Genomic DNA, 189759 nt, shown 5'->3' with positions numbered 1-189759 from the left:
TACGCATGGATAAGGCTGCGCCGGGGTGCGCCGCGCGGAAAGCGGCTTTACCGTGACGATCCCGATCCTGGGATCGCTAGCGGGACGGCGGATCATAACCTAAACCACGCCAGAGATCTCCCCTTTCCACACAGTTTTGATCCTTTTTATCCACAGGCTCTTCTTATAGTATGCGCCAACTCCGGCTTTCCATACGGGCCGTCCGTGCGGTTACCCACAACCCGCCTGTAGATCCCAAAAAGGTCTTAAGCATAAACGTAATCGGGACGATCAGCGGTGATGCGGATCATGATCCCGCCGACAGGATCGCAGGCGGATCCTTGCGCTTTGTCGCAGAGTCCGTATAATTCCCGGCCTGCGCGTAGCGCCTGTTTTCTGTGCTGAGCGGACAGTTTTTGTGCTTAGCAGACGAAAAGTCCGGGACAACCGGAAAGTTTCAGGCGGGTAAAACGCGGATGTTAATTGACTCGGGACTGTACAATTATTACAATCCCGCCTCTTTATTATGCGATAGAGGCGTCGGTCACTTTTCACGCCGAGTAGCCAAACGCGTTTACTGTGAAGTCTTAAATCAAGTTTAGGTAGAAATCGCCATGAAACGCACTTTCCAACCGTCCGTATTGAAGCGTAACCGTAGCCACGGTTTCCGTGCTCGTATGGCCACTAAAAATGGTCGTCAGGTTCTGGCCCGCCGTCGTGCGAAAGGCCGTACTCGTCTGACTGTTTCCAAGTAATAAAAGCTAACCCTTCGAGTGGTTACGCTCGCTTTTCCCAGGGAGTTACGTCTGTTAACTCCCAGCCATTTCTCTTTCGTCTTCCAGCAGCCACAACGGGCCGGTACGCCGCAGATCACTATCCTCGGTCGCCCAAATACGCTGGGACACCCTCGTATTGGTCTTACCGTCGCAAAAAAGCACGTCAGACGGGCTCATGAACGCAACCGCATCAAGCGCCTGACGCGTGAAAGCTTTCGTTTGCACCAGCACGAACTGCCCGCGATGGACTTTGTCGTCATCGCCAAAAAAGGGGTGTCTGAACTGGATAACCGTACGCTAACGGAAGCGTTGGAAAAATTATGGCGCCGTCACTGTCGTTTGGCTCACGCCTGCTGATTGGCCTGATACGCGGGTATCAACGCTTTATCAGTCCGCTACTTGGACCGCACTGCCGCTTTCAGCCGTCGTGCTCCCAATATGGCATTGAAGCAATACGCCGGTTCGGCATGATAAAAGGCAGTTGGTTGACGCTTAAACGCGTATTAAAATGCCACCCTTTGAACCCTGGTGGTGATGATCCCGTACCGCCAAAACCCGACAATAACAGAGAACACTAACGATGGATTCGCAACGCAATCTTCTTCTCATCGCTCTGCTATTCGTAACGTTCATGATCTGGCAGCAGTGGGAAACGGACAAAAATCCACCCGCGGCGACCCAGACCACGCAACAGGCGAATGGCGCTGTAAGCGATGCAGCCAACCAGGGCGTACCTGCCAGCGGTACGGGTAAACTGATCACCGTTAAAACCGACGTGTTGTCGCTGAACATCAACACTCGCGGCGGCGACATTGAAGAAGCCGACCTGCTGGCCTACCCGGCAGAACTGGGCTCCGGCCAGCCGTTCAAACTGCTGGAAACCACCCCGGCCTTTACTTATCAGGCGCAGAGCGGCCTGACCGGCAAAAACGGCCCGGACAACCCGGCCAACGGTTCACGCCCGCTGTACACCGCGCCGGCGGATCGCTTTGAACTGGCCGACGGCCAGAATGAACTGCGGATTCCGTTGACCTACACCGACGCCAACGGCGTTAGCTTCACCAAAACTTTCGTGCTGAAACGCGGCGAATACGCGCTGAACGTGGAATACGGCGTCAATAACGCCAGCGCCCAGCCGCTGGAACTGACCCTGTTCGGCCAGTTGAAACAGTCCATTGATTTGCCGTCGCACCGCGACACCGGCAGCAATAACTTCGCCCTTCACACCTACCGCGGCGCGGCGTTCTCTTCCAGCGACGACAAATATCGCAAATACAGTTTCAGCGATATGAAAGAGAACCTGAACATCAACACGCAGGGCGGCTGGGTCGCCATGCTGCAGCAGTACTTCGCCACCGCCTGGGTACCGGCGGCCGCGGGTAATAACACGTTCTACAGTGCCAATCTGGGCAATGGCTTAGCCGCCATCGGCTTTAAGGCCACGCCGGTTATCGTACAGCCGGGCAGCCAGCAGAGCCTGAACGCCACCCTGTGGGTCGGCCCGGAAATTCAGGATAAGATGGCGACGGTCGCGCCGCATCTGGACCTGACCGTGGATTACGGCTGGCTGTGGTTCATCTCCCAGCCGCTGTTCAAACTGCTGAAGTTCCTGCACGGCTTTATCGGCAACTGGGGCTTCTCGATCATCGCCATCACCTTTATCGTGCGCGGCATCATGTACCCGCTGACCAAAGCGCAGTACACCTCGATGGCGAAAATGCGCATGCTGCAGCCGAAACTGCAGGCGATGCGCGAGCGTATCGGCGACGATAAACAGCGCATGAGTCAGGAAATGATGGCGTTGTACAAGGCTGAGAAAGTGAATCCGCTGGGCGGCTGCTTCCCGCTGCTGATCCAGATGCCGATCTTCCTGGCGTTGTACTACATGCTGATGGGCTCGGTGGAGCTGCGTCACGCGCCGTTCGCGCTGTGGATTCATGACCTGTCGGCGCAGGACCCGTACTACGTGCTGCCGATCCTGATGGGTCTGACCATGTTCTTCATTCAGAAGATGTCGCCGACTACCGTTACCGACCCGATGCAACAGAAGATCATGACCTACATGCCGGTGATCTTCACCGTGTTCTTCCTGTGGTTCCCGTCGGGTCTGGTGCTGTACTATATCGTCAGCAACCTGGTGACCATCGCCCAGCAGCAGCTGATTTATCGCGGGCTGGAAAAACGCGGCCTGCATAGCCGCGAGAAGAAATAACCGGTTGATTGCCCAATCAATCTCACTATAAGGCGGTCACTGACCGCCTTATTTTTTATATAAATACGATCCCATAACAGCGCCTGAAAGCAGGCGAGAATGTAGAGAGAACACCATGAGCCATACCGACACCATCGTTGCCCAAGCCACCCCGCCGGGACGCGGCGGCGTAGGTATTCTGCGCATCTCCGGCCGGCAAGCCTCGGCAGTCGCACAGGCGGTGCTGGGCAAGCTGCCCAAACCGCGTTACGCCGATTATCTGCCTTTCCATGACGCCGACGGTAGCGTGCTCGACCAGGGGATTGCCCTGTGGTTTCCCGGTCCGAACTCCTTTACCGGCGAAGACGTGCTGGAGCTGCAGGGGCACGGCGGCCCGGTGATTCTCGATCTGCTGCTCAGACGAGTAGTGGCGCTGCCTGACGTGCGCATCGCCCGTCCCGGCGAGTTCTCCGAACGGGCGTTTCTGAATGACAAACTGGATCTGGCGCAGGCCGAGGCAATTGCCGACCTGATCGACGCCAGCTCCGAGCAGGCGGCCCGTTCCGCCGTCAACTCGCTGCAGGGCGTGTTTTCCACCCGCATCCACCAATTAGTGGAAGCACTTACTCACCTGCGAATCTATGTGGAAGCCGCAATTGATTTTCCCGATGAAGAAATCGACTTCCTCTCCGACGGCAAAATCGAAGCCATGCTCAACGACGTGATCGGCGATCTTGGCGCGGTACGCGCCGAAGCGCGTCAGGGCAGCCTGCTGCGCGAAGGCATGAAAGTGGTGATAGCCGGCCGGCCGAATGCCGGTAAATCCAGCCTGCTGAATGCACTGGCCGGGCGCGACGCCGCCATCGTCACCGATATCGCCGGCACCACCCGCGATGTGCTGCGCGAACATATTCACATCGACGGCATGCCGCTGCATATCATCGACACCGCCGGGCTGCGCGACGCCAGCGATGAGGTGGAACGCATCGGCATCGAGCGCGCCTGGCAGGAAATCGAACAGGCGGACCGGGTGTTGTTCATGGTGGACGGCACCACCACCGACGCGGTGGAACCGGCGGCTATCTGGCCGGAATTTATGGCGAGATTACCGAAAACATTGCCCATTACCGTGGTGCGCAACAAAGCGGATGTCACCGGCGAACCGCTGAGCATTGAAGATGTGAATACTTACTCACTTATCCGCCTCTCCGCCCGCACCGGCAATGGCGTAGACCTGTTGCGCGACCATCTTAAGCAAAGCATGGGTTTTACCAGCAACACCGAAGGGGGCTTTCTGGCCCGCCGCCGCCACTTACAGGCACTGGAGCAAGCGGCGCAGCATCTGCAACAAGGGCATGAACAATTGGTCGGCGCCTACGCCGGCGAACTACTGGCCGAAGAACTGCGGCTGGCCCAGCAGGCGTTGAGCGAAATCACCGGCGAATTCACCTCCGATGACCTGCTGGGACGGATTTTTTCCAGTTTTTGTATTGGGAAATAGCAGCCCCACACGTAGAGAGAAACCCACCGGGTGCCTATTCCCACCCGGTCATTAATCGCCTTGCCCTGGCCTGCATACCTTCGAGAATCGCATCACGAATAGGTGCAGGAAAATCCGCAGGCAGCTGATTTCTGACGTTCACCACAACAGCATCCATCGATTGCGCAAACTCCGTCAGAATACTCTCCATCGATTCTCTGGCAAATCCAACTGCCTGCGCCGTTTGGAAAAAGTGGCGTGGGAAGATCTGCTCAATCGCATATTTCTTGCCTCTTGAGCCAGTCAATCCCATCGCCAGTTTGGCCTCTCTACGGTCAATTCCCCGCCCGCCCATCGCCGGGTACATCGAGAGAATGTCATAGAAAGGCGTGAGACGATATCGTCCCTCAGATTCAATAAACAGGGAAAAATTTTTCGCATGCCCATCTGTTGCGGCTAATAGCCAAAACAGCACCTGAGTCTTCATGAAGCTATAACGATCCTTTTCTGGATCAACCGCACCCAATAGATACGACATAATGGCGGAAATACCCGGCCCACCGTGATTTTCGTATTTCCGTGCGGAAGGAACGTTTAATACCTGGCAAAAATCCTCCTGCGGCAACCGCATAATCCAACGACCATCCGAAGCGTATTTACGATCAAAACGTTCTACCGCCAGCGCTTTTATCTTGCCTGCTGTGATCATAAAACAGTGCGGTACCTGCAGCCCAAACGCCTTGGCCACGAGCATGCACAGATACTCATTCTCAACGCTGTCAGACATATCAATTGAGTAAGAATGACTCTCGATTTTACCAATCGGTAGCTTGATGATGTGGGTAGTTGGTGTGGTATTGAAGGGCAAACACCAGTGATCCCCCAGATAGAGCAGCGCCGTCTTTTCCTGTGCACCAGCAATAGAGATACGAAAATCATCTTCTGCATCAATCATCCCCAGTGGCGCATCGGCCAGGTATCCCGCCAGTATGTTTTCAAGCTGTTGTTCGGATAAAGTTTTGTATTCGATCTGTTTTATATCGCCAACAGGTGTACCCTGCGGCACCAATTGCAACGCCCCGACACTGTCCTGCCCCACTTTAGCCAGCAGGTCAAACGGTTGGGTAGAATCTGCGTTATGTCTGGCGACAATCCGTCTTCTGATATCCGGGTTATCCGGCAATAAATTGTCGAAGAAATTATAAACTTCATTACCTTGATAGGGCTGATGGCGTAGCGGCATCGAGAGCGAGATGGGGCGGCTCCCCGGCAACACAAGCCAGTTCTCATCATAGGAAAAATGATGAGCGCCGCTACCCGTTTTGGTCAACGTCCCCACTCGATAGCCGTTCATGTAAACATCGAGCGCAGCCATTACCATTCTTCCTTCCAGGATGATGTTGCAGCAGAAGCCTCGTTATTGGCGGCATTTGCGTTTCTGGGAGTAATCGTAAGTTCTAAATTCAATGCCGACAGGATTTTAAAGAATGTTTCCAGCTTGGTGGAATCAGGGTGTTGTTCGAAGCTGGATACCGTGTCCTGGCGAATACCCACTTTACTGGCTACTTTTCCTTGTGAAAGCTTCTGCGTGATACGAACATCTTTCAGATAGCTGCTAAGCTGTTTGCTGTTGGTGACCTTCATCATTTTATCCTACCGGCTGTAGGCGGTAGGATAAATATTACACGCTTTAGCAGGTAAAACAATGATTACACGCTATAGGCGTTAATCGTATAATTACCTGCTGTAGCGTGTAATAAGGATATGGGCAATATGAGGTAAACGCCATAATAAATCCTTCCTCTCCCCGCCTCAAAGAACAATAATTTCATTGTTTTATAAAGAAATTTCATTTTCTATATTGGAAAATAACCCCACAACCAATCGAAGGCTACCGAAAACCTGATGCCGTATCATCCCCCCAGAAACGTCCGGCGCCACTCGCCGGGCGTCACGTTGAACTGACGGCGGAAGTGCTGGCGCAAGGATGTGGCGGTACCGAAGCCGACCTGCTCTGCAATGGCGTCGATCGACAGCGTAGTGGACTCCAGCAACGTCTGGCTTTGTTGCAGGCGCTCCGCCATCAGCCACTCGCCGACTGACATGCCGGTGGCCTTGTGAAACTGTCGGGTGAACGTGCGGCGGCTCATTAGCGTCCGACGCGCCAGTTCATCAAGGTGATGGGGCTGGTCGAGGCGGCTTCTCAGGTAGTCCAGCAGCGCGTTGATTCTGGCATCCTGCGTGGATACCGGCACCGGCCGCTCGATGAACTGTGCCTGGCCGCCTTCCCGATGCGGGGGGATCACTATTCTTCTGGCGACTTTGTTGGCGATCGCGCTGCCGTGGTACTTCCTGACTAGATGCAGGCAACAATCCAGCCCGGCTGCCGTGCCCGCCGAGGTAATCAGCCGCTCGTCCTCCACGTACAGCGCGTGAGTATCCAGATGGACATCGGGAAAACGCTGCTGAAAATCCTGCGCGAGTTCCCAGTGCGTCGCCGCCTTGCGCTGCGTGAGCAGCCCGGCCCACGCCAGCACATAGGTGCCCAGGCACAATCCGACCAGCAGGCTGCCGCGCGCATAGGCCGCCGCCAACGCCGCCAGCAGCGCCGGATTCGGCATCTCCTGCGGGTTACGCCAGTAGGGCACCACGACGATATCGGCCTCCGCCAGCGCGTCCAGCCCGAACGGGGTATCAACCTGCAACCCCTGTGCGGAACGCAGCACGCCCTCTTCGCCGGCGCAAATTCGCAGCCTGAACAGCGGCTGCCCCGGCAGCACATCGCCGAAAATCATGCAGGGCACCGATAAATGAAAAGGGCTGAACTGATTGCAGGCCACCACCGCGACCGACGGAATATGCATGCTCACGTCTTGTTCCTCCTGCTTCGTCATCACCCGTTCCAGATACCCGTTACAGCATACAGGACTCGCCATCCGCCGGGATCAACACCTGAGGCGCCACGCCGTTTTGCTGCAGAAATTCACGTAAGGCCGCACGGCTTAGCGCCGAATGATTAACCGCTTCCATGTGGCTGGCGATGAGAGTCGCATTAGGCGCGTGTTGCGCCACAGCCAGCACATCCTGCTGGTTCATGATGATCGACCCCAGCCCGACGATTTGCGCATCGCCGCAATTGAGAACAATGACCTCCGGCGCATAACGACGCAGGTTTTCAGCCACATCTGCATTCCAGACCGTATCGCCTGCCAGATACAGCGTTTTTTCCTGCGGGTGACGGAACACCACGCCGCACACGTCGCCCAGCCTGTCGTGCAACGCGTCCATAATCGCGTCGCTGCCATGCTGACCCGGCGTTTTGATCAGCGTGATATCGCCAAATGCGCTCTGTTCGGTCAACAGGCGAACATCGCCGAACCCGGCGGCCCGGATCATTTCCCGGTCTTGCGCGTGCTGGACAAATATCGGTAATGATTTGGGCAGGTGGATTTTAGCCGCATCATCCCAGTGATCGAGATGGGTGTGGGTGACAATCACCGCATCCACACCGGCAAACAGGTTCTCCAGCGTGACCGGCAGGTCCACCAACGGGTTACGCAAGTGGCTGTTCAGCGTGCCTTCGAAACCGGGATAGGCGCCTTTTTCGGCCAGCATCGGGTCGATGAGAAAAATTTTACCGGCAAAGCTGATTTTCAGCGTGGCGTTTCTGATCTGGGTAATATTCATGATGATGTTCCCTGGTCTTAAGCATATTGCGGATGGCCGTCATTGTGCTCGGAAAACCATACGCCCGGCAGCGGCCCGAAGGTCATTTATCGATACATTCGGGCCAAATTGCGCCTTCAACGAACCGCAGTTCGCCGGCGACCAGCCAATATCGCCATCAATAAATATTAATAAACGGAATTACTTTATATTTATCTATTAAATTTATAATAAGAAAAACTTGTTATCCTAAAATGAACGATCACGCTATATTCATTATTGAAAACCCGCCATCGGTTTATTTTATTCATCTCCTTTAAGGACAAAGGAACTAATATGAATGAGTTATTAACCAACCCGCTAGAATTGAATGGATTCGCTTTTATCGAATTTGTTACCGACGCTCCGGAAACACTCTCGGCGTTATTTATTTCTTTAGGATTTACACGTGTAGCGCACCATCGCCACCGCGATATTTCACTCTTTCGACAGAACGACATCAATTTTCTTCTTAATAATACCGCTACCGGTTTTCCGCAAACTTTTCTGCAGGAACACGGCGCAGGCGCCTGCGGTATCGGGTTTTACGTCAGGGATGCCGCTCAGGCTTATGAGCAGGCAATCCTGTCCGGCGCCAGACCGGCAGACTTGCCCGCCAGTCCGGGGGAAATCATGGTGCCGGCGATCGAAGGTATTGGCGGTTCGAAAATCTACTTCATCGAGAAATATCACACGGACATAGATATTTTCGATATCGATTTTACGTTTATTCACGGCGTGGAAAGAAAGCCGAAAGGATTCGGGCTGCATACCCTTGATCACCTAACCAATAATGTCTATCAGGGCAGAATGAATTACTGGTCTGAATTCTATAGCCGAATATTTAATTTTCAGCAAATTCGTTATTTTGACATTGCCGGCGAATATACCGGATTGCACTCCAAAGCCATGATGGCGCCGGACGGTAAAATCCGTATTCCGCTGAACGAAGAGGCGGAAGGCAGCAACGGACAGATTCAGGAATTCCTGCGCCGCTTTAATGGCGAAGGGATCCAGCATATTGCGATGCAAACCGACGATATTCTGACCACGCTCGATCGGTTGCGTCAGGCGGGTTTACCGCTGATGACCGCACCGTCCGAGACCTACTACCAGATGGTGGAAGAGCGCCTGCCCGGCCACGGCCGTGATATCGCCGCCCTGCAGACGCGCGGCATTCTGATCGACGGCAATACCCGTAACGGGCAGAAAAAACTGCTGCTGCAAATTTTCTCGGAAACCCTGATCGGCCCACTGTTTTTTGAATTTATCGAACGGGATGGCGACGACGGTTTTGGCGAAGGCAACTTCAAGGCGCTGTTTGAATCCATGGAGCGCGATCAGCTGGCGCGCGGGGAAATCAAGGCCACAGGGGCCGCATAGCGCTTATCGGCACGGCCTTGTGTGGACAAGGCCGTTTCACCGATTGAATGCAGACGGCATTACCGAGGCTGACACCTAGTCATGAGTTAACTTCAGGTGATTACCCATTTTTTTGCTCATAGGTTTTGCGCGCCTCGCAAATGGTACGGTGATGCGCATCCGCCCACTGCACCAGCGTCTTCATCGGCTGCAGAAAAGAGCGCCCAAGCTCGGTGAGCTGGTATTCCACCCGCGGCGGCACCTCGGCATAAAGCGTACGCCGGACAAATCCGTCCTTCTCCAGTAATTTCAATGTTTTGGAGAGCATTTGCTTGGAAATATCGCCAATACGACGCATCAGTTCATTAAAACGCAACGTGCCATCACTCAGGGTTTCCAGCACCAACAGGCTCCACTGATCGCCAATGCGATCCAGCACATCGCGTATCGGACAAGCCTGTTCAAAAACAAAAACATCTTTTTCAGCAACGGTTTTCGGCATCGCACACTCCACAATGGTCAGCTTGCAGTGACCAGATAACAAACGGGTGACTTCTTGCGCGGCGATCGGGCTTTGCGCATAATCCTTCCAATGGTCTACATATTAGACCTTTCCCTTAATGAAGACTATAAGGAATGGAACATGGCTCATATTGCACTTATCGGCGCGTCCGGCAACGCGGGTTCACAGATTCTAAAAGAGCTGTCTGAACGCGGTCATCAGATAACCGCGATTGCCCGTCATCCGGAAAAAATCGCCGCGCTGCCCGGCGTCACCGCCAGACAAGGGGATGTGTTTGATGCGGCAGGACTGACGGCGCTGCTGGCAGGCCACGATGCGGTCATCAGCTCCGTTCATTTTACCAGCAGCGATCCGCAGATTCTGATCGACGCCGTGCGCGCCGCGGGTGTGAAACGCTATCTGGTGGTCGGCGGGGCGGGCAGCCTGTTAGTCGCGCCGGGCCAGCGTCTGGTGGATCAGCCGGGCTTCCCGGAGGCTTACAAGGCAGAAGCCACCAAGGGCGCCGATTTTCTCGACCTGCTGAAAACCGTCACCGATCTGGACTGGACCTTCCTGTCGCCGTCCATGATGTTCGTTCCCGGTGAACGTACCGGCACATTCCGCCTCGGCCAAGACGATCTGCTGACCAATGAGCAAGGCAGCAGTATCTCGTTTGCGGATTACGCCATTGCGCTGGTGGATGAAGTAGAAAAACCGCAGCACATTCGCCAGCGTTTCACCGTTGGCTACTGAGTCACACCCGATGTGACGGGGATTGGTTTCCTGTGTCCAGGCTTTATCCCTTTTCCCTCTGCAGGCTGCGGGTTTTCCGCAGCCTGTCTTTTATCGCAACGTGTTCTTTTACCGCCGCCTGTTTTTCTACCGTCACAAATAACCCGGTCTATTCCTGCGCCGCCTGTCGCAGGCTGTCACCTTCCAGTCGGTAACGGATCCACTCGTTTTGCGGCGCGGCGCCCAGGCTGTCGTAGAAATCGATAGCAGGCTGGTTCCAGTCCAGCACGCTCCACTCCAGCCTTCCGCAACCGCGTTCAACCGCCAGACGAGCGATGTATTTCAGCAGCGCCTTACCGGCGCCCTGACCGCGATAATGCGGCGATACGTACAGATCTTCCAGATAAATGCCGTCGCGTCCCAGCCAGGTGGAGTAGCTGGTGAAGAACACCGCAAACCCGATCGGCTCGCCGTTCCATTCGCAAATCAGCGCTTCGGTGGATGCGCCTTCGCCGAACAGCGTTTGCTCGATTTCCTGCTGGTTGGTCTTCACCTCGTGCAACGCTTTCTCGTACTCAGCCAGTTCACGAATGAAATTCAGGATGGTGGCGGAGTCCTGCCGCGTCGCCCAACGGATATGTAAGGTCATAAGAAGATCTCTGTGATTGATTCGTCAGGCTGCCAGCTTAATCGCCAGGTTATAATGCATGAAGTGCAATATTATCAATTCATGGTGAATATTATGCATCCTCAGTTACGGCGCCTCGACCTCAATCTGTTGCTGGTTTTTGACGCCATCTTCCGGCATCAGTCGGTCACCCGCGCCGCCGCTGAGCTCGCCATGAGCAACTCGGCGTTAAGCCATGCACTGAGCCGGCTACGCAAGACGCTGAATGACGAACTGTTTTACCGTTCCGGTCAGGAAATGCGGCCGACGGTCTTCGCGCAAAAGCTGGCCGCCACCATTGGCGACGGGCTGCGTTTGCTGGAACAGGGATTCAGCCTGCGCCCCGGTTTTGACCCTGCCAGCAGCCATGAATCCTTTACGTTTTCGGTCACCGACTATACGGCGTTTTGCGTTTTTCCAGCATTAACCGCCGCGCTCCAGTCGCTGGCGCCCCACCTGCAATTTCAATTGATTCACAGCGATCAGAAAGTCGCCTTTGAGGAACTGCTGGCCGGCCGCGTCGATTTCGCCCTCGGTTTTACCGAATTCGCTGACCACATGCATGAAGACATTCATGACATTGACTGGATGGAGGATGATTACGTGGCGATCACGGCAACCCGGTTTAGAGACAATCTGACGCCGCTATCGCTGGAAGAGTACCTGAACGCCCGTCATCTGGTGATTACGCCCTGGAATGAAATGCGCGGCGCCATCGACTACGAACTGGATAAACTGGGCAAACAGCGCACCATCGCGCTGCGGATGCCGTCGTTGCTGGCAGCGCCTGCTATTATCGGGCAAAGCAACCTGCTGATGACGCTGCCGCGCTTTGCCGCCGGCCACCTTGCCGCGCTCACCGACTGCGCGCTCCATGAACTACCGTTCCCGGTGCCGCCTTACCGCGTCAAAATCTATTACCACCAGCGCCATCAGCGGCGAGCGGCCGATCGCTGGCTGGCGGCGCAGATTAAGCAGCTGGCGCCGCTTTCCCGGCCAGCCGCGTCGGCGTAATTTGCAGGTAACGTGCGCGTCACAAGAAGGGCGACGCGAATATCAGGACTCTTCGTCCAGATGCGAAGCCTGTCGGCTGCACACCAGCCATACGCCGGCAATAATCAGCGCGATCGCCAGCAGTTTGCCGGTGCTGAAGGTATCGGGAAAAATCGGCAGCGCCACCGCCAGCCCCCACACCAGCACGTAACTGAGGCTCAGCAGTGGGTAAGCCCGGCTTAACGGCAAAAAACGCAGGGCGTTAAACCAGCTCAGCATTGAGAAAGCATACGCCGCCAGCCCGACCAGTACCGCGGCGGCGGCGACCGGCAACACCAGCATGGCGAACATAAACGGCAGCGGTTCCGTCAGCGAGGGCAGTTGGGACATCCCCCATTTCATCGACAATTGTGCTGCGCTGACCAGCAACACACTCAGCAGCGCCCATCCATAGCCTTTCACGCGATCCCTCCCATCAAGATTACACCGACAACAATCAGCACAATACCCACCGACTGACGCAGACTAATGGCCTCCCGCCACAGCCAGCGCGCCGCCAACGCCACCAGAATAAAATTCAGGCTCAGCATCGGATACGCCACGCTCACCGCCACCCGCTGCAACACCGCCAGCCATAGCACCATCGCCAGCCCCAGCAACAACAGGCTTATTCCCATCCACAACAGAATATGGGCGCGATGTGAACGGCCGCCGCTCTGCCAGCTGGCGGCCTGTTTCTGACTAAGCTGACCGGCGCAGGTCAACAAACTGACCAGCAGAATCAGCAGATAATTGGTCATTGCTGACGATACCACAATAAGGCGACTCGCCCTCGCCGGTCAGTGTAATCCGCCGGCGGCACGCCGGTGATCGGATCAGTCGCCGAAGAGAATATCAGCACCAGCGAGACATTGCCTTCACGGCGATGCGCCGCCAGCCAGTCGGCAAACTCGCTGGCAGGTACCATGCGACTGGCGCTGTCCGGGTACGACAAGCCGTACTCCAGCTCACCCTGATTATCGTACATCAGAATATCGCCGCGTTTTTGTTCCCAGGCAACCGCAGAGGCTACACCAACGCTGTTCGCCAGAATGTAACGGCTCTGCGACAGGTGGGATTCAACCTCGGTCGTGCGCAGGAACCACTGCGGATGCTTGCTCTCCATCACCCGTTGCGGAATCGCCATGCCAATCAACAGGGCGATGCCCAGCGGACAGACCGCCGCCCAGTGCCAGCGAGCCGCCGAATGACGCAACGTCCACCATCCGACCAGTCCCCAGAACAGGAACGCCACGACGCCCAGCGCCACTTTGACGGTTTCCTGCGGCTGATAGAGTGGGCGATGCGACAGCCCCCACGGCGCCAGCACCAACACCACGATCAGCGCGCACAGCAGGCCAAACGCCAGGTTGATCCAGCCGTTGAGGGTCAGCAAACGCGGGCTCAGCAAGGTAGTGGCGCGTCTGGCCATCAGGATCGCCAACGGCGCGAAACAGGGCAGAATGTAAGTAGGCAACTTGCCTTTGGCGATGCTGAAAAACAGGAACGGCATCACCACCCAGCCCAGCAGGTAGAACGCGCCGTTCTCCTGACGTCGCTCACGCCAGCTCTGTAGCAGTGACGACGGCAGCAACGCCAGCCACGGCAGCACCCCGGCGATCAACACCGGCAGGTAGTACCAGAACGGCGCTTTGTGCTGAGCATTCGCGGAATCGGCGAAGCGTTGAATATGTTCGACCCAGAAGAAATAGTGCCAGAAATCCGGCTCCTGACGCGCCACCGCCAGCGCCCACGGCAACGACACCGCCACCGCGCTGACAATCGCCAGCGGGCCGTACAGCAGCACCTCTTTCCAGCGCCGCTCCAGCGTGACCCACGGCAGCACCGCAATCACCGGCACCGCCAGCGCCAGAAAGCCCTTGGTCATGAAGCCCATGCCGCACACCACGCCCAGCAGCAAATAGCCGCCGATTTTACTGCTGCGGGTGGTGGCCTGCGCCGCTCCCCAGAAGCTGCACATCGCCGCCGCCAGCCACAGGGTGACGATAGGATCGAGCACCGCATAGGTGCCGATACCGTACACCAGCAGGCAACTCAGATAGATGGCCGCCGCCAGCAGCGAAGTACGCCGTTGTTGCCACAACCGCTGCGTCAGCCAGTAAATCAGCGCCGCCGTCAGCAAAATGGAGAACACCGAACCGGCGCGCACGCCGGCGTTGTTGTCGCCCAGCAGCCACTGGCCGATGTTATTCACCCAGTAACCGGCGATCGGCTTTTCAAAATAGCGAATCCCCAGAAAATGCGGGGTAATCCAGTTGCCGCCCGCCAGCATTTCCCGGCTGATTTCCGCGTAGCGGGTTTCGTCCGGTTGCCATAACAGGCGGCCATTGAGAGGAATAAAATAGTAGAGTAGCAACAACACCAGCCACAGCGTTGTCTGACGTGCGTATTTCATCAGGCCGCCTCCACGGTCTGCTGACATCCCAACCAGCCATCGCGTCCGGCGAGGGAACCCCGCACCACGCGCCCGACCGGCAATGTATCCGGATCGTCCGGCAGCAATTCGCTCAGCGGACAAAAGCGAATGCCTTCCTGCTCCGCCAGCGCCAGTAGTTCGCCGAACTGATCGCTCATCACAATGCCTTCCACTTCGGCATGAATGGTATAGACCGGCGTACCCTGATCCTGACGGATTTTATCCAAAATATAGCGATTGAAATCGGCGGCGCTGGTTTCCCGGCCGACGGCTTCATCCCAGGTGGGCAACGTGACCGGGATCTGTACCGTACCGGTGCTGCCGTCGTTGAGCAGCGGGCGGAACGGCGCGGTGCCGCGGCAGTCGCTGTTGTAGCGAAAGCCAAACTGCTGTTTGGCTTCCACCGCGGTTTGATCCGCGCGCCAGCCCGCTACCGCCGAACACGCTACCGGCTCGCCGGTAATCGACTGCAACGCCTCGTAGGCCAGCCGGATCTGTTGTTCCATTTTGGCCTGATCCCACACCCCGGCCCAGGTTTGCCAGGCGAAGTGATCCCAGGCGTGCAGCCCGACTTCGTGCTGCCGGGACGCCGCGCGGATCGGCTCCGGCAAGCCGCGGCCGATCACCCGGCCCGGCCAGGCGGTGCCCGCCAGCAGGATGTCCCAGCCATACAGCGATGCTGCGCGCGAGCGCAGCATCTTCCACAAAAACACCGGTCGAATCAGGCGCCACAAATGGCGCCCCATGTTGTCGGGCCCGACGCTGAAGAAAAAGCTGGCCCGGACGCCATAGACGTCCAGCAACTCCAGCAGGCGGGGCACCCCCACCCGCGTGCCGCGCCAGGTATCAACGTCGATCCGTAACCCTACTTTTCTCATTCGCTGTCCTGACTGAATCGGCCGGTTTCAACGGTCTGGAGGAAGAAGTCCAGCGTTTCCGCCACGGTTTTTTCCATCTCGATGGTCGGCTGCCAGTGCAACAGGCGTTTGGCGTTGCGGATGCTGGGCTTACGGTGCTCCACATCCTGATAGCCTTTGCCGTAGTAGCTGCTGCTTTCCACTTCGCGGAAACCGGCGAACGGCGGGAACTGATTACGCAGCGGATGCTTCTCAAAGCTCTCCAGCAGCTGTTCCGCCAGTTGACGAATGCTGGCTTCGTTGTCCGGGTTGCCGATGTTGATGATCTGGCCGTCGCACACGCCGTCTTTATTCTCGATGATGCGGAACAGCGCTTCGATACCGTCTTTGATGTCGGTAAAGCAACGTTTCTGACGACCGCCGTCAACCAGCTTGATCGGCGAGCCTTCCACCAGGTTCAGAATCAGCTGGGTGATGGCGCGGGAGCTGCCGATACGCGCGGCGTTCAGGTTATCCAGACGCGGCCCCATCCAGTTGAACGGACGGAACAGAGTGAAACGCAGCCCTTCTTTTTCGCCGTAAGCCCAGATCACGCGGTCCAGCAGCTGTTTGGATACCGAGTAAATCCAGCGCTGTTTGTTGATCGGCCCAACGATCAGGTTGGAGTTGTCTTCGTCGAACACCGGGTCGGTACACATGCCGTACACCTCGGAGGTGGACGGGAAAATGATGCGTTTTTTGTACTTCACGCAGTCGCGGATGGTTTTCAGGTTTTCTTCGAAATCCAGCTCGAATACGCGCAGCGGGTTACGGGTGTACTCGATCGGGGTGGCGATCGCCACCAGCGGCAGCACCACGTCGCATTTCTTGATGTGGTACTCGATCCACTCGGAATGAATACTGATGTCCCCTTCCACAAAGTGGAAACGCGGGTTGCCGAGGAAACGTTCGATAGCATCGGAACTGATATCCAGACCGAACACTTCGTAGTTGTCTTCCTGCAGCAGGCGCTCGGTCAGGTGGTTGCCGATAAAACCGTTCACCCCGAGGATCAGCACACGGGTACGACGCTTCACACTCACCACCGGCGAGTTGTTGAGGATAGCGCCGGTCACCAGACCCAGGCTCTGGGCCAGTTGTGCGCCTTGCAGATAAATACCGTTGTCGCCCTGGCCGGTGACGATCTCCAGCGCGTCGCTGCCGCAGGCAACCACCAGCGGCGAGGTGCTCAGCACGGTGCCCGGTCTGGCGGCGGCGAAATCAGTACGCACCTTCGCCTGCCAGATAATGAACTTCGTCGTGCCGACAAAGCTGAACGCGCCCGGCCACGGCTCGGTCACCGCACGCACCAGGTTATACAGGGTACGCGCCGGCTTCTGCCATTCGATACGCCCGTCTTCCGGGGTACGACGACCCACGTAAGTGGCCTGGCTCTCATCCTGCGGAATATCATTCGCTTTACCGGCAGCGATAGCGGGCAGGTTGTCTTTCAGCAACAGCTCGGCGACATCACGCAGCTTGCGGTGCAGGCTCAGCGCGGTATCGCTCTCGTCGATCGCCACACGCTGCTGCGCCACGATGTTGCCGGCATCGGCGCGCGCCACCATGCGGTGCAGGGTCACGCCGGTTTCGGTTTCGCCGTTGACCAGCGCCCAGTTCAGCGGCGCCCGGCCGCGATAGCGCGGCAGCAGCGAACCATGCAGGTTGTAGGCGCCGTGCGCCGCGCTCTGCAGAATGGCGTCGCTCAGCAGGTGACGGTAGTAGAAGGAGAAAATGACGTCCGGCGACATGGCGGCGATGCGTTCCACCCACAGCGGGTGGTTAACGTCTTCCGGCGCGAATACCGGGATGCCCAGCTCCGCCGCGGTGCGGGCTACCGATCCAAAGAACTGATTTTCCGCCGGGTTATCCGCGTGGGTAAACACCGCTTCCACGGTATAGCCTGCTGCCACCAACGCGCGGAGTCCCACGCAACCGAAATCATGATAGGCAAAAACAACAGCTTTCATTCTTCATTGTCCTGTTCAGAAAATCGTGGATCATTGCCAACAATACGTTGAATAAAATAACGGGGACGGGCGCGGACATCGTTGTAGATTCGTCCGATATATTCCCCCAATAGCCCCATACCGACGAACTGGGCGCCGATAAAAGAGAACAACACGGCGAACAGCGTAAACACCCCGTCCGCCGCCCAGGCCGCGCCGAAAAACAGACGCAGCAGGATCAGCAACAGCGCCAGCGTGAAACCGGAGAGCGCAATCACGCTGCCCACCACGCTCAGCAAACGCAGCGGCGTAGTGGTCAGGCAGGTCACCAGGTCGTACATCAGGTTAATAAGCTTCATGAAGCTGTATTTGGAATCGCCAAACTCGCGCTCGGAGTGGCGCACCATAATTTCAGTGGTGCGGCGGGCAAACGTATTGGCGAGGATCGGGATAAAAGTGCTGCGCTCGTGGCAGTGCAGCATGGCGTCGATGATATGGCGGCGATAGGCGCGCAGCATACAGCCGTAATCGTTCATGGCCTTGCCGGTGGTGCGCTGAATCAGGTGGTTGATCATGCGCGAAGCGGTTTTACGAAACACACTGTCCTGACGATTTTCGCGGATGGTGCCCACCACGTCATACCCTTGATCCGCCGTGTCCACCAGCCGGGGAATTTCTTCCGGCGGGTTTTGCAGGTCGGCATCCAGCGTGATGATCAGATCGCCGGACACATGGCTGAACCCGGCCATGATCGCCGAATGCTGCCCGTAATTGCGGTTAAGAATCACCGCTACCACATGGCTGCCCGGCGCCTGCGCCGCCTCGGTCAGCAACGCGGCCGAGTTGTCGCTGCTGCCGTCGTCCACCAGCAGAATTTCATAATCACGGTTCATTTGATCACAGGCGGCGGTGGTACGACGAATCAGCTCCGGCAGGCTCTCCTGCTCGTTGAAAACCGGAATCACCACCGAGACTTTATTGATTGCTTCCATGTCCGACATCAGCGTTTCCCCGCCAGCTCAGTTAACGCATCCACCACTCTGTCCACATCCTCGTCGCGCATATCCGGGAACAACGGTAGAGAGCAGATTCGGGCCGAGTTCCAGTCGGTATTCGGCAGGTGCAGGTTGGTGAAACGTTCACGATAGTATTTCTGGGTATGGGCGGCGCGGAAATGCAGACCGGTGCCGATGTTGCGTTCTTTTAACGCCTGCATCAGACCATCGCGATCGATGCCGCAACGCGCTTCATCCACCCGGATGATAAACAGGTGCCAGGCGTGCTGGTGCGGCCATGACGGCAGCGTCAGCGGCTGGAACGGCAAAGCGGCCAGTTTTTGCAGATAACGCTGCGCCAGCGCTTCGCGGCGCGCATTGTTGGCGGCCAGTTTTTCCAGTTGCACCAGCGCAATGGCGGCGCTAATGTCCGGCAGGTTGTACTTGAAGCCCGGCGAAACCACTTCCGCCTGCGGCGCGCGCCCCTGCACCATGCGGTCGAACGCGTCTACCGCCAGACCGTGGAATTTCAGACTGCGAATGCGGTTGGCCAGCTCGTCGTCGTCCGTCACCACCAGACCGCCTTCAGCGCAGGTCATGTTTTTGATGGCGTGGAAGGAGAAAATCGCCGTGCCCTCGCCGCCGACGTGGCGACCGCGGTAGTAGGTGCCAGCGGCGTGAGCGGCATCCTCAATCACTGGAATGCCGTGACGGCGGCCGATGTCACGAATAGCGTCGATATCTGCCGGCGCGCCGGCGTAGTGAACCGGAATAATGGCTTTGGTGCGGGGAGTAATGGCCGCTTCTATCGCTTCCGGCGTCACCATCAGATTATCGCGGTCCACATCCACCATCACGGGCTCGGCGCCCAGCAGCACAATCATATTCAGGGTGGAAACCCAGGTGAGCGACGGCGTGATCACTTCATCGCCTGCGCCAATTCCCAGCGCCATCAGGGTGACGTGCATACCACCGGTCGCAGAGCTGACCGCAATGGCGTGCTTCGCGCCCGTCAGCACGGCAAACTGTTGCTCCAGTTCATGATTTTTGGGGCCAGTGGTAATCCATCCGGAACGAAGAACCTGCCCGACCGCGGCAAGTTCTTCCTCACCTAACGCGGGGCGTGAGAAAGGTAGAAAATCAGCCATGTAAAAATTCACTCTCAGGTTAAATCGATGATTATTGGTGTGGCGAGATAAATCTTCATACCCGTCATCCTTCAAGTCGCAGATGCGTTGGCTTCATTACGCAGCCCATCATGGGCCTCGCCCAGCGGAGCCGCGGCAAACCGCGCTCAACTCTGCTCCCGGCGGCGTTGCCACTCGCACCAGTCACTTACTCATGTAAGCTCCTGAAGATTCATCCGATTGCCGCCTTGCTGCAACTCGAATTATTTTGGGTATATACACTCTGGTAACATCGCCGTCCCGCCATCGGAATCGGATCTGGGGATAAGTACGTCAGGGAAAACCGCTCCTTAGTCCTTGCGAAGGATAAGTAGAAAAGCAATTAATGACAGTAATATGACCATCAATAATGTTGTTCATCCGACCATTGGCAGACGAGCATAACGAAGATTTCTTAGCTGAATATTAAGACGCTTCTTTTTAGCTGATGTTCAATCCGCGAGAAGAGTAGCAAGCTATGTTTAAACCCATCATCAATAAAATGGTGTTCAACTGCAAACATTCATCCATCCTCAACCGTATATAAACACACGAAAAATAAGATCTTTTTCGTGACGAGAATCACACTGACATCAAAACAACAAAAGAATTACGATTTCTTGCAATATTATTAAAAATTATCAATGCGGAAATAAATCTTATTCATAAAAACTACTTATCTTGCTATGAAATAGTGCGCGGATATAACAGCGCTTTTTCGTCCACCGCTAGCTCGCCGTCCATCCCACTTTTCTCTCATATTCTTTAATTATCATCAACAAAGCATAGTAAGGTTTTCTGATATGGCAACAGGGTTGCTGGTCATTTAGGGGTACAATTAAGAGAGGAAACGTTATGCATAAAAAGTAAAAAAACCGCCCATGCTGCCATGGACGGTTTTCTCAGTTATCAGTTCGGGAAAATAATATAATTACTTAGCTTCTTTCCCGTACATCGGTGAACGCGGGCCATATAGCAGGGAAGAAGGACCACCGGCCGTCAACAGACGTACACTGGTGATACCCGCAATATCATGGCCTTTATCGGTAATGGTATTGGCAATCTGTGCAACGGCAGCCTGAACCAGCAGACCGACAATGCCGTTGTTAGAATTCGACTGCTGTTCACTGGTGGAGGCGGTCGCACTGCCTTTCCATAGCTCCTTACCATTGCGCAAATCCACCAAGCGCGCACTAGCTGTAACACGGGTTTCACTATTTATGACCATGTATTTTGAGCCATAGTCAGTGATATCAAGATACAGAGCCGCATCTGCTCCGAAAATCTGGTGCAGCTTCGCTACGCTAACTGCATGAATATCCTGAGCAGTTGTCAGACCATTCTGTTTAAAGGTTTCGTCAGTCACGGCAACAGGCAACACGTAGTACCCTGATTCTGCTAACGGGTACGTCACCTGGCTAAGAAAGCTGGTCCCAGCTTTCACATCCGGAGAGTGGTTCAGCGGCGGCAATACCAGAATAGTTCTCGGTTTGCTCTGCTTGAAAGCAGTATAATCATAAGGTTGTGGCTTGGCACAGCCAGTAAGAACCAGCACACCCATCAGACTGATTAATGCTAAAAAACGGTTCATTGCTTATTTTCCTTTGTTCTTGCTCAACAGAAAGTCCATGAAAGGGGCGGATTCGGGGAATAATGATTTTTCCGTCTCGAACTGCTGACGAGCATCCACACCGCGGCCTGTTTTGGCATACAGCAGACCTAATTGAGCATGCAATCCTGGGGGCACCGGTTTGTTTTGTGATTTAGCAACTTCTACTGACTTCTGCAAAGAAGCAATCTGCTCTTCAGGGCTGTTTTTATCCTGCTGATAATATTGATAAAGTGTAGTCTGATAATTATCCCAGCTATAGATGGTCTTCGGTGCTGAAGCACACCCTGCCAGTAAAGTTACGGCCAACAACAGCGCTGTCTTTTTATTGAATAACATTATTATTTTCCCATTCCTTTAATTCGATGGACGCCATGCGCCGCTTTCAATGCCTGCAACCAGGTTGTTAACCGCTTCACGAATCGCCAAATCCAGTACTTTGCCATTCAGCGTCGAATCATAACTGGCGGTGCCACCGAACCCGACAATCTCACGATTTGATAGCGCATATTCACCGGCACCCTGAACGGAATACACCACCTCGGATGTCTGAACATTCACGATATTCAGTGTGGTCTTGGCATAGGCGATCTGTGATTTGCCTCTACCCAGAATTCCCCACAGTTGCTGATCGCCGACTTCCTTGCGACCAAACTCAGTTACATCCCCTGTCACAACGTAATTGGCGCCTTTTAATGTCTGCGCCTGGCCTTTAATACCAGCTTCCGTTTTCAGCTCGTCCATGTTGGTGCGATCCAACACATTAAAGCGGCCGGTTTGTTGTAAATGGCTGACAAGAATGGTTTTAGCCTGATTCCCCAGACGGTCTACGCCATCGGAGAAAATGCCGTTCATATAGTTGGAGCGGTTTTCAAATTTCCCAACCGAAATAGGGCTGCGGACGCCTTGATAAGGCGTGCTGTAGGACACAACTTTAGGAGTTTCCACGGTACGTGAAGATTCTGTGGCACATCCGCCCAGCAGGGTGGCGGTAATGACCATAGAACAAAAAACGACCTTTTTATTCATAGACCAATCCCTTATTCAATTTATTGTTATACCGGTCAGCGTTTCCCATGAATGAGGTAGATGCCTGATAACGCCAGCATCCAGCCAACGGCGGGAACCATTATGCTTAACGTTAAGATAAGTAACCACATATTTCACATCCAAAACTAAATTAAATATCCTGAAAAAACATAAAGATTCTCACGATCCTTTTTCGATTAATAAAATTTTCACCATGTATTGCTATATCTGGCTGCATTTTTATCTTTTTTGATAACTGCATGAAAAATTTTGGTTATTTTTACCCCACATTATCTGTTCTATATCAAGATTCATGCCGACCCGAGTCGCTAGGATAAACCCCAATAACTGAGGGGATCGTTATTTTTTCTCCTGACGAGACAGGTACCAGGCCCCTTCCAGAATCACTTTCTAAGTGACCCGCTCAGGCTGGTTTCGTCACCTTTTGCCTGCCCGGCCGGCAGCTCCGGCGTAACGCAGCCTGTAATCGCAACAGACACCCCGCATTGATTAAGTGAGCACACACTTACTTAATTTGATGAAGGCATGCCTGAAAATGACCGGCGGGTCATACGCACACCCATGCTGTACATGTCGGGAGAGGATATGAATCAGTTTGTTATCGCAAATGCGAAGGATTGTATCGGCTGTAATGCCTGCGAGATTGCCTGCGTGATTTCCCATAATCACGGGCGTTATCCGGAAAACAGGGACGATTTTCACCCCCGGATCAGGGTGTTTCATCAGGGAGAACAACATACCGCGGTGACCTGCCGCCATTGTGAAGATTCTCCTTGCGCGAAAGTGTGCCCCACGCAGGCGCTGATCAGAAAGCAGGATGGCATTCAACTGGTTGCCGAAAAGTGCATCGGTTGTAAAACCTGCGTGCTGGCGTGCCCGTTCGGCGCCATTACTGTCGAAAGCCAGCCACAGGGTGCTACCGCCCATAAATGCGACCTCTGCATTGGGCGTCCGCAAGGACAGGCCTGTGTGGAAGCCTGCCCCACTCAGGCGCTTCATCTGGTAAGTGAACGCTCACTAGAAGAACAGCGCCGCACGAAGCAACTGCGGATGGCGCAAACCGCCATTCCCGGCACGCCGCGCGCGGTTCCTACCTTTACCGAGATAGCGCGTAGCCCGCTGGACAAGCGTAAAAACTGGCCGCGCCGGGATGCGGTAAAAAAACCGCTGGAAGAACGGGTAAGCACGTTTAACGAGATTTATCACGGCTTCAACGCCGAACAAACCCTCGATCAGGCCAACCGTTGCCTGCACTGCGGCCAGCACGCCGTCTGCGAATGGACCTGCCCGCTGCACAATAATATCCCCGAGCTGCTGCAACTGGTGCAGAAAGGGCGCATTCTCGACGCCGTCGAACTGTCGCACCGCACCAGCAGCCTACCGGAGATTTGCGGCCGGGTCTGCCCGCAGGATCGGTTATGCGAAGGCGCCTGCACGCTGGGTAGAGGTTACGGCGCCGTGACCGTGGGCAACATTGAGCGCTATATCACCGATACCGCGATGAGCATGGGCTGGCAGCCCGACCTGAGCCGGGTCAAACCCACCGGCAAGCGGGCGGCCATCATCGGCGCCGGGCCGGCCGGGCTGGCCTGCGCCGATGTACTGGCGCGGCACGGCGTACAGGCGGTGGTGTTTGACAGGCATCCTGAAATCGGCGGGCTGCTGACATTCGGCATTCCGGCCTTCAAGCTGGACAAGTCAGTGCTGACCCGGCGTCGGGAAATATTCAGCGCCATGGGGATCGAGTTTCGGCTTAATACCGAAGTGGGAACCGATATCGGCATGACGCAGTTGCTGGCGGAGTTTGACACCGTATTCCTCGGCGTCGGCACCTACCGTTCGATGAAAGCCGGGCTGGAAAATGAAGACGCTCCCGGCGTGTACGACGCGCTGCCGTTCCTGATCGCCAATACCAAGCGGGTAATGGGATTACCTGAACTGCCCGACGAACCTTACGTGTCGATGCAGGGTAAGCGGGTGCTGGTGCTGGGCGGCGGCGATACCGCCATGGACTGCCTGCGCACCTCGATTCGTCAGGGCGCGGCGTCGGTCACCTGCGCCTATCGTCGTGATGAAGCCAACATGCCGGGCTCGCGTAAGGAAGTGAAAAACTCCCGTGAAGAAGGCGTGGAATTTCTGTTCAACGTTCAGCCGCTCAAGATCTGCCTGGATAATGACGGGGAAGTGTGCGGAATCAGCCTGATACGAACCGAAATGGGTGAACCGGACGCCAGCGGACGCCGCCGGCCGAAACCGGTGCCCGGCTCTGAATTCGTTCAGCCGGCGGACGCAGTGATCACCGCGTTCGGTTTCCAGACGCACAGCATGCCGTGGCTGCAGGACGCCCATATCGAGCAGGATCGCTGGGGCCACATTACGACCACGCAATCCGGTAACCGACACCCCTGCCAGACCAACCATCCTCAGGTATTCGCCGGTGGGGATGTGGTGCGCGGCGCCGATCTGGTGGTCACCGCCATCGCCGATGGCCGCAAGGCGGCACAAGGCATGCTGCGGGTGATGGGGCTGGAGAGTCAGGACATGTCGCTACCGGTCGACACGGTGGTTCAGCAGGAGAATCGGCCATGAATCAGTTTGTGATTGCGGACGCCGCCAAATGCATTGGTTGCCGCACCTGTGAAATCGCCTGTGCCGTCGCCCACGCGGGCGGGAACCAACAAAAATTGCATAAATCGCATTTTTTTCCGCGCCTTAAAGTAATTAAAAATGCTAACGTGAGCACGCCCGTGCTGTGCCATCAGTGTGAAAACGCACCGTGCGCCAGCGTCTGCCCGCACGATGCGCTGGTGCAGCATCAAGACAGCATTCAGGTCATCTCGTCGCGGTGTATTGGCTGCAAAAGTTGCGTCATCGCCTGCCCGTTCGGCGCCATCAATGTGGTGTCGCGGTCATCCGATGACGAGACGCCTGCCCCATCGCTATCAGGCAGTGAAGTCCATAAATGCGATCTTTGCATCGGCGTCGCCGACAGCCCGTCCTGTGTGCGCGTGTGCCCAACGTCGGCGCTGACGCTGGTAACGACGCAGGCGCTGGCCGAACGGGTTCTTGAAAAACAGCAACGTTCCGCATGGCATCACGCGGATATCCATTTGCGCTGATGCCTTTTTGCCCGTGATGCCAGGATGCGTTCACGGGCAAGCGGCGCAGGCCGTGTCGCCGCGCCCTATTGACATGATGTGATGTAAGCCCGATTTTGGTTTCAAATAAAATAAAATCAGTTTTAATAAAATGTGCTTTTTGACGTATTCTGCTCGGACATAGATAATTATCGCCGATTTATCCGCCAGTTTCTCTTTGGCACAGATATTTGTCTGACCATTTGCGTCGGAAATGAACTTCACAGAGCAGTCATTCTACTAAAAATTATCAGGTTTTTTTCGTTGGCATCATGGAGTGAATATGACCTGTCATTTCGTCAGGTGGGCAAGCACGGAAGCGTTACCCGATCTGCAGCGGTTATCGGATGACCTGATTTCATCCACGCACAGCTTTTCAGTGAAGCGCCGCGAGCGCTATCTGAAAAGCCGCGCGCTGCTGGCAGAGATGATGTTTTATTTCTTCGGTTATCCGGTTCTTCCGCCACTAATGGTTTCGCCGAATGGCAGACCTTGTTTTGTTGATCCGCATCTGCCTGATTTCAGCCTCGGCTACGCAGGAAACACCATCGCAATCCTGCTCAGCGAGGAAGGGAAAGTGGGCATGGACGTGGAAATTGTCCGCGTCTGGAGTCGTGAAACGCCGTCGCATCTGCAAACGCAGACCCACGCGGAAAAAGCCTGGATCGACGCCCAGCTTGATCCGCTGGAAGCCGCCACCCAGTTATGCACTATTCGTCAGTCGGTACTGAAAATTCCCGGTTTCAATACCGGCGGTCCGGAATCGCTGAAATTGCATCCGGCCTCAGGTCGCCTGCGGTCGCGGCATATTCCGGATGTGGAAGTGATCAGTGATATTGATGACTATCTGGCCTGGGCCTGCGCCCATACGCCTCGCCTCGACCGGCTGGTGATGTGGAACTACACCTCGGCCTACGGCATGCGGAAATCCGGCGAAATCGTCCAGCAGCAGCGTCAGTCGCGGCGCTATATCAAACTGAGCAGCCACGCGACGGAAAACGCCCCGCCGCAGTACGCGATGTAGCCGGCAGGAGAACGGAAAAGGACGCCAACAAGCGAGCCGGGGCAATCCCGGCTCGCCAGTGATTAATGGGCGTCGATAAACACGATTTTCAGCAGGAACAGCACCGCCACGGCGATGACGCACGGGCTGATGTCGCGCCAGCGGCCGGTCGCGGCTTTCATTACCGCATAGGAAATGAAGCCCAACGCGATGCCTTCGGTAATAGAGAAGGTGAACGGCATCATCACGGCGGTCACGAACGCCGGTACGGATTCGGTCAGGTCATCCCAGTTAACGCGCGCCAGGCTGGCGGTCATCAGCACGCCGACATAAATCAGCGCGCCCGCCGCCGCATACGCCGGCACCATGCCCGCCAGCGGAGACAGGAACATCACCAGCAGGAACAGAATCCCCACGACTACCGCCGTCAAACCAGTACGACCGCCGATGGATACGCCGGAAGAGCTTTCGATATAGGCGGTCACGGACGACGTGCCGATGAACGAGCCGGCCACCGAGCTGATGCTGTCCACATACAGCGCCTGCTTCATCTGCGGGAATTTGCCGCGGGCATCCACCAGACCGGCCTTGTCGGTCACGCCAATCAGGGTGCCGGAGGAATCAAACAGGTTCACCAGCATGAAAGAGAAAATCACCCCGGACAGGCCCAGATTCAGCGACCCGGCCAGATCCACCTGACCGACCACATTGCTGACGCTCGGCGGCATGGAGAACACGCCGGAGAATTTCACATCGCCCAGCAGGGCGCCCAGCAGCGTGGTCACCGCGATGGAAATCAGCACCGCCGCATGGATGTTGCGGGACGCCAGCACCACGATAATGAAAAAGCCCAGCGCGCCCAGCAGCACGCTATGCGAGGTCAGCTTGCCGACCGACACCAGCGTTTCCGGATTCGGTACGATAATCCCGGCGTTTTTCAGCCCGATCATGGCAATAAACAAACCGATGCCGCTGGCGATGCCCAGCCGCAAACTGAGCGGAATATTGGCGATCATCCAGTAGCGAACCTGAAATATCGTCAACAGCAGGAAACCCACCGAGCCCCAGAAGATAGCGCCCATCGCGACCTGCCACGGCAGACCCATCGTGCCGACCACGACAAAGGCGAAAAAGGCGTTCAGGCCCATCGCCGGCGCCAGCGCCACCGGCAGGTTAGCCAGCAGGCCCATGAAAATACTACCAAAGGCGGCGATCAGACAGGTGGTGACAAACACCGCTTTGGTGTCCATCCCGGCGGCACCCAGAATCTGCGGGTTGACGAAAACGATATACACCATCGTCAGGAAGGTGGTGAACCCGGCAATGGTCTCGGTACGAGCGGTGGTGCCGTGCTGCTTCAGTTTGAACACGCGATCCAGCAGCCCCTGCTCAGCAGCGGAACCAGACTGAGATTTATCCATGATAAATGACCCAAAGAGAAGAAAGGAAAGATAATCGCCCGGTATCCTATACCAAAATGCGGAGCAGTTAACGCGCCGGCGGGCTTTTTTTTCCCGACGATAACAATTTTCTATATCTCCAGCCTGTTCGCAGCGGTTTCGCCTCACTTCCCGACGGGAAAACGTTTGTCCGCTACAGAGATAAGCGTCAGCAAGTCCCGTATTTCCACAAACATCGCATTATCCTGTCAGTCAGGTAAAGTGGGGATTTTCGTCCTTCAACAAGGAATGCCCATGTCCCGGATTGAATGCGTATTTTTCGACTGCGACGGCACGCTGGTGGACAGCGAAGTCATTTGCTGCCAGGCCTACATCAATATCTTTATTCCTTACGGTGTGCAGTTGCCGCTGGATGAAGTGATCAAAAACTTCAAAGGCATGAAGCTCTACGACATCATCGATCGCATCAGCGAGCGTTTCGGCCTGACGGTTTCAACCGAGCAGATGGAACGCCATTTCCGCCAGGAAGTCGCGCGACTGTTCGATCTCTCGCTGCAGCCGATTTCGGGAGTGCGGGACGTACTGGCGGCGCTGCAAACGCCCACCGCGGTGGTGTCCAACGGCCCGGTCAGCAAAATGCAGCATTCGCTGGGGCTGACCGGCCTGCTGCCGTTCTTTGGCGAGCACCTGTACAGCGGCTACGACATCGGCAAATGGAAACCGGACCCGGCGTTGCTGCATCACGCCGCGCAGCAGATGGGGGTAACGGTGGAAAACTGCATTCTGGTGGAAGATTCGGTCTCCGGCACGCAGGCCGGCATTGCCGCCGGCATACCGGTGTTCTACTACTGCGCCGACGAACATAACGCGCCGATCCATCACCCATTGGTGACGATGTTCCACGACATGGCGCAGTTACCGGCGCTGTGGCAGGCACGCGGCTGGACGCTGACCGCCGCCTGACGGCTCAGGCGGATTCGTGCAACAGCGATTCCGGCGTGCTTGCCGGTTTGCGTCCGCCGAATAGCCGGCGCCGGGCGGGTTTCGGCCCGGCGCGAAAACGCCTGCTGACGCCCTGCGCCAGCAGGTCCAGCAACAGGCAAAAGATAAAATAGACCAACGCGATAAACAGGAACACTTCGGTCGGGTAGACCATACTGCGGTTGTTGACCTGAGTCGCCAGAAAAGTCAGCTCGCCAACGCCGACAATGTAAGCCAGCGAGGTGTCTTTAATCAGGGAGATCCACTGGTTGATGAACGACGGCACCATCATGCGCAGCGCTTGCGGCAACGCGATGTGCCACAGCGTCTGCCAACGCCCCAGCCCCAGCGACATCCCCGCCTGCCACTGGCCGCGCCCTATCGCTACGATGCCGGCTTTCACGCCGTGCGCCAGGTAGGCGGAAGCGATTAACGCCAGCGCACACACCACAGTGGTGATTTCGGGGATATCGACGCCAAACAGGATCGGCAGCAGGAAGTAGGTCCAGAAAATCAGCATGATTACCGGAATCGCGCGGAAAAAGCCCAGTACCATCGCCAGCAGCCCGCCAGCCCAGCCGCGACACATCGCCAGCGCCACCCCCAGCCCTGTGCCCAACACCGCCGATGCGATCCCGGCCATCAAACTGAGCGCCAGCGTCAGCGCCGCGCCGCCCAGCGGACCATCCGGAAAGGTGCCCCACATCAGGTAGCTAAAATTGTCGCGGATGATCGCAAAATCCATCTCAGTGCCCCTTTAGCGGTTGCCGGTGCTGACGCCACTGTCCCCAGCCTTCCAGCAGGGCGATCACCGCGATATAAAATACCGTCGCCACCCCGAACGCCTGAAACGTGCGCAGGGTTTCGGTTTCCACCTGGCGGGAAGCATAAGACAGCTCCGCCACACCGATCGCCATCGTCAGCGATGAGTTTTTAATCACATTCATATACTGGCCGAGCAACGGCGGCAGCGCGATGCGCAGCGCCTGCGGCAATACGACATAGCGCATCGCCTGCCAGCCGGTCAGCCCCAGCGCGCAGGCGGCGTATTTCTGGCCGTGCGCCACGCCGGCGATGCCGGCGCGAATCTCTTCAGCGATAAAGGCGGCGGAATAGAGCGTCAGGCCAAACAACCCGGCCAGAAACTCAAACGACGGCCCGTTTAGCCCGAGTAGCGGAATCACGTGCGGGTTGTTGAGCCACTGCATCAACCCGGCGGGCAACAACTGCGCCGCGCCGAAGTACCAGAAGAACAACTGCACCAGCAGCGGGGTGTTGCGAAACAGGGAGCAATAGGCGATCGCCAGCCAGCGCAGCAGCGGCGTACGGCTATCGCGGCCGGCCGCCAGCACCAGCCCCAGCGCGGTCGCCAACACCACGGTGGCGGCGGCTATACCGAGCGTGACCTGAAAGCCTTGCCACAGCCATTGCAGATACTGCGGCGCCAGCAGCCAGTCGGTCAGCCATTGTCGGGTAGATTCATCAATCATCATAAACAAGAAGGCCCCCGGGATGGGTCCGGGGGCAAATCACAACCATCAAGTAAGAAACTACGGTAACAACTATCGGATGGAGAATGCTATAGCAACGTACTCAAACCTTGGGTTGCTGATCCAGCGGCGCGATTTTGAAATCGCCGCGCGGCTGGGCAGACGGCGTTTCCGGCCCAAACCAGCGGTTATAAATCTTCACCGCCTCACCCTGTTTTTCCAGATTCAGCAGGATGTCATTCACTTTCTGCGTCAGGCGATCTTCACCCTTCGGAATACCGATGCCCTGATACTCTTTGGTGATGCTGAACGGAGAAATTTCAAAGTCGGCTTTCTGCGCCGCCGGCAGGTTGCCCAGCAGCCCGACCAGCTTGGCGTCGTCCTGCGTGATGGCCTGCACGTTGCCGTTACGCAGCGCGGTGAACGCCAGCGGGGTATCGTCGTAGGAAATCACTTTGGCGGTCGGGTAGTGTTCCCGCAGGGTGATTTCCTGCACGGTGCCCTTGTCGGCGCCGATACGCAGATTTTTGATATCGTCCGGCGTTTTCAGCACGCCTTTGCGGGCGATGAACTTCTGGCCGGTGGCGAAATAGGGCACGCTGAAATTGACCTGTTTGGCGCGCTCGTCGGTAATGGTGAAGTTGGCTGAAATCAGATCCACTTTTTTCGAGCTCAGCAGCGGAATGCGGTTGGCCGGGTTGGTGGCGCGCAGTTCTACTTTGACGCCCAGCGCCTTGCCGATGGCTTCAGCTACATCCACATCGTAGCCCACCAACTTTTTGCTTTGCGGATCGACATAACCAAACGGCGGATTGCTGTCGAACACCGCCACTTTCACCACGCCCGCTTTCTGGATGTCATCCAGCTTGTCGGCCTGCGCGTTGCCAGAGAGAGAAACCAGTCCTGCCAGGAGAGAAAATGCCAAAAGAGATTTTTTCATCTTATTATCCGCCTATAAGCCGCTGTTCATAAACGATTGTTAACTCAATGAATGCAGGCTAACAGCGGCTCTGTCGCACCGGAAATAACATAAACTCCCATAATATGAACTTATGTTATATCCGGCTGGTGGCAACCACGGGTGACAGGGCGGCGATACAGAGATACAGATGCGACGTTACCAATGACAACGCCCCGCACAGGCGGGGCGTTGAGAGCATCGTCGGCAGCAGGCCAGACTTATTCCGGTTTTTCGGCGTCTTTCTGCGCCAGCATTTTTTCCAGCGCGTCGCCGCCCAGATGACGGAAGTCCTGGCCTTTGACGAAGTAGAAAATAAACTCGCAGATGTTCTGGCAACGGTCACCGATACGTTCGATGGAACGGGCGCAGAACAGCGCGGTCAGCACGCTGGGAATGGTGCGGGAGTCTTCCATCATGTGGGTCATTAGCTGACGCACAATGCCTTCGTACTCTTTATCCACCTTCTTGTCTTCCATGTAGATGCGCTTGGCTTCATCCAGATCCATACGGGCGAACGCGTCCAGTACATCGTGCAGCATCTGTACGGTGTGGTTGCCCAGCGACTCCAGGCTAACCAGCAACGGCTGATGCTGATGGGAGAATTTCTCCAGCGCGGTGCGGCAGATTTTGTCCGCCACATCGCCGATACGCTCCAGCTCGGAAATGGTCTTGATGATCGCCATCACCAGACGCAGGTCGCTGGCGGTAGGCTGGCGTTTGGCGATGATGCGCACGCACGCCTCGTCAATGCTCACTTCCATCATGTTTACTTTAGCGTCGCCTTCGATCACGCGCTGCGCCAGTTCCGCGTCCTGGTTATGCATGGCGGTGATGGCGTCGGTCAGTTGCTGTTCCACCAGCCCGCCCATGGTCATCACCTGGGTGCGGATGCTTTCCAGCTCGGCATTAAACTGACCGGAAATATGTTTGTTCAGATTGAGATTTTCCATGATACTCCCGTAATCAACCGTAACGACCGGTGATGTAATCTTCGGTCTGTTTCTGCCGTGGCGCGGTAAACAGGGTATCGGTATCGCTGAACTCAATCAGCTCGCCCAGATACATAAACGCCGTATGGTCGGAACAACGCGCCGCCTGTTGCATGTTATGCGTCACGATCACCACGGTATAGTCTTTCTTCAGTTCGGAAATCAGCTCTTCGATACGGCCGGTGGAAATCGGGTCCAGCGCCGAGCAGGGTTCGTCCAGCAGCAGCACGTCCGGACGAATGGCGATACCGCGGGCAATGCACAAACGCTGCTGCTGACCGCCGGACAGGCTGTAACCGCTCTGGTGCAGCTTGTCCTTGGTTTCCTGCCACAGCGCCGCTTTGGTCAGCGCCCACTGTACGCGCTCGTCCATCTCCGCACGCGACAGTTTCTCGAACAGGCGCACGCCGAAAGCGATGTTGTCGTAAATCGACATCGGAAACGGCGTCGGCTTCTGGAACACCATGCCCACTTTGGCGCGCAGCAGCGCGATATCCTGGTTATCGGTCAGGATATTGTTGCCATCCAGCAGGATATCGCCTTCGGCGCGCTGCTCCGGATAGAGCTGATACATTTTATTCAGGGTGCGCAGCAAGGTGGACTTACCGCACCCTGATGGACCGATAAACGCCGTCACCTGGTTTTGGGCAATATCCAGCGTGATGTTTTTCAGCGCATGAAATTTTCCGTAATAGAAGTTCAGGTTGCGCACCTGGATTTTGCTGGCGGATGTCTCTGTGACCATACTCATCAAGACTTCTCTCTTCTGGCGAATCTGGCGAACGCCGCCTGCGCGACGCCCGGATATTCATTAATGTTGCTGGTAATTTTTTTAATGTTGCTGACTAATGCGTCTTCTTGGCAAACAGCACGCGCGCCACAATATTCAGCAGCAGCACGCATAGAGTGATCAGCAGTACCCCTGCCCACGCCAGCCCCTGCCACTCTTTGAACGGACTCATGGCGAACTTGAAGATGGTGACCGGCAGGTTGGCGATCGGATGCATCAGGTCCGTGCTCCAGAACTGGTTCGACAGCGAGGTAAACAGCAGCGGCGCCGTCTCCCCGGCGATACGCGCCACCGCCAGCAACACCCCGGTGATGATGCCGGAAACCGACGCCTTCAGGGTGATGGCCGAAATCATCTTCCATTTCGGCGTCCCCAGCGCGTAGGCCGCTTCACGCAGGCTGTCCGGCACCAGTTTCAGCATGTTCTCGGTGGTGCGAATTACGATCGGCACCTGCAACAGCGCCAGCGCAATCACCCCCGCCCAGCCGGAAAAGTGCTCCATTTTAGCCACCACCAGCGTGTAAACGAACAGCCCCACCACAATCGACGGCGCCGACAGCAGAATGTCGTTAATAAAGCGAATCACTTCGGCGATCAGCGATTTACGGCCGTATTCCGCCAGATAGACGCCGGCCAGGATCCCCAGCGGCGTGCCAAACAGCGTCGCCCACAGGATCAGCAGGCCGCTGCCGACGATCGCGTTAGCCAGACCGCCGCCAGCCGTATTGGGCGGCGGCGTCATTTCGGTAAACAGCGACAGCGACATGCCGTCGATGCCCTTGGTCACGGTGGACATCAGAATCCATACCAGCCAGAACAGACCGAACGCCATCGTCAGCATCGACATACACAGCGCGATGCGGTTTTTCTGACGGCGCCAGGCCTGCATCTTGCGACGGGTTTCCAGCGAGTCAGAACGGTTTTCAATGCCAATGCTCGCCATCAGCGCGCTCCTTCGTTTTTAGCCAGACGCATGATCATCAGCTTCGAACAGGCCAGCACGATAAAGGTAATCACAAACAGGATCAGGCCCAGCTCCATCAGCGCGGCGGTATGCAGCCCGGTGTCGGCTTCGGCAAATTCGTTAGCCAGCGCGGAGGTGATGCTGTTGCCCGGCATATAGAGCGAGACGCTGTCGAGCTGGTAGGTGTTGCCGATGATAAACGTCACCGCCATCGTCTCGCCCAGCGCACGTCCCAGCCCCAGCATGACGCCGCCAATCACCCCATTTTTGGTGAACGGCAGCACGATGTGCCAGATAACTTCCCAGGTGGTGCAGCCGATACCGTAGGCCGATTCTTTCATCATCACCGGCGTCTGTTCGAACACATCGCGCATTACCGCGGCGATGTAGGGGATGATCATGATGGCCAGAATCACGCCGGCCGCCAGAATACCGATGCCGAACGCCGGCCCGGAGAACAGGGTGCCGACCAATGGGATGCTGGAAAGCACGTTGCCTACCGGTTGTTGGAAATACTTGGCGAACAACGGGGCGAACACAAACAGCCCCCACATGCCATAGACGATACTCGGGATCGCGGCCAGCAGCTCAATCGCCACGCCCAGCGGACGTTTCAGCCAGCTCGGCGCCAGTTCCGTCAGGAACAGCGCGATACCGAAACTAATCGGAATGGCGATGATCAGCGCGATCAGCGAGGTCACGATGGTGCCGTAAATCGGTACCAGCGCGCCGAATTGCCCGGCGGGCGCATCCCATTCTTTGGTCCACAGGAAGGAGAAACCAAACGTTTTGATACTCGGCCAGGAGGCGAAAATCAGGGAAACGATAATTCCGCCCAGCAACAGCAACGTCAATAGGGCCGCCAGTCTGACCAGCGCCCCGAAGAGAATGTCGCCCTGTTTTCCCGGAGGTGTAATGGTTGGCTTGTGTTCAGCCATACGTCTCTCTTCTTTCAGATAACTGCGTTTTTCAGATAACTGCGTCTTTAATCAGGTCATTGGAGGAAACCCCAATGAATGTCAGAGGTGGATACCCCGTTTCCGGTTTATCCACCTCTCGGTACTCACACAACCGATCCTGCTAACCGCAATCAATACAGCGCTTTACCGCTGCTGTCTTTGATCTGGGTTTTCCATGCTGCGCGTACCTGAGCAATCACTTCTTTCGGCAGGGTAGAATAATCCAGCGCTTTGGCCTGATCGCCGCCTTTGGTGTAAGCCCAGTCAAAGAACTTCAGCACTTCTTTGCCCTGCTCAGGCTTGCTCTGTTCTTTGTGAATCAGAATGAAAGTGGTAGAGGTGATCGGCCATACATCGGCGCCTTTCTGGTTGGTCAGGTCCTGTGCGAAGGACTTGCTCCAGTCAACGCCTTTGGCGGCATTGCTGAAAGACCCTTCCGTCGGGCTGACTGCTTTGCCGTCGGCAGAAATCAGCTTGGTGTAAACCAGGTTATTCTGCTTGGCGTACGCGTATTCAACGTAACCGATCGACCCCGGCAGACGCTGCACGAACGCCGCGATGCCGTCGTTGCCTTTACCGCCCAGACCGGTCGGCCAGTTTACGGTGTTGCCCGCGCCAATCTTCTCTTTCCACTCGCTGTTCACTTTAGCCAGGTAGCTGGTGAACACGTAGGAGGTGCCGGAACCGTCGGCACGACGCACCACAGCGATGTCCTGATCCGGCAGTTTCACGCCCGGGTTCAGTTTGGCGATGGCTTCGTCGTTCCATTTCTTGATTTTGCCCAGGTAGATGTCACCCAGCGTTTTGCCGTCCAGCGTCAGCTCGCCGGCTTTCACGCCCGGCACGTTGACAGCCAGTACGATACCGCCGATCACGGTCGGGAACTGGAACAGACCGTCCTGAGCCAGTTTGTCATCCGCCAACGGCGCATCAGACGCACCAAAATCCACGGTTTTGGCGGTAATCTGTTTCACGCCGCCCGAAGAACCGATGCCCTGATAGTTAACTTTGTTGCCGGTTTCTTTTTCGTAAGAATCAGCCCACTTTGCATAAACCGGAGCGGGGAACGTCGCACCTGCGCCAGTGAGGTTTGCCGCGGCAAAAGCAGAAACCGCCGTCAGAGAAAAACTTGCAGCAACGATACTGGCAACAGTGGTACGCATGAGTTTCATAATCCCTCCTGTGGGATACTTAGACGTGTAGACCCGGAGCTATTGTTTAATCAGAGTGTAGTTTGCTGGTGGAGAAAATAGGTCAATTCGGTGACAGTAAAATGTACGCAATATGACAGTTGTGTGACAGTCGAGTCAGAACTGGGTATGCCTGCCTGGCAGAGGCAAGCATTTATTTAACAATCTATACAATACTTTCAACGATATACTTCTATGAATCCCCAGTTCCGGTAAAATCGCTTGTCACACATGCTATTTAGACCTTGAATATGTCCGTCTCTGACCAAAGGAGTGAAGCACAGTCATGGCAACCGACTTTGAAGACGCCTGTCATCGCCACTGGAGAGATGCAGAAATCCTGTTTCATCTGGGACGCTGGGCCAATGCCGATCATCTTTATGGCTTCTCGGCAGAGAGCGGGTTAAAAAAGTTGATGCAGGAGTTTGGTATGCCCTTTGACACGAATAGGGACATGCCCAGTGAACGCCACGACCAAAAGCATATTGATGCTATTTGGTCACGTTACGATGCATACCGTAGTGGCCGCTACCCCGGAGCTGAGTATCTTTTATCTTCACTAAATCCTTTCGATAACTGGAAAGCGTCACAACGTTACAGCAACCAACAACAGTTCACACAAATTGAGGCAGAAAAACATCGCAACGGAGCCAAACAAGTCCAAAATATACTTAAACAAGCTAAAACGGACGGCGCGATATGAAAACCTTCGACCAGCTTTTGCCTACTATTGAAGGCATTCTTAAACCTCACACTGATCTTATCAGTCAGATTGAACCCGTGGCAATCAACCGAGATCTGAACGGTAAAGTCAGGTTAATCGCTTCCGAATCGATTCAGAACAATCCCGAACATCAGGCTGCGATTGACACGATTGCCGCACAATTTTCAACTGAACTGTCGCCTCACAGCTTTGCTCCAGATAACACCGTCTTATATGAACCCAATGTCGAATCGGTTTATCAACGCGCAGCCCATTTTGCGCTTGCCGATATTCCCGGCGTCTATGTGGTTGACAGATTAGCGACGGAAAGCCGCTGGGATATGATCACACCAGAGTCTGAAGGCGCCAGTCGCATTGTCTTTTTTTCTATCAAAGGCGGCGTTGGCCGCTCAACCGCGATGGCCGCTTGCGCATGGGCGCTGGCGCAAGCCGGTAAAAAAGTCATGGTTCTTGATTTGGATCTTGAGTCTCCTGGCTTATCTACCGCCTTGCTACCGGAAGACCGTCGCCCAACTTATGGCATCGCCGACTGGCTGGTGGAAGATCTGGTCGATAATGGCAACAGCCTGCTTGATGACATGATCGCCACCAGTACGCTATCCCATGACGGCGACATTTACGTGATACCGGCACATGGCAAAAATCCGGGAGAATATATCGCCAAGCTGGGCAGAGTCTGGATGCCCAAAATAGACAGTAACGGAAACCGGGAAAGCTGGTCTCACCGACTCAATCGCCTGATTGACCAGTTAGAAGAAACGATTAAGCCTGATGTGATTTTGATCGACTCACGCTCTGGAATAGATGAAGTCGCATCCAGTTGCGTTACCGATATCGGCGCCAATACCGTGTTACTGTTTACACTGGATGGCGAGCAAACCTGGTCAGGATATCGGGTGTTATTTGAATACTGGAACCGATCAGGCAAAGCCGCTGATATCCGTGAGCGTTTGCAACTTATCGGTGCCATGATTCCTGATGACGAACGACGCGAGAGCTACTTTTCCGGGTTGTGTGAAAACGCTTACGAACTGTTTTCCTCCACACTTTATGACGAAGTACCACCGGGTGAAACAGTGGAGAATCTGTTCAGCTTCGAGATGAACGACGAAGCAGCACCACACTATCCGTGGGCGATTCGCTGGAACAGAGGATTCTCCGCGCTAACGTCGCTACATTCCCGATTTGCGCAAAACACGATAGACTCCGCCGAAGTTCAGTCAATTTTCGGCACGTTAATTGAGGGTATTCAAGGTTTAACCAATCATCCCGGAGAGCATGATGAGTAGCGCAGAAGATATCCGTCGAGCCATTTATGAAACCTTACCTGCGGATACCTCATACAGCGGGTCTGCGCCGCCATTAAAACACCTCTACATTCCGCCTGCGCATTTAAAAGCACTAAGGCCGGAAAGTTTACTGGTGGTGGGCACACGTGGAGTCGGGAAATCTGTTTGGACGGCAGCGCTTGGCGATCCTGCTTTGCGTAAAGTGCTAGGTTCATCAATTCCACAATTGGATATTACAGACATTCATATCGGATTTTCAGAGCGGCCACAGAATGACGCGTATCCAGACTCAGATACATTTTCTCAATTGGTAGAGAGCTTTGATGCCTATGATATCTGGCGCACGATTGTCATATCAGGCATCGGCAAACTAACCCAGCAGCCACTGTTGGCTCAACAGGCAAAGTGGTCAGAAAAAATATCTTGGGTACAGCAAAATCCGGAAAATATTGCAGCAGCCATGTCTCAGGCCAATCAATCGTTAGAGGGAAATGGTCGCTACGCCCTGATTTTGTTTGACGCGCTCGACAGACTCAGTACTGATTGGTCGGTAATGGATAATATCGTGCGTGGTCTATTACGGGTTGTCTTGTGGCTAAAACCATACAGCCGTCTTACCGCCAAAGTCTTTTTACGCGAAGACCAACTGGAAAGAACTGTTACCGATTTTCCTGATGCCTCCAAGTTGCTTGCCACCAAAGCTGAACTATCCTGGGCAAGGCATGACTTGCATGGCCTGCTATGGCAATACCTGATTAATGGTGAAACATCACATGGTGATGTGCTGCGCGAGTGCTATAACCGAACCTTGAATAAACCACCTGAGCATTCCGATTCCCGTTTTGTGCCGCATGATGATGTAAAGCGTGAAACGCCATCACAAAGAGAATTATTTGAAGCGCTAGCCGGGCCGTGGATGGGCAAGGATCGCCGTCGTGGTGTCCCTTATGTCTGGGCCGTTAGTCATCTGGCAGACGGAAAAGGGCGAACGTCTCCTCGCTCATTTTTAGCTGCTATACGGCAAGCAGCCGAAGACTCAATGGAGCGGTACCCGGACTATACCTACTCGTTGCACTATGAAAGTATTAAACGTGGGGTTCAAAAGGCATCGGAAATCAGGGTCAGCGAACTGACTGAAGACTATCCGTGGGTAAACGAGTTCTTAACTCCCTTGAACGGGCTCAACGTACCCATTGATTTCAGCGTAATACAACAGCGTTGGAATGAGGAGTTTTCTCAAGGACTGCCGGAAAATCCAAACAAGTTACCTCCTCAGCATGCCCAGAAAGGCTGGCCGGGCCTAAAACTGGATTTGTTAAGAATAGGCGTGTTTGAAGAACGTAACAGCGAGCGTATTGATATGCCCGATCTCTATCGTGTTGGCTTTGGGTTAGGCAGAAAAGGTGGGGTAAAACCACAAAAGTCCTGACCTAATAGTATAGCGTTTATAAAAAAACCTCCCCATGCCTTAAGAAGCAGGGAGGTTTTTTTATTTAATTCCTGCAAGAAAACCAATATGAATAACAAAAAGCACTAAAACACTAAATTACTTATATAGCCCAGCGATAAAAAAACCTGTTCTATACTCAGATATGTCGCTGAAAAAACAGCGCTCTCACGTCAGGACCCAACTCCCCTACAGGATGTTTCCACTTTTTATAACCGAGCCTAGCAGACGCATTTTTCTGTTTTGTTACCAGGAGTGCAATACACTGATTTTATTTGTTTTTTAAGGGAAAGATGACAATGAAAAAACATAATACCGATGAGCAGCGCGTCGCAAAAATCAATGAATATCATTTGCTCGACTTACACTTACAGCAATCCTTTCAAAACCAGGTCAGATTATTTGCACGGATACTGAATTTTCCGGCGGCGTTTATCTCGATTATCGATCTGGACAAGCAATGGCTGATTTTCAGCGAAGGTATCGATATTGAATGTACTACCCGGGAACTGGCATTTTGCAATTCGGTGATTGCCACCGAGACGACCTTATCGATTCCCGATACGCTAACAGACAGTCAGTTTTGCGAGCACCCGCTGGTTACCGGCGCTCCGCATATCCGTAGTTACTTTGGCATACCTTTGGTGCTCGACAAGATCGTGGTCGGCACCCTGGCCGCCATCGACTATCAACCGCGGGCACTGGATGACACGACGCGAGAAACCGCCGCCTTCGTCGCCAGCACTACCGAAGCCCTGTTCAAATTGCACAGTGACCAGTTGCATCGGGAACAGGAAATCCGGCTGCTGAATAACTCCTCCGTGGTGCTGATCAACTGGCAGCAAGACAACATGCTGCACATTTCCTACATGTCCCCTAATGCGCATCATGTTCTGGGCATTACCGAAGAAGACATCAGACATAACACTGCGGCGATAGAAAACTATATCCATCCGGACGACTACGAGAACCTGCTGTTTGCACTGGATAACCATAAAAAAGGCGTGGCGAATCTGGAATGCGAATACCGCTTTTTGTCGCCCAGGGGAAAAACGCTGTGGATTCGCCAGCTTTCCATCGCCAATTACCATCACAACGGCAGACTCAGCCACGTGCAGGCGCTGCTGATCGATAACTCCCACCAGAAATACCTGCAAAAACTGCTGGTGGATACCAACAACCAAATGCGGCTGGTACTGGAGTCGTCCAGTCTCGGCACCTGGGACTGGGATCTGGGGCGGCATAACATTCGCGTCAATAAACAGTGGTGCGAAATGATGGGCGTCACGCAGGACCAATTCGACTCCTCAATGGATTACTGGCAACAGCTGATGCACCCGCTGGATCGGGAAAGAATGGTGCAGGCGGCGGAATCCTGCATCACCGGTCAGGCAACCTTGATCAACGAGCAATACCGGATGCGCCACAATAAAGGCCACTGGGTGTGGATTGAAACCTACGGCAAGGTGGTGGAATACAACGAAAAAGGCAAACCCATTCGGGTCGCCGGCACCCATCGGGATATTACCGAGAAGAAAAACAAGGAATTACAGGAAGAAGCGGATAAACGCCTGCTGGAGCTGATTAACCGGGCCCAAAAGATCTTTCTGGAAAAAACCGACATCCAGGAAGCCTGCATGTCCATCTTTGACGACCTGCTTTCCATCTCTGAATCGGAGTTCGGTTTTATCGGCCAGGTCAGAGAACACGATGGGAAGAAAGTGCTGCACATCGTCGCCATTTCCAACGTCAGCTGGAACGGCGACAGCAAGAACTCTTACGATACTTTTCTGCAAAACAAACTGCAGTTCACCAGCCTGGACAACCTGTTCGGGCATGTGGTGATCACCGGCAAACCGGTCATCACCAACTCGCCGCGTTCCCACTCCGCCTCGCGCGGCGTGCCGTCAGGCCACCCAATCCTGCGACAATTCATGGGGTTGCCCATCTATTTCCGTAACGAGGTGGTGGGGATGATCGGACTCGGTAACCGCTTCGACGGCTACAACGAGCGGCAGTTGCGCTTTCTCAACCCGTTCGTCGACACGTTAGGCTCGCTGTTCTACGCGCTGGAAACCCAGCGAGCCCGAGAAGAGCTGGAAGAAAAACTGCTGGAAATGGCCAATACCGACGCCCTGACCGGCATCCATAACCGGCGCGCCTATATTCTGGAAACGGAAAAGTGCTACCGCAACCATGAGAAAAACACCGCACTGGCGATCATCGATATCGACTTCTTCAAAAAGGTCAATGACCAGTACGGCCATCACGTCGGCGACGTGGCGATTTGTCGTCTGGCGGAGATCATTACCGGCAAACTGCGTACCGACGACTTCGTCGCCCGCCTGGGCGGCGAAGAGTTCGGTTTGATCGTCCACAACGCCAATCTCGATAATGTCGATGCCATCATGAACGGGATTCGCACCGAAGTGGAAAACACCCTGTTCACGGTTGACGGCTATTCCTTCCATTTTACCGTCAGCATCGGCGCAACGTTTATCAAACACCGTAATGTTCAGAATCTGAAAGACAGCTTCGAGAGCGATATGAAGCGGGCCGACGACGCGCTGTACGAAGCCAAAAACGCCGGCCGTAATCGGGTGGTATGGAAGTAACAATAGAGACAGATTTCTCTGATTAGCTAAGTGTTAATTACAGGTATAAAGTGAAACAGAGCTAATACCCAAAGGAGTTACATGCATGCAGCAAAAAAATACTCATAGTCGATCTGTTTTTATCCACATCGTTTATGGTCAGTGCTATTGATCTTGAAACTTCAGATAGAGACTATCAATACATAGTGGTGACTGATACGTTCGGTAGGGATATTTATCGCTCAGAAATTCAAATCCGTGATTTCAATGAATTACAGAAAAAAATAGAAAAGCTGGAAGATCAGAATGAGAAATTGACCAGAGAAGTCGAAGATATAAAAAAGAAACTCAATGAACTGTCGAATAAAATAAAATGATATTTATTACCTAATCGTCCTGTCATTCTTAGATAGGGTGACCAAAAAGCCCTGAGATAAACCCCAGGGCTTTTATTACTCGTTTTTCAGGTTGATATTGAAAAATATCGATTTCGTCGTTTAGACGGAAAACCTTCTTACTCCACCGTCACCGATTTCGCCAGGTTACGCGGCTGGTCCACGTCGGTGCCTTTGATCAGCGCCACATGGTAAGACAGCAGTTGCAACGGCACAGTGTAGAAGATTGGCGCAATCACCTCTTCCACGTGCGGCAACTGAATGATCTTCATCATGTCGCTGTCGGAGGTGAAACCGGCCTGTTCGTCGGCAAACACGTAGAGTTCGCCGCCGCGGGCGCGGACTTCTTCGATGTTGGATTTCAGTTTTTCCAGCAGGTCGTTGTTGGGTGCGACCACCACCACCGGCATATCCGCGTCGATCAGCGCCAGCGGGCCGTGCTTCAATTCACCCGCCGCATAGGCTTCCGCATGGATATAGGAGATCTCCTTGAGTTTGAGCGCCCCTTCCATCGCAATCGGGTACTGGTCGCCGCGCCCCAGGAACAAGGCGTGGTGTTTGTCGGAGAAACCTTCCGCCAGCGATTCGATCAGCTTGTCCTGCGACAACATCTGTTCGATACGCGCCGGCAACGCCTGCAGAGCATGCACGATATCGTGTTCGATACGGGCATCCATACCGCGCAGACGACCGATACGCGCCACCAGCATCAGCAACACCGTCAACTGAGTAGTGAACGCCTTGGTGGACGCCACGCCGATTTCAGTGCCGGCACGGGTCATCAACGCCAGATCCGACTCGCGCACCAGCGATGAACCCGCTACGTTGCAAATCGCCAACGAGCCCAGATATCCCAGCTCTTTCGACAAACGTAATGCCGCCAGCGTGTCGGCGGTTTCGCCGGACTGGGACAGGGTAATCATCAGGCTGTTGGCGCGCACCGCCGGTTTGCGGTAACGGAATTCAGACGCGATTTCCACGTCGCACGGAATCCCCGCCAGCGACTCGAACCAGTAGCGCGACACCATGCCGGAGTTGTAAGACGTGCCGCAGGCGATAATCTGGATATGCTGGACTTTTGCCAGCAGCGCATCGGCTTGCGGGCCAAGCTCGGACAGGTTGATTTCGCCGTGGCTAAAACGCCCTTCCAGGGTGTTTTTGATCGCCATCGGCTGTTCGTAGATCTCTTTCTGCATGTAGTGACGGTACGCGCCTTTGTCGCCAGCGTCGTACTGTACTTTTGATTCAATCTCTTCGCGATTAACGTCCTGCCCCTGACGGTTAACGATACGTACCGTACGACGAGTGACTTCAGCGATATCGCCTTCTTCCAGAAAGATGAAACGGCGGGTTACCGGCAGCAGCGCCAGTTGGTCGGAGGCAATGAAGTTTTCGCCCACGCCGCGGCCAATCACCAGCGGGCTACCGGAGCGCGCGGCAACCAGCACGTTGGGGTCGCGGCTATCCAGCAGCACCATGCCGTACGCGCCGCGCAGTTGCGGGATAACGCGCTGCACGATGTCCAGCAGCGAACCGCCGTTCTGCTGCTGTTCCCAGTGCACCAGATGCGCCACCACTTCGGTATCGGTTTCGGAGACAAAACGATAACCACGGGATACCATCAGCTCGCGCAGCGGCTCATGGTTTTCGATAATCCCGTTGTGCACCACGATAATGTGCTCCGACACATGCGGGTGAGCATTTTGTTCGGACGGCTCGCCGTGAGTCGCCCAGCGGGTGTGAGCGATACCGGTTCCGCCGACCAGCGGCTGTTCTTCCGCCGCCTGCGCCAGCACCTGCACCTTGCCCAGACGGCGCAGGCGGGACACCTGTCCTTCGCCATTCACCACCGCCAGACCGGCAGAGTCATAACCACGGTACTCGAGGCGGCGTAGCCCCTCCAGCAGGATCTCAGCAATATCTCGTTGCGCAACAGCGCCTACAATTCCACACATCGGTTGTATTCCTGTAAAAGTGACATATTGTGTCACCACGATGTCTTTAGACCTGATTGTTCCGGTTTATTCCGGGTTCCCCGAGCCTTGTAGAGAATGGGGAATTATTATGTTTTGGCCTGCGCTCGCCAGCGCAACGCAGGCCAAAACCGTCTTATCTCAAGACGCATTCCGCCCTCGGATCCTTTTTCTTCCACGCGTCAGCGAAGATCGCAGCATCCGAGGGGGGTAAGACTATTTTTTCTTCACCGGACGTTTCCAGCCCGTGATATGGGTCTGTTTGACGCGGCTGATGACCAGTTCATTTTCACCCACATTACGGGTTACCGTAGTGCCCGCCGCGATGGTTGCGCCGTTGGCCACCTTGACCGGCGCTATCAACTGGCTATCCGAACCGACGAACACGTCGTCGCCGATAACCGTCTGGTGCTTGTTGGCGCCATCGTAGTTACAGGTAATGACGCCCGCGCCGATGTTCACGCCCGCGCCGATATCAGCGTCGCCGAGGTAGGTCAGATGACCGGCCTTCGACCCTTTGCCGAGACGCGCTTTCTTCAATTCGACAAAGTTGCCTACGTGCGCGTCCTCTTCCAGCACCGCGCCGGGGCGCAGGCGGGCGAACGGGCCGATAGTACAACGCGCTTCCAACACTGCGTTTTCCACCACGGTGTAAGGGCTGAGTTCGCAATCGTCGCCGATCACGCTATTTTTGATCACGCAGCCCGCGCCGATTTTAACCCGATGACCCAGCGTCACCCGGCCTTCCAGAATGACATTGGCATCGATCGTCACATCACGCCCGTGTTCCAGTTCGCCACGCAGATCGAAACGGGCCGGATCTAGCAGCATGACGCCAGCCAGCAACAACTGCTCGGCTTGCTCGCGCTGATAAGTGCGCTCCAGCGTCGCCAGTTGCAGGCGGTTGTTGATGCCTTCCACTTCGCTCAACCGCGATGGCTGCACCGCCACCACGCGCTGGCCTTCCTGCGCCGCCATGGCGATGATATCGGTAAGATAATATTCGCCCTGCACATTGTGATTATTGAGCTGGCTTAACCAACGCTTCAAATCACGGCCGCCCGCCACCAGAATGCCGGTATTGATTTCATTGATCGCACGCTGCTGCTCGGTGGCGTCTTTGTGCTCAACGATCCCCACCACTTCGCCGTTGTCCCGCACAATACGGCCGTAACCGCTGGGGTCGGCCAGATTGACGGTCAGCAGGCCAATCCCGCCTTGCGGCTTGGCCGCCACCAGACGTTGCAGCGTTTCAGGGGAGATAAGCGGCACATCGCCGTACAGAATCAGGATGTCTTCGTTATCGTCAAAACCGTCGGCCGCCTGCTGCACCGCATGACCGGTTCCCAACTGCTCGGCCTGCAATACCCAGTTAAGCGACGTTTCCGTCAGCGTTTCCCGGATCAGATCCGCGCCATGCCCGTAAACCAGGTGAATGCGCCGGGCGCCAACGTCCATCGCGGCATCAATTACATGCTGAACAATGGGTTTACCCGCCAGAGGGTGGAGGACTTTGGGAAGATCGGAATACATGCGGGTTCCCTTGCCGGCGGCGAGGATAACCACACTCATTGCACTGTTTGACATAGGCATCCTGACTAAAAACTGAATGGTGTCCCGCTGAAGGCGGACGAACGAAAGTAAACCCGTTATCGCGCCGGATTACTACATATTTTTCAGCGAAAAATACGTCTCAGAGCCAATCCGGGGCTGAAAAAATACAGTCATCAGAGTTTACCCAACCCGGCAGGATTTGGGTAATGCGAAACGCGCTCGCCGCCGGTTTTCTCCGACCGTGCTCAGACATAAAACACGCGAGGAATACAAACCGCTGTTTCATAAAATCGAGACCGGGATAACAAAATGAAACTAATTGTTTCATCAGGTGAATTCTGCCGTTCAGTTTGTGAAGCAGCCAAAAGAAACAGTGTTTCATTTTTTGACATAATGCGCCGATCAATAACAAATAATGATGGGGAAAACATGAAATACGCTGCTTCGGGGCTTCTCTCTGTCGCCCTAAATTCTTTTTTGCTTCTGGGTTCCAATACCGCCGTTGCCGCCACTCAGGATACCGCGCCAGTCTGGCATAGCATCGCGTTCGGCCAGTCCACGGATGTGAATTTCGCGACCAACGTCCTGCCGGACAAGGTGGGCGTCAACGACGTCACCATCAACGGCAAAAAGCTGACAGTAAATGACAAGGTCGACCTGTCCGCGCCGATCACTATCGAAAGCCGGGGAGGAAAAATCGCCAATACGCATGACGGCTTGACCTTCTTCTACACGCAGTTGCCCGCCAACGTGAATTTCACGCTGCAATCCGATGTGACGGTCGATCAGTTCGGCCCGGAAAGCGACGCCAAACCCAACGCTCAGGAAGGCGCCGGCCTGCTGGTGCGCGATATTCTCGGCGTACCGCGTCAGGAGCCGTTGAAAGAGGGATACGAAGAGTTTCCGGCGGCATCGAACATGGTGATGAACGCCATCATGACGCAGGATAAAAAATCGAAAACCGAAGTGAAGATGCAGCTCATCAGCCGCGATGGCGTTACGCAGCCCTGGGGTAATACCAACGCACAAATCACCCGCGCCAGCTATCAGGAAAAAATCAATCTGGAACAAACGCCAACGTTCCGCCTGAAACTGGAACGCACGGATGACGGCTTCATCACCTCTTATGCGCCCAAGGGCAGCGACCAGTGGGTCAGCAAGACGGTAAAAGGCGCGGATTTAGTCACTCATCAGGACAAGAATCACTACTATGTGGGGTTCTTCGCCTCCCGTAACGCGAAGATCACCATCAGCAATGCCAGTCTGACCACCAGCCCGGCCAACACCAAACCTTCCGCCCCATTCAAAGCAGAAGTCAATGCGCCGTTGTTGCAGGTTGCATCTTCCCCGCTCTCCGCCAGCGAGACCTACCCGGTACAGGCGCGGGTCAATTACAACGGCACTATTGAAGTGTTCCAGAACGGCAAATCGCTCGGCAAACCGCAAAAAATTCGCGCCGGCGATTATTTCTCTCTTACCGCGAAGCTGACGCAGCCTAAATCCGATTTCAAACTGGTTTACCTGCCGGGTGAAGGCGAAGACAAAACGGCGAAAGAAACCTCGTTCAGCGTGGAAAAAATCAAGCTGGCCGATGCCAAAAATCTGTATGTTTCTCCGGAAGGCAAAGCCGACAACAACGGCAGCAAGAACGCGCCGCTGGATATCAAAACGGCCATTAACGCCCTGCAGGCCGGCGGCACGCTGTGGTTGATGGACGGCGATTACAGCGCCACCGTGATTCCGGTCAGCGCCAGCGGCAACGCCAACGGAATTAAAACGTTGATGCCGGCCGGCAAAAAAGCGGTATTCCACGGGCTACAGCTCAACGCCAGCTACTGGAAAGTCAAAGGCGTTGAAATCACGGAAAAAAGCTTCCGTATTGAGGGCAGCTACAACCAGATTGAACGCGTGCTGGCGCACCACTGCGACAACACCGGTATTCAGGTTTCCTCCAGCGACAGCGTGGGTCGTCCGCTGTGGGCCAGCCATAACCTGATTCTGAACTCGGAATCGCACAGCAATCAGGATCCCAGCAAAAAAGATGCGGACGGCTTCGCCGTGAAAATGCGCGTCGGCGAGGGTAACGTGATTCGCGGCGCATTCTCCCATGACAATGTTGATGACGGCTTCGACCTGTTCAACAAAATTGAAGACGGCCCGAACGGGGTTGTGGTGATCGAGAATTCCATTTCGGTCAACAACACCAGCAACGGCTTTAAACTGGGGGGCGAAGGCCAGCCAGTGGCTCATCAGGTGAAAAATAGCATCGCTATCGGCAACCACATGGACGGGTTCAGCGACAACTTCAACCCAGGCGCGCTGCAAGTCACCAACAACATCGCGCTGGATAACGTTCGCTTCAACTTTATCTTCCGCCCAAGCCCTTACTATGGCCCGGAAAAACAAGGGATTTTCAAAAACAACGTTTCGCTGCGTACTCAACCCGGTAAGTATGACGATGCGGTGGTGGGCCGAGTGGATGCCAGCAACTATTTCATCAAGAATAACCGTGCGCTCAACAGTCAGGGCAAGGAGATCACCACGGCGAATTACAAATCCGTCGCGGTGCCGGCGGTCTTCAGTCGCGATGAAAAAGGCAATCTGCAATTGGGTGATTTTCTGAAGAAGAAATAACCGGCATAAATCTGAGGGCGCCAAAAGCGGTGCCCGTCAACACCAGCCCGACGGCGCGTCGGGCATAAAAAAAGCCAGCTGATTCAGCTGGCTTTTTTACATCTGCATGATGGTTACATCTGCATCTGTTACATCGCTTTTTTGGTCAGCTCAATGACGCGCAGCTTGGCAATGGCTTTTGCCAGATCGGCAGAAGCCTGAGCATAATCCACATCACCGTGTGAATTGCGGATATGCTCTTCCGCTCTGCGTTTCGCTTCCAGCGCACGCGCTTCATCAAGATCCTGCCCACGAATGGCGGTATCGGACAGCACGGTCACCATGTTCGGCTGTACCTCAAGGATACCGCCGGACAGGTAGATATACTCTTCTTCGCCGTGCTGTTTAACAATGCGCACCATACCAGGCTTAATGGCCGTGAGCAGGGGGGCGTGGCCAGGATAGATTCCCAGTTCGCCTTCGCTACCGGTCACCTGGATCTTCTGCACCAGACCGGAAAACATTGCCTGTTCCGCACTAACGACATCCAGATGGTAAGTCATAGCAGCCATATCACCCTCCTATCAAGGCGTTACAGTTTCTTGGCTTTTTCCACTACTTCGTCAATGGAACCAACCATGTAGAACGCCTGTTCCGGCAGGTGGTCGTATTCGCCTTCCATAATGCCTTTGAAACCACGGATGGTGTCTTTCAGCGTCACGTATTTACCCGGAGAACCGGTGAAGACTTCAGCTACGAAGAACGGCTGGGACAGGAAGCGCTGGATCTTACGCGCACGGGATACCACCAGCTTGTCTTCTTCAGACAGCTCGTCCATACCCAGAATCGCGATGATGTCCTTCAGTTCCTGGTAACGCTGCAGAATGGACTGCACGCCACGCGCCACATCGTAGTGCTCCTGACCCACAACCAGCGGATCCAACTGACGGCTGGTGGAATCCAGCGGGTCAACGGCCGGGTAGATACCCAGAGATGCGATTTGACGGCTCAGCGTTACAGTTGAGTCCAGATGCGCAAAGGTAGTTGCCGGAGACGGGTCAGTCAGGTCGTCCGCAGGCACGTAAACGGCCTGGATGGAGGTGATTGAACCTGTCTTGGTGGAGGTAATACGCTCCTGCAGCACACCCATCTCTTCCGCCAGCGTCGGCTGATAGCCTACTGCAGACGGCATACGACCCAGCAGCGCGGATACTTCGGTCCCCGCCAGGGTGTAACGGTAGATGTTGTCGACGAACAACAGAACGTCACGGCCTTCGTCACGGAATTTCTCCGCCATAGTCAGACCGGTCAGCGCCACGCGCAGACGGCTTCCAGGCGGCTCGTTCATCTGGCCATACACCAGCGATACTTTGTCGATAACGTTGGAGTCGGTCATTTCGTGGTAGAAGTCGTTACCTTCACGGGTACGCTCGCCCACGCCTGCAAACACGGAGTAACCGGAGTGCTCGATCGCGATGTTACGGATCAGCTCCATCATGTTTACGGTTTTACCTACACCCGCACCACCGAACAGACCGACTTTACCGCCCTTCGCAAACGGACAGATCAGGTCGATAACCTTGATGCCGGTTTCCAGCAGTTCCTGAGAGTTGGACAGTTCTTCATACGTCGGCGCCGCGCGGTGAATCGCCCAGCGCTCTTCTTCACCAATCGGCCCTTTCATGTCGACCGGTTCACCCAGTACGTTCATGATACGACCCAGCGTAGCCTTACCAACCGGTACTTCGATCGGATGCGCCAGGTTGGTGACTTTCAGACCACGACGCAGACCGTCCGAAGAACCCATTGCAATACAACGAACCAGACCGCCGCCCAGCTGCTGCTGCACTTCCAGCACCAGCTTCTCAGCCTCTTTCTCTACCTCAAGGGCGTCGTACACATTCGGTACGGCATCCTGAGGGAACTCGACGTCCACCACGGCGCCGATTACCTGGATAATCTTTCCAGTAGCCATCTTGAATCCTCTACGTAATTCGACAATACGTAATTCGTAAAACCTGATTTAAACCGCGGAGGCTCCCGATACGATTTCGGTGAGTTCCTGAGTGATGCTTGCCTGACGAGCCTTGTTGTAAACCAACTGCAGCTCTTTGATCAGGTTGCCGCCGTTATCCGTTGCGGCCTTCATCGCTACCATTCGCGCGGCCTGTTCACTGGCCAGGTTTTCTACGACGCCCTGATAAACCTGAGACTCCACATAGCGGCGCAACAGGGTATCCAGTAGCGACTTAGGATCGGGTTCATACAGGTAATCCCAGGATTTTTTCGTCAGCTCGCCCTCTTCCGCCGGAGGCAGCGGCAGCAGCTGAACAACTTGTGGAACCTGAGACATGGTATTGATGAACTTGTTGCTCACCACGTACAGTTTGTCCAGACGACCTTCGTCGTAGGCCTGCAGCATGACTTTCACCGGCCCGATCAATTCGGACAGCGAAGGGTTATCCCCCATGCCGGTAACCTGAGCAACAATGTTTGCGCCTACTGAACCGAAGAAAGAGACGCCTTTGGAACCAATCATCGCCAAATCGATCTCGGCGCCTTTTTCATTCCAGGCTTTCATTTCGCCCAGCAGCTTCTTGAACAGGTTGATGTTCAGGCCGCCACACAGGCCACGGTCGGTAGACACCACCAGATACCCGACGCGCTTGACGTCACGCTCTTCCAGGTACGGGTGTTTATATTCCAGATTCCCTAACGCAAGGTGACCAATCACTTTGCGTATGGTTTCCGCATAAGGACGGCTGGCCGCCATACGATCCTGCGATTTACGCATTTTGGAAGCGGCGACCATTTCCATCGCTTTGGTGATCTTCTGCGTGTTCTGGACGCTTCCGATCTTACTACGTATCTCTTTTGCGCCGGCCATCTTAGCTTCTCCTCAATGCCTAGCGGCCTGCCGTTAAGGCAGGCCACGGGGCGTTACCAGGACTGGGTTGCCTTAAAGGTATCGAGGATGCTTTTGAATTTACCCTCGATCTCATCGTTATAAGCGCCAGTCTGGTCGATCTGCTGCAGAAGCTCGCCGTGCTCACGGCTGGCATAGGCCAGCAGCGCGGCTTCGAAACTGCCGACTTTCGCCAGTTCAACGTCTTCCAGATAACCGCGTTCAGCTGCGAACAGCACCAGAGACTGCTGCGCAACGGACATCGGCGCATACTGTTTCTGTTTCAGCAGCTCGGTCACTTTCTGACCGTGGCTCAGCTGTTTACGGGTCGCGTCGTCCAGATCGGAAGCAAACTGGGAGAAAGCCGCCAGTTCGCGGTACTGCGCCAGCGCGGTACGAATACCACCGGACAGTTTCTTCATGATCTTGGTCTGCGCGGCGCCGCCCACACGGGATACGGAGATCCCGGGGTTAACCGCCGGACGGATACCGGAGTTGAACAGGTTGGATTCCAGGAAGATCTGACCGTCGGTAATCGAGATAACGTTGGTCGGAACGAACGCGGAAACGTCGCCAGCCTGCGTTTCGATGATCGGCAGCGCGGTCAGAGAACCGGTTTTCCCTTTCACTTCCCCTTTGGTAAAGGCTTCCACGTACTCGGCGTTAACACGCGCGGCACGCTCCAGCAGACGGGAGTGCAGGTAGAAAACGTCGCCCGGATAAGCTTCACGACCCGGCGGACGACGCAGCAGCAGGGAAATCTGACGATAAGCGACAGCCTGCTTGGACAGATCATCATAAATGATCAGCGCGTCTTCACCGCGATCGCGGAAGTATTCGCCCATAGCGCAACCGGCATACGGCGCCAGGTATTGCAGCGCAGCAGACTCGGAGGCTGTTGCCACCACCACGATGGTGTTGGACAGCGCGCCGTGCTCTTCCAGTTTACGCACCACGTTGGAAATCGTGGAGGCTTTCTGGCCGATAGCGACGTAAATACATTTAATGCCGGAATCGCGCTGGTTGATGATGGCGTCAATCGCCAGTGCGGTTTTACCGGTCTGACGGTCGCCGATGACCAGTTCACGCTGACCACGGCCGATCGGAATCATGGCGTCAACGGACTTGTAACCAGTTTGAACCGGCTGATCAACGGACTGACGGTCGATAACGCCCGGCGCGATGGTTTCTACAGGAGAAAATCCGTCGTGTTCCAGCGGACCTTTACCGTCGATCGGCGCACCCAGCGTGTTCACTACGCGACCCAGCAGGCCACGGCCAACCGGCACTTCCAGAATACGGCCGGTGCATTTTACTTTCATGCCTTCGGCCAGATCCGCGTACGGACCCATAACTACCGCACCGACGGAGTCGCGCTCCAGGTTCAGTGCGATCGCGTAACGGTTGCCCGGCAGGGAAATCATTTCACCCTGCATAACATCGGCCAGGCCGTGTACGCGAATGATCCCGTCACTGACGGAAACAATCGTACCTTCGTTGTGAGCTTCGCTCACGACGTTGAACTGAGCAATCCGCTGCTTGATCAGTTCACTGATTTCGGTGGAATTCAGTTGCATGCTCCAGTCCCCTTAAGACTGCAAGACGTCTGCCAGACGTTCCAGACGACCGCGAATACTGCCGTCTATCACCATATCGCCCGCGCGGATCACCACGCCGGCCATAACAGACTTATCAATTTTGCAATTCAGCTTCACTTTACGTGACAGACGTTGTTCCATCGCAGCGGTTATCCCGGATAACTGCTGCTCGCTCAACGTGGCGGCGGAAATCACCTCGACATCCACGGTCGATTCCAGCTCCGCGCGCAATTGAACAAACTGTTCCAGCACTTCAGGCAGCACCGGCAAACGTCCGTTTTCAGCCATAACCCGGATCAGGTTCTGGCCCGCTTCATCCAGTTGATCACCACACACGGTAATGAACGTTTGCGCCATGGTCTGGGGAGCGATGGCCCCGGCAAGCATCCCGGCAATATGTTCATTACGCGCAACCTCGGCGGCAAATGCCAGCATCTGCTGCCAGCGATCAAGCGCCTGGTTCTCAACGGCAAAGTCAAAAGCTGCTTTGGCGTAGGGGCGAGCTACCGTGACAAATTCAGACATCGGCCCCTCCCTCCTTACAGTTCAGCGACCAGTTTATCAACGATGTCGCTGTTGGCAGCTTCATCCACGGAACGTTCAATAATTTTCTCGGCACCGGCAATCGCCAGAATGGCAACCTGCTTACGCAACTCTTCACGGGCACGTTTGCGTTCGGCTTCGATTTCAGCCTGCGCCTGCGCCACGATTTTGTTGCGTTCCGCTTCCGCTTCCGCTTTGGCTTCGTCCAGAATCTGAGCACGCTGTTTGCTTGCCTGCTCGATGATCACCTGAGCTTCCGCTTTGGCTTTCTTCAGTTGGTCGGTCGCATTGGCCTGCGCTAAGTTCAGATCTTTTTTGGCACGTTCGGCAGAAGCAAGACCGTCAGCAATTTCTTTCTGACGCTTTTCAATGGCAGCCATAATCGGCGGCCATACATACTTCATGCAGAACCAGACAAACAGGACGAACGCAATGGCCTGGCCGAGGATTGTTGCGTTAAGATTCACAGCACAATGCCTCTTTCATGAGTTAAATGAGTCGATGTCTTTTTACCTGGTAAGCTCACGCTTACTTAGGCCACTGCGAACATCACGTACAGACCCAGACCTACCGCGATCATCGGGATAGCATCCACCAGACCCATAACGATAAAGAACTGTGTACGCAGCAGCGGGATCAGGTCAGGCTGGCGGGCAGCACCTTCCAAAAATTTACCACCCAGAATGCCGATACCGATTGCAGCACCGATTGCCGCCAGACCCATCATCACAGCGGCAGCCATGTACAGCAGATCCATACTCAGGTTTTCCATGACAGTCTCCAGTTTGTTTCAGTTAAAACGTTGTAGTGTTGTGAAAAATCAATGCTCTTCAGATGCCATCGAAAGATAAACAACTGTCAGAACCATGAAGATAAAAGCCTGCAGCGTAATAATCAGAATGTGGAAAATGGCCCAAGGCACATTCAGAATCCACTGTGACCACCACGGCAACAGACCGGCAATCAGGATGAAGATCAACTCACCCGCATACATGTTGCCAAACAGTCGCAAGCCGAGAGAAACCGGTTTGGACAGCAGGCTGACCCCTTCAAGAATCAAGTTGATGGGAATAAAAACAGGATGATTGAACGGTTGCATGGTCAGTTCTTTGACGAACCCGCCCACGCCTTTCATTTTGATGCTGTAGAACAGAATCAGGATGAATACGCCCAGCGCCATAGACAGCGTGACGTTCACGTCGGCGGAAGGCACCACACGCAGGTAAGCATGCGCAGGATCATGACCAAGAGCGCTATAGATATGCGCCCAGATTTGCGGCAGCAAGTCGATAGGCAACAGATCCATCAGGTTCATCATGAAAACCCAGACGAAAACGGTCAGCGCCAGCGGTGCGATCAGCTTGCTTTTTCCATGGAACATGTCGCGCACGCTGCCATCGACAAATCCCACCACCAGTTCGACCGCCGTTTGCAGTTTACCCGGAACGCCGCTGGTCGCGGTCTTGGCAACCTTGCGGAAGATCGCCAGAAAGAGTACGCCGAGCACCACGGAGAAAAACATCGAGTCGACGTTAATCGCCCAGAATCCCGTGCCCACCTGCAAATGGGTCAGGTGGTGACCGATATACTCTTGCGGAGTAGATGCAGACATGATGTCTCTTACCCTTTTGTTGTTAACTACGGTAACGGTTAATTACAGCCGGTGCCACGATCTGCGTGATCAGCACCACTAAGTACGTCAGGCCAAGCGGAAAAAATGCCGCATGAAACACACCCAACGCCACCACCAACAGCACGATGGTGAAGAGCATTTTCAGCGCTTCCCCAACGGCAAACGACCAGGCTACCCGACCTTCCGGTGGCTTGTCCGTCTGATGCCGCACGGCAAACAGTATGAACACCATGTTTGGCAGCCAGGCTGCCAACCCCCCAGCCAGTGCGGAAACGCCCGCCTTAACGCCGCCAACGCAAAACACCGCGCTGACAACGAGAATCACCGTTAGCTGCAACAACAGTGACAATCGGGCTATTTTCCCACTGTAAAGGGATACAGACATGACGATTCTCCGTACCTTTTCAGAGGTATGCTGAATGACCGTATAAAACTGCCTTTGCAGTACCGAGTCAAGCAGCGAAAAACGAGCAAATTATACGGGTCATCCATGCGAATTCAATCGATAAGTAGCAAAAAGGTGAACGATTATTTAAATTTATTTCCGAAGCCTTATTTTCACCAACTATCCCCGAAGTCCATTTTGGAGACCCGGCGCATCCGACGCCGACAATATGTGATATTTCTCACATAAAATTGAACTAGTGCTTTTATATCTGAATTGATTTTTTTTTGTCTTTAGCAAAAAAAGCCATTTATCTTTTTTAATTTCAATAATTTAAAAAAGAACATTCACAAAACAGCACGAATACAGCCTCAAAACCATCTATTGACAAGCAGGATATTTTTTTCTCATGTTTTTAACACAGTTTTGCCATCAAATCCCTTTAGAAACATGAAAGCATTCTGCCGCCAGATCGATTTTCTTTCCCCGCGATAGAAGGTTATACAGCAGAGTTGTAAAATTTCAGTGAATGCGGAAGATTACTCAGGTCATTATTTCATTTTTAGCTATCAGCCTGAGAATCTTACAACTATTCATGATTTTTTTGATAAATGACAAAATCAGTTGGGCTTAAGCACCACCAGATGTCGTTCCCCTTCCAGTTCGGGAACCGACAGAGGAAACACGTTCTCGACCGTCACGCCCTGCGGCAGCAATCCCATCTCTTCATGCGGAACAATGCCTTTCAGAGCATAAAAACGCCCCTGCGGACGCGACGGCAAATGATGACACCAATTCACCATATCCTGCAGCGACGCGAAGGCCCGGCTAATAACGCCGTCAAACGGCGGTTCTGCCGGAAAATCCTCCACCCGGCTCTGCACGGGTTCGATATTGCCCAGATTCAGCTCATGCTGAACCTGACGCAGGAAACGAACCCGTTTTCCCAGGCTATCCAGCAGGACAAAATGCGCATCCGGGCGGGCGATAGCCAGCGGCACGCCGGGCAGGCCGGGGCCGGTGCCGACGTCGATGAAACGGTTTCCGACCAGATGCGGCTCAACCACCAGGCTGTCCATGATATGGCGGATCAGCATCTGCTCCGGTTCACGTACCGATGTCAGGTTATAAGCCTTGTTCCATTTGTGGAGTAACGCTACATACTGAAGCAACTGGTCTTTCTGCCGGTCGGTCAGCGCCATTCCGGCGCGCTGCAGCAGGCTGTTGAGTGTATCGAGCACGAATGAATCCTGATTGTCGGTTAATGCAACATGGCCGCGAAAAGCGGCCATGCGTCAACGTAAGCGGTAGCGTTTCTCAGGCGCTGCGGCGCAGCATACCCTGTTTTTTCAGCCAGACCAGCAGAATCGAGATGGCGGCGGGCGTGACGCCGGAAATACGCGATGCCTGACCAATCGATCCCGGTTTGTGATCGTTAAGTTTGGCGATCACCTCGTTTGACAAGCCGGTCACCTGACGATAATCCAGATCTGCCGGCAGCAAGGTGTTTTCGTTGCGCAGCTGCTTTTCGATCTCATCCTGCTGGCGGGCGATATAGCCTTCGTATTTGACCTGAATCTCCACCTGCTCGGCTGCCTCGGCATCACACAACGCCGGCGCGAACATCGGTAACCCGGTCAGTTGCGCGTAATCCATTTCCGGGCGTCTTAACAGCTCTTCGCCATTGGCCTCGCGCGATAACGGCGATTTCAGCAGGCTGTTGATCTGCTCTACGCCTTCAGACTGCGGGTGGACCAGCACATCGCGCAGACGCTGGCGTTCTTTCTCGATATTTTCCAGCTTCTCATTGAAACGCGCCCAGCGTTCGTCATCCACCATGCCCAGCTCGCGACCCATCGCGGTCAGGCGCAGATCGGCATTATCTTCGCGCAGCATCAGGCGGTATTCGGCGCGGGAGGTAAACATGCGATAAGGTTCTTTCGTCCCCAGTGTACAGAGATCATCCACCAGTACACCGATGTAGGCCTGATCGCGGCGCGGCGTCCAGCCTTCCTGATCAAACGCCAGGCGAGCGGCGTTCAACCCCGCCAGCATCCCCTGCGCCGCGGCTTCTTCGTAACCGGTAGTGCCGTTGATCTGCCCGGCGAAAAACAGATTGTGGATAAATTTGCTTTCCAGCGTCGGTTTCAGGTCACGCGGGTCAAAATAATCATACTCAATGGCGTAACCCGGTCGAACGATACGCGCGTTCTCCATGCCGTCCATAGAGCGAACGATTTGCCACTGCACATCGAACGGCAGGCTGGTGGAGATGCCGTTCGGGTAAATTTCGTTACTGGTCAGCCCTTCCGGCTCCAGGAAAATCTGGTGCGCATTACGATCGGCAAACCGCATCACCTTGTCTTCGATCGACGGGCAATAGCGAGGGCCGATCCCTTCGATCACCCCGGCATACATCGGACTGCGATCCAGATTGCTGCGGATCACGTCGTGGGTACGTTCATTGGTGTGGGTGATGTAGCACGGCATCTGCGCCGGATGTTCGCTGGCTTTGCCCAGAAACGAGAAGACCGGCATCGGATCGTCGCCATGCTGCGGCGTCAGAACGCTGAAATCGATGGTACGAGCGTCGATACGCGGCGGCGTACCGGTTTTCAGACGGCCGACGCGTAACGGCAACTCGCGCAGACGGTGCGACAGAGAAATGGAAGGCGGATCGCCGGCGCGCCCGCCGCTGTAGTTGTCCAGGCCAATATGGATCTTGCCGTCCAGGAAGGTGCCAACCGTCAGCACCACGGCTTTGGCGCGGAATTTAAGCCCCATTTGGGTAACCGCGCCGACGACACGATCGTTTTCCACAATCAGATCTTCCACCGCCTGCTGGAAGAGCGTCAAGTTGGGTTGGTTCTCCAGCGCGGTGCGTACCGCCTGACGGTACAATACCCGGTCTGCCTGAGCGCGGGTGGCGCGTACCGCCGGGCCTTTGCTGGAGTTTAGTATCCTAAACTGAATACCGGCGCGATCGATCGCGCGCGCCATCAGGCCGCCCATGGCATCGATCTCTTTTACCAGATGACCTTTCCCGATACCGCCGATCGCCGGGTTGCAGGACATCTGGCCCAGCGTATCTATGTTGTGCGTCAGTAAAAGGGTTTGACGTCCCATTCGGGCTGAGGCCATAGCGGCTTCAGTGCCCGCATGACCGCCACCGATCACGATGACGTCAAAAGGATCCGGATAAAACATGGTGCTACACCTCGCCTGGTTGCGAACGATCGTTACTTGCCCTGGGGTGGGGGATTCTACTTAAGTTTGTGCCGTCGACCAAGTGTGTTGGATCGTCGGGTAGTTAAAGAAAGATCTTTTTTATTTAAAGATCTCTTTATTAGATCTCTTATTAGGATCCCGGTTGGTTGTGGATAAGGCGGGATCCAAAAAGAAGATCAATGGGTTATTGCCGATCACTAGCTGTGAATGATCGGTGATCCCAGTCTGTATTAGCTGGGATCTGAAAGGGTAATTATGCACAGCTCAAAAAAGCATCTGACGTTGTTATCTGGATAACTACGGGTTTTCCCCGGCATTTAAAGTTATTTATCCACAGATGCAGATCTAAAAAATAAGATTATTTGAGTAAATTTACCCATGATCCCAGCCAGGCTTCCGCGGGATCTTCCGGAATGTCGTGTTGGGTAATGTCGATCTTCAGCATTTCGCCGATCCGACGAGCGCCCAGCTCCTGCAGCAATTGATCCACTTTGACGATCGCGCCGCAGAAAGTGTCGTACTCGCTGCTGCCGATCCCGATCGCGCCATAGCGGACCGCGGACAAATCGGGGCGTTTCGTTTGCAGATCGTCATAAAACGGCTGCAGGTTGTCCGGCAGATCGCCTGCGCCGTGGGTGGATGTCACCACCAGCCACAGATTTTCAGGCGTGACCTCATCCAGTTCCGGACCATGCAGCAGCGTGGTTGTGAAATCGTTTTGTTGCAGCAGCGATTCCAGGTGCTCGGAAACGTACTCGGCGCTGCCGAGGGTGCTGCCGCTGATGAGGGTAATGTCTGCCATACGCGATCCCGCCTGATTGAACGACGGCACATTGTACGCTGTGATCTTGGTGGGATCTACCTGTGGATAATAGGGGGATAGTAAAAAAGCCTTAAGGCACGATGGTACGCATGATCGGGTTTTGCAGGGAGATCAGGGTTTCGGTGGACTGAATTTCATCAATTGTCTGAATCTTGTTGATAAGTACATGTTGCAGCGCATCAATGGAACGGCACATCACCTTGATGAAGATGCTGTAATGCCCGGTGGTGTAATACGCCTCCACCACTTCTTCCAGATTACTGAGCTTCTCCACCGCGGACGGATAGTCCTTGGCGCTTTTCAGAATGATGCCGATGAAGCAACAGACGTCATATCCCAGCTGTTTGGGATTCACGTCCAGCCGCGTTCCCACGATGATGCCGGCCTGTTTCATCTTTTCCACCCGGACATGGATGGTGCCTGGGCTGACGGAGAACTGTTTGGCCAGTTCGGCGTAAGGCGTGCGGGCATTCTCCATCAGCGCATTGAGGATGCCGCGATCGAGTTCGTCCATTGTGTAGGTGTCTGCTGCCATGGTGCTGCTCCGTGAAGAACTATCTGAAGCGTTTTACTGATTATTGCCGAATGAATCAACGACCAAACCGGCGGGGTATTCGGGAAAGCTATATATAAAAAGCGCTATATAAGAAGAATAGATGGTTTGAGTTATCAGACTTTTTCGTGCTGAAAGCGACGCAGCAGACGGCTTTTCAGCCCGGTGTCAAAGCGCCAGATATGATCGAAGATGCGCAGAATGCCGGGCTTGCCGTGCGCTGACATGGCGACCGCATGGAAACGGTGTTGCAGCCGATGCTGGCGGCGTTTGACTTCATTGACCAGATCGTCCGGCAGACGCTGGGCGATAAAGTCCGAAATAATCACGGCATCGGCATCCTGCCAGGACTGACTGTCCATTTTTTCCAGCAATGCTGACAGGCAACTGGCCAGGTCAGTGCCGCCCCGAAAGGTCTGACTGAGAAAACGAATCGCTTCCTCCAGCCCGCTTTCCGACGTCAGGTCGTAACTGACGATGCCGGTGGAAAACAGCATGATGTAACAGCGGCGGTTGTCCGCCAGCGCAATTCGCATCAGCGCCAGGCAAAAGGCTTTGGCGCAGCGTTCGTTAAACCCGCCCATCGAGCCGGAGGTATCCACACAAACGATAAACGGCCCGCGCGGCTGCTGCTCGTTATGCTGATGGACGACCGGCCGCTCCAGCGTTTTTTCCCGCCAGTTCTCCCCCTGCAATCGGTAAGTCAGTAACCGATGTTCCGACAGACGACGGTAAAACTCGAACTCCAGCTCACTGATGCCGAGGGTGGAAAGCTCGGTAGGCAGCAGGCGCAGAATATCGTCGCTCTGGTGGATGCCGCTGACCTGCTCCGGCGCAAAAGCCGGTTCACGCACCATGATCTGAAAGGCTTCTTTTGGGGCATCCTGGCTGAGGACCGATTTAGTCTCCCGACTACGGCCGAGACGTTCCGCCAGACGTTGCAGTTCCGGCTGTTGCCGCAGAAAGGCGCCAACTTCCAGCAACGCATTAAATGGCTGCTTCATACGTTTGCTGGCGCTGAGATCCCACAGTCTCCCGGCGGCGGTATCGTTGTCGGCCAGAACAGGCTCAAGCGCGCCGCTGATGGTCAGACGTTTTTGGATCTCGTCCAGCAATTGATCCCGTTCCTGCTCCATGATTTGCTGGTGCAGATTCAGGGTCTGCAGCGTCAGGCTGATGCGCCAGCGCTGCATAAACAGGCTGTGCTGGCTGCTGCTGATACGGAGTTCCGACGCATGCGACGCGGAATTAACCAGCTTTTCTGCCTGACTCAGGAAGGGGGAATCAACATGATGCAAGGTGGACATGATGTCCGGCAGGTTGGACTGAAAGGTGTTATCGCTGACCAGTTGGGTCTGTTGATAGCAGGTGAACTCTTTCTCCAGTTCGGGCGGCGCCTGGGTATTACGCAGCCGTTGCCGGAGATTTTCTTTCCACTCCGGCAAATCACGCATGACGGCGTTTTTCAGACGCGGGTATTTGTCGAAGAACATCACCAGCTGAGGCGTTGCCATCAGGGTGATAATCACGTCATCCAGCAGATCGTTTTCATCGATGGACAACAGCATCTCCAGGGATTCCAGCGTCAGCATGATCGTTACTCCCGTTGTGACTGCTCTATTTGTTCATCGACCTGCTGCAGGCTTTCTTCAATCCTGGCAAGCCATTCTTTAGGCACAAACAGACAAGGCTGATGACGTTCAAACAATCGGCGTTGCTCACGTAACTGAATTTTCAGCGTTTCATATTCCTGAAGCATCTCTTCCGGCAGTTCGCCTTTTATTACGCCCGGCAAAGACAATGCGGCGCTTTGCAAACTGATATCGCGGATGATCAGATGCTGGCGCTCATCCACTTCCATATCCAGACGCTGGCTAAAACCAACGCCGTTGAGCTTGCCGCGTATTTCGCCGCCTTTTTGCAGCCAGCCCGCCAGCGCTTCCCGGTCGATCACCACGTGGGTTACGGTGTAATCGTTGAGCAGCAGCGGTTTTTGCAGCATCAGCGTCAGTTCGGTGGATGTCAGGCTTTCCGGCAGCGTGTGATGCGGTTTGCGGCCGAAAAAGTTGACCTGACGTTCAACCCGGAAGGCTTGCTGCTCACTCTGCTGTTGCTGGTATTGCTGACGTTTCACATTCAGTTGCTGCAACCGGTACAGCAATGTCCGTTGCTGATAGGCCTGCTCGCTCATCAACTGCTGTAATTGCTGCTCCACCAGATCGTGGGTGCCAAGGTCATGCCACAGGCAATCCTTGAGCAGGATCAGGTCAACCGGGGTAATGGTTTCACGCCCGCTGAAGAAAGCGCAGGCCTGCAACAGGCGGATGGCTTTTTTCCAGCGGCGGTCGGAAACGTATGGCGAACCGTCCTGCGAGTCCAGACGCTGGCGCAACTGATAAATCAGTTCGAAGCAATTTTCCGGCAACGGTATATGATCGATATGAGACTGCCACTGTTGGTATTCTTCGTCGCTGACGCTCAACGCCGGGCTGACCAGATTGTCCTGTTCGCCAGGTGAGGCGGTGAGCATAGCGCGAAAATTGTGTTTGTCCTGCACCCGGTCCAGCCAGATGCGGATCAGCATACGGTCGTACAAGGCTTCCAGACTGCTGTCGGCTTCCGGCAGTTCGTTGGACGCAGTGACCAGCAGCCGCATCGGGATCGGTTCTTCACTGTTGCCGTTGCGAAAACGTCGCTCGTTAATGGCGGTCAGCAGGGTGTTGAGGATAGCGGGGCCGGCTTTCCAGATTTCATCCAGAAATACGATTTCTGCTTCCGGCAGGTAGCCGGTCGTCAGGCGTTGATAACGCCCTTCGTCTTTCAGCGCCTGAATGGATAACGGACCGAATACTTCTTCCGGCGTTGAAAAGCGCGTCATCAGGTATTCAAAGGCGCGTGCATGTCGGAAGGCGTATTTCAGGCGACGGGCAATCAGGCTTTTGGCTATCCCCGGCGGACCAAGCAGAAAGACGCTCTCACCGCTAAGCGCCGCCAGCAGGCAGAGTCGGATGGCGTGTTGCCGTTCGTAAAGACCGTGTTCGAGAGCATGGCTCAGACGAGAGATACGGTCGGCCAGCGCTGTGGGTTGTATCATAATAGATCCGTCATTGCTGTGAATCGCCGTCGGGAAGCGTGAAAAAACAGTTATCCAGGAACCTTGGGAAGATTACGTTTTCTTCATTAGCCATACATTAATTATTGTCACCATTACCGGTGTTAATCAACCAAGGCACCTGTCCTGAATCAGAACGAAGGTAATATTAAAAATGGGCTTTTAACGTGATTTGTGCATACTGTGCGTTTTCGGGCTAGTCCAACCAGAATAAGGCCCGATTTGTTAATGAATTGATAACAGAAGACAGGGTTTATGAATTCAGAACATAAACGTTCACTTCCGGCGATCACGCTGGCTGCCATCGGGGTAGTGTATGGCGATATCGGCACCAGCCCGCTTTATACGCTCAGGGAGTGTCTTTCCGGACAGTTTGGTTTTGGGGTTGAGCCCGATTCCGTTTTTGGCTTTCTCTCCCTGATATTCTGGCTGCTGGTGCTGGTGGTATCCCTTAAGTATCTGAGCTACGTTATGCGCGCCGATAACGCCGGCGAAGGCGGCATTCTGACGCTGATGTCGCTGGCCGGGCGCAACACCTCCGATAAGGTGACCGCCATGGTGGTGATCATGGGGCTCATCGGCGGCAGCTTTTTCTATGGCGAGGTGGTGATCACCCCGGCGATCTCGGTGATGTCGGCGATTGAAGGGCTGGATATCGTCGCGCCGTCGCTGGATACCTACATCGTCCCGATTTCGATTGTGGTGCTGACGCTGCTGTTCATGATTCAGAAGCACGGCACCGGCCGGGTGGGCAGCCTGTTTGCACCGATCATGATGCTGTGGTTTCTGTCGCTCGGGGTGCTAGGCGCGCGCAGTATCATCGCCAATCCTGAGGTGCTGCAGGCGCTGAATCCCAAATGGGCCATCAACTTCTTTATTCAGTACAAAGCGGTATCCTTCTTTGCGCTGGGGGCGGTGGTGCTGGCGATCACCGGGGTGGAAGCGCTGTACGCCGACATGGGGCATTTCGGCAAACTGCCTATTCGTATCGCCTGGTTTTCCGCGGTGTTACCGTCGCTGGTGCTCAACTACTTCGGTCAGGGCGCGTTGCTGCTGAAAAATCCGGAGGCGATTAAAAACCCGTTCTTTCTGCTGGCGCCTGACTGGGCGCTGATTCCGCTGCTGGTGCTGGCGACGCTGGCTACCATCATCGCCTCTCAGGCGGTGATTTCCGGCGTGTTTTCACTGACCCGACAGGCGGTGCGTCTGGGGTATCTGCCGCCGATGCGCATCGTGCATACGTCGGATATGGAATCCGGGCAGATTTATATTCCGTTTATCAACTGGCTGCTGTACGTGGCGGTCGTGATCGTTATTGTCAGCTTTGAACACTCCAGCAATCTGGCCGCCGCCTACGGTATTGCGGTGACCGGCACCATGGTGCTGACCAGTATCCTGTCCTGTACGGTGGCGCTGAAAAACTGGCACTGGTATCGCTATCTGGTCTGGTTGCTGCTGGTGGCGCTGCTGGCTATCGACCTGCCGATGTTCCTGGCTAACGTGGTGAAGATTATTTCCGGCGGCTGGTTGCCGCTGGCGCTGGGGATGGTGATGTTTATCATCATGACCACCTGGAAAAGCGAACGCTTCCGGCTGCTGCGCCGTATCCACGAGCATGGCAATTCGCTGGATGCGATGATTGCTTCGCTGGAAAAGAACCCGCCGGTGCGAGTGACCGGTACTGCGGTTTATCTTTCGCGCGCCACCCACGTGATTCCGTTTGCGCTGCTGCACAATCTCAAGCACAACAAGGTATTGCATGAGCGCGTGGTGCTGCTGACCATGAGAACGGAAGACGCGCCTTATGTGCATAACGCCCGGCGTGTTTCGGTGGAACAGCTTTCCCCGACCTTCTGGCGCGTTGTCGCCAGCTATGGCTGGCGTGAAACCCCCAATGTGGAAGAGGTTTTCCACCGTTGCTGGCAGGATGGCTTAACCTGTCAGATGATGGAGACTACCTTCTTCCTGTCGAACGAATCGCTGATGATGGGGAATCGACCCTGGTATCTGCGAGTTCGCGGCAAACTGTTCATGATGTTGAGTCGCAATGCGCTGCGTGCGGCGGACCAGTTCGAAATCCCACCGAACCGGCTGATCGAACTCGGCATTCAGGTAGAAATCTGACGCCTGACTTCGCGGCAGGTTAAGCGGGTGAGATTCGGTAAGAACTCACCCGCTTTCGCGTTCGTCACCGCAGTCTCGTCGTCTGCACCAGTCTCTGTTTCCCTTTCACCGGATGAGTTTCTTCACCAGGTCAGCGTCGCAACAAAACCGCCTCCCGGCCGGTTGGCAAAGCGGGTGCGCATGCCATGTAAACGGGCGATATTATTGACTATCGACAAGCCCAGCCCGCTGCCGGACTTTTCCTGGCCGGGAGGACGGAAAAATCGCTCGCCAAGACGTTCCAGTATCGTTTCATCCACGCCCGGCCCGTCGTCGGCGATCTGAAGGCTGGAGGCGGTTAGCGTCAGCGTGATGGCGCTGCCTGTCTGACTGTAGCGAATGGCGTTATCCAGTAAATTGCGCACCAGCAGGGTCAGCAGCAATGGATTACCCAGACTGATGACCGGGGAATCCGGCGCTTCCAGCCGAATCTCCACCTGAGCGGCTTGGGCGGCGGGGTAGTGTTCGATTACCAGTTGCTGCAGCAATGGCTGCCAGTGCACGGGAGGCGGTTCGCCGGCGGCGGAGGCAGCGTCCAGACGTGAGAGGGTCAGCAATTGATCCACCAGACGGGAGGCGCGATCGATGCCGGCGCCCAGATTTGTCAGCGCGTGCTGGCGTACCGCGGCATCGTCTTGCGCCAGCTGTGCCACTTCAGCCTGCACTTTCAGCGCCGCCAGCGGACTGCGTAATTCGTGGGCGGCGTCCGAGGTGAAGCGACGTTCGCGCAATAGGGTGTCCTGATGGCGAACGAACAGCTGGTTGAGCGCGCTAACCAGCGGCTGAACTTCCGGCGGCACCTGGGCTATGTCGAGCGGCGTTCCGTCATCCGGATTACGCTGATGCAACCGGGCGGCGATTCGCTTCAGTGGCGCCAGTTCATAACTGAGTAACCAGAACAGCAACACCAACATAATCGGAAGCACCGCCAGCCAGGGAATCAGGTTGGTCTTCACGATATCCAGCGTCATATCCTGACGGTAATCCCACTCTTGACCCACGACCACCACATAGCGGTTATCCTTGGTAGCCAGCCACATCAGTCGCCATTTGTCGTCATCATCCCGCAAACGGGAATCGGTAAAACCATTCTGTTGATAGTGAAAGACAAAGTCTCTGCCGTTTTCGCCATCGTTCAAAACCATTTGCCCGTCCCGGGTAAAAATGGCGAACGCCAGCGCGTCGTCGTCCAGTTCGCCGCGCTGGTGGCGCGCCAGTTTGGGCGATTTGGGCAAGGGCTGGGGGCTTTGCCGCCAGTTTTGCGGATCGATACGCCAATTTTGCGGATCGATAGTAGCCAGCCGTCTGGCAAACAGCATTTGCTGGGTATCAAACAGCTCATTGATGTTATGACGGGTTTGCGTCCATGACAGTATGGCGGCAGCCCCACCGACCAGCAGCATCAGCAGCGTAAAGCCCAGCAACAGGCGTAGCCGCAGGTTAAGCGTCAGCATCGGCGGCTCCCAGCGCGTACCCTACGCCATGCACGGTACGGATGAAATGGCTGCCGAGTTTCCGGCGCAGATGATGGATGTGCACTTCTACCGCGTTGCTTGAGACCTCGTCGTCCCAACTATAGAGTTTTTCTTCCAGTTGGTTACGGGTCAGGATGTGGCCGGGGTTCATCAGAAACAGTTCCAGCAGCGCCAGCTCACGGGATTTCAGCGTAAGCGGCTCCCCATTGAGCGTCACGTGGCGGGAACCGGGGTCCAGCGTGACGGCGCCATGCGCCAGCACCGGCTGTAACTGCCCATAACGCCTGCGGATCAATGCCTGCAGACGAGCGGCAACCTCGGTCAGTTCAAAGGGTTTGCAAAGGTAATCGTCCGCTCCCTGCTGTAGCCCCTGAACGCGTTGTTCAATCGCATCGCGCGCGGTAAGTATCAGCACGGGTACGTCGTGTCCACGCTGGCGCCATTGCCGCAGAATCTCCAGACCATCGATTTTCGGCAGGCTGAGGTCAAGCACCACCGCATCGTAAGGTGCGGCGGGTAGCGCAGCCAGTCCGTCGTCTCCCTGGGTGAACCAGTCCACGTTAAAACCGAGCTTGATAAGCCCGGCCTTGATGCCGTCGCCAATCAAACGATCGTCCTCGATTAACAGTATACGCATCGTCCCTCCTACTTTTTTCCGCTGTGTTTATACGTTATTTCCTTTGCTAACGAATAGGATGACAGCGCCACGACGCGAGGCGGCCCGCAATCCGGATAAATACCGCTGCAACGCCGTGGGCTTTAAGATCCTGTTAAGAACTTTTTGGTTTAGTAGCCGCAGTTAGTCATTCGGCTTAATCCATCAAGATCTCAGGAGAGAATTCATGAAGAAACGCATTGTACTGGTTGCTGTTGCGGCGTTGTGTTCCGCCTCGTTATCCGCCGCTCAAACCGGAGGATTTCTCGGCCCCAGCGAATCGGCGCCGACGCCGCCTTCTTCTGCGACTGGCGGTTTTTCCGGTCCGGATGGCAGCCTGACCACGGTGGCGCAGGCTAAAGACATGCGTGACGACAGCTGGGTAAGATTGCAGGGCAATATCATTCAGCGTGTTGGCAAAGATGACTATCAGTTTCGCGACGCCACCGGCACCATCCTGGTGGACATTGATGACAGACGGTGGGAAGGCCAGACCATTACCCCGGAAGATCGGGTCGAGTTGAAAGGCGAATTGGACAAAGACTTTAGTTCGGTTCAACTGGATGTGAAACAGATACGGAAAATCCAGAAATAGCCTGCCTTGTCAGGCGGGCTGCGGTCCGCCTGTTGCTCCCGGCAGGGCATTTTTATTGGTTTTAATAACGTAAAATCTTCCTTTTATTACGCCAACGAAACGTTTCGATAACGATCACATTTTCATAAGATAATCGTTGCCTTCTCCTGTTCTTTTTCTACACTTGTCATACAAGCGAAACGTTTCGCTATCAGGGTAAATAAAAATGAAGAAAGGTGCGTTACTTAATTCCGATATTTCATCGGTGATTTCCCGGCTGGGGCATACCGACCAAATTGTCATAGCAGATGCCGGTTTGCCGATTCCGGAGACCACAACCCGTATCGATTTGGCCTTGACCCATAATGTGCCCGGTTTTTTGCAGGTGCTGAATGTGGTAACGGCGGAAATGCAGGTTGAAGCCGCGATTCTGGCGCAGGAAATCATCGAGAAGAATACGCAACTCCATGACGCATTATTGAAACAGTTAGCACAACTTGAACAACACCAGGGAAATACTATTTCACTGCATTACGTCAGCCATGAGGATTTCAAAAAGCAAAGTGGCCAAAGCCGGGCCATTATTCGCACTGGAGAATGTTCTCCGTATGCGAATGTGATCCTTTGTGCCGGCGTCACCTTCTGAGGTACCGATGCAACCTTTACTGCAATTGCAAGGCATCACCAAAACCTTTCCCGGCGTTAAGGCGCTTTCCGGCGCGGCATTGAATGTCTATCCGGGGAAGGTCATGGCGCTGGTGGGTGAGAACGGTGCCGGCAAATCCACCATGATGAAGGTACTGACGGGGATTTATCGCAAAGATGCCGGCAGTATCCATTTTCTAGGTAAGGACGTGGCTTTCAGCGGCCCCAAAGCCTCTCAGGAAGCAGGGATCGGTATTATCCATCAGGAACTGAACCTGATTCCTCAACTGACCATTGCGGAAAATATTTTCCTTGGCCGCGAATTTACCAACCGCTTGGGGCGTATCAACTGGAAACGGATGTACGCCGAGGCGGACAAACTGCTTAAGCGTTTGAATCTGCGTTATGACAGTCGTCGTTTGGTGGGCGAATTGTCGATTGGCGACCAGCAGATGGTCGAAATCGCCAAGGTGCTCAGCTTTGAATCACGGGTCATCATCATGGATGAACCCACCGATGCGTTGACCGATACCGAAACCGCGTCGCTGTTCAGCGTGATTAAAGAACTGCAGTCTCATGGCTGCGGCATCGTCTATATCTCCCATCGACTGAAAGAAATCTTTGAAATCTGTGATGACGTGACGGTCTTTCGCGACGGCCAGTTCATCGGCGAGCGCCCGGTGAGTGAATTGCAGGAAGACTCGCTGATTGAAATGATGGTGGGGCGTAAGCTGGAAGATCAGTATCCCCGCCTGAATCAGGCGCCCGGCGAGGTGCGTTTGCAGGTCAGCGAATTGTCCGGGCCGGGGGTGGAAAACGTGAGTTTCACGCTGCGCAAGGGTGAGATTCTTGGTGTCGCCGGGTTAATGGGCGCCGGTCGTACCGAATTGATGAAAGTGCTTTACGGCGCGCTGCCGCGTACCCACGGCAACGTTCATCTGGACGGTAAGGATGTGGTGACCCGCAGTCCGCAGGACGGGCTTGCCAGCGGCATCGTCTATATTTCCGAAGACCGCAAGCACGACGGGCTGGTGCTCGGCATGTCGGTGAAGGAAAACATGTCCCTGACCGCGCTGCGCTATTTCAGCAATGCCGCGGGGTCGCTGCGGCACGGCGATGAACAGCAGGCGGTGAGTGATTTCATCCGCATGTTCAATATCCGCACGCCGTCCATGTCCCAGACGATTGGGCTGCTGTCTGGCGGCAATCAGCAGAAAGTGGCCATTGCTCGCGGCTTGATGACTCGTCCCAAAGTGTTGATTCTGGATGAGCCGACCCGCGGTGTGGATGTGGGGGCAAAAAAAGAAATCTATCAGTTAATCAACCAGTTCAAGCAGGAAGGGTTAAGCATCATCCTGGTGTCGTCGGAAATGCCCGAAGTGCTTGGGATGAGCGATCGCATCATCGTGATGCACGAAGGGCGTCTGAGCGGCGAGTTCCCGATTGAACAGGCGACACAGGAAACGCTGATGGCTGCGGCCGTTGGTAAGCAATACGGCGTAAAGCAGGAGTAAGTCAGACATGAGTTCCCAAACTATCACAGCAAAGCGCTGGCTCAGCAAAGAGTGGCTGATGGAGCAAAAATCATTGATCGCCCTGCTGATTTTGATCGCTGTGGTGTCTTCAATGAGCCCCAACTTTTTTACCCTGAACAACCTGTTCAACATCCTGCAGCAGACCTCGGTGAACGCCATCATGGCGGTGGGAATGACGCTGGTGATCCTCACGTCCGGCATTGATTTGTCCGTGGGGTCGCTACTGGCGCTGACCGGCGCGGTAGCGGCTTCCATCGTCGGGCTTGAGATCAATGCGCTGGTGGCGGTGTTCGCCGCGCTGGCGCTGGGCGCGGTCATCGGCGCCGGCACCGGTATCGTGATTGCCAAGGGGCGGGTGCAGGCCTTTATCGCCACGCTGGTGATGATGCTGCTGCTGCGCGGCGTGACCATGGTGTATACCAACGGCAGCCCGATCAATACCGGTTTTTCCGATGCGGCGGATGCGCTAGGCTGGTTCGGCATCGGACGTCCTCTGGGCATACCCACGCCAATCTGGATTATGGCGGTGGTATTCCTGGCAACCTGGTACATGCTGCACCATACCCGCATCGGCCGCTATATCTATGCGCTGGGCGGAAATGAAGCGGCAACCCGCCTTTCCGGGATCAGCGTTGATAGAGTGAAAGTGGTCGTTTATTCGTTGTGTGGTTTGCTGTCGGCGCTGGCGGGCATTATCGAAGTAGCTCGCCTGTCATCGGCGCAACCAACGGCAGGGACGGGTTATGAATTGGATGCCATTGCGGCGGTGGTGCTGGGTGGCACAAGTCTGTCAGGTGGTAAAGGACGCGTGGTGGGAACGTTAATCGGCGCTCTGATTCTGGGGTTCCTGAATAACGGACTTAACCTGTTAGGTGTTTCTTCTTACTACCAGATGATCGTCAAGGCGGTGGTTATTTTGCTGGCGGTTTTGGTAGATAACAAAGGCAGTAAATAACTTTTCATTCACACAGGAATTGAAATATGAATTTGAAGAAGATTGCTACTCTGGTTTCCGCTGTCGCGCTGAGTGCCACCGTCAGTGCCAATGCGCTGGCGAAGGATACCATTGCTCTTGTTGTTTCCACGCTCAATAACCCGTTCTTCGTGTCTCTGAAAGATGGCGCGCAGAAAGAAGCTGACAAACTTGGCTACAATCTGGTGATTCTGGATTCTCAGAACAACCCGGCCAAAGAACTTTCCAATGTGCAGGATCTGACCGTTCGCGGCGCCAAGCTGCTGCTGATCAACCCGACCGATTCTAACGCGGTAGGTAATGCGGTGAAGCTGGCTAACCAGGCCAAAATCCCGGTCATCACGCTGGACCGTGTTGCAGCCAGCGGCGAAGTGGTTAGCCATGTGGCTTCCGACAACGCCTTCGGCGGTAAAGTCGCCGGTGATTTCATCGCCAAAAAGCTGGGCGAAGGCGCCAAGGTGATTCAGCTGGAAGGTCTGGCGGGAACGTCTGCTGCCCGTGAACGCGGCGCCGGCTTCATGAAATCTGCCGAGAAAAACAAATTCGCCATGCTGGCGAGCCAGCCTGCTGACTTTGATCGCACCAAGGGTCTGAACGTCATGCAGAACCTGCTGACCGCTCATCCGGACGTTAAAGCTGTGTTCGCCCAGAACGACGAAATGGCGCTGGGCGCCCTGCGTGCTTTGCAGACGGCCGGTCGTGACGATGTGCTGGTCGTCGGTTTTGACGGCACCGCCGATGGCGTGAAAGCCGTAGAAGGCGGCAAACTGGCGGCTACCGTGGCGCAGCGTCCTGAGCAAATCGGCATCATCGGCGTGGAAACCGCTGACAAGGTTCTGAAAGGCGAAAAAGTACAGCCGATCATTCCTGTTGACCTGAAACTGGTTACCAAACAATAACAGAATCAAAGCGTAATACCGCACGTGCAGTACTGCGCCACCCCTGACGGGTGGCGCGTAATCAACATCGGGGTTCATGGTAATGAAATCAGGCAAGCTGGTAGTCTTGGGAAGTATCAATGCGGACCATATTTTGAATCTGGCGCAGTTTCCCCGCCCGGGCGAAACGGTGATCGGTAAACAGTATGGCGTGGCATTTGGCGGCAAAGGCGCCAACCAGGCGGTGGCTGCCGGGCGCAGCGGCGCTGATATCGAATTTATTGCCTGTGTCGGGGCGGACGATATCGGTGAGCGTATTCGCCAGCAACTGATCAACGACCGAGTCGATGTCTCCGCCGTTGAGGCGATTTCCGGCCAGACTACCGGGGTGGCGCTGATTTTCGTCAATGGCGAAGCTGAAAACATGATCGGTATTCATGCGGGAGCCAACGCGGCGGTAACGCCTGATTACCTGAATCGCTATCAGCAGAAAATTATTGATGCCTCCGCGCTGTTGATGCAGTTGGAATCACCGCTGGAAACGGTGACGGCCGCCGCTCGTCTGGCCCATGACAATGGCACCAAAGTGATCCTCAATCCGGCGCCGGCCTGCTCGTTGCCTGATGAATTGCTGTCGCTGGTGGACATGATTACGCCGAATGAAACCGAAGCGCAGATCCTGACCGGCGTCACGGTCGAAACGGAAGACGACGCGCAACGTGCCGCACAGGTATTGCATGATAAAGGCATTGCGACCGTACTGATTACGTTGGGTAGCCGCGGCGTCTGGTTAAGTGAACAGGGTAAAGGGCAACGTATTCCCGGTTTTCGCGTAACAGCGGTCGATACCATCGCTGCCGGCGATACGTTCAATGGCGCGCTGGTGACGGCTCTGCTGGAGTCACGCCCGATGGACGCTGCGGTTAAATTCGCTCATGCGGCGGCGGCTATCGCGGTTACTCGTTATGGCGCCCAGCCTTCGGTTCCCTGGCGTGAAGAGATTGATGCTTTCCTGAATGCACAGGAGTGATCCTTGGCAACGATGAAAGACGTGGCCCGTCTGGCCGGGGTATCCACATCAACGGTTTCTCATGTTATCAACAATAACCGCTATGTCAGCGATATCATTCGCGACCGGGTGATGAAAGCGGTTGAGCAATTGAATTATGCGCCGTCAGCGCTGGCGCGTAGCCTCAAAATCAATCAGACCCGAACCATCGGCATGTTGCTGACCGCCAGTAGCAACCCGTTCTACGCCGAAGTGGTGCGAGGTGTGGAACGTTGTTGCTATGAACGGGGTTACAGCCTGATTCTGTGCAATACGGAAGGCGATCACCATCGTCTGAGCCGCAGTCTGGAAACACTATTGCAGAAACGGGTCGATGGGTTGTTGCTGATGTGTACTGAAAGCCACATGCCGTCACCCGATATTATTCGCCGTTATCCTTCTATTCCTGTCGTGATGATGGATTGGGCGCCTTTTGAAGGCAGCAGCGATGTCATCAAGGACAACTCGCTGCAAGGCGGCGAAATGGCTACCCATTACCTGATTTCTCAGGGATATCGCCACATCGCCTGTATCGCTGGTCCGCAGGATAAAACCACCGCGCATAATCGCCTGGAAGGCTATCGTAAAGCGATGCATCAGGCGGGGTTGTCGATCCTTCCCGGTTATGAGGTGGTTGGGGACTTCGAATTCGAAACCGGCTTTCGCGCCATGCAACAATTGCTGGCATTGCCGCAGCGGCCCGAAGCCGTCTTTACCAGTAATGATGCTATGGCGGTGGGCGTCTATCGTGCTTTGCACGACGCTGGTTTGTCTATCCCGGACGATATGGCCGTTGTTGGTTATGACGATATCGAACTGGCGCGCTATCTGTCTCCACCGTTGACGACGATTCATCAACCTAAAGATGAACTGGGCGAACTGGCGATTGATACGCTGCTTCACCGGCTGGAACACCCGGATGAGGAACACAATGTACTGGTGTTGACGCCGGAGCTGATCATTCGGGATTCGGTCGGCAAAAGAAGTTAGTGGCTGATTGTTTTCCTTAATTCTGACGTTTTATACCGCTGAAAAGCGGCATATTGATGTATTCCTGCCCGTTTTGCCTGAAAACCATCCAGTTGATGATTTTTTTGCATTTATCGCTTGTCAGGCCAGAAGAACTCCCTATAATGCGCCTCCACTGACACGGCAACGGCGATAAGCCGGCGCGGTGTGAGGCGGAGAAAACGAGAAAAAAGTCGTTGACTCTGAATGAGGAAAGCGTAGTATACGCCACCTCGCGACAGCAGGCTGTAAGCCGGTCGCACTGCTCTTTAACAATCAATCAGACAATCTGTGTGGGCACTCGCAGGACGCTTCACTAAAATATTTGTGAAAAGTCTTGAAGAGTGACAACAGTTAATTCATACGAACTAACGGTAAATTCTTTGAGCACCGTTTTCTTCGGAAAACACATCAAACTTTAAATTGAAGAGTTTGATCATGGCTCAGATTGAACGCTGGCGGCAGGCCTAACACATGCAAGTCGAGCGGCAGCGGGGGGAAGCTTGCTTCCCCGCCGGCGAGCGGCGGACGGGTGAGTAATGTCTGGGGATCTGCCTGATGGAGGGGGATAACTACTGGAAACGGTAGCTAATACCGCATAACGTCGCAAGACCAAAGTGGGGGACCTTCGGGCCTCACGCCATCGGATGAACCCAGATGGGATTAGCTAGTAGGTGGGGTAACGGCTCACCTAGGCGACGATCCCTAGCTGGTCTGAGAGGATGACCAGCCACACTGGAACTGAGACACGGTCCAGACTCCTACGGGAGGCAGCAGTGGGGAATATTGCACAATGGGGGAAACCCTGATGCAGCCATGCCGCGTGTGTGAAGAAGGCCTTCGGGTTGTAAAGCACTTTCAGCGGGGAGGAAGGCGGTAAGGTTAATAACCTTACCGATTGACGTTACCCGCAGAAGAAGCACCGGCTAACTCCGTGCCAGCAGCCGCGGTAATACGGAGGGTGCAAGCGTTAATCGGAATGACTGGGCGTAAAGCGCACGCAGGCGGTCTGTTAAGTTGGATGTGAAATCCCCGGGCTTAACCTGGGAACTGCATTCAAAACTGACAGGCTAGAGTCTCGTAGAGGGGGGTAGAATTCCAGGTGTAGCGGTGAAATGCGTAGAGATCTGGAGGAATACCGGTGGCGAAGGCGGCCCCCTGGACGAAGACTGACGCTCAGGTGCGAAAGCGTGGGGAGCAAACAGGATTAGATACCCTGGTAGTCCACGCTGTAAACGATGTCGATTTGGAGGTTGTGCCCTTGAGGCGTGGCTTCCGGAGCTAACGCGTTAAATCGACCGCCTGGGGAGTACGGCCGCAAGGTTAAAACTCAAATGAATTGACGGGGGCCCGCACAAGCGGTGGAGCATGTGGTTTAATTCGATGCAACGCGAAGAACCTTACCTACTCTTGACATCCAGCGAAGACTGCAGAGATGCGGTCGTGCCTTCGGGAACGCTGAGACAGGTGCTGCATGGCTGTCGTCAGCTCGTGTTGTGAAATGTTGGGTTAAGTCCCGCAACGAGCGCAACCCTTATCCTCTGTTGCCAGCACTACGGGTGGGAACTCAGGGGAGACTGCCGGTGATAAACCGGAGGAAGGTGGGGATGACGTCAAGTCATCATGGCCCTTACGAGTAGGGCTACACACGTGCTACAATGGCGTATACAAAGAGAAGCGACCTCGCGAGAGCAAGCGGACCTCATAAAGTACGTCGTAGTCCGGATTGGAGTCTGCAACTCGACTCCATGAAGTCGGAATCGCTAGTAATCGTAGATCAGAATGCTACGGTGAATACGTTCCCGGGCCTTGTACACACCGCCCGTCACACCATGGGAGTGGGTTGCAAAAGAAGTAGGTAGCTTAACCTTCGGGAGGGCGCTTACCACTTTGTGATTCATGACTGGGGTGAAGTCGTAACAAGGTAACCGTAGGGGAACCTGCGGTTGGATCACCTCCTTACCGAGTTGAAGCGCCTGCGTGGTGTCCACACAGATTGTCTGATGATAAGAAAGAGTCAAAAGCGTCTTGCGAAGCTGACAAGTGATGTCCCCTTCGTCTAGAGGCCCAGGACACCGCCCTTTCACGGCGGTAACAGGGGTTCGAATCCCCTAGGGGACGCCAATATGACTGACAGTGGGTGAAAGGCACGGTCGACGTTAACCTAAAACTGATTAGCGATAGTCAGGTTTATGTTATCTGCTCTTTAACAATCCGGAACAAGCTGAAAATTTGAAACGACGGCATATGAGTGTGAATTCGTATGTTGTTCGAGTCTCTCAAAATACTTGCATCCCGAGACACTTTCGGGTTGTGAGGTTAAGCGACTAAGCGTACACGGTGGATGCCTAGGCAGTCAGAGGCGATGAAGGGCGTGCTAATCTGCGAAAAGCGTCGGCAAGGTGATATGAACCGTTATACCCGACGATACCCGAATGGGGAAACCCAGTGTGATTCGTCACACTATCATTAACTGAATCCATAGGTTAATGAGGCGAACCGGGGGAACTGAAACATCTCAGTACCCCGAGGAAAAGAAATCAACCGAGATTCCCCCAGTAGCGGCGAGCGAACGGGGAGGAGCCCAGAACCTGAATCGGCTTGTGTGTCAGTGGAAGCGTCTGGAAAGTCGCACGATACAGGGTGAAAGTCCCGTACACGAAGATGCACAGGCCGTGAGTTCGATGAGTAGGGCGGGACACGTGGTATCCTGTCTGAACATGGGGGGACCATCCTCCAAGGCTAAATACTCCTGACTGACCGATAGTGAACCAGTACCGTGAGGGAAAGGCGAAAAGAACCCCGGCGAGGGGAGTGAAATAGAACCTGAAACCGTGTACGTACAAGCAGTGGGAGCACCTTTTGGGTGTGACTGCGTACCTTTTGTATAATGGGTCAGCGACTTATATTCTGTAGCAAGGTTAACCGCATAGGGGAGCCGCAGGGAAACCGAGTCTTAACTGGGCGTTAAGTTGCAGGGTATAGACCCGAAACCCGGTGATCTAGCCATGGGCAGGTTGAAGGTTGGGTAACACTAACTGGAGGACCGAACCGACTAATGTTGAAAAATTAGCGGATGACTTGTGGCTGGGGGTGAAAGGCCAATCAAACCGGGAGATAGCTGGTTCTCCCCGAAAGCTATTTAGGTAGCGCCTCGTGAATTCATCTCCGGGGGTAGAGCACTGTTTCGGCTAGGGGGCCATCCCGGCTTACCAACCCGATGCAAACTGCGAATACCGGAGAATGTTATCACGGGAGACACACGGCGGGTGCTAACGTCCGTCGTGAAGAGGGAAACAACCCAGACCGCCAGCTAAGGTCCCAAAGTCATGGTTAAGTGGGAAACGATGTGGGAAGGCCCAGACAGCCAGGATGTTGGCTTAGAAGCAGCCATCATTTAAAGAAAGCGTAATAGCTCACTGGTCGAGTCGGCCTGCGCGGAAGATGTAACGGGGCTAAAACCATGCACCGAAGCTGCGGCAGCGACGCTTAGGCGTTGTTGGGTAGGGGAGCGTTCTGTAAGCCGTTGAAGGTGGACTGTGAGGTCTGCTGGAGGTATCAGAAGTGCGAATGCTGACATAAGTAACGATAATGCGGGTGAAAAACCCGCACGCCGGAAGACCAAGGGTTCCTGTCCAACGTTAATCGGGGCAGGGTGAGTCGACCCCTAAGGCGAGGCTGAAAAGCGTAGTCGATGGGAAACAGGTTAATATTCCTGTACTTGGTGTTACTGCGAGGGGGGGACGGAGAAGGCTATGTCATCCGGGCGACGGTTGTCCCGGTTTAAGCGTGCAGGTGGGTGGACCAGGTAAATCCGGTCTGCTGTCAACACTGAGGCGTGATGACGAGGTACTACGGTACTGAAGTGACAGATGCCCTGCTTCCAGGAAAAGCCTCTAAGCATCAGGTAACATTGAATCGTACCCCAAACCGACACAGGTGGTCAGGTAGAGAATACTCAGGCGCTTGAGAGAACTCGGGTGAAGGAACTAGGCAAAATGGTGCCGTAACTTCGGGAGAAGGCACGCTGGGCATGGTGAAGTCCCTTGCGGACGGAGCTGAGCCCAGTCGCAGATACCAGCTGGCTGCAACTGTTTAATAAAAACACAGCACTGTGCAAACACGAAAGTGGACGTATACGGTGTGACGCCTGCCCGGTGCCGGAAGGTTAATTGATGGGGTTATCCGTAAGGAGAAGCTCTTGATCGAAGCCCCGGTAAACGGCGGCCGTAACTATAACGGTCCTAAGGTAGCGAAATTCCTTGTCGGGTAAGTTCCGACCTGCACGAATGGCGTAATGATGGCCAGGCTGTCTCCACCCGAGACTCAGTGAAATTGAACTCGCTGTGAAGATGCAGTGTACCCGCGGCAAGACGGAAAGACCCCGTGAACCTTTACTATAGCTTGACACTGAACCTTGAGCCTTGATGTGTAGGATAGGTGGGAGGCTTTGAAGTGTGGACGCCAGTCTGCATGGAGCCAACCTTGAAATACCACCCTTTAATGTTTGATGTTCTAACGTGGACCCGTGAACCGGGTTGCGGACAGTGTCTGGTGGGTAGTTTGACTGGGGCGGTCTCCTCCCAAAGAGTAACGGAGGAGCACGAAGGTTAGCTAATCCTGGTCGGACATCAGGAGGTTAGTGCAAAGGCATAAGCTAGCTTGACTGCGAGAGTGACGGCTCGAGCAGGTGCGAAAGCAGGTCTTAGTGATCCGGTGGTTCTGAATGGAAGGGCCATCGCTCAACGGATAAAAGGTACTCCGGGGATAACAGGCTGATACCGCCCAAGAGTTCATATCGACGGCGGTGTTTGGCACCTCGATGTCGGCTCATCACATCCTGGGGCTGAAGTAGGTCCCAAGGGTATGGCTGTTCGCCATTTAAAGTGGTACGCGAGCTGGGTTTAGAACGTCGTGAGACAGTTCGGTCCCTATCTGCCGTGGGCGCTGGAAGATTGAGGGGGGTTGCTCCTAGTACGAGAGGACCGGAGTGAACGCACCACTGGTGTTCGGGTTGTGATGCCAATTGCATTGCCCGGTAGCTAAGTGCGGAAGAGATAACCGCTGAAAGCATCTAAGCGGGAAACTTGCCCCGAGATGAGTCTTCCCTGGGCCCTTGAGGCCCCTGAAGGGACGTTCGAGACGAGGACGTTGATAGGCTGGGTGTGTAAGCGTAGCGATACGTTGAGCTAACCAGTACTAATGACCCGAGAGGCTTAACCTTACAACACCGAAGGTGTTTTGGTGAGAGAGACGAGAAAGAATTTGGCTTGTTCGACGGATGGATTCTGATGGTTGTGCGGCGCATGAGTGTGGGCATAACGGTTGGAATGAAAAGAATTTGCCTGGCGGCGAGAGCGCGGTGGTCCCACCTGACCCCATGCCGAACTCAGAAGTGAAACGCCGTAGCGCCGATGGTAGTGTGGGGTCTCCCCATGCGAGAGTAGGGAACTGCCAGGCATCACATAAGAAACCCCCGGTTATGCCGGGGGTTTTTTGCTTTGGGGGTGCGGTGGCAGAACCGAGTGCCAGGGCGGAGATGGCCGGCGGCCCGGTCTCCCGGCGTTACGCGATGCTTCCTCGGTGTACCCTGTCCCTTTTTGTGCCTGCCGGCAGATAAAATACCTCCTCAATACGCGCTCAGTCTCCGGTTGTCCCGGTTCGCCTTCGCAGCCAGTCACGGATAAACGCGGCGATCTGTACCGGCTGGTTGAGATCCAGACAGGGCAGGGCGAGCGTTAAGGCGGAGTCGCTGGCCACAGCCAGCGTGTCGGCATCGATCAGCGTGGCGATATCACGCCCAGATTCGTGACGGTAAAGCAGGATCTTATCGATCGGTTCGTGTTTGAAGCCTTCTACCAGAATCAAATCCAGCTTTGAGCTGTCCATTCTGCTGGCCAGGAAGTGCAGATTGGGTTCCTGCTGCTCCGGTGTTTCAGTCATCAATGCCCAGCGAGTATTGCTGGCAACCAGCGTCTGGTCAGCACCGGCCTTGCGCAGTTCATAGCTGTCCTTACCCGGTTTATCGACGTCCATATCGTGGTGCGTGTGTTTGATGATACCCACCCGAATCTTCATCGCATTCAGCAATGGAATGAGCTGCTTCAGTAAGGTGGTTTTGCCTGTACCACTGTGAGCAGCAATAGCCAGAAGCGGTATATCAGTCATGGAGCGGCTCCTGCCAGCGAGCCAGATCCTCTGGCGTATTGAGATTACGAAATGATAACGGTTGATCCGCAAAAGAGACGGCTTCTGCCTCTATTTGCTGCAGAAAAAGCATCAATTTTCGATCGCCGTTACTTAGATAAGCCTTCAGTTTATCGGCCTGCGAAGTGTGGATCGCCAATAATATCGGATGCTCGCGAGACCCATCCGTGGCATAAGCGGCAAGGTGATGATTACTGAACCGCAGCAACCGGGAAACCAGGTCAAGAGGCAACGCGGGAACATCGCAGGGAACAAACACGACCCAGTCTGTTTTGGCGATGCTTAACCCGGTGAAAATACCGGCCAGCGGACCAGAAAAGTTACGGTTAATATCACCGATCACCGGATAACCGCTTTGCTGATAACGCTCCTGATGGCGATTGGCGTTGATAAGCAGGGTATCGACCTGCGGCTTCAGACGCTCAAGAACGTGCTGATAGAGCGGCTTGCCCTCCAGTTCAATCAACCCTTTATCGTTTCCTCCCATGCGGGATGACTGGCCGCCAGCCAGAATCACACCTGTTATCATCGTATTGGCATCCATAATGATTTGATGCGTTATTGTCGGAAAAGTATGGCGCAAGGCCAAGCCCTTTCCCCATACTAGATAAACAGTCATTAATATTTGAGGTAGTGATAATGAAATGCCATCGTGTAAATGAATTGATTGAGCTGCTGCATCCGGCCTGGCAAAAAGAGCCGGATTTGAATTTGGTGCAATTTTTACAAAAACTTGCACAGGAAGCCGGGTTCGAGGGGGCGCTTAGTGATTTGACTGATGATATCCTTATTTATCATTTAAAATTGCGTGACGCAGATAGCGCACAGCCGATTCCTGGCTTGCAGAAAGATTATGAAGAAGATTTCAAAACCGCATTACTGCGTGCCCGTGGCGTTATCAAGGATTAGCGGCTTCACTCATAGCCCGATGCGATGGAGCTGTGCCCGTCATGCATGATTCCGTATTCAATTTTCATACCCTGTCGCCGGATGTCATCATGGATGCGCTCTGGTCTGTGGATATCCGTGTCGATTCCGGCCTGACAGCGCTTAATAGTTATGAAAATCGGGTTTATCAGTTTAGTGATGAAGACCGTAAACGTTATGTGGTGAAGTTTTATCGGCCGCAACGCTGGAATGCTGCTCAGATTAGCGAAGAGCATCATTTTGCGGCCGAGTTGTTCGCTGATGAAGTGCCGGTGGTGGCGCCGCTGGCCTTACAGGGCAACACGTTGCATGAGCATGATGGTTTCTGGTTTGCCGTGTTTCCAAGCGTTGGCGGGCGTCAGTATGAAATGGACAATGACGACCAACTGGAAGAGGTTGGGCGTTATTTGGGTAGAATTCATCAGACCGGTAGCCGAAATCTGTTTTCAACTCGCCCTACTGTCGGGTTGCAGGAATACCTTGATGACCCGCTGGTCACGTTAACTGACAGTCCCCTGATTTCTGACGCGCAAAAAGCGTCGTTTCTAACGGCGACAGCCCGGCTGATTGATGAAGTGAAACTGCGCTGGAATACGAACTGGCAAGCCAGGCGCCTGCACGGCGACTGTCACCCCGGTAATATTCTCTGGCGTGACGGCCCATTGTTTGTCGATCTGGATGATGCGCGTAATGGCCCAGCGGTACAGGATCTCTGGATGCTGTTGCATGGAGATCGTCAGGAGCAGCGCATCCAGCTGGATATTTTGCTGGATGCCTACAGTGAGTTCGCCTCTTTTGATGAAGCGGAACTGGCATTGATTGAACCGCTACGCGCCATGCGTATGGTTCACTATCTGGCCTGGGTAGCCCGCCGTTGGCATGACCCTGCTTTTCCTCGTAGTTTTCCATGGATGCAGGAAGCTGATTTCTGGGCAAAGCAGGCCACTATTTTTACTGAACAGGTAAGGCTGTTGCAGGAACCACCGCTGCAGCTGACACCGATGTACTGACACTTATGGAGATAACGTTGATATGAAGAAAATATGGCTTGCGCTGGCTGGCATGGTGTTGGCGTTCAGTGCGTCAGCAGCTGATTTTTCCGATGGCAAACAGTATGCCACGCTGGATAAACCGGTTCCTCAATCCCCTCAGGTGCTGGAATTCTTTTCATTCTATTGTCCGCATTGTTACCAGTTCGCTCAGGTTTACCATATTCCTGACGCCATTCAGAAAGCGCTGCCGGCCGATGCCAAGTTAACCAAATATCATGTCGATTTCCTGGGGCCGTTGGGCAAAGATCTGACCCAGGCCTGGGCGGTAGCGATCGCTCTGGGTGTGGAAGATAAAGTCAGCCCGTTGATGTTTGATGCTGTTCAGAAGACCCAGACCGTGAAACAACCGCAAGACATTCGTCAGGTCTTTGTGGCTGCGGGCGTAAAAGCTGAAGATTATGACAGCGCCCTGAATAGCTTTGTGGTGAAGTCGCTGGTTGCGCAGCAGGAGAAAGCTGCTGCCGATCTGCAGCTGCGGGGTGTTCCGGCCGTGTTCGTGAACGGCAAGTACATGATAAAAAGCGATGGGCTTGATACCAGCTCTATGGACAACTACGTCAAACAATATGCTGATGTAGTGAAATTCCTGCTCTCTCAGAAATAAGCTTTCTGCTTTTTCTATGCGCCACACGCCTTACCGCGTGTGGCGTTTGTTTTTGTTGCGGCGCTAATGGTAATGTCTGGACAATTCTACTTACCGGCAAACATTTTGATTTCATATATATCCACATCAATAACAACGTCTTGATATAACTGCAATGTCAATGTTTTTCTTCTAATGCAATGATTAACAATGAATTACATATACATTCCACTTCTATCGGTATCTCTGTTAATTATCTTTCAATTTCTATGCACAAAGTTATCCACAGGTTTTTTGCGAGGCATTGTGCAAAAAGCGTAATGAGCGAGCGTTAATATTCGTCTCTGACTGCCAGCTATGGCATCCTTAACTTCATGTCAGAAAACAACGATCGCGAAATATCATGGTTCAAATAGCAGATAATCCCCTCATTCTGGTTGACGGTTCATCGTACCTTTACCGCGCCTATCATGCCTTCCCCCCACTGACCAACGGTGCCGGCGAACCGACCGGCGCGATGTATGGTGTGCTCAACATGTTGCGCAGTTTGCTGCAGCAATACCATCCCAGTCATGTCGCGGTGGTGTTTGACGCGAAGGGTAAGACGTTTCGTGATGATTTGTTTGAGCACTACAAATCTCACCGGCCGCCGATGCCGGATGATCTGCGCGCTCAGATTGAACCGTTGCACCGCATGGTAAAAGCGATGGGATTGCCGTTGCTCTCCATTTCCGGCGTAGAAGCGGATGATGTGATTGGAACGTTGGCGCAGCAGGCGGAACGTGCGGGTAAACCTGTTCTGATCAGCACCGGCGATAAGGATATGGCGCAGTTGGTGACGCCGAATATCACGCTGATCAACACCATGAACAACACTATTTTGGGGCCGGATGAGGTATGCGCCAAATACGGTATTCCGCCGTCGCTGATCATTGATTTTCTGGCTCTGATGGGGGATTCCTCCGACAACATTCCTGGTGTGCCGGGCGTGGGTGAAAAAACCGCACAGGCATTACTGCAGGGGCTGGGGGGGCTGGATACCCTGTATGCCGATCTGGATAAAATTGCCGGCCTGACCTTCAGGGGCGCCAAAACCATGGCTGCCAAGCTGGAACAGAATAAAGAGGTGGCTTACCTTTCCTACCAGTTGGCTACGATCAAAACGGATGTTGAACTGGAGCAGGGGTGTGAACAACTGACGGTGAATGAGCCGGATGTGGCGGAACTGCGCGAACTGTTCACCCGTTATGAGTTCAAACGCTGGCTGGTGGATGTGGAAGCCGGGCAGTGGTTGCAAGGCGGCAACAAAAAGAATCCACCGGCCGTGCCATTCGTCAAGGCGACGGTGGAGGACGAACCGAAAGAAGCGGCCAGCGTGCTGTCTCAGGACGGTTATGTCACCATTCTGGATGAACAGACATTTCAGGACTGGATTACACGAATCAAAGCCGCTGGTCTGTTCTCATTCGATACTGAAACCGATGGTCTTGATACCCTTACAGCTAATCTGGTTGGGATTTCACTGGCGATCAAGCCGGGTGAGGCGGCTTACCTGCCATTAGGTCATGATGATTTGAATGGTGAGTACGCAAAAGAAGCCCCCCCGAGCGGAATTGCACAGAGGGTATACTCCTGCAACGTCTATAACAGTACTGTATCGCCAGCGATGAGTGCACCGAGTACGCAGACGGAGGAGACACTTCCGAACGGAATTGCACAGAGAATATACTCCTGCAACGTTTACAACAGTACTGTATCGCCAGCGATGAGCGCACCGAACACATGCGCTGAAAATGTACCTGAACAACTGGACCTCGATTGGGTGCTGGCGCAACTGAAACCGCTGCTGGAAGATGACAGCATTCGCAAGATTGGGCAAAACCTGAAATTCGATAAAGGCGTGATGGCTCGTTACGGCATCGATCTGCGCGGCATTGCTTTCGATACCATGCTGGAGTCCTATGTGATTGACAGTGTGGCTGGTCGCCATGACATGGACAGCCTGTCGGAGCGTTATTTGCAGCATAAGACCATTACGTTCGAAGAGATTGCCGGTAAGGGCAAAAAACAGCTGACGTTCAATCAGATTCCACTGGAGCAGGCATCTGTCTACGCGGCTGAAGATGCCGATGTGACGCTGCGTTTGCATGAGACGTTATGGGCGAAACTGGAGCCGCAGCAGGAACTGCGCAAGGTGTTCCTGAATATCGATATGCCGCTGGTGCCGGTGTTGTCGCGCATGGAGCGCACTGGGGTGCTGATCGATACCGCTATTCTGGCGGAGCATTCGCGGGAGCTGACACAACGTCTGGCGGAGTTGGAAGTGCAGGCGCATGAACTGGCGGGGGAAGTCTTCAATTTGTCTTCCACCAAACAGTTAGGGACCATTCTGTACGAAAAACAGCAGTTGCCGGTTATCAAGAAAACCCCGAAGGGCGCGCCTTCCACCAATGAAGAAGTGCTGGCCGAACTGGCGCTGAATTATCCGCTGCCGAAGTTGATTCTGGAGTATCGCGGACTGGCGAAACTGAAATCCACTTACACGGATAAATTGCCGCAGATGATCAATCCGCTGACCAAGCGGGTGCACACCTCTTACCATCAGGCGGTAACGGCAACCGGGCGTCTTTCCTCCAGCGACCCCAATCTGCAGAACATTCCGGTGCGTAATGAAGAAGGGCGGCGTATCCGTCAGGCGTTTATTGCACAAGAGGGATACTGCATTCTGGCGGCGGACTACTCGCAGATTGAATTACGCATCATGGCGCATCTGTCACGGGACGCCGGATTGCTGAGGGCGTTTTCCCAAGGTCTGGATATTCACCGCGCCACGGCTGCCGAAGTATTCGGTCTGCCGCTCGACAGGGTGACCACTGAACAGCGCCGTAGCGCCAAAGCCATCAACTTTGGTTTGATTTACGGCATGAGCGCATTTGGTTTGTCCCGCCAGTTGGCTATTCCGCGTAACGAAGCTCAAAAATATATGAACCTCTATTTTGAGCGTTACCCGGGCGTGCAGGAGTACATGGAGCGCACTCGCCAGCAGGCGGCGGATCAAGGATATGTCTCCACGCTGGATGGCCGTCGTCTCTATTTGCCGGATATTCATTCCCGCAACGCCAATAGCCGCAAGGCGGCGGAGCGGGCGGCTATTAACGCGCCGATGCAGGGCACTGCGGCGGATATCATCAAGAAAGCGATGATCGCCATTGATGCCTGGCTGCAACAGGAAAAACCGTTGGTGACGATGCTGATGCAGGTACACGATGAACTGGTGTTTGAAGTGCACCACTCCGTATTGGACGAAGCCAGCGCGAAAATACGCAATCTGATGGAAGGCTGCATGCAGCTGGACGTGCCTTTACAGGTGGATATCGGCACCGGCAGCAACTGGGATCAGGCCCATTAAGCTGTCTGGTGAAAGAAGCGGGTCTGAATGATTCTGGGTGTTATGCGGATTTTTGCCATGAATGCCATAAGAAATATCGCCTTTCTTTTTTCTGTTGGTTTTTTCAGCTGAATCCTAAGCAATCCTGTAATTAAACTACAGGATTGTGTGACCCGGTTTGAGTTTGTTTAATTCATCACCGATTTTTATGAAATTAAACAACAAAAAAACCTTTTTTCCAGAAAGGAAATGGGGTAGAGTTAAACGCGTAGGGTACAGAGGTAAGATGTTCTATCTTTCAGACCTTTTACTTCACGTAATCGGATTTGGCTGAATGTTAGCCGCCCCGGTCAGGTTTCTGACCGGGGCGTTTTTTATTGTCTGAATGGCGGATGAGCTGGATAACAAAAACCTATGTTACCGGCGGAACACTCAGCCGGTAGTCATCGGGATAGCGATTCTGTTGGGAAGGATTGGTCGGTGTATTACTGGTCGGATTCTGGCTGAGATTGCAACTCTGCTGATGGTAACGTACTAAACCAGCTATCTAATTTCTGACGTAATTTATCTACACCGGTTTTTTTCAGCGAAGAAAACGCTTCAACCTGAATATCCCCCATGAACGGCAACACTGCTTCCCGCACCATGTTCAACTGGGATTTGCGGGCACCCTGAGCCAGCTTGTCGGCTTTGGTCAGCAGTACCAGCACCGGTAAGCCGACATTAACGGCCCACTCCAGCATCTGCTGGTCCAGGTCCTTAAGCGGGTGACGGATATCCATCAGTACCACCAGCCCTTTCAGGCAGTTACGTTTTTGCAGGTATTCGCCAAGGGCACGCTGCCATTTGCGTTTCATCTCTTCCGGCACTTCGGCGTAACCATAACCAGGCAAGTCGACCAGACGTACGCCATCGGCTACTTCAAACAGGTTGATAAGCTGGGTCCGGCCCGGTGTCTTACTGGTGCGGGCCAGACTTTTCTGGTTGGTCAGCGTATTGAGCGCGCTGGATTTGCCCGCGTTAGAGCGGCCGGCAAAAGCGACTTCAATACCGCTGTCGGCAGGAAGATGACGAATGTCCGGCGCGCTGGTGACGAAATGGGTCACATGGTAGTTGTATTGTTGGGTCACAGTTTGCGTCTCTGTCTGGATCACGGTTTTATGTGGCTGATTATACCTGCAACCGATAAGAAAGGCGGCGTTTATCTGTTTTTGTCGCGGTGTTACCGTCTTAACAGACTGAAAAAAATAAAACCAGCACACAGCTCTTGGAGCACTTTTTTATTGGTATGCTTTCTGCTAGATTCCGCCGCAATTCTCCTTATATCCGCTCATCTGAACCCGAGATTGACGCTATGAAACAACCATCAAAAGGGGCGGGACGCAAAGCCCCCGCACCGAAGATCAAAAGAAAAAGCCGTGAGCAGTTGGATCTGGAAGCTCGCGAACGCAAACGTCAGAAAAAGCACCGTGGTCATGTTGCGGGAAGCCGTACCCAGCCGTCCGGCGACCGCCAGCAAAACTCCGCTTCCGACAAGCTGAAAGACCCGCGCATTGGCAGCAAAAAACCGGTGTCGTTGCTGCCGGAAGGTGCGGTCGTAGCGGTGAAAGCGCCTGTGGCGGCGAAAGAGAAACCCGCTCGCCTGTCGCCGCAGGAAGAGCTGGAAATGCTGGAAAATGATCCGCGCCTTGATGAATTGCTGGACAGACTGGAGAAAGGCGAAACGCTGCCGGCCAAAGAACAGTCCTGGCTGGATGAGACGTTGGATCGTATCGATATTCTGATGGAGCAATTGGGCATCAGTCTGGACGATGACGAGGAAGACGAAGAGCAGGAAGAGGATATGCTGCAACTGCTCCGTCGCAATAATCCGAAAGACGGCTATTGATGCTGAAAGCGCTGTTTCTGCTCATAACCTTACTGGTTCTGTGTTTTTTGGGCGGTCTGTTGGTTAAACTGTGGTGCCTGTCGAAACGGAAAGACAGATTACAGCGTGCCGTATTGTCGGGGCAGCGTCGGCTGCCCCCGCGCCGTGCGGCGAGGACCGGTTACCGGAAGGAGTGAGCAGCATGCCCGAACAAACCATAGACTGGGATTTATCCCTGATCCAGAAATACAATTATTCGGGACCGCGCTACACCTCCTATCCTACCGCGCTGGAATTCAGCGACAGTTACGACAACGCCGCGTTTGCTCAGGCGGTAGCCCGTTACCCTAACCGGCCGCTGTCGCTGTACCTGCATATCCCGTTCTGCCACCGTTTGTGCTACTTCTGCGGCTGCAATAAGCTGGTGACTCGTCAGTTGCACAAGGCGGATGAGTATCTTGACCGGCTGGCGCTGGAAATCCGTCAGCGCGCGCCCTTGTTTGCCGGCCGCATTGTCACTCAGATGCATTGGGGCGGCGGAACGCCGACCTTTCTGAACAAAACACAGATTAGCCGCCTGATGGGGTTGCTGCGCCAGCATTTCCGCTTTGCCGAACAAGCCGAGATGTCGCTGGAGGTGGACCCGCGGGAAATCGAACTGGATGTGCTCGATCATTTACGCGCCGAAGGGTTCAATCGCCTCAGTATGGGGGTGCAGGACTTCAATAAAGAGGTGCAGCGCCTGGTCAATCGCGAGCAGGATGAAGCCTTTATTTTTGCGCTGATCGAGCGGGCCAAAGCGCTGGGGTTCGCCTCCACCAACATCGACCTGATCTACGGTTTGCCAAAACAGACGCCGGACAGCTTTGCCTTTACCCTGCAGCGGGTGGCGGAGCTGCGCCCGGACCGCCTTAGCGTATTCAACTATGCGCATTTACCCAGTCTGTTTGCCGCCCAGCGCAAGATCAAAGAGGCCGATCTGCCGGATGCGGAGCAAAAACTGGCGATCTTGCAGCAGACCATTCAAAGCCTGACTGCGGCGGGCTATCAGTTCATCGGGATGGATCATTTCGCCCGGCCGGATGACGAGCTGGCGGTGGCGCAACGCGAAGGAAAACTGCATCGCAATTTCCAGGGGTACACCACCCAGGGCGATACCGATTTATTGGGGCTGGGGGTATCCGCCATCAGCATGATTGGCGACAGCTACGCCCAGAACCAGAAAGAACTGAAGCTGTACTACGCTGACGTCGAACAGCATGGTCACGCATTGTGGCGCGGTTTGGCCCTGACCCGTGATGATTGTCTGCGCCGTGACGTAATCAAGGCGCTGATTTGTCATTTTCAACTGGAGTTCACCGCGATTGAGCGGGCGTATGATCTGTCGTTTGGCGAATATTTCCGCGAGGACCTGGCGTTGCTGGCGCCGATGGCGCAGGACGGGCTGGTGGATATTCTGCCGGATCGTATCCAGGTGACGCCCAAAGGGCGTCTGTTGATCCGCAATATCTGCATGTGTTTTGACGTGTATCTGCGCAGCAAGATGCGTGAACGTCAGTTCTCTCGGGTTATCTGAGCCGATCTGGAATGATAAAAGAAAACAGCCAGTCGATATGACTGGCTGTTTTCCTGTTTCTTGTCAGCAATGATTTAGCTGAAGAAATTGATCAGTGCCGCGCACAACACGGCTGCAATCGCAGTTTGCGATGAGTGACCCACCGCACTGCTGATTTCAGCGCCGTGCGTCACGGCAGAAAAAATGGATTCCAGCATGGTTACCCTCTCCAGTCAGCGACACGATCATACTGCTGGCGCGGCGCAAGTAAAGTACAAAATATACTCGTTATTCTTCAAGTTGCAGATGCGTTGGCTTTCTTACCCGGCCCATAAATGGGTCTTATTCCTGCGGGGCCGCAGCGCGCTGTGTTCAGCGCGTGAGCGTGTTGAATTATTTTGGGTATAGTGGCGAATTTGTACGTCATATTGTACTTTTTATCGCCACTATCAGGCGATGACCGGCGACGGATAAAAACGGCAAATCGCCGTTACTCCATGCCCAGTTCCTTGAGTTTGCGCGTCAGGGTATTTCTCCCCCAGCCGAGCAGCCTTGCCGCTTCCTGTTTGTGCCCCTGCGTGTGGCGCAATGCCGTTGTCAGCAGCGTGCGTTCCATTTCCGGTTGCGCCTCGGCCAGCAGGTTTTGATGACCGGAACGCAGCGCCCGATCGGCCCATTGCGCCAGCAGCGTAGCCCAGCTGTCGGGCATGACATGCACGGTGGCGTCCGGCGCGGTGGTTTCAAACAGTTCCGGCGGCAGATCCTGAATCAGGACTTCCTGTCCGGCGGCCATTACGGTCAGCCAGCGGCAGGTATTTTCCAGCTGACGCACGTTGCCCGGCCAGGGCAGACGGGTGAGCGCCGCTTCGGTTTCCGGATGCAGATTTTTCGGCTCCACACCCAGCTCCCTGGCGGTCGCCTGCAGGAAGTAGCGCGCCAGACGCGGAATATCTTCCCGGCGCTCGCGCAGCGGCGGCAAATGGACGCGAATTACGTTCAGACGGTGGAACAGGTCTTCGCGGAATTTGCCTTCCTGAACCCGTAATTCCAGATTCTGATGGGTGGCGGCGATGATACGCACGTCCACCTTCACTGCCGCATAGCCGCCGACGCGATAGAACTGACCATCGGCCAGCACGCGCAGCAGGCGGGTTTGCACATCCAGCGGCATATCGCCGATTTCATCGAGAAACAGCGTGCCGCCGTCAGCCTGTTCGAAACGGCCTTGCCGAATCTGATTGGCGCCGGTAAATGCGCCTTTCTCATGACCGAACAATTCCGATTCGATCAGATCCTTGGGAATGGCCGCCATGTTCAGCGCGATAAACGGCGCTTTGGCGCGTGGGCTATGGCGGTGAAGCGCATGGGCGACCAGTTCTTTACCGGTGCCGGATTCGCCATTGATCAGCACGCTGATCGATGAACGGGAAAGCCGGCCGATAATCCTGAACACGTCCTGCATGGCCGGCGCTTCGCCGATGATGTCGGTGGTCGGCCCGCTAATCGGCTGACTGCGCACCGGTTGTTGCTGTTCCATGTAATGGCTGATGGCGCGCTCAACCAGCGCCACCGCTTCGTCGATATCAAACGGCTTGGGCAGATAATCGAACGCCCCTTGTTGATAGGCGCTGACCGCTGCGTCCAAATCGGAATGGGCAGTCATGATGATGACCGGCAGCATCGGGTGGCGCTGTTTAATCTGTTGCAGCAACGCCAATCCGTCCATGCCGGGCATGCGGATATCCGACAGCAGTACATCCGGTGTTTGGGTGGTCAGCGCATTTAACGCCTGAGTGCCGTTGTCAAAGGTTGCGCAGGTTAAGCCCGCCCCGGTAAGCGCACGTTCAAGCACCCAACGGATGGAGCTATCGTCATCGACAATCCAGACTATCCCTCGTTGCATCGTGAACCTCACTGGCGAATGGGCAGATAAACCGAGAATTCGGTATGACCTGGCCAACTGTTAAATTCAATTTTTCCGGAATGTTGATCGATAAGGTTGCGGGCAATCGACAAGCCCAGCCCGGTGCCGCCTTCGCGGCCGCTCACCATGGGATAAAACAGCGTATCCTGCAGATGAGCAGGCACGCCGGGACCATCGTCTTCAATATCGATACGGGCGACCAGACGGTAACGCACGCCATGCAGCGTCAACTGAAACGCGGTGCGGGTGCGGATGGTGATGGTGCCGCCTTCTTCCCCCAGCGCCTGCATGGCATTGCGGGTAATGTTCAGCAGTACCTGTTCTATCTGGTCCGGGTCGTGCATCAGTTCCGGCAAGCTGGGGTCGTAGTCACGCACCAGCGTCACGTTGTCCGCTTTTTCCATCGATACCAACTGGAATACCCGTTCGGCCACCTGATGAATGCTTTGCGTGACGTGCAGGCCGGGCTGTTGCGGGCCAAGTAGACGGTCAACCAGATTACGCAGGCGATCGGCCTGTTCGATAATGACCTTGGTGTATTCCATCAGCGCCGGGTCCGGCAGCGCTTTGGACAGTAACTGCGCCGCGCCGCGCAAGCCGCCGAGCGGGTTCTTGATTTCATGCGCCAGACCGCGCACCAGGTCGCGCGCTGCTTGTTGCTGGGCGTGTTGCAGTTGTTCCTGGCTGAGACGGCGCTGGTTGTCCATCGGCGCCATTTCCAGCAGGATAAAATCGTGCTGAATGCGCTGTGCCGTCAGCGACATGATATGCGCCCGGCCATCCACCACGATGGTGACTTCGTTATCGGTAAAGCCTTGCCCCGAGTCGAGACTTTCCCGCATCAGGTCGAGATTCAACGAAAAGTAACCGAGCAGCTCCGGCAGTGGCGTTCCAGACAGTTTGCGTGAGCTTTGGGCCAGAAGTTGTTGCGCCGCTGGGTTGGAGTAGTGAATAGCCAGATCTTTATCAAGCAATAAGATGCTGTTTATTAAAGAATTGAGGATCTGCCCAGCATCGGGCAGCGTGCCTGTTGCCATAACGCAGACTCCCGCACCATTTTAGTGCACACTATTCTGGATTGTAGTTTAAGTAGCAACTGTAAGATGTCTTGTGGAGAAAAAAGCCCATCCGAAGATGGGCTGAAAAGTTTCCACGGCAACAAAAATAAACATAAACAGAAAACGGTTATCGGACGGCAATGTGAACATCATTTTCTTCGTCCTGCCGTCCAAGCGCAGGTATTACACGCTGTAGTACAGTTCGAACTCAACCGGGTGCGGCGTCATGCGAACACGGTCGTTTTCAGCGATACGCAGTTCGATGTAAGCATCGATCGCGTCGTCGGTGAATACGCCGCCACGGGTCAGGAACTCGCGGTCTGCATTCAGGGCATTCAGCGCTTCTTCCAGAGAGCCGGCTACGGTCGGGATCTCTTTCGCTTCTTCCGGCGGCAGATCGTACAGGTTCTTGTCCATGGCATCGCCCGGGTGAATCTTGTTGATGATGCCGTCCAGGCCGGCCATCAGCAGTGCGGCGAAGCACAGGTACGGGTTGGCGGCTGGGTCCGGGAAGCGCACTTCGATACGGCGTGCTTTCGGGCTGGACACCACCGGGATACGGATAGAGGCAGAGCGGTTACGGGCAGAGTAGGCCAGCATAACCGGCGCTTCGTAACCCGGAACCAGACGCTTGTAGGAGTTGGTGGTCGGGTTGGACAGCGCGTTGATGGCTTTAGCGTGTTTGATCACGCCGCCGATGTAGTACAGCGCGGTTTCGGACAGGCCGCCGTATTTGTCGCCGGAGAACAGGTTGGCGCCGTCTTTGGCCAGAGACATGTGGCAGTGCATACCGGAGCCGTTATCGCCGAACATCGGTTTCGGCATGAAGGTTGCGGTTTTGCCGAAGGCGTGCGCCACGTTGTGCACGACATATTTGTAGATCTGGATTTCGTCGGCTTTCTTGGTCATGGTGTTGAAGCGGGTTGCCACTTCGTTCTGACCAGCGGTTGCCACTTCGTGGTGATGCGCTTCAACCACCAGACCCATCTGCTCCATGGTCAGACACATGGCGGAGCGCAGATCCTGCGCAGAATCTACCGGCGGAACCGGGAAGTAACCGCCTTTTACTGCCGGACGGTGGCCTTTGTTGCCGCCTTCGTATTTGGTGCTGGAGTTCCAGGCGCCTTCGATGTCGTCGATAGCAACATGAGAACCGGAGATGTTACTGCCGAAACGAACGTCGTCGAACAGGAAGAATTCCGGCTCAGGCCCGAACAGTACGGTGTCGGCGATGCCGGAAGAACGCAGGAAGTCTTCTGCGCGCTTGGCGATGGAGCGCGGGTCGCGGTCGTAGCCCTGCATGGTACCCGGTTCCAGGATGTCACAACGGATGATCAGGGTCGGTTCTTCGAAGAACGGATCCAGAACCGCAGTAGTCGCGTCCGGCATTAACACCATGTCGGATTCGTTGATGCCTTTCCAGCCGCCAATCGAAGAACCATCAAACATTTTGCCGTCTTCAAAGAAGTCAGCATCAACCTGGTGGGCCGGAATGGTGACGTGCTGTTCTTTACCTTTGGTGTCCGTGAAGCGAAGGTCAACAAACTTCACCTCATGTTCATTCAGCATCGTCAAAACGTGTTCTACTGACATACTTGGTTCTCCCGATTGTGTCATTTATCGTCGTGGAACGAATATCGTTGTGGAATGATGTTGTTACCGTACAGAGGTTATAGCTAAAACTGTGCCAACTTTTATGAATAGTTCTAACAGGCATTCCTGCTGGTTTTTTGTGTCCTCCTCCACTGCACCAAGATAGTTAACCGCACCAATATAGTGCACCATATTGGTGTGATTGCACCTAATTGGTGCTCTCTCGTTTAAGGAGTGCTGCTTTATTGCACCGTGAAAGGGATCACAGACCCGGCATCAGCAGGTTGTTTGTGGAAGATGATTGTGATCTTGTTCAGTCGCTCGATTAATACGTGTACAATAGCGCGCTATTTCTAAAATGCCTGAGGCAAAGCTGTGATCGAAAATTTGCGTAACATCGCTATTATTGCGCACGTTGACCATGGAAAAACCACCCTGGTTGACAAGCTGCTGCAACAGTCCGGTACGTTGGGTGAGCGTAACGAAGCCACCGAACGTGTTATGGACTCCAATGATTTGGAAAAAGAGCGCGGAATTACCATCCTCGCCAAAAACACCGCCATCAACTGGAACGACTACCGCATCAATATCGTGGATACCCCGGGACACGCCGACTTCGGCGGCGAGGTAGAGCGAGTGATGTCCATGGTGGACTCTGTACTGCTGCTGGTAGACGCGATGGACGGTCCGATGCCGCAGACGCGTTTCGTGACCCAGAAAGCTTTTGCCTATGGCCTGAAGCCGATCGTTGTCATTAATAAGGTTGACCGCCCCGGCGCGCGTCCTGACTGGGTTGTCGATCAGGTCTTCGACCTGTTTGTGAACCTGGGCGCCACCGACGAGCAACTGGACTTCCCGATCGTTTATGCGTCCGCGCTGAACGGCATCGCCGGTCTGGATCATAACGACATGGCGGAAGACATGACTCCGCTGTTCGAAGCCATCGTGAAGCACGTTGAAGCGCCGAACGTTGACCTTAACGGTCCGTTCCAGATGCAGATCTCCCAGCTGGACTACAACAACTATGTTGGCGTTATCGGCATCGGCCGCATCAAACGCGGCGTGGTGAAACCGAACCAGCAGGTCAGCATCATCGACAGCGAAGGCAAAGTACGTAACGGTAAAGTAAACCAGGTGCTGGGCCACTTGGGCCTGCAGCGTATCGAAAGTACACTGGCTGAAGCTGGCGACATCATCGCGATCACCGGCCTGGGCGAGCTGAACATTTCCGACACCATCTGCGACACTTCCTGCGTGGAAGCGTTGCCGGCGCTGTCGGTGGATGAGCCGACCGTTACCATGTATTTCTGCGTTAACACCTCGCCGTTCTGCGGCAAGGAAGGCAAATACGTAACGTCCCGCCAGATTCTGGACCGCCTGCGCAAAGAGCTGGTGCACAACGTGGCTCTGCGTGTAGAAGAAACGGAAGACCCGGACGCGTTCCGCGTATCCGGTCGTGGTGAACTGCACCTGTCCGTTCTGATCGAGAACATGCGTCGTGAAGGTTTCGAACTGGCGGTATCCCGTCCGAAAGTTATCTTCCGCACCATTGACGGTCGCCGTCAGGAGCCGTTCGAGCAAGTAACCGTGGATATCGAAGAGCAGCATCAAGGCTCGGTGATGGAAGCGCTGGGTCTGCGCAAAGGCGAAATGCGTGACATGATTCCGGACGGCAAAGGTCGCGTACGTCTGGATTACGTGATTCCAAGCCGTGGTCTGATCGGCTTCCGTACCGAATTCATGACCATGACCTCCGGTACCGGTCTGCTGTACTCCACCTTCAGCCACTACGATGACATCCGTCCGGGTGAAATCGGCCAGCGTCAGAATGGCGTACTGATCTCCAACGGTCAGGGTAAAGCTGTCGCCTATGCGCTGTTCAGTCTGCAGGAGCGTGGCAAGCTGTTCCTGGGCCACGGCGCTGAAGTGTATGAAGGCCAGATCATCGGTATTCATACCCGTTCCAACGACCTGACGGTTAACTGCCTGACCGGTAAGAAGCTGACCAACATGCGCGCTTCCGGTACTGACGAAGCTACCGTACTGGTGCCGCCGGTGAAAATGTCGCTGGAGCAGGCTCTGGAGTTCATCGATGACGACGAACTGGTTGAAGTTACGCCGACCTCTATCCGTCTGCGTAAACGTCACCTGACGGAAAACGATCGTCGCCGCGCCAGCCGCAGCGCCAAGGAAGAATAATTCACTGTTTTTCGGTGATATATACCCAAACAATTTGAGTTGCAGGACGGCGGCAAGTGAGTGAATCCCGATGAGCTTACTCAGGAAGTGATTCAGGTGAACGAGCGCAGCCAACGCACCTGCAACTTGAGACGGGTATATAAGGTGGAATACGGTATTTGACCGTGCTGCCTTGCGATAAGGCCCCATTTTGGGGCCTTTATTTTTTTCTGCGCGTCCGGTATTCGCTCCGGACCGAATCTGCACCATTTTTGACCTTATTATGATCCTGCTTATCCTCCCTATTCAGCACGGATTTTTCTCGCTACAGTGAAAACCCTGGTGGCCAATCTGGAGGACGCATGCTGTATATCTTTGATTTGGGTAATGTGGTTATAGATATTGATTTCAATCGTGTTTTGGGGGTGTGGAGCAATCTGAGCGGCGCGCCGCTGGCGACCCTGCGTGAACGTTTTGTTCTGGGACATACCTTTGAACAACATGAGCGCGGTGAAATCAGCGATGAGGAATTTGCGTCGCGCTTGAGTCATGAGCTGGGAATGACGCTCAGTTTTGAGCAGTTCTCGACCGGTTGGCAGGCAATTTTCATAGGTGTACGCAAAGATGTGATCGATATCATGCATCGTTTGCGGCAGGAAGGGCATCGCGTGGTAATACTCTCCAATACCAATCGCTTGCACTGTCAATTCTGGCCGGACGAATACCCGGAGGTTCAGCAAGCCGTGGACCGGCTTTATCTGTCGCAGGATATCGGCCAGCGTAAACCGGAGGCGACGATTTACCACCATGTTCTGCGTGAAGAAGGCGTTGACGCCCATGACGCGCTCTTTTTTGACGACAATGCCGCCAATGTGGACGCGGCGAATGCATTAGGCATCCGCTCCATTCTGGTTAGCGATCGGCAGGTCGTGCCGGATTTTTTTGCCAGCCAGGTTTTTAAGCAGGAGTCGTAAGGTCGTTATGATCGCATTAATTCAGCGGGTATCCGGCGCGAGTGTGACGGTAGAGGGCGCGGTAATCGGGGAAATCGATCATGGACTGCTGGTATTGCTGGGCGTAGAGCAAGGCGATGACGAGCAGAAAGCGGCTCGTTTATGCGAAAAGGTGATCGGCTATCGGATTTTCAGCGATGACAACGGCAAGATGAATCTGAACGTTCAGCAAGCCGGCGGCAGTTTGCTGGTGGTGTCGCAGTTTACGCTGGCGGCGGATACGCAAAAGGGCATGCGCCCCAGCTTTTCCCGCGGCGCGGCGCCCGCCGAAGCCGACCGGTTGTACCAGTATTTTGTCGGCCAGTGCCGTGAGCGCGGGCTAACGACTGAAACCGGTCGTTTTGCCGCGGACATGAAAGTATCTCTGGTAAATGATGGGCCTGTAACTTTCTGGTTGCAGGTCTAAGCTGCAATTAAGCATGCGTTGAGAGGGGCGGTTATGTATTACCTGAGAGTGCCTGAAAGCGCCGAAGAGCTGGATGCTTATTACCAGTTCCGCTGGGAAATGTTGCGTAAACCGCTGCATCAGCCGCTCGGTTCCGAACGGGATGCCTATGATGCGCTGGCGCACCATCAAACCATTGTCGATGGGCACGGCAAGCTGGTCGCGGTGGGTCGTCTCTCTATTAATGCTGATAATGAAGCCTCGATCCGCTTTCTGGCGGTGCATCCCGACGTACAGCGCAAGGGCCTGGGAACGCTAATGGCGATGGCGCTGGAGTCGGTCGCGCGCCAGGAAGGGGTGAAACGAGTGGTGTGCAGCGCTCGCGAGGATGCAATGGCGTTCTTTTCCCGCCTTGGCTTTGTCAATCAGGGGGAAATCACCACGCCGATGACCACGCCGGTGCGCCACTTTTTGATGATTAAACCGGTGGCGACGCTGGATGATATTCTGCATCGCCCGGACTGGTGTGGGCAGTTGCAACAGGCGTGGTACAACCACATTCCTCTCAGCGAAAAAATGGGTGTGCGCATCAGTCAGTACACCGGGCAGAAATTTATTACCACTATGCCGGAGGCGGGGAACCAGAACCCGCATCATACTCTGTTCGCCGGCAGCATGTTCTCGCTGGCGACGCTTACCGGGTGGGGATTGATCTGGTTGCTGCTGCGTGAGCGGCAGCTGGGCGGCACCATTATTCTGGCGGATGCGCATATCCGCTACAGCACGCCGGTGACCGGTCGCCCCAGCGCGGTGGCGGATTTAGGGTCGTTGAGCGGCGATCTGGATCGGCTGGCGCGCGGGCGCAAAGCGCGGGTGCAGTTGCAGGTGGAGCTGTTTGGCAATGATAAAAAAGGCGCGGTGTTTGAAGGTGTCTACATCGTGTTGCCTCCGGATCCGAATGAATTGCTGGAACAGGGCGGTTCTGCCATTCGCTAGTCCTGAAACCGGATATGCAACAGCCACCATGACGGTGGCTGTTTGTTTTATGTCGTCCTGTGCTTAAGGCTGTGTGGCTGGCGCGGGTGCCGCCGGCGGGGTCGACGTGGCGGGTGCGCTGTCTGCCACCGTTCCCTGATGCATTGCCTGGCTGATGGCGTGTCCGGCGCTGTCAATGCCTTGCAGCGTGCCGTTGAGCGTCGGTCTAAGCGGGCTTGCCGCTTCCAGCCGGCCGTTCAGGTGTAACTGCAGGTTGGTGTTGCCGGTGGGCGCGGTGGCCGGGGCAGGCCAGCCCCAGCGGGTCAGGATATCGAACGCGACGGCTTTGCCGGTCAGATCCAGCGTAAAAGTTCGGGCCGGCTGTTGTGCAATCACCGCTTTGGCTTCCAGCAAACCGCTTTGGGTGAAGGCGCTCAGGTCCGTCAGCGTGATTTGGTTGTCATTGGCGTTCAGCGCCAGCGACGGGCGGCGCACATCGACTTTGTTGAAGGTGGCGTCACTGGCGTTCAGGTTCAGCGCGCCTTGCCACACGCCCCACTGGTGGTTGCGCACCAGCAACAGATTGCTGCCGAAGCCGTCCAGCGCGGTAAGCTGGAATGGAAACGCCGGATTGATATCGATCAGCAGGTTATGGTTGGCGCTGAATTTCCGAAGTTCCACTTCCGCCAACCAGTCGGGCAGCGTCTGCTGCCAGCGTTGACGCCAGTCCGCCGGCAGCGTGTATTCCATGCCGGCCACCACCAGTTCATCCAGCGTCAGCCGCTGGCTGCTGCGTAGCCAGTTGCCGCTGGTGCGCAGCAGTCCGCCTTCCCAACGGGTAGAGAACTGTTTGATGTTCACGCCCTGTTTCGACAAGTCCAGACTGACGATCGGGTCGACCAGATGCATGTTGCCGTTGACGATATCGGTGGCGTTGAATGACAGCGAGCCGTCGTCGCTCTGCCAGTCGTTCTGTCGAAAGGTCACGTTTTGCAGGGTGACGTCCAGATCGGTGAACGCCCAGTTTTGCCCTTCGATACGGGCATCTATCAGGTCGAAGCGATTGACGGTTACTGCTGGCAGGCGAGTCACCGGTTGCCAGAAATCCGCCATCGACTGCCGGGTTTGCAACCGGACATTACTCAGCCGCAGGTTATTGACAAGCCAACTGCCGTCCTCCGCGCGGGAAGCATTGCCCGTCAGCTCGCCTCGCGCCACATCGGCGCCGAAGTTTTCCAGCGTCAGTTGCTGGTTATTAAACTGCCCTTGCACCAATACCTTGCTGGCCGGCAGGTCGTTGAGGAGCAGAGAGTGCGCGCTGAGCTGAAACGCCGCCTTTTTACCCAGTAGATAGCCGGGTTCCGGCTGCCACGGGGTAATGCCGCCCGTCACCTGTTCGCCTCTCAATCGCCAGTCGCCATCCTGCGCATGCAACGCCATGACTTTCAGTTGCAGAACATCGGCTTCAATCGGCAGCGTAAAACCGGTCTGACCCAGATTGAGGGTGCCGCCTTCCAGCATCAGGCTGGAAAAATGGCGCGGATCGGTAATCTGGCGCACGCTGAATCCTGCGGATACGCTTTGCGCGACCAGTGTAACGGGCTGGTTTTTATGGCCGAAGCTGACGTCCAGTAATTGAATGTGTCCAGGTGAGGACCAGTCATGCGCCATCTTTCTGAATGACACCTGGTATTCGCTACGTTGATTAACCCATTGACTGATATGCCTGGCACCCCATTCAGTCTGGGCCAGTACGTACAACACCACTACAGCCAGCAGCGCCAGTAACAGCAGTGTGAGAAGAAGTTTCCCGATAAGTTTCATTGCTCAAGTCCGCGCCAGTCGCAAGGGATGATCGTGTTATGCCGTAATTATCCAGTCGTCTCAACAGGTAACTTATTACAGACAATAAATAAGGGCCGATGTTACACCATCGGCCCTTATTATCACGTAAGACGAAAAATTTCTGGAAGCGCGGCTTACTCTTTTTCGTGAGGAAAGACCAGATTCAACACAATCGCTGTGATACCGCCCGCAGCAATGCCCGACGACAGCAGCGTTTTCAGCCATTCCGGCGCGAACTGCAGAATCAGCGGCTGCTGGGAAACGCCCAGACCGACGGCCAACGACAGCGCGATGATCATGATGGCGCGGCGGTTGAGCGGCTCGCGGGACACAATACGCACCCCGGATGCGGCGATGGTGCCGAACATCACGATGGTCGCGCCGCCCAGCACCGGTTCAGGGATGTGCTGTACAAAACCGCTCACCGCCGGGAACAGGCCCAGCACGATCAGCATCAGCGCCACCACGAAACCCACATACCGACTGGCAACGCCGGTCAGCTGAATCACGCCGTTGTTCTGACCGAAGCAGGAGTTGGGGAAGGTATTGAACACCGCGGACAGGCAGGAGTTCAGGCCATTGGCCAGCACGCCGCCTTTCAGGCGCTTCATGTACAGCGGGCCGCTGACCGGCTGTTCAGACACGTCGGAGGTAGCGGTGATGTCGCCGATGGTTTCCAGCGAAGTCACCATGAACACCAGCATCAGCGGGATTAGCAGATTCCAGTCAAAGCCAAGACCGTAGTACAACGGCGTCGGCACGTTAATCAGCGCCTGGCTGGACGTACCGGCGCTTTCCGGCAGCATACCCATCAGCCAGGCGGCCAGATAACCAACGGCCATCGCGATCACCAGCGATGCTACGCGCAGGTAAGGATTGCGCTGGCGATTCAGGAGGATGATCACCACCAGCACGACGGCCGCCAGCAGCAGGTTCTTCGGCGCGCCAAAGGTATGGTTGCTCATGGCGGCAAAACCGCCGCCGATTGAGGTCAGGCCGACCTGAATCAGCGACAGGCCGATGATCATGACGACGATGCCGGAAACCAGCGGCGTGATGATACGACGCGCCAGATGCAGCACACGCGACAGCAGGATTTCCGTGCAGGAAGCGACCATCAGGGTGCCGAACAACGCCGCCATCATCGTCGGTACATCCGCACCGCCGTTTTTCAGCGCCATGCCGCCCATAATCAGCGGGGTGACGAAGTTGAAGCTGGTACCCTGAATGGACAGCAGGCCGGAACCAACCGGCCCCCAGGTCTTGATTTGCAGAATGGATGCCAGGCCGGAAGCGAACAGCGACATGCTGATGATGTGCTGGGTATCCTGCGCCGGCAGGCCCAATGCCTGACAGATCAGCAGCGCCGGGGTAATCACCGCGACAAACATCGCCAACAGGTGCTGGCAGGCGGCAAACAGGGTTTGCGGTAAAGGAGGCCGGTCCTCCAGACGGTAAATCAGCTCGCTGTGTGCCGGGGTGGCGGCATCGGCCTGAGGTAGCTCAGTGGTGGAAAGACTCATGATATGGCGGCGCTCCTGAACGGCAAAAGCGCATTTTAATCATCTTCTCTGTAAAAGCAATCGATTGCGGAATGCGGTTTTCTTATTGCCGGAATACGCTGGGCTAGAATACCTTGTTAACTATAGGGATAAATGCAAGCCCGAGACGAGGCGACGGGAACCACGATGCCGGTCGTCCTCAGGCGTTGGTATAACGGGTACGTTCCGGCAACCAGCGGTCGATCAACGCTCTGGCGTGTTCCGGGTAGTGCTCATGGATATGACGCGACACCCGCTGAACCTGCGGAATTAATGCCTGATCCCGCAACAAATCCGCCACCCTGAAGGCGGCGTTGCCGGTCTGACGGGTACCCAGCAGCTCGCCCGGCCCCCGGATTTCCAGATCGCGCTGGGCGATCACGAAACCGTCGTTGCTGTCGCGCAGAACCTGTAGCCGTATCTGAGCCGTTTTACTCAGCGGCGTTTTGTACAGCAGCACGCAGTGGGAGGCGACCGCGCCGCGGCCGACACGGCCGCGCAGCTGGTGCAATTGCGCCAGACCGAGTCGCTCCGGGTTTTCGATGATCATCAGGCTGGCGTTCGGCACATCCACCCCGACTTCAATCACCGTGGTGGCGACCAGCAGGTGCAGCTGATTGGTTTTGAACGCCTCCATGACGGCCTGTTTTTCTTGTGCTTTCATCCGGCCGTGCACCAGCCCGATAGTGAGGTCGGGCAACGCCGCTTTCAGCTCCTGACAGGTGGCTTCGGCCGCCTGCGCCTCCAGCAGCTCGGACTCTTCGATCAGGGTGCAGACCCAGTACGCCTGACGCCCTTCCTGCAGGCAGGCGTTGCGCACCCGCTGGATGATGTCATCGCGCCGGGTATCCGGAATGGCGACAGTGGTAACCGGCGTGCGGCCCGGCGGCAGTTCATCGATCACCGAGGTGTCCAGATCGGCATAGGCGGTCATCGCCAGCGTACGGGGGATGGGGGTGGCGGTCATGATCAACTGGTGAGGATGGAACCCCTGCTCTTCGCCTTTTTCCCACAGCGCCAGCCGCTGATGCACGCCAAAGCGATGTTGTTCGTCGATGATCACCAGCGCCAGACCGTTAAACTGCACCTGTTGCTGAAAAATGGCATGGGTACCAATCACCATTGATACCTGCCCGCTGGCGATAGCCTCTTGCTGGGCCTGCCGCGCCTTGCCTTTTTGCTTGCCCGCCAGCCAGCCGACTTCGATACCCAGCGGCTCGAACCAGCGGCGGAAGTTGGCAGCGTGCTGCTCAGCCAGCAGTTCGGTGGGCGCCATCAGCGCCACCTGTTTACCGTGAGCGATGGCCCGCAACGCTGTCAGCGCCGCCACCAGCGTTTTACCGGAACCCACATCGCCCTGCACCAGACGCATCATCGGAAACGACCTGTTCATATCCTGTTCGATTTCCGCCACCACCCGCTGTTGCGCGCCGGTGGGGCTGAACGGCAGGGCGGCCAGCAACTGCTGTTTCAGGTTGTCTTTAGGTTCAAGCGCCAGTGCATGATGACGTTGCGCGCCGGCTCGCACCGCCAGCATGCTCAGGTGGTGGGCCAGCAGCTCTTCCATCACCAGCCGTTGCTGGGCCGGATGTTTGCCTTGCTCCAGTTCAGCCAGTTGTACATCCGGCGGTGGGCGGTGCAAGGTTCGCAATGCATCCGGCAGGCTGATCAACCCGTGGCGCATCTCTTGAGGCAGCAGTTCGTCAATCGGGTGGGTATTCAGCAACTCCAGCGCCTGATCGGTCAGTTTGCGCAGCGTCGCCTGCCGTATGCCTTCGGTGGTGGGGTACACCGGCGTCAGCGTTTCCTGCAGTTCGACCGCAGTGCTTTCGCCTTGTACCCGGTATTCCGGATGGATCATTTCGCCGCCCAGCTTGCCGCGTCGTACTTCGCCATACGCCAGCACGCGCTGGCCCGGCGACAGGCTGTTTTTCATGGCAGCGTTGAAATTGAAGAAGCGCAGCGTCAGCATGCCGCTACCGTCGCTGATCTGGCAGGTCAACATCCGGCGGCGACCGAAGCTGATATCGCTGCGCAGCACTTCGCCTTCTACGGTGGCGTACATGCCTGGCAGCACATCGTTAATCAGGTAAAGGTGGGTGCGGTCTTCATAACGCAACGGCAGGTGCAACAGCAGATCCTGCACCGTTTCCAGACCGAGGCGGGCCAGTTTTTCCGCCTGGCTGGCCCCGACGCCGGCAAGGGTGCTCAACGGCTGGGTATGCAGCAGGCGGCTGTCCATTATTGCTCCGTGGATTGCATCGCCGCCCACCAGGGCGCGTCGGCAATCACCTGACCGGTGTGGTCAATGAATGGTCGCGGCAGCCCTTTGCGTCTGGCGACGCGGGCCAGTACCGGGTAACCGCCTTCAAACAGCAGGCGCTGCTGTTCTTCCTCATCCAGCGGACTGTGTTCGCGCCGGTACATTCCGGCCAACTGACGCTGGCGCTGCGCTTCGTACAGAATCAAGGCGGATGCCACCGAGACATTCAGGGATTGCACCATACCGATCATCGGAATGATGATGTCCTGATCGGCGAGTGCCAGCGCGTCGGCGGAGATGCCGGTTTTTTCCTGCCCGAGCAGGATACAGGTGGGGCGGGTGTAATCCACTTCACGGAAATCGACCGCGCTGGCGGACAGATTGGTCGCCAGAATTTGCATCCCCTGCGTTTTCAGGTGGCTGGCCGCATCCTGAACGGTACGGTGGGTTTTGACCTGCACCCAACTGTTGCTGCCCGCAGCGGTGGACACCAGGGTCCTCATGCGGTTGGTGGGCCATACGGCGTGCACCTGATGCACGCCGACCGCATCGGCGGTACGAATAACGGCGGATACGTTGTGAGGCTTGTGCACCTGCTCCATGCACACGGTCAGGTCGGGCTGACGGTTGTTAAGCATTTCGCGGATGCGTGTATAACGTTCTGGGGTCATAACAGGCTAATTTCGGTTACGGTTGACTTTAATCACGTCCGGCATCACGCGGATCTTGCGCATGATATTCGCAAGATGAATACGGTCGCGCGTCGTAAGGCGGATAAAGGCGCTGTACACCCGGCCATCCCGTTCTTCGGTATTAATGCTTTGAATATTGGAGTTTGACGCGCTGATCGCCGCCGTCAGGTTGGCCAGCGCCCCCTGATGGTTGAACATGTCGACCTTGATTTCCGTCATGAATTCCTGCTCGGTCACCTCATCCCACTCCACCGCCATGAATTTCTCCGGCTCTTTCTGGTAGCCACGGATGTTGCGGCAGGACTCATGATGAATCACCAGCCCTTTGCCGGGGCTGACGTGTGCGATGATCGGATCGCCGGGAATCGGGCGGCAGCACTTGGCGAAAGTGATCAGTACCCCGTCGGCGCCCTTGATAGGCAGTTTGCGGATACCGGCGGCGCCGGTTTCGGCGTGTTCTTCCAGCAGATTGCGCGCCACCACCACGCTCATGGCGTTGCCCAGACCGATTTCTGCCAGCAGGTCGTCCAGTGAGGCGAGCTTCATGCGCTCCAGCTCCCGCTGAATATTCTGTTCCGGAATGTCGGACAGTTTACGGCCGCTGCCCAGCGCGTGATTAATCAGACGGCGCCCCAGACTGACGGAGTCGTCACGTTTGAGGTTTTTCAGCATCTGACGGATTTTGGCGCGGGCTTTGGAACTGACCACGAAGTTGAGCCAAGCGGCGTTCGGGCGGGCGCCCGGCGCGGTGATGATTTCGATCGTCTGCCCGCTGGACAAAGCCTGAGACAGCGGATACGGCTGGCGGTCGACGCGGGCGCCGACGCAGGCGTGGCCGATATCGGTGTGGACCGCATAGGCGAAGTCCACCGGCGTCGCGCCGGCAGGCAGCTCGACGATGCGACCTTCCGGCGTGAACACGTAAATTTCGTCCGGGAACAGATCGGATTTGACGCTTTCGATGAATTCGAACGAGCTACCGGCGCTCTGCTGTAGCTCCAGCAGGCTTTGCATCCAGCGCTGGGCGCGCACCTGCGCCGTAGTGCTGCTGCTTTCGCCTTCTTTGTAAGCCCAGTGCGCAGCGACCCCCATTTCCGCCATCTGGTCCATGTCCTCGGTGCGGATCTGGACTTCAACCGGCACGCCGTGCGGCCCGATGAGGGAAGTGTGGAGCGACTGATAGCCGTTGGCCTTGGGAATGGCGATGTAGTCTTTCACCCGGCCGGGGCGCGGCTTGTACAGGCTGTGTACCTGTCCCAGCACGCGATAACAGGTATCCACTTCCCGGACGATTACCCGAAAGGCATAGATATCCATAATCGAGTGAAAGCGCTGCTCTTTCAGGTGCATCTTGCAGTAAATGGAGTACAGATGCTTTTCGCGGCCGCTGACGCGACAGCTGATGCCGGCTTCCTTCAGACGCCCTTCAATCTCGGAAAGGATCTTCTGAATCATCTCTTTGCGATTGCCGCGGGCGGCTTTCACCACTTCTTTGATGACTCGATAACGGTTGGGGTAGAGCGCTTCGAATCCCAGCTCTTCCAGCTCGGTTTTCAGATGATGAATACCGAGACGATGTGCGAGCGGGCTGTAGATTTCCAGCGTCTCCCGGGCGATGCGTCGGCGCTTGTCCGGACGCAGCGATCCCAGCGTACGCATATTGTGGGTGCGGTCGGCCAGTTTGATCAGAATGACGCGGATATCCTGCACCATCGCCATGATCATCTTGCGGAAGTTTTCCGCCTGCGCCTCTTTCTTGTCGCGGAATTTCAGTTTATCCAGCTTGGAAACGCCTTCCACCAGTTCGGCCACGCTTTTGCCGAACAGCTGTTCCATATCCTGATAGGTGGCGGGCGTATCTTCGATGACGTCATGCAACAGGGCGGCCATCAGCGTTTCATAGTCGAGACGCATTTCGGCCAGAATGCAGGCCACCGCCACTGGATGGGTGATATAAGGCTCACCGCTGGAGCGTGTCTGGCCCTCGTGAGCATCACGTGCAACAAGATAAGCCTGCTTGAGGCGCTTTATCTGGTCTTCCGGCAGATAACGCTGAATCAGCAGATTGAGGCTTTCAAACAGATACAAGGGCGACTCGCGACCGAATTCGAATTAACGACGACCTTCAGCGATAGCGGTAACCGCCTGGATTTCCGCTGCTTCCTGCTCCTGCTGCTCCTGACGTTCGCGGGTATCCAGAATCTGGCCGTTGATCAGGCCTTCTTCGATCTCGCGCAGAGCGATAACGGTGTACTTGTCGTTTTCTTCCGGAACCAGCGGCTCTTTGCCACCCACCTGGATCTGACGGGCGCGACGAGCGGCGACCAACACCAGGTCAAAACGGTTACCAATTTTTTCTACAGCGTCCTGAACAGTTACGCGTGCCATAGTGTGTACTCCAGTGGGGAAATAAAATGACTGGGCATCATACTGAAAGAGCCGTCAGTCTGCCAATAGTTTGGTGATTAAAGCGTCATGTCGAACTTTCTGACGGCTCAGACGCAGGCGCTCGGCGCGAATGATGGTTTTCAGATCCAGCAGCGCCAGATCGAAATCATCATTCACAATCAGATAATCGTATTCGGCGTAATGACTCATTTCCGCCACCGCCTGTTTCATCCGGCGGGCGATGACTTCTTCACTGTCCTGACCACGACCGCGCAGGCGTCGCTCCAGTTCTTCCTGTGAAGGCGGCAGAATAAAGATGCTGCGGGCTTGCGGCATACGCTCACGGATCTGACGGGCGCCCTGCCAGTCGATATCCAGAAAGACATCGACGCCGGTAGATAACACCTGCTCGATAGCCGCGCGGGACGTTCCGTAATAATTGCCGAAAACTTCGGCATATTCCAGAAAGTCGTCCTCTTCAATCATACGTTTGAATTCATCTACCGGCACGAAAAAGTAGTGTTCGCCGTGGACTTCGCCGGGCCGCATGGCGCGGGTGGTGTGCGAAATGGAAACCTGGGTGTCATACAGCGGCTGCGTTTTCAGCAATGCCTGAATCAAACTGGATTTCCCCGCACCGCTGGGGGCGGAAACAATGTATAACGTGCCTTGAGCCATAGTGAATTCTGTGTCTGATAAAGATGAAAGGAGAGATGCGGCCAGTCGCGCATTTTCCCGCATTATACACGCCGCTGTGTGAACCGTCGCGTGGTGAAACACAGCCTGACTCTCCGCCAGCTGTCTGTCATCCCGTCTCTTTTCATTTTGCGAACCACTTTCCTGCTTTTATATCGGTTGCTGCAACCGGCGCGATGCCGTGCGGCATGCTTCGCATTCCCTTGTCTTTGTGCTCGTATTTCCTGACCGCCTGCGTATTAATGCCCTGGTTTTCGCTCAAGGAGTTTCGCTCAAGGAGGAAAGGCGATGCGATATCGATACGTGCTGGCGGCGGCGCTGTTTGTTGTGAGCGGGCTGACCGAAGCGGCGTCTTGTCCGGCATGGTCGTCGGCGCGGGCTGAACAGGAGATCGCCCAACTGGGGCAGCAACTGACGCAGTGGGACAACGCCTATTACGAACAGGGCCAGAGCCCGGTGGACGATCAGGTTTACGATCAACTGCGTCAAACGCTGGCGACCTGGCAAGTCTGTTTTCAGACGGATGTCGGGCGTTTTGCGATAGCTCTGCCTACCACCGGCAAACGGCAGCATCCGGTGGCGCACACCGGCCTGAAAAAGTTGTCGGAACCGGCCGAACTGAAGCAGTGGATCGCACAGCATCATGATTTGTGGGTGCAGCCCAAGATCGATGGCGTGGCGGTGACGCTGGTGTACGAACAAGGGACGCTGGTTGCCGCCATCAGTCGCGGCAATGGCCGGCAGGGCGAGGACTGGACCGACAAGGTGCGCCAGATGAATACGGTGCCACAGCGTCTTTCCGGTGTGTCCGGCCGTCAGGTTTTTCAGGGCGAATTGTATTTACAGGTGGCGGGCCACCGTCAACAGCAGGTCGGCGGCATTAACGCGCGGGCGCAGGTGGCGGGTGAAATGCGGCGCAAACAGCCTTCGCCGCTGCTGTCCCGTATTGGCGTATTTATCTGGGCCTGGCCGGACGGCCCGGCGGACATGCCGGCGAGACTGGCGAAATTACGGGAACTGGGGTTTGGGCTGACAGCGGATTACTCGCAACCCGTTTCCTCGCTGGAGACGGCGGCGCAGTGGCGTGAACGCTGGTATCGTGCGCCGCTGCCGTTTGTGACCGATGGCGTGGTGGTGCGCCAGGCGCGGGAACCCGCCGGACGTTACTGGCAAGACAGCCCGGCGGAGTGGGCGGTGGCCTGGAAATACCCGTTGGTGAACCGGGTGACGGAAGTCACCGGCGTCGATGTTGAGGTAGGGCGCACCGGCAGAATGACAGTAGTGTTGCAACTGCAGCCGGTGGTGCTGGATGACAAAACCGTTAGTCGGGTCAATCTCGGTTCGGTATCCCGCTGGCGGCAATGGGATGTGCTGCCGGGGGATCGGGTCAGCGTCAGTCTGGCGGGGTTGGGGATTCCCCGGCTGGACGCCGTGGTCTGGCGCGGTGCGGTACGTGAAGCGATAACCGTCCCGGCGTCGTCGCCCTTTGATGTTTTCAGTTGTTTGCAATGGAGCCGGGAGTGCCAGCCGCAGTTTCTGGCCCGACTGGTATGGATGAGCGGGCGCAACGGGTTGTCGCTTAGCGGCATCAGCGAAGCCACCTGGCGGCGACTGACACAGCGCGGCGCGCTGGCCGATGTGGTGTCCTGGCTGGCGCTTGAGCCGGCTCAGTTGGCGGCGGCCGGTGATTTCGGCGAACAACAGGCGGAACGGATTCACCGCCTGTTTCAGCACGCGCGTCGCCAGCCGTTGCGAAACTGGTTGATGGCGTTAGGACTACCGGTGCCATCCCGCGCCCGGCACGCGCTGGATGGTGCATCGCTCGAACAGTTGCAGCAGCGTTCCGCAGCCGAATGGCAGCAGTTTTCCGGTATTGGCGTTCGACGGGCGCAGCGTATTCGGGACTTTCTGCACCACCCCGATATCGTCCGGCAACTGGCATGGCTTAATGAACAAGGCGTGAAATCATGACGGGAATCACCGGTCTGATGGGAAAGAACAGCGCTTTTCAGCTAATAACCAGAGTGATGAATTGAAAGGAAAAAATAGTCAGAGCAGCAAACAAAAAAATAGAAATAACATGAAAAATCAATTTGGCGATATTTAAAATAAAAATGGCTCCTAATAACGTTTTTCCTTGTTTTTCCGCGCGATTCACTTATTAGCCGAAAGGATAAACAGATTGCTTAAACGATGCTGAACTGTCTGTGTAAAGATTCCACAGCTAAAGGGCGTAATGGCATAAGAAAAAACCGGAATAGGCCGATGGCGCCTGAACTTTCGAACATACCATTGGTCTGTTTACAGGATATTTTACCTCTGGAGTATGGTCTGGAATGAAATCCCTGCTGGCGTTGTCACAATCTAAATTGTCCTGGTTGCTGGCAATCTATATTGGTTTTTTTTTGAATCTGCCGGTTTTTTATCGGCGTGTAGATGCATTCCCGTTTTTTACTGAAAATCCGGTCGCCAAATATATTCCCCTGCTGGTGGAATCGATGGCTTGCATTCTGTTTACCTTTTTCCTGATGCGACTTCTGTCGCTCGGCGGACGCCGTTTTTTTCGTGTAGTAGCGTCATTGCTGGTCTTGATTTCAGTGGCCGCCAGCTACTACATGACTTTTTTTAATGTCGTGATTGGTTATGGCATTATCGCCGCGGTAATGACCACGGATATTGATTTATCCAAAGAGGTGGTCGGGCTGTTTTTTGTGCTGTGGGTGGTGGCGCTCGGTATTCCGCCCTTGCTTGTCATCTGGAAAAACCGCCTGCAGCAAACGCTGATCGAACAATTGCGTACTCAGGGACGCCGACGTATTGCGCTGTTGGGACTGGTGGTGTCTGCCGCACTGGTATGGTTGCCGCTACGCTATCTGGATCGGATGAATACCTCGGCGGAGAAACTGTCCAATCAGGATTTGCCTAGTTACGGCGGGGTGGTGGCCCATTCTTATCTGCCGGCCAACTGGTTGTCGGCATTCGGTTTGTTTGCCTATGCCTGTTATGATGAAAATCAGGATGACGACGAGCTGATTGATCCCGGCAAACAGTTTACCTATCAGGCGCCGCCGGGAATCGACGACACTTACGTCGTCTTTATCATCGGCGAAACCACCCGCTGGGACCATCTGGGGTTGCTGGGCTACGAGCGTGATACTACGCCGCAACTGGCGAAGGAAAAGAACCTGTTGGCGTTTCGCGGCCACTCTTGCGACACCTCCACCAAACTGTCGATGCGCTGCATGTTCGTGCGGGAAGGCGGCACCGCCGATAACCCGCAGCGTACGCTGCGGGAAAAAAATATCTTTGCCGTCATGAAATCGCTGGGGTTTACGTCCGAACTGTTCGCGATGCAGAGCGAGGTCTGGTTCTATAACAACATTCAGGCCGACAATTACGCCTTTCGTGAAATGATTGCCTCGGAAAAGCGTAATGAGGGCAAAGCGGTGGACGACATGCTGCTGGTCGATGAAATGTCGCAGTCGCTGATGCGTTACCCTAACGGCAAGCACCTGGTGGTGCTGCACACCAAAGGCTCCCACTATCTGTATTCGATGCGCTATCCGCGCAGCTATGCCCGTTATCAGCCGGAGTGTATGGGCGTGGATGCATCCTGCTCCCGGGAACAGTTAATCAATGCCTTTGATAACAGCGTGTTGTATACCGATGCCTTCATCAAGCGGGTAATTGACCAGTTGCGCGACAAGAAGGCGCTGCTGGTGTATTCCTCCGATCACGGTGAATCGATCGACGACAACTACCATTTGCATGGCACGCCGCGCCAGCTGGCGCCGCCGGAACAGTTCCGTTCGCCAGTTATGCTGTGGGCTTCGGACAAGTATCTGGCGCAACCACGTAATCAGCAGGCGTTTGAGCAACTACGGGCGCAGCAGCAACAAGGAAAAGTGCTGCGTCATGAGGAGATTTTCGACTCCATGCTGGGGTGTCTGGGATATACCTCGCCGGATGGCGGCATTCAGGAAAAAAATAACTGGTGCAATGCGCCGGGGCGCGAATAACGCCGTTGCCTGCGGGTTGGGACGACACGCATTCCGGCGGCAATGGCGGTGTTTTTCCACCCTGTCGGACACTTTGTCGCCAACCTGTTGGCTTTTATGAAAAAGGGATTGACGCTATGGTAGGGGCGCAGTAATATGCGCCCCGCATTCGGTGAGTGGCGCAGCCTGGTAGCGCACTTCGTTCGGGACGAAGGGGTCGGAGGTTCGAATCCTCTCTCACCGACCAAATTTTAAAACGGTAAAACCCGGTTACCGTTAACATAAAACTCGCATCCTCTGGATAGCGAGTTTTTTGTTTCTGAAGCCCGGCGTGGCGATTTTTTCACCTTTCTCTTAGCGTTTCAGGCATATTCATGCCAAATCCTGCTTTATGCCTTGTTTCCCTGCTGTTTTTTCTCACGACGATGCTTTTTCGTTGCGAATATTTTTCCCTGTCTGACTCGCTAATTTTTTGTTTGGCTTCGCCTTTTTATCCGCGATGGCTTATTTCTCCCGGTTTTTACCTTTTTTTACATTTAGGCGGGCCGGCAATCAGTTTCATCACGAAAATATTAAGGGTTTTAATCTGAGAGCAATGATAAAAGGTGAAAAAAACAACACGGATAAACGGTGCTTTCCCGCCGGGCAGAGGTACTGCTCACGGCGGGGGCGGTTCTATCAATATTTCAGCTGCGCCAGCGCTTTTTCGGCTTCCACGCGGCGGCCCAGATCGGCGATTTCACGTCCCGGGCGGGGCGATGCATTCAGTGCGGAGGTCAGGTATTGTCTGGCTTCGCCCTTGCGTCCCGCTTTCAGCAAAAAGTCGCCGTAAAAGAAGTTGGCATCAATGTTGGCAGGATTCATTTTCAACGCGGTTTTCAGGTACTGCTCCGCTTTTTTGTCATCGCCAAACCCCAGCGGCCAGCCCGGCACCTGATAATAAAGCACGCCAAGGATGGTGTAAGCCGCGCCATTCAGCGCATGCGGGTCAAGGGCGATGGCTTTTTCCAGCGAGCTTTTGGCCTGTCCGGCCAGATTGAGCGCTTCCATACCGTCTTTGACGCCGGCCCAGCTGCTGTCGACCATCGCCGACCAGATCAGATAATCCGCGCGATCAGGATGGCTTTCCGCCTGTTCCTGCGCCTGTTGGCTCAATGCGGCGAAACACTCATCTTTGCGGGATGCCAGCGTCTTGTACTGACAGACGGACCATTGCCGGTGGATATCCATCGACGTATCGCCGGCATGGCCCATGTTTACCGTCAGCAATCCACTGAGCAGTAGCATTGTCGCTCGGAGAATCATCTGTGAACGCATAGTCGTATGCGAGCGGATAGTCGTATATAAGCGGGTAGCCGTATGTGACCGAATTGTCATATCTGATTGGATTGCCATATGTGCCCGGAGAACCATGTGTGATTTCCCTATTTTTTCTGCGCCTTTGCATAATGCTGGATAGCGGCAAGCTGACGACGGATGGCATTATCCACCACGGCAGGCACCAGCGCATTAAGCCGCACGAACAGTTTTTCCGGCCAACCCAACCAACGGCGCACGGTTTCCTGCTCCAGCGCGTTGACCACCTGTTCCGCCACCCAGGCCGGGTTGTCGCTGTGGTAGCCCAGCGCCTGAGTCAGAGCGTTGGTCTTCTGGGCGTGACGGCCGGTATCGATGGATCTGGGAGCCAGATGCAGTACTTTAATCCCTTTAGATGACAATTCGCGATGCAGCGCTTCGCTGAATCCGCGCAAGGCAAATTTGCTGGCGCAATATGCGCTGTATCCCGGGTAGCCGATCCCGTCCAGGGTCGAGCCGATATTCATGATGATGCCGGGCGTGCTGATGCAGTCGAGCAAAGAGTGAGTCAGCAGTATCGGTGCTTCGGTATTAAGAGCAAGTTGCCGACGGATGACGTCGTGGCTCTGCTCTTCAAACAGGCCGAAGGTCGATGTGTCTATGTTGTTAATCAGCACGTCCAGTCTGGCGTTTTCCGGGAAACACTCCGCCAGCGCGTCGCGATCCTGTTCGTCGCACAGGTCCGCCAGCAAAATATTGTGATGACTGGGATCGGGTAACCGATTCTGTAACGCCAGCAGCGCCTTTTCATTACGGCCGACCAGATATAGCCTGGCGCCCCTGGCGGCCAGCGACAATGCCAGTTCCTGGCCGGTGCTGCTGCTGGCGCCCGTCAGAAGGATACGTTTATTTTTTAGCTTCATGACATTAGTGCTCCGTGAGGCTGCGCAGCATATCGCCGTACAGCTGATAAACCACATGAGCGGCATGAATTATCGCGGTCTGATCGGCCGAGTCGCTGATGTTGTCCATCCGCGCGGCGAAGACGTTCTGGCATGTTTTATCCGCCGGATCTTGTGCCTGCAGGCCGTTTATCGTGCCAACAGGCAGGCCCTGCTCCGCTTCTATCTGCCTGACCATATCGGGCGCGATGTTGGCCTGGATGCCCTCCAGTACGTGTATCAGGCCGAAGATGCTCATCGGGTTGTCGCGCTGGATCTGGTCATAGAGGTACGCCGCCATCAGTTCAATCCACTGGGTGGCGGCATTCTGGTTCAGGGTTTCCGTTTTGCCGCCGCAGGCACGAATTCTGTGGAGAATCGAGGCCTTGTGGTCGTACTCGGCGTCGATATATTCCTCAATGGCCTCACGCACCCATGCCTGATGCCGGGGAAGACGACCGCTCGCCGCCATCAGCAGCGGTACGGTATAACTGACGTGATGATAAGCCTGCGTCAGAAAGGCGATGTACATATCCCCGGTGATGGTTCCCTGACGACAGGCGTCAATGACCGGAGCGGACATCATCAGTTGTTGCGATGTTGATGTTGCGGATTGCAGTTGCTGGTAAAAGCTCATGTCTTACTCCTGAATGGCGCGTTGACAGTCGGGGCCGCCTCTGGGTGCGATGGTGTCATGCTAACGGGCGAGCATTAAGAGAGACTTAAGACGGTTAAAAAATCATCTCAATATCGATGTGCTAGATTAATGTTTTGATAAATAATGAAATTTATAGTCATTGGTTTGCGGTGAGGGTACACGTCGGCGTCGGGTTCGGCGCCGGAATCCGGTGGTACTGAAATCCGATATAGGTAAAATCCGGTATAGGTGATAGTAGGCCGCCTGATAAATCACGAAGGGACGGAGAAACAGCATGTCGAGATCGCGCCGCGCGCATCAGCTGGCGATTTGGGTGGTGATGACCAGCGCCTCGTTGGTGGGACTGGTTCAGGGGTATTCCATCCCGCTGGTGACGCTGAAACTGACCGCGCTGGGATACGGCTCCGCGCTGACTGGCATGATGTCCGCGCTGCCGGCGATTGGCGTCTTCGTCTCTTCCTGGGTGGCGGCGCCTGTGGCGATGCGTTTGCCGGTGGGCCGCTTGCTGGCGCTGTCGACATGGGGCATGGGCGTCAGCCTGACGCTGTCGTTTTACCTCGACAATGTGCTGCTGCTGGCCGCACCGCGTTTTCTGATGGGATTTTGCTGTGGGCTGATTATCGTCATCGGCGAAACCTGGGTCAGCGGCCACACCGCCGAGCACCGCCGGGGTGTGCTGGTGGGATTGTACGCCACCGCGTTTACCGGCCTGCAACTGCTGGGGCCGCTGCTGATTTCTCTCACCGGCCTGGACGATCCCACCGGGCTGTTGCTGATTCTGGCGCTGCATGGCGTATGCCTGCTGATGGTGCCCGGCTCGTCTTTTTCCGGGCTGGCGCTGAGCGCCCATCGGCAACATAACCTGTTTTCACTGCTGCTGGCCGCGCCGGCGCTGGCGGCGGCGGTATTTGCGTTCGCCTTTTTCGACGGCGCGGTGCTGTCGATGCTGCCGCTGTACGGCATGGCGCACGGCTACGAGGAACCGCTGGCGGTGCTGCTGGTGACGGTGCTGTTTATCGGCGATGCGTTGTTGCAGGTGCCGCTGGGCTGGGTTTCCGACAAACTGGGTACGGTGCGGGTGCATCTGGTCTGCGGGGTGCTGTTCGTGCTGATGCTGGCCGGTCTGCCGTTCAGCTACGGCACCGGCTGGGTGTGGGCGAACGTCTTCCTGCTGGGTGCGGTGGCGGGCAGTATTTACACTCTGTCGCTGGTGCGGGCGGGCAAGCAGTTCAGCGGCGTCGATCTGGTGGCGATCAACGCCTTGTTCGGCGTTTTATGGGGCGTCGGCAGCTTCAGTGGTCCGCTGGTGAGCGGTTCGCTGATGCAGTGGTACGGCCGTGATGGGCTAATCGCTATTCTGGGGTTGCTGGGGCTGTTGTTTCTGGCGGCCAACGCGCTTGCGACGACGCAGCGGGACGCCGCCAGACCGGCGAGTCCGGAAGTGGCCGAGTAGCCCGACAGGCGTGTATTGGTGGTGAATCACCGGGGGAGAAAATGGATCGTCTGGCAACGCTGGAAACGTTTATCTGTGTTTATGAGTGCGGCTCCTTTTCCGCTGCGTCGCGCCGTCTGGGCATCGGCCAGCCGGCCATTTCCAAAGCCATCATACAGCTTGAGCAGCAACTGGCGGTCAAGCTGTTGCTGCGCTCCACCCGTGGGTTGACGCCCACCGAAGCCGGGCAGCGGTTTTACGAGCAGGTCGCCCCGGCGTTGCAACAGTTGCACGAGGCGCAGGACGGGGTGCGCGGCGGTAACGGAGAACTGAGCGGTTATTTGCGGGTGTCGGCGCCGGTGACTTTCGCCCGCCTGCATGTGCTGCCCCGTTTGCATAGGTTTATGTCGCAGCATCCGCAGCTGAAGGTGGACATCATTCTGGATGACCGTCCGGTGGATCTGATCGCCGAAGGCATTGATGTGGCGTTGCGGCTGGGCGAGATGAAAGATTCCGGGTTGACCGCCCGGAAGATCGGCTCGGCGCCGATGCGGTTGCTGGCCACGCCGGCGTATTTCGCCGCTCGCGGCACGCCGGCCTTGCCCGAGGCGCTGGAAGAGCATGACGCGGTGATCTACCTGCAGGCCGATGCGCCGGGCAACTGGTGGTTTCGTCGCGATGACCGGCAATGTCTGGTCACGCTGTCGGGACGCATCCGCACCAGCGCGGCGGAAGGGGTGCGGGAAGCGGTGCTGGCGGGCAACGGCCTGGCGGTGGCGTCGGCGTGGATGTTTGCGCCGGAGCTGGCGAGCGGCGCGGTGGTAACGGCGCTGACCGACTGGCATATCGGCGTCATGGATCTGTGGGCGGTTTACCCCGGCGGCCGGTTAACGTCGGCCCGCGCCCGGGCGTTTACCGAATTTGTGGCCCACCATCTGTCTGTGCCTGCCTGAGTTTCCTTTCACCCATTCCATTCTGGAATAAATATTATGGCTGATGGCGCTCTTCTGCGGTGAAGTCGCCTTGCTTATGCTGAACCTGTCCCCCAAGTCGTGCCGTGTGATGGTGCTTCCGGCCTGAGGGGAAAACAACCTTCAGACAGGCAACCACGGAGAATGACCATGAGCACGTTATCTTACAGCGATGACGCCGTACAACAGGCGGGTAAGCCGCTGATTTTTGCCATGGCGGCCGCCAGCGGTGTGGCAGTCGCCAATATCTATTACAACCAGCCGATGCTCGGCCTGATGACCGCCAGCTTTCCCGGCAGCGGCGCGACATCGATGATTCCCACCGCTACCCAGCTTGGTTACGCGCTGGGATTGCTGATGCTGGTGCCGTTGGGCGACAAGTTCGAGCGGCGACAGCTGATCGTCTGGCAATTTTTGTTGCTGGCGCTGGCCTCGGTACTGGCGGCGCTGGCGCCGTCGGCGACGGTGCTGCTGGCGGCATCGGTATTGATCGGCGTCGGCGCGACGGTGGCGCAGCAGATTGTGCCGGTAGCGGCGACGGTGGCGGGCGAGGGTCAGCGCGGCGCGGTGGTCGGCACCGTGATGAGCGGGTTGCTGAGCGGCATACTGCTCAGCCGGACGCTGGCCGGGCTGGTGGCGGATGCCGCCGGGTGGCGCGCCATGTTCTGGCTGAGCGTGCCGCTGGCGCTGGCGGGCGCGGCGCTGATGGGGCGCATGCTGCCTGTGTTGCCGTCGTCATCGGCGCTGTCCTGGCGTTCGCTGATGCGCTCACTGCTGACGCTGTGGCGCGCGGAGCCGGCATTGCGTCGCGCCACCTGGATTCAGGGTGCGCTGTTTGCGTCGTTTAGCGCGTTCTGGAGCATTCTGGCGCTGTACCTCGCCAGCGGCAGCCATCCGATGGGCGCGGCGGCGGCGGGTCTGTTCGGCGTGATTGGCGTGGCGGGCATTACCGCGGCGCCGGTGGCCGGACGCCTGGCGGATCGCATCGGCAGTCGGCCGGTGATTCTGCTGGGCGCGTTGCTCACGCTGCTGGCGTGGGGCGTGTTCGGGCTGTGGGGCGCGGTGGCGGGCCTGATTGTCGGGGTGATACTGCTGGATCTCGGGGTGCAGAGCGCGTTGATCGCTCACCAGCATGTGATTTATGGCCTGCAACCGGCGGCGCGCGGGCGCATCAATACGCTGTTCATGGGCGGCATGTTCCTCGGCGGGGCGCTGGGTTCCAGCGGCGCGATGGCCGCCTGGCAGGCGGGCGGCTGGATGCCGGTAACGCTGTTTGCCGGCGGCGTGACGCTGCTGGCGCTGGTGGCGGCCAGTCGTCGGTAATCACGGGCGGGGTTCCGCCCGTGACGGGTATAACGATTACAGCGTATAGCGCACCGGCAGCAGCGCGGTGCGATCCACCGCGCCGTTGAGGCGTTTCATCACGGCATCGTACGGACACAGGGTGCCGACATCGGTTTTCTGGCAGCCGTTCATCGAGAATTCGCTGCGCAGCGGCGGATGGTCGTTATCCAGCGCGGTCAGCCCGCGAATCTGGTCCAGCGACTGCGCCTGGAAGTAGATGCGCACGAAGCGTTGGCCGGACTGCGGATTGCGCCAGCGTTCGAAGATCAGGCTGCCTGCGGGCGGGATATTGCCGCGCGGGTAGTCGCCCATCTGCCAGGTGAAGCCCAGCATGGCGCGCAGTTTGGCGATGTTGGTGTCGTGCGCTACGTACAGCAGCCATTTGGCGTCGGGCGGGGCGTCCGCCTGATGTTCCGGGTTGAGCGCCAGGGCTATCTGATTCATCAGTACCGAACCGCCGCGCCGCGCCACGTAGGGCAAGTCGTTGGTGAAATCGTAGTTGGCGGTCAGCAGCGGCATTAACGCGCCCACCGCGGCGGCGGTTCTGGCGTTGCCGAACGCCACCTGACCGAGCGGGTTGTTGTTGCTGTAGGCCAGCCGGATGGTTTCCGCCATGTTGGCCAGCGCTTCCGGCCCATGCAGCGAGAGGTTCCCTTTTTTGCTCTCTTTCACTTCCCATTTGGCGCTGAACGCCGGACAGGGTTTATCCGGCAGGCAGACCGCCTGTTTCAGGCGATCGATCGCCGGTTGCCACTCCGCCTGAATCTGCCCGGCGCTTTTGCCCTGCATCGCTTTTTGCAGATCGGCCTTCACCTGTTCCTGATCCACCGGCACGCCGGCGGTTTCGGCATGGAACAGCGGGTCGTTGTCTTCACTCTCCGGGCCGCGAATCACCACGCCGCAGCCGGGGAATACGCCATCCATCAGCGCCATTGCGGTTTCCTGCGTGCGTTGCAGCGGGCTGGCCCAGACAAACACGTCGTCGGACGCCGGGCAATTTGGGGTCAGCAGCCCGTGCTGGCGCAGGTACTGCCCTTCGTACCGTCCTTTTAGTACCGCCGCCGCATAACCGTGACCGGTCAGCTCGCCGTAATGGGTCAGCCAGGCAGGCCAGTTGCGTCCTGTGCCTTCCTGAATGGTTTTGACGTTGCCTTCGGTCGGAGGGCGTACGCCGTGGCGGCTTATTTCCACCACTTTTTCCAGCGTCCAGCCTGACGGAGCGGTTTCCGCCTGCGCGCCCAGCCAGGGTAACGCCGACAACAACAGCCCGGCGACGGTCTTGCGTGTGAATAACATAGTTAATCCTCGGGTACATGCCTTTTGGCTACCGCAAGGCTAAGCGATGGCGGTAGCGGGAAGAATATTTTTTCTATGTAAGAATCGTGGGATTTCTTTCAGCCTGTAAATAAGTTTGTTGAAGAGAAAATATCTTTTTGAGCCCGGCAATGATGTGAACGTCATCACTTTCACTCTGAAGGCCGTGAAATGAAAACAGAAAAGCCTGAATCATGAAACTGTCTTCTTTTTGCCGGTTTGTTGTCACAGAGCGCTTTTAGGCTTGGCGGATTAACACCGGGGTGTGATTTACGGAGACGTCATGAAGGCCAATAAAATACCGACGCTATTTAACCGCGGTGGGTTTGGTGGCTCAGGATTTATTGGCGCCGGGTTTATTGCCCCGTTGCTGATCCCGTTATTGCTATTCTGGGTGATTCCTTTTTTTTGCAGCCTCTATATCAGCCTCACCGACTGGGATTATATTTCGCCGGATTATCATGTCGTCGGTGTGGATAATTACCGTGATTTGCTGCAGAGCGACGATTTTTCCGGCGCGCTGGCAAACACGCTGGTGTTCGCCATCGCGGTGGTGATGCCGGTGGTGGCGCTGGGGCTGGGATTCGCGCTGCTGCTGCATCGCCGGTGTCGCGGGCAACGCTGTTATCAGGCGATGATCTTTTCTCCGTGGATTACCCCGACGGTAGCGGTTTCCGTGGTGTGGTCATGGGTGTTCGACTCTCGCGCCGGGCTGGCGAACCAACTGCTCGGGCTGTTCGGCGCGGCGGGCGTGCCCTGGCTGGAGCGGCCGGGCAGCGCCATGCTGGCGGTGGTGGCGGTCACGGTATGGCAGGGCATCGGCTGGACGATGATGTTCTTCATCAGCGCGCTCAACCGCATTCCCGCCGAGCTATACGAAGCCGCGCGGCTGGACGGCGGCAGCCGCGCCACACGCCTGTTAACCATCACCTTGCCGCTGATTTCCCCCACCACCTTTTTCCTGTTGATCGTCAATCTGGTGAATGCCGTTCAGGCATTCGATCAATTTCAAATGCTGACGCAGGGCGGCCCCGGCAGCAGCACCCGCACGCTGATGTACCTGTTTTACCAGCAGGCGTTCCAGCAGTTCAGCATGGGACCGGCGGCGGCCAGCGCGGTGATGATCCTGTTGCTGGCGGGGTCGCTGTCGCTGGTCAACACCCTGATTGCCCGCCGCTGGGTCTATTTCTAAGGAGCATAGGTATGGTGTCGTCGCCGATCGCGCTGGCCGAGCCGGTTGTTTCCGCTGTAGCCCGTCGCCCGGCCTTTCGCGGACGGGGATTGCTGAAACACCTGCTATTGATGATGGCCGGTCTGCTGATGGTATTCCCGTTTGTGTGGATGCTGTCCGGCGCGCTGAAAACCAATGACGAAATTTTCCGCCATCCGCTGCAACTGTTGCCGTCGCATCCCGACTTTTCCTCATTCGCCGCGGTATGGCGCGAGACGCATTTCGGGCTGTTTATGTACAACAGCCTGACGGTGGCGCTGCTGACGTCGCTGCTGGTGGTGGTCAACAGCCTGCTGTTTGCCTACGCCGTTGTTCAGTGGCGCGGTAAAGCCGGCCGTTTGCTGTATGGCGTGGTGATGGCCTGTTATATGTTGCCCGGCGCGGTGACCTATATTCCCTGTTACATCATTCTGGCTAAATTGCATTTGCTGGATACCCATATCGGCCTGATTTTTTCCAACGCGGTAAGTGCGATGGGGGTGTTTTATTTACATCAGGCGCTGAAAAAAATTCATCCGTCATTAATGGAAGCGGCGCGTATTGACGGCGCCGGCGAATGGACGTTGCTGCGTACCATTGTGCTGCCGCAAATAAAGCCGGCGCTGGCTACGCTGTTTCTGCTTATTTTCATCACCAATTACAACAGCTACATGTGGCCCAGTCTGGTGATTACTTCGCCGTCGCTGAATTTAATTTCCATTGGCATCCGGCAGTATTTTATTTCCGGGGGAGACTACGGTTTTAACTGGTCGAATATCATGGCGGCCAGCGCCATTGTCGTGATGCCGATGCTGTTTTTATTCCTGTTGTGCCAACGAATTATCCTGTCCGGCTTTTCCGATAATGGAGTGAAAGAATAATGATGACCGTACGCAAAGGGTGGCGGTGTGTGAGCGGCGCGCTGTGCGCGCTGCTGCTGACCGCGCAGGCGCAGGCCGCTACCGAGGTGAACTTCTGGTATTCCGGCGGCACCAAGCCGCAAAAGATGATGCTGACGCTGATCGACGAATTTAACCGCAGTCAGGATCAATACGTGGTGAAAGGCGCGTTGCAGGGGAATTACGATGAAACCTGGCAAAAACTACAGGCCGGCATGGCGGCGCAAAACGCCCCGGCGTTCGCGCTGTTGACCGCCTCGCAGGGAACGGCGCTGGCGGAGCGCAAGTTGCTGCGCGACCTGCGGCCGTACATGGACGACAGCTTCCATTTCACCGATTTTATCGGCGCGTTCCGCCGTCAGGTCACCCGGCCGGACGGCAGCGTTTACGGCCTGCCCGCCTACGGCACCACACAGGTGCTTTACTACAACAAGGCGATGCTGGCGCAGCACGGTTTTACGCCGGATGACCTGAAAACCTGGCAGGGGCTGGCGAAAGTGGCGACGGCGGTCACCCAAAAAGACGCCGACGGCAACACCCGCTATTACGGCTGGGAGCCGATGTGGGGGCCGGGCAACCTGATTGACGCGGCGCTGTCCAACGGCGGGCGTATTCTCAGCGAAGACGGTAAAAAGGTGGTGATCGATTCGCCGGCGTGGGTGGAGGTTTGGGACAGCTTCCGCCGGTGGATTCATGAAGAGCGCATCATGCGCATTTATCACGGCGGTCAGGGCTGGGAATACTGGTACAAAACCATTGATGACGTGATGAAAGACCGGGCGCTGGGGTATACCGGTTCGTCCGGCGATCAGGGCGATCTCGACTTCCAGCGGCTGGCGGCGTTGCCTCAGCCGGGCTGGGGGAACAATCCGGCGGCGCCGCAGGCGGGGGCGCTGATTTTCGTGATGCCAACCGGCACGCCGGAAGCGGCGGCGAAGGGCGCCTTTGCCTTTATGCGTTTCTACACCAGTGCGGCCAATACCGCCCGCTGGTCGATGTTCACGGGGTATATTCCGGTGCGTGAAAGCGTGTTGCAGGACACGGATTATCAGAAATACGTCGCCGCCAACCCGCAGGCGGCCGTGCCGGTGCAACAGGCGAAATCCGCCAGTATGGATTTTATCGATCCGACCAAAGGCAAAATTCTGGATGCGCTGACCGTGGCCGCCGATCAGGTGGAAATCGAAAACAAACCGGCGCAACAGGTATTGACCGAGGCGGCCCGTAAAGCACAAAAAGCGCTGGACCGCATCAATGAATAAGCCGGAGCTGACGCTTGCCGGTTGCCTGACGACGGGGCGCGGGCAAGTGGAGTTTACCGTGCCGGAGGGGGTCGACTGCCTGACTCTGACCGCGCAAAACCGCAACAAAAGCTACCTGTATGCGTTTGTCTACGACGCCCGCCGGCAACTGCGCGCCAACCTGCTGATTGAGCCGGCCGCCAAGTCGGTGACCATCGCCGCACGGCGTGCGTTGCCGTTGGGCGGCATACCGGGGCCGCTGCCGCCGGGGGCGTGGCGGCTGGCGCTGTGCAGCATTCCGGCTCAGGCAAATCATCCCACGCAGGCGGATTACCAGATCACGGTGGCGTTCGATCCGCCGTTGCCGCCGCCGGACGAGATGCTGCTGACGGTGGCGCTGCGCGGCGACCATCAGGTGTGTTTTGACTATTCCGCCTGTCTCGAACCGGCGTCCCGCTGGTATCGCGGCGATTTGCACGCCCACACCCGGCTGTCGGACGGACACAACGGCCTGACGGCGGCGGTGACGCTGGCGCAAGAGCGTCAGCTCGATTTTCTGTTCCTGACTGAACATAACCTGTGCCACCCGGCGCTGCCGGCTGGAGGCCGTACCCTGTTCCTGCCTGCGCTGGAGGTGACCACCGACATCGGCCATTTCAATGTGCATGGTCCGCGCCGGGTGCTGACGCCGGAAGACGGGGACATGGCGCCGGAAACGCTGATCCGTCAGGGGCTGTCGCTGAATGTGACGGGCGACGGCAACATCAGCATCAACCATCCGATGATGCCGCCGTGGCACTGGCAGTATGCGGCGATGCCGCTGGCGCGCATCAACACGCTGGAAGTGTGCTGCGACCCGACCTGGCCGACGTCGGCCGCCGCCACCGAGCGGGCGTTGCAGCTCCTGAGCACGTTGTGGAACGGCGGCTGGCGCATCGCCGCCGTCGGCGGCAGCGATTGCCATCTGCGGCCGGACGAACGTTATGACGGCGCGACCCAACCCTCGGTGTACGGCGACCCGACGACGCTGGTGTTTGCCCACGGCCTGAGCGGCGACGCCATTCTGCACGGATTGCGGCAAGGCCGGGTGTATATCGACCGGCAGTGCGGCCTGCGCTTCCGGTTTGACGACGGCGACGTGTTGCCGGGGCAGAATGTCGGGGCGCGCACGGTTCAGGCGACCCTCGTCATCGAAAACGATCGGCCGGGCTATGTGGCGGAATGCGTAGCGGGCGGAACGGTGATTGCGCGCCATGAACTGGGGCGCGACGAAGTGAGCTTTGCGCTGCCGCTGGCGAGCTGGCCGTGGTGCCGCATTGATATCCGCGGGCCGGACGGCGACTTTGCCGGGCTGATCAATCCGCTGTATAACGGCACTCACCCGATTTTCTCCTGCCAGACCTTCACCACCTGGGGCGAAGCGGTGGCGCGCCTGCCGAAATAGCGCGGGATGACGCTCCGTCGGCGTTATTGCGCCGGGTAATGAAAAGGGGGCGCGACTGGCGGCGGGTGGTGCCTCGCTGTGATTAATGGCATAGTCAGCGCCACCTGTCGGACGAAAGATATCAACGACGCCCTGATGCCAACCTCATTTTTATCGTGCTGGAGCGGCTGGCTGGAACGCCGCCAGACCGTCCTCTATCTGCTGACCATGCTGGTCGCCGCCGTGCTGGCGTGGCGCTGGCCGCCATCGGACGCGCTGGCGGAGGCGATTAACCCCGCGCTGGCGCTGATGCTGTTTGTCACCTTTCTGCAATTGCCGCTGTCCCGCCTGCTGGAGGCGCTAACCCATCTGCGCTTTATGCTGGCGCTGGTGGTGACGAACTTTGTGGCGATACCGCTGCTGGTGGCGTTACTGCTACGTCTGTGGCCGCTGGAGCCGCTGGTGGCGGTGGGTGTCGCCATTGTACTGCTGTGCCCCTGCGTCGATTATGTGGTGACCTTTTCGCATCAGGGTGGCGCGGATTCCCGATTACTGCTGGCGGCGACGCCTTTATTGTTGATATTGCAGATGTTGCTGCTGCCGTTATGGCTGCCGCTGCTGTTGCCGCAGACCACGGCGGTCACCATCGGGATGGCGCCGTTCCTGCACGCTTTTATCGTCCTGATGGCGCTGCCGTTGCTGCTGGCGGCCGTCGTTCAGCGCTGGGCGGCGCGAGATCCTGTCGGCGCGGCGGTGACCGGCTGGCTCGGGCTGTTGCCGGTGCCGGCCACCGCGCTGGTGCTGGCGTTGATCATCGCGTTTGTGGTGCCGCGGCTGGGGCTGGCGACCGGTGCGGTACGGCAGGCGTTGCCGATCTATCTGCTGTTTGCCGTGCTGGCGCCGGCGTTGGGCTGGCTGATGGCGAGGCTGTGGTCGCTGCCCGCGCCCTCGGGGCGGGCGCTGGTGTTCAGCGGCGCCACCCGCAACGCGCTGGTGATTTTGCCGCTGGCGCTGGCGATACCGGATGCGTTGCCGGTCATTCCGGCGGTAGTGGTGACGCAGACGCTGGTGGAGCTGCTGGCGGAACTGGTCTATATACGCTGGGTGCCGCGCCTGCGTTTTGCCGGCGAGCCGCCGCATTCCACCGCGCCATCCAGAAAATAACAAGAGGGAACCATGCGAGCATTTAAACAATTACGTGGGCCGGAACGGCTGATTCGGATGGGACAGTGGACCGTTGCGCTGCTGTTCGCCTATTTTCTGGTGATGATCAGCGCCGCGGTGCTGGAAGACCTGCCGTCGCTGACCCGTGAACCGGAGCGCAGCAGCTTTATCGATCAGACCGCGGTGGACGCCCAGAAAGCGCGCATGGCGCCGATTCAGGCGGCGCAGGAAACGCTGGACGACACGCTGGCGGATAAACGGGAGGCGCGCGAAATGGCGCTTAACGATTACGCCAAAGCCAAGGCCAGCTTCGACAACTGGCGCGCCACCCGCAGCAGTACCGAGCTGTCCGATCAGAACCCGGAGGTGATCAAGCGCAACCATGAGCTGGATCGCCTGCTGGCGGTGCAACAGCAACTGGATGGGCAAATCGCCGATCTGCAAAAACAGAAAGCGCAGTTGCAGCTTCAACTGACGCCGATAACGCTGGCGGTCAGCCAGTTGTACGGCGATGCGGACGCACGCTATGGCGAGGCGCTGCACAAGGCGGAACTGCAGGCGTTTTTCATCCGGCTGGCGTTTGTCGGCCCGCTGCTGCTGGCGGCGCTGTGGCTGTTTCGTCGTTATCGCAGCGGTAACCAATGGCCGTTCGTGTGGGGGTTCATTCTGTTCGCCCTGTTCGGCTTCTTTGTCGAACTGGTGCCGTATCTGCCGAGTTTCGGCGGCTACATTCGTTACGGCGTCGGGGTGGTGTTGACCTATTTCGGCGGGCGGGCGCTGCTGCGCTGGCTGCAGACGTATCTGGAAGGCAAGAAACAGGAGCAGGCGGCGTCGCAGGAAGAACGCAAGGAATCGATTCACTACGAAGCGGCGTTGACGTCGCTGGCGCGCAACCAATGCCCCGGCTGCGACCGCCCGCTGATCCTGCAGGGCGGCGGCGCCCCGGCATTCTGCATGCATTGCGGGCTGCAACTGTTGTCGCAGTGCCCATCCTGCGGGTTGCGTAAAAACGCCTTCTATCACTACTGCCCGGATTGCGGTGCGCCGGCCGAAACGTCGAAAAGCTAAATAATCACAGCCTCAGGCGCATTACAGGGTCAGGCGCATCGTCGTCAGTTCCAGCCCCTGATCGCCGAACGGGGCGGCGGCGGTGATGTGAAAACCGAGCGACTGATAGCAGCGCAGCGCGCTGTGGTTATGGGTAAACACCGACAGCGATACGGCTTGCGCCTCAAACCGCTCCGCCGCCTGTCGGATGGCGGCCTGCAACATCGCGCGCGCCAGCCCGCGCCCGCGGTACGCCGGGTCGATGAACACCCGGCACAGCCGGCTGTGGCGCGGTTCCACCTGATACAGTTCGACAAATCCCACGATAGCGCCCTGATGCTCAAACAGATACGGGGCAAACTGCGGGTTAGCCAGATGATCGGTAATCTGCGTGGCGGTGAGTGGGAACGAATACGTGGGGCCGCCCCACAGCAGATTCAGTTCGGCGCTGTCTACCCAGCGAATCAGGCGCGGGTAATCCACCGGCGTAAAATCGATAAGCGACATCAGGCAGGTTTCCTTACAGCATCCGTGACTGGCGGCAGGCGGCGCCCGCCTGCAGATAACGCGCCATCTCGTCTTCCGGCACCATGCCGCCGCCGGTGGCCCAGATAACATGGGTGCCTTGCCGGCAACGCTGCGGCGTCAGCGGCGCGCGCCGGCGGTAGCCCTGATTTTCCTGCAACAAACGCAGAAAACCCGGCGCGCCCGCCAGCGCGGACGGCTCCAGCAGAATTTGCTGGGTTTCGTGCATCACATGCAGTAGCGCCAGCATTTCTTCATCCGTCAGCGTGTAGTAACCGTCGATCAGCCGCTGCATGGCGTTGCCGACAAAGCCGGACGGCCGACCGACCGCCAGCCCGTCCGCGGTAGTGCGGTTGCTGATGCCGAAATCCTGCACCGCCAGCCGATCGTGCAGGCCGGTGTAGACGCCCATCAGCATGCAGGGGGATTCGGTCGGTTCAGCGAAAATGCAGTGCACGTGATCGCCAAACGCCAGTTTCAGCCCGAAACTGATGCCGCCGGGCGCGCCGCCGACGCCGCAAGGCAGATACACGAACAGCGGATGATCGGCGTCCACCACCCGGCCCTGCGCGGCAAACTGCGCTTTCAGCCGTTCGCCCGCCACCGCGTAGCCCAGAAACAGCGAAGTCGAGTTTTCGTCGTCGATAAAGTGGCAGCTCGGGTCGGATTGCGCTTCCCGGCGGCCTTGCGCCACCGCCTGACCGTAATCGCCGTCGTATTCCACCACCCGCACGCCGTGCGCGCGCAACCGGTCTTTCTTCCACTGGCGGGCATCGGCGGACATGTGCACCGTGGTGTCAAACCCCAGCCGGGCGCTGGCGATGCCGATCGACATCCCCAGATTGCCGGTAGAGCCAACCGCCACTTTGTGGCGATGGAACAACTGCTGACAGTCGTCGTCCAGCAGGCGGCGATAGTCATCGCTTTCCTGCAGTAAGCCGTGACGCAACGCCAATTGTTCGGCGTGGTACAGCACCTCGTAAATGCCGCCGCGCGCTTTGACCGACCCCGCCACCGGCAAGTGGCTGTCCAGCTTCAGTAACACGGAGGATGGCGCATCCAGCCCCGCCTGCCGGGCGATTGCGGCGGCAAACGCCGGCACCGGCACCAGTTCGGACTCGATGATGCCGTGGCTGGCTGCCAGTTCCGGAAAAGCCTGGCGCAGAAAAGGCGCGAACCGTTGCAGGCGCTGGCTGGCGTCGGCTACGTCGGCATCAGTCAGCGGCACGTCGCCCAGCGCGTCGCGTACGGGGACCACGGCCGGATTAAACCAGCACACCGGTTGGCGGTTAACCAGCGGTTCCAGCAGTGGAAAGTCGTGGAACCATTGTGGCAAGGATTTACCGTATACGGCGTCAGCCATGATCGTTGTCTCCAGTAAACGGCGGGCGCGTGCCCGCTGCGAATCATCGACGTTTATCATGCCTGCGTTAGCGGGGATTTGCCTACCGTCATCGCCGGACGGGTGTTTGTTAATAAGGATTTGTTTTTTCTAATCATAGAGATATGTCGGATTCCCTACCCTATACAGAATTTTTATACCCGCATAACCGGCTTTTACGACAAATTTACCGCCTGACCGGTAGCCTGACTGCGTGTTCCCGGATGGCGGCGCTAACCGAATGCGGGCGGGGCATCGTTGAGGGGATCGGACAACCGATGGCGACACGGCTTAGATACGCTGTGCGGCAGGCCCATTTCATGGGGGGAGTGAGCCTGCCATAGCGGATCTCCCGAGGTGAGGAGGCAATCATGAAAGTAAACAGGCTGGTGGCAGGCGGGGTGTTGCTGATGCTGCCGTTATGCGGGCTGGCTATTGCGCCTTATCCGGCGGATGGCAATCGTGAATTTACCGAGGCGCAGCGGGCGGAGATCCGCCGGATTGTGACGGAATATTTGCTGGCGCACCCGGACAGGGTTCAGGCGATAGGCCAGACACCGGCGATCGACGGATGCATGCCGGTGCATCCGGCGGCCGGCAACAGTAAGCCCGGTTCGTGCGTCAACACGCTGTGGGTGTGCCCGCCGCAGTAAATCCGGCGGGGAAAAGGCGGGAAGACATGAATAAATATTGTTCACATATTTTGAAGGATATCTGCAAATAAACCCGGTTTTAACGTCGCGTTAACAGGTCTATTATCACTTCCATCGAAGGCGAGGACGCCTCCTGAAAAGAATACTCACCCCATTCAACGTGAAGGATATTGACCATGAAAGCTATCAAAAATATTGTTGCAGTTATCGCCCTGGCTACCGTTTCTTTCGGCACCTTCGCTGCGACCACGTCCACTGCGACTGAAGTACAGCAGTCCGCCAGCCTGTCCGTCGGCACCGTCAGCGCGACAGCCGCTACGCTGGACGGTCTGCAGGCCAGCCTGTCTGAAAAAGCCAATGCGGCCGGCGCCAAATCGTTCCGCATCATCTCCGCCACCTCCGGTGAAAACCAGATGCGCGGCGTGGCTGAACTGTACAACTGATAACCGGTTTATCGTTATCATCAGCAACAATGGCCGCCTTCGGGCGGCTTTGTTGTTTCTGATATTTGGCTATATATATGAATAAAGCGCATTAATAATATTAAGAACATCTAAAATATTAAGGTGTCGATATTATTAAACTCCTCTTGTGACATTCTTATTAAATTATTTTCATAAAATTTTCATTTTTAATAATTTGGTATCATAATTATTTATTGATATAAAATTATTGTAGTAATTATATATTATGATGCTATTTGTATTGTCAATGTGAATCTCATAGGTTGTTTTCTTTATTTTTTGTCTGTTCCATTCCTCAGTGAAAATAAAGTATTTCAGCCAGCGTTAAGGAGAACACATTGAAACTCGCGCTTGATTATATTAAAGCTCAGGTTGTTGAGAATGGAGAGAACATCGCGGTCGTCGATGAAAGTCGCTCTGTTACATATTCGCAACTTGATAAGCTTTCCGATGCAGCAGGAATGCGTTTGTTAAATGCCGGAGTGCAGAAAAATCAGATAGTTTGTATCTCTTTCGGGAGAAGCGTTGAGACTATTATCGCGCTGTTGGGCGTGTTGAAGGCGGGTTGCTGTTATATGCCTATCGAGGTGGACCTTCCTGAAGCCAGAAAGAAATATCTGCTGGATAATTCGAATAGTCGATTTCTTATATCCAGGCGGGGTGAGGAAGTAAATTGGGTTACAGATAGCATTCAGATTATTGACATACTTGATAACGAAAAATCAACATCTGATGCGCGAGCCTTATCTGATATTGAAATTAATAAAAACGATCCTTTTTTTATCACTTATACATCAGGCTCAACCGGTAATCCTAAAGGCGTTGTTAATACCCATCTTGGTGTTCTGAATAATATATCCCACCAAATTGAAACCTATAATATCAATCACCAGGATGCATTTTTACAGCAATCCGCGCTTTCCTTTGATGCCGCCGTCAGGGAGATATTCTGTGCTCTGATGAGCGGCGGGCGGCTGGTCGTCCCCAAACAAGGGGGGCAACGTAATCCGGAATATTTGTGTGAACTGATGATCAGGCAGAACGTGACCCTGATTCAGGTGGTGCCGTCAATGCTGCGGGCCCTTCAGGCTTGTGAGCTTTTCCCCCGTTGTAAGCAGTTAAGGATGGTGGCGACCGGGGGCGAGGTGCTGGATAAGCAGCTTATTGATAGCCATTTTGCCTGTTTTGATATCCCATTACTGAATATTTATGGTCCGACCGAGTGTGCGATTAACGTAACGGATTACCTGGTCACGTCCCCGCTGAATGGTGATGCGCCGATTGGCAAAGCGATCCGCCAGGTGGATTTGCGCTTGCTGGATAATGCAGGCCATGAAGTGGCGACAGGAGAGGAAGGCGAGCTTTATATCGGCGGCGATTGTCTGGCGCAGGGGTATCTCAATAACGCGGCGGCAACAGATGAAAAATTCCTTACATTAAAATCATTTGGCAATAAGCGTTATTACCGGACGGGCGATCTGGTGCGTCAGAACGAGCGTGGCGAATTGGTCTTTGTCAGCCGTATTGATAGTCAGGTAAAAATTCGTGGAGTGCGTATTGAACTGGGTGAAATCGAATCTGCGGCGCTGACTATTCCGGGTATTCACGGTGCTGCTGCCGTATTGGCCTATACCCGTCTGTCAGACAAGCGGATCTGCCTGTTCTATGACATCCGAGGCGCCATGCCGGTCAGTGAGCAGCAGGTACGCGCGGCGCTGGAGCGGGTGCTGCCTCAAGAGGTCGTCCCTTCGGTTATCCGCGCTATGGATAAGCTGCCTAAGTTGCCGAATGATAAAATTGACAGGCAACGGCTGCTGGCAATCGCGAATGAACAACTGAGCGCGCCGCGCCAGACGATTAATGAACACCATTTGCGCACACAGGAAGAGCGCGATGTACACCGGATATGGTGCTCGATTTTAAACCTTGATGCCATTGCGGCGGATCGCTCCTTTGTTTCGGTCGGCGGTGATTCAATAAAAAATTTCATGGTTTATAACGAGCTAAAAAAACAGGGATACCGGATCACATTTGATGCGCTTTATGCGGCAAAAACTATCGCCGGGCAGGCATCGATATTGAAAAGCGGGAACGATAACGATATTGAGGCGGATCGGGTGGTTAATCTGCAGCAGTCCGCTTACAAGACGAGCCGCGTACAAAGTAATCTTTTGTTTTTACAGAAATTGTCACCACAATCGACGGCCTATAATCTCCCGATGGATTTTGTGATCTCGGGTGAGTTGGACAGCGACAGACTCAATGCTGCACTGCAAAAATTGATTGCTGACAATCGGGTATTGGTTACCCGATTTGACGATATCGGCGGGCAATTTTTCCAGGCCGCCAGATCTGAAGCGCGCCTTGAAATCGTACGCTGCCAGTCAGAGCAGGAGCTGACGGCGCAGCGTATTCGTCCGTTTGATCTGTTTAATGCGTTGCCGCTACGCGTTGCACTGTATCGGGAGAACGCGCAGACATGGCAATTATCCGTTGTTATGCACCATGTCATCAGTGATGGCTGGTCACATAATTTATTCATTCAGCAATTATCGGATAACTATAACGATATCCAGAGCGTGAACGATATCCAGAGCGTGCGGGATGAGTCGCACATCGATTATTTTAGCTACGCCGAATGGGAGCGCCGTCAGAACGACAGCCAGCATGTTGAATACTGGGCTGAAAAACTGAAAGGCGCGCCGGAACTTCTGGAATTGCCGACCGATTACTCCCGACCGGGGGTGTTTTCCTTCCACGGGGCGCACCGTTGGTTGACTATCCGCGCGGCGGAGTATCAACCGCTTGTGGCGCTGGCCAGAGAAGAAGGGTGTACGCCATATGTCGGCCTGCTCTCCGCCTATGCCGTTTTGCTGGCGAAATATACCGGACAGCGCGATATGGTGATCGCGACTCCGGTGACAAACCGGGTCCGACATGAGGTTGAAAGCACCCTGGGCTATTTTGCCAATACCCTGCCGATACGCATTTGTTTTCAGGATGGCATGACGCTGCGGGCGTTGCTGCGCCAGATTCAGACAACGCTTGATGAAGGCATGTTGCATCAGTCCTACGATATCGCCAGCGTCATTGACCGGCTGAATATCGGCAGCAACCTGGGGTATAACCCGCTCTATCAGACCCTGTTCGTGCTACAGCAGGACGAAACGCCGCTGACACTCTCCGGATTGCAAGTCGACAGGCATCGGCGCTCCTCTCAGGGGGCGAAGGTTGATGTTCAGTTCTCTCTGTTTCGGGACCACCATACCGACGATCTGACCCTGGAAATCGAGTACGCCACGGATTTATTTGGCGAGTCAACGATAGCGCGCTTTGCGCAGCACTGGCGGAATCTGCTGGTGAATATGGCAAGCCAGCCCGACAGTGCCGTTCTGCCATGCCCAATGATGAGCCCTGACGAGATAAAGCACGTTACCTGTGACTGGAACCGCACCGCTTATGACTATGGTGATGGCAATATCGTCTCGTTCATTTATGACTCGATAATGCGTCGCCCGGAGAAAACCGCGCTGGAATATGAAGATATTCGGCTTAGTTATGCGGAGTTGGGGGGGCATGTTGCGGCTTTGGCGGCGGAACTCAAGCGACAGGGGGTCGCTAAAGGGGACTTTGTCGGCGTTTACATGAATCGGTCGCCCGAGATGGTAGTGAGCCTGTTGGCCGTGCTGTTTGCCGAAGCGGTTTATGTTCCGATGGATCCGAATTACCCTGCGGACCGTATCGAATACATGCTGTCCGATTCACAACCGCGACTGGTGCTGACGCAAGCGGGGCTGCGTATGCCTGGTCATGGCGATAATGCCTTTTTCACTGTGGATATTCGCCGACTGACCGGCGTTGGGCATACGGCATTGGCGCTGCCGCAACTGACGGCAGACGACGCCGCCTACATGATTTATACCTCCGGCTCGACGGGCAATCCCAAAGGGGTGGTGAACACCCATCAAGGCGTGTTCAACCGCCTGGCCTGGATGCAGAAAGCGTATCAACTCACTACGCATGACGTCATTTTGCAGAAAACGCCGTTCAGTTTTGATGTTTCGGTCTGGGAATTCTTCTGGCCGCTGATGTACGGGGCAACGCTGGCGGTGGCAAAACCTGAAGTTCATAAAGATCCGCAAGCATTGCTGGAGGTTATTGGCCGTAAAGGCGTCACCACCCTGCATTTTGTTCCTTCCATGCTATCCCTGTTCCTGGAGCAGAACGGCGTGATGCGCCATACCCCGCTCAAACGCGTCTTTTGCAGCGGTGAGGCATTACCCAACAATACGGTGGTTGCGTTCCGGGAAAGCTTGCCGGGCGTTGAGCTGCATAATCTGTACGGCCCGACGGAAGCGGCGATTGATGTGTCTTTCTGGTCCTGCAACCAGGGGTTGAAGGGGGGTAAGGTGCCGATCGGCCGGCCCATCGACAACATTCAGCTGTACATTCTGGATGAGTTTATGAGCCCGGTGCCGGTTGGCGTGAAAGGGGAGTTGTATATCGCCGGCGTCGGCTTGGCCAGGGGGTATCACAATAAGCCGGAGCTGACCGCCAAAGCGTTCATCCGCAATCTGATCAACCCGGCGCTATCGCCCGTTATGTATAAAACCGGCGATGTGGCGCGGTTTGACCGCGATGGCGATATCGAATACCTCGGCCGGGTAGATAACCAGGTCAAGCTCCGTGGTTTGAGAATTGAACTGGGTGAGATTGAAAGCCAGTTGGAAAATATCTCCGGCGTGAAAGAAGCGATTGTCAGTGTGCATAAGTCGCGCTCCGGGCAGGAACAACTGGTGGCGTACTACACCGGCGAGGGCGAGCACGAGGCGTTTGAGCATGCTCTTGCGAAAGTGCTGCCGGAATTCATGGTGCCCAGCCTGTATATTCGGCTGGATGATTTCCCACTCTCCCCCAATGGCAAGAAAAACAGGAAGGCGTTGCCTCATCCCGATGCCTATCAACAGGAATCACGGATTGTTGCGCCGGTAACGCAGCAAGAAAAGGCGCTGGCGGCGGTATGGTCGTCACTGCTGAAAATCGAGGCGATTTCGCGTGACGGCGACTTTTTCCGTCTGGGCGGGGATTCCATTATTTCATTGAAGCTGGTGTCCCGGCTGAAAGAACTGGGCTATGAGATAACGCTTCGGGACGTTTTCCAGCATCGTAAGTTATCAGATATGGCAGCGAGACTGGTGACGACGCAAGCGCATCTGCCGTCGCAAGACTACGTTCGTCGCCGGTTTGTTTCTGATGACGAGGCGGGCAAACTGCCTGTCGGCTGTAGCGATGCCTGGCCGGCGTCTTTGCTGCAGACCGGAATGCTGTATCACTCTGATCTGCATGCGCATACCTATCACGACGTGTTTTATTTTGTGTTCGCGTTCGATAAACACGACAGCGCCGCTTTCCAGCGTGCGGTGCGGCAACTGGCTTGTAAGCATCCGGTGCTGCGCAGCGCCTTTGATCTGGCATCCTGCAATGTACCCATGCAATTGCTGTTTGAGAACGCAGAGATCCCTTGCAGGTATGTGTACGATGACGGGGCCGCTGACGCGCAACTGAAGGCGGCGTTTGATGATTGGGTAGCGATTGAAAAACAGCGTCCTTTTGATTTTGCCGCAGGTCAGCTTTTCAGGATCAATGCATTGCAGAACCCCACCTCGTTGGTGGTTGGTTTCAGCTTCCATCATGCCATTCTGGATGGATGGAGTGTGGCGTTGCTGGTGACGGACCTGGTGCTGTTTTATCGTCAGGAAACGATAGCTGCCGGCTCGGTACAGGAAACGGAACTGCTGATTCAGCCCATCGTTGCTCAGCAGGAAGAAGAAGCCCGACAGAATCAGGAAATACGATCATTCTGGCAGCAGTATTTGCAGGCGCTACAGGTAGCTGAGCTTCCCAGTCTGGCGGACGGCGACGGTGCGGATTACGTCTGGCAGAGCCGGGGGCGGGTATGGCCTGCTTCGCTGGTAACCGCAGTCGATGCGCTGGCCAGCGATGTAGGGGTATCCGTCAAAACGGTGATGCTTGCCGCGCACCTGCAGGTGCTGGGCATGATCACCAACACGCAGGATGTATCCACGGGTTGCACCATGAATGCGCGTCCGGCAATGGAGCAGGTGGATGCCGCTGCCGGGCTGTTCCTGAATACGGTGCCGGTGCGCGTGAATATCGAACGTACGAGCTGGCGTGAGCTGTGTCTGGCGGTCCATGAGGCGGAACATCAGTTGATTGGCTACCACGTTATGCCGTTGGCCGACATTCAGAAGCTGGCGGAGCAGAGTTCTCTGTTCGACAGTAACTTCAACTATGTGGATTTCCATGTCTACGATCGCCTTTCCTCGCTCGATGATCTTGTGCTGAAGCACGCCAGCTATTTTGAACAGACAAACTTTGATTACCTGGTTAACTTCATCAATAACAAGTTCACCCGTCAGATGGAAATCACGGTCAATTACAACGCCAGCCGGTTTACCGCCGAGCAGATTGATCGCTATCTTGGCTATTACCTCGCCGTGCTGAGTGCGATGTCCGCTGCACCGGATGCCGCGATGCAAACGACGGATCTATTGTCCGAACGGGATTGTTTTGAACTGAAGGTGCCGAAAGCGACCGACCGCGTTTTCCGGGAAAAGAGTATCAAGGCGAGATTCGAGCATATTGCGGCGACCTACCCGGAAAAGAAAGCCGTGGTTTTCGAAAACCGCTATATCACGTATCGGGCTTTGAACGAACGCGCGAACCGTATCGCCAGCTATCTCATCAACCAACGTGGCGTCAGACCGACGCAGCGAGTCGGCGCATTTTGCTCCCGAAATCTGGATGCAATCGTCTGCCTGCTGGCGATCGTGAAAACGGGAGCCACCTATGTTCCTATTGACCCCGCCTATCCGCAGGAGCGCATCGATTACATCATTCAAGATGCCGGTCTGGAGGTGGTATTAACGACGGATGAAGCCGGTTCGTTCGGGAATCGCACTTTCCTGAATATTTCCAGAGTGGACAGTGCCGGGTCTTCGAATCCCAGCGTTGAGGTCGCACCGGATGATCCGTTGTACATCATCTACACGTCAGGTTCGACCGGGAATCCGAAAGGGGTTCTGGTTGCCAATCACAACGTTCTGCGGCTATTCGGCAGTACTCAGCATTGGTTTGATTTTTCATCGGATGATGTCTGGACGCTGTTCCATTCGCTTTCGTTCGACTTTTCGGTGTGGGAAATGTGGGGCGCATTGCTTTATGGCGGCAAGCTGGTCGTGGTTTCTCCCGGCGAAGCCCATGATATTACTCGCATGGTCGATCTGACTGCGCTGCATCAGGTCACGCGCCTGAACATGACGCCGTCGGCCTTTGAGCTGTTTAAGAATGAGGCGTTATCTCGCGATATCCGGCCTACGTTTAGCCTACGGTCCATCATCTTTGGCGGCGAGGCGTTGAATATTGCAGGGTTGAGACCCTGGTTCGAACACTATGGCGATCGCCGTCCGCGGTTAATCAATATGTATGGCATTACGGAAACCACCGTACACGTGACCTATCGCGAAATTACCCAACGTGACTGTGATGGCACCCGCAGTCTGATTGGCGAACCGATACCGGATTTGACGGTTTCCTTGCTGAACAAGGCGCTACAGCCGGTCCCCGTAGGAACGCCGGGGGAAATCTTTGTCGGCGGCAGCGGGGTTACGCTGGGTTACCATGAGCGGGATCAGTTGAATCGCGAGCGTTTTGTTACGTTGAAAAGCGGAACACAGACCTTCCGTGCTTACCGGTCCGGCGATATCGCCCGCAGGATGCCGAATGGCGACCTGGAGTATCTGGGACGTGAAGACGCCCAGGTGAAAATCAATGGCTACCGGATTGAGGTTCAGGAGGTAGATGCCGCGTTGTCGAAAGTGGACGGCGTCATTCAGTCAACGGTGGTGGTGTTGAAACGGGACAACGGCAGTAAGGCGCTGGCCGGTTATTACCAACTGGCTGTCGGGACTTCGATGGATGTCGGAACTCTGCGTCAGCAGCTTCAGGCGTTACTCCCTTCGCACATGATCCCGGCTTATCTGGTTGAGGTCGAGAAGTTCGCTATAACGGTAAATGGTAAGCTGGACCGTAAATCGCTCCCCAACCCGTTTGATAACGTGCTGAATACCCAAGCGTATATTCCACCGGAAACCGCGCCGCAGGCGATGCTGGCCGCGTTGATTGCGCAAGAGCTGGGGCTGGAGCGAATCGGCATTGATGATAGTTATTTCACTCTGGGCGGCGATTCCATTCACGCGATCCGGATTGTGGCGAAACTCAAGCAAGCCGGGATGACTCTCAAGGTCAGTGATATGTTCAGGTTGCAGACGGTCAGAAAGATGGCTGAGTGCCTTTCTCGAGACAGTCAGCGGGAAGCCGCATCTCTGACTCCTTTTGCTTTGCTGACGTCGGAAGAGCGGCGACAGATACCTGCGGGTGTGGTGGATGCGTATCCGGCAACGCTGTTGCAACAAGGGATGATTTATCACTCCGAACTGGATGTTCGCCAGGGCGTCTTCCATGACCTGTTGTGTTATGAACTTGCATTGCCTTACGACAGCGAGCACTTCCGAACGGCGTTGCAATCGTTGATTGCCGAACATGATGTACTGCGTACCTCGTTTGACTTTAGCCGCTACGGTCAAATCATGCAGATTGTGCATGGTCATGTTTCATTGCCACTGACGGAAATGGATATTTCACATCTGTCTGCTGCGGAGCAGGAGCGCTTTATCGATCGCTGGTTTGAGCAGGAGAAACAGACCGGTTTCAACTGGACAACTGCGCCGGTCGGCCGTTTCTTTGCGATTCGCTGTACAGAAGAAACCTTCCATTTCGCCTTCAGTTTCAATCACTGCATTCTGGACGGATGGAGCCTGGCAAACCTGATGACGCAGTTGCTCAACGTCTACACCGGTCTGCTGGCGGGCAAGCCTGCAGTGCTGCCGCCGCGTGAGACTCGACTGAACTACCGTGACGTTGTGGCGCACGAGATTGCATCCCGCAGCAGTGCAGAAAGTTCAGCCTTCTGGCGATCGTATCTGGCTGATTATCGGTATAACGCGTTGCCCAGAACTCAGGCCGCGGTTGCTACGCGATGGAGTGAGCGCACGTTACGGTATGCGCCTGATATTACGACCCGTCTGAAAGATCGGGCCAATGTGTATGGTGTGTCGCTTAATCAGTTGCTGTTGGCGTGTCACTGTGTGTCATTGCAAGTGATAACGGGAGAGCGTGATATCACGACCGGGGTATTTGGCAATATTCGATTGGAACAGGAAGGCGGGGATAACACGATCGGCCTGCATCTGAATATCCTGCCGTTCCGCCTTCAGATGGATGAACGCATACCGATGGCGCAGCTCGTCGGCGCTGTGGCTGAGAATTATACCGAGGTACTGGCACACCGTAATTACCCATACGCGATGATTCAGCGCGATGTCGGCGCGCAACGACTGACCGAAACGGCGTTCAATTTTACGAATTTCCATGTGTATGGCAGCGCGCTTGACGACCAGCGTTTCATCGGCCGGATTCGCTGGTTTGAGCATGCCGACTTTGCGTTACTGGTGAATGTCGGTATCGATATCAAGACCGGTGGTATCAATATTATCTTTAACGCCAACGGGAAGGTGGTCAGCGACGAGCAATTACAGGTTATTCATGCAGTGTATGACCGGGTTATCAACGATGTGCTGGCGACCCGCGAGCCGGCTTATCCGGATTTGCATCGGATGGCGAAAGGTCTGGGTTCCGGTGGTTGCAGTCGCTATGATGCTTATGATCGCCGGTTTTCGATCCCGCTGTCCGGTGAGCGGGATGTTGCGTCCGTGCTCGGTACCCTCTGGCTGAGGGAGACACGGCAAGCGTCGGTTCATGCCGCATTGGATTCGCTGACGGTGCTGCGGCTATCGGTCAGGATTGAGAATGAATTGGGCGTCAAAGTTCCATTCCATATTCTGTTCCAATCCAACGCGTTCGAACAGGTAACGGAATATCTGCATTCAGCGATGTCTGTTTCTGATTAAAGCAAATAAGGAAAGAGGTTCACTGGCGTGGGCCTCTCTTTTTTACAGGAGTGAATATGCATACAAGACATAATCATATATGGATCATGGTCATTATGGCCGTGTTTTTCTGGGGCAGTAATTTTAATGCCATTGCGGAACTGGATGCCAACCTGCCGCCCATCATTTCGTCCATTGTTCGATTTGTTATCGCGTCGGTTATTTTTTCTTTTACCCTTTTTATCTTCAAAGGTCGGGATATTTCTCTTTCCATAAAGGACGTGCTTTCGCTCGCTTTATTAGGCTTTCTGGGGATTTTCTGTTTTAACTATGCGATCTTCGCAGGGATGAAATCGACATCGCCTATTAACGGGGCGCTAATCATGGCCAATATGCCATTGGTGAGCATTCTGTTTTCCCGGTTATTGCTAAAGGCCAAAGTCACGCTGGCTCAATATATTGGGTTGATATTGGGTGTCTTTGGCGTGTTTTTGGTTATCGCCAAGGGGAATTTCTCTTCCCTGCGGTATAACAGCGGGGACCTCTGGATCATCGTGTCCTGTGCCTGTGGCGGTTTATATGCTGTTTTGACCAAAAAGCTGATCACCCATGTTCCTCCCGTGCAGGCAACCCGATGGACCATTCTGTTTGGTACTGCATTTATGTTGGTGTTTGCAGCGCTGACGCACGACATCAGCTATGACTACCTGTCGATATCCCAACTCTCCTATACGTTATTGGCTTATATGGCTATTGCCGGGACAGTACTGGCCTATTACTTCTGGGTCAAAGGGTGCCAGGTGCTGGGGCCGGAAAAAACCTCAATTACGACTAACCTGACGCCGGTCTTTACGCTGGCTATCAGTTTTATTATGGGAAAAACCGTCGAGCCTATCCAGATAATCGGCATGGCGGTGATCATCATCGGGGTATTGCTGGGCACCGGTTACCTCAGGAATATCCGTTTTTTTCCGCTGGGAAAGAAACTGGCCCGGAAAGAAGGCGCCTGAACAGGTGATTTGGCTATTCGTCTGATGCAAGGAGAGAAGATTTATATGGATATGCTGTCCGCCGGAATATTCACGGTTTTCAGGCCCAACCCCGCAGCCAGAATCCGGTTGTTGTGCATTCCCTATGCCGGCGGCAGCGCGAATCTGTATCAACACTGGCATGAGTATTTGCCGGAAGACATGGAAGTAGTGGTGGCCCAGTTGCCTGGGCGGTCATACCGGTTATCGGAGCCGCCGCATGAAAGTATGTCGGCGGTGGTAAGCGAACTGATGACGTATATACATCAAGTGCTGGATCGGCCGTTGATCATTTTTGGGCATAGCCTGGGAGGGTGTATCGGGTTTGCTCTGATGGTGGAGTTGCAGCGCCGCGGGTTGCCATTGCCGGCGTTTTTTATTGGCTCTGCCAGCCGTCCCCCTCATCAATTGCAGCTTGCCAGAAAAACGCACCATGTTTCGGATGAAAAATTTATCGATATGCTGAGAGAGATGAAAGGGACGTCGGAAGAGATACTGAATTCCAATGATATTATGGCCATGCTATTGCCGATGCTGAGAGCAGATTTCAGAATTTCGGAGACGTACCAGTATACCGATACCTTAAAGTACGCTGTTCCCGCGATGTTCTTTTCCGGCGATGGGGATCGCTATTTGCCTGCTGAGCGAATTGCGCTGTGGCAGGAACTGTTTAGTTCCCGCGTTACTTTTGCCTCCTTTCCGGGAGGGCATTTTTTTATTCATGACCACATCAATGATATTACTCAAATCATTAAAGGTATTGCGGCTGATATTTTGAATAAAACGGATGGGAAATAATAGGGACGGAATACGCGATCATGATATCGCCGAGTCGAGAGAAAAAGAGGATGGTAGACGCCGGTGCCGGGTTTATTGAGCGGATAGGCGTTATTAACCGCACGCGAACGGAAATATTTACCGTAGGGTGGGGAACGTTTCAGATTGCTCATTTTAACGAGCGACTTTTTCATCTTTATAATATCACCATACCGCCGGTCATTGCCTCGTCGGTGAGAAAGCGGCAAGCGGAATTTTTGGCCGGGCGTGTTGTCGCGGCCACGGCGTTGAAGTCTTGCGGCGTAGCCTATCCGGCGATTGAGATACAACCTGACAGGGCGCCTCGATGGCCTGCCGGTTATATCGGATCAATTTCTCATACGAATGACCGTGCGGTTGCGGTTGTTGCAAGCAGCCAGCATCATACTGCCGTCGGTATTGATGTAGAAAGAATCATGGATAGCGCTACGTTAATGCAGGTTCTCCCGGCGATTACCGTAGGGGATGAATGGCGCAGGGTTGAATGTTCAGGAAGTGGGTTATCAGTAGAACAGCTTGGTACGCTGATCTTTTCTGCTAAAGAGAGCCTTTTTAAGGCGCTAAATCCGATAGTAAATAAGTTCTTCGACTTCACCGCGGCGGCGTTAACACAGGTACGGATAAAACAGCGGCGATTTACAATTCAGCTAACCTGTGACTGGGGCGAACAATATCGTGCCAATATCTCATTTACTGGCAGGTTTTATATTAATCATGATGCGGTGGTAACGTTATTGGTCGTATAAACGGGCTCAGCGGTAGCGCCTTATCGTGTGTGATAAGGCGTGGTATTTATATCGCGCCGGAGTTATGCCAGTGCGACAATCGATTCGACTTCGATCAGCAGGTCCGGGTGAATCAGGCTTGAAACTTCAATCAGCGAACAAGCGGGCAAATGCTCGCCGTAAAAATCAAACAGCAGTGTTCTTATCAGGGCTAATTGAGAGATATCTCTGACGAAGATAGTGAGTTTGATTAAATCAGCGGTACTTCTTTTTTCAGCGGCGAGAATGGCGGCAATTTGCTGGAGCACCGTGCGGGTTTGGGATTCCAGCCCGGCCGATTGAGCATCGGTGCCAAAGGCGGTCAGGCCGGAGATATACAAGGCGTCACGGTGCTTTGTCGCGTGGACATAAGGGCCTTTGATCTGAGGCAGAAACGCGTAGGTCATGCGTGTAACCAAAACAGACTCCTCACATAATTCAGGGCATGAATGTGTTCATGCGGGATGGCGGAAAACTTCATGATACTCGCATCAGGAGGGTAAAACAGTGTTCGGTCGTTGCTCGTTATCACTCCCGTCCCATTGTTATTTTTATTTCATATTTTTTGAAAGATATCTGCAAATAAACCCGGTTTTAACGTCGCGTTAACAGGTCTATTATCACTTCCATCGAAGGTGAGAGCGCCTCCTGAAAAGAATACTCACCCCATTCAACGTGAAGGATATTGACCATGAAAGCTATCAAAAATATTGTTGCAGTTATCGCCCTGGCTACCGTTTCTTTCGGCACCTTCGCTGCGACCACGTCCACTGCGACTGAAGTACAGCAGTCCGCCAGCCTGTCCGTCGGCTCTGTCAGCGCGACAGCCGCTACGCTGGACAGTCTGCAGGCCAGCCTGTCTGAAAAAGCCAATGCGGCCGGCGCCAAATCGTTCCGCATCATCTCCGCCACCTCCGGTGAAAACCAGATGCGCGGCGTGGCTGAACTGTACAACTGATAACCGGTTTATCGTTATCATCAGCAACAATGGCCGCCTTCGGGCGGCTTTGTTGTTTTCAGTACTGATTAAGCGCCAGCGCGGCTGCGCCGAAGGAGGCGCTGTTTTGTGTCGGTAGCGTCGAGAGGCGCACCGGCGGTAGCGTTAGCGGCGCATCGTCGTCCGGCGCCGGCGTCTGAGCCATGACGGCGGCCTGCAATCCGGCCATGAAAGGCGCGGGCAGCGTGCCGCCGAGGTAGAGGCTGGGCGGGTCGAGCAGCGCGGTGACGGTATAGAGCAACCGATACAGCTCGCCCGCTGCGCGTTGGATCCAGCGCTCTCCGGCGGGCGAGGTCGCCAGCGCCTGCCAGTTCGCGTCGGCGGCGGTGGAAGGCAGCGTCTCGCCTGCCGCCAGCAGAGCGTCGTGCAGATCGTCAAACGATGGGCGTGACTGCGCGCGGGTACGCAGCGCGCCAATCTCCCCCGCGTTGCCTTGCTTGCCCCGATGCAGTTCGCCATTCAGGATCAACGCGCCGCCGATGCCTTTGCCGATATACAGGTAGAAAAAACTGTTGTCCGGAGCGGCGGACCCAAAATGCAGCTCGCCGATGGCGGCGCAGTTGGCGTCGTTTTCCACCAGCACCGGGCAGCCGAGCCGGTCGCTCAACTGCCGGGCGATATCCACCCCACGCCAGGCCGCCAGACCGGGGGCGATCCACACCGGCATGGCGCCGCCGTCAAACCGGGCGGGCAGCGCCAGGCTGACGGCCAGCAGCCGCTCGCGTGCCTGCGGCTGAGCGTCGAGCAGGGTGCGGATGGCGTCGGCCAGCGTATCCGCCACCGAATCGACAACCCGGAAATCGCCGCGCAGCGTGGTTTCCGCCACGCACTGCCCGGCGTAGTCCATCAGGATCAGGCAAATCAGGTCGTATTCCGCGTACACCCCCAGCACATAGCCCGCGTGCGCCGCCGGTCGCAGGTTGATTTGCGGCGGGCCGCGCCGCCCCTGCGCCCGGTCGCTCTCTTCCAGCAGACCTAAGTTGAGCATGTCCCGCGTCATCATGCTGACGGCGGCGGTGGTCAGGCCGCTGGCGGCGGCCAGCGCGCTGCGCGACAGGCTGCCCGAACGGCGCAGCAATCCCAGCAGTTTGCGGTGGGTGGCCGTGAGTTCTCGCTTTTCCATGGGTATCCGTTGTCCCGGTTCTGTCCGGTTTCCTTCACACGTCTGCAATATAATTAAGTTACTTAATTAATTCGTCAACCTCAATAACAGGATGGTGCCCGTGCGTAAACTTGCTTCGTTATCCCTGTCGGCGTTACTGGCGAGCGGGCTGATAGCCCACGCGGCGGTGGCGGATGTCATCAAACTCAAGCTCTGGACTCTGAATGACCGCAATGCGCCGATGCGCACCGTCAACATCGAGGAGGCGGCCGGGGTGCTCAACCAGCAATTCGCCGCGGCGGGGGTGGATCGCAAAATCGTTATCGATACCCATGCCAGCGCGGTGCAGGGCTGGGACGATCTGGCGCTGGATACGCTGAAAGCCTTCGGCGTTAATCAGGGGCCGGACATTGTGCTGCTGCCGCACGAGTGGATCGGCGAATTTGCCCGCAACGGTTACGCCATGCCGATGGACGGGCAGATCAAGGCGAATCCGTGGGTGTACGCCGATATGCTGCCGGTGCTGTGGGAAGCGATGAAGTATCAGGGCAAGGTGTACGGCGTGCCGCAGGATGCCGAGATCCGCATGTTTTTCTATAACAAGGACATGCTGCGCAAGATTGGCAAGGACGACGCCTTTATCGATAGCTTGCCCGCCCGCGTGGACAGCGGCGAGTTCACGATGGATGACCTGACGGCGCTGGCGAAAGAGGTGGTAGACCGTGGCGCCGCGCCGATCGGCATGCTGCATCGCCCGAATGTCGGCATCGATTATCTGATGGTGTTCGCCGCCTGCGGCGCGAAATTCATGGATGAGAAAACCGGCAAGCTGCTGTTTGCGAAGAAAGAGGTTGAAACCGCGCTGAGCTGGTACGCCCGCAATGTGGCGGCCGGCGTGACGCCGACCGATAACACCGCCATGAGCTGGGACACCATCCAGACCGCGTTCAAGCAGGAAAAAGCCTTCCTGTTCCATCAGGGCATTTGGGCGATGGCCTGGCAGGTGAACGATAACTTTGGCCCGGCGTGGCCCGCCGATAAAGCGGGTTACACCCATAAAATCGGCTGGATAGCGGCGCCGGCGGCGGTGAAGGGCGGCAAGCCCGCCAACCTGTCGCATCCCATCGCCTACGTGGTCAGCAACAAGAGTCAGTACAAGGATCTGGCGGCGCAACTGGTGGCTATCGCCAGCCTGCCGTACTACAACAACCGCCACGCCGTCAGTTCCTATCACACCGCCATCAGCCATGCCCAGACTGCGATGCCGCAGTACACCGACAACTGGGCGTTGAGCGACGCCGGCAAAATGATGAAAAACATTACTTTTGTGCCGAATCACGCCCGCTTTGGCGACTATAACCGGGTGCTGTTCAAAGGCTTGCAGGCGGTAGAAACCAAACGCATGACTCCGGCGCAGGCGGTGGACTTTATCGCCGACGAGCTGGAAACCCAGTTGGGCAAGGACGTGGAAATCGTGGATAGCCTGCATTGAGACACGGCCGGAGCGCGCGTGTCTCCGGCTCTGACGAGCGAGGTGGCGTATGCCTGTAACGTTCCCGAATCGCCCGACCGGCGTGCATCCCGCGCGCTGGCTGGCTCCCGCCATCTCGGTGCTGGCGGTGTTTTTTGTCGCGCCGATGCTGCTCAATCTGGTGATTGCCTTTAGCGACATGGGCAGCAATTTGCAGATAAGCGCCTTTGGCGCCGACAACCTGATGCGGTTGCTGGTGGCGGACAAACGTCTGCCCGCCATCCTGCTGACCACGCTGGTGTATGTCGCCAGTACGCTGCTGCTGTTCAACCTGGGGTTGGGCATCGTGCTGGCGATTGCCACCACCGCCGTGCCGCCGGCACTGGGCGCGCTGTTTCGCGGCATCTGGTTTTTGCCGCGGATTTCGCCGTCGGTGCTGTACGCGCTGTTGTGGATCTGGGCGGCAGACCCATCGCCCCACAGCCTGAGCAATCAGGTGGTGGTCGGCGTATTCGGGCTGCCGCCGCTCAATCTGCGCAACGACCATCCAATGATACTGATTGTGGTGGCGAACGGCCTGGTGGGCGCTTCTTTTGCGATGGTGATTCTCGCCTCCACGATTCGCGCCATTCCGGCTCATCTGTGGCATGCCGCGCGGGTAGACGGCGCCGGGGAGTGGTCGGTGATTCGTCATGTGGTGCTGCCGGCGCTGAAAAGCCCGGTGTGTTTCATCGCGTTGTATCAGGCGCTGTCGCTGCTGGTGACCTACGAGTACATCCTGCTGATTACCGGCGGCGGCCCGGTGTACGACACCACCACCTACGCGCTCTACATTTACCGGCGCGCCTTCGAGTCCGGCGCTTATGGCTACGGCGCTATGCTGGCGCTGGGGTTGATGGTGTTCGGCGTGCTGCTGACGCTGTTGCAGTGGCGGATGATGAATATGCGCGCGCAGTTTACCCCGCCGCGTATCGAGGTGATGCGATGACGACGATGACCGCTGTCGACTGGGCGCGTCAGGCGGCGCGCTCGCGCTGGAATCGGGTGGGTTTTCTGGCGAGCGTGGTGCTGTTTCTGACGCTGGTATCGATACCGATTGTGACGCCCTATCTGTGGCTGCTGGCGATCTCGTTTACCCATCGGGATGGCGGCAGCGAGTATCAGGTGCTGTGGCGGTTGCTGACGATCGCGGCGCTGGCGTACGGATTGCTGCTCGCCGTCGCCTGGCGGGCGCGCACCGAACAGCGCGTCCGACGTTTGCGGTGGTTGGTCGGGCTGGCGGCGCTGCTGGTGTTCGGCCTGTGGGTCGCTCCGCAACTCACATGGCACAACTACCGTTTTCTGTGGAACCCGGACGTGCAGGCTACCGGTATGCAGAGCGGTACGTTGCCGTCTGTCTGGACCGCGCTTGGCAACTCGCTGCTGTTCGCCGCCGGCCACACGCTGCTGGTGACGCTGCTGGCGGTGCCTGCCGCCTATGCCCTGTCCCGGCTCGGTTTCCGACGGCGTGAAGGGGTGCTAAAGGTCCTGCTGCTGTTGCACGCCTTTCCGGTGATGGCGCTGACGGTGGCGATCTTTATCCAGCTCTACTGGATGGGGCTGCTCAACAGCCTGTGGGGCGTGATGCTGGTGATGTGCGCGCTTGAGCTGCCGTTCGCCATCTTCGTGATGAAGAATTTTTTCGACGGCGTGTCGTGGGATATCGAAATGAGCGCCATTACCGACGGCGCCAGCCGCTTTCAGGCATTCCGACTGGTGGTGCTGCCGCAGGTGACCGGCGGCATGATCGCCATCGCTACCTTCGCCTTTCTGCGCGGCTGGGAGGAGTACATTTTTGTGCGCACCCTGCTGATCGACAGCGGCAGGATGACCATGAGCCTGTACCTGTTCTGGGCATCGCAAGACAGCATGGGCGCGGATTCCGGGCTGATTGCCGCCGTGGGCGTCATCTACATCCTTCCGGTGCTGGCGCTGTACCTGTTAACCCAAAAATACCTGACGCAAATGAGCGTCGGTGGAATCAAAGGCTAAGATTATGGCGGAAATTGTGCTTGATGGCGTCACCAAAGCCTGGGGCGATACACCGGTGCTGCACCCGGTTAACCTGACGCTGGCTGACGGCGAATTTGTGGCGATCCTCGGGCCGTCCGGCTGCGGCAAATCCACCACGCTGTTTTTGCTGGCCGGGCTGTATGCGCCGACGCAAGGGCATATTTTGTTCGACGGCCAGCGGGTGAACGGCGTGGATGCGCGCGATCGCAACGTTGGCGTGGTGTTCCAGTCTTACGCGCTGTACCCGCACCTGAATGTGTACGACAACATCGCGTTTCCGCTGCGTTTCAAGCCTGCTGAACGCGACGAGCGCGACCAGCGGATACGGGACGCGGCGGCGCTGGTGCAGGTGACGGAATTGCTGGATCGCAAACCGGCGGCGCTGTCCGGCGGCCAGCAGCAGCGGGTGGCGCTGGCGCGGGCGTTGGTTAAGCGGCCGTCGCTGTTGCTGCTGGACGAGCCGCTGTCCAACCTCGACGCCACCTTGCGCATGACGATGCGCACCGAGCTAAAAGCGATTCACGCCCGCTCGCGCGCCACCACGCTGATGGTGACGCACGATCAGCTGGAAGCCATGACGCTTGCCAGCCGCATTATCTGTATGAATCAGGGGCGGGTGGAGCAGATAGGCACCCCGCAACAGCTCTATCGTCAGCCCGCCAATACCTTTGTCGCCGGCTTTATCGGCTCGCCGCCTATCTGCCTGCTGCCGGGACAGGCCAGCGGCTATCAATTGACGGTGGGTGAAACACGCTGGGGGTTGTCATCGACGTATCACGGCGCGCTGACGCTCGGCATCCGGCCGGAAGACGTCGCCCTGACGCCGCCGAGCGCCGGCCCGCTGTCCGGGCGCATTGAACACGTCGAGCCGATGGGGCGGGAGATTCTGTACCGCCTGCACACGCCGCTCGGCCCGTTGCAGGCGCTGGCGGCCGGTTCGATGGCGCAGTACGACGCGGGGATGTCAGTCGGGGTGTCGCTGTCGGTTGATGCCTTGTTGTTGTTTGACGCCGACGGCAACCGCCTGCCCGATGCCGGCGTCGTGCTGCCTGCCAATACGGTTTTCGCCTGCCGGACGGCAGGTTAACGTCCACTTACCAACAGGTTGCCTTATGCACATTGTCAGCTACAACATTCAATACGGTCTTGGCCGCGATGGCCGCTACGATTTGGCTCGCATCGCCGATGAAGTACGCGGTGCGGATATCATCTGTATGCAGGAAGTGGAACGCTTCTGGCAGCGCTCCGGCATGATGGATCAACCGGCGGAGCTGGCGGCGCTGCTGGGTGAATACCACTGGGTCTACGGCGCCAATCTGGACATGGATGCCAGCACCGTGGCGGCGGACGGCCGGGTCGTCAATCGTCGTCGTCAGTTCGGCACCCTGACGCTGTCCCGCTGGCCGATTCTCTCCAGCCGTAACTTTCCGCTGCCGAAGTTCGGTACCCTGACCCAGCACTCAATTCAGCAAGGCGTGCTGGAAACGGTGATCGACACCGGCGCCGGGGCGATCCGCGTCTATAACACCCACCTTAGTCACCTGTGCGCCGATACCCGGTTGCCGCAGGTGGAGGCGATGCTGGCGCTTTTCGCCCGCGCCCCGGATGAAGGCGGCGCCTGGTGCGGCGGTCATCCTGATCCGGCCGCGGGCTGGACCGAAGGTCGGATGCCGGTGATGCCGCTGGAGATGATCCTAATGGGGGACTTGAACTGCCTGCCGGACAGCGAGGAGTACAGCCGTCTGATTGGGCCGGTGTCGCCGCATCACGGCCGGTTGGTTCGGCACCGCGGGTTGATGGATGCCTGGGTCGCCGCCGGTCTGCCGGAGAATAGCGGTTCTACCCATCCGAATGTCGGCGGCCGTATCGATCACTGCCTGTTGACGCCATCGCTGGGGCTGACGGTACGCCGTTGCTGGGCGGATACCGAGAATCAGGGCTCCGATCACCACCCGTTGTGGGTCGAGTTGCAATAACCGGCGCGTCTGTCACCCGCGGCGGGGTCTGCGGGTGACAGGCAATTCATGGTTATTTTTTATTCATTTTTTTTGAAAGATATCTGCAAATAAACCCGATTTTAACGTCGCAGCAACAGGTCTATTATCACTTCCATCGAAAGCGAAGACGCTTTCACTAAAGAAACCAACCAAATTCAACGTGAAGGATATTGACCATGAAAGCTATCAAAAATATTGTTGCAGTTATCGCCCTGGCTACCGTTTCTTTCGGCACTTTTGCAGCAACTGAAGTACAGCAGTCCGCCAGCCTGTCTGTTGGCTCTGTCAGCGCCACTGCTGCTACGCTGGACGGTCTGCAAGCCAGCCTGTCTGAAAAAGCGAACGCAGCCGGTGCCAAATCGTTCCGCATCATCTCCGCCACCTCCGGTGAAAACCAGATGCGCGGCGTGGCTGAACTGTACAACTGATAACCGGTTTACCGTTATCATGCGCAACAATGGCCGCCTTCGGGCGGCTTTGTTGTTTTTGAGAAAAGTAACAATGGGAGGATTAACGGATGAAAGGAACCGGTTGCTATGCTGGAGTCCATCGTTACCCCAGCGCCTGCGCACACGCCCAGGCGGAGCTCCAGGCCCACTGGAAGTTGTAACCGCCGAGCCAGCCGGTGACGTCCACCACTTCACCGATGAAGTACAGCCCCGGCACTTTGCCGGCTTCCATCGTTTTTGACGACAGTTCGCGGGTATCGACGCCGCCGAGCGTCACTTCCGCCGTACGGTAGCCTTCGGTGCCGTTAGGCTGTACCCGCCATTGTTGCAGCGTGATTTCCACCTCGGCCTGCTGTGGCTTGTTGAGCTGTTTTAGCGTGACGTCCGGTAACTGCCCCAGCGCCTGCAGGCATTCCACCAGCCGCTTCGGCAGCCACTGAGCCAATGTGTTTTTCAGGCTCTGGTTCGGATGCGCCAGACGTTCGTTGTTAAGGCATTCGGTCAGATCAAGGTTCGGCAACAGGTTGATGGTGACGAATTCTCCCGGCTGCCAGTAGCTGGACAGCTGCAGGATCGCCGGGCCGGACAGGCCGCGGTGAGTAAACAGAATATTTTCGCGGAAGGTGGTGCCGTTTTCGGCCGTGACCACCGCCGGCACCGACACGCCGGAGAGCGTCTGCAACTGTTCCAGCAGCGGCTTATGTAGGGTAAACGGCACCAGCGCGGCGCGGGTCGGTAATACGTTGAGGCCAAACTGCGTCGCCAGTTGATAACCGAACGGCGTAGCGCCCAGCCCCGGCATCGACAGCCCGCCGCTGGCGATCACCAGCGCCGGCGCCTGTACCACCCCGGTGTTGAGCTTCACCAGGAACCGATCGGTTTTTTCCACCGACAGCACCTCGCTGCGCAGACGCAGCGTCACCTTACCGGTTTCGCACTCTTTCATCAGCATATCGACAATCTGCTGCGCGGAATCGTCGCAGAACAGTTGGCCGAGGGTTTTTTCGTGATACGCGATGCCGTGGCGGTTTACCAGGCTGATGAAATCCCATTGGGTGTAGCGGGCGAGGGCGGATTTGCAAAAGTGTGGGTTGCTCGACAGGTAGGCTGCCGGCTCGGCGTACATATTGGTGAAGTTGCAGCGTCCGCCGCCGGACATCAGAATCTTGCGGCCCGGTTTTTTGCCGTTGTCCACCAGCAGCGCCCGCAGTCCTTTCTGGCCTGCCTGCGCCGCACAGAACAGCCCGGCCGCGCCCGCGCCAATGATGATTACGTCAAACTGTTCCACATTACTCTCCCGTTGTTCCGCCATGCCATTGCCCCACAGGGCGGCCGATTATAGGCGATGTCCCGACGCCGGTCATCGCCCAGGTGCGCCTTGTTCCTTGCGCCATGCTGCGCTGCCGCCGTTTGCCGGTAACAAAGTGTGTGGAGGGGTAAAAACAATAATGCCTTGATTTTAATTAACTAAAACATTGTCACCGGCAAGAATGGCGTAAATTAAGTCAAAATAATGTCATATTTTGCTTTTCCCGTTTCCGCTTGTCGCCGATAATGCGCCGCGTTCATGACCACTACATGGCCTAACACTTATGCTACATTTATTTGCCGGGCTTGATTTCCACACCGGTCTGATGCTGGTTCTCGCTCTGCTATTCGTTCTGTTCTACGAAGCCATTAACGGCTTTCACGATACCGCCAACGCGGTAGCCACTGTTATCTATACCCGTGCGATGCGTGCCCAACTGGCGGTTGTCATGGCCGGGGTTTTCAACTTTCTCGGGGTATTGCTGGGCGGGCTGAGCGTCGCGTACGCCATTGTTCACCTGCTGCCGACCGATCTGCTGCTGAACGTTAGCTCCACCCACGGGCTGGCGATGGTGTTTTCCATGCTGCTGGCGGCGATCATCTGGAACCTGGGAACCTGGTATTTCGGGCTGCCTGCTTCCAGTTCGCATACGCTGATCGGTTCCATTATCGGTATCGGTCTGACCAATGCGTTGGTGACCCATACGTCGGTGGTGGATGCGCTCAATATTCCTAAAATGGTCAGTATCTTCCTGTCGCTGCTGGTGTCGCCTGTGGTCGGCATGATCATCGCCGGGTTGATGGTGTATCTGCTGCGTCGTTACTGGAGCAGTAATAAGAAGCGCCAACGCGTTCACCTGACGCCGGCCGAGCGCGAAAAACAGGACGGTAAGCGCAAACCGCCGTTCTGGACCCGTACCGCGCTGATCCTGTCTGCGGTGGGCGTGAGCTTCTCGCATGGCGCGAACGACGGCCAGAAAGGCATCGGTCTGATCATGCTGGTGCTGATTGGCGTGGCGCCGGCCGGATTTATGCTGAACATGAATGCGTCCGGTTACGATATCAGCCGCACCCGCGACGCGGTGGTGAACCTGCAGACGTACTACCAGTCTCACAGCGCGGCGCTGACGCATGTGATCGACCTGTCGCATCCGGTGATTCCGGCGCCGGAAAACGTGATTCCGTCCACCGGCAATAAACCGGATTTTCACTGTGATACCTCCCGCGCGATGATCGCCATCGACCGCGTGCAGGTGCTGCTGAATAACGTCAAAAGCTACGATGAACTGGCGGCGGATGACCGCGCCCGCGCTCGCCGCTTGCTGATGTGCATCGCCGATACGCTGGATCGCGTCGTCAAGCTGCCGGAAACCCCGTCTGACGACAAACGCCTGCTTAACAATCTGCGCAGCGATTTGCTGTACACGGTGGAATATGCGCCGCTGTGGATTATCGTTGCGGTGGCGCTGGCGCTGTCGCTCGGCACGATGGTGGGCTGGAAGCGCGTGGCGGTGACCATCGGCGAGAAGATTGGCAGAAAAGGCATGACCTATGCGCAGGGCGTTTCGGCGCAGGTGACGGCGGCGATGTCCATCGGTATCGCCAGCTATACCGGCATGCCGGTCTCCACGACTCACGTACTCTCGTCCGCGGTGGCCGGAACCATGATTGTAGATGGCGGCGGTGTACAGGGGAAAACCGTGAAAAGCATTCTGCTGGCCTGGGTGTTTACCCTGCCGGTATCAATGTTGCTCTCCGGCGTGCTGTACTGGCTGGCGCTGAAGCTGATCTGACTCGGCACGGTGATAAAGCCGTAGCGGGTATAAGTATAAGAAAGGCGGCCATCAGGCCGCCTTTCTGCTGTCAGGGCATAGGGTTGGGGTTGATAGAAACACGACCGGTTTACGCTGCCGGGCCGCCTCAGTGCCAGATGATCAAGGCAATGAGACTGACCACAATCAGCCCGCACAAGGCGGAGGTCAGCAGAAACTGACCGCGCACCCGCGCGCAGCGACGGATGAACTCGGGGTCGTGATGATCAAGATAACGTTGTGCGTAGATGTAGCGAACCAACCGCAACTGTTTACTGGGCTGACCGTGGGAGGTAAAAAAACCGCCCCCGTCCACATACTGGTACAGTAGCGGATCGCAGTCTCTCAGTATCAGCAGCAGCACTCGTAACGAAGAATAATATCGCGCCATATTGATGACACAGACGACACATAAAGCCCAGAAAAGCGCAAATGTACTAATCATCATGCTTCCCTCCCGGATTATGACCCATCAGATGCTTTCACGTGTCGAGTCCTGCCGACATCACATCTGTGGGTATTTATGCCACACGTTATTCACGCGATGTTATGGGGCTGCCAGACCATGGCGAGTTGCCCGGGTGTTCTTCTTCACCGCTGTATCCTTGCCTGGAGAAGGGCCTGCAGGGTCCCCCTCAATTTCATTGTAGAAGAGCCTTGCGTTTTTTTTCCATATCTGACGTAAGGTTCCTGAAAGCAAAAAACATCACGACTTCTTTTGATCTGACACCGGCTTTCTCCTCCGTAGGTCGCGCCCTTTTCAACTACACTTTGCATACGGGCGGGAGGTTTCACCGTTATAAGCGATAAACCGTCATCAGCTATAAACAGTATCGGCGCAGATGGACGGCCGCTTCAGGGCAAGTAGTTACCAGTATCCGCAGAACCGTTACAAAATATGTGGCGTTGTGATCTGTTGAACATAACCCGGAATCAGCGGGGTGCTATGCTCATTACAGCCATCGGTTATCAGACTGGCAGGAGAAATATCTGCTGACCCATCAGTTAGTCATTACGGAAGGAGCTTATCATGGCTTACAAACACATCCTTATCGCGGTCGACCTGTCACCGGAAAGTAAGGTGTTAGTGGAAAAAGCGGTTTCCATGGCGCGACCGTATGATGCCAAAGTCTCTTTGATCCATGTTGACGTGAATTACTCCGATCTCTACACCGGGCTGATCGATGTCAACCTGGGCGACATGCAGCAACGTATTTCCGAAGAAACCCAGAATGCCCTGAGGGAACTGGCGGAAAACGCCGGCTATCCGATCTCGGAAACCCTGAGCGGCAGCGGCGATCTGGGCCAGGTGCTGGTTGACGCCATCCGCAAGTATGATGTCGACCTGGTGCTGTGCGGTCATCATCAGGATTTCTGGAGCAAACTGATGTCGTCCGCGCGCCAGCTGATCAATACGGTGCACATCGACATGCTGATTGTGCCGCTGCGTGACGAAGAGGAATAAGCCGCCCGAAGCGGCTCTGATAAGGGTCGGGTGAGCAGGCGGATACGAATAAGGCATAGCCATTCGGCTATGCCTTTTGCGTGATGGGGTTCCGCCAGGTGATCAATGAATACGGAACACCTGCACCAGTTGCGCCAGTTGCCGGGCCTGATCTTCCAGTGAAGCGGCGGCGGCAGTGGCTTGCTGTACCAGCGCGGCGTTTTGCTGGGTGACGCCGTCCATTTCATGCACCGCCTGCGTCACCTGACTGATACCGCGGGACTGCTCGTCGGACGCGGCGACAATCTCGCTCATGATGTCGTTGACCGACGTCACGGCGGTCAGCATGTCCCGCATGGTTTTCCCGGCGCTTTCCACCATGCCGACCCCATGACCGACCCGTTCGGCGGATTCGCCGATCAGCGCGGTGATGTCTTTTACCGCATCGGCGCTGCGCTGGGCCAGACTGCGCACCTCGCCGGCCACCACCGCGAAACCGCGACCCTGTTCGCCGGCGCGGGCCGCTTCCACCGCCGCATTGAGCGCCAGAATGTTGGTCTGAAAAGCAATGCTGCTGATGATGCCGGTGATCTCGCTGATTTTCTTCGAGCTTTCATCAATGCTGCCCATAACGCTGACCACCTGACCCACAATTTCGTCGCCGCGCTGGGCGATGTGCGCCGCGTTCTGCGTCAGTCGGGTGGCGCTGTGCGCGTTATCGGCGTTTTGTTTCACGGTAGCGGTGATCTGTTCCATGCTGGCGGCGGTTTCTTCCAGCGCCGCCGCCTGCTGTTCGGTACGGGACGCCAAATCGACGTTGCCGGCTGAGATTTCCACCGCACCGTGACTGACCGACTCGCTGGTGCTCATCAGTTGTTCCACGATGCTGCGTAGCTGCTGCTGCATTTCCGACATCGCATAGAAGATGCTGCTGGTGTCTTTGGGTTGGACCGGGATGTGGAGCGTCAGGTCGCCTTGCGCCACCGCCAGCGCGATCGCCGCCGCTTCCACCGGTTCGCCGCCCACCGGGCGCAGTACCTTGCGGGTGAAGATCAGGCCAATCACCCCGGACACCACCAGAATGCTAAGCAGGGTCATGAGTGCGCCGATGTAACGCAGCCGCACCGATTCGGCCATCACCACCTGTTCCGGCACGCTCACCCCCAGCATCCACGGCGTGCCGGTATTGCCGATGGCGATCGGCACGTAGGCATTCATCATGTCGGCGTTGGTGAAGCTGTTGAAACGCTGCCGGTTATAGGGCTTGCCCGCGGCGATGCTATCCATCAGCGGCGGGTCGCCCTCCAGTTTTTTGGCGATGCGCGCCTTGTCCGGATGGGCGATGTAGGTGCCGGAGGCGGAGTACATCGTGGCGTAACCGGCGCCCTGATAAGGTTTGATGCCGTTGACCATCTGCTGCAGCGTATCCAGCGAGAAGTCGGCGGTTACCGAACCGTAGAATTTGCCGTCAATCATGATCGGCACCGCAATCGAGGTCAGCAGTACGTCGACGCCGTTATAGGGGTAGCTATAGGGTTCGAGAATCACTTCTTTTTGCAGTTTGCGCGGCAGCAGATAGTAATCGCCGCTGCCGGGCGTTTCGTAATCGGTCAGGTTGTGCAGCGCCACTTTACCGGCGTTGTCGCGGTCAACGTAGCGCACAAACCGGCCCTTCGGGTCCTGCTCCGGCTGGCTGGCGTACTGTTGGTCTTTGCCGTCAAAGGCGTTCGGCTCCCATGCCAGCGACATCGACAGCAAATCCGGGTGGCTTTTGAGCGCGTTTTTCAGCAACAGCTCGGCGGTGGCGCGGTCCGGCGCGCCGGTTTCCCGCAGGCTGGTCACGCTCTGCGCCAGGTCGCGGGCGGCAAACAGCGCGATATCGAGCCGGTTCTGCACCGAATAGGCGCTGGTGTAGGCGGTTTGTTCCAGTAGTTGTTGGGCGGTGTTTTTTTGTTGCTGGCCGGATTGCCACAGCAGAAAACCAATAGTAAGGATAAAGCCGCAGGTAATGATGAAAACCGTGGTAATCAGCACCAGCGCGCGGGTAGACAGTTTTTTCTTCCCGGCGGTGGAGGGAGAAACCAGAGGCGTCTGGGTAGAGGAAGTATGGGAAACCAGCTCAATGGACATGATAAGAACTCCCCTGTGTGAAGCCATTCAATGGATGAAAGAAAAATCAACAGCAGGTGAACGTGTGCAGCCTGAACCATGTCCCTATTGTGAACTGCATCACATTTATAATATCGGCCAGCGTAGAGGGGGCTTTAATGTAGGAGCCATGAAACTGACGCTGTTTTTCTGGCTTCGCCCGGCGAAATCGCGCTAGCATGCAGGGAGTTGAACTGATTATTGGGGAAATTCATGGCGATAAAACTGATTGCGATTGATATGGACGGCACGCTGCTGACGCCGGAAAATCAAATCTCGCCAGTGGTGAAACAGGCGATTGTCGCCGCACGCGAAAAAGGCGTCTATGTGGCGCTGGCTACCGGGCGTCCGTTCATCGGCGTCGAGCGCTATCTGCAACAGCTGGGCCTGCAGCAGGACGGACATTACTGCATCACCAATAACGGCGCGCTGGTGCAACGCACGGCGACGGGCGAATGTGTGGCGCAAACCACGCTGAGCTTTGAGGATTACCTCCATTTCGAGGCGCTGTCGCGTGAGCTGGGCGTGCACTTCCATGCGCTTGATTTCAATTATGTTTACACCGCCAACAAAGACATCAGCGCCTACACGGTGCATGAGTCCCATCTGACCAGCATGCCGCTGAAATACCGGGCGGTGGAGGAAATGGACCCTGGTCTGCGTTTCCCGAAAGTGATGATGATTGACGAACCCGAGTTACTGGATGCCGCTATCGCTCGCATTCCGCTCGAAGATTTCACGCGTTACACCATCATGAAAAGCGCCGCTTTCTATCTGGAGATTCTGGACCAGCGCGTGAATAAAGGCGAAGGGGTGAAAATGCTGGCGCAGCACCTTGGCCTTGAACGTGATGAAGTGATGGCGCTGGGCGATCAGGAAAACGATCTGGCGATGATTGAGTTCGCCGGGCTGGGTGTGGCGATGGGCAATGCTATCGACGCGGTCAAGGCGGCGAGCCAGTTTGTCACCAAATCTAACAGTGAAGACGGCGTGGCTTACGCTATCGAGAAGTTTGTGTTGAATGTCTGACCCGCGCGGGCCAGACATATATACCCGTCATACTTCAAGCTGCAGATGCGTTGGCTTTATTACTCGGCCCATCCCTGGGCCTCGCCCCTTCGGGGCCGCGGTAAACCGCGTTCAACGCTGCTCCCGGCAGCGTTGTCGCTCACCCCAGTCACTTACTTGAGTAAGCTCCTGGGGATTCGCTGCGTCGCCGCGTTACAAGGCTCATTCTGAGCCTTGCCCTAAAGGGCCAACGCGTGGCGTTGTTCAACACGCGAGCGTGTTGTCCTGCAACTTGAATTATTTAGGGTATAGGGGAGTGTGCGGATCAGTCGTTAAAGAACGTCTGTTTGATCGCCAGTTCGACGCCGCGCACTTCCGCCAGCCCTTTTAGCCGCCCGATGGCGGAATAACCGGGGTTGGTTTTCTTCTTCAGGTCATCCAGCATCTGGTGGCCGTGGTCGGGGCGCATCGGAATGGCACGGGTGTTGCCCTGCTGACGGCGGCGGTGTTCTTCCGCCAGAATCGCTTTCACCACTTTCACCATGTCCACATCGCCATGCAGGTGCGCGGCTTCGTGGAAGCTTTTCGGGTTGTCTTCGCGGCAGGTAGCGCGCAAATGGGTAAAGTGGATGCGGTCGGCGAAGGTTTCGATCATCTTCACCAGATCGTTGTCCGCCCGCACGCCGTAAGACCCGGTGCACATGGTGAAACCGTTATGGATGCTGTCCACGGCGTCTTTCAGCCACTGCATATCTTCAATGGTGGACACGATGCGCGGCAGGCCGAGAATCGGGCGCGGCGGATCGTCCGGATGCACCGCCAGTACGATGCCGGCTTCTTCCGCCACCGGCACAATCGCCCGCAGGAATTCAGCCATGTGCTCACGCAATTTCGCCTTGTCGATGCCGTCGTACTGCGCCAGCTGGGCGCGGAACTGTTCCAGCGTGTACCCTTCTTCGGCGCCCGGCAGACCGGCGATAATATTGCGGGTCAGCTTGTCTTTGTCCGCGTCGGTCATGGCGGCGAAATAGGCGGCGGCCTGGCGTTGTTCGTCGTCGGTGTAGTCGGCGGCGGCGCCTGCGCGCTGGAGCAGGTGCAGTTCGAAGGCGGCGAAGGCGGTGTGGTCAAAACGCAGCGCCCGGGAGCCGTCCGGCAGCGGGTATTCCAGGTCGGTACGGGTCCAGTCCAGCACCGGCATAAAGTTGTAGCACACGGTATCGATGCCGCAGGCGCCGAGATTACGCAGCGACTGCTGATAGTTGGCGATGTAGCGGCGGTAGTCGCCGGTCTGGGTTTTGATGGCTTCGTGCACCGGCACGCTTTCCACCACCGACCAGATCAACCCTTTTTCAGCCAGTTGCGCCTGGCGTTTCTTAATCTCTTCAACGCTCCACACTTCGCCATTCGGGATGTGATGCAGTGCGGTGACGATACCGGTCGCGCCCGCCTGGCGGGCATCATCCAGCGACACCGGATCGTTGGGGCCGTACCAGCGCCAGGTGTGTTCCATAAAGTAGCTCCTTAAGCTATAGACTTGAGTAATCATCGGGATCGGATAATAACCGGTCTGGTGGTCAGGCCACCAGACCGGTTCACTATTCACCACCTGCGGTGATATTTCTGTGATTTAGATCACGCAAACATCAGGCAAGAGGCCGCTGTGGCGCCCGGGTGTGAGATGGATAGCAGCCTTGTCATCTGCGTATGGCGCTGCGGCATTTAATTTTCTGGCGTTTTGGCGGCTATGGTAAGCTGCGGGCTATTGTTTACAGGACATATGCTTATAGGGCATATGCTGACAGGACACGGCTGGCGCGGCCGGAGGGGATATAGTGTTACCCACACTGAAAGTTGAGCGGCTGTACCGGCAGATATCCAACCTGCTGATTAACTGTATCAGAAACGGTCAGTTTACGGCCGGGCAACTGCTGCCCTCGGAGCGTGAACTGGCGAAACAGCTGGGGGTGAGCCGCTCGTCCATCCGCGAGGCGCTGATTGCGCTGGAAATTACCGGTTGGGTGGAGATTCGCACCGGGAATGGCGTGTACGTCAACGACCCGCTGCCGGACGCGCCGCCCGCCGCGCCGCCGGAAGACGAATTCAGCCTGCGGGCGTTCATTCAGGCCCGTCAGGTATATGAGGCAATGATGGCGGAGCTGGCGGCGGTGCATGCCACCGACGAGCAACGCGCCGCGTTGCAGGATATCACCCGCGATCTGTCACGCCTGCACGTCAACGACGCGCAATTTCTGCACGAAGACAAGCGCTTCCATCTGTTGATCAGTGAAATGTCCGGCAATGAAGTGCTGCAGGACATGATGGATTACCTGTGGAACAAGCGTCAGAGCAGCCGGTTTGTGCGGCTGGAAACGCTCTACGCCGACCCCGATTTTCCCCGCACCATGAATCAGGACCATGCCGATATTGCCGACGCCATCGTCGCGCGCGACCCGGCCCGGGCACGCGCCAGCATGGAACGCCATCTCCAGCATGTGTACGATCATCTGTTCAGCGGTGATAAGTAGGCGTGAGTTCCGCCAGAAATGAAAAAACCCCGGGGGGACACAGGCACCGGGGTCGAGGGTAATGATGAGCGTGGGCGATTATTTGTAGATCACCGCGTTGCCGCGCAGGGTGTTGTCGCCGCCAGCATAGGTGATGGTGTAAGCGGAAGCGCCGGCGGCCTCAGCCTGATGGGCCAGTTTGGCCTGAAGCGAGCTCAGATCGTTGGCGGTGGCGGAAACGGAACCGATTTTTTCCAGTTGCTGGGCCTGCTCATAGTTGACGCTCTGGGCGGCGAAAGAACCAAAAGATACGGTGGCAAGGGCAGCGGCGATAGCGATGGTTTTGATGTTTTTCATGATCTTTTTCCTTCCTCGGGTAAATGACGTTGAAAGGCGTTTGTCCTTTCGATAACGGAAAGGTTACGCCCTGTTGGCCTTCGTGGAAAACGGAGGTTGTTGAAGATATCTTTCTATTTTTTTGATGGGAAATACAGTCAGGAATGGAAAATAACTCAATGATTTCTATTGTCTTTGTTGTTTTTTGAGCGATTTTTTAGGATATGCCAAGTTATGTCAAGAAGGCGAAAAATCTGTGAAGAATGAAGACAGGCAGATAACATTTAATGCTTTTTCACATCAGTTAACCAATATAAATATCTGGTCATGCGATGGCAACTGGTTGATTTATGACGTTCGGCCGCACGGATCTTCATTCACGGGATTGACCATCGAACGCGTCAACGTGGAAACCCGTCAGCGCGAGGTGATTTACCGCGCCGGGCAGGGCGCGCATGTCGGCGTAGCGACCGGCAGCCCGGTGGCGCCGCAACGTTATGTGTTTATCCACGGCCCGGAACACCCCGATGAGCGCTGGCAGTACGATTTTCATCACCGCCGCGGCGTGGTGATATCGGATGATGACCGCCAGCAGGCCACGACGCTGGATGCCTGCGTGTTGACGGCGCCGTATCTGGCCGGCGCGCTGCGCGGCGGTTCCCATGTGCATGTGTTCAGCCCGGACGGCAGCCGGCTGAGTTTCACCTACAACGACCATGTGCTGCACGAGCGCGACCCGGCTCTGGATCTGCGCAATGTCGCAGTGGCGGTGCCGCTGCATCCGGTGGTCGCGCCGCACCGTCATCCGCGCGAGCATGACGGCAGCCATTTTTGCGTGCTGGTGAGCGACACCACGCCGCAGCCGCGCCCCGGCAGCGATGACATCAACCGCGCCTACGAAGAAGGTTGGGTGGGGACGGCAGGCTATCTGCGTCCGGATGGATGCCGTCAGCGTTGGGCGCTGGCGTTTATCGGCGATACGCTGTCCGCTGGCGGCGAGAAGGTGCCGGAAGTGTTTATCGTCGATTTGCCGGAGCAACTTAACGATTACGCCCGCCCCGGCGAGCGGCCGTTGGGCGGCACCGACGATCGTTTGCCTGCTCCGCCTGCCGGCGTGCGCCAGCGGCGTCTCACCTTTACCGCCGACAGGCTACATCCCGGCGTAGTCAATCAACCGCGTCACTGGCTGCGCAGTTCGCCGGACGGCAGCCAAATCGCGTTTCTGATGAAAGACGATCGCGGCGTGGTGCAGTTGTGGACGGTATCGCCGAACGGCGGCGAACCCCGTCAGGTGACGCAGGGCGACTGGCCGGTACAGTCGGCGTTCAGCTGGCATCCGGACGGTAAATACCTGGCGTTCATTGGCGACAACAGCGTGATGCTGTGCGAGGTAGCGACCGGTCGGTTGATTCGCCAGACCGTGCGCAGCGAAACGCCGCCGGTGGGGGATGCGGTGGTGTTTTCGCCGGATGGCGATCGCATCGCCTACCTACGGGATATTGATGGCTACAACCAGATTTTTGTGGTGACGGTCATGCGTTAACGCCGGCGTTTTTCCTGACGGGCGGCGCGCCCAGACTGGCCCGCCGCCTGTTGTTTACCCCGCTTCCGCCCTTCTCTGGTGGTTTCCAGCGCTCCGCTGTTTTGATTACCCAATAAAACTGTTTCCTTTCAAACGATTGCTTTTTATTCACCGATCCGCCTCACAGTTCGCAGCAAAAAACATTGTCACCGACTCTGTGCTTCAAATACATTGCTAACTCGACTTAGCAAAGAGATTTCAGCATGAAAAACGGTTGCTTCATCGGTGTGGATGTCGGGTCGGCCAGCGTCAGGGCCGGGGTGTTTGACGGCAATGGCCAGCGTCTGGCGTTTGCGGTGCGGCCCATCGAACAGTTTCATCCTCGCACGCACGTGGTAGAGCAATCGTCGACGGATATCTGGCAGTCGGTCGGCGCTTGCGTACGTGAAGCGCTGGGCATGGCGGCGATAGCGCCTTCGCAGGTACGCGCCATCGGCTTTGACGCCACCTGCTCGCTGGTGGCGGTCGGTCCGCAGGGTCAGCCGGTATCGGTAGCTGAGCAGAACGACCCGCAGCGGGACATCATCATGTGGATGGATCACCGCGCCGCCGCCGAAACCGCCGACATCAACGCCACCGGCGACGACGCGCTGCGCTATGTAGGCGGCGAGGTCAGCATCGAGATGGAATTGCCCAAGATCCTGTGGTTAAAACGCCATTTCCCGGCACGTTATCAGCAGGTATGGCGCTTTTTCGATCTGGCGGACTATCTGGTGTGGCGCGCCACCGGTACGGACGCCGCCAGCGTTTGCACGCTGACCTGCAAGTGGAACTATCTGGCGCATGAAAACCGCTTTAGCGACAGCCTGTTGCAGGCGGTTGGGCTGGCTGATTTGCCGCAGAAAATCCCGCCGCGCATCCTGCAACTGGGCGACGCCGCTGGGACGCTGGCCGCCGACGTGGCGCGCGACTGGGGGTTGCCGGAAAACGTGGTGGTGGCCGGCGGCATTATCGACGCGCACGCCGGCGGGCTGGCGCTGGTGGGCGGCGAACCACAGGGCAGCCTGGCCGTCATTAGCGGTACGTCTAATTGCCATATGCTGGTCAGTCGTCAGCCGGTCGAGGTGCCCGGCGTGTGGGGGCCGTACTGGGGCGCGATGCTGCCGCAGTGGTGGCTTAACGAAGGCGGGCAAAGCGCAGCGGGCGCGCTGGTGGAATGGACATTGCGCCAGCATGCGCAGTGGCCGGCGTTGACGGCGCAGGCGGAGCAACAGCGCCGTAGCCCGTATGCGCTGCTGAACGAGTGGGTGGCGTCGTTGGAACAGCGCGAACCGCTGCCGACCCGTCATCTGCATGTGCTGGCGGATCACCACGGCAACCGCTCGCCGCGCGCCAACCCGAATGCGCGCGGCATGGTGATGGGGCTGACGCTGGAACAAGGGCCGGATGCGCTGGCGCGGCTGTATCTGGCGACGCTACAGGCGATTGCTTATGGCACCCGCCACATTATTGATGCGTTGAATCAGGCCGGTCATCAGATTACCCGGCTGACGATGTGCGGCGGCGCCACCAAAAATCCGCTGTGGCTGCGGGAATACGCCGCCATCACCGGTTGCGATATTCAACTGGCGAGCGAAGAAGACGCAGTGACGCTCGGCGCGGCGTTGCTGGGGGCGGTGGCCTGCGGCGCGTATCCCTCGCTGCCGCAAGCGGCGCAGGCGCTGGTGCAGCCCGGCCCGCTTATTCGCGCCGACCGGTGCAATCAGGCGTTTCACGACGCCAAATACCAGATTTATTTACAGATGTATGACTACCAGCAGGCCGCCCAGCAACAGATGAGCCGTCACTGATAGCCGAATTTTCTTCCGGCATCGTCCGGAACGGACACCAGGAGTACATATGTTGACACTGAATCTTCCCGCTTCACCCCGCCAGCTTTCCGTCGGCGAACGCGAGGTTTTGCTGGTTACCAATGCGGATCTGCGGGAGTCCGCCAACCTGACCTGTTGGCCGACCCAGCAGCAGTTTGAAAGCCGTCTACAGAGCGCACTGGAACAACTGGGATACCGCATGACGCGCGCTCATGCGGTAGACAACGCCCGCGGGCACGGTTTCATCAGCAGCCAGCGGGAAGGCAGCGATGTGTTCGCCGCGCTCGACCCCGACGCGCCGGTGATCGTGCTGCTGACCGCCTGGCAATATTCTCACCATGTCGCGCCGTCGCTGGTGCACCACCGCGGCCCGGTATTGCTGCTGGCTAATTTCGACGGCACCTGGCCGGGGCTGGTGGGCATGTTGTGCATGGCGGGTTGCCTGACCAGTCTGGGGCGCACGTATTCCCGGCTGTGGTCGGAAACCTTTGAGGACGACGCGTTTCGTCAGGGGCTGGCGACCTGGCTGCGCGACGGCGCGGTCAGCCACAAGACCGGCTATCTGCGCCCGGTGGCGGCGTCTCACCCGCTGCTGGCGGCGCCTGCCGGTCAGATCGGCCGTCAGGTGGGGGAATACATTCTGCGGCATAAAGCGATTATCGGGCTGTTCGACACCTTCTGCATGGGGATGATCAACGGCGTGTTCCCGCAGCAGGCGATGGTGAATATTGGTATGCCGATTGAGTCGTTGTCCCAGTCGGCGTTGCTGGTGGAGATGGCGAAGGTGCCGCACGCCCTGCGTGAAAACTGTCTGGCGTGGTATGAGCAGCGTGGTATGCAGTTTGAGTTTGGCGACGACGGCAGCCGCCAGCTGACGCGGGATCAGGTGCTGGAGCAGTGCGCGATGATGATTGCGATGGCGCGCGTCGTGCAGCGCTTCGGGCTGACGGCGGTCGGGGTGCAGTACCAGCAGGGGCTGAAAGACAGCTGCGCCGCGTCCGATTTCGCCGAAGGGGCGATCGGCAACGCAGAGCGCTTCCCGCTGCCGGATGAGCAGGGCGAGCCGATTCGCCCCGATGTCGCTATCCCCTGCATCAATGAAGTGGACATGGGCAGCGCCATTCCGCAGGTGATGTTGTGGCATCTGCTGCATGGGCTGGGGCTACCGGCGGAAACCACGCTGCACGATATTCGCTGGGGCAGCGAGTATCAGGGCGTCTTCTACTGGGATTTGGAAATTTCCGGCGCGGTGCCGTTTGCTCACCTCAAAGGCGGTATCGCCGGCGCCACCGGCTATCGTCAGCCGCCGATGTTCTTCCCGTACGGCGGTTCCACCATCGCCGGGCAGGGCAAGGCGGGGCGTTTTGTCTGGGCGCGGGCGCATTACGAAGGCACGCAGGTGATCATGCATATCGGCACCGGCACGGCGGTAGAATTGCCAACTGATGAGTTTGAACGCCGCCGCCGCGCCACCAACTACGAGTGGCCGCTGCTCAACGCGGTGCTGGACGGCGTCACCCGCGACGACCTGATGGCGGGCCACCAGAGCAACCACCTGACGGTGGCGTATGTGGACGAGGATAAGCTTGCCGAGGTGCTGAAAGCCTTTGTCGCTCAGGCGCTGACGCAGCATATCCAGGTATGGACGGCGGGCGATGCTCACCGGTTGCTGGCGGAGTAAATCATGAATTACGACAACTCATCCTTCAGCGATGAAAACAAATACACCGGCATCTGGCCGGTGATGCTCACCCCGTTCGACGCGCGCGGCGAAATCGACTACGCCTCGCTGGCGCGGCTGGTGGAGTGGTATCTGGATGCCGGGGTGCACGGGCTGTTCGCCGCCTGCCAGTCCAGCGAGATGTTTTTCTTAAGCGATGCGGAAACCCGCGAACTGGTGCGCTTTATCGTGGCGCAGGTAGACGGCCGGGTGCCGGTGGTGGCCTCGGGTCATACCGCCAACGCGTTCAGCCAGCAGGTGGATCAGCTAAACGGCGTGGCGGAAACCGGTGTGGACGGCGTGATCCTGATCAGTAACCGATTGGCGCTGGCGGGCGAGCCTGACGAACAGGCGCTGGCACGGTTGCAGGCATTGACGGCGCAACTGCCCGCGCAGGTGGATTTGGGGATTTATGAGTGCCCTTATCCCTACAAGCGGCTGCTGTCTGACGAGACGGTCGCCTGGTGCGCGCGCAGCGGGCGCTACACCTTCATCAAAGACACCTGCTGCGATCTGCCGACCATTCGCCGTCGTCTGCAACTGGCGCAGGGTACGCGTCTGCATCTGGCCAACGCCAACAGCCAGACGTTGCTGGCGTCGTTGCAGGCCGGCTGTCAGGCCTACAGCGGCGTGATGGCCAACTTCCACCCGCAGCTGTACGTGTGGCTGTTCGAGCACTGGCGCGAGCACCCGCAGGCGGCGCAGCAGCTGGCGGATTATCTCGGTACGGCGGCGCTGGCGGAGTTTCTTGATTATCCGGCCTGCGCCAAGTTCTATCAGCAGCAATGTGGTAATTTCTCGACCCATGTTTGCCGGGTGCGCAACAGCGCCGCCTACGGCGAGAGCTTTTTCCCACAGGCGATTGAGAGCATGCTCCGGCTGGGCCAGACGCTGGCGACGCAGCTCCCGGTACCGCGCCGGTAACCTGAAGGACACCCTGATGAAGCTGACAATGACAACACAGCAATTCGTCCTGCCCGAAGGGCATGACTACTTCGGCAACTGCCACGCCTCGACCGTGGCGGCATTGCCGGGCGGGCGGCTGCGGGTGGCCTGGTTTGCCGGCGAAAAGGAAGGCAGCGGCGATACCGCAATCTGGCTGGCCTGCGCCGAGCAGGGGCACTGGTTGCCGCCGGTGCGGATAGCGTGGGAAGACGGGCTGGCGCACTGGAATCCGGTGTTGCACCAGCAGGCGGGCAAGCTGTGGCTGTTCTATAAAGTGGGCGCGGATGTGCACCACTGGCAGACCCGGGTGATGGTATCGACGGATGACGGCGCGAGCTGGTCTGCGCCGTGTCCGCTGGTGCCCGGCGACAGCGCGCCGCGCGGGCCGGTGAAGAACAAGCTGCTGGTGATGTCCAACGGCGAGTGGCTGGCGCCCGCGTCTGTCGAGGACGACCGCCACTGGGATGCCTTCGTGGATCTCAGCGGCGATCAGGGCCGGAACTGGCAGGCCGTGCCCATCCCGCTGACCCACCGCATACCCGGCGATGAAGGCGGCGGGGCGTTATGGCAGGGGCTGGAGCAGGCGGCGCTGTGGGAAAACGACCTGACGCGGGTGTTCCAGTGGGACGGCGTTATTCAGCCGTCGGCGTGGGAGTCGGCGCCGGGGCGGGTGCATGTACTGATGCGCAGCACGCGCGGCGCGCTGTACCGCAGCGATTCGGACGACTACGGTCGCCACTGGCGCGAGGCTTATGCCATCGACCTGCCGAACAACAACAGCGGCGTCGATCTGGCGCATCTGGGGGCGGGTCGTCTGGTGCTGGTCTACAACCCGGTAACCGGCAACTGGCGTCATCGTTATCCGCTGACGGTGGCCTGCTCCGTCGATAACGGCGAACACTGGGAAAACCGCATCGACCTTGAGCAGGAGCCCGGCGAGTTTTCTTATCCCGCCATTATTGCCGATGGCGACACGGTTAATGCCGGTGGCGCCGCATCTCATGCCGGTGGCACCACATCTCATGCCGGTGGCACCACATTGCATGTGACCTACACCTGGAATCGAAAAAATATCGTTTACTGCGCGCTGATATTCAGCGGGTAGTCGTTGTAGCACTCAAAAAAACCTGTACCCTACACCCCCCGCCGACCTCCGGGTACGGCGGCGTCCGGATGGCTTTGCCTGAAGGGCGATAAAATCATAAAGCGAGGAACATCATGTCGATTTCCGTGGAATTATCCCAACACCAGGCGATGCACAATAAATCCAATATCCGCCGCGTGGTGATCTCCAGTTGGATTGGCAACACCATCGAGTTTTACGATTTCCTGCTCTACGGACTGGCGAGCGCGCTGGTGTTTGGCAAACTGTTCTTTCCCACCGTCAGCCCGGTCACGGCGATGCTGGCGTCATTCGCTACCTTCGGCGTGGGGTTCATTGCCCGCCCGCTGGGCGGTATCTTCTTCGGCCACATGGGCGACACCCTGGGGCGTAAGCTGACGCTGTTGATTACCCTCGGCGGCATGGGGATGGCGACCTTTCTGATCGGCTGCCTGCCTACTTATCACCAGATCGGCGTCTGGGCGCCGGTGCTGCTGGTGGTACTGCGTTTCGTGCAGGGCTTTTTGGTGGGCGGCGAGTGGGGCGGCGCGATGCTGATGGTGGTGGAAACCGCGCCCGCCAACCGTCGCGGCCTGCTCGGTTCCATCCCGCAGACCGGCGGTTTTTCCGGACAACTGCTGGCGACGGCCATATTCGCCATGGTGTCGACGCTGCCGGAAGACCAACTGATGTCGTGGGGCTGGCGCGTGCCGTTCATGCTGAGCGTGGCGCTGGTGCTGGTGGGGCTGTATATGCGCCGCAAGGTGGACGAAACGCCGGTGTTCCAGCAGGTCCAGCAACAGCAGCAACAGCAGGCGCGTGAGAGCGAGCCGGCGCGTCGTCAAAGCCCGGTGGTGGAAGTACTGCGTAAACAGTGGCGCAGCGTCTGCCTGATTATGGTGCTGCGTTTCGCGGAAAGCGTGCCGTTCTTCCTGGCGACCGTGTTCGCCGTGTCCTACGCCACCGTACAGTTGGGCGTGCCCAAACAGACCATGCTCAACGTGATTATGGCGACCTGCGTGCTGGCGTTTCCGATGCATGCGCTGTTTGGCGCGCTGTCCGACCGGGTGGGCCGCCGTCCGATCTATATCTTCGGCGCGCTGTGCGCCGCGGCGATGGCGTTTCCGTTCTTCTATCTGCTGGAAAGCGGCTCCTTTGGGTTGATGGTGCTGGGGTACATCCTGCTGATCAACATCGCCCATAACTCCATCAACTCGGTACAACCGGCGTTCTTTACCGAACTGTTCGGCCCGAAAGTGCGTTATAGCGGCGCGTCCATCGGCGCACAACTGGGGGCGATTGTCGCAGGCGGTTTCACTCCGTTTATCGCCAAGGGGCTGACCTCGCTGGATAACGAGTCCTGGACGCTGGTGGCGACCTACGTCACGGTAGCGGCGCTGGTGGCGGCGTTCGCAGCCTGGAAAGCGCCGGAAACGTCGCGCCGGGATATGACCAAAGAGGTGTGATTTATTGATCGCGGCCAGGGTCGGCCGCGCTTTAGCTGCGTCGAGTTAGTTATTCCGCTACACTGGCCTCTTTCAGTTCTCACAGGGATATTCTGTTTCATGGCGAAAACAGTTGAACAGATTGCCAGTGCCTTGAAGTTGTCCGTGACCACGGTGCGTCTGGTGCTGAATGGAAAAGCGGAACAGTATCGGATCAGCGCCAAAACCCAGCAACGCATCCATCAGTACGTGACCGAGTACGGTTACACCGTCAATCACGTCGCCCGCAGCCTGAAGCTGAACAAAACCGAAACGCTGGGGCTGATCGTGCCCCGACTATCCAACCTGTTTTTCTCGACGCTGGCTGAAAAGCTCGAAACCCGCTGCCGCGAGGTGGGCTATCAACTGATGATCAGCTGTTCTTACAGCGATCCGCAGTATGAAAACCGGCTGGTGGAGGCGCTGTTGCAGCGCAATGTCGACGGGTTATTCGTGGTGCCGTCGTCGCTACAGTCGGCTCAGCACCACGCTAAGGTCGTGAAAAAGCCATTGGTGCTGCTGGATCGTGATTTCGGCATCGATCAACTGCCGCTGGTGATGAGTGACAACCTGCAGGGCGGGGCGGCGCTGACCGAAGCGATGCTGGCCGACCAACCTGCCGCGCCGCTGTTTTTCATGGCCGGCGATGTGCAGCAGCCGGCGATTCGCGACCGTCTGCGCGGGTATCGCCAGTCGGTGCAGCAGGCCGGGCTGACCCCGGCGGTGCTGGAAGCCAGCCATAACCGCCGTGAAGACGGCATGCTAATGATGGAGCAGTTTTTGCGCCAGCACGACGCACCGCCGCCGGCGTTCATCGCGTCGTCACTGCCGGTGCTGGAAGGGATGCTGAGCGTGGTGCGCGAGCGCTATGGCTATATTCCGGCGCACATTAATATCGGCACCTTCGATGAACACGCCATGCTGGGATTTTTACCGAATACGCTCTGGTCAATGCGTCAGAACGAAGACGCCTGGACTGAACAGGCGTTTGCGGCGATGCAGCAGGCGCTGAACGGCGATGCGCCGCCGCATAAAGCGGTGATCCCCATGACCCTGATCCACCGCCGCCAGGCGGAAAGTCACTGACCGGCGTTATTTGCCGAAACTGGTATCATCATCGGCGGCGGTTCGTCTGCCTGCTTGCGGCGTTCGTATTCTTCCAGCCGGTCGCGGGCCGAGGTGTTGTGGTGGTCGCTGTGGACGCGATAATAGTCATAGGGCAGCAGTAGCGTATCCAGCATGGCGGAGAAGGGAACGTCCAGCGCCACCATCGGCATCATCGCCCAACTGGTGTCCTCGTCTTTCATGGTAGCCATGCTGGATTTGGTGCCGGAATAGTACCCCTGCTCGCCGCCAGAGTGAGTCATTACACTGGAGCAGCCACCGCATGTCGCCAGTATCCCGCCTGACAGTACGAACGACAATGAGGCATTTTTCAGTATGGTCATCATGCTACCCTGAGGAGAGTTTTCCCGGTTACGTGGTTGACTGCGCGTGCATCACCCTGCATATGGATTACGACCTTCACATGTTTTAGCAAAATGTGCTTGCTGTCCAGTGTATGTGATTACACCTGAACCGGGGAAAGAATAAGAGAATTTTCCTTCACGGTGTTGAAAAGCGGAGGTGGGTCACCATATTGATATCAGGCAAGACGGAAATACGCCGACAGGGTATTTCCCCACGCCAGACGCCTGTCCGAATGGAGGGCGGTTATCTTTCGACCTCGCTGCATGTTAGGAGGCAGTTTATGCGTAACCCCGATTTTTCCCCGCTGTATCGCTCCGCTATTGGTTTTGATCGTCTGTTTAATCTGCTGGAAGCCGGCCAGAGCCAGGGCAATGGCGGATATCCCCCGTATAACGTTGAGCTGGTTGACGAAAACCAGTACCGCATTGCGATTGCCGTGGCCGGTTTCGCTGAAAGCGAACTGGAGATCACCGCGCACGACAACATGCTGATTGTCAAAGGATCGCACAGCGGCGACGCCACCCCGCGCAACTACCTTTATCAGGGCATTGCCGAGCGCAATTTCGAACGCAAATTCCAGCTGGCGGAACACATTCAGATCAACGGCGCCAACCTGGAAAACGGTTTGCTGTTCATCGATCTGCAACGGGTGATTCCGGAAACGCTGAAACCGCGGCGTATCGAAATCAAATAATCGTGATGGCCGCCGGCGCGCGACGCCGCGGCGATGAGTGAACCGATCTCAGCGATCTCTCTGAGTGATTGCATCTGTTCGTCCGCCGAATGGGGACGACCCGGCTGTCGCCGGAAACCGTTATCTCGCTTCACAGAAGGAGTTATGAGTATGCGCAACTACGATTTATCCCCCCTGCTGCGTCAGTGGATTGGCTTTGACAAACTCGCCAGCGCCATGGGCAACCAGGAAGCGGTGGAATTCCCGCCGTACAACATCGAAAAAATCGATGACAACCATTACCGTATTACGCTGGCGCTGGCTGGATTTCGTCAGTCGGAGCTGGATATTGAAGTGGAGGGGCAGCGTCTGACCGTGAAGGGCGCGCCGACGCTGCCGGAGAAAAAGGCGCAGTACCTGCATCAGGGGCTGGTGTTCAAGCCGTTCTCGCTGAGTTTCACGCTGGCCGATCACCTGCATGTGTCCGACGCGCAGTTCCAGCACGGGCTGTTGCACATTGACCTGATTCGTGACGTGCCGCAGGCGTTGCAACCGCAGCGTATCGCCATCGGCCGCCGTGCGCCCGCGCTTCACGAGAAGGCGCCGGATGAACAGGCTTAACCGGCCATAATCGACCGCCCGCGAGGTACTCGCGGGCATTTTTTTAACATTTTTTCCCGCTTTTCCCAGCCGGTCATCTGGCGCTGGCGATGGTTTACATTAGTTCTCAATGGTTATTTTCCGCATTTAAAGGGAAAATATCGAAAAATACTTCAGAATTATTTTATTTCCTGCCTGAATAGAATGAAATAAACCAATAAATAGCGGTGATGAAAGCGGTATTCATTAATGGATTATTATTAACATCATCGTTAATTCCATGTTCCATAATTGTTATTTTGTGGCGAGTTTTGGGTTTTATTTATTTTTGAAATGGCGTTTTTATTTTCAAAAGTAAATTATTAAACCTATTTAGTAATTAAAATAACAGTAGTGGATTCCACTTTTATAATACTATTTTTCCCGTTGATCACTTCACTTGATTTTGATGGGACGAGAAAAGCACCCTGTTCTTTTCGTTTTCTCGTCTTTTTTTTGCTGATGCTGTACCCGTTGTGTTTGTCAGGCTGTATCCCGCCATGAAAGATGGCGATGGCGCGCCGGAAAACTCGCTATCCGCATAGTCGGACGGCGGAAATAAGGGTGATGAAGAAATAAAACAACTCCTCCACTCGTAACACGGGACTTCCGGTAAAAGCGGCTGATTTCGTTTTAATCTTGAGTGGTGTTGGTATGTCTGCAAATAACAGCAGGTTAGTTAAGCTTCTTATTATCCTCGGCATAGCCGTTATATTTTGGTTTGTTCCTGTTCCTGAAGGCGTTAATCCTACCGCATGGCACCTGCTGGCAATATTTATTGCTACGGTCATCGGTCTGATTCTCTCCCCTTACCCCCTTGGCGCCATTGCCATTTTTAGTATCACCGCCGTCTCGGCGCTCGGCTTGCTGTCGGTCAAGGATGTGCTGGTCGGGTTTGGCGACCCCACCATCTGGATGATTGCCTGTGCCTTTTTCATTTCGCGCAGCTTTATCAAAACCGGTTTCGGCCGCCGTATCGGGTTTCTGTTCATCAGCAAGCTCGGTAACAGCAGCCTGGGGCTGGCGTATGGTCTGGTATTCACCGACCTGCTGTTTTCCCCGGCGATGCCGTCAACCTCCGCACGCTGCGGCGGCATTATCACCCCGCTGTTCCGCTCTATCGCCGAAGCTTACGGTTCGACGCCGGAGCAGGGCACCCAGCGGCGTATCGGCGCGTTTCTGGTGCAGACTATTTTCCAGTGCAACGCCATTACCTCGGCGATGTTCATGACGTCGATGGCTGGTAACCCGTTGATCAGCAAGCTGGCGACCCAGTTCGGCGTTCACCTGACCTGGACCGAATGGGCGGCGGCGACGCTGGTGCCGGGGCTGCTGTCGCTGATCGTGATCCCGCTGGTGCTCTACCGTTTCTACCCGCCGGAACTGAAGAAAACCCCGGAAATGCGCGAGCTGGCCAAGGCTCGCCTGCACGAAATGGGGCCGATGAGCCGCAACGAATGGATTGTGCTGTGCGTGTTCCTGGGGCTGGTGGTGTTCTGGGTGTTGGGGTCGACGCTGAATATCGACGCTACCCTGACCGCGCTGGGCGGCCTGAGCGTGTTGCTGTTGACCCGCGCATTGAGCTGGGAAGACGTAACCGGCGAGAAAGAGGCCTGGCACACTGTGGTGTGGTTCGCCGTGCTGATGATGCTGGCGACCCAACTGAACAAGATGGGGCTGATCGCCTGGCTGGGCGGCATCGCCGGCCACGCCGTCGCCGGGATGCACTGGTTGCCGATGATAGGACTGTTGCTGCTGGTGTACTACTACAGCCACTATTTCATGGCCAGCGCGGTGGCGCACATCAGCGCCATGTACGCCATTTTCGTGTCGATCGCCATTGCGGCGGGCGCGCCGCCGGTGCTGACGGTGCTGGCGTTTGCCGCTTTCAGTAACCTGTTTATGGCGACCACGCACTACTCCGGCGGCCCGGCGCCGATCATGTTCGGCTGCGGCTACCTGTCGCTGGGAACCTGGTGGAAGATCGGTTTCCTGGTCGGGCTGGTGGTCATTCCCATCTGGCTGGGCATCGGCAGCCTGTGGTGGAAGGTTTTGGGGATGTGGTAATAAGTGCTGGGGATGTGGTGATCGTCTTTTGCCTATCTGTTTGATTCGCCGCCGCCGGATATGGGCGGCGGTTTTGTTCTCTGCGTGCGGAAATGGCGCAGAAATAGCGTGAACAGGTTAAGATAGCGGGATCGATGATGCGAATTCCGGAGCGAGAGATGAGTAAGAAAAAGACACCGCTAAAACTAGGCACGTCGATCATTCTGATGGTGTCGGCGGTGATTGGCTCGGTGCTGCTGGTGGTTTACGCACTGCTGTTTTTTCGCATCACCGAGCTGACCGAAACTCACCTCAAGGACAAAGCCTTCGCCATTGCCCGCACCGTCGCTAATTCGCCGATCGTGGTGGACGATCTGAAAGGCATCGGCAATCCGATGCTGGTACAGCGTTTTTCCGAGGACGTGAAAAGCCGCAATCACCTGCTGTTCGTCATCGTTACCGGCATGGACGGTATCCGTCATTCCCATCCTGAGCCGGGGCAGATTGGCCGCCATTTTATCGGCGATGACCTCTATCCGGCGCTGCTGGGGCTGGAGAATACGGCGGTGAACCGCGGGGTGCTGGACCCGGCGCTGCGTGTATTCACGCCGGTGTTTGACGAGAATAACCAGCAGCTCGGGGTGGTGGCGGTGGGGATTTCGCTGTCCAGCGTGCAGTCGGTGATTAACGAAAACCGCTGGATTATTCCCTGGACCATCCTGTTCGGCGCGCTGGTCGGCCTGCTCGGCACCTATTTTCTGGTGAAAACCCTCAAACGCATCATGCTGGGTTTTGAACCGTTCGAAATTTCCAATCTGTTCGAGCAACGCAACGCGATGCTCAAGCAAATCAAAGAAGGGGTGATCGCGGTGGATACCGACCTGCGCGTCACCATCATCAACGACGAAGCCAAGCGGTTGTTCAGTCAGCATGGGTCTGGCGAAACGCTGGCGATCGGCAGCACCATCAGCCGCTGGCCGGCGCTGATGAATCTGGAAAAGGTGCTGGAAACCGGTGCGCCGCGGCAGGATGAGGAAATCAATTTCAACGGCAATCTGTTGCTGATCAACACCGTACCGGTGGTGGTGAAGGGCGATATTATCGGCGCCATCGCCACCTTCCGCGATAAAACGGAAGTCAGCCAACTGCTGCAGCGCCTGACCGGGATGTCGTATTACGCCGACGCGCTGCGCGCCCAGTCACATGAATTCATGAACAAGCTGCATGTGATTCTCGGCATGCTGCATTTGAAATATTACCCGCAACTGGAAGAATATATTTTAAAAACCGCCAATAATTATCAGGCGGAAATCGGCTCGATTATCCGAAAAGTAAAATCTCCGGTGATTGCCGGGTTCCTGTTGGGTAAAATCAATCGGGCACGGGATTTGGGCGTTACGCTGTCCATCAGCGAAGACAGTCTGTTGCCGGATACCGACGACTCCCAGGCCACCAATGAGCTGATCACCGTGCTGGGCAACCTGATCGAAAACGCGATGGATGCCTTGTCCGGTCTGGAAAACCGCGAGATCACCGTGACCTTCCATCATCAGGATGGGCAGTTACACTGTACGGTGAGCGACGACGGACCGGGCATTGCGCCGGATATTCAGCAGCGCATTTACCAGGAAGGATTTTCCACCAAAGGCTCCGGACGCGGCATCGGCTTGTATCTCACCCGGCAGAGTCTGGAAAAAATCGGCGGTACCATCGATTTTGAATCCGAACCGGACGTTTACACCCAGTTTTTTGTGAATATCCCGTATCAAGCAAGGCAGTTTGACCATGATTAAGGCAGTTTGACCATGATAAATGTACTGATCGTCGATGACGACGCCATGGTGGCGGAGTTGAATAAGTGTTATCTGAATCAGATTTCCGGGTTTAGCTGCTACGCGACGGTACCGACGCTGCAGCAGGCGCGAAATCTGCTGATGCAACCGGACTGCGAGATCGATCTGGTGCTGCTGGATATCTACATGCAGCAGGATAACGGTCTGGATTTGCTGCCCACGATCCGTGAGTTCAGCGAACACACGGACGTGATTATCATTTCGTCGGCCAGCGACGTGTATACCATCAAGAAAGCGCTGCATTACGGCGTGGTGGATTATCTGATCAAGCCGTTCCAGTTCGCCCGCTTCGAACAGGCGCTGACCGCCTACCGGGAAGAGGCCAACCTGCTCAAACACCGCGAGTTTGTGGCGCAGTCGGACATCGATAACCTGATTCGCCGCACCAGCGGCACCCCGACGGTGGAGCGTAAGAAACTGCCGAAAGGGCTGACCAGCCTGACGCTGCGCACCGTCTGCGAATGGGTCGAGGGCAATCAGGGCGCGGAGTTCTCCACCGAGATGCTGGCCAACGCCATCGGTATTTCCCGCGTGTCCTGCCGTAAATACCTGATCTATCTGGCGGATACCGGCATTCTCGACACCAATATTCTCTACGGTTCCACCGGCCGCCCGGTCTACCTTTACCGGTTGCTGCCGGAAAAGCAGGACGCGCTGCGACAGTACTGCGAATAACGCCGAAACGACAAAGCCACGATCGACGTGGCTTTTTATCTGGCGTATAAAACGAAAAAGGCCACGGTATCCGTGGCCTTTTTGTGTATGAACCGGTCGACGGACTACACCAGCCAGCCGAGCAGCAGGGTGGCGGCGATCACGGTGGAGGCGCCGCCGATACGGGTGGCGATTTGCGCGAACGGCATCAGCGACATGCGGTTGGACGCGGACAGAATCGCCACGTCGCCGGTGCCGCCCAGGCCGCTGTGGCAACTGGTCACGATGGAGGCTTCAACCGGGTACATCTTCAGGTACGGCGCGATGAAGAAGCTGATCAACGCCATTGAGAGCACCACGGAACCGCACACCACCACGTAGCCGACGGAGAACACCGCCACCACGCTTTCCAGCGGCACGTACAGCATGCCCAGACCGATCATCAACGGCCACACCAGCGAACTGGATACGAACTTGTAGAAACTGTTGGCGCCGGTTTCCATGCTGGACGGGATAACACGACCGTACTTGCACAGCACCGCGATCAGAATCATCAGCACCGGGCCGGGGATATGCAGCACTTTTTCAAACAACCCGCCGACGATGAAGAAGGTGCAGATCAACAGCAGACCGCCGCCCATCAGATGGAAATCCACCGTTTTCGGCGCGTCTTTCACTGCAAACAGCGCGTTATCGGCTTCGTTGCGCACCAGGTTGCCGTTACCGTTCAGGTCGCTGCGCCATACGCCGATGCGGGCCAGCACGCCGGCGCAGATGATGGCGAAAATGTTGCCGACAACGGCGGCAGGCGCCAATTGGGCGACGTACACGTCCGGCGCCTGACCGAGGATGGCGGAATAGGCCAGCGACAGCGGCAGGATGCCTTCGCCGATGCCGCCGCCGATGATCGGCACGATGATGAAGAAGAAGGTGTGGTAGAAGCTGTAGCCAAACAGTTTACCTACCAGCAGGCCGGTCACCAACGCGGTGGCGGTGCCTACCACCAGCGGAATGAACATGCGGATCATGCCCTGAATCAGGATGACGCGGTTCATGCCGAGAATACTGCCCACCACCAGACTGGCGATGACGAAGTAGAGGAAGTTGGCGTCTTTCATCAACAGCTTGACGGTATCCAGCGTGTTGGCGTTGAACAGATGGAAATACACCAGAATGGACGGCACCATCAGGCAGAGAATCGCCGGGCCGCCGATTTCTTTCAGCACCGGAATACGCTGGCCGATATAAGCCAGCAGGAATCCCATGGTCATAATAACGGCGAATCCGCCGATCATGTTTTTAGGTAAATAACTGGCATAGGCCGCAATAAATACAATGGCGGCAATGACCAGGAAAAGAATAAAAGGCACAGAGCCAATGCGAATTTTATTTAAGCTTTCCAGTAAGCTTGATGGTGCGGCGGTGGCGAGCGTGTTATCGCTCATGATTTCAGTTTCAATGTTTTTCATTATATTCACCCTGTTGTAGCGGCATAGGACAGAGATAAGCAACTTGCTCTGCAAGACGTGGAAAATTGTGTTATGAGCGCAAAGCGCAATAGCCATGCGACACACCATCAAAAGAAAAAAAGCGATGTTATTTTTATTGCAGCATGTTCTTTAGGTAATCTAGCATGGGTAAATGTTAAAAATAATAGCCATTCACTACAAACATGAGGGAATTGTGAACCTCACAGCAATTCGACTTTAAATAACTTAATTCGTGGTTTTGTAATTAAAATTAATTTGTGAATATTGTGGTGGGATTATTTAGATAGGCGGGTTAGTTTTAGCTGTGTAAAATTACCACGGCAGGGATAAATAAAAAATTAAAATTTAAAAAGTTATATAAATAAAATTCCAGAGCGATGTGATTGAGGCCGGGATTATGCCGGCGAGGTCTTTGCTATCCGGCGGAATCGCCATTTTCTGCCATACTGTCTGTGATAAGCAGGGAAGAAACCAGTGGACGTAATGTGACGGTTGGATTGACCGCCATGCTGTACGCCTGGTGCTTTTGCCGCGTGGTATAAAGTTTTTTTATAGTGCGCAAATAGTTACAGAAAGGGCAGCAGGGATGATAGGAATACATCATCCATGTCAGGGTTTTGTCAGTATTTTCACCTGATTTTAACCTTTTTAACACGCTTTATTGTGCAGTAATTCATCATTCGAGAGGATTTTCCTATGAGTTCTTACATGGTGATAATTATTGTATGACGCTGTTTTTATGGTGCTACCTGTTGTTTTTTTGTTATTTTGCGGACCTTATCACCAATAAAGTGGTGGTTTAAGCTAACTTTATACCATGATGATTCTGTGGTTTCTGTTTGTAAATCCTAACAGGTTATATTGACGCGATTGTGATCTGTTGACACATTGTGGGCGTCACAAGGAGGAGGGCGGCAGAGTACCTGGAATCATTATGGTTGATCCGACAGGGCTGGCGGGGGTTTTCCTGCTTGTCCCGCACTGTTGTCTCTCCCTGTTTACTATTACATCAGTCTCCGGACGCGTTCCTCGGGCTGAAACAGAGAAAAGTACAGACCACCGCGATAAAAACCGTCGCGATAACCCCAATCGCGATAGCCATGTTGCAATGACAACAGTCACGACGACAACGATCGCGATGACAACAACAGGTCTGACTGACACACAACATCCACAATGGAGTTCATGTAATGGCTAAATCCCTGATGAAATCAAGGGTGCTGAAATTCAGCCTTGGTTTGCTGGCGCTGTCCGTTGCCGCCGGTGTACAGGCAAAAACCCTGGTGTATTGCTCAGAAGGTTCTCCGGAAGGTTTTAACCCGCAGCTGTTCACGTCCGGCACCACTTTTGACGCCAGCTCCATTCCTATCTACAACCGTCTGGTTGAGTTCAAAAACGGCACCACGGAAATTGAACCGGGTCTGGCCGAAAAATGGGATATCAGCGCCGACGGCAAAACCTATACTTTCCACCTGCGCAAAGACGTGAAGTGGCAGGATAACAAAGAGTTCAAACCGAGCCGTACCTTCAACGCTGACGACGTACTGTTCTCCTTCCAGCGTCAGATCGACGCCAACCACCCGTTCCACAAAGTTTCCGGCGGCAGCTACGAATACTTTGAAGGCATGGGTATGCCGGAGCTGATCAGCAAAATCGAGAAAGTGGACGACTATACCGTCCGTTTCCAACTGACCCGCGCCGAAGCGCCGTTCCTGGCCGACCTGGCGATGGACTTTGCCTCCATCATGTCCGCCGAGTACGGCGACAAAATGCTGAAAGCCGGTTCGCCGGAGAAAATCGACCTGGATCCGATCGGTACCGGTCCGTTCCAGTTGCAGCAGTACCAGAAAGATTCCCGCATCCTCTACAAACGTTTTGACAGCTTCTGGGGCACCAAGCCGGGCATCGACCGTCTGGTCTTCTCCATTACGCCGGATGCATCCGTGCGTTACGCCAAGCTGCAGAAAGACGAATGTCAGGTGATGCCGTACCCGAACCCGGCGGATCTGGCCAGCATGAAGCAGGACAAGAACATTGAACTGCTGCAGAAGCCGGGCCTGAACGTGGGTTACCTGTCGTTCAACGTCGAGAAGAAACCGCTGGATAACGTGAAAGTGCGTCAGGCGCTGACTTACGCGGTGAACAAGCAGGCGATCATCGAAGCGGTTTATCAGGGCGCCGGTCAGGCCGCGAAAAACCTGATTCCGCCGACCATGTGGGGCTATAACGACGACATTAAAGATTACGCTTACGATCCGGCTAAAGCCAAAGCGCTGCTGAAAGAAGCGGGTCTGGAAAACGGTTTTGAAATCGACCTGTGGGCGATGCCGGTACAGCGTCCGTACAACCCGAATGCCCGCCGCATGGCGGAGATGATTCAGGCTGACTGGGCGAAAGTAGGCGTGAAAGCCAAGATCGTTACCTACGAGTGGGGCGAGTACCTCAAACGCGCCAAAGCCGGCGAACACCAGACCGTGCTGATGGGCTGGACCGGCGATAACGGGGATCCGGATAACTTCCTGGCTACCCTGTTCAGCTGCGACGCGGCGAAAAAAGGCTCCAACTACTCCAAATGGTGCTACAAGCCGTTTGAAGACCTGATCCAGCCGGCTCGCGCGGTGTCCGATCAGGCTAAACGTATCGAACTGTACAAGCAGGCTCAGGTTGTGATGCACGATCAGGCTCCGGCGCTGATTGTGGCGCACTCCACCGTGTATGAACCGATCCGTAAAAACGTGAAAGGCTACGTCATCGAGCCGCGCGGCGTGCACAGCTTCAATCACGTATCAGTAGATTAATTATCTATCACGTCACCTTTATGGGCGATGGCAGCGCTGTCGCCCCTGTTGTTTCTAGAGACGAGTGTTTCTGTAGGGGAACGGCAGGGGGCGCTTCAACGCCCGTTTTAACGCAGTGAGCAATGTCAGGCTCGATGGTGAGCGCCATCGGGCCCTTTATCTCTAATAAGAGAAGCACAGAGAGTTCGGGATATGTTGCAGTTCATACTCCGTCGTTTGGGGCTGGTTATCCCAACGTTTATCGGTATTACCCTACTGACTTTCGCTTTCGTGCACCTGATCCCCGGCGACCCGGTGATGATCATGGCAGGTGAGCGCGGTATTTCTCCGGAGCGCCACGCGCAGCTGATGGCGGAACTGGGGCTGGACAAGCCTCTTTGGGAGCAATACCTCCACTACATCAACGGTGTGTTGCACGGCGATCTGGGCATGTCCCTGAAGAGCCGCATACCGGTCTGGGACGAATTCGTGCCGCGGTTCAAAGCCACGCTGGAACTGGGCGTCTGCGCGATGATTTTCGCGGTGATCGTCGGTATTCCGGTCGGGGTGCTGGCGGCGGTCAAGCGCGGTTCCGTGTTCGATCATACCGCGGTCAGCATCGCGCTGACCGGCTACTCCATGCCGATTTTCTGGTGGGGCATGATGCTGATCATGCTGGTATCGGTGCAGTTGAACCTGACGCCGGTATCCGGCCGGGTGGGCGACACCGTGTTTCTGGATGATTCCCTGCCGCTGACCGGCTTTATGCTGATCGACACCTTAATCTGGGGCGCGGAAGGCGACTTCAAAGATGCCGTGATGCACATGGTGCTGCCGGCTATTGTGCTCGGCACCATTCCGCTGGCGGTGATTGTACGTATGACGCGCTCGGCGATGCTGGAAGTGCTGGGCGAGGACTATATCCGTACCGCTCGCGCCAAGGGGCTGGGCCGGCTGCGGGTGATTGTGGTGCATGCGTTGCGCAACGCCATGCTGCCGGTGGTGACGGTGATCGGCTTGCAGGTGGGCACCATGCTGGCCGGGGCGATCCTGACCGAAACCATTTTCTCCTGGCCGGGGCTGGGCCGCTGGCTGATCGATGCGCTGCAGCGCCGCGACTATCCGGTGGTGCAGAGCGGGGTATTGCTGGTCGCCACCATGATTATTCTGGTGAACCTGCTGGTGGATGTGCTCTACGGCGTGGTGAACCCGCGTATCCGGCATAAGAAATAAGGGGAAGCGGAGATGACTCACGTTACCGAATCCGCAGCGACGACTGCGCCGAAGCCGATGACCCCGCTGCAGGAGTTCTGGCACTATTTCAAACGTAACAAAGGGGCCGTGGTCGGCCTGGTCTACATCATTCTGATGCTGGTGGTGGCGATTGGGGCCAGCGTGCTGGCGCCGCATTCGCCGGCCGAGCAGTTCCGCGACGCGCTGCTTAAACCGCCGGTATGGCAGGAGGGCGGCAGCTGGCAGTACCTCTTCGGTACTGACGATGTCGGCCGCGATGTGCTGTCGCGCCTGATGTACGGCGCGCGCCTGTCGCTGCTGGTGGGCTGTCTGGTGGTGGTGATGTCGCTGATCCTCGGCGTCGTCTTCGGTCTGGTCGCCGGTTACTTCGGCGGCGCGGTCGATGCCGCCATCATGCGTCTGGTGGATATCATGCTGGCGCTGCCGAGCCTGCTGCTGGCGCTGGTGCTGGTGGCGATTTTCGGGCCATCCATCGTCAATGCGTCGCTGGCGCTGACCTTCGTGTCGCTGCCGCATTACGTGCGCCTGACCCGCGCCGCGGTGCTGGTGGAAGTCAACCGCGACTACGTCACCGCTTCGCGCGTGGCGGGCGCCGGTCCGCTGCGCCAGATGTTCGTCAACATTTTCCCTAACTGTCTGGCGCCGTTGATCGTGCAGGCATCGATGGGTTTTTCCAACGCCATTCTCGACATGGCCGCGCTTGGGTTCCTCGGCATGGGCGCACAGCCGCCCACACCGGAATGGGGCACCATGCTCTCCGACGTGCTGCAGTTTGCGCAGAGCGCCTGGTGGGTGGTGACGTTCCCCGGTCTGGCGATTCTGCTGACGGTATTGGCATTTAACCTGATGGGGGACGGCCTGCGTGATGCTCTCGACCCCAAACTCAAGCAGTAATAGAGGTAGAGAGATGGCGTTACTCAACGTAGAGAAACTGTCGGTGCACTTTGGCGACGAGGGGCTGCCGTTTCGCGCGGTAGACCGCATCAGCTATCAGGTGGAGCAAGGGCAGGTGGTCGGCATCGTCGGCGAGTCCGGCTCGGGTAAATCGGTCAGTTCGCTGGCGATCATGGGGTTGATTGATTTCCCCGGCAAGGTGATGGCCGACCGGCTGGAGTTCAACCAGCGCGACCTGCAGACGCTGTCCGACAAGGAACGGCGTCAACTGGTGGGGGCGGAAGTGGCGATGATCTTCCAGGACCCGATGACCAGCCTCAACCCTTGCTACACCGTGGGTTTCCAGATTATGGAGGCCATCAAGGTGCATCAGGGCGGTAACCGTAAAACTCGCCGTCAGCGGGCGATCGACCTGTTGAATCAGGTGGGTATTCCCGACCCGGAATCGCGGCTGGATGTGTATCCGCACCAGCTGTCGGGCGGGATGAGCCAGCGCGTGATGATCGCCATGGCGATTGCCTGTCGGCCGAAGCTGCTGATCGCCGACGAACCGACGACGGCGCTGGACGTGACCATTCAGGCGCAGATCATCGAACTGCTGCTGGAGTTGCAGCAGAAAGAGAACATGGCGCTGATCCTGATTACCCACGATCTGGCGCTGGTGGCGGAAGCGGCGCACCACATCATCGTGATGTACGCCGGGCAGGTGGTGGAATCTGGCAAGGCGGCGGACATTTTCCGCGCTCCGCGTCACCCCTATACCCAGGCGCTGCTGCGCGCGCTGCCGGAATTCGCGGTGGACAAGTCCCGGCTGGCATCGCTGCCGGGCGTGGTGCCGGGCAAATACGACCGGCCGAACGGCTGCCTGCTCAATCCGCGCTGCCCGTACGCCAGCGATCGCTGCCGCCAGGAAGAGCCTGAGATGCGGGACATCCCCGGTCGTCAGGTGAAATGTCATACACCGCTGGATGATGCGGGGAGGCCAACCGTATGAGCCAGACCATGAATGCCGCCGGGCAGCCGTACCTGCTGCAGGCGATTGATTTGAAAAAACACTACCCGGTGAAAAAAGGGTTGTTTGCGCCGGAGCGGCTGGTAAAGGCGCTGGATGGCGTATCCTTTACGCTGGAGCGCGGCAAGACGCTGGCGGTGGTGGGCGAGTCCGGTTGCGGCAAGTCCACGCTGGGCCGCCTGCTGACCATGATTGAAACCCCGTCGCACGGCGAGCTGTATTATCAGGGGCAGGATCTGCTCAAGCCGGACCCGGCGGCGCAGAAGCTGCGCCGGCAGAAAATTCAGATCGTGTTCCAGAACCCGTACGCGTCGCTCAACCCGCGCAAGAAGGTAGGCCAGATCCTGGAAGAGCCGCTGGTGATCAACACCGATCTCAGCAAGGCGGAACGCCGCGAGAAAGCGCTGGCGATGATGGCGAAAGTGGGCCTGAAAACCGAGCACTACGACCGCTATCCGCACATGTTTTCCGGCGGCCAGCGCCAGCGTATCGCCATCGCCCGCGGGCTGATGCTTGACCCGGACGTGGTGATCGCCGACGAACCGGTGTCCGCGCTGGACGTGTCGGTACGCGCGCAGGTGCTGAACCTGATGATGGATTTGCAGCAGGATTTGGGGCTGTCTTACGTATTCATCTCCCACGACCTGTCGGTGGTGGAGCACATCGCCGATGAAGTGATGGTGATGTATCTGGGCCGCTGTGTGGAGAAAGGCAGCAAAGACGCCATTTTCAGCAACCCGCGCCATCCGTATACCCAGGCGCTGTTGTCCGCCACGCCGCGCCTGAACCCGGACGCCCGCCGCGAACGCATCAAGCTGACCGGCGAGCTGCCAAGCCCGCTCAGTCCGCCGCCGGGCTGTGCCTTCAACGCCCGCTGCCAGCACCGTTTCGGCACCTGTACCCAGTTGCAGCCACAGCTGAAACCGCACGGCGAGCAACTGGTCGCCTGCTTTGCGGTGGAGCAAGAGGACAGTCAGGTAAGCTGACGTCTGTGGTAAGTAACATCGGTAGTGAAACAAAAACGGCCCCGATTAAAACCGGGGCCGTTTTTTATACGCAGAATCGGCTGAGCGGCCTTACACGCATAACTTATTTTTTGGTAAACATCTCGTTCAGATCCGTCACCGAGCGCAGCTTCCAGGCACCGTCTTCCTGCACATAACAACTGACGAGGCGTTTCGGGCTTTTTTTGCCCAACACCATATACAGGTTGGCGCAGACAGGGTCGGCATCGGTACTTTCGATACTGATATTCTGCCGCCAGTCGTCATCGTCAAAATCCTGTACCCGGAGAAAGAAATCCACATCCATGGAAACCTTTGAGGTACGCAGCGCCTTGACGGTGTCGCGGGCGACATACTTCTCCAGTGCCGGGTCATTATCCTGAATAGGGTGCTTGTCCTGGATAATTTGCCCGAGATACCACTGATAAAAGGCAATCGCCTGTTTTGCCGCGCCATCGGTATCCACGTATTCCTCTTCTTCCTCTTCAGCGGCGGGGGCGGCGCTGGGAGCCGTCAGCTCGGCTTTGAGCGTATCCGCATCGGCATGCTTTGGCGCCGGGGCGTCGGCTGCATAGGATGCGGCGGATAACAGCAGTACCAGAGGGAGTAACTTGTTCATTTTTATATCCTTATAACAGTTCAGTAATTGTGTTAGACGTTCGACGGGATAGGGCGCTTTATTCTCTCAATTGCCGCCACTTGCTATCGATCTCCCGCTGAATGGTGGTGATCAATGGAGCTGGTAGGTTGAAATGGCTGGCTTCACGATGAAAATCTTTGGCAACTTCGTAGAGTTCATCCACGATTTTGAGCACAGCGTTAGCTCCCGATAAACCAGCCTGCCCCGCCAGTTGCTCCATTGCGCTTAGGGTAATTCGTGAGCCATGACCATTAAACGCCGTCATATGTTCTCCCTGTGGCGATGGGCTGTAGACCACATCATAAAACGGGGAAAGCCGCCAGTTGTCCTGATCGTCCGCCAGAAACGAGAAGTTTTTGGCATGGTCGTCCTGATTGACCAACAGATAATTGAACAGTGCCCGGCGCAGTAACTTTCTGGCTTCCGCCACGCCGCACAGCAGTCGCGTTGCCTTGACCAAATCGACATAATCCAGAGAGGGGGCGCGGAAGCTCGCATCCAGCAAGCCGCTGGCGGATACCATATGCAACCGGCCTGTTTCGCCCACGCAGTCAAATCGGGATTGTTGTAACCAATAGCGCCCTTCACCGACAGGCAGTAACTCAAAGTCAGCCACATCAATACCGGCCTGCCTGGCTATTTTCATATAGAGATACTCGATCTGGCTTTCAGCGTGCTGGAGAGCGAATTTTTCTGACGTGAGCTTGACCAGCAGCTTGTCGCCCGCTGTATCCTGACGAGTGGTAAAAGAACCGTCAGGTTTTTTTGTTACGCTGAGCTTCGGTCTGGCGCCGCCAGAACCCCCGGCATTCATCAGGTGCGCAATCAGGCTGGATTCCGTGCCTTCGAACTCTTCGACAGCGGCATAACCCAGTTGAATCAGCTCAATCAGCTCTTCACCAACCCCATCAGGGCGGGACATTGCTGGTTCATAGCGCAATGCGCCCGGGCCACGGTGACCGATAAAAGCCAGTCTTTCCAGAGCAGTAATCCGAGCGGGGTTATAACCCTGCTGGCGGAAAAATCGGTCCATCAGATACAAACCCCAGCCATCAGGCAGACTGTCGCCAAATATGCCGTGTAAGCCGTAATGAGGCTGGTGCGGCGCTGCCTGAAGCTGATTATTGAAGACCAGATTGAAAGGGCCGAGCGAGGATGTATGGCCAGCGAGATAGTCTGCGTCATACTGGAAATAGACGCCCTGGCGGTTTTCCGCCAGTTGCCCAACCCGTTCGTCCCGGCCATCACTTAAGCGGCGTATGACATCCAGCGGCACACTAAGCATTTTTGAGCACCTCTTCGATGCTGGTCGGCGTATGTGACTGATGGGTGAGCATGTTGAGATCGTTCAGGTTGCCCAGTACTTCGTACAGCATCAGAAACTGTCTTAGCGAGATATTACCGGTCGCTTCAAACTTTCGGATAGTGCTGTTGGGAACACCGGACTGTCGGGACAGGGCGTCGACAGAGAGTTTGCGATGTTTGCGCATCGCTTTCAGGTGCTGTTTGAGGTTTTGTTGAATATCGTAAGCCGTGTGTAGCGATAGCATATCAAGGCTCCTGATTATGCCAAATTTGCTACTATATTAGCAAATTTTGTGAAAAAGTGGCATTGATTGCTACTATGGTGGCAACCAATGTTATTGGCTACTGCATCAATTCCACTGGGCGATCGGTTCCGTTCTCCCGCACCCAGTGCGCCAGCAGCCGAATAGCGTCGTGTACCTCTTCGTTCCAGCCGAAACCGGCGTTGAGCCGTAGGCAGTGGTCGTAGCGCCGGTCGGTGGCGAAAATGTGCCCCGGCGCGATGCCGATGCCCTGCTGCCGGGCGCGGGAAAACAGATCGCGCGACGAGCAACAGCCCGGCGGCAGCGTGACCCAGATGGCGTAGCCGCCTTCCGGTTGCGAGATCTGGGTGCCGGCCGGGAAGTAATGCAGCACCGCCTGACGCAGCCGGGCAACCTGGCGCGCCAGTTCGCGGCGTAGTTTGCGCAGATGGGCGTCGTAACCGCCATTGCGCAACAGATCGGCCAGCGCCACCTGCGGCGTCAGCGACGTGCCCATGGTGGAGGTGAATTTGAGGGCGGCGAGTTTGCGCTGCCAGTGAGCGCTGCTGACCCAGCCGATGCGGATGCCGGGGCCGACCGTCTTGGAAAAGCCGTTGCAGAGCAGCACATTGGGGCTGAACGCGCGTAACGGAAACGGCCGCTGTTCGCCGAAAGCGGTATCGGCGAAGGTATCGTCTTCAATCAGCGCGATGCCGTACCGATCCGCCGCGTCGGCGATACGGCGCTTGTAGGTATCCGGCAAGCTGGTGCCGAGCGGATTGTTGATGTTGGTCAGCGAGATGAACGCGCTCACCTGACGCTGGCTGAACAGCGACTCCAGTTGGTCTACATCCATATGCCCGCTGGCGTCCTGCCCGACTTCCACCACCCGCAATCCCAGATTGCGCAACATCTGCAACAGCACGAAATAGCAGGGCGACTGCACCGCCACCGCGTCGCCGCTACGGGTCACCGCCCGCAACGACAGCGACAGCGCTTCGATGCAGCCGTTGGTGATCAGAATATCGTCGGGATGCAGATGGCAGCCGTAATCCAACGCCCGACGGGCGATCTCTTCTTTTAGCGGCAAATA

General features: G+C 56.2%; 160 protein-coding genes, 2 tRNA genes and 3 rRNA genes (1 of these 165 only partly in view). 87 read left to right on the top strand and 78 right to left on the bottom strand.

The features are described from left to right. Positions 1-593: 593 nt before the first annotated feature. From rpmH to mnmE, 5 genes are all read left to right on the top strand, one after another. Entirely contained in the window at positions 594-734 is a 141-nt protein-coding gene (rpmH, locus tag CVE23_RS22535) for a 50S ribosomal protein L34 (RefSeq protein WP_004093983.1), read from the top strand. An 18-nt stretch (positions 735-752) separates the two neighbouring features. Continuing rightward, positions 753-1112 carry a ribonuclease P protein component gene (rnpA, locus tag CVE23_RS22530; protein WP_013320101.1) on the top strand — a complete coding sequence of 120 codons (360 nt, stop codon included), beginning with the start codon at positions 753-755 and terminating at the stop codon, positions 1110-1112. Continuing rightward, entirely contained in the window at positions 1076-1333 is a 258-nt protein-coding gene (gene yidD / locus CVE23_RS22525; protein ID WP_013320102.1) for a membrane protein insertion efficiency factor YidD, read from the top strand. Before rnpA ends, yidD begins: the two co-directional genes overlap by 37 nt. 2 nt (positions 1334-1335) lie before the next feature. Then, positions 1336-2967 carry a membrane protein insertase YidC gene (gene yidC / locus CVE23_RS22520; protein ID WP_100850376.1) on the top strand — a complete coding sequence of 544 codons (1632 nt, stop codon included), beginning with the start codon at positions 1336-1338 and terminating at the stop codon, positions 2965-2967. 115 nt (positions 2968-3082) lie between these two features. Then, entirely contained in the window at positions 3083-4447 is a 1365-nt protein-coding gene (gene mnmE, locus CVE23_RS22515) for a tRNA uridine-5-carboxymethylaminomethyl(34) synthesis GTPase MnmE (protein ID WP_100850375.1), read from the top strand. Positions 4448-4481: 34 nt separating this feature from the next. On the opposite strand, the gene CVE23_RS22510 is transcribed toward mnmE, so the two are convergent. The 4 genes from CVE23_RS22510 to CVE23_RS22495 all read right to left on the bottom strand — a co-directional run bounded on the left by CVE23_RS22510 (position 4482) and on the right by CVE23_RS22495 (position 8113). Continuing rightward, entirely contained in the window at positions 4482-5801 is a 1320-nt protein-coding gene (locus tag CVE23_RS22510) for a type II toxin-antitoxin system HipA family toxin (RefSeq protein ID WP_100850374.1), read from the bottom strand. Continuing rightward, positions 5801-6070: a helix-turn-helix domain-containing protein gene (locus CVE23_RS22505; protein WP_038669098.1), complete on the bottom strand. Its 270-nt coding sequence runs from the start codon at positions 6068-6070 to the stop codon at positions 5801-5803. Before CVE23_RS22505 ends, CVE23_RS22510 begins: the two co-directional genes overlap by 1 nt. 269 nt (positions 6071-6339) lie before the next feature. Further along, a complete protein-coding gene (locus CVE23_RS22500; protein WP_225622621.1) occupies positions 6340-7320 on the bottom strand; it encodes a GlxA family transcriptional regulator in 981 nt (326 codons plus the stop codon). Positions 7321-7339: 19 nt separating this feature from the next. Further along, positions 7340-8113: an MBL fold metallo-hydrolase gene (locus tag CVE23_RS22495; protein WP_100850373.1), complete on the bottom strand. Its 774-nt coding sequence runs from the start codon at positions 8111-8113 to the stop codon at positions 7340-7342. A gap of 315 nt (positions 8114-8428) precedes the next feature. Between CVE23_RS22495 and hppD the strand changes: the two genes are divergently transcribed. After that, positions 8429-9514 (top strand): 4-hydroxyphenylpyruvate dioxygenase, encoded by a 1086-nt coding sequence (hppD, locus tag CVE23_RS22490; RefSeq protein ID WP_038920707.1) that lies wholly within the window; start codon positions 8429-8431, stop codon positions 9512-9514. 100 nt (positions 9515-9614) lie between these two features. On the opposite strand, the gene CVE23_RS22485 is transcribed toward hppD, so the two are convergent. Then, positions 9615-9995 (bottom strand): winged helix-turn-helix transcriptional regulator, encoded by a 381-nt coding sequence (locus CVE23_RS22485; protein WP_100850372.1) that lies wholly within the window; start codon positions 9993-9995, stop codon positions 9615-9617. Between the two features lie 141 nt (positions 9996-10136). On the opposite strand from CVE23_RS22485, the gene CVE23_RS22480 reads away from it, so the two are divergent. Beyond that, entirely contained in the window at positions 10137-10748 is a 612-nt protein-coding gene (locus CVE23_RS22480; RefSeq protein WP_100850371.1) for an NAD(P)-dependent oxidoreductase, read from the top strand. 148 nt (positions 10749-10896) lie between these two features. On the opposite strand, the gene CVE23_RS22475 is transcribed toward CVE23_RS22480, so the two are convergent. Next, positions 10897-11376, bottom strand: a complete 480-nt coding sequence (locus CVE23_RS22475; RefSeq protein WP_100850370.1) for a GNAT family N-acetyltransferase — start codon at positions 11374-11376, stop codon at positions 10897-10899. Between the two features lie 93 nt (positions 11377-11469). On the opposite strand from CVE23_RS22475, the gene CVE23_RS22470 reads away from it, so the two are divergent. Further along, positions 11470-12408 (top strand): LysR family transcriptional regulator, encoded by a 939-nt coding sequence (locus CVE23_RS22470; protein WP_225622620.1) that lies wholly within the window; start codon positions 11470-11472, stop codon positions 12406-12408. Between the two features lie 42 nt (positions 12409-12450). Here the strand turns inward: CVE23_RS22470 and arnF are convergent, their stop codons facing one another. From arnF to CVE23_RS22420, 10 genes are all read right to left on the bottom strand, one after another. Beyond that, positions 12451-12849: a 4-amino-4-deoxy-L-arabinose-phosphoundecaprenol flippase subunit ArnF gene (arnF, locus tag CVE23_RS22465; RefSeq protein ID WP_038663947.1), complete on the bottom strand. Its 399-nt coding sequence runs from the start codon at positions 12847-12849 to the stop codon at positions 12451-12453. After that, positions 12846-13187, bottom strand: a complete 342-nt coding sequence (arnE, locus tag CVE23_RS22460; protein WP_038663951.1) for a 4-amino-4-deoxy-L-arabinose-phosphoundecaprenol flippase subunit ArnE — start codon at positions 13185-13187, stop codon at positions 12846-12848. The genes arnF and arnE overlap by 4 nt, the downstream gene beginning before the upstream one ends. Continuing rightward, entirely contained in the window at positions 13184-14842 is a 1659-nt protein-coding gene (gene arnT, locus CVE23_RS22455; protein ID WP_100850368.1) for a lipid IV(A) 4-amino-4-deoxy-L-arabinosyltransferase, read from the bottom strand. The genes arnE and arnT overlap by 4 nt, the downstream gene beginning before the upstream one ends. Beyond that, positions 14842-15741 carry a 4-deoxy-4-formamido-L-arabinose-phosphoundecaprenol deformylase gene (arnD, locus tag CVE23_RS22450; RefSeq protein WP_038920714.1) on the bottom strand — a complete coding sequence of 300 codons (900 nt, stop codon included), beginning with the start codon at positions 15739-15741 and terminating at the stop codon, positions 14842-14844. Before arnD ends, arnT begins: the two co-directional genes overlap by 1 nt. Next, positions 15738-17729 (bottom strand): bifunctional UDP-4-amino-4-deoxy-L-arabinose formyltransferase/UDP-glucuronic acid oxidase ArnA, encoded by a 1992-nt coding sequence (arnA, locus tag CVE23_RS22445; RefSeq protein WP_049855461.1) that lies wholly within the window; start codon positions 17727-17729, stop codon positions 15738-15740. The genes arnD and arnA overlap by 4 nt, the downstream gene beginning before the upstream one ends. Beyond that, on the bottom strand, positions 17726-18709 hold the full coding sequence (arnC, locus tag CVE23_RS22440; protein ID WP_033568171.1) for an undecaprenyl-phosphate 4-deoxy-4-formamido-L-arabinose transferase: 984 nt from the start codon (positions 18707-18709) through the stop codon (positions 17726-17728). The genes arnA and arnC overlap by 4 nt, the downstream gene beginning before the upstream one ends. Then, positions 18709-19851 (bottom strand): UDP-4-amino-4-deoxy-L-arabinose aminotransferase, encoded by a 1143-nt coding sequence (gene arnB / locus CVE23_RS22435; RefSeq protein WP_038663965.1) that lies wholly within the window; start codon positions 19849-19851, stop codon positions 18709-18711. Before arnB ends, arnC begins: the two co-directional genes overlap by 1 nt. Before the next feature lie 949 nt (positions 19852-20800). Further along, complete coding sequence (locus CVE23_RS22430) at positions 20801-21460, bottom strand: DUF799 domain-containing protein (protein ID WP_038920716.1); 660 nt, start codon at positions 21458-21460, stop codon at positions 20801-20803. Positions 21461-21463: 3 nt separating this feature from the next. Then, positions 21464-21817, bottom strand: coding sequence for a DUF4810 domain-containing protein (locus CVE23_RS22425; RefSeq protein ID WP_100850367.1), 354 nt, complete (start codon positions 21815-21817; stop codon positions 21464-21466). Positions 21818-21835: 18 nt separating this feature from the next. Then, positions 21836-22507 carry a CsgG/HfaB family protein gene (locus CVE23_RS22420; RefSeq protein ID WP_038920719.1) on the bottom strand — a complete coding sequence of 224 codons (672 nt, stop codon included), beginning with the start codon at positions 22505-22507 and terminating at the stop codon, positions 21836-21838. Between the two features lie 606 nt (positions 22508-23113). Between CVE23_RS22420 and aegA the strand changes: the two genes are divergently transcribed. Both aegA and CVE23_RS22410 read left to right on the top strand, forming a co-directional pair. Further along, positions 23114-25117, top strand: coding sequence for a formate-dependent uric acid utilization protein AegA (aegA, locus tag CVE23_RS22415; RefSeq protein ID WP_100850366.1), 2004 nt, complete (start codon positions 23114-23116; stop codon positions 25115-25117). Beyond that, on the top strand, positions 25114-25647 hold the full coding sequence (locus tag CVE23_RS22410) for a 4Fe-4S dicluster domain-containing protein (RefSeq protein ID WP_038663970.1): 534 nt from the start codon (positions 25114-25116) through the stop codon (positions 25645-25647). Before aegA ends, CVE23_RS22410 begins: the two co-directional genes overlap by 4 nt. A gap of 30 nt (positions 25648-25677) precedes the next feature. Here CVE23_RS22410 and CVE23_RS22825 read toward each other — a convergent pair whose 3' ends face one another. Continuing rightward, entirely contained in the window at positions 25678-25890 is a 213-nt protein-coding gene (locus tag CVE23_RS22825; RefSeq protein WP_127350766.1) for a hypothetical protein, read from the bottom strand. Between the two features lie 58 nt (positions 25891-25948). Here CVE23_RS22825 and CVE23_RS22405 point away from each other — a divergent pair, with 58 nt between their 5' ends. After that, positions 25949-26689: a 4'-phosphopantetheinyl transferase family protein gene (locus CVE23_RS22405; protein WP_038663974.1), complete on the top strand. Its 741-nt coding sequence runs from the start codon at positions 25949-25951 to the stop codon at positions 26687-26689. A gap of 62 nt (positions 26690-26751) precedes the next feature. Here the strand turns inward: CVE23_RS22405 and CVE23_RS22400 are convergent, their stop codons facing one another. Beyond that, positions 26752-28089: an NCS2 family permease gene (locus CVE23_RS22400; protein ID WP_042861745.1), complete on the bottom strand. Its 1338-nt coding sequence runs from the start codon at positions 28087-28089 to the stop codon at positions 26752-26754. Between the two features lie 273 nt (positions 28090-28362). Between CVE23_RS22400 and yieH the strand changes: the two genes are divergently transcribed. Next, on the top strand, positions 28363-29031 hold the full coding sequence (gene yieH, locus CVE23_RS22395) for a 6-phosphogluconate phosphatase (protein ID WP_100850365.1): 669 nt from the start codon (positions 28363-28365) through the stop codon (positions 29029-29031). Between the two features lie 4 nt (positions 29032-29035). On the opposite strand, the gene CVE23_RS22390 is transcribed toward yieH, so the two are convergent. From CVE23_RS22390 to pstS, 8 genes are all read right to left on the bottom strand, one after another. After that, positions 29036-29794 (bottom strand): amino acid ABC transporter permease, encoded by a 759-nt coding sequence (locus CVE23_RS22390; RefSeq protein WP_100850364.1) that lies wholly within the window; start codon positions 29792-29794, stop codon positions 29036-29038. A 1-nt stretch (position 29795) separates the two neighbouring features. Then, on the bottom strand, positions 29796-30539 hold the full coding sequence (locus CVE23_RS22385; protein WP_373287842.1) for an amino acid ABC transporter permease: 744 nt from the start codon (positions 30537-30539) through the stop codon (positions 29796-29798). A 103-nt stretch (positions 30540-30642) separates the two neighbouring features. Continuing rightward, complete coding sequence (locus CVE23_RS22380) at positions 30643-31479, bottom strand: ABC transporter substrate-binding protein (RefSeq protein ID WP_100850363.1); 837 nt, start codon at positions 31477-31479, stop codon at positions 30643-30645. A 239-nt stretch (positions 31480-31718) separates the two neighbouring features. Beyond that, complete coding sequence (gene phoU, locus CVE23_RS22375; RefSeq protein ID WP_033568181.1) at positions 31719-32450, bottom strand: phosphate signaling complex protein PhoU; 732 nt, start codon at positions 32448-32450, stop codon at positions 31719-31721. A gap of 13 nt (positions 32451-32463) precedes the next feature. Further along, entirely contained in the window at positions 32464-33240 is a 777-nt protein-coding gene (gene pstB / locus CVE23_RS22370; protein WP_038920726.1) for a phosphate ABC transporter ATP-binding protein PstB, read from the bottom strand. Positions 33241-33334: 94 nt separating this feature from the next. Beyond that, entirely contained in the window at positions 33335-34222 is an 888-nt protein-coding gene (gene pstA, locus CVE23_RS22365) for a phosphate ABC transporter permease PstA (RefSeq protein WP_038663989.1), read from the bottom strand. Next, on the bottom strand, positions 34222-35181 hold the full coding sequence (gene pstC / locus CVE23_RS22360) for a phosphate ABC transporter permease PstC (protein WP_038663992.1): 960 nt from the start codon (positions 35179-35181) through the stop codon (positions 34222-34224). The genes pstA and pstC overlap by 1 nt, the downstream gene beginning before the upstream one ends. A gap of 152 nt (positions 35182-35333) precedes the next feature. Further along, positions 35334-36374 carry a phosphate ABC transporter substrate-binding protein PstS gene (gene pstS / locus CVE23_RS22355; RefSeq protein ID WP_038920728.1) on the bottom strand — a complete coding sequence of 347 codons (1041 nt, stop codon included), beginning with the start codon at positions 36372-36374 and terminating at the stop codon, positions 35334-35336. 304 nt (positions 36375-36678) lie between these two features. Between pstS and CVE23_RS22350 the strand changes: the two genes are divergently transcribed. The 5 genes from CVE23_RS22350 (at position 36679) to CVE23_RS22960 (ending at position 42823) form a co-directional block, all read left to right on the top strand. Next, a complete protein-coding gene (locus CVE23_RS22350) occupies positions 36679-37095 on the top strand; it encodes an SAM-dependent methyltransferase (protein WP_082171018.1) in 417 nt (138 codons plus the stop codon). Next, positions 37092-38405 carry a KGGVGR-motif variant AAA ATPase gene (locus tag CVE23_RS22345; RefSeq protein ID WP_100850362.1) on the top strand — a complete coding sequence of 438 codons (1314 nt, stop codon included), beginning with the start codon at positions 37092-37094 and terminating at the stop codon, positions 38403-38405. Before CVE23_RS22350 ends, CVE23_RS22345 begins: the two co-directional genes overlap by 4 nt. Further along, a complete protein-coding gene (locus CVE23_RS22340; protein WP_197724575.1) occupies positions 38395-39834 on the top strand; it encodes a hypothetical protein in 1440 nt (479 codons plus the stop codon). The genes CVE23_RS22345 and CVE23_RS22340 overlap by 11 nt, the downstream gene beginning before the upstream one ends. A 317-nt stretch (positions 39835-40151) precedes the next feature. Beyond that, positions 40152-42467 (top strand): sensor domain-containing diguanylate cyclase, encoded by a 2316-nt coding sequence (locus tag CVE23_RS22335; RefSeq protein ID WP_038920729.1) that lies wholly within the window; start codon positions 40152-40154, stop codon positions 42465-42467. A 134-nt stretch (positions 42468-42601) separates the two neighbouring features. Beyond that, the gene (locus tag CVE23_RS22960) at positions 42602-42823 is read left to right on the top strand and encodes a hypothetical protein (protein ID WP_179948977.1); all 222 of its coding nucleotides are present in this window, start codon (positions 42602-42604) and stop codon (positions 42821-42823) included. A gap of 137 nt (positions 42824-42960) precedes the next feature. On the opposite strand, the gene glmS is transcribed toward CVE23_RS22960, so the two are convergent. Both glmS and glmU read right to left on the bottom strand, forming a co-directional pair. Next, entirely contained in the window at positions 42961-44796 is a 1836-nt protein-coding gene (glmS, locus tag CVE23_RS22325; protein ID WP_100850361.1) for a glutamine--fructose-6-phosphate transaminase (isomerizing), read from the bottom strand. A gap of 234 nt (positions 44797-45030) precedes the next feature. Continuing rightward, positions 45031-46401 (bottom strand): bifunctional UDP-N-acetylglucosamine diphosphorylase/glucosamine-1-phosphate N-acetyltransferase GlmU, encoded by a 1371-nt coding sequence (glmU, locus tag CVE23_RS22320; RefSeq protein ID WP_049855441.1) that lies wholly within the window; start codon positions 46399-46401, stop codon positions 45031-45033. Between the two features lie 396 nt (positions 46402-46797). On the opposite strand from glmU, the gene pelX reads away from it, so the two are divergent. After that, positions 46798-49002: a pectate disaccharide-lyase PelX gene (gene pelX, locus CVE23_RS22315; RefSeq protein WP_100850360.1), complete on the top strand. Its 2205-nt coding sequence runs from the start codon at positions 46798-46800 to the stop codon at positions 49000-49002. A gap of 128 nt (positions 49003-49130) precedes the next feature. Here pelX and CVE23_RS22310 read toward each other — a convergent pair whose 3' ends face one another. The 15 genes from CVE23_RS22310 to ravA all read right to left on the bottom strand — a co-directional run bounded on the left by CVE23_RS22310 (position 49131) and on the right by ravA (position 63743). Further along, positions 49131-49544: a F0F1 ATP synthase subunit epsilon gene (locus CVE23_RS22310; RefSeq protein ID WP_026357867.1), complete on the bottom strand. Its 414-nt coding sequence runs from the start codon at positions 49542-49544 to the stop codon at positions 49131-49133. Positions 49545-49573: 29 nt separating this feature from the next. Further along, entirely contained in the window at positions 49574-50956 is a 1383-nt protein-coding gene (atpD, locus tag CVE23_RS22305; RefSeq protein ID WP_038920735.1) for a F0F1 ATP synthase subunit beta, read from the bottom strand. 48 nt (positions 50957-51004) lie between these two features. Beyond that, positions 51005-51868 carry a F0F1 ATP synthase subunit gamma gene (atpG, locus tag CVE23_RS22300; protein WP_038920736.1) on the bottom strand — a complete coding sequence of 288 codons (864 nt, stop codon included), beginning with the start codon at positions 51866-51868 and terminating at the stop codon, positions 51005-51007. Positions 51869-51921: 53 nt separating this feature from the next. Beyond that, positions 51922-53463 carry a F0F1 ATP synthase subunit alpha gene (atpA, locus tag CVE23_RS22295; protein WP_038664078.1) on the bottom strand — a complete coding sequence of 514 codons (1542 nt, stop codon included), beginning with the start codon at positions 53461-53463 and terminating at the stop codon, positions 51922-51924. 12 nt (positions 53464-53475) lie between these two features. Then, positions 53476-54009, bottom strand: a complete 534-nt coding sequence (gene atpH / locus CVE23_RS22290; RefSeq protein WP_015848478.1) for a F0F1 ATP synthase subunit delta — start codon at positions 54007-54009, stop codon at positions 53476-53478. Positions 54010-54023: 14 nt separating this feature from the next. Then, complete coding sequence (gene atpF / locus CVE23_RS22285; protein ID WP_013320159.1) at positions 54024-54494, bottom strand: F0F1 ATP synthase subunit B; 471 nt, start codon at positions 54492-54494, stop codon at positions 54024-54026. A 65-nt stretch (positions 54495-54559) separates the two neighbouring features. After that, entirely contained in the window at positions 54560-54799 is a 240-nt protein-coding gene (gene atpE, locus CVE23_RS22280; protein WP_004093904.1) for a F0F1 ATP synthase subunit C, read from the bottom strand. 48 nt (positions 54800-54847) lie between these two features. Continuing rightward, positions 54848-55639, bottom strand: a complete 792-nt coding sequence (gene atpB / locus CVE23_RS22275) for a F0F1 ATP synthase subunit A (RefSeq protein ID WP_038664082.1) — start codon at positions 55637-55639, stop codon at positions 54848-54850. Between the two features lie 22 nt (positions 55640-55661). After that, the gene (atpI, locus tag CVE23_RS22270; RefSeq protein WP_049855440.1) at positions 55662-56045 is read right to left on the bottom strand and encodes a F0F1 ATP synthase subunit I; all 384 of its coding nucleotides are present in this window, start codon (positions 56043-56045) and stop codon (positions 55662-55664) included. 620 nt (positions 56046-56665) lie between these two features. Further along, positions 56666-57286, bottom strand: coding sequence for a 16S rRNA (guanine(527)-N(7))-methyltransferase RsmG (rsmG, locus tag CVE23_RS22265; protein WP_049855501.1), 621 nt, complete (start codon positions 57284-57286; stop codon positions 56666-56668). A gap of 76 nt (positions 57287-57362) precedes the next feature. Next, positions 57363-59252, bottom strand: coding sequence for a tRNA uridine-5-carboxymethylaminomethyl(34) synthesis enzyme MnmG (gene mnmG / locus CVE23_RS22260; RefSeq protein ID WP_038920738.1), 1890 nt, complete (start codon positions 59250-59252; stop codon positions 57363-57365). A 379-nt stretch (positions 59253-59631) separates the two neighbouring features. Next, entirely contained in the window at positions 59632-60075 is a 444-nt protein-coding gene (gene mioC / locus CVE23_RS22255; protein WP_038917328.1) for an FMN-binding protein MioC, read from the bottom strand. A 91-nt stretch (positions 60076-60166) separates the two neighbouring features. Then, the gene (gene asnC, locus CVE23_RS22250) at positions 60167-60631 is read right to left on the bottom strand and encodes a transcriptional regulator AsnC (RefSeq protein ID WP_013315714.1); all 465 of its coding nucleotides are present in this window, start codon (positions 60629-60631) and stop codon (positions 60167-60169) included. A 134-nt stretch (positions 60632-60765) separates the two neighbouring features. Continuing rightward, positions 60766-62241 (bottom strand): ATPase RavA stimulator ViaA, encoded by a 1476-nt coding sequence (gene viaA, locus CVE23_RS22245; RefSeq protein ID WP_100850359.1) that lies wholly within the window; start codon positions 62239-62241, stop codon positions 60766-60768. Between the two features lie 5 nt (positions 62242-62246). Further along, entirely contained in the window at positions 62247-63743 is a 1497-nt protein-coding gene (gene ravA, locus CVE23_RS22240; protein WP_049855438.1) for an ATPase RavA, read from the bottom strand. Positions 63744-64016: 273 nt separating this feature from the next. Here ravA and kup point away from each other — a divergent pair, with 273 nt between their 5' ends. Continuing rightward, positions 64017-65885, top strand: coding sequence for a low affinity potassium transporter Kup (gene kup / locus CVE23_RS22235; protein WP_038664101.1), 1869 nt, complete (start codon positions 64017-64019; stop codon positions 65883-65885). Between the two features lie 122 nt (positions 65886-66007). Here kup and qseC read toward each other — a convergent pair whose 3' ends face one another. Together qseC and qseB are read right to left on the bottom strand one after the other, a co-directional pair. After that, positions 66008-67378: a quorum sensing histidine kinase QseC gene (qseC, locus tag CVE23_RS22230; RefSeq protein WP_100850358.1), complete on the bottom strand. Its 1371-nt coding sequence runs from the start codon at positions 67376-67378 to the stop codon at positions 66008-66010. Continuing rightward, positions 67365-68036 carry a quorum sensing response regulator transcription factor QseB gene (gene qseB / locus CVE23_RS22225; protein WP_039692032.1) on the bottom strand — a complete coding sequence of 224 codons (672 nt, stop codon included), beginning with the start codon at positions 68034-68036 and terminating at the stop codon, positions 67365-67367. Before qseB ends, qseC begins: the two co-directional genes overlap by 14 nt. Before the next feature lie 205 nt (positions 68037-68241). Between qseB and CVE23_RS22220 the strand changes: the two genes are divergently transcribed. From CVE23_RS22220 to rrf, 11 genes are all read left to right on the top strand, one after another. Further along, on the top strand, positions 68242-68649 hold the full coding sequence (locus CVE23_RS22220; RefSeq protein WP_038917334.1) for a YgiW/YdeI family stress tolerance OB fold protein: 408 nt from the start codon (positions 68242-68244) through the stop codon (positions 68647-68649). A gap of 205 nt (positions 68650-68854) precedes the next feature. Beyond that, positions 68855-69274: a D-ribose pyranase gene (gene rbsD, locus CVE23_RS22215; protein ID WP_013315718.1), complete on the top strand. Its 420-nt coding sequence runs from the start codon at positions 68855-68857 to the stop codon at positions 69272-69274. A gap of 7 nt (positions 69275-69281) precedes the next feature. After that, positions 69282-70787 carry a ribose ABC transporter ATP-binding protein RbsA gene (rbsA, locus tag CVE23_RS22210; RefSeq protein WP_038917335.1) on the top strand — a complete coding sequence of 502 codons (1506 nt, stop codon included), beginning with the start codon at positions 69282-69284 and terminating at the stop codon, positions 70785-70787. Positions 70788-70794: 7 nt separating this feature from the next. After that, positions 70795-71763, top strand: a complete 969-nt coding sequence (gene rbsC / locus CVE23_RS22205) for a ribose ABC transporter permease (RefSeq protein ID WP_038664119.1) — start codon at positions 70795-70797, stop codon at positions 71761-71763. Between the two features lie 26 nt (positions 71764-71789). After that, a complete protein-coding gene (gene rbsB, locus CVE23_RS22200; RefSeq protein ID WP_022635461.1) occupies positions 71790-72680 on the top strand; it encodes a ribose ABC transporter substrate-binding protein RbsB in 891 nt (296 codons plus the stop codon). 82 nt (positions 72681-72762) lie between these two features. Continuing rightward, on the top strand, positions 72763-73689 hold the full coding sequence (gene rbsK / locus CVE23_RS22195) for a ribokinase (RefSeq protein ID WP_049855435.1): 927 nt from the start codon (positions 72763-72765) through the stop codon (positions 73687-73689). Between the two features lie 3 nt (positions 73690-73692). Then, positions 73693-74697: a ribose operon transcriptional repressor RbsR gene (gene rbsR, locus CVE23_RS22190; protein ID WP_195826148.1), complete on the top strand. Its 1005-nt coding sequence runs from the start codon at positions 73693-73695 to the stop codon at positions 74695-74697. Positions 74698-75135: 438 nt separating this feature from the next. Next, a 16S ribosomal RNA gene (locus tag CVE23_RS22180) occupies positions 75136-76677 on the top strand. 86 nt (positions 76678-76763) lie between these two features. Continuing rightward, positions 76764-76839: transfer RNA gene (locus CVE23_RS22175), tRNA-Glu, on the top strand. A gap of 193 nt (positions 76840-77032) precedes the next feature. Then, positions 77033-79939, top strand: a 23S ribosomal RNA gene (locus tag CVE23_RS22170). Between the two features lie 120 nt (positions 79940-80059). Then, positions 80060-80175 (top strand): 5S ribosomal RNA (rrf, locus tag CVE23_RS22165). Together the 16S, 23S and 5S rRNA genes with 1 tRNA gene alongside form the textbook arrangement of a ribosomal RNA operon. Before the next feature lie 180 nt (positions 80176-80355). On the opposite strand, the gene mobB is transcribed toward rrf, so the two are convergent. Both mobB and mobA read right to left on the bottom strand, forming a co-directional pair. Continuing rightward, positions 80356-80883, bottom strand: coding sequence for a molybdopterin-guanine dinucleotide biosynthesis protein MobB (gene mobB, locus CVE23_RS22160; protein ID WP_100850356.1), 528 nt, complete (start codon positions 80881-80883; stop codon positions 80356-80358). After that, a complete protein-coding gene (gene mobA / locus CVE23_RS22155; RefSeq protein WP_100850355.1) occupies positions 80876-81451 on the bottom strand; it encodes a molybdenum cofactor guanylyltransferase MobA in 576 nt (191 codons plus the stop codon). Before mobA ends, mobB begins: the two co-directional genes overlap by 8 nt. Positions 81452-81561: 110 nt before the next feature. Here mobA and CVE23_RS22150 point away from each other — a divergent pair, with 110 nt between their 5' ends. From CVE23_RS22150 to spfP, 5 genes are all read left to right on the top strand, one after another. Then, a complete protein-coding gene (locus CVE23_RS22150) occupies positions 81562-81831 on the top strand; it encodes a YihD family protein (protein ID WP_016942702.1) in 270 nt (89 codons plus the stop codon). 41 nt (positions 81832-81872) lie between these two features. Further along, the gene (locus CVE23_RS22145; protein WP_100850354.1) at positions 81873-82859 is read left to right on the top strand and encodes a serine/threonine protein kinase; all 987 of its coding nucleotides are present in this window, start codon (positions 81873-81875) and stop codon (positions 82857-82859) included. Between the two features lie 22 nt (positions 82860-82881). Further along, positions 82882-83505 carry a thiol:disulfide interchange protein DsbA gene (gene dsbA, locus CVE23_RS22140; RefSeq protein ID WP_038664140.1) on the top strand — a complete coding sequence of 208 codons (624 nt, stop codon included), beginning with the start codon at positions 82882-82884 and terminating at the stop codon, positions 83503-83505. Positions 83506-83887: 382 nt separating this feature from the next. Next, on the top strand, positions 83888-86893 hold the full coding sequence (polA, locus tag CVE23_RS22135; protein ID WP_100850353.1) for a DNA polymerase I: 3006 nt from the start codon (positions 83888-83890) through the stop codon (positions 86891-86893). A 265-nt stretch (positions 86894-87158) separates the two neighbouring features. Next, the gene (gene spfP, locus CVE23_RS23290) at positions 87159-87206 is read left to right on the top strand and encodes a small protein SpfP (protein WP_071892919.1); all 48 of its coding nucleotides are present in this window, start codon (positions 87159-87161) and stop codon (positions 87204-87206) included. Between the two features lie 151 nt (positions 87207-87357). Here the strand turns inward: spfP and yihA are convergent, their stop codons facing one another. Further along, the gene (yihA, locus tag CVE23_RS22130; RefSeq protein WP_038917342.1) at positions 87358-88002 is read right to left on the bottom strand and encodes a ribosome biogenesis GTP-binding protein YihA/YsxC; all 645 of its coding nucleotides are present in this window, start codon (positions 88000-88002) and stop codon (positions 87358-87360) included. A gap of 224 nt (positions 88003-88226) precedes the next feature. On the opposite strand from yihA, the gene yihI reads away from it, so the two are divergent. Both yihI and hemN read left to right on the top strand, forming a co-directional pair. Next, positions 88227-88760, top strand: coding sequence for a Der GTPase-activating protein YihI (gene yihI / locus CVE23_RS22125; protein ID WP_049854806.1), 534 nt, complete (start codon positions 88227-88229; stop codon positions 88758-88760). A gap of 181 nt (positions 88761-88941) precedes the next feature. Next, a complete protein-coding gene (gene hemN, locus CVE23_RS22120) occupies positions 88942-90315 on the top strand; it encodes an oxygen-independent coproporphyrinogen III oxidase (protein ID WP_100850352.1) in 1374 nt (457 codons plus the stop codon). 74 nt (positions 90316-90389) lie between these two features. Here hemN and CVE23_RS22820 read toward each other — a convergent pair whose 3' ends face one another. The 4 genes from CVE23_RS22820 to glnA all read right to left on the bottom strand — a co-directional run bounded on the left by CVE23_RS22820 (position 90390) and on the right by glnA (position 94869). Beyond that, entirely contained in the window at positions 90390-90512 is a 123-nt protein-coding gene (locus tag CVE23_RS22820) for a YshB family small membrane protein (protein WP_022635449.1), read from the bottom strand. Positions 90513-90784: 272 nt separating this feature from the next. Further along, complete coding sequence (gene glnG, locus CVE23_RS22115) at positions 90785-92197, bottom strand: nitrogen regulation protein NR(I) (protein WP_013315733.1); 1413 nt, start codon at positions 92195-92197, stop codon at positions 90785-90787. 8 nt (positions 92198-92205) lie between these two features. Continuing rightward, positions 92206-93255, bottom strand: a complete 1050-nt coding sequence (gene glnL, locus CVE23_RS22110) for a nitrogen regulation protein NR(II) (RefSeq protein WP_033568900.1) — start codon at positions 93253-93255, stop codon at positions 92206-92208. Between the two features lie 204 nt (positions 93256-93459). Further along, positions 93460-94869 carry a glutamate--ammonia ligase gene (glnA, locus tag CVE23_RS22105; protein ID WP_100850351.1) on the bottom strand — a complete coding sequence of 470 codons (1410 nt, stop codon included), beginning with the start codon at positions 94867-94869 and terminating at the stop codon, positions 93460-93462. Positions 94870-95244: 375 nt separating this feature from the next. Between glnA and typA the strand changes: the two genes are divergently transcribed. The 4 genes from typA to fabY all read left to right on the top strand — a co-directional run bounded on the left by typA (position 95245) and on the right by fabY (position 99441). After that, positions 95245-97068 (top strand): ribosome-dependent GTPase TypA, encoded by a 1824-nt coding sequence (gene typA, locus CVE23_RS22100; protein ID WP_038664160.1) that lies wholly within the window; start codon positions 95245-95247, stop codon positions 97066-97068. Between the two features lie 341 nt (positions 97069-97409). After that, a complete protein-coding gene (gene yihX / locus CVE23_RS22095) occupies positions 97410-98021 on the top strand; it encodes a glucose-1-phosphatase (protein WP_038917345.1) in 612 nt (203 codons plus the stop codon). Positions 98022-98028: 7 nt separating this feature from the next. Then, complete coding sequence (dtd, locus tag CVE23_RS22090) at positions 98029-98466, top strand: D-aminoacyl-tRNA deacylase (RefSeq protein ID WP_100850350.1); 438 nt, start codon at positions 98029-98031, stop codon at positions 98464-98466. 33 nt (positions 98467-98499) lie between these two features. Continuing rightward, a complete protein-coding gene (gene fabY / locus CVE23_RS22085; RefSeq protein WP_038917348.1) occupies positions 98500-99441 on the top strand; it encodes a fatty acid biosynthesis protein FabY in 942 nt (313 codons plus the stop codon). Between the two features lie 63 nt (positions 99442-99504). On the opposite strand, the gene CVE23_RS22080 is transcribed toward fabY, so the two are convergent. The 7 genes from CVE23_RS22080 to gmk form a co-directional block, all read right to left on the bottom strand. Beyond that, positions 99505-101244: an AsmA family protein gene (locus tag CVE23_RS22080; protein WP_100850349.1), complete on the bottom strand. Its 1740-nt coding sequence runs from the start codon at positions 101242-101244 to the stop codon at positions 99505-99507. 155 nt (positions 101245-101399) lie between these two features. Continuing rightward, the gene (locus CVE23_RS22075; protein WP_038664174.1) at positions 101400-102788 is read right to left on the bottom strand and encodes a nucleobase:cation symporter-2 family protein; all 1389 of its coding nucleotides are present in this window, start codon (positions 102786-102788) and stop codon (positions 101400-101402) included. A 178-nt stretch (positions 102789-102966) separates the two neighbouring features. Continuing rightward, positions 102967-105048 carry an ATP-dependent DNA helicase RecG gene (recG, locus tag CVE23_RS22070; protein WP_038917351.1) on the bottom strand — a complete coding sequence of 694 codons (2082 nt, stop codon included), beginning with the start codon at positions 105046-105048 and terminating at the stop codon, positions 102967-102969. Further along, positions 105048-105740 (bottom strand): tRNA (guanosine(18)-2'-O)-methyltransferase TrmH, encoded by a 693-nt coding sequence (gene trmH / locus CVE23_RS22065; RefSeq protein WP_038917352.1) that lies wholly within the window; start codon positions 105738-105740, stop codon positions 105048-105050. Before trmH ends, recG begins: the two co-directional genes overlap by 1 nt. 6 nt (positions 105741-105746) lie before the next feature. Beyond that, positions 105747-107849: a bifunctional GTP diphosphokinase/guanosine-3',5'-bis pyrophosphate 3'-pyrophosphohydrolase gene (gene spoT, locus CVE23_RS22060; protein ID WP_038917353.1), complete on the bottom strand. Its 2103-nt coding sequence runs from the start codon at positions 107847-107849 to the stop codon at positions 105747-105749. A 24-nt stretch (positions 107850-107873) separates the two neighbouring features. Next, complete coding sequence (gene rpoZ, locus CVE23_RS22055) at positions 107874-108149, bottom strand: DNA-directed RNA polymerase subunit omega (protein ID WP_013315745.1); 276 nt, start codon at positions 108147-108149, stop codon at positions 107874-107876. 54 nt (positions 108150-108203) lie between these two features. Next, positions 108204-108827 carry a guanylate kinase gene (gmk, locus tag CVE23_RS22050; RefSeq protein WP_013315746.1) on the bottom strand — a complete coding sequence of 208 codons (624 nt, stop codon included), beginning with the start codon at positions 108825-108827 and terminating at the stop codon, positions 108204-108206. A 306-nt stretch (positions 108828-109133) separates the two neighbouring features. On the opposite strand from gmk, the gene ligB reads away from it, so the two are divergent. From ligB to CVE23_RS22035, 3 genes are all read left to right on the top strand, one after another. After that, a complete protein-coding gene (gene ligB / locus CVE23_RS22045) occupies positions 109134-110816 on the top strand; it encodes an NAD-dependent DNA ligase LigB (protein WP_100850348.1) in 1683 nt (560 codons plus the stop codon). A 365-nt stretch (positions 110817-111181) separates the two neighbouring features. Beyond that, the gene (gene eptB, locus CVE23_RS22040; RefSeq protein ID WP_100850347.1) at positions 111182-112864 is read left to right on the top strand and encodes a kdo(2)-lipid A phosphoethanolamine 7''-transferase; all 1683 of its coding nucleotides are present in this window, start codon (positions 111182-111184) and stop codon (positions 112862-112864) included. Positions 112865-113013: 149 nt separating this feature from the next. Next, a tRNA-Pro gene (locus CVE23_RS22035) sits at positions 113014-113090 on the top strand. Positions 113091-113521: 431 nt separating this feature from the next. On the opposite strand, the gene CVE23_RS22030 is transcribed toward CVE23_RS22035, so the two are convergent. The 3 genes from CVE23_RS22030 to CVE23_RS22020 form a co-directional block, all read right to left on the bottom strand. Further along, positions 113522-114148 carry a tetratricopeptide repeat protein gene (locus CVE23_RS22030; protein ID WP_100850346.1) on the bottom strand — a complete coding sequence of 209 codons (627 nt, stop codon included), beginning with the start codon at positions 114146-114148 and terminating at the stop codon, positions 113522-113524. Positions 114149-114267: 119 nt separating this feature from the next. Next, positions 114268-115062: an SDR family oxidoreductase gene (locus CVE23_RS22025; RefSeq protein ID WP_038917355.1), complete on the bottom strand. Its 795-nt coding sequence runs from the start codon at positions 115060-115062 to the stop codon at positions 114268-114270. Positions 115063-115066: 4 nt separating this feature from the next. Further along, positions 115067-115717, bottom strand: a complete 651-nt coding sequence (locus CVE23_RS22020) for an iron-containing redox enzyme family protein (RefSeq protein WP_100850345.1) — start codon at positions 115715-115717, stop codon at positions 115067-115069. A gap of 295 nt (positions 115718-116012) precedes the next feature. On the opposite strand from CVE23_RS22020, the gene CVE23_RS22015 reads away from it, so the two are divergent. The 3 genes from CVE23_RS22015 to CVE23_RS22005 all read left to right on the top strand — a co-directional run bounded on the left by CVE23_RS22015 (position 116013) and on the right by CVE23_RS22005 (position 119464). Then, complete coding sequence (locus CVE23_RS22015) at positions 116013-117191, top strand: MFS transporter (protein WP_100850344.1); 1179 nt, start codon at positions 116013-116015, stop codon at positions 117189-117191. A gap of 41 nt (positions 117192-117232) precedes the next feature. Next, positions 117233-118123, top strand: coding sequence for a LysR family transcriptional regulator (locus CVE23_RS22010; protein ID WP_038917359.1), 891 nt, complete (start codon positions 117233-117235; stop codon positions 118121-118123). 168 nt (positions 118124-118291) lie between these two features. After that, a complete protein-coding gene (locus CVE23_RS22005; RefSeq protein ID WP_049854821.1) occupies positions 118292-119464 on the top strand; it encodes an MFS transporter in 1173 nt (390 codons plus the stop codon). Between the two features lie 36 nt (positions 119465-119500). Here CVE23_RS22005 and CVE23_RS22000 read toward each other — a convergent pair whose 3' ends face one another. Beyond that, entirely contained in the window at positions 119501-120781 is a 1281-nt protein-coding gene (locus CVE23_RS22000) for a histidine-type phosphatase (protein ID WP_038917361.1), read from the bottom strand. Between the two features lie 301 nt (positions 120782-121082). On the opposite strand from CVE23_RS22000, the gene CVE23_RS21995 reads away from it, so the two are divergent. The 6 genes from CVE23_RS21995 to CVE23_RS21970 all read left to right on the top strand — a co-directional run bounded on the left by CVE23_RS21995 (position 121083) and on the right by CVE23_RS21970 (position 127804). Further along, positions 121083-121991 (top strand): carbohydrate ABC transporter permease, encoded by a 909-nt coding sequence (locus CVE23_RS21995; RefSeq protein ID WP_208622083.1) that lies wholly within the window; start codon positions 121083-121085, stop codon positions 121989-121991. 11 nt (positions 121992-122002) lie between these two features. Then, positions 122003-122890 (top strand): carbohydrate ABC transporter permease, encoded by an 888-nt coding sequence (locus CVE23_RS21990; RefSeq protein ID WP_049854813.1) that lies wholly within the window; start codon positions 122003-122005, stop codon positions 122888-122890. Continuing rightward, positions 122890-124170, top strand: coding sequence for an extracellular solute-binding protein (locus CVE23_RS21985; RefSeq protein ID WP_082170990.1), 1281 nt, complete (start codon positions 122890-122892; stop codon positions 124168-124170). Before CVE23_RS21990 ends, CVE23_RS21985 begins: the two co-directional genes overlap by 1 nt. Further along, positions 124163-125593: a CehA/McbA family metallohydrolase gene (locus tag CVE23_RS21980; RefSeq protein ID WP_100850343.1), complete on the top strand. Its 1431-nt coding sequence runs from the start codon at positions 124163-124165 to the stop codon at positions 125591-125593. The genes CVE23_RS21985 and CVE23_RS21980 overlap by 8 nt, the downstream gene beginning before the upstream one ends. A 135-nt stretch (positions 125594-125728) precedes the next feature. Then, positions 125729-126736 carry a bile acid:sodium symporter gene (locus CVE23_RS21975; protein ID WP_049854815.1) on the top strand — a complete coding sequence of 336 codons (1008 nt, stop codon included), beginning with the start codon at positions 125729-125731 and terminating at the stop codon, positions 126734-126736. A 12-nt stretch (positions 126737-126748) separates the two neighbouring features. Next, positions 126749-127804 (top strand): hypothetical protein, encoded by a 1056-nt coding sequence (locus CVE23_RS21970; protein ID WP_100850342.1) that lies wholly within the window; start codon positions 126749-126751, stop codon positions 127802-127804. 21 nt (positions 127805-127825) lie between these two features. On the opposite strand, the gene CVE23_RS21965 is transcribed toward CVE23_RS21970, so the two are convergent. After that, positions 127826-128290, bottom strand: coding sequence for a GNAT family N-acetyltransferase (locus CVE23_RS21965; protein ID WP_038917366.1), 465 nt, complete (start codon positions 128288-128290; stop codon positions 127826-127828). Positions 128291-128303: 13 nt separating this feature from the next. After that, the gene (locus CVE23_RS21960) at positions 128304-129671 is read right to left on the bottom strand and encodes a D-serine ammonia-lyase (RefSeq protein WP_167389561.1); all 1368 of its coding nucleotides are present in this window, start codon (positions 129669-129671) and stop codon (positions 128304-128306) included. A 389-nt stretch (positions 129672-130060) separates the two neighbouring features. On the opposite strand from CVE23_RS21960, the gene CVE23_RS21955 reads away from it, so the two are divergent. The 6 genes from CVE23_RS21955 (at position 130061) to CVE23_RS21930 (ending at position 143424) form a co-directional block, all read left to right on the top strand. Then, a complete protein-coding gene (locus tag CVE23_RS21955) occupies positions 130061-130342 on the top strand; it encodes a hypothetical protein (protein WP_049854818.1) in 282 nt (93 codons plus the stop codon). Positions 130343-130518: 176 nt separating this feature from the next. Next, positions 130519-130785 (top strand): YdgH/BhsA/McbA family protein, encoded by a 267-nt coding sequence (locus CVE23_RS21950; protein ID WP_038917369.1) that lies wholly within the window; start codon positions 130519-130521, stop codon positions 130783-130785. 359 nt (positions 130786-131144) lie between these two features. Next, positions 131145-140855 (top strand): non-ribosomal peptide synthetase, encoded by a 9711-nt coding sequence (locus CVE23_RS21945; RefSeq protein ID WP_100850341.1) that lies wholly within the window; start codon positions 131145-131147, stop codon positions 140853-140855. Positions 140856-140911: 56 nt separating this feature from the next. Next, positions 140912-141844 carry a DMT family transporter gene (locus CVE23_RS21940; RefSeq protein ID WP_049842573.1) on the top strand — a complete coding sequence of 311 codons (933 nt, stop codon included), beginning with the start codon at positions 140912-140914 and terminating at the stop codon, positions 141842-141844. 45 nt (positions 141845-141889) lie between these two features. Further along, a complete protein-coding gene (locus tag CVE23_RS21935) occupies positions 141890-142660 on the top strand; it encodes a thioesterase II family protein (protein ID WP_049853821.1) in 771 nt (256 codons plus the stop codon). Between the two features lie 50 nt (positions 142661-142710). Beyond that, a complete protein-coding gene (locus CVE23_RS21930) occupies positions 142711-143424 on the top strand; it encodes a 4'-phosphopantetheinyl transferase family protein (protein WP_159077963.1) in 714 nt (237 codons plus the stop codon). A 62-nt stretch (positions 143425-143486) separates the two neighbouring features. Here the strand turns inward: CVE23_RS21930 and CVE23_RS21925 are convergent, their stop codons facing one another. Beyond that, positions 143487-143849 (bottom strand): RidA family protein, encoded by a 363-nt coding sequence (locus CVE23_RS21925; protein WP_197724557.1) that lies wholly within the window; start codon positions 143847-143849, stop codon positions 143487-143489. Positions 143850-144133: 284 nt separating this feature from the next. Here CVE23_RS21925 and CVE23_RS21920 point away from each other — a divergent pair, with 284 nt between their 5' ends. Continuing rightward, the gene (locus tag CVE23_RS21920) at positions 144134-144400 is read left to right on the top strand and encodes a YdgH/BhsA/McbA family protein (RefSeq protein ID WP_100850340.1); all 267 of its coding nucleotides are present in this window, start codon (positions 144134-144136) and stop codon (positions 144398-144400) included. Positions 144401-144458: 58 nt separating this feature from the next. Here CVE23_RS21920 and CVE23_RS21915 read toward each other — a convergent pair whose 3' ends face one another. After that, positions 144459-145562 carry an ROK family transcriptional regulator gene (locus CVE23_RS21915; protein WP_100850339.1) on the bottom strand — a complete coding sequence of 368 codons (1104 nt, stop codon included), beginning with the start codon at positions 145560-145562 and terminating at the stop codon, positions 144459-144461. Positions 145563-145662: 100 nt separating this feature from the next. Here CVE23_RS21915 and CVE23_RS21910 point away from each other — a divergent pair, with 100 nt between their 5' ends. The 6 genes from CVE23_RS21910 to CVE23_RS21885 all read left to right on the top strand — a co-directional run bounded on the left by CVE23_RS21910 (position 145663) and on the right by CVE23_RS21885 (position 151489). Then, positions 145663-147033 carry an ABC transporter substrate-binding protein gene (locus CVE23_RS21910; RefSeq protein WP_049853818.1) on the top strand — a complete coding sequence of 457 codons (1371 nt, stop codon included), beginning with the start codon at positions 145663-145665 and terminating at the stop codon, positions 147031-147033. 49 nt (positions 147034-147082) lie between these two features. Further along, on the top strand, positions 147083-148000 hold the full coding sequence (locus CVE23_RS21905) for a carbohydrate ABC transporter permease (RefSeq protein WP_100850338.1): 918 nt from the start codon (positions 147083-147085) through the stop codon (positions 147998-148000). Next, complete coding sequence (locus tag CVE23_RS21900; protein ID WP_100850337.1) at positions 147997-149043, top strand: carbohydrate ABC transporter permease; 1047 nt, start codon at positions 147997-147999, stop codon at positions 149041-149043. Before CVE23_RS21905 ends, CVE23_RS21900 begins: the two co-directional genes overlap by 4 nt. Before the next feature lie 4 nt (positions 149044-149047). Further along, on the top strand, positions 149048-150151 hold the full coding sequence (locus CVE23_RS21895) for an ABC transporter ATP-binding protein (RefSeq protein WP_100850336.1): 1104 nt from the start codon (positions 149048-149050) through the stop codon (positions 150149-150151). A gap of 25 nt (positions 150152-150176) precedes the next feature. Next, positions 150177-151040: an endonuclease/exonuclease/phosphatase family protein gene (locus CVE23_RS21890; RefSeq protein ID WP_100850335.1), complete on the top strand. Its 864-nt coding sequence runs from the start codon at positions 150177-150179 to the stop codon at positions 151038-151040. 197 nt (positions 151041-151237) lie between these two features. After that, a complete protein-coding gene (locus tag CVE23_RS21885; RefSeq protein WP_038917381.1) occupies positions 151238-151489 on the top strand; it encodes a YdgH/BhsA/McbA family protein in 252 nt (83 codons plus the stop codon). A 124-nt stretch (positions 151490-151613) separates the two neighbouring features. On the opposite strand, the gene CVE23_RS21880 is transcribed toward CVE23_RS21885, so the two are convergent. Next, complete coding sequence (locus CVE23_RS21880; RefSeq protein WP_049853826.1) at positions 151614-152798, bottom strand: BaiN/RdsA family NAD(P)/FAD-dependent oxidoreductase; 1185 nt, start codon at positions 152796-152798, stop codon at positions 151614-151616. A 304-nt stretch (positions 152799-153102) separates the two neighbouring features. On the opposite strand from CVE23_RS21880, the gene pitA reads away from it, so the two are divergent. Beyond that, entirely contained in the window at positions 153103-154611 is a 1509-nt protein-coding gene (gene pitA, locus CVE23_RS21875; protein WP_038917382.1) for an inorganic phosphate transporter PitA, read from the top strand. Positions 154612-154738: 127 nt separating this feature from the next. Here the strand turns inward: pitA and uspB are convergent, their stop codons facing one another. Then, a complete protein-coding gene (gene uspB / locus CVE23_RS21870; RefSeq protein WP_038920750.1) occupies positions 154739-155074 on the bottom strand; it encodes a universal stress protein UspB in 336 nt (111 codons plus the stop codon). 585 nt (positions 155075-155659) lie between these two features. Here uspB and uspA point away from each other — a divergent pair. Next, complete coding sequence (uspA, locus tag CVE23_RS21865; protein ID WP_033568931.1) at positions 155660-156094, top strand: universal stress protein UspA; 435 nt, start codon at positions 155660-155662, stop codon at positions 156092-156094. A 102-nt stretch (positions 156095-156196) separates the two neighbouring features. Here uspA and CVE23_RS21860 read toward each other — a convergent pair whose 3' ends face one another. After that, the gene (locus tag CVE23_RS21860; protein WP_100850334.1) at positions 156197-158203 is read right to left on the bottom strand and encodes a methyl-accepting chemotaxis protein; all 2007 of its coding nucleotides are present in this window, start codon (positions 158201-158203) and stop codon (positions 156197-156199) included. 231 nt (positions 158204-158434) lie between these two features. On the opposite strand from CVE23_RS21860, the gene yidA reads away from it, so the two are divergent. Continuing rightward, the gene (gene yidA, locus CVE23_RS21855) at positions 158435-159250 is read left to right on the top strand and encodes a sugar-phosphatase (protein WP_100850333.1); all 816 of its coding nucleotides are present in this window, start codon (positions 158435-158437) and stop codon (positions 159248-159250) included. Positions 159251-159554: 304 nt separating this feature from the next. Here the strand turns inward: yidA and uxuA are convergent, their stop codons facing one another. Further along, a complete protein-coding gene (uxuA, locus tag CVE23_RS21845; RefSeq protein WP_038917388.1) occupies positions 159555-160739 on the bottom strand; it encodes a mannonate dehydratase in 1185 nt (394 codons plus the stop codon). A gap of 319 nt (positions 160740-161058) precedes the next feature. On the opposite strand from uxuA, the gene CVE23_RS21840 reads away from it, so the two are divergent. Beyond that, positions 161059-161754, top strand: coding sequence for a FadR/GntR family transcriptional regulator (locus tag CVE23_RS21840; RefSeq protein WP_038917389.1), 696 nt, complete (start codon positions 161059-161061; stop codon positions 161752-161754). Between the two features lie 78 nt (positions 161755-161832). On the opposite strand, the gene bhsA is transcribed toward CVE23_RS21840, so the two are convergent. Beyond that, a complete protein-coding gene (gene bhsA / locus CVE23_RS21835) occupies positions 161833-162090 on the bottom strand; it encodes a multiple stress resistance protein BhsA (protein WP_042858122.1) in 258 nt (85 codons plus the stop codon). A 235-nt stretch (positions 162091-162325) separates the two neighbouring features. On the opposite strand from bhsA, the gene CVE23_RS21830 reads away from it, so the two are divergent. The 7 genes from CVE23_RS21830 to CVE23_RS21800 all read left to right on the top strand — a co-directional run bounded on the left by CVE23_RS21830 (position 162326) and on the right by CVE23_RS21800 (position 171799). Next, a complete protein-coding gene (locus CVE23_RS21830; protein WP_100850331.1) occupies positions 162326-163612 on the top strand; it encodes a YidR family protein in 1287 nt (428 codons plus the stop codon). Positions 163613-163854: 242 nt separating this feature from the next. Next, complete coding sequence (locus tag CVE23_RS21825; RefSeq protein WP_100850330.1) at positions 163855-165441, top strand: FGGY-family carbohydrate kinase; 1587 nt, start codon at positions 163855-163857, stop codon at positions 165439-165441. 49 nt (positions 165442-165490) lie between these two features. Continuing rightward, a complete protein-coding gene (locus CVE23_RS21820) occupies positions 165491-167143 on the top strand; it encodes a signal transduction protein (protein ID WP_100850329.1) in 1653 nt (550 codons plus the stop codon). 3 nt (positions 167144-167146) lie between these two features. Next, positions 167147-168106 carry a dihydrodipicolinate synthase family protein gene (locus tag CVE23_RS21815; protein ID WP_038917396.1) on the top strand — a complete coding sequence of 320 codons (960 nt, stop codon included), beginning with the start codon at positions 167147-167149 and terminating at the stop codon, positions 168104-168106. A 16-nt stretch (positions 168107-168122) separates the two neighbouring features. Further along, positions 168123-169232 carry a sialidase family protein gene (locus CVE23_RS21810; protein WP_100850328.1) on the top strand — a complete coding sequence of 370 codons (1110 nt, stop codon included), beginning with the start codon at positions 168123-168125 and terminating at the stop codon, positions 169230-169232. Positions 169233-169345: 113 nt separating this feature from the next. After that, on the top strand, positions 169346-170695 hold the full coding sequence (locus CVE23_RS21805; RefSeq protein WP_038917399.1) for an MFS transporter: 1350 nt from the start codon (positions 169346-169348) through the stop codon (positions 170693-170695). A 99-nt stretch (positions 170696-170794) separates the two neighbouring features. Then, on the top strand, positions 170795-171799 hold the full coding sequence (locus CVE23_RS21800; protein WP_038917400.1) for a LacI family DNA-binding transcriptional regulator: 1005 nt from the start codon (positions 170795-170797) through the stop codon (positions 171797-171799). On the opposite strand, the gene CVE23_RS21795 is transcribed toward CVE23_RS21800, so the two are convergent. After that, positions 171793-172164 carry a YceK/YidQ family lipoprotein gene (locus CVE23_RS21795; RefSeq protein ID WP_049842576.1) on the bottom strand — a complete coding sequence of 124 codons (372 nt, stop codon included), beginning with the start codon at positions 172162-172164 and terminating at the stop codon, positions 171793-171795. The two genes, CVE23_RS21800 and CVE23_RS21795, sit on opposite strands and share 7 nt — an antisense overlap. 299 nt (positions 172165-172463) lie before the next feature. On the opposite strand from CVE23_RS21795, the gene ibpA reads away from it, so the two are divergent. From ibpA to dcuR, 5 genes are all read left to right on the top strand, one after another. Next, positions 172464-172877: a small heat shock chaperone IbpA gene (ibpA, locus tag CVE23_RS21790; RefSeq protein ID WP_013315795.1), complete on the top strand. Its 414-nt coding sequence runs from the start codon at positions 172464-172466 to the stop codon at positions 172875-172877. Between the two features lie 150 nt (positions 172878-173027). Next, positions 173028-173477, top strand: coding sequence for a small heat shock chaperone IbpB (gene ibpB, locus CVE23_RS21785; RefSeq protein ID WP_100850327.1), 450 nt, complete (start codon positions 173028-173030; stop codon positions 173475-173477). A gap of 672 nt (positions 173478-174149) precedes the next feature. Beyond that, a complete protein-coding gene (locus CVE23_RS21780) occupies positions 174150-175562 on the top strand; it encodes an anion permease (RefSeq protein WP_038917403.1) in 1413 nt (470 codons plus the stop codon). 158 nt (positions 175563-175720) lie between these two features. Next, a complete protein-coding gene (locus CVE23_RS21775) occupies positions 175721-177334 on the top strand; it encodes a sensor histidine kinase (protein WP_049853800.1) in 1614 nt (537 codons plus the stop codon). 12 nt (positions 177335-177346) lie between these two features. Continuing rightward, entirely contained in the window at positions 177347-178069 is a 723-nt protein-coding gene (gene dcuR, locus CVE23_RS21770) for a two-component system response regulator DcuR (protein ID WP_013315799.1), read from the top strand. Between the two features lie 104 nt (positions 178070-178173). On the opposite strand, the gene CVE23_RS21765 is transcribed toward dcuR, so the two are convergent. Further along, positions 178174-179517, bottom strand: coding sequence for a 2-hydroxycarboxylate transporter family protein (locus CVE23_RS21765; protein ID WP_100850326.1), 1344 nt, complete (start codon positions 179515-179517; stop codon positions 178174-178176). 1211 nt (positions 179518-180728) lie between these two features. Here CVE23_RS21765 and dppA point away from each other — a divergent pair. The 5 genes from dppA to dppF all read left to right on the top strand — a co-directional run bounded on the left by dppA (position 180729) and on the right by dppF (position 186461). After that, the gene (gene dppA / locus CVE23_RS21760; protein ID WP_038917407.1) at positions 180729-182336 is read left to right on the top strand and encodes a dipeptide ABC transporter periplasmic-binding protein DppA; all 1608 of its coding nucleotides are present in this window, start codon (positions 180729-180731) and stop codon (positions 182334-182336) included. 192 nt (positions 182337-182528) lie between these two features. Continuing rightward, on the top strand, positions 182529-183548 hold the full coding sequence (gene dppB, locus CVE23_RS21755; RefSeq protein ID WP_038664321.1) for a dipeptide ABC transporter permease DppB: 1020 nt from the start codon (positions 182529-182531) through the stop codon (positions 183546-183548). A 12-nt stretch (positions 183549-183560) separates the two neighbouring features. Next, positions 183561-184463: a dipeptide ABC transporter permease DppC gene (gene dppC, locus CVE23_RS21750; protein WP_038917409.1), complete on the top strand. Its 903-nt coding sequence runs from the start codon at positions 183561-183563 to the stop codon at positions 184461-184463. Positions 184464-184476: 13 nt separating this feature from the next. After that, entirely contained in the window at positions 184477-185457 is a 981-nt protein-coding gene (gene dppD, locus CVE23_RS21745) for a dipeptide ABC transporter ATP-binding protein (RefSeq protein WP_033568951.1), read from the top strand. 8 nt (positions 185458-185465) lie between these two features. Next, a complete protein-coding gene (dppF, locus tag CVE23_RS21740; RefSeq protein ID WP_371206762.1) occupies positions 185466-186461 on the top strand; it encodes a dipeptide ABC transporter ATP-binding subunit DppF in 996 nt (331 codons plus the stop codon). Positions 186462-186564: 103 nt separating this feature from the next. Here dppF and CVE23_RS21735 read toward each other — a convergent pair whose 3' ends face one another. From CVE23_RS21735 to CVE23_RS21720, 4 genes are all read right to left on the bottom strand, one after another. After that, positions 186565-187098 (bottom strand): DUF3828 domain-containing protein, encoded by a 534-nt coding sequence (locus CVE23_RS21735; protein WP_049853797.1) that lies wholly within the window; start codon positions 187096-187098, stop codon positions 186565-186567. Positions 187099-187156: 58 nt separating this feature from the next. Continuing rightward, positions 187157-188404, bottom strand: coding sequence for a type II toxin-antitoxin system HipA family toxin (locus CVE23_RS21730; RefSeq protein WP_100850325.1), 1248 nt, complete (start codon positions 188402-188404; stop codon positions 187157-187159). Further along, positions 188397-188669, bottom strand: coding sequence for a helix-turn-helix domain-containing protein (locus CVE23_RS21725; protein ID WP_049853795.1), 273 nt, complete (start codon positions 188667-188669; stop codon positions 188397-188399). Before CVE23_RS21725 ends, CVE23_RS21730 begins: the two co-directional genes overlap by 8 nt. Positions 188670-188766: 97 nt before the next feature. After that, on the bottom strand, positions 188767-189759 hold the 3' portion of the coding sequence (locus CVE23_RS21720) for an aminotransferase-like domain-containing protein (protein ID WP_100850324.1). The gene runs 441 nt beyond the window's last position; 993 of the gene's 1434 nt are visible here — the last part of the coding sequence; its start codon lies off the right edge, out of view; the stop codon is at positions 188767-188769.

The organism is Dickeya fangzhongdai (genome assembly GCF_002812485.1).
GTDB classification, from domain to species: domain Bacteria; phylum Pseudomonadota; class Gammaproteobacteria; order Enterobacterales; family Enterobacteriaceae; genus Dickeya; species Dickeya fangzhongdai.
The sequence above is the reverse complement of the archived record's forward strand: the minus strand, read 5'-3'. Positions and strand labels throughout refer to the sequence as shown.

What these genes read in the sequence shown, in the direction of transcription:
- rpmH (WP_004093983.1), top strand. Translation starts at nt 594, where the DNA reads ATGAAACGCACTTTCCAACCGTCCGTATTGAAGCGTAACCGTAGCCAC.
- yidD (WP_013320102.1), top strand. Translation starts at nt 1,076, where the DNA reads ATGGCGCCGTCACTGTCGTTTGGCTCACGCCTGCTGATTGGCCTGATA.
- yidC (WP_100850376.1), top strand. Translation starts at nt 1,336, where the DNA reads ATGGATTCGCAACGCAATCTTCTTCTCATCGCTCTGCTATTCGTAACG.
- mnmE (WP_100850375.1), top strand. Translation starts at nt 3,083, where the DNA reads ATGAGCCATACCGACACCATCGTTGCCCAAGCCACCCCGCCGGGACGC.
- CVE23_RS22510 (WP_100850374.1), bottom strand. Translation starts at nt 5,801, where the DNA reads ATGGCTGCGCTCGATGTTTACATGAACGGCTATCGAGTGGGGACGTTG.
- CVE23_RS22505 (WP_038669098.1), bottom strand. Translation starts at nt 6,070, where the DNA reads ATGAAGGTCACCAACAGCAAACAGCTTAGCAGCTATCTGAAAGATGTT.
- CVE23_RS22500 (WP_225622621.1), bottom strand. Translation starts at nt 7,320, where the DNA reads ATGACGAAGCAGGAGGAACAAGACGTGAGCATGCATATTCCGTCGGTC.
- CVE23_RS22495 (WP_100850373.1), bottom strand. Translation starts at nt 8,113, where the DNA reads ATGAATATTACCCAGATCAGAAACGCCACGCTGAAAATCAGCTTTGCC.
- hppD (WP_038920707.1), top strand. Translation starts at nt 8,429, where the DNA reads ATGAATGAGTTATTAACCAACCCGCTAGAATTGAATGGATTCGCTTTT.
- CVE23_RS22485 (WP_100850372.1), bottom strand. Translation starts at nt 9,995, where the DNA reads ATGCCGAAAACCGTTGCTGAAAAAGATGTTTTTGTTTTTGAACAGGCT.
- CVE23_RS22480 (WP_100850371.1), top strand. Translation starts at nt 10,137, where the DNA reads ATGGCTCATATTGCACTTATCGGCGCGTCCGGCAACGCGGGTTCACAG.
- CVE23_RS22475 (WP_100850370.1), bottom strand. Translation starts at nt 11,376, where the DNA reads ATGACCTTACATATCCGTTGGGCGACGCGGCAGGACTCCGCCACCATC.
- CVE23_RS22470 (WP_225622620.1), top strand. Translation starts at nt 11,470, where the DNA reads ATGCATCCTCAGTTACGGCGCCTCGACCTCAATCTGTTGCTGGTTTTT.
- arnE (WP_038663951.1), bottom strand. Translation starts at nt 13,187, where the DNA reads ATGACCAATTATCTGCTGATTCTGCTGGTCAGTTTGTTGACCTGCGCC.
- arnT (WP_100850368.1), bottom strand. Translation starts at nt 14,842, where the DNA reads ATGAAATACGCACGTCAGACAACGCTGTGGCTGGTGTTGTTGCTACTC.
- arnD (WP_038920714.1), bottom strand. Translation starts at nt 15,741, where the DNA reads ATGAGAAAAGTAGGGTTACGGATCGACGTTGATACCTGGCGCGGCACG.
- arnA (WP_049855461.1), bottom strand. Translation starts at nt 17,729, where the DNA reads ATGAAAGCTGTTGTTTTTGCCTATCATGATTTCGGTTGCGTGGGACTC.
- arnC (WP_033568171.1), bottom strand. Translation starts at nt 18,709, where the DNA reads ATGTCGGACATGGAAGCAATCAATAAAGTCTCGGTGGTGATTCCGGTT.
- arnB (WP_038663965.1), bottom strand. Translation starts at nt 19,851, where the DNA reads ATGGCTGATTTTCTACCTTTCTCACGCCCCGCGTTAGGTGAGGAAGAA.
- CVE23_RS22430 (WP_038920716.1), bottom strand. Translation starts at nt 21,460, where the DNA reads ATGAACCGTTTTTTAGCATTAATCAGTCTGATGGGTGTGCTGGTTCTT.
- CVE23_RS22425 (WP_100850367.1), bottom strand. Translation starts at nt 21,817, where the DNA reads ATGTTATTCAATAAAAAGACAGCGCTGTTGTTGGCCGTAACTTTACTG.
- CVE23_RS22420 (WP_038920719.1), bottom strand. Translation starts at nt 22,507, where the DNA reads ATGAATAAAAAGGTCGTTTTTTGTTCTATGGTCATTACCGCCACCCTG.
- aegA (WP_100850366.1), top strand. Translation starts at nt 23,114, where the DNA reads ATGAATCAGTTTGTTATCGCAAATGCGAAGGATTGTATCGGCTGTAAT.
- CVE23_RS22410 (WP_038663970.1), top strand. Translation starts at nt 25,114, where the DNA reads ATGAATCAGTTTGTGATTGCGGACGCCGCCAAATGCATTGGTTGCCGC.
- CVE23_RS22405 (WP_038663974.1), top strand. Translation starts at nt 25,949, where the DNA reads ATGACCTGTCATTTCGTCAGGTGGGCAAGCACGGAAGCGTTACCCGAT.
- CVE23_RS22400 (WP_042861745.1), bottom strand. Translation starts at nt 28,089, where the DNA reads ATGGATAAATCTCAGTCTGGTTCCGCTGCTGAGCAGGGGCTGCTGGAT.
- yieH (WP_100850365.1), top strand. Translation starts at nt 28,363, where the DNA reads ATGTCCCGGATTGAATGCGTATTTTTCGACTGCGACGGCACGCTGGTG.
- CVE23_RS22390 (WP_100850364.1), bottom strand. Translation starts at nt 29,794, where the DNA reads ATGGATTTTGCGATCATCCGCGACAATTTTAGCTACCTGATGTGGGGC.
- CVE23_RS22385 (WP_373287842.1), bottom strand. Translation starts at nt 30,539, where the DNA reads ATGATTGATGAATCTACCCGACAATGGCTGACCGACTGGCTGCTGGCG.
- CVE23_RS22380 (WP_100850363.1), bottom strand. Translation starts at nt 31,479, where the DNA reads ATGAAAAAATCTCTTTTGGCATTTTCTCTCCTGGCAGGACTGGTTTCT.
- phoU (WP_033568181.1), bottom strand. Translation starts at nt 32,450, where the DNA reads ATGGAAAATCTCAATCTGAACAAACATATTTCCGGTCAGTTTAATGCC.
- pstB (WP_038920726.1), bottom strand. Translation starts at nt 33,240, where the DNA reads ATGAGTATGGTCACAGAGACATCCGCCAGCAAAATCCAGGTGCGCAAC.
- pstA (WP_038663989.1), bottom strand. Translation starts at nt 34,222, where the DNA reads ATGGCGAGCATTGGCATTGAAAACCGTTCTGACTCGCTGGAAACCCGT.
- pstC (WP_038663992.1), bottom strand. Translation starts at nt 35,181, where the DNA reads ATGGCTGAACACAAGCCAACCATTACACCTCCGGGAAAACAGGGCGAC.
- pstS (WP_038920728.1), bottom strand. Translation starts at nt 36,374, where the DNA reads ATGAAACTCATGCGTACCACTGTTGCCAGTATCGTTGCTGCAAGTTTT.
- CVE23_RS22350 (WP_082171018.1), top strand. Translation starts at nt 36,679, where the DNA reads ATGGCAACCGACTTTGAAGACGCCTGTCATCGCCACTGGAGAGATGCA.
- CVE23_RS22345 (WP_100850362.1), top strand. Translation starts at nt 37,092, where the DNA reads ATGAAAACCTTCGACCAGCTTTTGCCTACTATTGAAGGCATTCTTAAA.
- CVE23_RS22340 (WP_197724575.1), top strand. Translation starts at nt 38,395, where the DNA reads ATGATGAGTAGCGCAGAAGATATCCGTCGAGCCATTTATGAAACCTTA.
- CVE23_RS22335 (WP_038920729.1), top strand. Translation starts at nt 40,152, where the DNA reads ATGAAAAAACATAATACCGATGAGCAGCGCGTCGCAAAAATCAATGAA.
- CVE23_RS22960 (WP_179948977.1), top strand. Translation starts at nt 42,602, where the DNA reads ATGGTCAGTGCTATTGATCTTGAAACTTCAGATAGAGACTATCAATAC.
- glmS (WP_100850361.1), bottom strand. Translation starts at nt 44,796, where the DNA reads ATGTGTGGAATTGTAGGCGCTGTTGCGCAACGAGATATTGCTGAGATC.
- glmU (WP_049855441.1), bottom strand. Translation starts at nt 46,401, where the DNA reads ATGTCAAACAGTGCAATGAGTGTGGTTATCCTCGCCGCCGGCAAGGGA.
- pelX (WP_100850360.1), top strand. Translation starts at nt 46,798, where the DNA reads ATGAAATACGCTGCTTCGGGGCTTCTCTCTGTCGCCCTAAATTCTTTT.
- CVE23_RS22310 (WP_026357867.1), bottom strand. Translation starts at nt 49,544, where the DNA reads ATGACTTACCATCTGGATGTCGTTAGTGCGGAACAGGCAATGTTTTCC.
- atpD (WP_038920735.1), bottom strand. Translation starts at nt 50,956, where the DNA reads ATGGCTACTGGAAAGATTATCCAGGTAATCGGCGCCGTGGTGGACGTC.
- atpG (WP_038920736.1), bottom strand. Translation starts at nt 51,868, where the DNA reads ATGGCCGGCGCAAAAGAGATACGTAGTAAGATCGGAAGCGTCCAGAAC.
- atpA (WP_038664078.1), bottom strand. Translation starts at nt 53,463, where the DNA reads ATGCAACTGAATTCCACCGAAATCAGTGAACTGATCAAGCAGCGGATT.
- atpH (WP_015848478.1), bottom strand. Translation starts at nt 54,009, where the DNA reads ATGTCTGAATTTGTCACGGTAGCTCGCCCCTACGCCAAAGCAGCTTTT.
- atpE (WP_004093904.1), bottom strand. Translation starts at nt 54,799, where the DNA reads ATGGAAAACCTGAGTATGGATCTGCTGTACATGGCTGCCGCTGTGATG.
- atpB (WP_038664082.1), bottom strand. Translation starts at nt 55,639, where the DNA reads ATGTCTGCATCTACTCCGCAAGAGTATATCGGTCACCACCTGACCCAT.
- atpI (WP_049855440.1), bottom strand. Translation starts at nt 56,045, where the DNA reads ATGTCTGTATCCCTTTACAGTGGGAAAATAGCCCGATTGTCACTGTTG.
- mnmG (WP_038920738.1), bottom strand. Translation starts at nt 59,252, where the DNA reads ATGTTTTATCCGGATCCTTTTGACGTCATCGTGATCGGTGGCGGTCAT.
- mioC (WP_038917328.1), bottom strand. Translation starts at nt 60,075, where the DNA reads ATGGCAGACATTACCCTCATCAGCGGCAGCACCCTCGGCAGCGCCGAG.
- asnC (WP_013315714.1), bottom strand. Translation starts at nt 60,631, where the DNA reads ATGGCAGCAGACACCTACACAATGGACGAACTCGATCGCGGCATCCTC.
- viaA (WP_100850359.1), bottom strand. Translation starts at nt 62,241, where the DNA reads ATGCTGACGCTGGAATCCCTGGAGATGCTGTTGTCCATCGATGAAAAC.
- ravA (WP_049855438.1), bottom strand. Translation starts at nt 63,743, where the DNA reads ATGATACAACCCACAGCGCTGGCCGACCGTATCTCTCGTCTGAGCCAT.
- kup (WP_038664101.1), top strand. Translation starts at nt 64,017, where the DNA reads ATGAATTCAGAACATAAACGTTCACTTCCGGCGATCACGCTGGCTGCC.
- qseC (WP_100850358.1), bottom strand. Translation starts at nt 67,378, where the DNA reads ATGCTGACGCTTAACCTGCGGCTACGCCTGTTGCTGGGCTTTACGCTG.
- qseB (WP_039692032.1), bottom strand. Translation starts at nt 68,036, where the DNA reads ATGCGTATACTGTTAATCGAGGACGATCGTTTGATTGGCGACGGCATC.
- CVE23_RS22220 (WP_038917334.1), top strand. Translation starts at nt 68,242, where the DNA reads ATGAAGAAACGCATTGTACTGGTTGCTGTTGCGGCGTTGTGTTCCGCC.
- rbsD (WP_013315718.1), top strand. Translation starts at nt 68,855, where the DNA reads ATGAAGAAAGGTGCGTTACTTAATTCCGATATTTCATCGGTGATTTCC.
- rbsA (WP_038917335.1), top strand. Translation starts at nt 69,282, where the DNA reads ATGCAACCTTTACTGCAATTGCAAGGCATCACCAAAACCTTTCCCGGC.
- rbsC (WP_038664119.1), top strand. Translation starts at nt 70,795, where the DNA reads ATGAGTTCCCAAACTATCACAGCAAAGCGCTGGCTCAGCAAAGAGTGG.
- rbsB (WP_022635461.1), top strand. Translation starts at nt 71,790, where the DNA reads ATGAATTTGAAGAAGATTGCTACTCTGGTTTCCGCTGTCGCGCTGAGT.
- rbsK (WP_049855435.1), top strand. Translation starts at nt 72,763, where the DNA reads ATGAAATCAGGCAAGCTGGTAGTCTTGGGAAGTATCAATGCGGACCAT.
- mobB (WP_100850356.1), bottom strand. Translation starts at nt 80,883, where the DNA reads ATGACTGATATACCGCTTCTGGCTATTGCTGCTCACAGTGGTACAGGC.
- mobA (WP_100850355.1), bottom strand. Translation starts at nt 81,451, where the DNA reads ATGATAACAGGTGTGATTCTGGCTGGCGGCCAGTCATCCCGCATGGGA.
- CVE23_RS22150 (WP_016942702.1), top strand. Translation starts at nt 81,562, where the DNA reads ATGAAATGCCATCGTGTAAATGAATTGATTGAGCTGCTGCATCCGGCC.
- CVE23_RS22145 (WP_100850354.1), top strand. Translation starts at nt 81,873, where the DNA reads ATGCATGATTCCGTATTCAATTTTCATACCCTGTCGCCGGATGTCATC.
- dsbA (WP_038664140.1), top strand. Translation starts at nt 82,882, where the DNA reads ATGAAGAAAATATGGCTTGCGCTGGCTGGCATGGTGTTGGCGTTCAGT.
- polA (WP_100850353.1), top strand. Translation starts at nt 83,888, where the DNA reads ATGGTTCAAATAGCAGATAATCCCCTCATTCTGGTTGACGGTTCATCG.
- yihI (WP_049854806.1), top strand. Translation starts at nt 88,227, where the DNA reads ATGAAACAACCATCAAAAGGGGCGGGACGCAAAGCCCCCGCACCGAAG.
- hemN (WP_100850352.1), top strand. Translation starts at nt 88,942, where the DNA reads ATGCCCGAACAAACCATAGACTGGGATTTATCCCTGATCCAGAAATAC.
- CVE23_RS22820 (WP_022635449.1), bottom strand. Translation starts at nt 90,512, where the DNA reads ATGCTGGAATCCATTTTTTCTGCCGTGACGCACGGCGCTGAAATCAGC.
- glnG (WP_013315733.1), bottom strand. Translation starts at nt 92,197, where the DNA reads ATGCAACGAGGGATAGTCTGGATTGTCGATGACGATAGCTCCATCCGT.
- glnL (WP_033568900.1), bottom strand. Translation starts at nt 93,255, where the DNA reads ATGGCAACAGGCACGCTGCCCGATGCTGGGCAGATCCTCAATTCTTTA.
- glnA (WP_100850351.1), bottom strand. Translation starts at nt 94,869, where the DNA reads ATGTCAGTAGAACACGTTTTGACGATGCTGAATGAACATGAGGTGAAG.
- yihX (WP_038917345.1), top strand. Translation starts at nt 97,410, where the DNA reads ATGCTGTATATCTTTGATTTGGGTAATGTGGTTATAGATATTGATTTC.
- dtd (WP_100850350.1), top strand. Translation starts at nt 98,029, where the DNA reads ATGATCGCATTAATTCAGCGGGTATCCGGCGCGAGTGTGACGGTAGAG.
- fabY (WP_038917348.1), top strand. Translation starts at nt 98,500, where the DNA reads ATGTATTACCTGAGAGTGCCTGAAAGCGCCGAAGAGCTGGATGCTTAT.
- CVE23_RS22080 (WP_100850349.1), bottom strand. Translation starts at nt 101,244, where the DNA reads ATGAAACTTATCGGGAAACTTCTTCTCACACTGCTGTTACTGGCGCTG.
- CVE23_RS22075 (WP_038664174.1), bottom strand. Translation starts at nt 102,788, where the DNA reads ATGAGTCTTTCCACCACTGAGCTACCTCAGGCCGATGCCGCCACCCCG.
- recG (WP_038917351.1), bottom strand. Translation starts at nt 105,048, where the DNA reads ATGGACAGCCGCCTGCTGCATACCCAGCCGTTGAGCACCCTTGCCGGC.
- trmH (WP_038917352.1), bottom strand. Translation starts at nt 105,740, where the DNA reads ATGACCCCAGAACGTTATACACGCATCCGCGAAATGCTTAACAACCGT.
- rpoZ (WP_013315745.1), bottom strand. Translation starts at nt 108,149, where the DNA reads ATGGCACGCGTAACTGTTCAGGACGCTGTAGAAAAAATTGGTAACCGT.
- gmk (WP_013315746.1), bottom strand. Translation starts at nt 108,827, where the DNA reads ATGGCTCAAGGCACGTTATACATTGTTTCCGCCCCCAGCGGTGCGGGG.
- ligB (WP_100850348.1), top strand. Translation starts at nt 109,134, where the DNA reads ATGCGATATCGATACGTGCTGGCGGCGGCGCTGTTTGTTGTGAGCGGG.
- eptB (WP_100850347.1), top strand. Translation starts at nt 111,182, where the DNA reads ATGAAATCCCTGCTGGCGTTGTCACAATCTAAATTGTCCTGGTTGCTG.
- CVE23_RS22030 (WP_100850346.1), bottom strand. Translation starts at nt 114,148, where the DNA reads ATGATTCTCCGAGCGACAATGCTACTGCTCAGTGGATTGCTGACGGTA.
- CVE23_RS22025 (WP_038917355.1), bottom strand. Translation starts at nt 115,062, where the DNA reads ATGAAGCTAAAAAATAAACGTATCCTTCTGACGGGCGCCAGCAGCAGC.
- CVE23_RS22020 (WP_100850345.1), bottom strand. Translation starts at nt 115,717, where the DNA reads ATGAGCTTTTACCAGCAACTGCAATCCGCAACATCAACATCGCAACAA.
- CVE23_RS22015 (WP_100850344.1), top strand. Translation starts at nt 116,013, where the DNA reads ATGTCGAGATCGCGCCGCGCGCATCAGCTGGCGATTTGGGTGGTGATG.
- CVE23_RS22010 (WP_038917359.1), top strand. Translation starts at nt 117,233, where the DNA reads ATGGATCGTCTGGCAACGCTGGAAACGTTTATCTGTGTTTATGAGTGC.
- CVE23_RS22005 (WP_049854821.1), top strand. Translation starts at nt 118,292, where the DNA reads ATGAGCACGTTATCTTACAGCGATGACGCCGTACAACAGGCGGGTAAG.
- CVE23_RS22000 (WP_038917361.1), bottom strand. Translation starts at nt 120,781, where the DNA reads ATGTTATTCACACGCAAGACCGTCGCCGGGCTGTTGTTGTCGGCGTTA.
- CVE23_RS21995 (WP_208622083.1), top strand. Translation starts at nt 121,083, where the DNA reads ATGAAGGCCAATAAAATACCGACGCTATTTAACCGCGGTGGGTTTGGT.
- CVE23_RS21990 (WP_049854813.1), top strand. Translation starts at nt 122,003, where the DNA reads ATGGTGTCGTCGCCGATCGCGCTGGCCGAGCCGGTTGTTTCCGCTGTA.
- CVE23_RS21985 (WP_082170990.1), top strand. Translation starts at nt 122,890, where the DNA reads ATGATGACCGTACGCAAAGGGTGGCGGTGTGTGAGCGGCGCGCTGTGC.
- CVE23_RS21980 (WP_100850343.1), top strand. Translation starts at nt 124,163, where the DNA reads ATGAATAAGCCGGAGCTGACGCTTGCCGGTTGCCTGACGACGGGGCGC.
- CVE23_RS21975 (WP_049854815.1), top strand. Translation starts at nt 125,729, where the DNA reads ATGCCAACCTCATTTTTATCGTGCTGGAGCGGCTGGCTGGAACGCCGC.
- CVE23_RS21970 (WP_100850342.1), top strand. Translation starts at nt 126,749, where the DNA reads ATGCGAGCATTTAAACAATTACGTGGGCCGGAACGGCTGATTCGGATG.
- CVE23_RS21965 (WP_038917366.1), bottom strand. Translation starts at nt 128,290, where the DNA reads ATGTCGCTTATCGATTTTACGCCGGTGGATTACCCGCGCCTGATTCGC.
- CVE23_RS21960 (WP_167389561.1), bottom strand. Translation starts at nt 129,671, where the DNA reads ATGGCTGACGCCGTATACGGTAAATCCTTGCCACAATGGTTCCACGAC.
- CVE23_RS21955 (WP_049854818.1), top strand. Translation starts at nt 130,061, where the DNA reads ATGAAAGTAAACAGGCTGGTGGCAGGCGGGGTGTTGCTGATGCTGCCG.
- CVE23_RS21950 (WP_038917369.1), top strand. Translation starts at nt 130,519, where the DNA reads ATGAAAGCTATCAAAAATATTGTTGCAGTTATCGCCCTGGCTACCGTT.
- CVE23_RS21940 (WP_049842573.1), top strand. Translation starts at nt 140,912, where the DNA reads ATGCATACAAGACATAATCATATATGGATCATGGTCATTATGGCCGTG.
- CVE23_RS21935 (WP_049853821.1), top strand. Translation starts at nt 141,890, where the DNA reads ATGGATATGCTGTCCGCCGGAATATTCACGGTTTTCAGGCCCAACCCC.
- CVE23_RS21930 (WP_159077963.1), top strand. Translation starts at nt 142,711, where the DNA reads ATGGTAGACGCCGGTGCCGGGTTTATTGAGCGGATAGGCGTTATTAAC.
- CVE23_RS21925 (WP_197724557.1), bottom strand. Translation starts at nt 143,849, where the DNA reads ATGACCTACGCGTTTCTGCCTCAGATCAAAGGCCCTTATGTCCACGCG.
- CVE23_RS21920 (WP_100850340.1), top strand. Translation starts at nt 144,134, where the DNA reads ATGAAAGCTATCAAAAATATTGTTGCAGTTATCGCCCTGGCTACCGTT.
- CVE23_RS21915 (WP_100850339.1), bottom strand. Translation starts at nt 145,562, where the DNA reads ATGGAAAAGCGAGAACTCACGGCCACCCACCGCAAACTGCTGGGATTG.
- CVE23_RS21905 (WP_100850338.1), top strand. Translation starts at nt 147,083, where the DNA reads ATGCCTGTAACGTTCCCGAATCGCCCGACCGGCGTGCATCCCGCGCGC.
- CVE23_RS21900 (WP_100850337.1), top strand. Translation starts at nt 147,997, where the DNA reads ATGACGACGATGACCGCTGTCGACTGGGCGCGTCAGGCGGCGCGCTCG.
- CVE23_RS21895 (WP_100850336.1), top strand. Translation starts at nt 149,048, where the DNA reads ATGGCGGAAATTGTGCTTGATGGCGTCACCAAAGCCTGGGGCGATACA.
- CVE23_RS21890 (WP_100850335.1), top strand. Translation starts at nt 150,177, where the DNA reads ATGCACATTGTCAGCTACAACATTCAATACGGTCTTGGCCGCGATGGC.
- CVE23_RS21885 (WP_038917381.1), top strand. Translation starts at nt 151,238, where the DNA reads ATGAAAGCTATCAAAAATATTGTTGCAGTTATCGCCCTGGCTACCGTT.
- pitA (WP_038917382.1), top strand. Translation starts at nt 153,103, where the DNA reads ATGCTACATTTATTTGCCGGGCTTGATTTCCACACCGGTCTGATGCTG.
- uspB (WP_038920750.1), bottom strand. Translation starts at nt 155,074, where the DNA reads ATGATTAGTACATTTGCGCTTTTCTGGGCTTTATGTGTCGTCTGTGTC.
- uspA (WP_033568931.1), top strand. Translation starts at nt 155,660, where the DNA reads ATGGCTTACAAACACATCCTTATCGCGGTCGACCTGTCACCGGAAAGT.
- CVE23_RS21860 (WP_100850334.1), bottom strand. Translation starts at nt 158,203, where the DNA reads ATGTCCATTGAGCTGGTTTCCCATACTTCCTCTACCCAGACGCCTCTG.
- yidA (WP_100850333.1), top strand. Translation starts at nt 158,435, where the DNA reads ATGGCGATAAAACTGATTGCGATTGATATGGACGGCACGCTGCTGACG.
- uxuA (WP_038917388.1), bottom strand. Translation starts at nt 160,739, where the DNA reads ATGGAACACACCTGGCGCTGGTACGGCCCCAACGATCCGGTGTCGCTG.
- bhsA (WP_042858122.1), bottom strand. Translation starts at nt 162,090, where the DNA reads ATGAAAAACATCAAAACCATCGCTATCGCCGCTGCCCTTGCCACCGTA.
- CVE23_RS21825 (WP_100850330.1), top strand. Translation starts at nt 163,855, where the DNA reads ATGAAAAACGGTTGCTTCATCGGTGTGGATGTCGGGTCGGCCAGCGTC.
- CVE23_RS21820 (WP_100850329.1), top strand. Translation starts at nt 165,491, where the DNA reads ATGTTGACACTGAATCTTCCCGCTTCACCCCGCCAGCTTTCCGTCGGC.
- CVE23_RS21815 (WP_038917396.1), top strand. Translation starts at nt 167,147, where the DNA reads ATGAATTACGACAACTCATCCTTCAGCGATGAAAACAAATACACCGGC.
- CVE23_RS21810 (WP_100850328.1), top strand. Translation starts at nt 168,123, where the DNA reads ATGAAGCTGACAATGACAACACAGCAATTCGTCCTGCCCGAAGGGCAT.
- CVE23_RS21805 (WP_038917399.1), top strand. Translation starts at nt 169,346, where the DNA reads ATGTCGATTTCCGTGGAATTATCCCAACACCAGGCGATGCACAATAAA.
- CVE23_RS21800 (WP_038917400.1), top strand. Translation starts at nt 170,795, where the DNA reads ATGGCGAAAACAGTTGAACAGATTGCCAGTGCCTTGAAGTTGTCCGTG.
- CVE23_RS21795 (WP_049842576.1), bottom strand. Translation starts at nt 172,164, where the DNA reads ATGATGACCATACTGAAAAATGCCTCATTGTCGTTCGTACTGTCAGGC.
- ibpA (WP_013315795.1), top strand. Translation starts at nt 172,464, where the DNA reads ATGCGTAACCCCGATTTTTCCCCGCTGTATCGCTCCGCTATTGGTTTT.
- ibpB (WP_100850327.1), top strand. Translation starts at nt 173,028, where the DNA reads ATGCGCAACTACGATTTATCCCCCCTGCTGCGTCAGTGGATTGGCTTT.
- CVE23_RS21780 (WP_038917403.1), top strand. Translation starts at nt 174,150, where the DNA reads ATGTCTGCAAATAACAGCAGGTTAGTTAAGCTTCTTATTATCCTCGGC.
- CVE23_RS21775 (WP_049853800.1), top strand. Translation starts at nt 175,721, where the DNA reads ATGAGTAAGAAAAAGACACCGCTAAAACTAGGCACGTCGATCATTCTG.
- dcuR (WP_013315799.1), top strand. Translation starts at nt 177,347, where the DNA reads ATGATAAATGTACTGATCGTCGATGACGACGCCATGGTGGCGGAGTTG.
- CVE23_RS21765 (WP_100850326.1), bottom strand. Translation starts at nt 179,517, where the DNA reads ATGAAAAACATTGAAACTGAAATCATGAGCGATAACACGCTCGCCACC.
- dppA (WP_038917407.1), top strand. Translation starts at nt 180,729, where the DNA reads ATGGCTAAATCCCTGATGAAATCAAGGGTGCTGAAATTCAGCCTTGGT.
- dppB (WP_038664321.1), top strand. Translation starts at nt 182,529, where the DNA reads ATGTTGCAGTTCATACTCCGTCGTTTGGGGCTGGTTATCCCAACGTTT.
- dppC (WP_038917409.1), top strand. Translation starts at nt 183,561, where the DNA reads ATGACTCACGTTACCGAATCCGCAGCGACGACTGCGCCGAAGCCGATG.
- dppD (WP_033568951.1), top strand. Translation starts at nt 184,477, where the DNA reads ATGGCGTTACTCAACGTAGAGAAACTGTCGGTGCACTTTGGCGACGAG.
- dppF (WP_371206762.1), top strand. Translation starts at nt 185,466, where the DNA reads ATGAATGCCGCCGGGCAGCCGTACCTGCTGCAGGCGATTGATTTGAAA.
- CVE23_RS21735 (WP_049853797.1), bottom strand. Translation starts at nt 187,098, where the DNA reads ATGAACAAGTTACTCCCTCTGGTACTGCTGTTATCCGCCGCATCCTAT.
- CVE23_RS21730 (WP_100850325.1), bottom strand. Translation starts at nt 188,404, where the DNA reads ATGCTTAGTGTGCCGCTGGATGTCATACGCCGCTTAAGTGATGGCCGG.
- CVE23_RS21725 (WP_049853795.1), bottom strand. Translation starts at nt 188,669, where the DNA reads ATGCTATCGCTACACACGGCTTACGATATTCAACAAAACCTCAAACAG.